Genomic DNA, 228,241 nt, shown 5'->3' on the forward strand with positions numbered 1-228,241 from the left:
GCGGACGGTCTCGCCCCGGTGGTCGACGACGGTCATGTCAGCTCCTCTGCCGCTCACGCGACGATCAGGGGTCGGAGGGTGCGGTACGCGACCTCCAGCCCCGTGTGGACCTTGTCCTCGGTGCCGCCCCACACCGGGTCCTCGTGCTCGACCGACAGCACGCCGGTGAAGCCGCCCGCGTAGAGCGTGTCGACGACGCGGCGCCAGTCGACGTCGCCGAGCCCGGGCACGCGGTAGCGCCACCAGCCGGTGGTGAACGGGTCGGACTCGCGACCGACGGCGATCCCGGGCCAGCCGTAGCTGTTGCGACGGTCCGGGAACAGTTGGATGTCCTTGGCCTGGGCGTGCGGGATGCGGTCGACGTAGGGCGCGAGCGCCTCGACGGGATCGATGCCCATCCACACCAGGTGCGACGGGTCGAAGTTCAGGTAGAGCCCGAGGGAGAACATCCACTCCCAGAGTTCGGGCGAGTAGGCGAGGTTGCCCGGATAGCCGTCGGGGTGCCACCCCTCCATCACGCAGTTCTCGACGATCAGCTTCACGCCGCGCTCCCCCGCCCGGTCCACCAGCGGAGCGAAGATCTCCTCGGCGTCCCGGAGATTCTCGGCCACGGTCCGCCCGGGATGGCGCCCGATGAACGTGCCGACCGTCTCGGTGCCGAGCAGCGCGGCAGCGTCGATGCAGGCGGCGACGTGGGCGTTGACGCGGGCCCGCTCGTCGGGGTCGGGGTGCAGGTTGTTGTCGTAGTACGCCAGCGACGACGGCGCCGACCCCAGTCCGTGGCGTTCCAGCAGAGCGCGGGTGTCGTCGGCCCGTGCCTGGTCGAGGGACACCACGTCGAGGTGCGACGCGGTGAACTCCCGGTCCCCGACGGCGGGCCACGCGGCCACCTCGAGCGCCTCGTAGCCGGCCCGCGCCGCCCAGGCCGCGATCTGCTCGAGGGTCTGGTCGGGCAGGCAGGCGGTCAACATGCCGAGCTTCACGTGGGGACCTCCACCCAGGTCGCGCCGGCCGCGATCGAACGGCCGACGGCATCGGTCAACGCCGCGGCCCGGACACCGTCGGCGAAGGACGGCAGCCCGTCCGGGCGCTCGCCACAGACCGCCTCGTACACGTCGGACACGAACGCGTCGAAGCAGTCCTGGTAGCCCTGCGGATGGCCGGGCGGCAGCCGCGAGTAGCGGGCGGCCGACGGGTCCATGGACGCCGAGCCGCGGGGCAGGACGACGGTGCCGTCGACGCCCCGCACCGCGAGGGTCTCGGGCTCCTCCTGGTCGAACCCGTAGGAGGCACGCGCTCCGTCCACCGAGAGCGCGAGCTGGTTGCGCCGCCCGATCGCGGTCTGGCTGACCGTGGTCGAGCCGGTGGCGCCGTGGTCGGTCTCGAAGAGCACCGTCGTCGAGGCGCCGTCGGCGGCGAGCCGGGCGAGCAGCCGGGTGATCCGGTGGGAGGAGACGAACTCGGCGAGGTCGCACCAGTGGATACCGACATCGGCGAAGGCCCGCGTGGCGTCGCCGTCGCCGCGCCATCCGGGGTCCCCCGCGGCCTGCCAGTCCTGGAGGTAGCCCCCGTGGAGCAGGTGCAGGGCGCCGGCGTCGCCCCGGGCGACGCGCGCACGGGCCTCCCGCACCATCGGGTGGAAGCGGTAGACGAAGGGGACCGCGGTCACGGCGTCCCCGGCCTCGTCGAGCAGGGCCCGCGCGTCGTCGAGCGTGGTCGCCAGTGGCTTCTCGCAGACGACGGCCTTGCCGGCGGCCAGGGCCCGTCGGGCGAGCGGAACATGCAGGGCGTCCGGGGTGCAGACGTGCACGACGTCGACGTCGTCGGCGACGACGATCTCCTCGGCGTCGCCCGCGCGGTCGGCTCCGAGCCGGCGGGCCGCGTCGGCACCACGGCTGGGGTCCGACGCGGCGACGGCGACGAGGTGGGCGCCGGACGCCCGTACCGCGTGGGCGTGGACGGTGCCGATGAAGCCGACGCCGAGGACGGCGACCCGCAGGGCGGAGCTCACGTCCCTGCTCACGGCGCCCCGAACCCGCGGTCGGCGAGCCAGGCGCGGCTGGTCCGGGCGGCATCGGCCGGGTCGCCGTCGAAGGAGTCGAGCTCGACGACCAGCCAGTCGTCGTAGCCGGTCTCCCGCACGGCGGCCAGGACATCGTCGAGATCGAGGTCCCCGGTACCCAGCGGTCGGAACGCCCCCGAGGCCCGGTCGAGGTCCTTGAGATGGACGTGCCGGACCCGGTCACCGTGGCGCCGGACGAGGGCGGCGGGGTCGCCGCCGCCGGCCGCGAGGTGGGCGGTGTCGGGGCAGAACCCGATCCGTGAGCGGTCCAGCACGGCGTCGACGGCGTCGGGGGCCTCGACGATGGTGCCCAGATGGGGGTGGAAGCAGGCGGTCAGGCCCCGCTCGGCCGCGAGGTCGGCGACCGCGTCGAGCCCGATCACGAGGCGGTCGAGGTCCCCGGCATGCGGGCCCGCGGCCCGCGGGGACCCGCCGCCGACGACCAGCTGTGAGGCCCCGGCGCGGGCGGCAGCATCGGCGGACACCGCGATCCGCGCCAGCTCCTCCTCGCGGACGTCGTCGAACACGAACCCGGCTCCGGTGTAGACGCCGACCAGTTCGAGGCCCGTCTCGTCGAGCAGGCGCCGGAGGTCGTCGCCCAGTTCGAGGACGTTGCCCTCGAACAGCTCGACCCCGGCATAACCCGCGGCCGCGATGTCGTGCAGGGCGCGCGTCATGTCGCCGGCCACGCGGTAGCGCAGGTCCCGGACGCTGGTGACTCCCTCGGCGGTCGCCGTCAGGCCACCCCAGGTGATGGCGTGGTAGCCGAGCCGCATCAGCCCTCCCGTGGTCGTCCTCGTCGACGCGAACGACGCTAATGTTCGCATCGAGCAGAAGTCAATGACCTACTCTCGGCTCCAGATTCGACCCCACGGGCCCGGGGAGGTGCCATGAGCAGGGCGCTCGATCTGGACGAGCAGGTCGACGACCTCGTGCTCCTGCTCGACCTCGTCCGACACGGGCGCGCCCGCACCCGTCCGGAACTCGCTCGGCGGTCCGGGCTCGGCCGCACCGTGGTGTCCGCCCGGCTGACACGGCTCCTCGATGCGGATCTGGTCGTCGAGGGCGAGCTCGGGCCGTCGACCGGCGGCCGGGCGCCGCGCGAGCTGCGGTTCCGCGCCGAGGCCGGCGCGGTGCTCGTCGCCGAGGTCGGCGCGACCGGGTTCGCCGTCGGCGTCACCGACCTGGGCGGCGCCCTGCGGGAGCACCGGCACCGGGCGTGGGACGTGTCGGCCGGACCCGAGGCCACCCTGGACCGCATCGCCGATGATCTCGAGGACCTGCGGGGCGACGTCGGCGACGTCGCCCCGATCTGGGGCCTCGGGCTCGGGCTCCCCGGTCCGGTGGAGTTCGCGAGCGGTCGCCCGGTGGCGCCGCCGATCATGCCCGGATGGGACGGTCACCCGGTGCGCGAGCACCTGGCCGGTCGGTTCGGCGTGCCGGTGTGGGTCGACAACGAGGTCAACACGATGGCCCTGGGCGAGCTGCGCCACGGCGTGGCCCGAGGCGTCTCCGACCTGCTCTACGTCAAGATCGGGACCGGGATCGGCGCCGGCCTCGTCACGGGCGGGCGCCTGCACCGCGGGGCGCAGGGCGCGGCCGGCGACCTCGGACACACGGCGGTGCACGAGGACTCCGGCATCGTCTGTCGCTGCGGCAACCGCGGCTGCCTCGAAGTGCTGGCCGGGGGCGGGGCACTGGCCCGGGACGCCGTGACGGTCGCCCGCGGTGGCCACAGCGGGCGTCTCGCCGCGCGGCTCGCCGACGCCGGGGAACTGACCGCCCGCGACGTCGTCGAGGCCGCGCGGGAGGGCGACCAGGAGTCGCGGCGGATGTTGGAGCACGCCGGTGTGCTGATCGGGACCACCCTGTCGGTGGCGGTCAATCTCGTGAACCCGGCGATGGTCCTGTTGGGAGGCCAGGTCGGGGCGTCCAGCGACCAGGTCCTCGCGGCGGTCCGGGAGATCGTGTACCGACGGTCGTTGCCGTTGGCCACGCGGGAGCTGCGCATCGAGCCCTCGCCGCTGTCGGGGCGGGCAGGCCTGATCGGCGCCGCGACGATGGTGGTCGACGAGCTGCTCTCCCCGGCGCGCCTCGTGCGGTGGCTGCAGGACGGGAGCCCCGTCGGCCGGGCCGACCTGACCTGAGGCTCTTGCGTTAGCGTCGCCTTGACATTTGCTCGCCGCGAACATAAGACGGGGAGCGACGCTGTCGTCGCCCGCTGTCGAGGAGCACGAGATGCGCGAGGTCACCGACCATTCCGGCCACCCCGTCACGCACGGGCGGACCACTGTGAACGGGGTTCGTCTGCACTATGTGACCGCGGGCTCCGGGCCGCCGCTGGTGCTGCTCCACGGTGTCCCCAAGACCTGGTACTACTGGCACCGCGTCATCCCGCTGCTCTCCGAGCGGTTCACCGTCGTCGCGCCCGACATCCGCGGCTTCGGCGACTCCGCCCGTCCCGACGGTGGCTATGACATGGGCACGATCGCCGCCGACGTCGCTGAGCTGATGACGGCGCTGGGACACGAGCGCTTCGCCGTCGCGGGCGAGGACTGGGGCGCTGCGTTCGCCTACGGGGTCGCCGCCTCGTATCCCGAGCGCGTCACCCGGCTGTCCTTCTCCGAGATGCTCGTGCCCGGCGCCGGCCTGGAGACGTGGTCGGCGCTCACCGAGGACAACGTCGCGTCCGACCACTTCCTGTGGCACGTCGGGTTCTTCCACGTCCGCGACTTCCCCGAGATGCTGATCAGCGGGCGGGAGCGGGTCTTCTGGGAGACCTGGATGAAGAACGAGACCTACGACCCCGCCGCGATCACCGAGGACTGTGTCGAGGAGTGGGTCCGCTGCTCGTCGGCGCCCGGTGGCCTGCGGGCGATCTTCGAGGTGTATCGGGCCACGTTCGTCAACATCGAGCTGGACCGGCGGTGGTCGGCGCGTCGGCTCCCGATGCCCGTGCTGACGGTCGGCAGCGACAGCTTCATCGGCGAGGAGGGCCGCCGGCAGATGGAGCGGGTGGCCGACGACGTCCGCTACGTCGAGCTCGAGCGCTGCGGGCACTCGATGGCCCTCGAGCGCCCTGCCGAGCTCGCGCGGGTGATGGGTGACTTCTTCGCCGCGGACATCGCGTGAGGTACGCCGCGGAGATCCTCCCCTATCACGATGCCGACCTCGACACCGCGCTCGGCGAGCTGGCCGGCCTCGGGTTCGACGAGGTGATGCTCTGGTCCTCGGCCCCGCCCCTGGCCGACCACGTCCATCCCGGCGACGACGTCGCGACGATCCGGCGGACGCTCGGACGGCACGGCATGCGTGCCACCGGACTGACCTGCTACGGCCGCGACCGCGACGAGCTGACCGCCCGACTGCGCCTGGCCCACGACCTCGGCGTCGACACCCTCGTGTTCGACTGCGAGGCGCCCTACCCTGAGTTCGTCGAGCACTGGCTCGCACCGATGCTCGACGAGGCCGAGCGTCTCGGCGTGCGCATCGCGGTCGAGAACCACCTCACGGTGCCGTTCTCCGCCGACTTCGAATCGGGTGCCGGAGAGGATCAGCGCTGGTCGGAGGGCGTCGACAGCCTCGCCCAGATCCGTCGGCTGGTCACCGAGCTCGACCACCCGAACCTGGGCGTCTGCCTCGCTCCCCCACACCTGTGGGTGATGGGCGAGAGCATCAGCGAGGCCGTGTGGTTCCTCGCCGAACGCGGCAAGCTCTTCCACTACTACCTCTGGGACGTCGACCGCGCCTACCGCCGCGGCGTTGACGGCCTGGACTTCGGTCCCGGCGAGCGCCAGCTGCCGCGCCCCGACGGCGTGCTCGACCACGCGGTCGGGCTCGCGGCGCTCGACCGCGTCGCCTACACCGGAGCGGCGTCGCTGAAGTGCCACGGCACCGCGGGATGGCCGGTCGAGAAGGTCACCCGCGAGCTGCGCCGCGCCGACACCCACCTCCGGACCTGCTTCGCGCGGGCCGGGATCGCCCTCTCGAGGAGGACCTGACATGGCCGGGAACGGCAACCGCATGGACGGCCGCGTCGCCGTCGTCACCGGCGCCGCCCGCGGGCAGGGCCGCGCGCACGCGGTCCGGCTCGCAAAGGCGGGCGCCGACGTCGTCGTCGCCGACGTGCCCGGTGACATCGCCACCGTCGACTACCCGATGGGCACCCACGACGAGCTCGCCGAGACCGTCCGGCTCGTCGAGAAGCAGGGACGGCGCGCCGTCGCCGTCGAGGGCGACCTGCGCGACACCGACACCGCCACCCGCCTGGCCGACACCGCCCGCCGCGAGTTCGGCCGCGTCGACACCCTCGTCCCGAGCGCCGGCGTCCTCAGCGTCGCCGACAGCACCTGGGACCTCACCGACGACCAGTGGGACGACATGCTCGCCACCAACCTCACGGCGGTGTGGAAGACGTGCCGCGCCGTCGTCCCGGTCATGATCGAGGCGGGGAACGGCGGCGCGGTCGTGCTCACGGGCTCGGTGGGCGGTCTGCGTTCGGTGGCCGGGTGCACGCACTACAACGTCGCGAAGTTCGGCGTGATCGCCCTCATGCGAACCCTGGCCTGGGAGCTGGCTCCGCACCACATCCGCGTCAACGTCGTCCACCCGACCGGGGTGAACACGATGATGGGCGACAACCCGGCCTTCCGGCAGTGGGCCGAGGAGCACCCCGACCTGCTGGAGCCGATGCGCGGCAACCTCCTGCCCGGCGTCGACCTCGTCGAGCCCGAGGACGTCGCAGCGCTCGTCGCGTTCCTGGTCTCCGACGACGCCCGCTACATCACCGGCGTCGAGCACCGGGTCGACGCCGGGTTCATGCTCAAGTGATCCGGACCGTCGACGACCCCGGCCGCGAGCTCGCCACCTTCGCCCCACGGTCCGTCGTCACCGCGACGACGGTCCGGGCCTGGTGAGCACCGCGCTCCCGTCCCGGGGCCCCGCGCCGCCCGGTTCGCGCGGGACGTCGCGAGGTCCTTCGACCGAGATCGACAGCGAGGAGACCGCAGATGAGCGAGCGGGTATGTCTGGTCACCGGAGCCAGCCGGGGGATCGGTGCGGCGACGGCACGCGAACTCGCGTGCCGCGGCTACCGCGTGGTGGTCAATCATCGCGACAGCGCCACCACCGCCGAGGCCGTCGCCGGCGACGTGCGGACGGGCGGCGGGGAGGCCCTGGTGGTGCAGGGCGACGTGACCGACCCCGACGACGTGACCCGGCTGGTCGAGACGACCGTCGGACACTGGGGGCGGCTCGACGTGCTGGTGCACAACGCCATGGCGCCGTTCCCGGTCACCTCGTTCGCCGACCTGGGCTGGGAGCAGCTCGGCGCCAAGCTCGACCAGGAGCTGCGCGCCGCCTATCTGCTCACCCATGCCGTGCTGCCGGGGATGACCGACCGCTCCTACGGGCGGCTGGTCTACCTGTCCACCGGACTGTCCCGACGCCCCCGCGACGGGATGATCGCGCTCGGCGTCGCCAAGGCCGCCCTGGACTCCTTCGTGCGCTACGTCGCCACCGAGGTCGCACCGCACGGCATCACCGCCAACGTCGTCGCCCCCTCCACCGTCGAGGACACCGCGGTGGGCGACAAGCTCCCCGACGAGCTCCGCGCACAGCTCGCCGCGGCCACCCCGATGGGTCGGCTCGCCCGACCCGAGGACGTCGCGCGCACCGTGGCCTACTTCGCGGGCGATGACGCCGGCTTCACCACCGGCAGCTGGGCCCCGGTCAACGGCGGCGCGCTCATGCCCTGACCTCGCACCGCGACCACCCTGATATCGAGCCGCACCGGAGCAGCGCGTTGCACACCCTCGACCTCACCTACGTCGGCCACGGCCTGCACGAGGAACTCGTCGCCTACGTCGCCGACCAGGAAGGCTTCCCCGAACAGGAGGGCGTGCACCTCGCTCTGCGCGACGGGGTGAGCTGGGACGACCAGCGGCTCCGTCGCGGCGCCACCATCGGGCTCGGACGTTCGGTGTTCACCCGACTCGCCGACGGCGTCGAGTGGACCGCCCTGTCCGTCAGCACCCACCGCCCCCTGTTCTGGTTCGTCGGCGGCCCGCAGGTGAGTGCCATGGAACAGCTGCGGGGTCGGCGCCTGCTGGTGCACGCCCCGCACACCGCACCAGGCTGCTTCGCCCGCATCGTCCTGCGCCGCCACGGCCTCGACCCCGACCGCGACCTCGAGTGCGTGGTCCGCCCGCCCGGGGACTACGCCATGGACCTCCGCCGACTCCGCGCGGGCGAGGTCGACGCCGCCTACCTCGGCAGCACCCTCGCCCCCGCGCAGGTCGCCGCCGAGGAAGGGTTCCACGAGCTCGCCTGGGTCGGCGACCACCTGGCCATCCCCACCGTCGGACTCGCCGTCGACCCCGCCGTCATCCCCCTCGATCACCCGGCCGTCACGGCCGCGGTGCGGGCACAGCGTCGGGCCCTGGCCCTGCTCGCCGAGAACCCGGAGACCGCCATCGCCTACCTCCAGCGCTTCCTCGGCCGCGCCACCCCCGACGAAGTACGGCGCTACCACGCCCGCTTCATCGCGCCCTGGTTCACCACCGACGGGCAGGTCGATCTCGCCGTCGCCGACGAGGGCCTCGCCGCTGTCGCCGCCGAACTCGGCGTCACGGAGGTCCCCCGGGCTGCCGACGTCTACCTCACCGACCTCGTCACGCTTTGACCGGCACCGACCGCACGCCGTCAGGAGCCCCGGGGCCCGCCGCCGGCGGGATGCGACCTTGTCGGCGCCCCCGGCCCCCACGTGCCCGCTCGTAGAGAGTTGGGCGCTGCCACTGTCGACGGGTCTCGTAGCTAACGGTGTAGTTCACGTCAGAGGACGCCATCCGCGACCGCGCGTTGCAACAGCCGCAGTTGCTACGCGTTCCAGCAAGCCCGACGGTCTGTCTTGCGCAGTGCCAGCCGCGTGAGCCGCCAAGGGGAATGAGAGGGGTTGAGTAACGGTCACGACCCGGCGGGGTGGGGAGGCCATCGACGTCCGTCCGGGCGTAGGGCGTCGCCCGACGGGTCGGCGACCGCAGTGGTCGGCTCGTCGGGCCAGTCCTGGTCCAGCTCGGCCGACTTGAGGGGTAGCCCCTGGCCTTCGGTCTCACGTGCAAGGCCCTTGCCTTCCGGCCGGGTCAGCTCGCGCGGTAGTCGGCGACGAGTTGTCGGGCGGCCAGGGCGAGCAGGGTGGTGTCGTTGGCGAGGACGACGAATGCGGCGCCCTTCGCCGCTGCGCGGGCCCCGGCTTCGGCGTCGGCGCCGAAGGCAAGGCCGCACGGCTTGCCTGCGGCTGCCGCGGCGTCGAGGACGGAGTCGACCATCTCGACGAGGGTCGGATCATTGGCCGCGAGCCCGGCGGAGAGACCCAGGTCGGCTGCGCCGACGAACACCGCGTCGACCTCGTCGAGGGCGAGGATGTCGGGCGCGGCGGCGACGGCGCGTTCGCTCTCGATCTGTGGGATCACGAGTGGGCGGAACCCGAGGTAGTCCGTGGTCGGTCGCAGGCCCCAGTTCCCGGCGCGGCTGGTGCCTCCTGCGCCGCGGTCGCCGTGCGGGGGGAAGCGGGCGGCGCGGGCGACCGCGACGGCGGCGTCGACGGAGTCCACCCGGGGCGCGAGTACTCCGTGGGCGCCTGCGTCGAGGACCCGCTGGATCGTCGCGGGTGCGTGGTCGGGTACGCGGACCAGGGGGGCGACGCCGGACGGGGCGGATACCGCGATCGACCGGTACGCCGACTCCAGGGTCAGCAGGGTGTGCTCGAGGTCGATGATCACGAAGTCGAAGCCGGCGAAGGCAGCGATCTGGGCCGGTTCGACGGCGGGCATCTTCAGCCAGGTCCCGACGGGCGCCGTGCTCGGGGCCTCCTGTCCGGGCAGGGTCAGCAGGGTGCTCATGGCGTCGGGTACTCCTCGGCGTTGAGCACCCAGCCGGGGCGGGAGGAGAAGTCCGCCCGCGGGCCGGCGAAGATGTCGATCAACTGGTTCCGCCCTGCCCCGACGGCCTCGGTGGTGTGGACCGTCGGTGGTGGGATGACGGTGATCGAGGGGCTCCCGACGGTCACGTGGTCGTCGTCGCGCCAGCGCGAGGAATCGGTGCCCCAGGGCGTGCGGATGTGATGGGTGAATTCGCCTTCGACCGCGAGTGAGAGCTGCTCGAAGTCGTCGTGGTGGTGCGGTGAGAGCTTCGTGCGGTCCCGCGGCCCGTCGTGGTGGTCGAGGAAGTTCACCATGAATGAGCGGGACCGGAAAATACGTCCGAAGCGTCCGGGTTCGGTCGGGATCTCGGCGAGCGGGTAGACGCGGAGCTTCTCCCCGCCGGGCGGCGCCGGCCATGGCTCGAGCGGCGCCACGTTCGCGTGCGGGGTGTCGTAGCTCGCGGCGTTCCGGGCGCGTGTGGCCCACGTCGTGCCGCTCTCGACGAGGCGCACGAGGTCGCCCGCGCCGAGGGCGGTGATCTCGCAGTGACCGGGCGGGATGATGACGACGCCGCGACCGCGCAGGGTGTCCTCGCCGCCGGCGGTCACGAAGTGGGCGGCGGAGTCGTCGTGGGCGAGGATCACCACCTGCTCGGTGTCCAGGTCGGTCGGCTCGAGGGTCTCCCCCGCGACCGGGCGGGTGTGGGCGAGCACGGCGTTCTGCGAGCGGGCGATCCAGGTGCGGCCACCCGCCGGGGAGACCTCGTCGGGCGCGGAGCGGGAGAAGTCGAGGTACTCCGGGTCGGCGGCGACGTCGGCGGGACGCGCCGTCGCGGTGGCCGCCAGGGCGGCGCGGGGGTCGGTGGGGTCGTACACGGCGGGTCTCCTCAGTCCAGGCCGAGCAGGAAGCTCGGGTTGTCGCGCACCATCAGGCGCAGGTCCTTCTCGGCGAGGCCCAGGTCGAGCAGGGCGCCCGCGACGCGCAGGAACCCGTCGACCGGCTTGGGGTTGTTGTGCTGGCCCATGTCCGAGGCCAGGACGGTGTGCTCGGGCCCGATCCGCTCGATCCACTCCAGCAGCGCGCGCGGTTCCCACCGCATGTTCGCCTCGGGGTCGTACATCACGGCCTCGTGCTCGATGAACGCCCCGAGGCGCGTGAATTCCAGGCACTGCTCGGGCTCGGCGCCGATGACGAAGTTCGGGTGGCTGATGATCATGCGGTCCATCCCGCGCCCGCGCCCGACCTCGAAGAGCTGGCGGATGAACTCCGGGTGCATGTGCCCCGCGGACATGAGCGCGCCGGTCTCCTGGATGACGTCGAGGATCTCGTGCACCTCGGGTCGGAGTTCACCGTCGTCGCCGGTGATGTCGATGCGCTCGACGGTCAGGGGCACGGTCGCGGTGGGGAAGTGGTCGCCCTCGGGGTGGCAGTCGATGTGCCGGCCGGAGGAGATCGTCGGGAACCAGACCACCCGCCCGCCCATGTAGAGCGACATCCGCACCGCGTGCGGGTTGAGCCCGCCCACCATGCTGTTCAGCGCGATGCCACCGAAGACCTCGGTGTCCACCTCGGCCAGCCGACCGCGCATGGCCAGCAGATCCATGACGGTGTTGTGGTGGTGGGACTTGGCGACCATCGCCCGCATCCCGAGGCGCTCGGCACCGTCACGGGCGGCCTCGACGTGGTCGAACCGACGCGGGAACGGACTGGGCCCGGAGTGGCAGTGGAGGTCCACCAACCCGTGCAGAGCCTGCGCGACAGCAGCTGACATGACGAGCTCCTTTGCTTGGTTCGCATCTCAGCGTGATAGTTCGACATGTGAACGTCAAGACCACCGAACGCCACGTGAGATGGCGTCGACAGCGGGCTTGTGTGGCATGGGTCGCACGTTCTACCGTCCAGACGTTCACATGACGGACCAGGAGTTCAGAAGGGAGGTGGTCAGCGGTGGCGGCTTCCGATATGACTGATCCCGTGCAGGAGCCGGCGGAGATCCAGTCGGTGAGTCGTGCCGCGCAGGTGCTGGGCCTCTTCGGGCCGCTCACCCCGGAGATCACCGCCGCCGAGGCCGCCGAGCGGCTCGGCCTCAACCGCACCACCGCCTACCGGTACTGCACCTCGCTGGTGGCGGCGGGCCTGCTCGAGCGCGGCGTCGAGGCCGGGTCCTTCGTGCCGGGGGCCCTGCTGTTGCAGGTCGGGGCGTTCGCGCTGGGGCGCCGCAAGGTCGTCGACCTCGCCCCGCCCTTCCTGCGTGGGCTCTCCTCCCGCACGAACCTCACCGCGGTCCTGAGCCTGTGGGGCTCCTCCGGTGCCGTGGTCACGCGCGTCGAGGAGGACAGCACCAGGGCGGCCCTGGTGACCGTGCGGGTGGGCACGCAGCTCTCGTTCGACAGCGCCCAGGCGAAGGTCTTCCTCGCCTACCACCACGATCAGCTCTCGGTCACCCGGCTCATGACCAACGTGCCGGAGACCCAGCGCCGCGAGCTCGAGCGGGTGCTCGAGCGCGTCCGCGTCCGCGGCTTCGCCGCCAACGAGGACCTCGACGGCATCGTCGCGGTCGGCGCCCCGGTGTTCGACGAGCACGGGGTCTGCGCCGCCGTCGCCGCCGTGGGGACGGAACGCTCGGCCTCCACCGCCGAGGACTCCTCCACCGTGCGCTCGGTCCTCGAGACCGCGCGCGCCCTGTCCAAGGAACTCGGCGCCGAGTACCCGGCGACCGACTGACCCCCTCCCGGCGCTCCCACGACCCGCCACCGCGGTGTCGTGTCGGCGGCGCGCGCCCGATCACCGACGATCGACCCGAAAGCCGAGGACGACCATGTCCGACTCCCCACCCGTCACCGACGGCCTCGACCACACCGCTCGACCTGCCGGCACCGACGGCGACGCCGCGAAGGCGCGCACCGCCGTCCGCGCCGGCGTACTCGCCTACTTCGTCGACCAGTTCGACATCTATCTGCCGATCGTCGTGCTGGCCCCGGCCACGGCCTACTTCCAGTCCGCCTCGCTCGACGCGGGCACCTCGGCGATCCTGACCGCGCTCGTGTTCGCGTCCACCCTGATCGCCCGACCGGTCGGCGCCGCGATCTTCGGGCACTTCGCGGACACGACCTCCCGCAAGCGGACCACGTTGATCGCGGTCGCCGGGTTTGGCGTGACCACGCTGCTCATCGCCTGCCTACCCGGCTACTCGACGATCGGGCTCTGGTCGGTCGGCCTGCTGATCGCCCTGCGCTTCGTCGACGGCATCTTCCTCGGCGGGGAGTACACGACGGCGGTCCCGCTCGCGATGGAGTGGAGCCCGAAACGCCGACGCGGCCTCAACGGCGGGCTGATCACCTGCACCTCGCCGGGCGCCTACGCCGTGATTGCGACGGTCACCCTGCTGCTGCTCGAGGTCATCCCGTCCGCGGGACCGGACTCGGCCTACAGCCAGTGGGGCTGGCGCATCCCGTTCGTGGTCGGCGCCCTGCTCGCCGTCGTGCTCTACCGGCAGTACTCCCGCGAGGTCGAGGAACCCCCCACCGAGCGGACCGCCGAGGGAGCCCGATCCCCACTCGCCGAACTCGTCACCGGCCCGCACCGCCGGGCGCTCGCCCAGGTCTTCGTCCTCATGAGCGGGGTGTGGCTGGCGAACAACATGACCAGCGCCGTCATGCCGGGCCTGCTCAAGTCCGACCTCGGGTTCTCCAGCACCCAGGTCTCGATCGCGATGGCCGTGACGATGGCGATCACCGCAGCCAGCTTCCCGCTGTTCGGGGTGCTCTCCCAGCGCATCGGCCGCCGCCGCTTCTACCTGGGCTTCGCCGTCGCCATGATCGTGATCGGCGGCGGTGCGTACGCGGCGCTGGTGACCACGCGACCCACCTTCGGGCTCGCGCTCGTGCTCACCACGCTGATCGGCATCTTCACCCTCGGCACCTTCGGCCCGATCGCCGCCTACCTCACCGAACGCTTCCCGTCCACGATCCGGGCGAGCGGCTACGGCGTGGGCTACAGCCTGGCACTGATCATCCCCGCCTTCTACGCCTTCTACCTCAGCGGCCTGTCCGCCGTGTTGCCCGGCGCCCTCGGCGCGGTCGCGCTCCTCGTCGTGGCCGGGGTCCTGGTGGGAGTGGGTGGCCTGCTGGGCCCGGAGACCCGCGACGTCGACATGCGCGACGCCGAGCACCGCACCGCCACGCCCGCCGCCGAGGTGCTCCGATGAGCCGCAAGACGATCATCAGCTGCGCGGTGACCGGGTCGATCCACATCCCGTCGATGTCCGACGCCCTGCCCGTCACCCCGGAGGAGATCGCCCGCCAATCGGTGGACGCCGCCCGCGCCGGCGCGGCGATCCTGCACCTGCACGCCCGCGACCCCCGCACCGGCCGACCCAGCCCCGACCCCGAGGTCTTCGCGAAGTTCCTCCCCACCATCACCGCCGAGACCGACGCCGTCATCAACATCTCCACCGGCGGCAGCGCCGACATGGCCGTCGCCGACCGGCTCGCCGCCGCGAAGGCCCACGCCCCCGAGCTCGCCTCGCTCAACATGGGCTCGATGAACTTCGTGTTCGCCGGCGCCGCGGATCGGGTCCAGACGTGGAAGCACGACTGGGAGGAGCCCTACGTCCGCGGCTCGAGCAACCGCATCTTCGCCAACACCTTCGACCAGATCGAACGCACCCTGCGCGAGCTCGGCGACGGCCTCGGCGTCCGCTTCGAGTTCGAGTGCTACGACGTCGGCCACCTCTACACGCTGGCCCACTTCCTCGACCGCGGACTCGTGCGCCCCCCGCTGCTCGTCCAGACGATCTTCGGTGTCCTCGGCGGGATCGGCGCCGACCTCGACAACTTCCGCCACATGGCCACGATCGCCGACCGGCTCTTCGGCGACGCCCACCAGCTCTCCTGCTTCGCCGCCGGGAAGCACCAGATGAGCTTCATGACCGCAGCCGGGCTCGCCGGCGGGCACGTCCGCGTCGGCCTCGAGGACAGCCTCTACCTCGAACGCGGCCGCCCCGCGGCCAGCAACGCCGAACAGGTCGACAAGGCCGTGCGCATCCTGCGCGAACTCGGGCGGGAGATCGCCACCCCCAACGAGGCCCGGGCGCTGCTCGCGCTGCGCGGCCGCAACCGATGACAGGAGAACACATGCTGCTCGAGGGCAAGGTCGTGCTGGTGGTCGGCGCCAGCACCGGGATCGGCGCCGACGCCGCCCGGCTCTTCGCCGAGGAAGGCGCCGCGGTCATGCTCGCCGCACGCACCGAGAAGACACTCGCCGATCTCACCGACGAACTCAACGCCGCCGGGCACCAGGTCGGCCACATCGCCACCGACGTCGCGGTCGCCGCCGACGTGGCCCGGGCGATTGACACGACACTCGCCCGCTTCGGCCGCCTCGACGGGGCCTTCAACAACGCCGGAATGAACCAGCAAGGGCGCCTCGACGAGGTCCCCGAAGCCGACTTCGACCGGCTGATGGCCGTCAACGTCAAAGGCACCTGGCTGTGCCTGCGCGAAGAGATCCGCGCGATGCGCCAACACGGCGGATCGATCGTGAACACCTCGAGCATCGGCGGCTACCGCGGCAACACCGGCCTCGGCGCCTACCAGGCCAGCAAACACGCCGTCATCGGACTGACCCGCACCGCCGCCCACGACAACGGCCCACTGGGCATCCGCGTCAACGCCGTCGCACCAGGACCCACCGAGACCCCCATGCTCACCGCCTGGCGGGAGAACGACCCCGACGGCGTCGCCCGCCGACTCGCCGCCGTCCCCCTACGCAAAGCAGGAACCACCACCGAGGTCGCCGACGCCGCCGCCTGGCTACTCAGCGACCGCGCCAGCCAGATCTCCGGCGTCGTCCTCCCCGTCGACGGCGGCATGACCGCCTGACGGGCCCGCTATTCCCAGCGCGTCGAGGTCGGGCGCGAGCGACACGGTCTGGCCCCGCGAGTGCTCGGGTGCGGCGGACGCCGGGGCCGGCGGGTCGACGAAGGGCTGCTAGGCCGCGAGGACCGACTCTTCATCCGGTCGGCTCTGACCTCGGGTCAGGGGATTCGAGTTATGGCGAAGGCTCGACCGAGCACGGTGGTGGCTCTCACGGGCGACGGGTCTCGGCAACTCGAGCGAGAGGGCGGGGCGGACCCTCCGCGCCGTCGTGGGCGTGTCCGGTCGCGCGCGTGAAGGTCACGCGACGTTCTCCAGGACTCCCCGCCGGAATTCGACGACGTGTCGGGGAGGAAGCCCGACCCGGCAGATGTCCCCCGTCTCCCGCTGCGGCGTGATCCGTCCGCCGGCCGTGGGAGCCCGACTGCGCGCCGGCCCGGCTCCGAGACGAAAGCCGGACCTATGGCCGTCGAGGTCAGGAGGTCCAGCTCGAGTTGTAGCTGCCGTGATGCTTCTCGAAGTCAGCTTGGCGTCCTCGATGATGGCGTGGCGGTTGAGCCTGGAGCGCGGCTCGAAGGGGTGCGAGTCGCACCCGGGTCACCTGACCATGCGGTGATCGCGGCGTCGTCCGACGCCGCCGCAGCGACTTCAGCTGTGCGGCTCGCCAGGCCGGCCGCGAGGTCGCGCAGCGCCTCGGGGTACTCGACCACGAATGGGCGGTCCATCGCGACCAGGGTGCCCACGACCCACTCGAGGCGGTCGGCCCGCAGGAACACCCGTAACCAGCCCGACTCTCCGCCGGCGGCGTCGACCGGGGTTGCCGACGCCATCGTCTCGGGCAGCCACGATCGCACGTGGGCCGGTTCGGCGTGGACGCGCAGTGCGACCTCGTGCAGCTGCGGCGCCGGGGCGAAGGGGCCGAGGACGTGGTGGACCGGGTCGGTGTCGACCGGTGCCGACACCGTGCCCTCGAGCGTCCGCACGCCGGCGATGCGGTCGAGGCGGAAGGTGCGGACCGCCTGTCGGGTGACGTCGAATCCGCTGAGGTAGAGCCGGCCCTGGTGCGCGACGATGCCGTACGGCTCGACGTGACGCTGGGTCGCTGCCGCGCGGCGCGCGGTGTAACCGAAGCTGACCGGGCGCAGGTCACGAGCCGCTTCAGCCAGGGCGAGCAGCACGGTCGCGCGTGCCGACCCGTCCTGCTCCTCGTACCGGTCGCGGTCCGGCGCCGGGGTGAAGCTGACGGTGTCGAGGACCGCGTCGATGCGCCGTGCGAGTCCCGCCGGCAGGACCCGCCGCACCTTGGCCGAGGCGCTCTGCACGGCCAGCTCCGATGTCGGTCCCACCGTGTCGCGGCGGTCGGCCAGCAGAGCCCACACGACGGCCAGCGCCTCTTCGTCGGTGAACATGAGCGGGGGTAGCCGCGAGTGACGGGCGAGCCGGTAGCCGCCGTAGCGTCCCCGCACCGTCTCCACTGCGATGTCGAGCTCGCGCAGGTGCTGCACGTACCGGCGCGCGGTGCGCTCGTCGACGACGACCCGGCGGGCGAGCTCGGCCACGGTATGGGTGCCGCCCGCCTGGAGGATCTCGAGCATCGCCAGGACCCGGCCGACCGGTCTCACCATGCTGCAAGTATCGCGCCGATACCGGGCCGATCCTGACCGGTATCCGACCTAGCGTGCGCTCCATGACCGACACCCAGACCGCCCCCGCCAACACCGTCCAGCTCGCCTCCGTCCGATTGCTCACCGAGGACGTCGAGGCTCTCGTGCGCTTCTACGAGGCCATCACCGGCGTCACCGCCCGATGGCTGACCGACGACTTCGCCGAGATGGTGACGCCGTCGGCCACCTTCGCGGTCAGCCACGTCGACCGGGTCGCGTTCGTCGAGGGAACCCCTCCGCGGGCCGCCGCCAACGACAGCGCGATCACCGAGTTCCTGGTCGACGACGTCGACCTCCTGTTCCAGGAACTGCTCGCCGAGCTCGGCGACGCGCTGCGGGTCGTGCAACCCGTGACCCTGATGCCGTGGGGGAACCGGTCGCTGCTGCTCCGCGACCCCGACGGGTCCCTGATCAACCTCTACACCCCGGTGACCGAACAGGGACTCGACCTTCAGCGTCATCGGCAACCGCAGCTGCACCCCGAGAAGTGACACGCCGGAGCGCCGTCGGTGAAGCGCCCCGGGTCTGGTGGCGGCTCTGAAGCCCCGGGAGGGGGTGGAGCGTGCCAGCACCGAAGAAGTACCCCGAAGAGATGCGGGAGCGCTCGGTCCGGTTGGTCCTGGATCTGGTCGAGGGCGAGGAGCAGGCCAGCGTCACCGGAGCGTGTAGCCGGGTCGGGCAGCAGCTCGGAGTCAACCGCGACACGTTGCGTGGCTGGGTCAAGCAGGCCCAGATCGACGCCGGGTCGCAGCAAGCCACCCAAAGAGCACACGCTCTCGGGAGAACCCAGCCTCCACTCAACCCGGGGCCGCTTCAGAGCTCCTGCACCGAGCAGGGCTGGCGTGCGAGCAGCTCGAAGATCGCGCGACGGCTGGGGTCACTCAACAGACCCAGTCCGCCATCTTCGTTCGTCGACACGAAGGGCCAGTCGACACGAACGGTCAGTCGATACGAACTGTGTCGAGGAATGTTTGCCCCCGCGGGGGGAGCCCGACCCGTGTTGCCCGCCTGTGGCCGTGAGCTCGGCCGTCGCACGGCTCGCGCGGGCTACTGCTCCAATGAAATCAGCCTTATGCTTCTAGTGTCCGACGCACCTGATCGAGGATCTCCTCGAGCATCGCGGCCTGCGCGAAGGTGAGGCCGAGCGCGGCCGGTGCGTTGAAGTCGCGCACGGCGGGCCGGGTCCGTTCGAGGACCTCCCGCCCGTGCGCGGACAGGGCCAGGCCGACTCGCCGTCCGCGGCCGCCTGGTCCCTGCCGCTCGATCAGGCCACGGTCGAGCATGTCCCCGACCAGCACGCCCATGGACTGCGGTCGGACCAGCACCTCGCGGGCGAGCTGCGCCTGGCTCATCCCCTCGCCCCGGTCGAGAGCGCGCAGGACGCCGAACTGCGTCGGTGTGAGGTCCATCGCGGCGAACAGTTCAGCGAAGCGCAGGCCCACGACGTGCGCGGTCCGCACCAGGTTCCACACGGGCAGCGCATCGTCGGACACCCACGTATGGTATCAGCTGACTGATATTCGCGATCGGGAGGTACGACCATGCGGGTGACCGTGATCGGCGCCGGGATCGGGGGCCTGGCCCTCGCGCAGGCCCTGCGCCGGGCCGACATCGACGTCGTGGTGCACGACCGGGACGCCCACGTGGGCGCCACCGGCGGGTACCGCCTGGCCCTCGACCGGCCGGCCTGCGAGACCCTGTGCGAAGCGCTGGGCCCGGAGCACTACCAGGCCCTCCTGGGCAGCTCGGCGCCACCGTCGGCGTCCCGGGTCCTCACCCTCGCCGACCACCGGCTGCGCGTCCTGGCCGAGCAGACCTTCGACCCCGCCGACGAGGCCCTGTTCATCGGCCGGGTTCCGCTGCGGGCGCTGCTGGCCGAGGGGCTCGGGGAGCGTCTGCGCTTCGGCAGCAGCTACCGAGACCACGAGGTCCGTCCCGACGGCCGGGTCGTCACCTACTTCGAAGACGGGGACAGCGAGGTCTCCGACGTCCTCGTCGGCGCCGACGGCGTCCGGTCCCGGGTCACCGCGAACCTCGCCGGCCGACCCACCTCCACCCCCTGCGACTACGGCTGTATCGCCGCGCGCATTCCGCTCACCGCAGCCGTCCGCCGGCGGCTGCCCGCGCTCCTCGCGGGCGGCCCCGGCCTCGCCCAGGGGCCCGGCGGGCTCGGCCTGTTCCTCACCGCCCACGACCCCGCCGCCGGGGCCACCGTCGACCCGGCCACCTGCCGCGAGGTCGCGGCCATCACCGAGCCACCGGCCCTGGTCTGGGGACTCATCGGGCCCGAGGCACTGCTGCGACCCACGCGATCCTCTGGCCCGCCGCTCGCGGCGCAAGACCCGGTCGCCCACTCCCTCATCGTTCTGCGCGGCTGGGCGCCCGACCTGCGGGACCTCCTGACCGCCACCGACCCCACGAGCGCGGCGTACTTCGGCTACCACACCTGCGACCCCGACAGCGACCTCACGCCGTGGCCGGCGGGCGCGGTCACCGCGCTCGGCGACGCCGTCCACGCCATGCCGCCCACCGGCGGCGGATCAGCCGCCACCGCCGTCCGCGACGCCGGACACCTCGCCACCGAACTCGTCGCCGCCCGCGACGGGACGACCACGATCCCGCTCGCCACCCTGCGCTTCCAACAGACGATGACCGGCTACGCCCCGTCCCGGGTGCGCGACGCCCTCGGGCTCCTGCACTCGATGCAACGACTGTCCCACCCGCTCGCCAGCGGGGCCGCCCGCATCGGGTTCCCGACCCTCGCCGCGTGGCACCGGGTCCGCACCAGCCTCACCGGCACCGGTCGCACCTCCGCCGCCGTGGCCGGACCCTCGCAGGTGGTCTCGTGAGCACCGGCCTCGCCGTCGTCGTCCTCGGCGCCGCCGGCGGCATCGGGCGCCACGTCGTCACCGAGGCGCTGCGCGCCGGTCACCGCGTCACCGCCACCGCCCGCCACCCCGACCGGCTCCCCAACCCGGACCTGCCCGCCGAGCAAACCGCCCGCCTCACCGTCACCCGGGCCGACGTGCGGGACACCGCGAGCCTCGAGACCGCGATGGCGGGACACGACGTCGTCGTCTCCGCGGTCGGTCCGCCCGGGCGTCACGCGCGCGGGCTCTACTCCGACGGGGCACGAGCCACCGTCGCGGCCATGGACCGCTGTGGGGTCGACCGCTTCCTCGGCGTCACCTCAGCCGGCGTCCGCTACGACGACCCCGAACTCGCCCCCTGGTACCGGCTGCTCGTCCGCCCGCTGCTGCGCGAGCTGTACGCCGACATGATCGCCATGGAGGACCTCATCACCGCCTCCGACCTCGACTGGACCCTCGTCCGGCCCGTCCTGCTCCTCGACCGCGACCCCACCGACCTCTACCGCGTCGCCGACGCCGCGACCCCACCCCGCGGCCGCTCGGTCACCCGCGCCGACGTCGCCCGCTTCATCGTCGCCGAACTGCACGAACGTCGATGGACGCGCCGCCATCCGACCATCGCATAGAGAGCCGCCCGGGTCGGGGCCTGACGACCGCTGAGCGCTCGAACACGGCCGGCGTCCGTCGAGCGTGGTTCAGCCTCGTCGCGATTTCAGCACGAACCGGACGCGCGAGGAGCGGCGAGGCTCACCGCCTGCCTACGCGCGTTATGTCAGTCAAGAGGACGGCCCCCGTTGGTTCAGCCCGGCGTTCCAAAGCCATCGATCGGTCGAACGGCGAGATCACCCGCACATTCGCGGCGAAATCTGCCCCCGCAACGCCCACAGGGTCACCGCACGATCTCGTACGGATCGTCGACGAGGTTCGTCATCCTTCACTTGGTGTTGTCGAGGATCAGCCGGGTCGCTTCGCGCGGGGCGTCCCATTGGGGGAAGTGGCCGCACCGCTCGAACCAGTGCAGCTTCGCGTCGGGGAAGAGCGCCGTGGCCCGTGCGGCCTGTCCCGGGACGGTCACCAGGTCACGACGACCCCAGCCGATCGTGACCCGGCCGGGCACGGTGCCGGCCGGGGCTCCCTCTTGTTTGGGGCCCTTGGTCAGGGCGTCCATGGCAGCGCCGGTCGAGGGGGAGTCGGCCAGCCCGCGCACGTCCGGCAGCACGGTTTCGCGCGAGAGCGCCCAGGGCCGCGCCGAGAACTGCGCCAGCAGCAAGGTCCTTCCCACCGCGCTGTCGAGCAGCGCCGGCAGCCCGCGTCGCAGCGCTCGGACCAGCGCGATCGACGGCCGCAGCGTGGCGCCGAAGACGGCGACCTCGCGGTCGCTCCAGAAGCCGCCCGGGTCCAACGCCACGGTGTCGCCGCCCACGCCCCGCCGTGCGAGCTCGAGCACGATGCGGCCGCCCATCGACTGGCCGGCGGTCGAGACCCCGTCCAGGCCCTGGTCGCGGATGAAGTTCTCGACGGAGTCGGTCAGGGTCGCGATCGAGATGTCGCCACTCAACGGCGGTGTCTCGCCGAAACCCGGCAGGTCGACGGCGATGACCTCACGATGTTCTGCCAGTTCATCGAGGATCGGGGACCACGAATTCCACCCGGCACCGAGACCGTGCACGAGCAACAGCGGGCTGCCGCTCCCTCGTCTGATGTGATTCAACACCGCACCTGCCACTCTCACTCCTAGGATTCTTCGAGAACGTGCGGGACCGGCGGACGGTCGATGATTTCGTGCTCCGCGGCCCGCCCGTGTGAACGATCAGCTGCTCGACCTCGCGCCGGTTGGATCCGGACTCGGGGAGCCCGTGGAGCAGCAGGACGGGTCCCCCGTCCAGCGTTCAGGTGGTGCAGCCGGATCGGCGGGCTCCTGCCCACGGTGGTGGGGGTCAGGCCTGGAGCTGGGAGAGCAGGCCCGCCATGTCGGTGGCGCCCCAGCGCTCGACGATCTGACCGTTCTCGAAGCGGCCGAGCTGCAGCCCGCGCACCTCGATCCGGCGGCCGGTGGCGGCCAGACCCTCGAACTCGCCCTGGTGGGTTCCGGTCAGGGTGTAGGCGAACGCGACCGTGTCGTCGTCGGCCACCATCCGCTGCGGGGTGATCGTGAAGTCGGGGAACGCGCCGACCAGGTAGTGGAAGAACCGGCGGTACCCCTCGCGGCCCTGCTCCTGGAACGGCGCCGGGTCGTGGTCGACCGCGTCCGGCGCGAACATGATGTCCACCCCGGCGTCGACGTCCCCGGCGTTGAGGCGCTCGGCGGCCTTCTCCTGCGTAGCGATGTTGTCGTCCCGGGTGCTCACGGGTGTCCTCCTGGATGGGGATGGATCCGGCCGCCGCACCGCAGGTGTCACCCGCGGCGCGGACCCGGTCAGGCTGCGGGCTTGAGCAGGACCTTGGTCCAGCCCTCCAGGCGGTCGTCGAAGCTCCGGTAGGCGTCGGGCGCCTCGGCCAGCGACAGCTCGTGGCTCACGATGAACCCGGCCTCCAGGCCGGTGCGGCCCTCGTACATGTGCAGGTCCGACCCGCAGATGTTGGTCGTGGTGATGCGCACGAGCACGTCGGTGGGGCGCTCGATCCCTGCATCGGGGACGTCCCGGACCGAGACCGACCTCGGACCGTCGTAGACCAACGCCTTCATGGAGCAGCTTCCCTACCTCGGGGCGGGGGCCTGCTCGACGTCCGTTGCTATGACGACGGCGTCAGGCCCCACAGGATCCGCGGGGTCTGGCGCGGGTTGAACGACGCCGACCTTGTCATCCATGTCCACGTCTGTCGACCCGAACGCACGACTCGAGCGGGCCCGGCACGCGGCCGGTGCACCCACGTGAGGGGCATGGGCCCGCTTCAGGGGACCGCGCATCCGATGTCACTCGTGGGCGCCCGAAACCGGCGGCCCGCGGCGGTCACCGGAGCAGCCTGTCAGCCGCGAGAGCCGCCGTCGTGAAGGCGCGCCGCGCCGACCGGGCAGATGCGGCGGGCATCAGGTCCTGGTCGGCCATGACCGCCATCTTCTCCGCTCGGCACCCGCTCGACCCACCCGAGCGATCGTCGCGCAGGCCCCGTGACCCTCGTAGGGCGACGTCAGCGCTGGTCGTCGCGACCGAAGCGCTCGCGCAGGGCCTTCTTGACCACCTTGCCCCCGGCATTGCGCGGCAGGGCGTCCACGTACCGGACGTGCCGGGGCCGCTTGTAGGCCGCGAGGTGCTCGCGGGCGAACGCCTCGACCTCGGCGTCGGTCGGCGCGTCATGCGGTGCGCGCGGGACGACGACCGCCAGCGGGGTCTCGCCCCACCTCGGGTCCGGGACGCCGATCAACGCCACCTCGGCGATCTTCGGGTGCGCGGCCAGCACGTTCTCCACCTCGGCGCAGTAGATGTTCTCGCCACCCGAGATGATCATGTCCTTGAGCCGGTCGACGACATACAGGTAGCCGTCCTCGTCCTCGCGCACCAGGTCGCCCGAGTGGAACCAGGCGCCGCGGAACGCCTCCGCGGTCTCGTCGGGCTTGTTCCAGTACCCGGTCATCACCATGGGGCTGCGGTACACGATCTCCCCGACCGCGCCGCGCGGGACGTCGTTCATCTCGTCGTCGACCACGCGGACCTCGACGCCGACCATGGGGGTCCCGATCGAGCCGATCTTGCGGATCGAGTCCTCCCCGCGCAGGTAGGTGGTGACCGGGCTGCACTCGGTCTGCCCGAAGGCCGTGCAGACCTCGGCCTGCGGGAAGGATTCGATCATCGTCCGCAGCAGCGTGTCCGACGCCGGCGCGGCGCCCCAGGAGATACGGCGCAGCCGGGAGAGGTCGAAGGTGGCGAGGTCGGGCAGCGCGCAGACCGCCTGCCACTGGGCCGGGACCATGAAGCACGACGTGACGCGCTCGTTCGCGAGGGTCGCGACGGTGGCGGCCGGGTCGAACCCGCCCGACGGCGGGATGACGGTCGTCCCCGCGGTGATCAATGCCGGCAGCATCCCCGAGAGCCCGGCGATGTGGAACAGCGGCGCCGCCGACATCCAGACGAGGTCGTCGCCCTCGCGCCCGAGGGTCGCCATCGAGCAGAAGGCGTGCAGGTAGAGGTTGCGGTGGGTCAGCACCGCTCCCTTCGGAGACCCCGTCGTCCCCGACGTGTACATGATGAAGGCCGCCGCCTCGTCCTCCACCGGCCGCTCGGTGGAGGTCCCGGTCGCCTCGGCGAGCACCGCGTCCAGGCCGGCCCCGAGGGTGAGCACGTCGACGACCTCGGGGGCGGCCCGGCGGGCGTCGTCGACGACCGGGACGAACGCCTCGTCGCAGAGCACGACGCGGGCCCCGCTGTCGGCCAGCACGTAGGCGACCTCGTCGGCGACCATCCGGAAGTTCACCGGCACCGCGATCGCGCCGATCCGCAGCGCCGCGAGCCAGGCCTCGACGACGTCGGTGCTGTTGAGCCCCAGCACGGCCAACCGGTCCCCGGGGGCGACACCGCGGGAGGCCAACGCGTTGCCCAGCCGCGTCACGCGGTCGTCGACCTCGCGGTAGGACCGTCGGGACCGGACGTCGACGAAAGCCGTGCGGTCGGGTTCCAGGCGCGCGTCCCGGGCGACCAGATCGCTCATCGTCATCCCGCGCCCGGTGATCGATCCGGCGGGCCCCACCGCTCCGGTCATCGGACTCCTCGTCGCCGTGCCGTCCCGCGATCCGGCGCCATCCTCCTGCGCCACGGACCTCACTGACCAGACCTGGGTCGGCGTCAGGGCCGCACGAACCACGTCGCCGACCCTCACGTCGACGCGGAGGGGGCCGTCCTCCCGACCTACCCTCTCCCTCGACGGGGGACGGCGTCGGGCCGGCTCACCTCCGCAGCGCAAGGAGTCGACCGCGGTATGGACGAGCGACCGATCGCCGTGCTCGGAGCGACGGGACGAACGGGCTCACGCGTCGCCCGGGCCCTCACGGCCCGCGGCGCGCCTGTCCGGCCGCTGTCGCGGAACGGCACGGGGCGCGAGCGGGCCGACATGCGCGACCCGTCCTCCCTCACCCACGCGCTCGAGGGGTGCCGTGCCGTCTTCGTCGTGTGTCCCGGCTTCGCGCAGGACGAGGCCGAGATGATCGCCGCGGCCGCCCGCGCCGCCGCCGAGGTCGGGCTGGACCGCATCGTGCTCAGCTCGGTGATCCACCCCCACACCAGCACGATGGCCCACCACGTGCGCAAGGCCGACGGCGAGGAGGCCGTCCGCGACTGCGGCGTCCCGTGGACCGTCCTCCAGCCCGCGATGTTCGCCCAGTCGGTCACCGGCCTCTTCGCCCACCTGGGCGGCGACGAGCACGACGTCGTCATCGCCTGGGACCCGACCAGGAGGCTGTCGGCCCTCGACCTGACCGACCTCGCCGAGGTCGCCGCCACCTGCCTGCTCGACGACGGACACGAGTACGCGACCTACGAGCTCGCCGGTCCGGAAGCACTCTCCGCCACCACCATGGTCGAGCAGCTCGCGGCGGTGACGGGTCGGCCCTACCGCGTCCTGCCGGTCGAGCCGGGCGCGGTGGCTCCCCCCGGGATGGGTGAGGCCGAGAAGCGCGACTTCGCCGCCATGTGCCGGGAGTACGGCACCCACGGACTGCACGGCAACCCCCGGGTGCTCGAGATGCTCCTGGGACGACCGGCGACCACCTTCGCGGACGCCGTCACCCCCCGGTAGCCCTCCTGGCATCGACGTCACGCCGACCGTGGACGTCAGTGCGACGCGAAGGCCTCCCGTGCCTCGGCGAGCGCGTTCAGGGCCGCGGGGAACCCGGCGTAGACCGCCATCTGTGTGATGACCTCGAGGACCTCCTCGCGGGTGCCGCCGACGGAGAGGCATCCGCCGATGTGGAGACGCAGCTGCGGGGCGGCGGTGCCGAGGGCCGTACACGCGGCGACGGTCACCAGCTCCCGCGTCCGCAGGTCGAGGCCGTCGCCCGCGTAGATGTCGCCGAACGCGAACTCGACGAGGTAGCGACCCAGGTCCGGCGCGACGTCGCGCAGGCTCTCGACCACCCGGTGCCCGGCGTCGCCGTCGATCTCCGACAGCAGGCGCAGGCCCCGCTCGTACCGGCTCTCGTCCCCGGCGGGTCCGGGGTCGGCGGCGACGTCGACCTCGGTCCCCGCCTCGGAGAACACGGTCCGCGCGGCGCTCAACCCGTTGAGGGCGGCGGGGAAGCCGGCGTAGACGCTGACGTGCGCGATGGTCTCGGTGATCTCGCGCGGCGTGGCGCCGACCTCGAGGGCCCCGCGGATGTGGAAGTGCAGTTGGGCCGCGGCGTTCCCCAGCGCGGTCAGGGCCGCCACTGTCACCAGCTGCCGCTCCCGCCAGGTCAGACCGGGGCGGGCGTACACGTCGCCGTAGGCGAACTCGACGGTGTACCGCGCCACGTCGGGCGCCAGGTCGGCGAGGGACTCCACCACCGCCGGGTCGTGCCGGCCGCCGACCGCCCGCAGGATCTCCAGACCCCGCGCGTACCGGTCCTGCGACGACGGTGAGGTCGCATCCTCGTCCACGGCAGCCGCCTCTCCCCGAACGTCGGAGCATCGCCCCGGGACCTGCCGTCGTGACGGTCCGGGGCGAGCCTCCCACCGCTCGACGGGCCCCGCGCCGGGACGGTCCTCGGGCCCGGCGCCCGCACCCGCAGCCGGTCCCTCGACCTCGACGGCGTGGAGGCCTCAGTCGACGGACGCCTCCAGCCAGGCCTCCTCGAGACCCTCGCGCTCCGCGATCAGGGCCCGGAGCTCGGCGTCGAGATCGAGTAGACGGGTCGGGTCGTTGGCTGCGTCCGCGAGCAGCGTGTGCAGCTGCTTCTCCCGGGTGTCCAGCTTCTCGATCCGCCGCTCGATGCGCTGGATCTCCTTGCGGGCCGCGCGCTTGTCGGCCTCGGACGTCCCGGAAGTGGCCGACGAGGACGCCACCGTGCGCACCGCACCCGCCGTCTCGAGCTGCTGGTCCCGACGACGGAGGTACTCCTCGATGCCGCCGGGCAGGTCGGTGATCCTCCCGTCGCCGAACAGCGCCACGACCCGGTCGCACACCCGCTCGGTGAGGTAGCGGTCGTGGCTCACGACGACGAGCGTGCCCGCCCAGCCGTCGAGGATGTCCTCGAGCTGCTGGAGGGTGTCCACGTCGAGGTCGTTCGTGGGCTCGTCGAGCATGAGCACGTTCGGCTCGGTCATCAGCAGCCGCACGAGCTGCAGCCGGCGTCGCTCGCCGCCGGAGAGGTCGGACACCGGCGTCCACTGCTGCGCGGCCGTGAACCCGAAGCGCTCGGCCAGCGCGGAGGCCGTGTGCTCCCGGCCCCCGATGAACACGCGCTCCGCGACGTCCTCCACGGCCTGCAGCACGCGGCGGTGCAACGGCAGGTCGGAGAGGTCCTGCGACAGGTGCGCCAGGCGCACCGTCGTGCCGAGGACGCGCGACCCGCCGTCGGGAACCCGCTCCCCGGCCAGGGTCTTGAGCAGCGTCGTCTTGCCCGAGCCGTTGATCCCGACGATGCCCACGCGGTCGCCCGGGCCGATGCGCCAGGTCTGCCGGTTCACGATCGTGCGCGGCGGGTCCGAGGGGACGGTGAGGGTGATGTCCTCGAGCTCGATGACGGTGCGCCCGAGGCGGTGGCGGGCCATCGTCACGAGCTCGACGGAGTTCCGCGGCTCGGGCACGTCGGCGATCAGCGCCTCGGCGGCCTCGATGCGGTACTTCGGCTTCGACGTCCGCGCGGGCGGGCCGCGCCGCAGCCAGGCCAGTTCCTTGCGCGCGAGGTTGCGGCGTCGCTGCTCGGCGGCGTCGGCGAGCCGGGTCCGCTCGGCGCGGGCGTAGATCCAGTCGTTGTAGCCGCCCTCGAACTGCTCGACGCGACCGTCCACGACCTCCCACGTGCGGGAGGCGACGGTGTCGAGGAACCAGCGGTCGTGCGTCACGACGACGAGCGCGGTCCGGCGGGCGAGCAGGTGCGCGGCCAGCCAGCGCACGCCCTCGACGTCGAGGTGGTTGGTCGGCTCGTCGAGCACGAGCAGGTCGAGGTCCTGCACGAGGGCTGCTGCGAGCGCGATCCGCTGCCGCTCGCCACCGGACAGGCCCTCCACCGACGCGTCGAGGCCGCGGCCGCCGCCGGGGCGCAGGCCCTCGATGACGGTGCGGGACCGTGCGTCGGCGGCCCACTCGTGGTCGGGGACCTCGCCGCCGAGCACCGAGGCCCGCACGGTCGCGCCGGTCGGCTGCGACTGCTGGGTCACCGACGCCATCCGCAGCCCGCGCACGGGGCTGACGCGCCCGTCGTCGGGAAGCTGCCGCCCGGCGAGGATCGAGATCAGCGTCGACTTACCGCCGCCGTTGCGGCCGACGACGCCGACCCGGTCGCCGGTCTCGACGCCGAGGGACACGCCGTCGAGCACGGGCTTCGGGCCGCCGAAGGAGATGGCGACGTTCTCGAGGTTGACGAGGTTGGGCACAGCAGCCTTTCAGGCGTACATGTTCGGGCCGGGATCCGGCGCGGGCGGGCCACCGGGGCCACGGGGAGGACGGGCCGGGTCGCCGTCGGTCACGCGCGCGCCGGGCACCGGCCCGTGGGCGACGCGCACCGTGCGGCACACCCCGGCCCCGGCGAGCTCGGCGGCGACGCGGACGGCGTCGGGACCGTCGGCGCACAGGAACACGCAGGTCGGCCCGGAGCCGGACACCACCCCGGCGAGCGCGCCGGCCGCCACGCCGGCGCGCAGCGTCCGCCGCAGCCCCGGGTCGAGGCTGACCGCCGCGGCCTGCAGGTCGTTCCCCAGCAGCAGCGCGAGCGAGCGGGCCTCACCGGATGCCACGGCCTCGAGCACCGGCTCGACGTCGCCGACGCGACGCACGGGGCTCTCCGCGGTGGCCGCGGCCCGCAGCCGGTCGAGCTCGCCGAACACCGTCGGGGTGGACAGCCCGTGGTCGGACAGCGCGACCACCCAGTGGAACGTGTGGCGGGACAGGACCGGCACGAGGTTCTCACCGCGCCCGGTGCCGAGCGCGGTGCCGCCGTGCAGCGCGAACGCGACGTCGCTGCCGACCTGCGCCGCGACCTGCATCAGCGCCTCGCGCCCGAGGTCGAGGCGCCACAGCGTGGAGAGCGCGAGCAGGGTGCCGGCAGCGTCGGCGCTGCCTCCGGCCATGCCGCCCGCGACCGGGATGGACTTGCGGATGCCGATCCGGACGTCGGGCTCGCGGTCCGCGACCTCGGCCAGCGCCACGGCCGCCTTCCACACCAGGTTCGACCCGTCGAGCGGCACGGCCGCGCGGTCGGCCTCGGAGACGTCCCCGAGCAGCTCCACGTCCGGCCCGTCGGCGTGGTCCGCGCCCCGCCGGGGGTGCGTCGACACGACCGAGATCTCGTCGAAGAGGTTCAACGCCTGGAACACGGTGACGAGGTCGTGGTAGCCGTCGGCGCGGAGGTCGCCCACCGCGAGGTGGAGGTTGATCTTGGCCGGGACACGCACGGTCACCGGGGGCCCGACGGCGGAGAGCACCCGTCCAGGGTACGGAAGCGCCCCCGGCGCCTCGTTCACGACCGCCCCACGCGGGGAACCTCTCGAAGCGGACACACGTTGGTCGGTCAACGAACGCGAGTTCCCCGAGGCAGTCCCCGAGGCGAGGAGCCATGGACCCCAGTCACAGTCCTGACACCACCGGTCCCGTCGACCAGGTGGTGGCCCCCCGATGATCACGACGATCCTCGGCATCCTGCTCGGCGTGGTGGTGGTCGTCCTGATCACCGCCGCGACCGGGTACTTCGTGGCGCAGGAGTTCGGCTACATGGCCGTCGACCGCGCCCGCCTGCGCGCCCGCGCCGCGGAGGGCGACACCGGAGCCGTGCGGGCGCTGGACATCACGCGCCGCACCTCCTTCATGCTCTCCGGCGCCCAGCTCGGCATCACCGTCACCGGCCTGCTGGTCGGGTACGTCGCCGAGCCCCTCATCGGCGACGGGGTCGGTGAGCTGCTCGGCGTCGCCGGCGTCCCCACCGCGATCGGGGTGGCGATCGGCACGGTGTTCGCGCTCCTGCTGTCCACCGTGGTGCAGATGGTGTTCGGCGAGCTGTTCCCGAAGAACCTCGCGATCGCCCGCCCGGAGCCGGTGGCCCGCGCCCTCGCGCTGTCCACGAAGATCTACCTGGCGCTGTTCGGCTGGATCATCCGCCTCTTCGACGCCGCCTCGAACGCGCTGCTCAAGGCGCTGCGGATCGAGCCGGTGCACGACGTCGAGCACTCGGCCACGCCACGCGATCTCGAGGCGATCATCGACGACTCGCGCGACTCGGGCGATCTGCGCCCCGAGCTCGCCGCACTGCTCGACCGCTCGGTCGACTTCTCCGAGCGCACCGCCCGCGCGGCGATGATCCCGCGGCCGCGGGTGTCGTGGGTGCGGGCCGAGGACACGGTCGCCGACCTCACCCGCGTGATGGTCGGCGGGCACTCCCGCTACCCCGTGCTCGGCACCGCCCCGGACACCGACGACGACGGGGCCGGCTCGGCCCCCGACCTCGTCGGCGTCGTGTGCCTGCGCGACGTGCTCGCCTGGACCGGCCCGACGACGGCGCCGGTCTCCGACCTCATGCGCGCCCCGGTGCTCGTGCCGTCCACGCTGCCGCTGCCCCAGGTGCTCGAGCAGCTGCGGGCCGAGGGCGAGGAGCTCGCCTGTGTGCTCGACGAGTACGGCGACCTCGCGGGCGTCATCACCGTCGAGGACGTGGCCGAGGAGCTCGTCGGCGAGATCACCGACGAGCACGACCCCGCGGGCACCGACCGCACGCGCACCGCCGGCGACGGTTGGGTGGTCCCCGGCGACCGGCACGTCGACGAGGTGTCGCGCCTCATCGACGCCGAGCTGCCCGAGGGCGAGTACCAGACGATCGCGGGCCTCGTCGTCGCCGAGCTGGCCCGCCTGCCCGAGCCGGGCGACACCGTCGTCCTGACGATCCCCGACGACGACCCGGACGAGCCCGACCGCACGCTGCACGCCACCGTGCGTGCCGTGGACCGTCGGGTCCCGTCCGAGGTCGGACTCCGGTGGGCCCCGCTCACCGACCCGGCCGCCGTCCCCGCCGACCGGGAGGTCTCCCGATGAGCGTCACCGCGATCGTGGTGTCGGTCCTGCTGATCGCCGCCTCCGCCTTCTTCGTCGCCGTCGAGTTCGCCCTCGTCGCGGCCCGGACCTACCGGCTCGAGGAGGAGGCCGCGCACAGCGCCTCCGCCCGCGCCGCCCTGCGCAGCGCCCGCGACCTGTCGCTGCTGCTCGCCGGCTCGCAGCTGGGCATCACGCTCTGCGTGCTCGGCCTGGGTGCGATCACCAAGCCGGCCGTGGACGAGGCGCTGAACCCGCTGCTCACCGGCTGGGGCGTCCCGACGGCCGTGGCCGGGGTGGCGTCGTTCGTGCTCTCGCTGATCGTGGTGACGTTCCTGCACCTCGTGGTGGGCGAGATGGCCCCGAAGTCGTGGGCGATCGCGCACCCGGAGCGCTCCGCGGTGCTGCTGGCGCTGCCGATGCGGGCGTTCATGGTCGTGACCCGGCCGCTGCTGGTGGTGCTCAACGGCGCCGCGAACCGCTGCCTCCGGGCCATCGGCGTCGAGCCCGTCGACGAGATGGCCGGCGGCCGCGGACCGGACGACCTGCGCGAGCTCGTCGACCACTCCGCCGAGACCGGCGCGCTCGACCCGGAGCGCCGCGACCAGCTGCTCGCGGCCCTCGAGCTGGAGCGGACCCCGGTGCGCGACCTCGCCCGGAAGCCGGTCGGCGTCGCCGCGGACGACGACGTCGCCACCGTGCAGGCGCTGGCCCGCGACAGCGGCCACCTGCGGCTCGTGGTCAACGACGGCGGGCGCCCCGTGGGCTACGTGCACGTACGGGACACCCTCACCCGCCCGGCGTCCACCACGGCGCGCGAGGTGATGCGCCCGGTGCTGCGCCTCGACGCGGACACGCTGCTGCACGCCGCGGTCGAGACCATGCGCGAGCAGCGGGCCCACCTGGCGCTCGTGGAGTCCGACGGCCGCCCGCTGGGGCTGCTGACGCTCTCCGACCTGGTCGGTCGGCTGCTCCCGGCGGCCGCGTAGCGGGTCGTCGGACGTCAGCGGTGGCACACGGCTGACGTCCGGCGTCAGGAATCCGCCACGGCGCCTTCCCGACGACGGGCCCCGTCGTCGGGAAGGCCGATCAGCGGCCAGACCGTGGCGGTGACGCGCTCGGCGAAGGGCGCACCACCGGGGTCGCCGCGGAGGAAGGCGCCGAAGAAGCTCCCGAAGCACATGGTGGTGAGGGCGTCGGCGTCGAGGTCGGCGCGGACGTGGCCGCGCTCCTGCAGGCCCCGGAGCACGTCGACCAGCAGCGCCAGGCGTGGTTCGACCGCGCGCTCGCGCAGGATCTGCAGCAGCTCCGGCGCGCGGGGCTGCTCCCCCATGAACCCGCCCTGCAGGATGATCGCGTCGGGGTTGACGTAGCAGGGGTCGACCCGGCGCACCGCCTCGGCGAACGCCTCCCGGGGCGGGAGGGCCGCCAGGTCGAGCGGCGGGTAGCTGTCGAGCTGGGCGCGGAACCCCCAGTCCAGGGCGTCGACGACGAGCTCGAACTTGCCCGGCCACCGTCGGTAGAGGGTCGGCCGGGACACCCCGGCGTCGGACGCGATGTCGCCGAGGGCCATCTTCGAGTAGCCGTCGAGCACCAGGCGTCGACGGGTGGCACGGATGATCGCCTCGTCGAGCGCCGGGTCGCGGGGGCGCCCGCCCGGGTTCGACTGCTCACCGGTCGCCGCTCCGTCCACGACCCGCACCCTACGAGCCGCCGTCCCCGTGGAACGTGGCGAACGCCGACACGGCCTCGCGCGGGGTGACCACCTCGTCGAGCGGGTGCTCGTGGTCGGCGTACCCGAGCGCCACACCGCAGACGACGATCTGGTCGTCCCCGATGTCGAGGTGCCGCCGGAGGACGCGGTGGAAGTCGATGAACGACGCCTGGGCGCACGTGTCCAACCCGGCCTCGCGGGCCGCGAGCATGAGGCCCTGGAGGAACTGGCCGGCGTCGACGAGCGCCCCGTCGAGTGGGTGGGCGCTCACCGTCAGGATCATCCCGACCGGGGCGCCGAAGAACTCGTAGTTGCGCCGGTGGTGACAGTCGCGCCCCTCGGCGTCGTCGTGCTCCACGCCGAGGCACTGCCGGTAGAGCTGGTCGCCGAACGCCGCGCGGCGGCTGCGGAACGGCTCGACCCAGGCCTCCGGCGCCGGCTGGTAGGTGTAGCCGGGCTGCGGGTGCCGGTGCCCGGCGTCCAGGGCCTCCCACAGGTCCTCGGCGAGCCGGCGCTTCGCGTCGCCGGTCACCACGTGCACCCGCCACGGCTGGGTGTTCGAGTTGCTCGCCGAGCGCGACGCCAGGGCGAGCAGCTCCTCCACGAGCTCCCGCGGCACCGGCGTCGGGCGGAACGCCCGGACGCTCCGACGCGACCGCAGCGCCTCGGAGACCGAGGAGGCCGGGGCGGCCGGGGCGGCGGTGCGCTGCGCGAGGGTCACGAGGCGTCCGGCGCGTCGATGTCGTAGGAGATGCGGCCGGCCGGCAGGAAGAACAGCGCGATCACGGCGCCGCCGCGGACCTCCGGGTAGTGGTGGCTCGCCGGCTCGGGCGCGGTCCACCCGGGGCCCTGCCACCCGCGCGGCCCGCCCAGCTGCGCGCCCTCGTCGAGCGGGATCACCATGTTGATCTCGCCGTAGGGGTGCTGGTGGTACTGCCCGCGGAACTCCTCGACGCTGTCCATGAGGACGGCCGTGATGCTGAACCAGCTCAGCCGCTCGCTCGGCTCGGAGATCCGGCTGCGGCGGTAGTGCGGCCCGTCGACCTCGATGTTCGCGGCCCAGCCCTGCTCCACGCCGTCCCGGATGATCGCCGCGAGGTCGTCCCACACGGGGTCGCCGGGGCCGTGGTGGGTGTTGAGGTACGCCTCGAGCTCCTCCCCCGCGGTCTTGTTCTTGATGGTCTCGAGGAAGGGGATGCTGCGGAGGATCAGGTCCTCGGCGGTAGCGGTCATGGGACGACGGTAGGTCGAGCTTCCGTTACAGTCAATGTTCGTAACGTATCCGGGACGACGGGCGGTGGGTCGGTGGCCCCGTCGACGCATCCCGTGACATCGACGGGCCATTCCTGTCGGGTGGGAGCGGACGTCAGGACGGGGTGGCGGCGAGCGCGGCGAAGCGCATGACGTCGAGCTGCTCGCCCCGGGTGGTCGGGTCGATCCCCGCCGCGCGGAGACGGCGCTCGGCCTCGGCCGGGGACCCGGCCCAGCCGGCGAGGGCGGCCCGCAGCCCCTTGCGGCGCTGGGCGAAGGCGGCGTCGACGACGGCGAAGACGGCGCGCCGGTCCCCGTCGGGCTCCGGACGGCGCTCGAAGGCCACGAGCGCCGAGTCGACGCCGGGGACGGGCCAGAACACCCCGCGCGGCACCGGGCCCGCACGGCGCGCGTCGGCGTACCAGGCCAGCTTCACGCTGGGCGAGCCGTAGGCGGGCTCGCCGGGGCCGGCGGCGAGGCGGTCGGCGACCTCCGACTGCACCATCACCAGCCCGCGGTGCAGCGTGGGCAGCTCGGCGAGGAGGTGCAGCACCACTGGCACGGCGACGTTGTAGGGCAGGTTCGCGACGAGGGCGGTGGGCGCGACCGGGAGGTCCGCGGCGGTGATGCGCAGGGCGTCGGCCTCGACGACGTGCAGCGTGCGGTCCGGGGCGTGCTCGGCGGCGGTGGCGGGCAGCCGGGCGGCGAGCGCCGGGTCGATCTCGACGGCCACCACGGCCGCGGTCTCGTCGAGCAGGGCGAGGGTCAGCGAGCCGAGCCCCGGGCCGACCTCGAGGACGACGTCGTCGGGACCGAGCTCCGCCAGCCGCACGATCCGGCGCACGGTGTTGGCGTCGTGGACGAAGTTCTGGCCGAGCTTCTTGGTGGGCCGCACGCCGAGCTCCGTGGCCAACGCCCGGATCTCACCGGCCCCGAGCAGACGGACGGGCGCCGGGGTCACGCCGACCATGATCCCAGGCCGCGGCACACCCGCCGTCGGGACCCGGCGAACGCGAACGGGCCCCGGGGAGTCCCGGGGCCCGATCGACGATGTGGCTTCCCTGCCACTGGATGACAGCAACGACGCGTCGCTGCCACCAGGAGGGTGACTACTTCTTGCCGCAGACCGGCCAGGCGCCGTAGCCACCGCGGGCGTCACGGACCTTCTCCGCCACCGCGATCTGCTCCTCGCGCGTGGCGAGGTCGGCACGCGGGGCGTACTGGCCGCCGCCGTAGGCGTTCCAGGTCTGCTTGTCGAACTGCAGGCCGCCGTAGTAGCCGTTGCCGGTGTTGATGTTCCAGTCGCCACCGGCCTCGCACTTGACCATGCGGTCCCACTTGGCGGTGTTGCCGATGGCCGGGCCGGCCTTCTTGGTGCCCTTGCGCATCACGCCGCCGACCGCCTGCTTGGTGACGGTCGGGGCGCCCATGGCGGTCCGGCCGGTCTCCTTGCCGTTGGTCGTGTTGACCGTGAAGGTCTGGACCTGCTCGCCGGCCTGGCCGGGCTGGTCGACCTTCGTGGTCCCCGCGTCCATCGTCGCGTCCTCGACGGTCTGCATCGGGGGCGCGATCGGCTGGGTCTCGGTGACCTGCGTGACGGCGTTGCGCACGACGGTGATCGCGGCGCCGTTGACGAGGTCGCCGGAGTTGACCGTGTCGAGCGGGCCCATCTGCAGGCCGCGCTGCGCCAGGAACTCCTGGATCGAGGCGGCCGTCGTGGTGAGCTGCTGCGGGGCGCCGCCACCGTCGGTGAAGGTGACGTTCTTCGGCAGCTGCACGGCGAGGTTCATGCCGCTGCTGGGGATGAGCGACCCGAGCGGCGCCGAGGCGGCGAGCGCCCCGGTCGGCATCCCGAGCTGACCGAGGGCCTCGGCGACGGTGGTGGCCGTCGTCGTGATCGACATCGGCTTGCCGTCGACGACGAGGTTGACCTGGCGGGAGTGGTTGACGACGAGGCGGTCGCCGTCGGCGATCTTCGCCGTGGGCGACGGCGACATCTGGTCGGCGGGACCGACCTCGATGTCCCCGGAGGCCAGGGCACCCGCGACGGTGCCGGAGAAGGTGTGCACGACCTGGTCGACGCCGTCGACCGTGACCGTGACCTCCTTGTCCAACGCGACCGCCGTGCTGCCCCCGGCGGCGACGGCGATGAGCGCGGTGGCCACCGCTCCCTTGACGGCGAGCGAGTAGCGGCCGGTGTCGGCGAGGTCGCGCTCGCGGTAGGACCGCGGGTCGAGGCCCGCCGGCGCGGCGGCCGGGGTCGGCTCGGCGGTGACGACGGAGCCGGAGCCGGTCATCCCGGTGCGCGACTCGAGGTCGCTCCACTCGTCGAGGTCCGGGACGGCGAGCGTCCCGGTGGGGGCGCCGTTCGCGGAGCCGGGACCTGCCCAGCCCGGCCCCGCGATCGGCAGCGGGCCGGTGATGTCATCGGCCCAGGTGGGGAGCGGACCCGTACGGGGGGCGTGCGACTCACGGCCGGCCTGCCACTCGGCGGTGCCGGCGTTCAGCCCGTCCCAGCCGTCGTCCCAGCCCTCCTCGAGGGCGTCGAACCAGCCGGTGTCGGCGGTCGAGGAGTCGGCGAGCGCGGTGCGCGTCGAGTCGGTGCTCATCGGACGACCGCCACGAGGGCGGTGCCGCGACGAGCGGAGCACGCGGGGGAGCGCAGTACAGCCACAGAGGAATCCGCTTCATCCGTGCTTCCGGGCAGGAACCGCATCCGGGGGGAGTCGATCCGGAACCCTGGGGAAGGTTCCGGGTCATCCCGGATGCCGGGGGTGGTTCCATCCCGGCGAGTCACAGCACGGTAACGACTCGGACGTCAGAACCATCAAGGCGACACGAACGTGATGCGCCGAGCGGCAGCCCGCCCACGACGAGCGCGGTCACCGCGCGCTCCTTCGTGCGACGGAGGGTCACGGTTGAGGCTGTTCGGCCAGCCGGAAGGTCCGCTGGGCGTTCCGGGTGGCCGCGGCGGCGAGCTCCTCGGCCGGTTCGTCACGCAGCTCCGCGAGGTCCCGGGCCGTGTGGGGGATGACGTATGGCTCGTTCGGCCTACCGCGGTACGGGTGCGGAGTCAGGAACGGGGCGTCGGTCTCGGTGAGCACGAGGTCGGCCGGGGCGTGAGCGGCGGCCTCGCGGAGGTCGACGGCGTTCGCGTTGCGGAAGGTCGCGGTGCCCGAGAACGACATCGACCAGCCGTGCTCGGCGCACACGCGGGCGAGATCGGGGCCGCCGGAGAAGCAGTGGAAGACCACCGACTCCGGGGCCCCCTCGGCGCGCAGGACGTCGAGAATCGCGTCATGGGCCTCGCGATCGTGGATCACGAGCGGGAGCCCCGTGCGCTTGGCGAGATCGATGTGCCAGGCGAAGGCCTCGCGCTGGACGTCCAGCGGCGCGCAGTCCTCCCGCCGCGTCGTCCAGTAGTCGTCGAGGCCGGACTCCCCCACGGCGACGACGCGGGGCAGCGTCGCCAGGTGCTCGAGCTCGGCGCGCGCGGCGTCGTCGAGGTCGTTCGAGCGGGTCGGGTGCAGCCCGACGGCGGCGAACACCCGCGCGTCGGTGCCCGCCGCCCACGCGGCCCACCGCGCGGACGCGAGGTCGTCCGCCGTCGTCACCATCGCGGTCACGCCCGCCGCGGTGGCCCGGTCGAGGACCTGGGCCAACGTGTCGGGGTCGGTGGCCCCGCACGCGTCGAGATGGGTGTGGGCGTCGATCACCCCGCCGCGGATGGGCTCCGGGACGGGGGGCGGGACCCGATCCTTACTCCCCACGCTTGATCGGTGCCCAGGACGGCCCCGTCTCCCCCAGCTCGGGGTCGAGCTTGGGGAACAGCGGGGTGGGTCGGGCGAGGGGCCGGCCGACCGGGATCGGGGTCGACTCCCAGCGCGCCTGCTCGTGGGCGTAATCGCCGGTGAGCACGGAGTGGGTGGTGCCGAGGTCGGCTGAAGAACCGGCGCCGACCTCCTCTCGACGTGGCTGCGCCGCCCACACCCCGGTGCCGCCGAGGGCCTCGTGGACCTTCTGCGCGGCGTGCGGCAGGAACGGCGTCAGGAGCGTGTTGGCGTCCTGCACCACCTGCAGCGCGGTGTGCAGGATCGTGTCGCGCCGCTCCGGGTCGTCCTTGCGCTTCCACGGCTCCTGGTGCGAGAGGTAGGCGTTGGCCGCTCCAATGACGCGCATCGCCTCGGTGGATGCCTGCTTGAACCGCGAGCGCTGCAGGTGCGCGCCGACCGTGGTGAACGCCGCGCGCGACTGCGCGAGGAGCTCGGCGTCGGCGACCTCCGGGCGGGTCGGCTCCGGCACCGCGCCGACGTTCTTCGCCGCCATCGAGACCGAGCGGTTGACGAGGTTGCCCCACTCGTTGGCGAGCTCGAAGTTGGTGCGGCGGACGAACTCGTCCCAGGTGAAGTCGGTGTCCTGGTTCTCCGGCCCGGCGACGGAGATGAAGTAGCGCAGCGCGTCCGGCCCGAACTCGCGCAGGAAGTCCCCGACGTAGATGACCGTGCCGCGGCTCGTGGAGAACTTCGAGCCCGACATCGTCAGGAACTCGCTGGAGACGACCTCCGTCGGGAGGTTGAGCGTGCCGAACTCCCCCGGCGTCCCGCCCTTGTCGCCCGCCCCGTTCTGCCCGAGCAGGAGCGCGGGCCAGATGAGCGAGTGGAAGACGATGTTGTCCTTGCCCATGAAGTAGTAGGCGCTGGCCTGCGGGTCGCACCACCACTGCTTCCAGGCGTCCGGGTCACCGGAGCGCTCGGCCCACTCCACCGACGCCGACAGGTAGCCGATGACCGCGTCGAACCAGACGTAGAAGCGCTTCATCGGCGCGTCCCGCCAGCCGTCGAGCGGGACCTTGACGCCCCAGTCGAGGTCGCGGGTGATCGCGCGCGGCCGCAGGTCGTCGAGCAGGTTGCGGCTGAAGTTGAGGACGTTCGGGCGCCAGTTGGTGCGGGTGTCGAGCCAGCCCGCGAGCGACTGCGAGAACGCCGGGAGGTCGAGCATCAGGTGCTCGGTCTCGCGGAACTCCGGGACCTCGCCGTTGATGCGGCTCCGCGGCTCCTTGAGGTCGGCGGGGTCGAGCTGGTTGCCGCAGTTGTCGCACTGGTCGCCGCGGGCGCTCGGGTAGCCGCAGATCGGGCAGGTGCCCTCGATGTAGCGGTCGGGCAGCGTGCGGCCGGTCGACGGGCTGATCGCGCCGAGGGTCTTCTCCCCGAACACGTAGCCGTTCTTCCACAACCCCTCGAACATCCCCTGCACCACGCGGTGGTGGTTGTCGGTGGAGGTGCGGGTGAACAGGTCGTAGGACAGCCCGAGCCCGACCAGGTCGTCCTGGATCACGCGGGAGTACCGGTCGACCAGCTCGCGCGGGGTGGTCCCCTCGGCGTCGGCCTGCACCTGGATCGGGGTGCCGTGCTCGTCGGTGCCCGACACCATGAGCACCCGGTTCCCGACCATCCGCTGGTAGCGGGAGAACACGTCGGAGGGCACACCGAAGCCGGACACGTGGCCGATGTGCCGGGGACCGTTCGCGTAGGGCCACGCGACGGCGGTCAGCACGGACTCGCTCATGTCCTCATTCTCCCGGTGCGCGCCACCGGGCTCCCGCGCGGGCTACGTCGCCCTCACATCGCCCCGAACTGCCGGTCCCCCGCGTCCCCCAGACCCGGGACGATGTAGCCGTGGTCGTTGAGCCGCTCGTCCACGGTGGCGGTGACGACGCGGACCGCCGGGTGCGCCGCACGGAGCCGCTCGATGCCCTCGGGCGCCGCGACGACGCACACCGCGGTCACGTCGTCGGCGCCCCGCGCGGCGAGGAGGTCGATGGTGTGGGCCATCGAGCCGCCGGTGGCGAGCATCGGGTCGAGCACGAACACGGGCCGGCCCGCGAGGTCGGCGGGCAGCGACTCCATGTACGGGGTCGGCTGCAGCGTCTCCTCGTCGCGCGCCACCCCGACGAAGCCCATCAGCGCGCCCGGCACCTGCGCGTGCGCGGCCTCTGCCATGCCCAGCCCGGCCCGCAGGACGGGCACCAGCACCGGCGGCGCGGCGAGAGCGGTGCCTGCGGTGTCGGCCACCGGCGTCGTCACGCGGGTGTCGGTGACCGGCGCGTCGCGCAGGGCCTCGTAGACGAGCATCGTCGTGAGGTCGCGGACGGCGGCGCGGAACGCGGCGCGGTCGGTGCGGGCGTCGCGCAGGGCGGTCAGACGCACGCGCGCGAGCGGATGGTCCACGACGAGGAGCATGGCCAGGGAACCTAGCCGGACCCGCCGTCTGGGACCCTGGCGCCGTGAGCGCCGACGTCTACCGCTCCGGTCACGCCCGCGTCGTCGCGCTGGTCGAGGGCCTTCCCGACGACAGGTGGGAGCGGGCGGTGCCCGCCTGCCCGGACTGGAGCGTGCGGGACCTGCTCGCCCACCTGGTCGGCACCGCGTCCGACGTCGCCGCCCGGCGCACCGCCGGGTTCGCCGGCCCCGAGTGGACCGCGACGCACGTGCGGGACCGGGCCGGGCTCGACGTCGGGAGCCTGCTCGCGGAGTGGGAGAGCCACCTCGCGGCGACGACGGAGGCGCTCGAGGAGCGGCGCGTCCCGCTCGCCGTCGTCGGGGACCTGCTGGTGCACGAGGGCGACCTCGTGGAGGCGCTCGGGGCGCCGCAGCCGCCGTGGGACGGGTGGGCCGGGACCGCGTCGGTGCTGGTCCGGCAGGTGGTGAAGGGCATCCGCGGCCGGGAGACGCTCGTGGTGCGCGCCGGCGGGACCGAGTGGCGCAGCCCGGACGACACCGCCGAGGGCGCCGTGCGCAGCGTGCTGCGGGTCGACCTGTACGAGCTCTACCGCGGGTTGTCCAGCCGCCGGAGCCGACCGCAGATGCGGCGGTGGGACTGGGAGGGGCCGGCGGACCCGTGGGTCGACGCCCTGCCGGTGCACGGACCCCGGGACGACGAACAGCCGGTGCCCCCTCCTCGGGTGTGAGGAGGGGACACCGGCCGTGTGATGGAGCGTCAGGACCTCAGAGCCCGAGCAGCCCGGTGAGGGTCTCGGTGATCGTGGTCGTGCTGGTGCGGTCCGAGGTCTCGGTGCGGGTGTCGCCGTTGACGATGGTGCCGGCGAGCGTCGCGATGTTGTTGCCCGAGAGGATCTCGTTGCCGTTCAGGATGTCGCAGACGTTCGAGCCCGACAGGTCCTGGTCGCCACCGGTGGTGTCGCCGAGGGTGCGGCCCGCGCCGTTCTCGGAGGAGGCCTTGATCGCGTTCGAGCAGCCCGAGGCGGCGTGGCCCGACTCGTGGGCCGAGGCGATCCCGGCGAGCGAGCCGAGGCCGGCGCCGACGATGGCGGTGGAGACGACGACCTTGCGCAGCATGGACATGAATTTCTCCTGGGGAGCGGGCGGCGGACGCCGCCGGGAGGACCGCACGGCGGGGACCGGGCGGGTGGAACGACACCGGGGGTTCGGGGACTCCCGGCGGAGTGCGGGGCGGGGCGGGCCCGCCGCGGAGCGCGCGGTCGGGGCGGCCCGTCCGCGGGCGGGGACTACGCCGGCGGCGTGACCGTCGTCGAGCGGTCGACGGTGGACGTGTCGCTCGAGGTGCGCGTGATGTCGGTCGTGTCGCCGTTGACGATCGTGCCGAGCGCGGTGGCGACGTTGTTCTGGCTGCCGATCACGTTGCCGTTGAGGATGTCGCAGGTGTTGCTGGCGTCGAGCGTCTGCCCGCCACCCACGGTGTCGCCCAGCGAGTCACCGGAGGAGTTCTTCGCGGCGGCCTCGGCGGCGTTCGAGCAGCCCTTGGCGGCGTGGCCCGACTCGTGCGCCGAGGCGATGCCGGCGAGCGAGGCAAGGCCGGTGCCGACGACGGCGGTGGCGATCAGGGTCTTGCGGAACATGGGTGTCTCCCGGGGAGCGTGAAGGGGCGGGCGGAACGAGAGATCAGCCGAGGCCGCCGAGCAGGCCACCCAGGTCGAGGCCGCCGGCGCCACCGGGGGTCGCGGGCACCGTGGTGTCGGTGGTCTCGGTGTTGGTGTCGGTCGAGGTGCGCGTGATGTCGGTGGTGTCGCCGTTGATGATCGTGCCGGCGGTCGCGACGTTGTTCTTCGACGCGATCTGGTTGCCGTTCAGGATGTCGCAGAGGTTGCTGGCATCGAAGGCCTGGTCGCCGCCGGTCGTGTCGCCCAGCGAGTCACCGGAACCGTTCTCGCTCGCACCCGCGATCGAGTTGGAGCAGCCCTTGGCGGAGTCGGAACCGTGGTGGTCCCACGCGAGCGCCGCACCGGACATCGAGCCGAGGCCGGCCCCGATGATGACGGTGGTGAGAACGGTCTTGCGCAGCATCGACATGTGGTATTCCCCCGAATATCGTCGTCGGACGGTGTGCGCCGGTTCCATGCAGTGCATGACGGCCACGTCGCAATCAACGGACGGCCCATAGGAGGGTCACGGGGAAATCACGACGTTCCCCCGTTCGTGACGCCCCGAGTTTCGGGGCCACACCATCGCAGCAATTCACGACACTATTTCGCGACACCGTGACCTCGATAAACCCGAAAACGACGACGGGCCGGTGCCCACCCTCGCGGGATGGGCACCGGCCCGGTCGGACGCGGTGACGGCGTGGAATCAGCCGGCGGTCGTGGTGCGGGTGCTCGTGTCCGAGCTCGTGCGCGTGGTGGAGATGTCGGTCGTGTCGCCGTTGACGATCGTCCCGCCGGTGGCGGCGTTGTTGTCGCTCAGCACCTTGTTGCCGTTGAGGATGTCGCAGGTGTTCGACGCGGACAGGTCCTGCGAGCCCCCGGTGGTGTCCCCCAGGGTGCGGCCCGCACCGTTGCTGCTCTCGGCGGCGGCGGCGTTGGAGCAGGACTTTCCGGCCTCGCCGTGGCTGCCGTGCGCCATGGCGACACCGGCGGTGGAGGCGAGGCCGGCGCCCAGGACGGCGGTGGCGAGAACGGTCTTGCGGAAGACGGACATGAGTGGGATCCCCCGATGCATCGGTTCCTGCGGTCGAGGAGCCCAACGGATGCGGCACCGTTCTCGACGCGAATTCCCGGGAATGTTCGCCCGAACGGGAACGACGAAACGGCCGACAAACGCGTACGCGAATGCCGGCCGTGGGTCGTCGGAGCGGGGATCAGTTGAAGGGGAAGCCCGGGCCGAAGAAGGAGTCGAACGTCGTCGTGCGGGTGACGGTGCGGGTGATGGTCGTCTGGTCCCCGTTGCGGATCGTGCCGCCGGCCGTCGCGGTGTTGTTCCGGCTGCCGATGACGTTGCCGTTCCCGTTGTGGCAGGAGTTCGACACGGAGATGTTCTGGGACCCGCCGGTGACGTCCCCGAGGGTGCGGCCCACGGAGGTCTTGGAGACCGCCTTGACGGAGTTGGAGCACGAGTTCGACGGCGCGGCGCTCGCGATCCCGGCGGTCGAGGTGATACCCACGCCGATCACGGCGGCAGCGATGGCGGCGCGACCGATGACGTTCTTCATGACGTTTCCCCCTGGATTCTCACCGGCCGCGGGATGCATTCCGGTGTCAGCAGGGGAATCGGCGCCGGGCGGGCCGATGTCACCGATTCTGCGGCGTATCCGCCGAAAGGGTGACGACATGACGAAGGGCCGGACCCTCGCGCAGCTGGGGAGCCGGGCCCCGGGAATTCCCGGGGCCGTGCGCGTGGGTCCGGCCCGTCGAGGTCGGGGGCGGATCAGCCCAGGAGACCCGTGAGGTCGGTGATGATGGTGCTCTCCGAGGAGGAGGTGCGGGTGTCGTCGACCGTGGTGGTGTCGCCGTTGACGATCGTGCCACCGGTGGCGGCGTTGTTGCCCGAGAGGACCTCGTTGCCGTTGAGGATGTCGCAGGTGTTGCTCAGGTCGATGCCCTGGTCCCCACCGGTGGTGTCGCCCAGCGTGCGGTCCGCGCCGTTGCTGTTCTTGGCGGCGGCGGCGTTGGAGCAGCTCTTGCCGGCGGCCTCGCCGTGGCTGCCGTGCGCCATGGCGACGCCCGCCGTGGAGGCCAGGCCCGCGCCCAGGATGACGGTGGCGACGGCGGCCTTGCGGAACATCTGCATCTCGGATTCCCCCGAATCACGTGTTTCCCGGTCCGGCGGGAGCTGGTGCTCCGCGCCGTTCGTTCTCGGACCGCACAACGCGGGGGTGCGAATCGAGGTCACGGCTCCGTCACGACGTTCCCCCGTTGGTGTTCGACGATTCCGCAAATCTGTTCGGCAATTGTGTTCGACAATTGCTGGACACCTTGTTCGCCCGCTCGTGGGCCTGCGGGGCGGGCCTGTGGGGCGGCCGGGATGCATGAGGTGACGTCGGGGCGCGGCGCCGCTGGGCCGGTTCCGCGAGGTGTACGTGGCGCAGGCCTACGGGCGGGCTGAGCTGCCTGGTGTAGACCTCGCGGCGCAGCGCCAGGCGGAGCGGGCCGGGGCCACTCTCGCGACGCGGGAGCACCCGCCGTCACGACGACAGGTCGCCCGCGCGAGGTGCACGTGACGCAGGTTCCTGGGCCCGCCGGCATGCCTGGTGTAGCCCTCGCGGTGCGGCGCCGCCCGACCCGTTCCTCGAGATGCACGTGGGGCAGGGTCAGGGGCTGGCCGGGATGCCTGCCGTGACCCTCGCGTAGGCCCGTGAACGACGAGACGGCCGGCCCGGAGAGCTCCGGACCGGCCGTCGTCGTGCGGAAGGACAGACCTAGCCCTGGATGGGGGTCGAGGTCGTCCCGGCGGGCACCGCGGAGGTCGTGGCGGCCGGCGCAGCAGCAGCCGGAGCAGCCTGCGCGGGGGCGGCCTGGACCGTCTCGGTCGGCTCGGCGGTCTCGGGCTCCGACGACCCGATGTTCAGGCTGTTGTTGGAGCCGTTGCCGTTGAGGCTGTTGTTGAGCACGTCGCACAGGATGTTGCCGCCGAGCGCGGCCTGGCTGCCGGTGATGCCGCCGATGAGCGTGGCCCCGCCGTTGTGGACGGACCCACCCTGGTTGCTCACGCAGTGGTTGTTCGTCGTGTTGTTGACGGTCTTCGAGTGGCTGCCGTGGTGATCGCCGTGGTGGTCACCGTGACCCGGGTCGTCACCGGCGAACGCGGCACCCGTCATCGAGCCGAGGCCGGCGCCGACGATCGCCGTCGTGAGGAGCGTCTTGCGGAACATGGACATGCGGTGTCCTTCTGCTGATCGCGGGGGGTGTCCATCGCCCGGACGACTGCGGGCCGGAACCGTGGTCGGTTCCGGCCCGCACGTCGACCGGAGATCGGTCAGGCCGTTCCCCGGCCCGGGCTCACGGCGATCGGGGGTCGCCGGAGTCTCGCGGGTCGGTCTGCGGGCCCGGGGTCAAGACCGATCAGGGGATGATGCTGCCGAGGCCGGCGATGTTGATGCTGTTGTTCGACAGGTTGCCGTTCACGCTGTTGTTCAGCACGTCGCAGAGGACGTTGCCGCCGATGGCGCCCTGGCTGCCGGTGATGAGGCCGAGCTGCTTCGAGCCGCCGTTGTCGACGGAGCCACCCTGGCTGTTCACGCAGGTGTTGTTCGTCGTGTTGTTCGTCGTCGACGAGTGGCTCTTGTGGTGGTGGCCGCTGTCGTGGCTGCAGTCGCTCGCGAAGGCCGCACCCGAGGTGGACGCGAGGCCCGCGCCGATGATGGCGGTGGTCAGGACGGTCTTACGGAAGGTGGACACGCTGGAGTCACTCCCCTGGTCGACGGAACACGCGCGCGACCGGACGGATCGCACACCGTGCGTCATGACGCGATCACGCGTCACGACCCGGTGACTTCAACGCCTCGATCGAGTGAAGGTCACGGGCATATTTCGGTCCGGGTGACGAGGAGAGACACGATCGTGTCCTGAGCAGGGAATCCGTGGCGGATGTTCACCCGCTCGGAGCAATGACACCGCCCATGGCGGCCCCACGACGACGGGCCGGCACCCGGGGAGCGAACTCCCTCGGGTGCCGGCCCGTGGATCGTGCGGGTCGGCCGCCTGGCGGCGGTCGGACGTGCTCAGCCCAGCGTCGTCGTCCGGGTCGAGTCGGAGGTGTTGGTGCTCGTCAGCGACCGGTTCACCGTGTCGCCGTTGACGATCGTGCCCAGCGGCAGCGCGATGTTGTTGTTCGAGAGGATCTCGTTGCCGGTGAGGATGTGGCACAGGTTCGAGGCGGACAGGTCCTGGTCGCCCCCGGTGGTGTCGCCCAGCGAACGGCCGGAGCCGTTCTTCGACTGAGCCGCGACCTCGTTGCTGCAGCCACCCTTGGCGGACTGGCTCGACGAGTGCTTGTCGTGGCTGCCGTGGTGCCCACCGTCGCCCGGGTCGTCCCCGGCGAACGCGGCACCCGTCATCGAGCCGAGGCCGGCGCCGATGATCGCCGTCGTCAGTACGGTCTTGCGGAACATCGACACGTTGATTCCCCCATGGAATTCGAGGTGTCCGCGGCCCGCCGGTCGCGGAGCCGCTCCATCACGCACCGACCAACGGCACGTTCGGATCGGAGGTCACGAGAACGGCGCCGACTTCATTCGTTCGTGCTGCCCGACAATTCCGCGACCCTTTTCCGAACACTCCTCAGTCCAGGCCGCGCACCAGTTCCACGACGACGGATCCGAGTTCGCCGCCCGCGTCCTCCTGCAGGAAGTGCCCGGCCCCGCGCAGGACGGGGTGGTCCGGACCCGTCGCGCCGGGGACGTGGGTCTGCAGCGCGGGCGCCATCGGTCCGGTGATCGGGTCGCCGTCGGAGAAGGCGACGAGGAAGGGCCGGGTGAACCGCCCGAGCGCCGCCCACGCCTCCCGGTTGGCGGCGGACTCCGGGTCGTCCGGGCGCGTGGGGACGAGCAGCGGCATCGCGCGCGGCCCGGCGGTGAAGGAGTCGTCGGGGAACGGCGCGTCGTATGCGGCCCGGGCGTCCGCGTCGAGTCCCCGCGCGCAGCCGGAGGCGACGAAGCGCCCGACGTCGAGCGTCTCGGCGCGCTCCACGGCCCGGCGGAACGCCCACCACGGCGCGGGCATGTCCGCGTCGCCCGTCGGCAGCCCGGTGTTCGCGGCGACGACCGCCCGGAACCGCTCCGGCGCCGCGGCCACCAGCCGGAGGCCGATCAGCCCACCCCAGTCCTGGCCGACCAGCACGAGGTCGTCGAGGCCGAGCGCCTCGAACACCGCCTCCTGCACCCACGCCACGTGCCGGGCGTAGGTGTGGTCGGCGACGGCTGCGGGCTTGTCGGACCGCCCGAAGCCCACGAGGTCGACGGCGACCGCCGGGATGTCCGCGGCCACCAGCGTGTCGAGCACCGAGCGGTACAGGTACGACCAGGTCGGCTCGCCGTGCAGGAGCAGCACCGTGGGGCCGGGGCCCTCGGGCCCGACCCGGTAGGTGGCGACGCGGACCGGCACCGACCCGGCGTCGGGATCAGCGACCTCCACGTACCGGGGCACGAGGTCGAACCCCGCGAGATCGGTGAAACGGTCGTCCGGCGTCCGCAGCAGGTCCACCGTCCGCACCCTGACAGAGGGGCCCGGTACAGGGAACCCGACGGCCCCGAACGGCCTGGTCACGCCGTGGCCCCTAGGGTGACCGCCGCACGTGATCACCCCGCCAGGAGACACCGGAGGCCGCTCGTGGCCCAGGACATCGTCCCCATCACCCTCGCCCTGACGGGCGGGGATCTGGTGACCCTCTGGGCGCCGCGCTGGCGCGAGGACGGCGAGGAGTGGGAGGCGTTCCTCGGCGACGACGACCACGTCTTCGCCTTCGCCGACGCCGCCGACCTGGCCGCCTGGATCCGCACCAGCGACGCGGACGGGGTCTCCCACGACCTCGCCGACCACCCGGCCTGGCCCGTGGTCGGCGGTCTGTCGGTCGACGAGCTGACGCCGGAGGACATCCAGCGCTACGACGTCGTCGGGGTCCCCGAGCTCGTCGCCGAGGAGCCCGACACCTGGTCGGTCGACGACCTCGCCGAGATCACCGCCATGACGCGGTCGCTCGCCGACGTGTGCGACCTCGAGGTCGTCACCACGATCCTCGACTCCACGCCGGCCTTCGCCGCGCTCGGACAGGGAGCCCTCGTCTTCGGCGGCCGGGAGGGCGCGGCACTCTGGGCCGAGCTCGCCGACGTCGTCGCCGAGCGCTGGGACGAGGTCCTCGACGCCCTCGACGACCTCGTGGCGATCCCCGAGGTCGACGTCGAGCTCGCCGCGAAGCTGCGCGCGACGGCGACGCCGCCCGCGACGGAGAACGACACCGAGACCGACACCGAGACCGACACCGACGACCCCGAGGACGCGGTCTCGTCCGGGAGCGCCGAGGACGCCGAGAACCACCCGGCGGACCCCGAGGCCGTCGTGGCCGACCCGCAGGACTCGGCGGTCGACGGCCCGCTCGCGGACGCCCCCGCCGAGCTCCGCACCGACACCGCCGGCGAGTCGGTGCACAGCGACCTGGTCGACGCCGCCGAGGAGCCGGAGCCCGGCTTCTGGGAGGAGATCGGCATCGACCCGATCTCCATCCTGTCCGCCGAGGGCGAGGTGATCACCCTGCGCTGCTTCCTCGACGACGAGCCGGTCTTCCTCGGGCGGAACGGGCGCATCGAGGTGTTCGCGAACAGCCGGGCCCTGCGGACCTGGATCGCCGGCGAGGGCGCCGAGGGCCACGACCTCGCGGAGGTCTCCACCTGGGCCGACGTCCTGACGGCGGCCGTCGGCGGCGATCTCGAGGTCGAGGTCGCCCCGGAGAACCGCTACGTCCTGGTCGGGCTCGGCGAGGACCTCCTCGAGGGACCCGAGGCCGTCGACCCGACGCAGCTGGAGCTGGCCGTCGAACTGCTCCTCGACGCCGCCGACTGGGCGGGCGACGAGCTCACCCGCGAGGCGCTCGCGCCGTCGGAGTCGCTCGGCTGGCTGGTCTCGTTCGTCCTGCGGCCCGACCCGAACCGGCTGACCCCCTCGCCGCCGTTCTCCCGCGAGGCCACCCGGTGGCGGGAACTCGAGGACCGGCTGTTGGGACGCCTGCGTCACCCGTGACCCGAGTGGCGCACGGGATCACGCTCCCCTCCTGGTGGTAGGGGTCGCGTCCGAAAGGGTCACACCGCCTGGCTAGCCTCCGTGGTCGATGACCGAAGTCGAGATCGACCGCGCGGCGTCGAGCGACCTGGCCGTGTCCCCGCGAGGAGTGGGCTCCACTGTGATCGACACCAACCAGACCATGTCCTTCGACCGGATGCGCAGCATGCTCGTCCGGGCCGCGGAGGTGCGGGACTCCGAGCAGCAGCAGATCTTCGACTCGCTCGACGAGATCCACGGTCGGCTCGCGGCCCTCGACGCCCTCGGCGCCATCCGGAAGCGGCTGGCCGAGGTGCCCGACCGCACCGAGATGAGCGTGCTCGCGGAGCGGCTCGACGAGACCGTCGCGAAGCTCGACGCGCAGGAGTCGGCGATCTCCTCGCTCGCCCGGCTCGTCGAGGGCGTCGTCGACCGGGTGGCCGACAAGCTCGCCGCCCCGTTCGCGCAGCTCGACGGCCGTCTCGACGGCGTCACGGGGCGCTTCGAGGGCGTCGCCGGCCGGATGGACGGGCTCGAGGACCGCATCGGCGGGCTGCACAAGCGCCTCGACGACCTCGACAACCGCCTCGACCGCCACGAGATGCGTCTCGACGGCCTGCCGGCCGCCGTCACGGGTCCCGTGCGGGAGCGCCTCGAAGGTGTCGAGTCCTCGCTGCGCGGTCAGGTCGAGGAGACCTCCCGGGCGCTCGCCGAGACCTCCCGGGCACTGTCGGAGGAGCTCGCCTCGACCCGCGACGCCGCCCGCTCCGACGCCGAGACCTCGCGCTCCGAGGCCGGGTCCACCGCCCGCGAGCTCACCGGCCGGCTCGAGGAGCTGGCCGGTCGCCTCGACGGCCTGAACGGGCGCGTCGAGGGCGTGGAGCACTCGCTGGTCGGGCGCGTGGAGAACGTCGAGCACGTCGTGGGCACCCGCATCGACGGTGTCGAGGGCACGCTCTCCGCCACCACCGAGAACCTCGAGAAGACCCTGAGCGGCCTCGGCGCACGCGTCGACGGCGTCGAGACCAACCTCCGCGACCGGGTGTCCTCGCTGGCGTCCTCGCTCGAGGCGTCGCTCGACAAGCTCGACGGCACGCTGGTCAACCGCCCCGACCACGAGGCCGTGGTCGCGCTGGTGAACCGCTCCAACGAGGAGTCCGAGCTGCGCCAGGCCGGGCAGCTCGACGAGGCGCTCTCCACCTTCGCCGAGATCATCCTCGGTTCCGGGGGCCAGCAGCAGGGCCCGGCGCCCCGCCCGGCCGCCCGCCGTCAGGCCCGCAAGCCCGCCCTCACCTCGGGCCGCGAGATCAGCCTCAACGGCGACCACGCCCCGGAGGACGACGAGGGCTGATCCCCTCCCGCCGCCGCCGAAGGGCACCTCTCCGTCGGGGAGGTGCCCTTCCGCATTCCCGACGACGGGTCGACGGCTAGCCTGGTCTCCCGATGCCTCATCGCCTCGCGGCTGCCCTCCTGGTCGCCCTGCTCGTGCTGCTCGGCGCCGCCCCTGCCGCAAGCGCCGCGCCCGTGGCCGGTGCCGCCCCGGCGCAGGCCGCGTGCCCGCAGGTGAACCAGCCCGGTCCCCCGGTCGACGAGTCGGAGGCACCGCGACCGGGTGGTGCGGCACCCGCGCCCCTCCCCGTGCCGGAGACCCCCGTGGGCGGCGCGGCGATGGGGACGTGCGGCACGGTCGTCCCGTCCGGTGCCCCGGCCCCGCCCGAGGTCGGGGTGCAGTCCTACGTCGTCGCCGACCTCGACTCCGGCGCCGTGCTCGCGGCGAAGGTCCCGCACGCGCGGCTCCGTCCCGCGTCGCTGCTCAAGACGCTCACCGGCCTGCTCGTCGCGAAGCAGGTGCCGATGGACCAGGTGCTGGTCGGCACGCAGGACGACGCGAACCAGGAGGGCACGCGGGTCGGGATCGGGCCCGGTGGGCAGTACACGGTGCGCCAGCTCTTCGACGCCATGCTCATGGCCTCGGGCAACGACGCGGCCCACGCGCTCGCCGTCCGCCTGACCGGCTCGGTCCCCGCCACGGTCGACCTCATGAACCGCACCGCCGCCGACGTCGGCGCCCACGACACCCGCGCCGCCACCCCGTCCGGGCTCGACGGGCCGGGCCAGAGCTCGAGCGCGTACGACCTGGCCAGCATCTTCCGGCTCGGCATGCAGCAGCCGGCGTTCGCCCAGGCCGTCGGGACCCGGCAGATCCAGTTCCCCGGCTTCGGGCCGACCCCGCCGTTCGCGGTGGACAACGACAACAAGATCTTCCGCTACCCGGGCGCGCTGGGCGGCAAGACGGGCTTCACCGATGACGCCCGCCACACCTACATCGGCGCGCAGGACCGGGGCGGCCGGCGGCTCGTCGTCGTGCTGATGCACGGCGAGCAGCGCCCGGTGCCGATGGTCGAGCAGGGGCTGGCGCTGCTCGACTACGGCTACGCCCTCCCCCGCGACGCCTCGGTCGGTCGGCTCACCGAGCAGGCTCCCGACGACGGGTCGCGCGGCGGGTCCGACGCGTCCCGGGTCGCCGTGGCGGACGCGCCCGACTCGCCGGCCTCCGGGGACACGAGCTGGGGCACCTGGCTCGCGCTCGGCGGCGTGGTGCTGCTCGGGCTGGTCGTGCTCGCCGCCCGGTACCGCCACCGGACGTAGCCGCTGCGGCCGTCCGCCACCGTCCCGGAACGCACGAACGGCACTCTCGCAGCCTCTATGTGCGCGAGAGTGCCGCTCGTTCAGGAGAGGGGTCAGCGCCGGCTGCGACGCACCCCGTTGATCCCCAGCACCGCCCCGACGACCGCGCCGGCACCGAGCAGACCTGCCGTCGCGCGGGCGCCCGGCCCGCGGGCGACCGTCACCGCCGGGCGGACGATCACGGGGGCCGGCTCCGGGACGTCCTCGCGCTCGTTCTCCTTGAGCGTCGCGGCCCAGGCGGTGACGAAGAGGATGAACCGCGAGACGAAGTTGACGAACACCAGCAGACCGATGATCGGCCCGAACGCTGCGCCGGCGGGCGAACTGGTCACGCTGGCGATGTAGACGGTCATGACCTGCTGCAGGATCACGAACCCGACCGAGGCGAGGATCGCGGCGCGGCCGGCCGAACGCAGGGTCACGGGCTCGCGGGGCAGGCGCGCGATCACCCAGAGGAAGACCAGCCAGTTCGCCACCAGGGTCACCACGAGCCCGGCGACGAACAGGACGACCTTCACCCACGTCTGGTCGGCCAGCCCGAGGAACTCGGCCACGGCAGAGGAGGCCCCGGTGGCGATCGCGGTGATCGCGAAGGACAGCGCGAGGGCCAGCCCGAGGCCGATCATCGCCACCAGGTCGCCGGCGTAGCGCTTGACCACCGTCGGCGCCTCGCCGCGCTGGTCCCACTGCTCGGAGAGCGCCTCTCGCAGGTTGCCCATCCAGCCGAGCCCGGTGAACAGCGCGCCGAGCAGACCGATGATCCCGACCGCGTTGCGCTGCTCGATGGCCTGCCGGATCACCTGGTTGAGCAGGTCACCGAGCCCGGGCGGCGCCGCCTGGGTGATGCCCACGGAGAACCGGTCGAGCAGCGCCTGGTTGTTCACCAGCACGAACGCCAGCGCGGCGAACCCGACCATGAGCAGCGGGACGAGCGCGAGGATCGAGAAGAACGTGATCGCCGCGGCGTAGTGGTCCCCGTGCTTCTCGGTGTACCGCGCCGCGGCCCGGACCAGGTGGTCCAGCCACGGGCGCTGCTCCCGGATCTGTTCGAACTTCGTCTTCGGGGCCGGCTCCGCCGTCCCGTAGATGGTCGCGCTCATGCCCGCCTCGTCTCCCCGACGCCCAGTACGGGAGGGACCTACCCAGCGAACCGGACGATCACGCCGTCGCGGCCCCGGCCGTACCGAGATAGGGGCGGGGGTCGAACTCCGCGTTACGTTCCCGGAAGGACCGCGCCGAGCCCGGCCACAGCAGCGTGAGCCGCCCGCTCGCCTCGTCGACGTACCAGCTCCGGCAGCCACCGCGCAGCCAGACGGTGTCCCGCGCCGCGCGGTCGACGTCGCGGACGTAGGCGTGCTCGGCCGCGGCCGACACCTCGAGCGGACCGCCCGCCGCCCCCAGGTGCGCCAGCGCCCCGAGCACGTAGTCGATCTGCGTCTCGATCATGTAGACGGCGGAGTTGTGCCCGAGGCTCGCGTTCGGCCCGTCGAGCACGAACATGTTCGGGAACCCGTGCACCGCGGTGGACGCGTAGGCGCTCATCCCCTCCGACCAGTGCTGCGCGAGCGTCCCCGTCCGACCGTGCACGCGGTCGGCGTAGGGCTGGCGCGTGCTGTGGAAGCCGGTGGCGAGCACCAGGACGTCGAGGTCGTGGCGGCGCCCGGAGCCCGCGACGGCGGTCGAGGACTCCACCGAGACCAGCGCCGAGTCCTCCAGCGTCACGTGCGGCCGGTCCAGGGCGGGGTAGAGCTCGTCGGACAGCACGATGCGCTTGCACCCGATCTCGTAGCCGGGCGCGAGGCGTCGGCGCAGGTCGGGGTCGGTCACCTGGGCGTCGAGGTGGGCCCGGGCGCGGGCGCGGAGCTCGTCGATGGCCGGCCGGAGCCGGCGCCGCGCGGCGATCCCCCGCTCCGCCTCGTCGAAGATGTCCTCCCGGTGACGACGGGCTGCGCCCGGATCGCGGCTGAAGTGCGCGCGCTCCTCCGCGGTGTAGGGCCGGTCGCCGCGCTGCACCACCCAGGTCGGGGTGCGCTGGAAGACGACCAGCTCCCGCGCGCGGTCGGCCAGCTGCGGGATCACCTGGGCCGCGGACGCGCCCGTGCCCACCACGCCCACCCGGCGCCCGTCCACTCGCGTCGCCGGGTCCCAGCGCGCCGTGTGCACCACCGGACCCTCGAAGTCCCCGAGCCCCGGGATCGCGGGCAGCCGGGGCTCGGTCAGCCGCCCGGCCGCCAGCACCAGCACGCGGGCCCGCACGGTGCCGGCGCCCGTGCGGATGTCCCACCGGTCGCCGGTCCACCGCGCCCGGCTCATCTCGGCGCCGAACCGCACGTGCTCCGCCACGCCCTCGTCGGCCGCCGCGGTGCGGAGGTACTGCTGGATCTCCGCGCCGGGCGCGTAGACCCGCGACCAGTCCGGCGCCGGACGGAACGAGAACGAGTAGAGGTGCGAGGGGACGTCGCACGCCACCCCGGGGTAGCGGTTGTCGCGCCAGGTCCCGCCGACGTCGTCCGCCCGCTCGAGCAGCACGAAGTCGCGCCGCCCCTCCCTCCGCATCCGGATCGCCAGCCCGAGCCCGGCGAAGCCCGCTCCGACGATGGCGACCTCGACCTCGGTCGTGCCCGCGACGGTCATACCGTCACCCGCTCCGGCTCCACCTCGCCGTAGAGCGTCGTCCGCTGCCGCACCGGCCGGTCGAGCGCGCCGGCGATGTCGTGCACGTCCGCGGCGGTGAGCACGCGGCCCGCCTCCGGCCCCGCACCCGGGTCGAGGACGCCGTCGAGCAGCACCCCGCCGAGGTCGTCCGCGCCGCCCCGCAGCACGGCCAGCACCGTGTCGCGGTCGAGCTTGGGCCAGGCCGCCTGGAGGTGGTCGATCCGCCCGTGCAGCAGCAGGCGCGCGACCGCGTGCAGCGCCCGCGTCTCCCGCGCCGTCGCACCCCGCGCCGCGACACCGGGCGGGACGTCCACCAGCGGCATCGCGATGAGCTCGGAGAACCCGCCCGTGTCGTCCTGGACGGCCGCCAGCGCCCGCAGGTGCGCGACCTGCTGCGCCGCGGTCTCGACGTGCCCGTAGAGGATCGTCGCGGTCGAGCGCAGCCCCACGCGGTGCGCGGTGCGGATCAGCTCGACCCACCGGGCGGCGGGGATGTCGCTGCCGCCGGTCAGCGTGGTGCGGACGGCGTCGTCGAGGATGCGCGCGGCGGTGCCGGGCACGGAGCCCAGGCCGGCCGCGCGGGCCGCCGTCAGGAACGCCTCGACCGACGAGCCGCGCCGCGCCGCCGCGGCCTCGACCTCGGCGGGCCGGAAGGCGTGCACGTGCAGCGGGGCCCGGGCGGTGATCCGGGCGACCAGCTCGACGGCCGCGTCCGGGCCCGCCTCGTCGGGCAGCGGCCCCTGCAGGCACACCTCGGTGGCACCCAACGACCACGCCTCGTCGACGAGCGCGTCGAGGTGCTCGGGCTTCACGACGAGGGCCGGGTCGAGGTTCCGGTTGACCACCACGGTCAGCTCGTCGCCGACCGTCCGACGCCGGACGGAGTCGGCGAGCGCGGCGAGCTCCTCGAGCTCCTCACCGTCGGCACCGAGCAGCGCGACGTACCCGTCGTCGGGAAGACCCGCGGGGTCCTCCGCCGCAGCGCGCAGCCAGGAGCTCACTGCGGCGAGGCCAGACCGTCGGCGTCCGCCAGCTTCCCGACGACGGGTGCCACGGCCGGGTCGATCCACCCCGCCTCGCGCTGGAAGCGCGGGTAGACGGTGAGTCGCGGGCGCAGCGTGAAGCCGGCGCGGTCGGTGACCGCGGCGAGCGCGTCGAGGCCCGGCCAGGGGCGCTCGGGGTTGACGTGGTCGGGCGTCACCGGCGACACGCCGCCCCAGTCGTCGATCCCGGCGCGCAGCAGCAGGGCCTGGTCGTCGGCGGCGTCGTCGGCGTCCCCGAGCTCGCCCGCGAGGTTCGGCGGCGCCTGCACGGTGACGCCGAGCGGCATGAGCAGGCGGGCCACGGCCACCGCGGCGACGAACTCGTCGAACTCCGCGTCCGGCTCGCCGCGCATCGCGGTGTCCGGCTTCGCGCGGAAGTTCTGGACGATGACCTCCTGGAGGTGCCCGTACTCCTCCGCGAGCCGGGCCAGCGCGAGCAGGGACTCCGCGCGGTCGCGCAGCGACTCCCCGATCCCGACGAGGATGCCGGTGGTGAACGGCACCCGCGCCCGCCCGGCGTCGGCGATCGCCTCCAGACGCACCGCCGGGTCCTTGTCCGGCGAGCCGAAGTGCGCGCCGCCGGGCTCGATGAGCAGCGTCGACGTCGACTCGAGCATCATCCCCATCGACGGCGCGACCGGGCGCAGCACGGCCAGCTCGTCGGGGGTCATGACGCCGGGGTTGAGGTGCGGCAGCAGCCCGGTCTCGTCGAGGACCGCCTGCGCGGCGGCCCGGACGTAGTCGATGGTCGAGGTGTACCCGCGGGCGGTGAGCCAGTCGCCGGCCGCGCGCCAGCGGGCCTCGGGCCGGTCGCCGAGGGTGAACAGCACCTCCGCGCAGCCCTGGTCGGCGCCCGCGCGGGCGATGTCGAGGACCTCGTCGAGCTCCAGGTACGCCGCCGGCACCCGGCCCGGGACGGTGGCGAAGGTGCAGTAGTGGCACCGGTCGCGGCACAGCCGCGTGAGGGGGACGAAGACCTTCGGGCTGTAGGTCACGACGCCCGGGCGGCCCTCGTGCTCGAGGTGCGCGTCCCGACGCCGGGCCGCGCGGTCGAGCAGCTCCTCCAGCTCCTCGCCGCGGGCGGCGAGCAGACGCACGACGTCGTCGGTCGGCATGTGATCAGCCACCACCCGAACGTACGCCCGCCCCGGTCGCGACCGCATCGACGGCGGCCGGGAGCCGCACCGTGACCGTCGTCCCCTCCCCCGGCGTGCTCGTCACCCCGACCGTCCCGGACATGGCCTCCACTAGCCCCCGGACCAGCGCCAGCCCGAGCCCGGAACCCCCGGCGTCGAGCCCGAGCTGGTCGAAGGGCACGAAGAGGCGGTCCATGAGCGCGGGGGCGATCCCGGGCCCGCCGTCGCGGACGGCGAGCACCACCTCCTCGTCGTCCTCGTGCGCGGTGACCTCCACCCAGCCGTGCAGGTGGTTGTGGCGGATCCCGTTGGTCACGAGGTTGATCAGCACCTGCCGCAGCCGCCGGCCGTCGCAGTACGCCCCGCCGCACCCGGCGTCGGGATCGACGCGGACGCGGACGTCCCGCTGGGCGGCGAGCGGCGCGAGCAGTGCGGTCACGTCGGCGATCACCGCGCCCGGGTCCACCGGGGCGGGCGAGAGCGGCAGCGCCCGCGCCTCGAGGCGGGCGAGGTCGAGGACGTCGTTGACGAGGTCGAGCACGTGGCGGGCGGCGGAGTCGATGTGCCCGAGCGCCGCGCCGCGCCGCTCGGGGGGCAGGTCGAGGGTCCCGAGCAGCTCGGCGAACCCGACGATGGCCTGCAGGGGCGTGCGCAGCTCGTGCGAGAGCGTCGAGAGCAGCTCGGACTTGGCCCGGCTCGCGTCCTCGGCGACCCGCGCGGCGAGCTCGGCCTCGCGGCGGGCGATCCGGTCGCGCTGCGCGGCCCGTCGGGCGGTCACGTCCACGACGTTCAGGCTCAGGTGCCTCCCGGCGCCGGACCCGACGACGGAGGCACTGAGCGCGGCGATCAGGGTGCTGCCGTCGGCGCGCAGGAGGGTCACCTCGAGCGGGCCGGGACCGGACGCGCCGAACACCGGGGGGCCGCCGCGGCCGGCGAGCGAGCGCAGGAGCAGGCGGGCGCCGGCGCGGTCCTCGCGGCGGACCACGGCGGTGAGGTCCTCGACGAGCAGGTCGGCGGCGTCGCGCCCGACCATCCGGGCGAGGGCGGGGTTGACCTTGAGGAACCGCCCGTCGAGGTCGGTGAGTGCCATGCCCACCGCGTTGTCCTCGAAGGCCCGACGGAACCGCTCCTCGCTCTGGGCGAGCTCGCCGTAGAGCCGGTCGTGCTCGAGCGCGAGCGCCGCGAGGTCGGTGAACCGCGCGACCAGGCGGCGTTCGCGCTCGTCGGGGCAGTGGCCCGCCTCGTGGTAGACCGCGAACGTCCCGAGGACCTCCCGCCGGTCCGCCCGACCGAGCCGGATCGGGCTCGACCAGCACGACCCGAGCCCGTGCGGCAGGGCGAGCGACCGGTATCGGATCCAGCGTCGGTCGACGGCGACGTCCGCGGCGATCACGGCCTCACCGGTGTGCGCGGCGGTGCCGCACGACCCGGCGTCCTCCCCGATGGCGAGCCCGTCGATCGCGGCCGAGTACGCCGCGGGCAGCGAGGGGGCCGCGCCGTGGTGCAGCGTCCCGGTGGCCGGGTCGAGGACCAGGATCGAGCAGCGGCTGCCCGGGATCAGCTCCTCCAGCGAGCGCGTGACGGCCTCGAGGACCACCCCGCGCCCGGCTCCACCGGCGAGCAGCTCGAGGACCCGGTGCTGATGGCCGAGCAGCACCTGGGTGTCGTCGACGGCGGTCACGGGTCGAGCTGGTAGCCGACGCCGCGCACGGTGCGGATGCGCGGGCTGGCCACCGGGTCGGGGCGCAGCTTCTGCCGCAGCCGGTGGACGTGCTCGGTGACGGTGGCCTCCCCCTGCCAGCCCTCGCTGCGCCAGACCTGCGCGAGCAGCTGCGCCCGGGAGAACACCTGCCGGGGGTGCGCGACGAGGAACGCGAGCAGATCGAACTCGCGGGCGGTCAGCTCCACGGGCTCGCCGTCGAGCCGCACCTCGCGGGCCGCGACGTCGAGCGCCAGGTCCCCCGCGACGACGGGCGCGGTCGGACGCGACCGCCGCAGCACCGACCGGACCCGTGCGGCGAGCTCACCGGGCGAGAACGGCTTCACGAGGTAGTCGTCGGCGCCGAGGTCGAGCCCGACGATGCGGTCGGTCTCCCCGCTGCGGCCCGACAGGACGATCACCGGGAGCGACTCGGTGGCGGGGGCCGCGCGAACCCGCCGGAGCACGTCGAGCCCGCCCACGCCGGGCATCGTCAGGTCGAGCACCACGAGGTCCGGCGGCGTGCCGTCGATCGCGGCCAGCGCCGCGGCGCCGTCGCCGGCCTGGTCGACGGCGAACCCGTCGGACTCCAACTGCCACGACGCGACCGTCCGCACCGCCTCGTCGTCGTCGACGACGAGGACCCGCGGGGCGACGTTCGGGTCCACCCTGACCCCCTCCGCTGACTGATCGTCGATCGTGCCGGGCGTCACCGGCGGTCGACAAGGCCCCGGTCGGGCCCGCCGCGCGCCGTTGTGCCGCCGTTGATAAAGCGTTGTCAATCTTGTGAGGCGGGTCACCCATGGTGGTGCACTGCGGGAGCAGCGGCGCCCCTGTCGTGGTCGCCGCGCCCCGCGCCCGACGTCATCCGACCCGGATCGACCCTCCAGGAGGACCCACGACATGAAGCTCGCCCTCTACCTGCCGAACTTCCGCACCGAGGTGTCGATCAAGGAGCTCGAGGACCTGACGGCGCTCGCCGAGGAGCTCGAGTTCGACTCGGTGTGGACCCTCGACCGCATCGTCGTGCCCGCGGCCTCCGACCGCCAGGAGCTGCAGTACTCCTTCGGCATGATGGACGGCCTGCCCAACGCGCTGCCGGTCGAGTCGAAGGGCCGGTGGTTCCAGGGTTACCCGCTGCTGCCGTGGCTGGCCGCGAAGACCTCGAAGGTCCGCATCGGGCAGAGCATCATCGACACGCCGTTCCGCTCGCCCGGCGTCCTCGCCGCCGAGCTGGCGACCATCGACCACCTCTCGGGCGGTCGCCTCAACGTCGGCGTCGGCGCCGGCTGGATGCCCGAGGAGTTCGCCGCCGCGAGCGCCTCGAACATCTTCCCGAAGCGCCACAAGCACGTCCGCGAGACCATCGAGATCCTCCAGGGCGTGTGGGGCAACGACCACTTCGAGTTCCACGGCGAGTTCGCCGACTTCGACCCCTGCGGCTTCGGCCACAAGCCGCTCCAGTCGCCGCGGCCGCCGATCTTCATGTCCGGCCTCAAGGACCCGCTGCGGGCCGCGAAGCGCATCTCGAAGTACGACCTCGACGGCTTCATCGGCATCCAGGACTCGCCGACCAGCCTCGGGAAGTGGCTCACCGCCATCGACCAGCAGTTCGAGGAGATCGGCTCGGAGAAGCGCTCGAAGGACCTCGAGATCTGCTCGATGATCTGGACGGTCATCACCGACGTCGAGACCGACCAGACCGACGTCGGGGTCCCGACCAACCTGCTCGTCGGGACCGAGGCCCAGCTCACCGACCGGCTCAAGGCGTACAAGGAGGCCGGTCTGACCATGCCGCTGATCTGGCCGCCGTTCACCGACGTGCCCACCTCGAAGACGCTCGACGACCTCAAGCGGATCAAGAACGACATCATGCCGAAGGTCGAGGCCTCCTGACCTGACGCCGCATGTGGCACCGTCCGCGGGCGATGGACGCTCGCGGACGGGGCCTCGTGGCGCTCTGCGTCACCGAGATCACCAGCTGGGGCACGCTGTACTACGCGTTCCCCGTGCTGCTCGGGCCGATCACGGCCGACACCGGCTGGTCGTCCACGGCCACGGTGGGGGCCTTCTCGGCCGGTGCGGTCGTCTCGGCGATCACGGGGGTGGTCGTCGGGCGGCTGCTCGACCGCTTCGGGCCCCGCGGGGTCATGACGGCGGGGTCGGTGCTGGGGGCCCTCGGCCTCGCCGCGGTGGCGCTCGCACCGAGCCTGGTGGCGTTCTACGTGGCGTGGGTGGTCGTCGGCGCCGGCCAGGCCGCGACCTTCTACCCGCCGGCGTTCGCCGCGATCACCGGCTGGTACGGCCCCGACCGCCTGCGCCCGTTGACCACGGTGACCCTGGTCGCGGGCTTCGCCTCGACCGTCTTCGCGCCGCTGACCGCCGCGCTGGTCGGCTCCCTGAGCTGGCGGGAGACCTACCTCGTCCTCGCGCTGGTCGTCGCCGTCGTCGGCGTCCCGCTGCACGCGACGTTCCTGCGCGTGCCCTGGACCGCTCCCGCCGTGCGCCCCGGGACACCGGACGACGTGGCCCGGGCCGTGATCCGCTCGCCGCGCTTCCTCGGGCTCGCCGCGGTGATGGCGCTGGCCGGCTTCGGGCTCTACTCGGCCACGATCAACCTGGTCGGCCTGCTCGAGGCGCGGGGCGCCCCGCTCGGGCTCGCCGCGATCGGGCTCGGCCTCATCGGCGCGGGTCAGGTGGGCGGGCGGCTGCTCTACGCGCCGTTGTCCCGGCGCACCGCCCCGGGCGTCCGGGTCGCGCTGGTCGTCGCCGTGGGCGGGGCGCTCGTGGTGCTCGTGGGGGTGCTGCCCGGTCCGGTGGGCCTGGTGATCGCCGTCGCGGTGCTCGCCGGGGCCTGCCGCGGGATGCACACGCTGCTGCAGGCCTCCGTGGTCTCGGACCGGTGGGGCACGACCTCGTTCGGGCGGGTCAACGGGATCTTCACCGCGCCGACCACCGTCGCGGTCGCCCTCGCGCCGGCCGGTGGGGTCCTCGTGGCCGAGCTGGCGGGCGGGTTCCCGGCCGGCTACGTCGTCCTGGGCGCCCTGGCGCTGGTGGCCGGGGCCGTGGCGCTGGGGTTGTAGGGCGACTCGTCGAGGTGGCGCTCATCGGTCCGGATCGGGGTCGACAGGACCCAGGGACGCCGTCTCGATCAGAGCCGGGCACCGCGAGCGTTCAGTTCCTCCCGCACGCGCCGCTCGATCCACCCCGGTCGCGCGAGCTGGGTCTTCGTCATCACGATCACCGTCCACCCGAGTCGGCGCAGCGCCTCGATCCGGTCGATGTCGCGCCCACGGCGGTCGTCGGCGGTGTGATCGTGCCCGTCGTACTCGATCGCGACCCGGTACTCGGGCCACCCGAGATCGACCCGGGCCACGAACCGGCCCCGGTGGTCCCGGGCGACGTACTGACACCGCGGCCGGGGCAGACCGGCGGCCACGAGGCGGAGCCGGGCCCGGGTCTCCGGCGGTGACTCCGAGAGCCGGTCCATGGCCTCCGCGACCCGCACCAGCCGTCGTGATCCCCGGGACCGGCCCCGCTCCCGGGCGAACCGTTCGAGGTCCGGACCGTCGAAGCCCCCGGTCGCGCCGAGGGCGTCGACGGCGACCACCGCGTCCTCGAAGGGAGCGAGCCGTGCCAGGTCGTAGGCGGTCCGGAGCCTCGTGGTCACCCGGAACCCGTCCTCCTCCACGACGTCGGTGGTCGGGAGGAGTGCGTGGTGCACGACGGTGCCGGGTGGGGGCCGCATCCGGCGGCCGCTCACGGTGACCTCGGTCGGCGGCGCCGGTCGGGGCTCGACGTCGAGCCCCCACCACAGGCAGGCCGACCAGCCGGACACGACGGCGGTGGGTCCGGCCCACGTCGCGGCGACCATGATCGTCGTCCGCGGGGTGTCCTCGAGGGTGACCGGGACGTAGGTGTCGTACGCGACGTGCCGGTATCGGGGGCCCTTCAGGATCTGCCAGGTGACCTCGCCGCAGCGGACGGCGTCGGAACCACGGAACGGCCGGTTCGGGAGGATCGCCACACCAGCTCGGACTCCGCAGCCCGCGCTCCGGATCCATGTTCTTCACGAGATGGCGCTCATGGGTCCGGATCGGGGTTCGCGGAACCTATGAGCGCCATCTCGACGAGGCGACCCGGATCAGTCCAGGCCCATCCGCGCCAGCACCACCGACTCGACGATCCCGACGAGGGCGTAGGCGAGGATCGACACCGCCGTCACCACGGCCACCGAGGACCACATCTCGAGGTAGCGGAACCCGCCCATCGCCTTGAGCAGGGCCGCGCCGATCCCCTGGCCGGTGGCGAGCCACTCCGCCATCAGCGAGCCGACGAGCGCCCCGGGGACGCCGAGCCGGGCGGCCGCGAAGAACGCCGGCGCGGCCGAGGGCAGCATCACCAGGCGCAGCCGGGTCCACCGGCCGCCGCCGTACACGGCGACCAGTTCCTGGGCCTGGACCGAGGCCGACCGCAGCCCGTACACGAGGGTGACCAGCGCCGGGAAGAACACCACGATCGCCCCGATCACCGCGACCGCACCGAGGGTGCGCCCGAAGGCCAGCACGATGATCGGCGTCATCGCCACGAGCGGCACCGAGCGCAGCAGGGTGGCCACCGGCATCAGCGCCTGCTCGACCGACCGCGACAGGACGAACACCATCGCGACGGCGAGCGCGGCCACCAGGCCGGCGACGTAGCCGATGCCGGCGTCCCGCAGGGTGATGCCGAGGTTGCCGAACACCACGGCGCGGTTCGCCGCGGCCTGCGGCGCGGTGACGAGCCAGCCCCAGACGTCGAGCGGGGTCTTCCCGATCACCCGCCGGATGCCGAACACCTGCAGGAACCCGACCCAGAGGGCGAGGACCGCGACGATCGAGACCCCGACCGGCAGCAGCCGGCGCCCGAGCAGACGGAGCGCGCTCCCTCCTCCCCCGACGGCGGGTGGCGCGGCCGGCGCCGCCGTCAGCGGCGACTCCACGAGCGTCATCCATTCCTCCTAGGCCAGCGTCACGTCGGTCGCGCCGCCACGGGCCCACGGCGCCGCGACCCGGGCGAGCAGGCCGATCGCGACGTAGGCCAGACCGGCGACCAGGCCCGACACCAGGGCGAGGCCCCAGGTCCGCGGGACGAGGTACTGCTGCTGCGAGATCGTCATCGCCACCCCGAGCCCGGTGTCGACCCCGCCGAGGTACTCCCCGATGATCGCGCCCAGCAGCGCCGACGGGGCGGCGATCCGCAGGGCGGCCAGCACGGCCGGGACGGCGGAGATGAGCTGCACGTGCCGCAACCGCGACCAGCGCCCGCCGCCGTACACGGTGACGACGTCGAGCGAGGTGCGGTCGGCGGAGTTCAGCCCGAGCAGCGTCCCGATCACCGTGGTGAAGAAGCAGAAGATCGCGGCGAGCACGATCATCGGGGTGCGGCCGCCGAAGACGACCGTCACGATCGGGCCGATGGCGAGGATCGGCAGGCAGTAGCTGATCACCGCGATGTTCACGACGACCGACTCCAGCCACGGCAGCAGGACCACGAGCAGGGCCAGGCCGATCGCGAGCCCGTTGCCCCACAGGAACCCCTGCGCCGCCTCCGACACCGTCGCCGAGAGGTGGACCGAGTAGAAGCCCCACCCGTCGTCGACCACGCTCGCGACGACGGCGGGCGGGGTCGGCACCGCGCCGTTCGAGGCGAAGAGGGTCGCGGCCAGCAGCCACCAGACGGCGACGATCGCGAGGGTCCCGACGGCGCCGCCGAGCCAGGGGCGGGTCACGCGGGCTCTCCGGACCGGCCGAACAGCAGCTCGGAGAGCCGGTCGTGCAGGGCGTGGAACTCCGGCGTCCGCATCATCTCCGGGGTGCGGGGCCGCGGCAGGTCGATGTCGACCACCTCGACGATCCGTCCCGGCCGCGGGCTCATCACCGCGACCTGGTCGGACAGGAACACCGCCTCACCGATCCCGTGCGTGACCATCAGCGTGGTCGCGGCCTGGGTGCTCCAGATGCGCTGCAGTTCCAGGTTGAGCCGCTGGCGGGTCATGTCGTCCAGCGCGCCGAAGGGCTCGTCGAGCAGGAGGACCTGCGGCTCGAGCACCAGCGCGCGGGCGATCGACACCCGTTGGCGCATCCCGCCGGAGAGCTGGGCGGGCTTGGCGGACTCGAAGCCCTCCAGCCCGACGAGCGCCACGAGGTCGGCGACCAGCTCGTCCGGGTCCTTCGACGGCGTCGCCCCGGAGACCTGCAGCGGCAGCCGGATGTTGGCGGTCACCGAGCGCCAGGGCAGCAGCGCGGCGTCCTGGAACGCCACCCCGAGATCGCCGGAGCGCCGCAGCTCGGCGGGCGTGCGACCGGTGACGAGCGCCCGGCCCGCCGTCGGCTCGTCCAGCCCGGCGAGGATGCGCAGCACCGTGGACTTGCCGCAGCCGGACGGGCCGAGCAGCGAGACGAACGAGCCCTCGACGGTCCGGAGGTCGATCTCCTCGAGCGCCCGGGTCGCCCGCCGCCCGCTGCCGAAGGTCTTCGTCAGCCCGGTGACGTCCAGACCGGTGCCCACCGGTCGGGCGTGGACGGGGGTGGGACGCTCGGTCTCGCTCGTCGTCATCAGCTCTTCAGCGACGGGTCGGCCGCGTAGACCTCGGCGATGAGCGACAGGTCGAACAGCTGCTCCTTCGACACGGCGCTCCCGGCGAGCCGCAGCGCCTGCAGGTTCTCCTCGACGAGCCGGTCGGAGATCGTGAACAGGCCGTTCGCCCGCGTCTCGTCGGACACGACGAGGTTGTTCTGGTCGGTCGCCTCGAGCAGCTGCTCGGCGTAGTCGAGGTTCTGGTCCTTGCCGTAGTTCTCGACGGCGAGCCGGGTGGCGGCCGCCGGGTCGGCCACGGCGTCCTTCCAGCCACGGATCTCCGCACGCAGGAACGCCTTGAGCTTCTCCCGCTCGTTGTCGATCGTCTCCTGCAGCACCGTGACCGTCTCGGCCACCAGCGGCAGCCCGTGGTCGGCGAACAGGAACGACTGCGTGGCGAACCCCTTGACCTTGAGCGTGTTCGGCTCGTTGGTGATGTAGCCGAGGTAGCCGTCGACCTCGCCGGTCGTGAGCACCGACGGGTCGAACTGGACCGGGACCCGGTTGATCGACGCCGGGTCGATGTTGTTGGCCTTGAGCAGGCCGTTCCACACCTGGTCGTTGGAGTCCTGGACGCCGATCTTCTTCCCGACCATGTCCTGCGGGACCGCGATCGGCTTCGTGGCCGCGGAGACGATGCAGAACGGGTTCTTCTGGTAGGTCGCGCCGACGATCTTCAGCGGGGCGCCCTGCAGGATCGCGGGTGCGGTGATCACGGGGGCGGACAGGCCGGCCCAGCACTTGCCGGAGACGAGGTTGGTCTCGACGCCCGTGGAGGCCGAGCCGCCCGCGAGCAGGTCGACCCCCTCGAAGCCGGCCTCCCGGTAGTAGCCCTTCGAGTCGGCCACGTACTCGCCGTTGAACTCGGTGTTCTTGATCCACGACAGCTGCAGGGCCACCCGGCCGTACTGGTCCGAGCCCGGCGCGGCGGGAGCGGCACCGGAGTCGGAACCGCCACCGCACGCGGCGAGCAGGGCCCCGCCGCCGAGCGCGCCGGCGGCCATCCCGGACCAGCGGAGGAAGGATCGGCGGCCGAGCAGTGGACCGGCGGTCGGGGGCACGTGACCTCCACAGGTGGGGAGCGGCCGGACCCGGGCTCGGGCGGCGCGGCAGGGAACCTAGGAAGGCGGCGTGACATCCGCGTTTCACGCATCGTTCGCAGACGTGACGTCACCGGGCGGAACGGACTCGTCACCCGGGCGGCTACGCCGGTCGGCCGAACCGGCGCCGCGTCCGACCTACGCCGGGAGGTCGGCCTCCCGGCAGAGCTCCCACACCCGGTCGCGGGTCATCGGCAGCCGACGGGGTCGGACGCCCGTCGCGTCGCGGATCGCGTTGGCGATCGCCGGGGCCACCGGGTTGTAGGGCGACTCGCTCATCGACTTGGCGCCGAACGGGCCGAGGGAGTCGACGGTGTCGGCGAAGAGCACCTCGGTGCGCGGCACGTCGGCGAACTGGGGCAGGTGGTAGTCCCGCAGCACGCGGGTGGTCACGCGCCCGTCGTCGTCGAGCCGGATCTCCTCGTACAGCGCGGTGCCGAGCCCCTGCGCGACCCCGCCCTCGACCTGCCCGCGGCACTGCTGCGGGTTCACGACCACGCCGGCGTCGGCCGCGTGCACCGAGCGCAGGATCCGCACCTCGCCGGTCGCGGTGTCGACGGCGACGCGCACCGCGTGCACGTTGAAGGCCACCGACCGCGGGCTGCCGGTGTGCTCGCCGGTCCCCCGTGCCCCGGCCAGCTCGGCGAGGGCGACGACGCGCCCGTCCGGGGCGGTGACACCGTCCGGGCCGATCCGGCAGCCGTGCTCGTCGACCCCGAGCCGGTCGGCGGCCCGCGCGCGCAGCCGGGCCGCGAGCGCCTCCGCCGCCCGGAGGACGGCGGTCCCGGCGACGACCGTGCCGGTGGACCCGAAGGCGCCCGTGTCGACGTCGACCGCGTCGGTGTCGCCGCCGCGGAGGACGACCTGGTCGGGGTGGGCGTGCAGGACGGTGGCGGCGACCTGGGCGTGCACCGTGGCGGTGCCGTTGCCGAACTCCGCGGTGCCCACGTCGACCCGGTAGCGCCCGTCCCCGTCGAGCGTCACGTGCGCCTGGGCCCGGTGGCCGCGCGGCGGGATGGTGGCGATCATCGCCGCGGCCATCCCCTCGCCGACCCGCCACGTCGGGCCGGTCGGGGCGGGCTCGACGTCACGCCCGAGGGCCTCCCGGGCGAGGTCCAGGCAGTCGGGCAGGCCGTAGGACCCGAAGGCCAGGTCGTCGGGGTGCTCGACCGGGTCGGCGGAGGCCACGAACGGCTCCCCGGGGCGGACCGCGGCGCGTCGACGCAGCTCGAAGGGGTCGAGGCCCAGCTCGCGGGCGAGGTCGTCGAGGGCGGACTCGATCGCGAACTGCACCTGCCCCAGGCCGTACCCGCGGAAGGCGCCGGAGGGCGGCGTCGTCGTGTAGACGGCCTCGGCGTCCACGCGCTTGTGCGGAGCCGAGTAGAGGGCCATCGACTCGTGGCAGCCGTGGAACATGACGCCGGGCGAGTGGTTGCCGTACGCCCCGGCGTCGGAGAGGACGTCGACGCCGAGCGCGGTGAGCGTCCCGTCCGGCCGCGCGGCGACGGTGGCCGTGACGCGCATCGGGTGGCGGGTGGGCGTGGCCGTGAGCGACTCGCTGCGCGTCAGCTCCCACTGCACCGGGCGCCCGGTCACGAGGCTCGCGACGGCCGTGAGGTCCTCGGTGAGCATCTCCTGCTTCGACCCGAACCCGCCGCCGACACGGCCGGCGAGCACCCGCACCGACTCGCGGGGCCGTCCGAGCAGGCGTGCGAGCTCGTCGCGGACGAGGAAGGGCACCTGGGTGGAGGTCCGGACGACGAGCCGGCCGGCCTCGTCGGTCCACGCGCGGCTGGCGTGGGTCTCCAGCGACGCGGGCGACACCCGCCCGGTGCGCCACGTGCCGGTGACGACGGCCCCGCCCGCCCGGCGGGCCTCCGCGATCCCGACGGCGAGGTCGCCGACGCCCTGGTGCAGGGCGGCCACCACGTTGCGCGCCGGGTCGGCGATCCGGCTGTCCGGCCCCTTGTCGCCGTGGATCGGGGCGGCCTCCCGGGCGGTCTCGACGTCGAGCACGGGCGGCAGCGGCGTGTACTCCACCACGACCGCGCGGGCGCCCGCCTCCGCCGCGGCGAGGTCGGTCCCGACGACGGCCGCGACCCGCTGGCCGTGGAACCGGACGACGTCGTCGAGCACCCGGGTGTCGTCCGGGTCGTCGAGCCGGCTCTCGTGGCGGGCGGTGGAGAAGAGCGTGGCCGGGGTGTTCTCGTGGGTGAGCACCGCGAGGACGCCGGGGACGGCACAGGCGGCCCGGGTGTCGATCCGGGTGATCCGCGCGTGGGCGTGCGGGCTGCGCACGACGACGAGGTGCGCCGTGCCGACCGGCGGCTCCCCGTCCAGGGTGTACGGCTCGGCGCCGCGCACGACCCGCTCCGCGGCGGGCGCCGACGCGGACGCGCCGACCGGGCCCGCGGCCGTGGCGGTCCGCCCGTCGAGCGCGTCGGCGATCGCCCGGTAGCCGGTGCACCGGCAGAGGTTGCCCTGCAGCGCGCGGGCCCGACGGGCGGGATCGGCCACGCGCTCGGCCAGGCCCGCCGCCGTGACCACCATCCCCGGCGTGCAGAACCCGCACTGGAACCCCGCCGCGGCGACGAAGCGCGGTCGGGGGTCGTCGGGGCCCTCCGGGAGCCCCGCGGCCGTCGTGACCACCGCGTCCGCCGCCCGCACCGCGGGGTAGAGGCAGGAGTGGACGGGCGTCCCGTCGACCAGCACGGTGCAGGCGCCGCAGTCCCCGGCGTCGCAGCCCTTCTTCACGGCGTGGTGGCCGTGGTCGCGCAGGTAGGTGCGCAGGCACTGCCCGGCCCGCGGAGGGGCCGGGACGGGCTCCCCGTCCACCGTCGTCATGCCCCGTCCCCCAGCTCCCGGCGGATCGCCTCGGCGTCGCGCAGCGTCATGGCCCGCCGCCAGGCGGGCGCGCCGTGCGGGTCGTCGTACCAGCGGAGCTCGGCGCCGAGCGCGTCCACGTCGGCGGCGAGGACCTCGGCGGTGGGCAGGTCGGGGTAGCGCAGGACGGCGGGCCGGGGCAGCGACGCGGTCACGGCGAGCACGAACCCGCCGTCGGGATCGCGGCGGCCGGCGAGCAGCGCCGCCGAGCGGCCGAGCGGGGACAGCGAGGCCCGACGCAGCGCGGTGCGGGCCCGCAGGGCCGAGGCCGGGAGGCGGATCGACCGCAGCACCTCACCGGGCGCGAGCGACGTGCGTTGCGCGCCGACGACGAGGTCGACGACCGGCGCCGTGCGCACCCCGCCGTCGGGGGTCCAGACCGTGGCCCGGCCGTCGAGCACCGCGGCCAGCGCGACCATCGGCGCGGCCGGCAGCGCGAGGCAGACGTTCCCGCCGACGGTGGCGGTGTGCCAGATCTTGCGGGAGCCGACGAGCGCCTCGCAGCAGCCCGCGAACAGCGCGACGGCGGGCCACTGCGGGAACGACGACGGGTCGAGGTCGGCCAGGGTCGCGAGGGTGGCGGTGGCGGCCAGGGTCAGGCCGTCGGCGTCCGCCGCGACCGGAGCCCAGTCGAGCGCGGTGAGGTCGACGAGCCCGGCGAGGTGGTGCTGCGGCGCGGAGAACAGCCACGACCCGCCGCCCAGCACCGCCCGGTCGGGCCCGAGGGACGGCTGGAGCGCGCGCAGCGCGTCGTCGTCGGCGGGGCGGGCGTACGTCCCGACCGTCAGCAGGTCCATGGCTCCTCCCGGCTCAGTAGTGCACCCGGTCGGTCTTCGCGAGCCAGGCGTCGAACGGCGCCTGTGCGTCCAGCTCCAGGCTCGACCCCATCGCCTCCACCCGGGTCGGCCAGGTCCCCGGGTCGGTCGCGAAGAGCTCGTAGAACTCCCGGTCGTCGAACCCGCCGCGGGCCGCGTCGTGCCGGTCGGCGGCGAAGACCACGCGGTCGAGCCGCGCCCACAGCGACGCGGCGACGCACAGCGGGCAGGGTTCGCAGCTGGTGTACAGCGTGGCCCCGGCGAGGGAGAAGTCCCCGCGGTCCCGGCACGCCGTGCGGATCGCGGTGACCTCGGCGTGGGCCGTGGGGTCCATGTCCCGGGTGACGCGGTTCTGCCCGCGGGCGACGACGACGCCGTCGGCCACGATCAGGGCGCCGAAGGGTCCGCCGCCCTCGGCCACGTTGCGCTCGGCGAGGGCCACCGCCTCGCGCAGGAAGGTCTCGTCGTCGCTCATCGGGCCGCCTCCTGGACGCGGGCGGCCTCGCGCTCGGCCCCCGCCGTCAACGCGCCCTCCCGGCTGCCGCCGAGCTTCGCCGCGAGGTGCGCGGCCACCGTGGTCGGCGGGTAGGGCCGCGCGCCGGCGAGGGGCAGGGTCTCGACGACGGCGTCCGGGTCGCCGTCGTGGAAGAACGCCGCGGACCGCCGTCGCCGGACCCGGCCGTTCTCGATCGGTGGTCGCACCCGGTGCAGCGTCGAGCGCCACCGGTCGCCCGTGAGCCGCGCGGTGAGGTCGCCGAGGTTGACCAGGAGCGCGCCCTCGTCGGGCACGACGTCGTGCCACGTGCCGTCGTGCAGCACTTGCAGACCGGCCACGCGGTCGGCCCAGAGGACCGTGACGAGGCCGTAGTCGGTGTGCTCGCCCATGCCGGTCAGGTCGGCGTCGTCGGGGAGGTCCTGCTCGGCCAGCGCGTAGTGGTTCAGGCGCAGCACCTCGACGGGGTTCCTCGCGAGCCGCCGCAGCGCCTCCCGGTCGCCGAGGGCGTCGCCCAGCGCGGTCGTCAGCGCCCCGGCCACCCGCCGGGCCTCGTGGACCCACCGTTCCACCGCCTCCCGGAAACCCGGCAGGTCCGGCCAGACATTGCCGTCGCCGCCATCGGGCGGTCCGTCGGCCGCCGTCCCGACGTTGAAGGCCTCGAAGAAGTCGTTCATCCGCGCCCGCTCGAGGCCGAGGCTGCGGCTGAGCGACTCGCTGCGGGGCGGGCTGTAGCCGCGGTTGGTGCCGTCTGTGACCACCAGGTCCCGCTTCGTCTCCGCGGGCAGGGCGAAGAAGGCGTCGAGGGCCTCGGTGAGCCGGGCCACCGACCGCGGACGGACCCCGTGCCCCACCACCTGCACGAAGCCGACCGTGCGGCAGGCGTAGTCGAGGGCGATGGCGGTCCGCGGCCGGTCGGCGGGGTCGCCGTCGAGGTACGGGCCGAGATCGACCGTGGGGACGACGAACATCGGGCCTCCCGTGGATCGGTTGCCTACCGGTGCCGGCCACGGTGCCGTGAGCGGTCACTCTAGGCGTCCGCGTCGACGGTCGCGTGACGGTCGTGGTTCAGACCTCGACGTCGATCTCGTCGGCGTCCACCGCCCCGCAGGCGATCCCGCGACGCAGGAAGCCGACGAGCGCCCGCTCGGTCGCCGGCTCGTCGAGCGTCCCCGACGACGCGCCCGCCCGGTAGGCGCGCAGCCGGTCGACCGCGGCCCGCAGGCCGGCCCGGTGGAAGGCCGTCACGACGACGAGCCGCGCCGGGACCATCCCCGGGTGCATGTCCCAGCCCTGGCCGATCCCCAGCTCCAGGGCGCGGCGCACGATGCGGGCCTGGATGCGCCAGGCCGCGAGCACGTCCGTGCGGTCGCCGACGGGCAGGACCGCCGAGGAGCCGTCGCAGACCGGGACGCCGGCGGCCGCGCCCGCGACCTGCATCGCCGCCTTGGCGTGCTCGGCGGCGGGGTGGTCGGCGCGCTGCTGGTCGGGGGCGATGCCGAGCGCCGCCGAGTAGTCGTAGGTGCCGTAGTGCAGCCCCGCCGCCCGCGGACCGGCCGCCGCGACCAGCGCGTCCACCCGCTGCGCGCCCCGCGGCGTCTCGATCTGCAGCTCGAGCGGGACCGGGCCGATCCCGTGGTGGGCCTCCAGCGCCGTGCACGCCGCCACGAACGCCGCGACCTGCTCGGGCGCCGACACCTTCGGTAGCGTGACCCGCAGGCGCCCCGGGTCCCCACCCGCCGTCCGGAAGGCGTCGGCGAACAGCGCCCAGGACCGCAGCCCCCGACGGCGGGTGGCGCGCTCCATCGACTTCACGCGCGGCCCGGCCCGCTCCGGGGCGCGCCCACCGGCCAGCAGTGCGGCGACCGCACGTCCCGCGCCGACCGCGGCGGCGTCCTCCTCGTCGTCGGGGCGGTGCCCGAAGCCGTCCTCGAGGTCGGCGCGGAGGTCGGCCACGGGTCGGTGGTCGAGCGTGCGGGCGGCGCGCGCCACGGCGTCGGCCAGCGCCGCGGGCGGGACGCCGAGGACGTCGGGCAGCTCCGGGTCGTCGGCGTGGGCGGCCAGGAGCCGGGCGGCCTCGTCGCCCCAGGCGCGGGCGGTGTCGGCGGTGACCCGGTCGGCGGGGACGTAGCAGACGTGCACCGGTTCGGGCCCGCGCGCGGCGAGGCGGGCCCGGGCGGCCTCGTCGGCGTCCAGCGCGGCGTCGGTGGCCGCGAGCCGGACGTCGATCTCGTCGAGGAGCCCCCGTCCCGGTGGCAGGAAAGCGTCGTCGCTGTCACCCGGTGACGGCAACGACGCTTTCCTGCCACGGGGGGTGGGGGTCACGGCGTCCACAGCGCCCGGAGCCGGAGCGCCGTGATCTCCGCGAGTTGCGCCCGCACCACGCCGGCCTCGGTCGCGGCGTCGTGGGTCAGCCGCTCGCGCAGCAGGGCGAGCATCTCCGCCCCGGAGCGACCCGCGGCCCGCACCAGGTAGACGTGGCCGAAGCGCTCCTCGTAGGCGCGGTTGCCCTCCGCGAGCGCCGCCCGGTCCGGGTCGGCGACGCCCGCCTGCTCCCGGCTCCCGGTCCGGTCCTGCGGGGCGCCGATCCGGGCGTGGCCGGCGAGCGCGGCGGCGAGCTCGGCGTCGTCGAGGGCGAGCACCCTCTCGGTGGCGGCCGCGACGAGCGCGTCGGGCGTGCCGTAGGGCCGGCCCGCCGCGACCGCGGCCGACCACCCGGGCGCCGCACAGCAGCCGAGCAGGACCGCCTCGGCCACGGCCGCGGGAACGGCGTCGAACCGCCGCAGACCGGCTGCGGCGGTCGCCTCCGCGGTCGGGCGCCCGAGCAGCCGCAGCCGCGCGAACCCGCCGTCGGGACGGACCTCGACCCGCACCCGGTCGACGACGAGGTCGGCGTCGAGGCCCTCCGCGGCGCCGAACCAGTGCTCGGTGTCGGGTTGCAGCGGGGTCTCGCCGAGCAGCTCGTGCTCGCCGTCCGCGCCCACCGCCACGAGCCGCACCGTGCCCGGCGCGTTGCCGACGAAGTGCGTCGTGTCCACCACCGCCTGGTGCACGTGACCCGCGGCCCCGAGCCCGACGTCGACCCAGTCGAACCCGCCGTCGCGACGACGCCGGGTCTCCCAACCCTCGCCCATGTGCGCGGCCGAGCGCGGCAGCAGCAGGTTCTCCGGCGGCGAGTAGTGCCGGTTCGAGGCGTCGAGCACGCGCCCGCCCGCGGCGAGCGAGGCGAGGTCCACCCCGATCCCCCGCCAGCGCCGCACGTCGGGCAGGACCTCCCCGAGCACCCGGAGCCGCGCGACCCCGCCGTCCGGACGGATCCGCAGGCGCACGTGCGTCGCGGCCCGGGGCACCTCGGCGTCGACGTCGTGCGCCGTGTTGCCCTTCAGGTCCGTGCCGCACAGCCGTTCCCACGGCGCGGCCACCACGGTCGCGGGGGTGCGGCTCCCCTCCAGCCAGCAGGTGTCGACCTCGGCGGCCACCGGGTGGTTGCCGTCGAAGAAGGCGGTGTCGACGACGACGCGATGCACGATCCCCGGCAGGCCGAGGCGGACGACGGCCCAGTCGTCCCCCGCCGCGCCGAGGTCGTCGCGGCGCCGGCGGGTCTCCCAGCCGTCGTAGACCTGACCCTTGTGCCCGAACGTGTGGGCGGCGTGCGTCGGGGCCGCCGCCGTCACGAGGTTCTCCTTCTCGGCGAACGTCTCGTCGCTGGCGGCCACCACGCCGCCGCCGACGGCGCGCGAGGCGAGGTCCACGAGGTCGGTCATCGGGTGTCCTCCGGGAGCAGTCGGCCGGCGCCCGTCGTCGGGCCCTCGGCGCCGCGCAGCCAGACGCGGCGGACGGCGCCGCGCAGCGCCATGCCGGCGTAGGGGGTGATCCGGTGGCGCTGGTGCAGCGCCGCGGGGTCGACCTCGTCGACCTCGTCCGGGGCGAACGCGACGAGGTCGGCGTCGCGGCCGACCTCGATGGCACCCTTCCGCCCGAGGCCCGCGAGCCGCGCCGGAGCGGCGGCCATCCAGGCGACGACGTCGTCGAGCGTGTGGCCCCGCGCCGCCGCGCCCGACCACACGACCCGGAGCGCCAGTTCGAGCGAGGACACCCCGCCCCAGGCGGCGCCGAAGCCGCCCTCCTTGAGGTCGGGCGGGCAGGGCGAGTGGTCGGAGACGACGGCGTCGAGCCGCCCGGCCGCGAGCGCGCCCCAGAGCAGCTCGCGGTTCGACTCCGACCGCACGGGCGGGCAGCACTTGCCCGCGGTGCTCGCGAGCGTCTCCGACGCGAGCGCCAGGTAGTGCGGGCAGGTCTCCGCGGTGATCGTCACGCCCGCGTCGCGCGCGACGGCGATCTCCTCGGCCGCCTCGAACGCGGAGACGTGCAGGACGTGGACGTGGGCGCCCGTGCGGCGGGCGACGCCGGCCAGGCGCAGCACCGCGGTGGTCTCGGCCCCGGGCGGGCGGGAGGCGAGGAACGAGCGGTAGTCGGGCCCGGCGGGCGGCGACTCCGACAGCACCCCGTCGTCCTCGGCGTGCACGATCAGCGGCACGCCCAGCGCGGCGCACGTCGCGGCGGCGACCTCGAGGTCGTCGTGCGAGACCGGCGGGAACTCCGGCACCCCGGAGTCGGTGAGGAAGCACTTGAACCCGCGCACCCCGGCCTCGACGAGGGCGGCCATGCGGTCCGGGTCGACGCGACCGGCGGCGTCGGGCACCCCGTCGCGCAGCGGCACCGCCCCGCCCCAGAACGCGACGTCGACCGCCACCTGCGCACGGGCCGCGTCCCGCTTCGCCGCCAGCGCGTCGGGGTCGACCGTCGGCGGGATCGAGTTCAGCGGCATGTCCACGAGCGTCGTGACCCCGCCGGCCGCCGCGGCGGCGGTGGCGGTGGCGAACCCCTCCCAGTGGGTGCGGCCGGGCTCGTCGACGTGCACGTGGGAGTCGACCAGCCCGGGCAGCAGCACCTCGTCGTCGGCGAGCTCGACGACGGGGCCGTCGACCGGGGCGTCGTGGTCGGCGACGGCGGTGATCCGCCCGGCGGAGACGGTCACGACGGCGGGGGCGGTGCCGCCGGGCAGGACCACCCGGCGGGCGCGGACGACGAGATCGTGGGGCATCGCCGCCGGAGCCTAGAGGGGGCGGCTCAGCAGAAGCCCGCGATCCCCGCCCACGCGGCCTCGTCGGCGGGGACGTCGTCGCGGGTCACCGTCGCCTCGATCAACCCGTACGGCCGGTCGGCGGCGTACCAGACCTCGTTCGGGTTCTCGAGGCCCCACGGGGAGAGGTCGACCAGGAAGTGGTGCTTGTTGGGCATCGAGAACCGGATCTCGGCGATCTCCGGGTGCTCCTCCAGGACCGCGGTGCCCATCGTGTAGAGCGTCTGCTGCAGCGAGAGGCTGTGGGTGGACGCGAAACGGTCGAGCATCGTGGCCCGCACGCCCGCGAACGCCTTGTCCCAGTCGACGTCGGTGCCGACGTAGCGCCACCGCGAGGACACCGAGGTGGCGAGGATGCGGTCGGTCGTCTCCACCAGCGAGGTGTAGGCGACCTGGGGGAACCCGTGGAACTCGCTGCCGGTGCTCTTCAGGACGACGAGGTCGGTGAGGCCGGAGATGACGGTCTCGGTCTCCCCGTGCTTGGTGACGACCACGGTGCGCGTCTCGGTCCCGCCCCGCACGAAGGCGTGGTCGTGGGGGCCGTCCGCGGTGTCGATCCGGTCCCACGAGACCTGCTCGATCTCCTGGCGCGCGCCGGTCACCTGGGGGTGCTCGGGCGACACGAAGTGCCGGGCCATCCGCAGCGCGAACTCCTCGATCGCGCCGACGCCGCCGGTGCGGGCGAGCGCGTAGACGGTGTTCTTCTGCGTGTCGGTCGCGATCACCGAGGCGTTCGAGCCGGTGTGGAAGGTGTCGGCGAAGTCGCCGATGAGCTGGCTGGTGACGGTCACGTCGGTGATGACGTGGCGCGGCGTCGACCGGTCGACGTGCACCAGCCGCACCTCGGCCTTGCCGTACTGGTTGGTGCCCAGGACGAAGCCCACTGCGCGATCAGCTCCCCAGGTAGGTCGTGTGGGAGAACGGTCCGGCGAGGACGGGCAGGTGGTAGTGCGACCGCGCCCCGTCGAGCCGGACGTGCACCGTGATCCGGGGGTGGAACACGGTGCCGTGCGTCCGGGTCATGTAGGGGGCGACGTCGAGGGTCAGCGTCACCTCGCCCGGACCGAACGGCTCGTCGTTGAGCTCGGCGACCCGCCCGTCGGCGTCGGTGGTGCCGCGGCCGAGGACCGTCCCGTCGTCGTCCCGCACCAGGACCACGGGCACGCCCGGCGCGGGCACCCCCGCGGCCACGTCCAGCACGTGGGTGGAGAGACGTTCGATCGGTCCCGGCACGGCAGTCCCTTCGCGACGACGGGTCGAGGCGACAGTGAAGGCCACGCATGTTGCCGCCGGGTGACCGGAGGATCGTGTCACCCGTTCGTCGCAGAGCCCTAGCGTGCCGGGTTCGTCCCGTCCTCGGCCGCCACGGAGTCGTCCGGCTCGACGGTCTGCCGTCGGCGCCGGACCCAGCGGGCGATGGCGCCCGCCGGTCGGGGCCGCTCGGCCGCGAGGAGCTCCGCGTCCGTCGGCCGCGGCGCCTGCGACGGGTGCTCGTCGTCCGAGCGGGCGCGCTGGTCGATCTGCTCGTTGGTGTAGCGCAGGATCTCGGCGGCCACCGCCACGACGGGCACCGCGAGGAACGCGCCGACCACGCCGGCCACGCTGCTGCCGCCGGTCACGGCGAGGATGACGACGGCCGCGTGCAGGCCCAGCCCGCGGCCCTGCACCAGCGGCTGGAGCAGGTTCCCCTCGATCTGCTGCACGGCGAGGATCAGCACCGCGACGAGGAGGGCGTTGGTCAGCCCGTTGCTCACCAGGGCGATGAGCACCGACAGGATCCCCGCCGTGAGGGCCCCGACGATGGGGATGAAGGCCCCGAAGAACGTCAGCACCGCGAGCGGCAGGGCCAGCGGCACCCCGAGGATCACCAGCCCGACCCCGATGCAGGCGGCGTCGACGAAGCCGATGATCGCCTGCGACCGGATGAAGCCGCCGAGCCGGTCCCAGGCCCGCGAGCCGACCTGCGCGAAGTGCACCCCCGCCGTCGTCCCGACCTGCTGGCGCAGCCACGGGAGGAACCGGTAGCCGTCCTTGACGAACAGGAACGCGAGGACGAGCGCGAGGACGAGGTCGATCAGCCCGTTCGCGATGACGGTGAGCCCGGAGAACACCGTGCCCGCGATCGCCGTCGCGGAGTTCTGCAGCTGGTCGACGCCGGCCTGCACGGCCTGGCCGATCTGGGTCTGCCCGAGCCCGAACGTCGTGGTGAGCCAGCCCTGCACGTCCTCGAGACCGCCCGAGGCGCTGTTCACGAGCTGCGGGATCTGCGCGGCCACCGACGGCGCGATCGCCGCGATCACGCCGCCCACGATCGCGAGGGCCCCGACCAGGACGATGAGCGCCGCGAGCGCCGACGGGACCCGGTGGTGGCGCAGCCACGTGGCGGGCGGCTCGAGCACCGTCGCGATGATCAGCCCGAGCAGCACCGGCAGCACGATCGACCACAGCTCGCCGATGATCAGCCCGAGCAGGACCGCGCCGAGCGCCGTCAGCACCAGCCGCAGGCTCCACCGCGACGTCCACGCCAGGCCGTCCCCGATCAGCTGGCCACGGCTCCGCCGAGCGCTCGCCCGCGGTGTGCCGGCGGGCAGGGGCACGATCTCCTGCGTCACGTCTGGTCCTCTCCGGCCCGAGGGCCGGGGAGGAGTCCCCGCGGGCCGAGGACGCGTACCCGAATCGGGTCGCTCCCCACCCCCCGATCGGGGAGCGGGTCAGTCCGCGGCGCGTTCGGCGGAGCCGGCCCCGGAGCCCGGCGGAACCGGCTGCTCCTCGGGCTCGGCGTCGGGCTCGTCGGCGGGGCCGTCGGCGGGGTCCTCGGCGTCACGCTCCTCGCCGGTGCGCCGCGCGACCTGCTGGTCGAGGTAGCGGACGATCTCGGCGACGACGGCCGCGAGCGGGACGGCGAAGAACGCACCGGCGATGCCGAACAGCGCGCTGCCGCCGGTGACGGCGAGGATGACCACCGCGGAGTTGAGCCCGAGCCCCTTGCCCTGCACCAGCGGCTGCAGCAGGTTCCCCTCGATCTGCTGGACGGCGAGGATGAGGATCAGCACCCCGACGGCGACCGTCGGGCCCTGGACCAGCAGCGCGATCAGCACCGCGAGCGCCCCCGCGACGAGCGCACCGACGATCGGGATGAACGCGCCGAAGAAGGTGAGCACGGCCAGCGGGAGCGCGAGCGGCACCCCGAAGATCACCAGGCCGATGCCGATGAAGAGCGCGTCGACGAAGCCGATGAGGGCCTGGGACCGGATGAACCCGCCGAGCCGGTCCCAGGCGCGGCGGCTCACCGTCTCCAGGTGCGACCCGGCCACCGGGCCGGTCCGGCGGCGCAGCCAGGGCAGGAACTTCGGGCCGTCCTTGACGAACAGGAACGCGATGATGATCGCGAGGACCCCGTTGATGATGCCGTTGGCGACGGCGGTGACCCCCGTGACGACGCCGCCCGCGATCTGCACCGCGCTCTGCTGCAGCCGCTGCACCGCGAGGTCGACGTAGGCCCCGATCTGGCTCGTCCCGAGGTTGAGCGGCGGCCCCTGCACCCACTGCTGGATCCGCTGGATGCCGCCGACCGCGCCCTGCACGATCTGCGGGGCCTGGCCCGCCACCGACGGGGCGAGCAGGACCACGATGCCCACCAGCACGGCGAGCCCGCCGACGACGACGATCAGCGCCGCCACCGTCGAGGGCACCCGCCGCGCCCGCAGCCACGCCACCGGCGGTTCGAGCACCGTCGCGATGATCAGCCCCAGGAAGACCGGGAGCATGATCGACCAGAGCTGGCCGATCAGCAGGCCGAGCACGGCGAGGGCGGCGGTCACCACGAGGAACCGCCAGCTCCAGCGCGCCGTCCACGCCAGGCCGTCGCCGATCACGCGGCCGCGGGAGGGGTGCTCGGATTCGATCACGCCGCGGAGTGTCGCAGGCGTCCCGGTCCGGAACGCACGAACGGCACCCTCGCAGCATCGTCGTGCGCGAGGGTGCCGTTCGTTCCGGAGCGGGACAGGCCGTACGGCCTAGGCCATCGCCTTCTGCAGGCCCTCGTCGATCGCGTCGAGGAAGTCCTGGGTGTTGAGGTACGGCGCGTCCTTGCCGATCAGCAGCGCCAGGTCCTTGGTCATCTTGCCGTCCTCGACGGTCTGGATGCAGACCTGCTCGAGCTTCTCGGCGAAGTCGACCAGCGCGTCGTTGGAGTCGAGACGACCACGCTGGGCCAGACCCCGCGACCACGCGAAGATCGAGGCGATCGGGTTGGTCGAGGTCTCCTTGCCCTGCTGGTGCTGGCGGAAGTGCCGGGTCACCGTGCCGTGGGCGGCCTCGGACTCGACGGTGCCGTCCGGCGTCATGAGCACCGAGGTCATGAGGCCGAGCGAGCCGAAGCCCTGCGCGACGATGTCGGACTGCACGTCGCCGTCGTAGTTCTTGCAGGCCCAGACGTAGCCGCCCTCCCACTTGATGGCGGCGGCGACCATGTCGTCGATGAGGCGGTGCTCGTAGGTGAGCCCGGCCTTCTCGAAGTCGGCCTTGAACTCCGACTCGAAGATCTCCTCGAAGGTGTCGCGGAACATGCCGTCGTACGCCTTGAGGATGGTGTTCTTCGTCGACATGTAGACCGGGAAGCCGCGGTCCAGGCCGTAGCGCAGCGAGGCGCGGGCGAAGTCGACGATCGAGGCCTTGAAGTTGTACATGCCGAGCGCGACACCCCCGTCCTCCGGGAACTTCGCGACCTGCAGCTCCATCGGCTCGCCCTCGTCGGGCGTGTACGTGATGGTGACGGTGCCCGGGCCGGGGACCTTGAAGTCCTGGGCCAGGTACTGGTCGGCGTGGGCGTGACGCCCGACGACGATCGGCTTCGTCCAGTGCGGGACGTAGCGCGGGATGTTGGAGCAGACGATCGGCTCGCGGAAGATCGTGCCGCCGAGGATGTTGCGGATCGTCCCGTTGGGCGAGCGGTACATGCGCTTGAGGCCGAACTCCTCGACGCGCGCCTCGTCCGGGGTGATCGTCGCGCACTTGACGCCGACGCCGTGCTTCTTGATCGCGTTGGCCGCGTCGACCGTGACCTGGTCGTCGGTCTCGTCGCGGTACTCGATCCCCAGGTCGTAGTACTCGAGGTCGATGTCGAGGTACGGGTGGATCAGCTTGTCCTTGATGAACTGCCAGATGATCCGGGTCATCTCGTCGCCGTCCAGCTCGACGACGGTGCCCTCCACCTTGATCTTCGCCACTCTTCGGGCTCTCCTCTCGCGCCTGGTAGACGGCGCCGCACGGTTCTCGGGGGCGCGCGCCGGGCCCGGCCGGAGTCGGGAGGCCCGTGCGTTGCCTCTTCCCCGCACGCTATCAACGCGACACCTGCACCGACGCGGTGTGGCGGGTCGTCCTCCTCACCCGTCTAGCGGGTCGCGAGCGGACCGCCCGTGATGCTCAGCGACAGCAGGATGACCACGAGGCCGAAGATCGCGTACGTGAGGACGTCGGTGCGTCGCGGCCGGACCGCCAGCAGACCCGCCGTCCGGTCGGGCAGCGCGACCCGCAGGACGGCGGCCAGCAGCAGCGCGACGCCGAGGATCGTCGTGCCGTCGCGCCAGTGCTGCAGCCCGATCCGCACGAACGCGACGAGCGCGACGGCCAGCACCGCCGCGAGCGGCGCCTGCGCCCGCAGCCGGTGGAGCAGGGCGCGGGCGTAGTCCCCGACGGTGCGCGGCGGCCGGAGGTGCCGCGGGCCCTCCCCCGGTGGCGGCCCCTCCTCCAGTGGCAGCGAAGCGTCGTTGCTGTCGTCCAGTGGCAGGGAAGCCGCATCCTCGGGCGCCGCGGTGCCCGTTCCCGACGTCGGGTCGGTGCCGGTCGGGCGCTCCGCGCCCGCCTGGTCGCCCCCACCCGTCGTCATGAACGCTCAGGCCCTCTCGGCGCGCTCGACGACGTTGGTCAGCAGCATCGCGCGGGTCATCGGCCCGACCCCGCCCGGGTTCGGGGCGACGAAGCCCGCGACCTCGCGGACGTCCTCGGCGACGTCGCCGAGGATGCCGTCGGGGCCGCGGGAGACCCCGACGTCGAGCACGGCCGCCCCCGGCTTGACCATGTCGGCGGTGACGATGCCCGGCACGCCCGCCGCGGCGACGACGACGTCGGCGGCGCGGACCTCGGCGGCGAGGTCGCGGGTGCCGGTGTGGCAGAGGGTCACGGTCGCGTTCTCGCTGCGCCGGGTCAGCAGCAGCCCGAGCGGGCGGCCGACGGTGATGCCGCGGCCGAGGACGGTGACCTTCGCCCCGTCGAGGGGCACCTCGTAGCGGCGGAGCAGCTCGACGATGCCGCGCGGGGTGCAGGGCAGGGGTGCCGTCTCGCCCAGGACCAGCCGGCCGAGGTTCGTGGGGTGCAGGCCGTCCGCGTCCTTGTCCGGGTCGATCCGCTCGAGGACGGCGTTGGCGTCGAGCCCCTTCGGCAGCGGCAGCTGGACGATGTAGCCGGTGCAGGCCGGGTCGGCGTTGAGCTCGTCCACCGCCCGCTCGACGTCGGCCTGCGTGGCGTCGGACGGCAGGTCGCGCCGGATCGACTCGATCCCGACCTTGGCGCAGTCGCGGTGCTTCGCCCGCACGTAGGACTGCGATCCGGGGTCCTCGCCGACGAGCACCGTGCCCAGACCCGGCGGCCGACCGGCCGCCGCGAGCTTCGCGACGCGCTCGCCGAGCTCGGAGATGATCGTCGCCAGGGTGGCCTTGCCGTCCAGGATCGTCGCGGTCACGCGCCCATCATCGCGTGCCGGGCGCGACGACGGCAGGGGCCTGCTCGTCGCCGTCGGGACGACGCGGCGCGCGGGAACGCCCGAGCACCCCGAGGAGCTCGGAGTCGGGGCCGACCAGGAATGCCTCGTCGCCCGCCCGGAAGCGCGTGTCCCGCCGCGGCGGGTGCTGCAGCGGCGCCCGTCCCGCGGGTCCGGTCGCGCGTCGCAGTGCGATCACGCGGGTCCGCGACGACAGGTCGCGCATCGCCAGCCCGTCGAGCTCGCTGCCGGCCTCCACCCGCAGGCGGCCGAGCAGGAAGGCCTGCCCGTGGACGGGGAACGTGCCGAGGACGTCCAGCCCGAGCGCCGCCCCCACGAACCACGGGGCGGCGAGCTCCGCGATCGAGCGCACCGTGTCGAACCCGAACCGCGCGGCGACGGTGCGGGCGAGGTCCCGGTCGAAGAGCCGCAGCACCACGGGGGTGGACGCCGTGGCGCCCAGCAGGTCCCGGACGGCGAGCCCGGTCTCGATGTTCGCCATGTCGTCGCTGGTCAGCACGGCCACCGCGGCCGCGCGGGGGACGCGGGCGTCCCGCAGCGCCGTCGGGGTGGTCGCGTCGCCGAAGACCACCGGGACGCGCAGGGCGCGGGCCCGGGGCAGGTGCCGGTTCCCCGGGTCGGCCTCCACCACGACGACGTCGCGGCCGCGCGCCAGGAGGGCCTCCATCACCGACACCCCGACCTCGCCGAGCCCGACGATCACGACGTGGCCGACCGAGGCCGAGGCGGCCCGGCGTCCGGCGGTGACCGACAGCCGACGGCTGATGAGCATGTCGGTGAAGAACGCGATGGGGATCGCGGTGGCCGCGACGCCGGCGAGCATGAGGAAGATCGCCCAGACCCGCAGCCAGACGCTCTGCCCGGCGAAGGTGTAGTCGCCGAACCCGACCGTGGCGACCGCCTCGACGGAGAAGTACAGCGCGTCGACCAGCGCCATCCGTGAGCCGTCGGGGTACCGGTAGCCGACGGCGATGACCGCGGTCGAGAGCGCGAGCAGGGCGAGCAGGCTGGCGAAGGCCCACCGCAGCCCCCGGTCGGACTCGCGGACGACGGCGACGACGGCCGCGGCGGCCCGGGCGAGCACGCCGGCCCGGCCCCGGGCGGCGTCCGGGTCGTGCCCGCCCCCGCGCCGGGTGGTGGGCGTCCGGCGGCGGGGAGCGGACCCCTCCACCCCCGCCGTCGTGATCTCGTCGTCGCTGCCGAGCACCGTGACGAGGTCCCCGGTGTCGACCCGGTCGTCGCGGCTGGGGCAGATCCGGGTGACCGGCGGCGTCCCGCCGGTGACGGCGAGCGGCGCGAGGTCCCCGTAGAGCGCGCGCAGGGTCGCCGGGGCCCGGGCGGTGGTGGCCACGGCCACGAAGCGGTGCCCGGCGACGTCGAGGGCGTGGACCGGGCTGCGCAGGCACGCCTCCACGAGCGCCGGGGTGACCAGGGCCGCGACGTCGAGCACCGCGCCGGGGCCCGGGTCGGCGGCCACGGCACGGCCGATCGCCGCGTTGCCGAGGGCCGTCACCACCCGGACGTCGGGTCGCCGGTCGCGGACCTGGAGCGCGAGGTGCAGGTTGCGCAGCTCCCCGGCGTCGCCGCCCTCGTCGCACACCACCGCCCGCGCACCCGCGATGCCGACCGCCTCGAGCGTGCCCGGGAGCAGGGCGTCCGCCGTCACCAGCGGGACCCCGGACGCGGCGAGCGCCGCGGCGGACCGTGCGGCGGCGGGCGCGTCGTCGACCACGACGACGGACTCGCCCCGCAGGTGGAGCTGCTCGACGATGCGGCGACCCAGGCCGCTGAACCCGCAGACGATCACGTGGCCCCGGCGGTGGGCCAGGGCGGGATCGGGCCCCTCAGCGACCGACACGGTCGAGCGCGGCGTCGGCTCCGGCGACCGCCGCGGCGTACGCGACGTGCTGGAGCACGCTGACGGTCATGAGCCGGGTCGTCCACCGCCACGGCACGGGCGTGTCCCCGAGGACGGGGAAGAGCGAGAGCGCCATGGTCTGGCAGCCGAGGAAGAAGGTCACGCCGGCCCCGGGCTCACCGAGGCGGTGGCGCAGCTCGGCGTGCGCGGCACCGACGGCCGAGCCGTAGCCCCAGTGCACCAGCCAGAAGAGGGCGCGCCGCGCCCCCGGCGACTCCGGCGCCCGTCCCGTGACCGCCTGCAACAGCGTCGAGGCGGCGACCACCACGTGGTCGCTGTCGTCGTAGTCGAGGATCTCGGTGATGTCCGACGGGGCCTTACCGCGGCGCCGCGCGTAGACCTCGCGGTAGATCCGCCCCGTGGTGGTCATGGCGGCGGTCCCGGCGGCACCGGCGACGGCCCCGGTCAGGAGACGGCGGGCGACTCCCCCTCCCGTGACACTGGCCGATCGGGTGGAACGGGGCATGCGCCTCATGTCCGTGAGCATGCCTGAACCGATGCACGGGCCGTCATGGCAGGCGCTTACCCCTACGGACGGTCGGTGGCGCGTGTGCGGTGCGTGAGATCACACTCGATCGGTCAGCGGGCAACCACGCGACGTCCCGAGCAGCACGGACGTCGTGGCAGCCCGTCACCATGGGCACGAAGGAGTGGCGATGACCACAGTCGACGAGAGTGCGGGGGCGCACGCCGCCGCCGATACCCGGGCGGCTGACGCAGCAGCCGCCGAGGCGGCCGCCAACGCGGCCAACCCCGCCCTGGTCGGGGTCCCGACGTTCGTGATCGGCTCGGTCGCCCTCGGCCTCTACCTGATCGGTTTCACCGGGTCCTCGGCGAACGCGGCGATCGGGATGGTCCCGATCCTGATCATGTGCAACGGCATCGGTCAGATCATCGCCTGCATCTGGGCGATCCGACTCGGTGCCGGCCCGGTCGCGGCGATCTTCGGGATCTTCGCGGGCTTCTGGCTGAGCTTCTCGACGCTCGTGCTCGGGCTGGGCCACAACTGGTTCGGCGACGCCTCCGGGGACGCGGCGGTCGCCGCCCAGGAGACGTTCCTGCTGACCTGGCTGATCGGCGTCGTCGTGCTCACGCTGGCCTCGCTGCGGCTGCCGAGTGTGTTCACGCTGCTGTTCGTGCTGGTCGACATCGCCCTGCTGCTCGTGCTGCTCGGCACCGCCGGCGGGTCCACGGGTCTGCTGTTCGGTGGCGGCATCGCGGTCTTCGCGTTCTCGCTGGTCGGCGTCTACCTGTTCTTCGACGCGATGAGCGTCGCGAACGGCGGGTCGTCGCTGCCGATGGGCAAGCCGATCATCGGGGGCTGATCCGCCCCTGCCCGACCTGATGGGGGTGCCCCCGGCCGTTCGCACCGGCCGGGGACACCCCCGTCAGTGTGCCGGGGCCGGACGATCACCCGGGACGGGTGCACCAGATCGACACATCTCGGGCGCTCGGGGGCTCCGTCGAGGTTCACGTGGGGCAGGTTCCAGGCCCTCCCGACCTGCCTGATGTCACCCTCGCGACGGCGAGCCGGGCCGGCCGCGCGGCGCCTGCGCCGAAGTGCACATGGGGCAGGTTCCGACGGCGCCCGACCTGCCTGATGTCACCCTCGCGATCGCGTGTCGGCCCGATGCCCGATGCCCGGCGCCCCGCGCCGAGGTTCACATGGGGCAGGTTCCGACGGCGCCCGACCTGCCTGATGTCACCCTCGCGATCGCGTGTCGGCCCGATGCCCGGCGCCCCGCGCCGCGCCGCGCCGAGGTTCACATGAGGCAGGTTCCGGACCCTCCCGACCTGCCTCTTGTCACCCTCGCGACGACGAGCCGGGCCGCCCGCGCGGCACCCGCGCCGAAGTGCACATGGGGCAGGTTCCGACGGCGCCCGACCTGCCTCTTGTCACCCTCGCGTGCCCGGACATGCAGCGAGGCCGCTCCCCGACAGCGGGAACGGCCTCGGGGGCGTCAGCGGAAGTCGCGCGACCGGGACGGGACGACCAGGTCCAGGCGCTCCACCCGGTCGGCGACGAGGTTGACCACGCTCGGCGCGTCGTGGGCCCGCTCCACCCGGCCCCGGATCACCAGGGCCGCGCTCGTGCGGGCGACCACCCGGTGGCGGGCCCACAGCCCCTCCGAGCAGACCACGTTGAGCATCCCCGTCTCGTCCTCGAGGTTGAGGAACGTCGTCCCGCCCGCTGTCGCCGGGCGCTGCCGGTGGGTGACCACCCCACCGACCTCGATCCGCTCCCCCTCGGGCACCGTCGCCACGCCCGCGACGCTGTAGGCGCCCCGTCGGTCCAGCTCCGCCCGCAGGTGGGTCACCGGGTGCCCGTCGGGTGACAGCCCCGTCGCCCACACGTCGGCGATCGTCAGCTCCACCGCGGACATGCCGGGGAGCGCCGGGGCGTCGAGGCCCACCGCGGACCCGGGCAGCCGGTCCTGGCGTGCCCCGTCGCGGACCACCGCCGTCCCCGCGGCCGCCGCGCCCGCCGCCCACAGCGCCTCCCGCCGTTCGAGCCCGAAGCAGGCCAGCGCCCCACCGGTGGCGAGCGCCTCCAGGTGCGCGGTGGTGAGGTCGGCGCGGCGGGCGAGGTCGGCCGGCCCCTCGAACGCGGCGGCCTCGCGGGCGGCGACGATGCGCTCCGCCACCTCGTCCCCCAGGCCCCGCACGGAGGCGAGCCCCATCCGGACGGCGACCCCGCCCGTGCTGTCGGGGTGCGGCTCCAGGTCGGGTTCGGCCCGGCTGCGGGTGACGTCGGGGCCGTGCACGACGACCCCGTGCCGTCGGGCGTCGGCGACCAGGCTCTGCGGGGAGTAGAAGCCCATCGGCTGGGCGCGCAGCAGCGCCGCGCAGAAGGCCGCCGGGTGGTGGAACTTGTACCAGGCCGAGACGTAGACCAGGGCCGCGAAGCTGATGGAATGGCTCTCCGGGAAGCCGAAGTTCGCGAACGCCTTGGTCTTGGCGAAGATCCGGTCGGCGAGGTCCCCGGTGATCTGGTTGCGGGCCATCCCGGCGTAGAACCGCTCCCGCATGCGCTCGAGCCGTTCGGCCGAGCGCTTCGCCGAGAGCGCCCGGCGCAGCTCGTCGGCCTCGGCCGCGGAGAACCCGGCGACGTCGGTGGCGAGCTGCATGAGCTGCTCCTGGAACAACGGCACCCCGAGCGTCTTGCGCAGCGCCGGCTCGCACAGCGGGTGGTCGTAGACCACCCGCTCGTCGCCGTTGCGTCGCCGGATGTACGGGTGCACCGACCCGCCCTGGATCGGACCGGGCCGGATCAGCGCGACCTCGACCACCAGGTCGTAGAACACCCGGGGCTTCAACCGCGGCAGCGTCGCCATCTGGGCGCGCGACTCCACCTGGAACACGCCCACCGAGTCGCCCCGCGCCAGCATCGCGAAGACCTCGGGGTCGGTGGGCTGCAGCTCGTGGAGCTCGATGCGCCGCCCGTGGTGCTCGGCCACGTAGTCGCTCGCGTAGTGCAGCACCGAGAGCATGCCGAGCCCGAGCAGGTCGAACTTCACCAGACCGACCGCGGCGGCGTCGTCCTTGTCCCACTGGATGACGCTGCGGTCCTCCATCCGCGCCCACTCCACCGGCACCACCTGGTCCACCGGGCGGTCGCAGATCACCATGCCGCCGGAGTGGATGCCGAGGTGGCGGGGGAAGCCCGCGATCTCCTCGGCCAGCGTGGCCACCGCCCGCGGCATCCCCGGCACCTGGTCCTCCAGGTCGGCCCCCGGACCCCAGCGGTCGATGTGCTTGCTCCACGCGTCCTGCTGGCCCTGCGAGTGGCCGAGCGCGCGGGCGGCGTCCCGGACCGCGGAGCGCGGCCGGTAGGTGATGACGTTCGCGACCTGCGCCGCCCGGTCCCGCCCGTACCGGCGGTAGACGTACTGGATGACCTCCTCGCGCCGGTCGGACTCGATGTCGAGATCGATGTCGGGGTAGCCGTCCCGCTCCGGGGAGAGGAACCGCTCGAAGAGCAGGTCCATCTGCACGGCGTCGACGTGGGTGATGCCGAGCGCGAAGCAGACCGCCGAGTTCGCGGCCGACCCGCGGCCCTGGCAGTAGATGTCGGCCTCGCGGCAGAACCGCACGATGTCGGCGACGATGAGGAAGTACCCGGGGAACCCCTGCCCCTCGATGATCGCCATCTCGTGGTCGATCACCTCCCAGGCGTCGGGGTTGTCGGTGCGGCTGCCGTAGCGCCCGCGGCCGCCGTGGTCGACGAGGTGGCGCAGCCAGCTCGCCTCGGTCTCCCCCGCCGGGACCGTGAACGGCGGCAGCTCGGGCGCGAGCAGCGCCAGCTCGAAGGCGCACTCCCGGCCGAGCACCGCGGCGTGGGTCACCGCCTCGGGGTGCCGGGCGAACCGCGTTGCCATCTCCGCGCCGGAGCGCAGGTGGGCGGTGCCCGGCGGCAGCCACCCCTCCGCCTCGTCGAGGCTGCGCCGCGCCCGGACCGCCCCCAGCGCCGCCGCGATCCGGGCCCGGTCGGGCGTCGCGTAGTGGGCCGCCGTGCTCGCCACGGTGGGCAGCCCCGCCCGCGCCGCCAGCCCGGCGAGCAGGTCGTTGCGCTCGACGTCGACCGGCAGCCCGTGGTCGGTCAGCTCCACCGCCACCGACTCCGCCCCGAACAGACCCACGAGCCGGTCCAACGCCGCGGCCGCCGCCTCCGGGCCGCCGGAGGCCAGGGCCCGTCGGACGTGGCCCTTGCGGCAGCCGGTGAGCACCACCACCCGGTCGCGCAGCGTCGCCGCGGTGCGCTCGAGGTCGTACACCGGGTGGCCCTTCTCAGCCCGCGGGTCCATCGCCGCCTCGGTGATCGCCCGGGAGATCGCGCGGTAGCCGTCGGGATCGCGTGCCAGGACCAGCAGGTGCTCTCCCTCCGGATCGGCCACCCCGTTCTGCGGGGCGGACAGCCCCAGCGACAGCTCGGCGCCGAAGACGGTGCGGATGTCCAGCTCGTGCGCGGCCTCGGCGAACCGGACCACGCCGTACATCCCGTCGTGGTCGGTGAGCGCGATCGCCTCCAGCCCCAGCCGGTGGGCCTCCTCCACGAGCTCCTCGGGCTGGCTCGCGCCGTCGAGGAAGCTGTAGGTGGAGTGGGCGTGCAGCTCGGCGTAGGGCACCGTGGCCGTGCTCTCCGGCCGGGGCGCCCGCGGCGGCCGGTAGGGCGCCCGGGTGCGGCTCCAGGCCGGCGAGTCGCCCCCGTCGCCGGGATGCGTCTCGTCCCGCGTGGGCCGGCGGCGGACGGGACCCGCGGTGACGTCCGCGGGATGCACGATGGTGCCCGGACCGTCGACCTCACCGGTCCGCTCCGGTGACCGGGCGGCACCGGACCGGACCGGCTTCCCCGCGAGGATCCGCTCCATCTCCGACCAGCTCACCGCCGGATTGCCCCAGCCCATCCCCGGCCTCCCGACTCGACGATCGAACACCTGTTCGACGTCTTCGACTGTAGCGGGAGGGTCCGACAACGTGCCGCGCGTTCACCGGATCCAGGTCGATGCCGTTTTCGCACTGTGAAGTCCTGTTACCGTACCGACATGGCTCCGGCGCTCCTGGTCCTGCCCACCGACGACCGCGTCCGGGCGCACGCCTTCTACCGCGACCTGGGGTTCGACGCGGTCGGGGAGCCCGCCGACGACGGCGTCCCGGAGCCGCTGCAGGTGGTGGTGAACGACGGGCTGCACCTGATGTTCGTGCCGCGCGGCGGGTTCGGCTGGGTCACCGGCGAGCACGAGGTGGCCGCGCCGGGGGTCGCCGAGTGCCTGCTCGGACTGACCGCGGAGACCGACACCGAGGTCGACACGCTGTTCGCCCGTGCGGAGGCGGCGGGCGCCTCGGTGGTCGAGCGCCCCACCTCCCCGCCGTGGGGCGGCCACTCCGCGACGTTCGCCGACCCGGACGGACACCTCTGGCAGGTCGCCACCCCGCCCGGTCAGTCGTAGATCCCCTCGACGGCCCACCGGTCGCCCCGCAGCACGAGCAGCAGCGCCAGCCCGGCGGCGTCGGCCGAGGAGGCCACCGGATCGGGCGCGAGGTCCGCCGCCGGGTCGGGGTCCGAGTCGTCCTGCACGCACACCACCTGGACCCGCAGGCAGCCGGCCGGCGCCGCCGGGTCCCACCACCGCCCCTCCTCCGGCCACGGCCCGCCCCACGCCCGCACCGGGGCGTACTCGCCGTCGCCGATCCCGATGAACGCCGGCGGCGCGCTCAGCCGCCCCCGCGGAGCCGCGCGCACCGGGCGTCCGTCCGCGTCGAGCACGCGGGCCGGCGCGGGTTCGGGCGGGACCGTCGACGGTGACGGGGCCGGGAGCGTCCCCGGCCAGGGCGCCTCGGGATCGAGCGCGGGCGTGCGCTCGTCGCCCCACGGCACCGCCCGGATGCGCTCGGCGGGCCCGCGCCCCCCGCCCGGCACCCCGGTGAGCACCTCCTCCGGCCCGAGGAGCCCCTGTACCCGCACCAGGGCGCGGCCGGCGCGCTCGTCGGCCGCCCCGGTCTCACCCCACAGCCCGAGCTGCAGCCGCCCGGCGTCGACGACCTCCTCCGGGACCAGCCGCAGCACGGTCAGCCCGTCCCCGCTGCGCCCCTGACCCGTCCGCCGGGTCAGCCATCCCTCCAGCTGCCAGCGCACGCGGTCGGCGGTGGCGGACGGGGTGAGCGGCTCGGCGCAGCGCCAGGTGCGCGCCAGGTCGTCCCCGCCGACGGTGCGGGCCTGCACGCCGAGCCGGGTGCAGGCCAGTCCCGCGTCGCCGAGGACGTGGTGCAGCCGTTCGGCGAGGGCGCGCGAGGCGAACGCGGCGGCGTCGACCCGGTCGACCGGCGGGTCGAGCGGGACCTCGACGGTGAGCTCGTCGGGCACCCGACGGCGGGTGGGCGGGCGCTCGTCGAGCCCCCGGGCCAGCCGGTGCGCGCGCACGGCGGCGGCGTCGAACCGGGAGGCGACGTCGGCGGCCGGGAGCGCCGCGAAGTCGCCCAGTGTGGTCAGCCCGAGGCGGCGCAGCAGGCCGATCAGCTCGGTCCGCGCGGTGGTCGCCGGGACGTCGGCCCCCGCGGTGTCCGGCTCCACCCCCGGCTCCAGCTCCAGCTCGACGACCGGCCGGGGCGCGAGGAACTCCCGCGAGCCGCCCGCCGGCACGATGACGCTGCGACGGGCGGCGAGCGAGGCGGCGAACACCCCGTCGGCCACCCCGACCTGGCACTCCACCCGCGCCCGCCCCGCCACGTGGTCGACCAGGCGCTCGGCCACCACCTCCTCACCGCCGAAGTACCGCGCCGGGCCCCGTGCGGCGAGCACGACGAGCCCCGGCCGGATCACCTCGACGCCGGGCGTGAGCTCCTCCACGGCCGCCGCGACCGCCTCGAAGGCCCGCGCGTCGCGGTCGGCATCCCGGCCGAGCACGGCCAGGTCGGGGCAGCGGGCCTGTGCCTCACGGCGACGCAGACCACGTCGGATCCCCTGGGCGCGGGCCGTCGCCGAGCAGGCCACGACCCGGTGCCCGACCAGCACCGCGGCCGGCCGGTCGGCCGGGATGCCGGACTCGGCGCAGGCCGCGACCACCGGCCAGTCCGGGCACCACAGCGCCACCACCCGCAGCGGGGTCCCCGCCCCGGAGGTCGAGCTCCGCTGCGCTCCCTCTCCCGCACTCATCCCGTCCTCGCGGGCGCGATATCCACCTCGAGCGGACCCACCGCCTCGTCGGGAGCCGGGGCACACCCGCCCTCGGGACCCGGCAGGAGCACGTCGGAGCGCAGGTCGCGGGCCCGACCGCGCGCGGCGCAGCGCAGGTGCACCCGCCGGGACCGCAGCCGCCCGGCCCCGTCGCCCAGCAGCCCCGACCAGGTGCCGCCGGAGGCGTGCAGCTCGACGTCCGCCCCCGGCCAGGCGCCGACCGGGACGAGCACCGCCCCCTTCTGCCGGACGCGCGCGGCGAGCCGCTGCCGGTCCCCCGCCCGCCACGCCGACGCGCCCCCGAGCACGACGACGTCCACCCCGTCGACCAGCGCCGCCACCACCGTCGACGGGCGCGGACCCGGCCGCGGGACGAGGGCCGTGCGCGCGAGGTCGAGCCCCGCCTCGTGCGCCGCGGCCATCCCGACCCCCGGCAACCCGACCAGCGCACACCACGACCCCGCCCGCGAGGCCCGGGCCACGAGCGCGAGCAGCAGGGCGGTCGACCCGTGCACCGACACCGTCGACCCGCGCCGCAGCCCGCCCCACGGGAGCAGCCCCGCGAGCGCGCCGGGCACCGGCAGCAGCGCCTGCTCGGGATCGTGCGCGGGCTCCGGAGGCGGCGCGGGCTCCGGTTCGGGTGACGCCGGACCCGACGTCGGGACCGCCGTCGGTCGCGTGTGCGAGGCTGCCGGCCGGGCACCCCGTGCGGGCAGCTCCGAGGCCCGCACGAGCCCCAGCTCCGCGACCCGACCGGCCAGCAGGTCGTGTGCGACCGCCATGGGAGCCTCCTCGTCCATCGAACACCTGTTCGAACGAGGAGAACGGTAACCCAGCCCCCCGACAGTCCGCCACGACGCCGGGGAACGACACAGCGGACGTGATCAGGTCGGGGGACTACCCGGCGAGCGTCCCGGGCCGGGCCGCGCCCGGCTGCTGCTGGGGTGCGGCGCCCTGCTGCTCCTGCCGCTTCCGCCGGGCCGCAGCAGCAGCCCCCTTCCGCGGGTGGGCCTTCGCGGCCGCCACGTGCGTCGCGGGCGCGGGCGCCGAGGCGTCCGCCACGGCGTAGCCCGCCCCGAACCCGCCGCCGAGGAGCACGAGCCCGGCGAGCGTGCCCGCCGCCCCGACCTGCACCCGCCGCGAGCGCCACCAGGACCGCCGCGGAGCCCCGACCGGCTCAGCGGACGGCCCGGCGAGAGACCCGGCAGACGGCCCGGCAGACGGCCCCGCCGACGGCTCGGCCGGCTCGGCCGACGGGGCCGCCGGCACCTCCGACCGCGCCCACCCCGGCTCGGTCGGCGGATCCGCCGGAGAGGTCGACCACTCCTCCCCGCCCGACGACGACGGGTGCCCGTCCTCGGCGTGGGTGGGGGTGTCCTCGGGGTCGTGCGGCTCGGTCACGGTCTCCTCCGGGTCCTGGACCGACGCGTCCCGGACCGACGCGTCGTCACCGGAGAAGACTCACGCCGGGCCCGGGACCCGCACCACCCGCCGTCGGGAACCTTCAGCAGGCGCACAGCTGTGAGCAGAAATCCGTGCCAGGGCACGGACAAGTACTCACGGGGCCGCAGGCCACCTCTAGTGCGCGAAGTGCCGCGTCCCCGTCAGGTACATCGCGACGCCGGCCTTCTCCGCCGCCTCGATCGTCTGCGCGTCGCGCACCGACCCGCCCGGCTGCACCACCGCGGCGACACCGGCCTCGGCGAGCACCTCGAAGCCGTCCGGGAAGGGGAAGAACGCGTCCGAGGCCGCGACCGATCCGCGCACCCGGTCACCGGCGCGCGCGACGGCGAGCTTCGCCGAGTCGACCCGGTTGACCTGCCCCATCCCGACCCCGACGGTCGCCCCGTCGTGCGCCAGCAGGATCGCGTTCGACTTCACGGCGCGGCAGGCCCGCCACGCGAACGCGAGGTCCGCGAGCACGGCGTCGGACACCGGGGAGCCGGTCGCGAGGGTCCACGACGACGGGTCGTCCCCCGGCGCGTCGACGAAGTCGCGCTGCTGCACGAGCACCCCGCCGGAGATCGGCCGCTGCTCGGTCGCGGACGGCGACCACTGCGCCGTCAGGACCCGGATGTTCTTCTTCCGGGCCAGCACGTCGACCGCACCCTCGGCGAACGACGGCGCCACCACGACCTCGGTGAAGATCTCCGCGATCTGCTCCGCCGCCGCGACCGTGACCTCGGCGTTCACCGCGATCACGCCGCCGAACGCCGACGTCGGGTCGCACGCGTGGGCGCGGGCGTGCACGTCGGCGACGTCGGTCCCGACGGCGATGCCGCACGGGTTGGCGTGCTTGATGATCGCGACGCAGACCTGGTCGTCGGCGTGGTCGTGCGCCGCCCGCCAGGCCGCGTCGGCGTCGACGTAGTTGTTGTAGGACATCTCCTTGCCGTGCAGCTGCGTCGAGCCCGCGAGCCCCGACGCGTCGCCCGGCTCGCCGTAGAGCGCCGCGGCCTGGTGCGGGTTCTCGCCGTAGCGCAGCGTCTGACGCAGCCGGCCGGTGGAGCCCACCCAGTCCCCGAAGCCGTCGGTCGGCGCGAGGGTCGACCCCATCCACGTGGCCACCGCGACGTCGTAGGACGCGGTGTGGCGGAACGTCTCGGCCGCGAGCGCCCGCCGGTCGGCGAGCGTGACGCCGCCGTTCTTGGCCTGCTCGAGCACCCAGGCGTAGCGCGTGGGGTCGGTGATCACGGTCATCGTCTCGTGGTTCTTCGCGGCGGCGCGGAGCATCGCGGGGCCGCCGATGTCGATCTGCTCGACGCAGTCGTCGGGCGAGGCGCCGGAGGCCACGGTCTGCGTGAACGGGTAGAGGTTGACCACCAGCAGGTCGAACGGCGCGATGCCGAGCTCCTCGAGCTGACGCACGTGCTCCGGCAGCCGCGAGTCGGCGAGCAGCCCGGCGTGCACGCGCGGGTGCAGCGTCTTCACGCGCCCGTCGAGGCACTCGGGGAAGCCGGTGAGCTCCTCGACGCGCGTGACCGGCACCCCGGCGTCGGCGATGCGCCCGGCGGTGGAACCGGTGGAGACGATCTCGACCCCGGCGGCGTGCAGGCCGGTCGCGAGGTCGAGCAGGCCGGCCTTGTCGAACACGCTGACCAGCGCGCGGCGAATCTGACGGCGGCCCTCGTTGGCGTCGGTCACGGGATCCTCACTGTCCGTCCGGTGGTGGTGGCGCCGTGGCGCACCAGCGCCGCGACGGTCTCGACGAGCATGCGGCGCTCCACGACCTTGATCCGCTCGTGCAGCGTCTCCTCGGTGTCGTCCGGGTCGACGACGACGGCCTCCTGGGCCAGCACCGGGCCGGTGTCCACGCCGTCGTCGACGAGGTGGACCGTGGCTCCGGTCACCTTCACCCCGTACGCGAGCGCGTCGCGGACGCCGTGCGCGCCGGGGAAGGCGGGCAGCAGCGCGGGGTGGGTGTTGATCGTGCGCCCGCCGAAACGGGCGAGGAACGCCGGACCGAGGACCTTCATGAAGCCGGCCGAGACCACGAGGTCCGGCTCGAACCCGGCCACGGTGGCGGCGAGGGCGGCGTCCCAGGCCGCGCGGTCGGGATGGTCGGAGACCAGCACGGCGACGGCCTCGGTCCCCGCCGCGCGCGCCCGGTCCAGGGCGGCGATGCCGGTGCGGTCGGTGACGACCCCGACGACGGCGATCCCCGAGGTCCCGGCCTCGTCGAGCAGCGCCTGCAGGAGGCTGCCGGAACCGGACGCGAGGACCACGACGCGGGCGGGCGCGGGCGGGGCCGGGAGGTCTTGCGTGCTCAGCGGGGACTCCTTGCCGCCGTGCACAGACCTGGGCTCCGGCGTCTCGACGATCCTCGCGACGAGCCTAGCCCTGCTGGGGATCCTCCGGCGTGTCGGCCTCGACACGCTCCTCGTCGTCGTCCTCGTCCTTCCCGACGACGGGTACGGGCTCGGCCACGGGTCGCGCCGGGGCGGTCACGGGTCGCGGCGGGACGGGCGCGGCGAGGACGGCGACCACGGCGCCGGGCACCCCGATCCACGCGATCCCGGCGAGCAGCACCCAGCCGGCCGGCACGACGACCGGGTCGAACGGACCGGTGCCCAGGCGTCCCCCCGCGAGCACGGCCGCGACCGCGAGCAGGAGTCCGACGGTGCCGGCGGCGACCGCGACGGTGCGCAGCCGCGTCGCGGTGTCCGGGTCGGAGGGCGCGAGCGTCCAGCCGACGAGGGTCCCGACGGCGAGCGGGAGCGCGAAGACCAGCCCCGTCCAGGCGGCAGGGGCACCGGCCGGGAGCAGCGCGGCGAGCGGGAACGGGGGCACCAGCCCCGCGACCGCGCCCGTCGGGGCCGCGCTCACCGCGCCCACGGCGTAGCCGGGGCCGAGCACCCACGAGACGGCCGCGACGACGGCGTTGGGCAGGTAGGCGACGTCGAGCAGCCACAGCCCGGCGCCGCTGCCCGCCTCCGGGGCCACGCCGGTGAACACGGCCGCGACCGCGTCGGCGTGGGCGAGCAGGACGATCAGCAGCACGGCCGTGCCGGTGGCGACGAGCGCGGCCGTCGCGGCGAGCCCGACCCGCAGTCCGCGGCACAGCCAGTCGGGGAGCGTCGCGAGCTGAGCGGCGAGTCCGCACGGCCCGACCACCCCGGCGCCCGCCGCGACCGCCGCGAGCAGACCGGCCACGACCCCCGCCGCCGCGGGCGAGGCGTCGGCCGGGACGGCGGCGGTGTCGGGCGTCAACAGCGCGGCGGCGAGCACCCCGCCGGCGGCGTGTGCGGCCGCGACCGCGGCGACGACCGGGACCGCGCAGGAGGTCCACCGGTGTGCCTCGGTCGCCGCGGTGCGCAGTCGGGTCACCCCGCGGCGCGCCACCACCGCGATGAGCACCCCGACACCGATCGCGGGCGCCAGCGGCAGCACCCCGAGCGGCGCGCCGGAGATCGTGAGCGGGACCAGGTGCACCGCGAGCCACAGCGGCACCCCGGTGGCGAGTGCCTGCCCGAGGCCCGGGTCGCCCCCGGGTGTCGTGCCCGACGCGGCCGCGGTGATGAGGGCGGCGAGGACCACGACGGCGAGGTAGCTGGCCACGACCGGTACGAGCGCGACCTCGGCCAGCACCGCCAGACGCGGCCGCACCGCATCGGAGGCGGCCGGCTCCGCGCCGGTCTCCGCCCGACCGTCCTTCGCCGGAGCACTCACGCGCGCCGACGATTCCAGGGCCGGGCGGCCCCGTGGGGCTGCCACGCCGGACGCCCGATCCTGACATCTGACGTCAGGAACCTGTCCGGGGTGCGTTGGCACGGCTGCGCGTTCCTGACGACGGGTGGGGCCGCCGCGACCCGGCTCCACCCGCCGTCGTGAATGTGGCGTTCCTGCCACTGGACGACAGCAACGACGCTTCGCTGCCACCGAGGGTGCAGATCAGCGGGACTCGTGCGCTCCGGGACGGTCGGAGCGGTCGGTGCCCTCTGGTCCGGTGCCGTCGGAGCGCTCGGGGACGCCCCAGCCGGTGGGCCGCGGGAAGCCCGACGGCGGGGTCGCCTCGGACTCGGCGCCGTGCTGCGGGGTGTGCTGCGAGCCGTGCTGCGTGGCGGGCGGCGCCGACGGGCCGGGGCCCGAGCCGTCCATCATCGCGGTCGCCGGGAGGTCGTCGCCGCCACGCGTGGGCGCCGGGGAACCGGCGGCCGGCATCGGGGACGAGGACGGGGACGACGGCGACGCGGGGTCCCCGCCCGGCGCCCGGCCCGCCGGGTCGACCGAGTTCGGCCGTCCGTCGAAGGGCCGGCCGTCGACCGCCCGGCCGTCGGACACCGGAGGCGTCGGCGCGGCGGACGTCGGGGCTCCCGACGTCGAGGCCGACGCCGGAGCAGCCGAGGCACCGGACGTCGGGGCGGAGGACGCCGGCGCCGGGGAGGCCGAGCCGGCCTCCGGTGCAGGCGTTCCCGCGGAGGGGGTGGTCGCCGACGACCCGGCCGGCGATCCGGCAGGAGCACCCGGCGCAGCACCTGGCGCGGACGACTCCGACGCCCCCGGCGTCCGCGGCACGACCTGGGTCCGGGCGGCCGAGTCCTCGATCGACGGCTGGCCGACACGGTGGCCACCGCTGGGCGGACCGGTGAACGGCCCCTGCCCCTGCGGCCGGGGCGCCTGCTGCGGTTGCGCGACCCGCTGCGTGGCCTGCTCGCTCGGTGCCCCGAACGGCCCCGACGACTGACCGGCGAACGGCGACCGACCCTGCTGCTCGGCGGAACCCGTCGTCGGGACGGAGGACGCGGAGGAGGAGGCGGACGCGGGGCGCGCAGCGCCGCCGATCAGACCGGCGGCCGACAGAGCCGCGACCGCGCCGGCGGCCGCCGTCAGCACGGCGAGCACGACCACCACGATGTCGAACCCGTCGGTGACCGACAGGGTCTGCAGGCTCACCAGCGCCGCGGTCACGGTCAGTACCGCGCCCGGGATCACCGTGCGCGGGGCGCCGGGGAGCACCGAGGCACCCACCGTCAGGCCGCCCCCGACGACGAGCGCGGGCAGCAGGCCGGCCGGGTCGAAGCTGGTGAAGAACGTCGCGATGAAGGTGAGCAGGCCCAGTCCGGCGGCACCGAGGGCCGCGAGCCGACCGGGTCCACCCGGCACGCCGTCGACGGGACCGGTCACCGCGGCCGACGACGGGGAGGACGACGGCGACGACGCCGCGGGGGTCGCGGGCACCGTCACCGCGGAGTACGGGTTGGCCGCGGGCACACCGCGGCCGGGCGTGGGTGCGGGCGGCCGCCCCCAGGACCCCTGGGGCCCACCACCGGGTCCACCGGGACCGGGCCCACCGGGTGCCGGACCGGAGCCGGGCGCACCCGCCCCGGCCCACGAGGATCCGCCGTAGGGCGAGACGCCCCCGAAGGGCTGGCTCGGCGTCCCGACGGCGGGTTGGGGCTGCGACGACGGCGCCTGCCGCGGCTGCTGGGGCGCGGGCGCCGCGTACGGCTGCCCGCTCCAGCCGGGCTGTCCCCCCGAGTTGCCGGATCCTGCACTCATGGAAGAGCCCTCCCGGGATGACGACGCCGTCGAGCCGACCGCGGAGATCGCTCCGCGGTCGGCCCAGCCTGCCTCAGATCGAACCTAGGAGACCAGCGAACGCGCGAGGTCGGCGGTCTCGGTCGGCGTCTTGCCGACCTTCACGCCCGCCGCCTCGAGGGCCTCCTTCTTCGCCTGCGCGGTGCCGGCGGAGCCGGACACGATCGCACCGGCGTGGCCCATGGTCTTGCCCTCCGGCGCGGTGAAGCCGGCGACGTAGCCGACGACCGGCTTCGTCACGTTCGCCTTGATGTAGTCGGCCGCACGCTCCTCGGCGTCGCCACCGATCTCACCGATCATGACGATGGCCTCGGTCTCGGGGTCGTTCTGGAACGCCTCGAGCGCGTCGATGTGCGTGGTGCCGATGATCGGGTCGCCACCGATGCCGATGCCGGTGGAGAAGCCGATGTCCCGGAGCTCGTACATCATCTGGTAGGTCAGCGTGCCCGACTTGGACACGAGGCCCATCTTGCCCGGGCCCGAGATGTTCGCCGGGATGATGCCGGCGAGCGACTTCCCGGGCGAGATGATGCCGGGGCAGTTCGGGCCGATGATCCGGGTGCGGTTGCCGTTGGCGCAGGCGTGCGCCCAGAACCAGGCGGAGTCGTGCACCGGGATGCCCTCGGTGATGACGACCGCGAGCCCGATGCCCGCGTCCACGGCCTCGACGACCGCGTCCTTGGCGAACTTCGGCGGCACGAAGATGACCGAGACGTCCGCCCCGGTCTCCTTCATGGCCTCCTCCACGCCGCCGTAGACGTTCACCGAGGTGCCGTCGACGTCGACCTGGGTGCCGGCCTTGCGGGCGTTGACGCCGCCGACGAGCTGCGTGCCCGCGGCGAGCATCTTGCGCCCGTGCTTCATGCCCTCGGAGCCGGTGAGGCCCTGGACGATGACCTTGCTGTTCTCGTTGAGGAAGATCGACATCTCACGCACCAGCCTTCGCGGCAAGCTCGGCGGCCTTCGCGGCCGCGTCGTCCATCGTGCCCACCACGGTGACGAGCGGGTGGTTCGCCTCGGCGAGGATCCGCCGGCCCTCCTCGACGTTGTTGCCGTCGAGGCGCACGACCAGCGGCTTGGTCGCGTCGTCGCCGAGGATCTTCAGCGCCTCGACGATGCCGTTGGCCACCGCGTCGCACGCGGTGATGCCGCCGAAGACGTTCACGAAGACGCTGCGGACGTCGGAGTCACCGAGGATGACGTCGAGCCCGGCCGCCATGACCTCGGCGGACGCGCCGCCGCCGATGTCGAGGAAGTTGGCGGGCTTCATCCCGCCGTGTGCCTCACCGGCGTAGGCGACGACGTCGAGGGTCGACATGACCAGACCCGCGCCGTTGCCGATGATGCCGACCTGGCCGTCGTCGAGCTTGACGTAGTTCAGGCCCTTGGCCTTGGCCTTCGCCTCGAGCGGGTTCTCGGTGCGCTCGTCGACGAGCGAGCCGTGCGCCTCGTGGCGGAAGTCCGCGTTCTCGTCGAGGGTGACCTTGCCGTCGAGCGCGATGACGCGGTCCTGCGGGTCGCGCACCAGCGGGTTCACCTCGACCAGCGTGGCGTCCTCGCCGACGAAGGTGTCCCACAGCTTGACGATCACGTCGGCGGCCTCGTCGGCCACGGCCTCGGGGAGGTTCCCCTGCTTGACGATCTCCTGCGCCTTGGCCTTGTCGACCCCGGCGATCGCGTCGATCGGCACCCGGGCCAGGGCCTCGGGGCGCTCGACGGCGAGCTCCTCGATCTCCATGCCGCCCTCGGCGGAGCACATGGCGAGGAAGGTGCGGTTCGAGCGGTCGAGCAGGAAGGAGAAGTAGTACTCCTCCGCGATGTCGCTCGCCTCGGTGACCAGCACGCGGTGGACGACGTGGCCCTTGATGTCCAGACCGAGGATCGCCTCGGCCTTCTCCTTGGCCTCGCCCGGGTCCTTCGCCAGCTTCACGCCGCCCGCCTTGCCGCGGCCACCGGTCTTCACCTGGGCCTTCACGACGACGGCGCCGCCGATCTCACCTGCGGCGGTCTCGGCGTCGGACGCGGTGTCGACGGTGCGGCCCGGCAGCACCGGGACCCCGTGGGCGGCGAAGAGATCCTTCGCCTGGTACTCGTACAGGTCCACTCGTGAACTCCTCCATCACTGACCGGCAGCATCCGTCGGTGGACTCCGGCGGTGGCCCCGCGGGTCGCACGGACGGCGGTGATCTGCTCGGCGGCGACCACAGGGGCGGCGAGGGCGACCCTAGCGGCGTGTCGGCGCGGCGGACCGGGCACCGGGGGCGACCCCCGCCACACCCGGCGCGCTCAGGGCTCGTCGTCGGGCCGACGTTCCTCGCGGATCTGCAGCACGGAGACCACGGCGGCGCCGAGGGTGACCACCAGACACACGATCGCCGCCCAGGTGCCGATGCCGACGCTCTCACCCGGACGGGGCGGGGTCAGCACCAGCGCCGAGAGCCGGACGACGAGCAGGGCACCGGCCGCGGCGAGCAGGGCCAGCGCGCGGGCCGGGCGGGCGCGGGGCGCGAGCAGCACCGCGATCGCGACCCCCACGACGCCGGCGAGCGAGCCCCAGGCGGCCGCTCCCGGGTTCTGCCACACCCCACCGGCCGCGTTCGCCGCGAGCGCGTCACGGGCGAGCGGGCCGCCGAACCCGGGCACGGCGAGCACCGCCGCGAGGGCGCACATCGGCAGCATCGTGGGGTCGGGCTCGACGGTGTCGGTGCCGTCCGTGGGACGCGCGCCGAGCGGCGTGCGGGCGCCGGCGACGTCCCGCCGTTCGGCGAACCCGGCCCCGACGGCGAGCACGGCGGTGAGCACCGCGAGGACCAGCGCCCCCACCACGGCCCAGCCCCCCGCGGCGACACCGACCCCCGTCGTCGGGAAGGGAATGGTCGCGCCGAAGGCCGGGTCGGCGGCGGGGGCGGCGCTGTCGACCGCGCCGAGGACGACGTCGAGCGCCGGGCCGGCGGCGAAGGGGACCGTCAGCCAGGCGACGGAGAGGGTCGGGCGGGCCCGGACGACGAGCCGCGGGGTCCCGACGACGACGAGCACGGCCGGCAGGGCGAGCACCGCGGCGGCGGGCAGGAGCAGCAGCCCCGTACCGCTGTCGACGGGGGCGCTGTCGGACAGCGTGGTCGTCGGCAGCAGCGCCCCGAAGAACGCGGCGCCGGCCGCGAGCAACGCCACCACCCCGGCCGCGCGCGACCGCAGCACCGCGGTGCGGGCGGGGATGCCGATGAGGAGCAGGCCGCCGGCGATCGCCAGGACGGCACCGGGCGAGACGTCGAGGCCCGGCCGGGCGATCGACGCCGCGATCACGGGCGCGGTCCCGGCGACGACCGCGGCCCCGAGCGCGGTGTGCACCGCCCGGCGGACGCGCATCCCGGTCTCCGGGTCCGCGGCCGGGTCGGCGGGCCGCAGGCCCGGCAGGACGGCGACGACCACGAGGGCCACGGCGAGCAGCGCCACGCCGACGCCGGCCGGGGGTGCGGTGTCGAGGACCGCGTGCGGGGCGAAGCCCGTGCCGGCGGCCTCGACGCTGAACGGCGCGGCCACGAGGCCGACGGCGGCGAGCACCGCGCCCGCCACCGGACGGACCAGGACGCCGGGCGGGTGACCGCCGAACACGGCCGCCCCGCCGGCCCGGCCCAGGGTCACGAGGGCCCGGCCCGCGACGACCGCGGCCGCGACCAGGAGGACGTCCGCCCCCAGCAGCAGCACCGCGAGCGACGCGGGGAGCACCGACAGGCCCGAGGGCAGGAGGTCCGGACGGGCCGCCGAGACGGGATCGAGGAGCAGGGTGAGGTCGACGAGCAGCCAACCCAACCCGAGGACGCCGAGCGCGGTCGGGGCCGCGAGCGAGGCCGCCCCGGGGGCGCGCCGCGCGCGCCGGGTGGCCAGGCCAGGGGCGAGCGCGGCCACGAGGGCGACGACCGGGGCGAGGACCCCCGCCGCGCGGGTGGGGGCGCCGATGGCCCCGGGAGCGAGCACGACGACGAGGATCCGCAGGAGTGCGGCCACCACGACGCCGGTGGCGGCGGCCCACCAGGCCCCGCCGACCCGTCCCGTGTACGCCGGCGCGGCAGGCCCGGGCGGGCTCGTCCGCGGCTCGGCTCGTGAGGCCGTCATCCCGGGCAGACTAAGCTGGTACCCGTTCGGGACCCGCGCTCACCCGCCGGTGCGACGAGATCGACTCTGGATCGATCTGATGACGCGCCTGGGGCGACACGCCGGTGAACGTCGCCTAACGTCGGCCTCATGGACGTGACCCCGGTCATGTCGTCGGCGTCGACGCCGGCGACGGGCACCACCGGCTCGCTCGCCGCGATGGCGCAGCAGGCCTGGGGCGCCCTGTCCTACGCCGCGCGCACCGTCGGCGTGCCCGCGGGCGTCCGCGGGCTCGCGGTCGAGGTCGCCTACACCGCCGTGCACCTCTCGGTCTACCCCTGGGGCCTGCTCGACGAGGCCCTGCGCCCCGGGGGCGTCCACGCCCACCACCGCACCGACAGCCTGCCGCCGTACGAGCGGTCCCGGCTGGTGTCGGACCTCGACGGCTCGAGCACGCCCGTCCTGCTCGTGCACGGCATCGTCGACAACCGCTCGATCTTCCACTACCTCGCGCGCACCCTCCGGCGCCGCGGCCACGGCACCGTCCAGGCCGTCAACTACAGCCCGCTGACGGCGTTCACCGGAGACATCCGCACGGCGGCGCGGGACCTGGGCGACCACGTCGAGCGGCTCTGCGCGGTCTCCGGCGTCGACCGCGTGCACATCGTCGGCCACTCGCTCGGCGGCCTGATCTCGCGCTACTACGTCCAGCGCCTCGGCGGCGACGCCCGGGTGGACACCCTGGTGACCCTCGGGACCCCGCACCGCGGGTCGGCCATCGCGCACCTGCTGCCGCCCACGCTCGTCCCCCGCCAGCTCCAGCCGGGGTCGGACCTGCTGCGCGAGCTGGAGGAGCCGGCCCCCGACTGCCGCACGCGGTTCCTCGCCGTGTGGAGTCGCATGGACCAGCTGATCATCCCGCAGCGGAACGCGCGGCTCGAGCACCCGGACCTCGACGTGGAGAACGTCCGGCTGGAGCACGTCGGCCACATGGCCATGACGATCGACCCCGAGGTCGTGCACCTCGTGGCCTGCCGACTGGGCCGGACGCGTTCGCCGCGGGACCGGATCGCCCCGGTCGCCGCCGCCGGCTGACCTACCGGCGGGTCACCGGTCGTCGGCCTCACCCGACCGGGTGACGACCGCTCGGCGCGTACGGACGTGCACACGGCGTGCCGGGTGGGTGTTTCACGGGCTGACGTTTGCCCGCGGTTGGGATTCCGTGACAACGTCCCGTCGTCCAGCATCACGGTGCGGTCACGAACGGCTCACGGATCGACCCCGACGATTCGTCCGGCGCCCCCACGCCACCGCCGTCCGCGTCCTGCCTCGACCTGCGGAAAGGTTGGTTTTGGCGCGTCACAGCTCCCCCCGCCCGACCGCCTTCACCCCCCGGTTCGACGGATTCGCCGGCTTCGGTGCGCCTGCTCTCGCAGGCGCCGCAGGCCCCGGTCTGTTCGGCGGCGGTCCCCGCTTCACGCCCGCCCGTCCGGCGCCCCGCCCGGCGGAGGAGGGCCGGACCACGGCCTTCGTCGGCGGGTCCGGCCGCGCGCCGGCGCTGCCGACTAACGCGCCCGCTGGACTGCGCCCGGCCCCGGCTCCTGCCCCCGACGCCGGGCCCTCCCGCGGCCGCCGCGCCGCGAACCCCCTGACCGGCCGTCTCGCCGTCGCCGCGGTCGCGGCCGGCGCGCTCGCCACGGCGGGCCACAGCGTCGTGTCCAGCGGCCTCGACGCGCCGACCGGGGAGACCCGCACCGACCTCGCGCTCTCCGCCGGGACATCCGCGGCCAGCACCCCGGTCGCCGCCGCGACCGCCGCGCCGAGCTCCGCCCTGGACGCCGCCACCACCGGCGTCATGGCGATCGCCCCGGCGCCCACCGCCCCCAGCCAGGTCTCGTCGCTGTCGAAGGCCCGCAAGGTCGCCGACGCCGCCGTGGCCCGCGAGGCGGCCGCGCGCGCCCCGAAGTTCGTCAAGCCCGCCGAGGGCCGCTTCACCTCCGGGTTCGGCGCCCGCTGGGGCACCTCGCACCGCGGCGTCGACATCGCGAACGCGATCGGCACCCCGATCGTCTCGGTCGCCGACGGCACCGTGCTCGAGTCCGGCCCCGCCAGCGGGTTCGGCATGTGGGTCCGGGTGCAGCTCGAGGACGGCACGATCAACGTCTACGGCCACATCAACCGCTCCTTCGTGAAGGAGGGGCAGAAGGTGAAGGCCGGCGAGGAGATCGCCGAGATCGGCAACCGCGGGCAGTCGACGGGGCCGCACCTGCACTTCGAGGTCTGGACGCCGGGCGGCGCCAAGATCAACCCGCTCCCCTGGCTCGCGGAGCGCGGCATCTCCCTGGGCGCGTCCGCCGACTAGGCCCGTCCCGTTCCGAGCGAGCGGCACTCTCGCGCACATAGATGCTGCGAACGTGCCGCTCGCTCGTTCCTGGGGTGCGGCCGAACGGAGCAGCGCGTCAGGCGCTCCGCACCAGCTCGCGCGCCCGGGCGATCTGCGGCGGCATCGGCGGGTCGGGCAGCAGCGTCGTCGCGCCCCGGGTCAGGCGCAGCGCCACCGTCGTGGCGGCATCGGTCGTCGGCAGGCCGGGGAGCCCGTACATCCGCCGCGCCCACCGGGGCAGCGTGCCCAGCGCCAGGCCCGCGAGGGTGGACAGCGTGACGGCGATCCCGGCGGGCGCGTGCGGCTGCGGGCGCAGCAGGCCCCCGACGCCGAGCCGGGCCTCGTCGGTCATCCGGAGGCCCGGGCGGACCCGCTCGAAATAGGCCGCCATCTCCGCCTGTGTGGCCGGGACGATCGCCGGGTCGAGCCCCACGACCTCCGCCGCGCGCACGTTCTCGGCCACGTAGGTGTCGGCGTCCGCGGCGTCGAGCACGCCCGCGCGCCGGGCGATGTCGACGTAGGAGTCGATCTCGCAGACGTGGACCCACAGCAGGTGCTCGGGCTCGTCGAGGCGGAACGCGGTCCCGTCGGGGTCGTGGCCGCGCAGCGTGGCGTGCAGCCGACGCACCCGGCTCCCCGCCACCTCGATCTCCGCGGTGCTGCCGAAGGTGCGGGTGCCCACGAACTCGACGGTCCGCTGGAACCGCGGCCACGCCTTCTTCGGGTCGAACAGGGCGGAGTTCTGATAGGTCCCGCGCATCACCCGGGGGTGCAGCGACTGCAGCAGCAGCGCCCGCATCCCCGCGATCCACAGCACGGGCTCGACGTGCACCCGCCACGTCACCGAGTCGGGTCCGAACAGGCCGTCGTCGTGGATGTCCACTGCACTCCCGGGGGTCACCGAGCCACCGTTCGGCGGCATCGGGGTCGACCGCCTGCCTCCAGACCTACCCGCGGGTCGGCGACCCGGCAACCGGGGAGCCCACGCCCCTACAGCTTCTGCATCGGGACGCCCCCGATGAGCATCAGGCGCACCGTGCCCGAGGACCCGAAGTCGATCGTCGCGGTCTGCTTGCTGCCCACGCCGTCGACGACGGTGACCAGCCCGAGCCCGTACTTGTCGTGGCTGACCCGGTCGCCCACCTCGAGCGACAGGGCCGGCGCACTCGACGCCGAACGCATCGGCGACGGCCGCGAGCGGGCCCCGGTGAGGTCCCGGCCCCAGCTCCGGCCGGACCCGAAGCCGGTCGACATCGACGGCGCCGACCGCTCGGGCGCGGACCGCCGCCAGTCCACGACCTCGACGGGCACCTCGTCGAGGAACCGCGACGGCGGGTTGGCCTGGGGCTGTCCGAACGCCGAGCGCATCAACGCGCGGGAGAGGTAGAGCCGCTGCTGGGCGCGGGTGATCCCCACGTAGGCGAGCCGGCGCTCCTCGGAGAGCTCCGCCGGGTCGGCCAGTGCCCGCTGGTGGGGGAAGACGCCGTCCTCCCAGCCCGTGCAGAACACGACCGGGAACTCGAGGCCCTTCGCGGTGTGCAGCGTCATCAGCGTGACCACGCCGTCCCCGCCGTCGGGAATGGAGTCGGCGTCCGCGACCAGCGAGACCCGCTCGAGGAAGGCCTCCAGCGAGCCGGGGTCGGTGGCGTCGTCGGCCGCGACCACCACGCCCGCCGGGACCTCCGCCGCCCCGTCGGCCTGGGCGGCCTCGGCCACCGCGGCGTTCGCCCGGGCGTCGCCGACGAACTCGCGGGCGACGCTGACGAGCTCGGTGAGGTTCTCCAGCCGCGACTGCTCCTGCGGGTCCTCCGAGTTCTCCAGCTCCGCGCGGTAGCGCGTCATGTCGAGCACCGCGTCGAGGGTGTCGGCGACCTCCTGGCCCCCGGCCACCCCGGCGGACAGCGCGTCCATCATCTCGACGAAGTCGGCGATGTTGCGCTGCGACCGCGTGGCGAGCCCGTGCACCGTGCCCGCCGCCGCCCGCCGGAGCGCCGCCGCGAAGGTGATGTGCTCCCGCTCGGCGTGGTCGGCCACCACGGCCTCCGCGCGGTCGCCGATCCCGCGCTTGGGCACGTTGAGGATCCGGCGCAGCGAGACCGTGTCTTCCGGGTTGGAGAGGACCTTGAGGTAGGCGAGCGCGTCGCGGACCTCGCGGCGCTCGTAGAACCGCACGCCGCCGACGATCTTGTACGGCATGCCGAGGCGCACGAACACGTCCTCGAACACCCGCGACTGCGCGTTCGTCCGGTAGAACACCGCGACCTCGCCGAAGCGCACCTCGCCGCCGTCGACGAGCCGGTCGATCTCGGCGGCCACGAACGCGGCCTCGTCGTGCTCGTTGTCCGCGACGTAGCCGACGATCTTCTCGCCGTCGCCCTGGTCGGTCCACAGTCGCTTGTCGCGCCGGTCCGGGTTGCGGGCGATGACCCCGTTGGCCGCCGTCAGGATCATCTGCGTGGAGCGGTAGTTCTGCTCCAGCAGGATCGTCCGCGCCTCGGGGTAGTCCCGCTCGAACTCGATGATGTTGCGGATCGTGGCGCCGCGGAAGGCGTAGATCGACTGGTCGGCGTCACCCACCACGACCAGCTCGGCGGGCGGCACCGACCCGTCGGGCGAGCCGCTCGCCAGGGCCCGCACCAGCGCGTACTGGGCGTGGTTCGTGTCCTGGTACTCGTCGACCAGCACGTGCCGGAACCGGCGGCGGTAGTGCTCCGCCACGTCGGGGAAGCGCTGGAGGAGGTCGACCGTGCGGCCGATCAGGTCGTCGAAGTCCAGGGAGTTCGATTCCTGCAGCCGCTGCTGGTAGGTGGTGAACACGTCGGCGCAGCGCCGCTCGTAGTCGTTCGCCGCCGCCTCGGAGGCCGTGATCGGGTCGACCAGCTCGTTCTTCCACGCGCTGATCTGCCCGAGCAGGCCGCGCGGCGGGAACCGCTTCGGGTCGAGGTCGAGCTGCTTGGTGATGGTGGCGACGAGCCGCCGCGAGTCGTCCGCGTCGTAGATCGAGAACGTGCTGGACAGGTCCAGGTGCTTGTACTCGCGGCGCAGGATCCGCACGCACATGGAGTGGAAGGTCGACACCCACATCGCGTTGGACCGCCGCCCGACGAGGGCCGCGACGCGCTCCCGCATCTCGGCCGCGGCCTTGTTGGTGAAGGTGATCGCGAGGATCTGCCCGGGGTGCGCGCCGTGGGCGAGCTGGTAGGCGATCCGGTGGGTCAGCACCCGCGTCTTGCCCGAACCGGCGCCCGCCACGATGAGCAGCGGCGAGCCGGCGTGCGTCACGGCCTCGCGCTGCTGCGGGTTCATCCCCTCGAGCAGCTTCTGCCCGCGGTCGTCGCGCCGCTCCCGTCCCGACGACGGGTCGCCCGGGCCGGGCGGGTCCGCGCGGCCCGGCTGCCCGTCCGCGGTGCGGCGCAGTGCGGTGGTCCCCGCCGCGCCCGCGAGTCGCGCGGCGAGGCCGGCCGCGGCGCTCGGGCGGGCCGTCCGGGACGACCCCGTCTCAGTGCTACTCATCGCCTCGCCACGCTACCCGGCACCCCCGACGGTCCGGGGCCTCCTCGGACGGACCGATGCTGCTGACACGGGGGCGGACCCGGACTACTCTCGTCGACGTGCACGCGACGCGGCGATTTCCCTACGGGACCCGGACCCCGGTTCCCGTGGCTGCCCAGCGCTGACTGCTCACCACGCCCGCCCCGGAGTCCACGCGACCCCGGGGCTTTCTCGTGCCGGGGTCGGACGGCTCCGACACACCCGTGAGGACCACGACCGTGACCGACACGCCGACCAGCAGCACCGGCGGGCTCGCCCCCGCCACGGCGGAGGAGATCCCCGACCTGCGGGTCGAGATCGACGCCATCGACGCCGAGCTGCTGCGTCTGATCAAGCGCCGCTCCGAGATCTCGCAGCGCATCGGGCTCGCCCGCATGGCCGCCGGCGGCCCGCGCATCGTCTACAACCGCGAGATGCAGGTCCTGGCGCGGTTCCGCGACCTCGGCAGCGAGGGACGCGAGCTCGGCATGCTGCTGCTGCGCCTCGGGCGCGGGCGGCTCGGTGGCGGCCGGTAGTTCCGGAATCGGGCGCGGACCACACCTCCGCGCTGGCATCCTGGATCCATGGGAACGGTCATCGACCTGATCGCGACGATCGTCGCCATCCTCGGTCTGCTCGCCGCCGTCGGCTACGGCGGCTACCTGCTCATGCTGCGGTCGGTGGCCACGAAGCGTCCCGGCGCCTCGCACCTCGCCGCCGACGCCCGCAAGCGGCTGCCCGCGGCGGGCGGCCTCACCGTCGGGGCGCTCCTCGCCCTGCTGCTCACCAACGGTGGCGTCACGCCCGACGTCATCGGGCTGCTCCTCGGCGGCGGCATCGGCCTCGCGTCGGTCAACCAGCTCCAGAGCGCCCGCAAGCGGCTCGCCAACCCGCCGTCGTCCTTCTGACGCCACCCGTTCAGCCGCGTGACAACCTCGGAGGGCGGCCCGGGCGGAGTCGGAGCGTGCGCACCCGATGTGACCACACTGCTCCCCGTCGTCGCCGAGCGGCCGTCCAGCAGCGCCGAACGACCGTCACCGGACCGTTGCGACGTCGTTCGGATGAGTGATCACCGTTCTCCCTCGTCCGTGTCCGCAACACGCCCGCACGGCGACGGAGAGCGGTCGATCGGCGGCCGGGCCTTCCCGGGCGCTGGGCGTGCGTCACCTGCCCGAGTAGACAGTCACCTCACAGGAACCGTTGGCGGGGGCTGACTTCTGGGAGTGACGACGTGACTGTGTCCGCCTCGGCGGGCCGGGGTGACCGGTCCCGCGGCTGGTACGGCCTCTCCGGCACCGCTGGATCGCAGGACCCGGCGCTTCCCCCGTTGCCCGACGCCCCGCGACAGCGCGGGCGGGACCGCGGTCGGCACACCGCCGGCGTCCCGGTGACCGACTACGTCCTGCGCGAGGACACCGGCGAGCTCCCGACGACGGGTGCGGTCATCACCGCGAGCGGGCGGATGCGCCGCCACGCCGCGCCGCTCACGATCCGCCGCGGCACCGCCGCCGGCCGGGTCACCACCGCCGCGGTCCTGGTCGGCGGCACCGCCGTCGGCGTCATCGGCGCGGTCGCCGGCCCCACCTTCCTCCCGCCGGTCGACGACTCCCCCGTCCACTCGCCGGTCGGCCCGGACGGCGTCACGCCGATCCCCGGCGCTCCCGGTTCCGCGCTGACGGCCGCCCCCGGGTCCGTCGCCTTCGCCGCGTTCTCGACCTCGGCCCAGAGCCTGGGTCTCTCCGGAGGCGGTCCCCTCGTCGGGGGCCCGCTCGCCGGCTCGACGTCGCTCCCCGGCGCGACCGCCGCCCCCGTCCCCGGTGTCGTGACGCCGGGGACGGGGGGAACGGCGACCCCGCCCGGCGGCGGCGCGGGAACCGGCGGAGGTACGGGTGGCGGCGGGGGGCTGCCGGGCCTGCCCATCCCGGGTCTCCCCGGTGGCGGCGGCTCGACCGGTGGCGGTGGTGGCACCCCGCCCGGCGGAGGGAACTCCCCCGCCGGTGTGACCCCCGTCGTCCCGATCGTCGGCGGCGCCGTCGTCGACACCGGGAACACGGTCAAGCCCCTGCCCGTCGTCGGGCCCGTCGTCGGCGGCGTGACCGACACGGTGGGCGGTCTGACCGGTGCCGTGCAGCAGGACGTCGCCGCGCCCGCCGGGGCACTCGTCGGGGGCACCGTCGACACCGTGGGCGGGGTCGCGGCCCCGCTGCCCGTCGTCGGCGGCGCCACCCAGGGCCTGACGAACACGGTCTCCGACGTGACCACGATCCTCACCGGCGGTGGCCAGAAGCCGTCCGGGCCGGGCGTCGCCGGGGCGACCGGCACGTTGCTGACCGACGCCGGCACCACCGTGGGGACCGTCGCCCCGCCGCTGGCCGGCACGGTGGCCCTGACCACGAGCACGGCCTCCGACTTCGTCGCGAAGACCAGCGAGACGGTCACCGCGCCCGTCACGCAGACCGTGGACGCGGTCGGCACCGCAACCAAGGACGTCCCCGCCGTCGGGCCGACCCTGCAGCGGACGACCGAGACGGTGTCCGAGACCGTCGGGACATTGCTGACCGGGGCGAGGTCGACCTCGAGCGGATCGTCGTCCCAGGCCGCGCCGACCAGCTCGGACGACGAGGGCTCGTCGTCGGGCTCGTCCTCCTCGGCGAAGCAGTCGTCCTCGGAGGAGTCCTCGCAGGAGTCCTCGGACGAGGGCTCGTCGTCGGGGAGTTCCTCGGACGAGGGCTCCGGCAGCGACTCCGGCAGCAGCTCCTCCTCCGGCTCGGACGGCGGCGACGTCGTCTCCGCCGTGACCAGCACGGCGTCCGGTCTGCTCGGCCAGTAGGGCGAGGCGCAGATCGCGGCCGTGACACGTCACCCGACCGTGGGACCCGACACGTCCCGCCCTCTACCCTGATGCCTCACGGGGGCCGCGGGGCCCGGGAGTCTCGGGCGGAGGGAGGCCGGTGACAGCTCGTCGCGTCGTCGCCGGGCGGTATCGCCTCGAGGAGCGCATCGGGTCGGGCGCGATGGGCGTCGTCTGGCGCGGGACGGACGAGCGGCTCGGCCGTGTCGTCGCCGTCAAGCAGGTCTTCCTCAACCAGGGCCTCGACGAGTCCGAGGCCGACGAGGTCCGCCAGCGCACCCTCCGCGAGGGACGCATCGCGGCGCGGCTGCAGCACCCGCACGCGATCTCGGTCTTCGACGCCTCCATCGAGGGCGACGAACCGTGGCTCGTCATGGAGTACCTGCCCTCGCGCAGCCTCTCCGCGATGCTCGCCGAGCAGGGGCCGCTCGACCCGCGCCTCGTCGCGCGCATCGGCCGCCAGGTCGCCGACGCCCTCGACGCCGCCCACCAGGCCGGCATCGTGCACCGCGACGTCAAGCCGGGGAACGTCCTCATCGGCAGCGACGGCACCGTCAAGATCACCGACTTCGGCATCTCCCGCGCCACCGGCGACCTGACCCTCACCCGCACCGGCATGCTCGCCGGCACCCCCGCCTACCTGGCCCCCGAGGTCGCCCGCGGGGAGGACTCGACGTTCGCCTCCGACGTCTTCTCCCTCGGCGCCACGCTGTACGCGGCGGTCGAGGGCGTGCCGCCCTTCGGGTCGGAGGACAACGCGCTCGCGCTGCTGCACGCCGTGGCCGCCGGGGCGGTGAACCCGCCGGTCCAGGCCGGGCCGCTGACGGCGCTGCTCATGCGCCTGCTCCGCGACGACCCCACCGAGCGCCCCACCCCGGCCCAGGCCCGCCGCGAGCTCGGCCGGATCGCCCACGCCGCCGGGTCCGCGTCGACCGCGAGCTGGGCCCGCGCCGACCTCGACGAGGCCCGGGTCCCCGACTCCCGCCGCTCCACCGAGTCCGACCGCGTCGCCACCGGTTCGCGAGGTCGCTCCGGCGGGACCCCGTCGCCCACCTGGCACGGCAGCCCCTTTCCCGACGCCGGGTCGGAGGACCCGGGCCCGACGCTCGGCGACGGCGACCGGGTAGGGCCGCCCGCCCCGCCCGCCCCGCGGTCCAACGGGTCCGGTCCGCGCGCCGTCGCGGCCGCTCCCGCCTCCCGTGCGAAGCGCCGTCGTCCGACCACGGCCATCGTCGTCGCGGTGCTGCTCGCCGCCGTACTCGCGGGCGTCCTGCTCGCCGTCGCCCTGACCCGCGGCTCGACCGGCACCGAGGGCGCCTCGCTCGGGTCGCCCACGTCGACCGGGGTGGCGGGACCGACCGACGAACGGACCCAGATGGTCGCCGCGGTCCGCGACTACTACTCGATCGTCACCGCGAACCCCGGCGCGGGCTGGGCGCGGCTCGGCGCGACCATGCAGGACACCGCGGGCGGGTTCGGCGGCTACCAGAGCTTCTGGTCGACGATCGCGTCCGTGCAGGTCACCGACGCCGAGGCGATCGACGACGACACGGTCCGGGCGACCCTGGTGTTCACCTCGAAGAACGGGTCGACCAGCCGCGAGGTCCACGAGCTCGGGATGGGCCGCGGCACCGGCGGCGGCTGGCTGATCAACTCGGAGCGGACCGTCTAGACCGGCGTACGTTCCCCGGCATGACCTTCCAGATCGTCGACCCGTCCGATCTCGACGTCGGCCGCGGCCCCCACCCGGCCGCGAGCCCGTTCGAGAAGCGGGTCGGCGAGGCGATCGGCGTGACGGCGTTCGGGCTCTACCAGATCGAGCTGCCGGCGGGCGAGGAGACGGTCCCGCACGACCACGTGGACGACCGCGCCGAGGACGCCTACGCGGTCCTGCGCGGCAGCGGCTGGCTGGTCGTCGACGGCGAGGACGTCCCGGTCGCGCCGGGACAGTTCGTCGCCGTGAGCCAGGAATCCTCCCGCTACCTCCGGGCCGGGGACGACGGGCTCGTCTTCATCGCCGTCTGCGCCTGAGTCCCTTCCCGACGCCCGGTCCTACCGGACCAGGCCGACGGTCCGCTCGGCGGTGGTCCAGTCGGCGGCGATGGCCTGCTGGGCGGCGACGAGGCCGACCTGCCCGCGGCAGACCGCCGCGTTGAGGTGGTCCTCGACCTGGTCCTTCGAGTTCTGCACGCCGCGGCCGGGCTCGTCGGACGGCTCGGGCCACAGGTTCCGGACGTCGTTCGCGCCGCCGAGCTCGAGGGGCAGGAAGTGGTCGAGCTCGGTCGTCGACGACGTCCCGGCGGGGTCGCCGTAGGCGAGCATGGCGGCCTTCTTGACCTTGCCCGTCTCCGTCTCGGGGGCCCGGACCGTGGCGGTCCAGCCGTGGCGGCAGATCGTGGACCGGATCGTGGCCTGGGTGACGGTGGCCTGGACCGCGCCCGGGGTGCACGACGGGTCGGGACGGCGACCGCCGTCGACGGCTCGGCACCGGGCCGGGTAGACGCCGGTGACGTGGCTCGAGGCCGGCACGGTGACCACCCCGCCGCCCGTGGACGCGCTCGCAGCGGCCGGGGAGGGCGATGCACTCGTCGCGTCCGGGAGCCGGGCGGGACCACAACCCGCCGTCAGGATCGCGACCACCGCGAGACCCGCACAGATCGACGACACCCGGAGACGACGCGACGGAGTGATCACCGGCCCAGCGTCGACGGGCGATGCTCTGCGGCAGGCAAAGTCCGCGCCGCCGGCGTGTCGCGGCTCAGGCCGTTGCTTCCGTCCACCCGGCGCGCGCGAGGACGGCTCGGACGACCGGCGACTTCGCCTCGGCGTAGTAGTTCATGTCCGGCCACTCGCGGTCGGCGAGCGCGCGCTTCGCGCAGCACGAACTCCTCCTTCGCCCGTTCCCACCGGCGCGACCGCATCGTCAAGTCACCTTGACTGTCAGGCTGTCTTGACGGACAGTCCAGTCATGACGACGCCGGAACAGCTCGACCGCGACCTGACCCTGCGCGTCGCCGTGTCGCGCTACGACGAACTCCGACTGCGGGACTCCCTGTCCGACCCGGACGACCCGAGCGGCCCCAGCGCGCTCGACCGCTCGGAGGCGCTGGAACTGCTCGCCCTCGGAGAGCTCATCAGCCGCAAGGCCATCGCGGGACGTCAGCTCACCGTGCGCACCGCCCGGGCTACGGGCGCCTCCTGGGCCCAGATCGGCCAGGCCCTCGGAAGTACGCGGCAAGCCGCGTGGGAGGGCCACACCCGATGGATCGACTCCCAGGTCGCACGTCGCAACGAGGAGACCCAGCTCGGTTACGACGAGGTCTCGGCCGCCGAGGCCTGCGCCCTGGCCGGGAACCCGGACGACGACGCCGCGACCTGAGCCGGGTCCGGCACCGCAGATCGGAATCGACCCGACCCCCTCCTGGTCGGCTTCCACTCGCGAAGGTCTCGGCCTCGATCGATCGACCCGGGACGGCGGGCGGGCGGCCCGCGTCCGGCTCATGACGATGGGCGTCGTCACATCCAGGACGTCCCGGAACAGTCGGGGGCGATCCGGACTTGTGGTGCGAGGACCCCCGGAGCAGTGGGCCACCGATCGCCCCACCCCGGAAGGCCGCCATGACCTCGTCCTCCCCTGACGTGCAGGACCCCACCTCCGAGGAGCGCGCCGCCGTGCCCCCGAGCCGGGTACGCATCGCGCTGGTGCTCGGGGCGCTCATCGCGCTCGGGCCGTTGACGATCGACATGTACCTCCCGGCGCTGCCGACGATCACCGCCCAGCTGGAGACCACGCAGGCGGCGGTGCAGCTGACGTTGACCGGCACCCTGATCGGGTTGGCCGCGGGCCAGCTGCTGATCGGCCCGCTCTCGGACGCCGTCGGGCGCCGCCGCCCCCTCCTGGTGGGGACCGCGCTGCACGTCCTCGCCTCCGTGGCCATCGTCGTGGCGCCGAACGTGGCGGTGCTCGGCGTGCTGCGGGTGCTGCAGGGCCTGGGTGCCGCCGCCGGAGCCGTCGTCGCCCTCGCCGTCGTGCGTGACCTGTTCACCGGACGTCCGGCGGCGACGCTGCTCTCGCGGCTGTTCCTCGTCATGGGGGTGGCCCCCGTCCTCGCCCCGACCCTGGGCGGGGAGCTGCTGCGCGTCACCTCCTGGCGGGGTGTGTTCGCGGTGCTCGCGCTGTACGGGGCGGTGCTGGTGCCCGTCGTGTGGCGCGCCCTGCCCGAGACGTTGCCGCCCGCCCGCCGCAGCCACCCCGGCGTCCGGACGACGCTGCGCACCTACCGCGGGCTCCTCCGCGACCGGGCCTTCGTTGGGCTGGTCCTCGTCGCCGGGCTCGCGATGGCCGGGCTGTTCAGCTACGTCTCCGGCGCGACCTTCGTCTACCAGGACCAGTACGGGCTCGACGAGCAGCAGTTCGGGTTCCTCTTCGGGGCGGGCGCGGTCTTCCTCATCGCCGCCACGCAGCTGAACGCCCTGCTGCTGCGGCGCTTCGAGCCACGCCACATCCTCGTCGCCGCGATCGGAGCGGGAACCGTGGCGGCGTTCGTCCTCCTCGCCCTGGCACTGGTCGGCACGGGCCTCGTCGGCGTCGTCCTCCCGATGTGCGCAGTGCTGTTCGCGTGCGGCCTGGCCCTGCCCAACGCTCCCGCCCTGGCGCTCTCCCGGCACGGCAGCCACGCGGGGACCGCGGCCGCGCTGCTCGGCGCCGTCCAGTTCGGGGTCGGCGCGCTCGTCTCGCCGCTGGTCGGCATACTCGGCAACGACGCCGTCGCACTGGGCCTCTCCGTCACCGGTGCGCTGGTCCTGGCCTGCGTCGTCCTCGCAGTGATCGTGCGCCCGTGGAGCCTGGGCGACGTGGACGCGCCGCCCGAGGTGGCCGCTCCCGAACCCGCCGGCACCGTCTGAGCGGGGCTCTCCCGCACGGCGGACCCCACGCACCGAGGATCAGGACGACGGGTCCGCGCGGCGTCGTCGGTAGGCCCGCGTGGCGACCGGGGAGTGGCCTGATCTTGCCGGTGGTCGTCCATCCAGCCACTGGAGTTCGCGGAAGGCGATCGTCGATGCTGTCTCCGCTGACGCGCGAGAGCGTGCGTCGGCCCGCGGCCCGGGTCGAAGGCGAGCGTTGTTGGGAAGGAGCGTGTTCTCCATGTCGACGGGCGCCCCGGTCGACGGATTCACCCTGAGCTTCGACCGTCTGGGATCGGTCGGTCGGCCGCCGGTGGTCCTGCTCCACGGTTGGCCCGGGGACCGGACGGACATGGCATCCGTCGCCGAGAGGCTCGGGGACGAGTTCGACGTCGTCGTGCCGGACCTGCGCGGTTTCGGTGCCTCGGACAAGCACCTCCGCGACCCCGGCGACCACTACGGCCTGGCGGCCCAGGCCCGCAGTGTCACGGGACTGATCGAAGAGCTGGGGCTCAACCGGGTCGTGCTGGGCGGTTACGACATCGGCAGCAGGGTCGGTCAGCAGATCGCGAAGGACAGGCCCGACCTGCTCAGCACCCTGGTCATCACGCCACCGGCTCCCGGCGTCGGGTCACGGATTCTCAGCGAAGGTCCGTTCCGGGAGTTCTGGTATCAGTCCTTCCACCATCTCGACCTCGCCGAGAAGCTCCTCGACGGGAAACCGGACGCCGTGCGGGACTACCTGGAGTACTTCTGGACCCACTGGTCCGGCCCTGACTTCGTCATGGACGCCGCCCGGCTCGAGCACCTGACGTCGGCGTACGGCCCCGCCGGCGCGTTCGTCGCGTCGATCGGGTACTACCGGGCGGCCGGAGACGTCGTGCCGCGCTACCTGGGCGAGACGGTCCCCGACGAGAAGATCACGGTCCCCACGACGTTCCTGTGGGCCGAGCACGACCCCCTGTTCCCGAGCGCCTGGTCCGACCGTGTCGGAGAGTTCTTCGCGCACGTCACCGTGCAGCCCGTGGACGGGGTCGGCCACTTCGTCCCGGTCGAGGCGCCCGACACGTTCGCCCGCGCCATCGTGCAGGCAGCAGGCCCCTGAGGGGCAGGTGGTCGCCCGGGGCAGCCACTGCGGGCAGTCCGTCGTGGTGGTCGCCCCCTGATCACACGCGAGCGGCGTCGAGCACCTCGAGCACGGTCGCGAGGACCGTCTCGGGGCTGTCCTCCTGCACGAGGTGCCCGGCGTCGTCGACGATCCGCAGGTCGGACCCGGAGATGCGTCCGGCCAGGTCGTGCGCCCGCGCGACGGGGATCCAGCCGTCCTGCGCCCCACAGGATCGTCACCGGGGGCGTCTGGCCCTCGCCACGGCGGCGCTGCTCGCCGGGGAGGAGCGCCGCAGGATCGGACGCTGCGCGCTCGTCGTGAGGCTCGCCGCGCTCGTGATCAACGGGCCCTCATCGGGCCTGCGGATGCCCCGTGGGCCCGATGAGGGCCCGTTGATCATGGCGACGCCGATTCCCTGGCGCGGGCCGCCGATGCGCTCGGCCGCCCAGGCGTCCACGGACTCGTCGTGGCGCCCCCCTGACGTCGGACGTCAGCCGTGGGCCACCGCTGACACCGGGGACCGACTACACGAGCCGCCGGTCGCTCGCCCACCGCGAGAGCTCGTGCCGGTTCGACGACTGCGTCTTGCGCAGCACGCTCGACACGTGGGTCTCCACGGTCTTCACCGAGATGACCAGCTCCGCCGCGATCTCCTTGTAGGCGTAGCCGCGCGCGAGCAGCCGCAGCACGTCGCGCTCGCGGCGGGTGAGCTGGTCGACCTCGGGGTCCACCGGTGGCGCCGCACCCGGACGGTCGGCGAACGCGTCGAGCACGAAACCCGCGAGGCGGGGCGAGAACACCGGGTCGCCGGCCTTCACCCGCACCACGGCGTCGGCGAGGTCCCGACCCGAGATCGTCTTCGTGACGTAGCCCCGGGCGCCGGCACGGATCACCGAGATGACGTCCTCCGCGGCATCGGACACCGACAGCGCCAGGAACACCACGTCGGGGTACTCGGTGCGCGTCCGGGCGAGGACCGCCGCACCTCCGCCGTCGGGCATGTGGACGTCGAGCAGCACGACGTCGGGCCTGTAGTGCCCGATCCCGGCGATGGCCTCGCCGACCGACCCGGCCTCGCCCACCACGGTCACGCCCCGCGCGGCCGGCCCCTCCAGCTCGGCGCGCACGCCGCGACGGAACAGGGCGTGGTCGTCGACGATGAACACACGGGCGGTGTCCTCGGTCGGGCTCGTCATGCCACCTCACTCGGTTGCTCGGTCCGGGGCATCGTCAGCCCCACCTCGGTGCCCTCGCCCAGGGCGGTGCGCAGCCGCACCGTGCCCCCGTGCCGCTCGACCCGGGCGCGGATGGAGTCGGCCAGCCCGTGCCGGTCGTCGGGCACGGCGTCGGGCTCGAAGCCCTTGCCGCGGTCGCGGACGAAGACGCTCACCGTCCCGTCCTCGCACTCGGCGTACACGCTCACCTCGTCCACCCCGGCGTGCTTGGCCGCGTTCGTCATCGCCTCGCGGGCGGCCGCGACGAGCGCCGCGGTGCGCACGTCGTACGCCGCCTCCCCGACGATCACCGGCGCCACCGACACCGCGAACGCGTCCTCGATCTCCCCCGCCGCCGCGCGCAGGGCCGACCCGAAGCAGGTCGCCTCGGGCACCTCGTCGTCCCCGGAGGAGTCCCCCGACGACCGGTAGAGCCAGTCCCGCAGCTCCCGTTCCTGACGACGGGCGAGGCGCCGGACCTCCCGCGCGGTCTCGTCCCCCGCCACCTCGGTGTGCCGCTGGATGAGCGCGAGCGTCTGCAGCACCGAGTCGTGCAGGTGCGCGGCGATCTCGGCGCGCTCCTCGCTGCGGATGCGCTCACGGCGTTCCGCGGAGAGCTCCCGGGCCAGGCGCATCCACCAGGGGACGGTCAGCACGACCACCCCGACCAGCGTCGCGGTGGCCGCGAGCAGCCCGAACTGCACCGCCCCGACGTCGGCGCTCGTGAAGAGGAAGGCGCCGATCCCGCCGGCGACGAGCAGCGCCCCGAGGACGGCGCGCACGATCCCGCCGCGCCCGGCGACGATCCGCAACCGACCCGTCCGGCGGGCCCCGCCGTCGCTGTCGGCCTCCCGCCACACCACGGCCGCGCCGACCAGCGCGATCCCGAGCGGTCCGAGGATCCAGCCGGAGATCTGGTCGCCGACCGCGGAGAGCACCAGCGCGAGGGCCAGGCCCAGCGCGACCAGGCCGTACCCGCGGACGCGGTCGCGGTCGTCGACCTCGCGCTCGGTGCCGACCGGCTCGATGGGGCAGCAGATCCACAGCCCGCCGTAGGCCAGCACGCCGGCTCCGCCCAGGGCGCACAGCAGCGTGAACACCACGCGCACGCGCAGCACGGGCACGCCGAGGTGCGCGGCGACCCCGCCCGCGACACCCGCGACCACGGCGCCGCGGCGGTGCCGCTGCACACGTCGCCCGGCGACGAGGGGCCTCGCCGGTTCCTCCGTGGTGGTCACGGGAGCCATCGTCACACGTCGCGCGGTCCCCGGACCTCGGGTTCACCACCCCGGCGACCCCGAGAAATCCCGGGGTCGCTCCGGGGCACCGACCGGGGTCGTCCCGGACGATCCGGCTGGTCACCGTCGGCAGGCTCGGACACCATCACCACCGGATGCCGAGAGGATGAGCCCATGAGCGGGGCCACGAACACCAAGGACGGGACGGATCTCGCCGCCGTCGCGCGGGGGGCCTGGGAGTCCCGGCCCGCCCGTCGTCACGAGGACACGAAGGTCGCGGGGGTCGCCGGCGCGATCGCGCGGCGCTACGACCTGGACCCGACGCTGGTGCGGGTCGCGTTCGTCGTCTGGGCGATCGTCGGTGGCGGTCTCCTGCTCTACCTGCTGGGCTGGCTCGCCCTGCCGGCGGACCCGGCCGACCCGCCGCGGCGAGACCGGCTCGTCGGCCGGGACCACGGCAGCCCCGTGCTGTTGATCGTCATCACGGCCGTCGTCGGGATCGCGACCGTCGGGAACGCCACCGGCGGCCGGGTCGTCACGCTGGTGGGGCTGCTGCTCGCGGCCGTCGCGCTCTACGCCCTGCACACCTCGCGGGCCGCCCTCGGCGTACCGGGCACGCCCGGCGTGCGCCCGCTCGCCGCGATGGTCGCCGACCTCGGCGAGCCCGTCGCCTGGGACGCGCTCGGCGCCGACCCGAAGGCCTGGGCGTATCCCGGCCCGACCCCCTATCGGCGTGCTGGCTTGGACCCGGAACCCGTGGTCCGCGAGCCGCGCCGCCGCGGCGTGCTCACCCCCGTCGTCCTCGCACTGGCCCTGCTCGCGGCCGGGCTCGCCGCGGTCGGGGTGCTGCTCGGCCTCCCCGGCGTGACCGGGGTGTGGATCCCGGCCGCTGCGCTCGCCGTCGTCGGGATCGGCCTCGTCGTCGCGGGCCTGCGTGGTCGCCCGCGTCGCGGCCTCGTGTTCGTCGCGATCCCGCTGCTCCTCGCCTCCGTGTTCGGGTCCGTCGCCGTGACGCGTCCCGACTCCGGGTTCACGGGCGACCAGCGCGGGGTGGGCGACCTGGTCGCGACCCCGCTCACGGCCGCGCAGGTCCGGCCCGGCTACCGGACCGGTCTCGGGGACGTCACCCTCGACCTCTCCCGCCTCGCACCCGGAGCGCCGATCAGCACCACGGTCGAGTCCGGCGCCGGGGACGTCACCGTCACCGTGCCCGCGACCGCCGACGTCACGGTCTCCTGCGAGAACGGCGTCGGGGACGTCGACTGCCTCGGGCGGACCGGCACGGTGACCCGCCTGGTCGACCCCGGGCCCGACGGTCCCGGCGGCCAGGTCATCGACCTCACGGTGCGCAACGGCGCGGGCGACCTGGCGGTGCGTCGTGGCTGAGTCCGGGTACGACCCCCGCGGGTGGGCGACGCCCTCCGAGCAGCCCACCATCCACCCCGACGCCGAGCAGCCCGGCACCACGACGAAGGCTCCGCGGCGACGCGACCCGATCGCGCTGCTGGTCGGGCTCGTCTGTCTCGTCGTCGCGGCGTTCGCCATGGCGAGCCCGGCGACCCTGGTGGCGGTGGACCCGCGCTGGGTGCTGGCGGGAGCCGCCGTCGTGATCGGCGGCGGTGCGCTGTTGTGCGCTGCGCGCAGGTGAGCAGAAAGTGGGCCTATAGCCCCACTTTCTGCTCACGAGCCCGGAGGGCACATGCACGTCGACCTGCACCTGCACGACGCGGCCGTCCTGACCCTCGACGGTGACGGCCTCGGCCGCCCCGCCCGCGGGCTCGCGATCCACGGCGGTCGGGTGCTGGCCGTTCTCGACGACGGGTCGCTGCCGACCGGGTGGTCCGCGGACCGGACGGTCGGCTGCGGCGGCGCGACGGTGGTGCCCGGCTTCGGCGACGCCCACAACCACATGGCGTGGTTCGGGCAGACCCTCGGCGAGATCGACCTCTCGACGGCGCGCTCCCTCGACGAGGTCTATGCCGCCGTCGCGGAACGGGCGGCGACGGCCGGGCCGGACGAGTTCGTCGTCGGGTCCGGCTACGACGACGTCCGGCTCGGCGGCTCCCCGCACCACGCCGCGCTCGACCGGGCCGCGGGCGGGCGGCCCGTCCGCCTCCAGCACCGGTCCGGGCACGTGTGCGCCGCGTCGACCGCGGCGTTGCGTCGGGCGGGCATCCTCGGCGGCACCGCGACGGTACCCGAGGGTGGGAAGGTGGTGCTCGACGACGCGGGCGAACCGACCGGGGTCGTCGAGGAGGCCGCGCAGCCGCTGATCGCCGACCTCATGCGGCCCTACGCGGTCGACGACGTCGCCGCCGCGCTCGGCCGCGCGTCGCGGGTCTACGCCGAGCAGGGCCTCACCCACGTCACCGAGTGCGGGATCGCCGCCGGGTTCATGGGCCGCACCCCGCGCGAGCTCGCCGCCTACCAGGCGGCCCGCGACGAGGGTCTGCTCGCGCAGCGGGTGCAGGTCATGCCGGTGGACGCCGCGCTGCACGAGGTGCCGGGCGGGGACGGCGTCGGGCTCGACCTCGGGATGCGCACCGGCTTCGGCGACGACCGGCTCCGGCTCGGCCCGATGAAGATCTTCTTCGACGGCGCGTTGAGCTCCCGGACCGCCGCGATGAGCGCGCCGTTCGGCGACCGCGACCACGCCGGCTACTACCAGGACGACCCCGAGCACATGCACGCGATGGTCGTCGGCGCCCACCTCGCGGGGTGGACCGTCGCCGCCCACGCGATCGGCGACCGCGCCGTCGACGCCGCGCTGGACGCCTTCGCCGACGCCCAGGCCCGGCTGCCCCGCCCGACCGTCCGGCACCGCATCGAGCACGCGGGCGTGGTGACCGACGAGGGCGTCGCACGGTTCGCCGCCCTCGGGGTCACGCCCGTGCCGCAGGCGCGGTTCCTCGTGGAGATCGGCGACTCGATGGCCACGGCGGTCGGCGACGACCGGGTCGACCTGCTCTACCGGCACGCCGCCTTCCTGCGCGCCGGCGTCCGCGTCCCCGCCTCGTCCGACCGTCCCTGCGTCGGGGACGGCCACCCGCTGCGCACGATGCAGGCGATGGTGCAGCGCCGCTCGTCGTCGGGACGGCTGATCGGACCCGACGAGCGCGTCGACCCGGTCACCGCCCTGCGCTCCCTGACCGTCGACACCGCCTGGGTCGCCGGCGACGAGGCCTCCCGCGGCGTCCTCGCCCCGGGCTCCCACGCCGACCTGGTGGTGCTCGGCGACGACGTCACCGCGGTCGACCCCGACCGCATCGGCGGCGTCGAGGTCGTGGCCACCATGGTCGGCGGGGAGTGGACCCACTCGCGCCTCTGACAGAAAAGCGTCGTTGCTGTCATCCAGTGGCAGGAATGCCGCATCGTCGCAGGTCAGGAACCCGTCGTCAGGAACCCGCGATCGCCGGGACGGGAGCCGCCATCGGCACCCGCGAGCGCCGCGCGGCGAGCCGGGAGAAGCCCGGGACGTTCGACAGCACCCGCAAGGCCGTCGGCGGACCGGTCACGCCGGCCGCGTTGCGCTTCGCCGCGGCCCGCTCGATCCGCACCTGCCCCTGTTGCTCCTTCTCGACGCCGGGTCGGCGCCGCCGCTCGAGCTCCGCCGGGTCCGCGCCGGTGACGACGAGGTTGGCCAGCTCGGCGGCGTCGGCCAGCGCGAGGTTGATGCCGTTGCCGCCGACGGGGCTGACCACGTGCGCGGCGTCGCCGATCAGCACGAGGCCGGGCTTCGACCACGTGTCGACGGTCGTGATCCGCACGGGCAGCAGGGTCAGGTCGTTCACCGACCGCACCGTCGCGCGGACCCGGTCGACCAGCCACGGCAGCACGGTGCCCAGCGCGTCGACCAGCGGCTCGACCCCGGCCTCGCGCACCTCGGCGAACGTGCCCGCCGGGATCGACCAGCCGAGCTGCCACTGCCCCGTGCCCTGGTCGAGCAGGGCGATCGTGCCGCCGGGGCGGGCGAAGAGATCGAGTCCCGACGACGGGGGGTCGTCGTCGTGCTGGTCCACCGCGGCCCACAGCAGGTCGAGGCTCGCGCCGAGCTCGGTGGCCTCGATGCCCGCAGCGGCTCGGACCTTCGACGAGCGCCCGTCCGACCCGACGACGAGGTCGGCCGCGATCTCGTGCGGCTCACCGTCGACGGTGTAGCGGACGCCGGACACGCGCTCGCCGTCGCGGAGGAGGTCGCTGAAGCGCGCCCCCATCCGCACGGTCGCGCCGAACCCGGTCGCGCGCTCCGCCAGCCACGGCAGGAACCGGGCCTGCGGGATGAGCGCGTAGAAGGGGAACCGCTTCGAGGCGCCCCGGTAGTCGACCAGCCGGTAGGTGCGCTCCGGGGTGTGCCAGCGGAACGCGTCCGAGCGGGTGTGCGGCACCTCGGCGAGCAGGTCGGAGGCCAGCCCCAGATCGTCGAGGTACTCCAGCACCCCGGGCGCGAGGGTGTCACCGCGGAAGCGCCGCGCGAAGTCGTGCCGCGCCTCGAGCAGGGTCACCTCCACCCCGCCGCGGGCGAGCAGGTACGTCAGGAGCACCCCGCCCGGTCCACCACCGACCACCACCACACGCGTTCCCATGGACCCAGAATATCTCTTGGCGACCAAGATAAAACCGGGTCGACGATGTGGCGTTCCTGCCACTGGACGACAGCGACGACGCTCCGCTGCCACCAGAGGGAGTTACAGCTTCCGCAACCGCAGCAGCGCATCCGACAGCACCTCGTCGCGCTTGCAACACGCGAAGCGCACCTGCGTCTCCACCCCGACCGGTGAGGCGTGGAAGACCTGGTTCGGCACCGCCGCGACGCCGACGCGCGCCGGGAGCGACCGGCAGAACTCCAGCGAGTCGGTCTCCCCGAGCGGGGCGATGTCGGCGGTGACGAAGTAGGAGGCCTTGGAGTGGTAGACCTCCATGCCCAGGTCGCGCAGGCCGTCGGTGAGCAGGTCGCGCTTGGCCTGCAGCTCGCGACCCATCAGCGCGAACCGCTCCTCGGGCAGCTCCAGCCCGACGGCGACGGCGTGCTGCAGCGGCGTCCCGGAGGCGAACGAGAACCACTGCTTGACGCCGAGCACCTTCTCGACCAGCTCGGCCGGTCCGGTCGCCCAGCCGATCTTCCAGCCGGTCACCGAGAACGTCTTGCCGGCCGAGGACACCGCGATCGTCCGCTCCGCCATCCCCGGCAGCGTGGAGATCGGGATGTGCACCTCGTCGTCGAAGAGCAGGTGCTCGTAGACCTCGTCGGTGATCACGATCAGGTCGTGCTCGATCGCGACCGCCGCCACGGCCTCGAGCTCGGCCCGCGAGAGCACGGCGCCGGTCGGGTTGTGCGGCGAGTTGAGCAGGATGACCTTGGTCCGCTCGGTGACCGCCGCGCGGAGGAGCTCCGGGTCCAGCCGGTAGTCCGGCGCGCTGATCCGCACCGGCACGAGAGAGGCCCCGACCAGCACGGACGTCGCCTGGTACAGGTCGTAGAACGGCTCGAGGGCGATCACCTCGTCGCCCGGACCGACGAGGGCCACCAACGCCGACGACAGGGCCTCCGAGGCCCCCGCACACACCACGACCTGCGACGCCGGATCGAGCTCCAGCCCGTAGAACCGCTTCTGGTGGGCGCAGATCGCCTCGCGGAGCGCCGGGACCCCGATGGCCGGCGGGTACTGGTTGAGCCCCCGGTGCATCGCGGCGACCGCGGCGTCGACGACCTCCCTCGGCCCGGGCGTGTCGGGGAAGCCCTGGCCGAGGTTGATCGCGTCGTACTGCACGGCGAGCGCGGACATCTCGGAGAAGATCGTCGTCGCCACGGTGACCTCCGGTCGGGTGAGCACTTCGAGGGGCTATAGCACCACTTTCTGCTCACCTGCGCGCAGCGCACCTACTCCCACTCGATCGTCCCCGGCGGCTTGCTGGTCACGTCGAGCACCACGCGGTTGATCTCCGCGCACTCGTTGGTGATGCGGGTGGAGATCCGCTCCAGCGTCTCGTACGGGACCCGCGTCCAGTCCGCCGTCATCGCGTCCTCGCTCGACACCGGACGGATCACCACGGGGTGGCCGTAGGTCCGGCCGTCGCCCTGCACCCCCACCGAGCGGACGTCCGCGAGCAGCACCACCGGGCACTGCCAGATCGTGCGGTCCAGCCCGGCGGCGGTGAGCTCCTCGCGGGCGATCGCGTCGGCCCGCCGCAGGGTGGCCAGGCGGTCCGCGGACACCGAGCCGATGATCCGGATCGCGAGCCCCGGGCCGGGGAACGGCTGGCGCTGGACGATCGACTCGGGCAGCCCGAGCTCCGCGCCGACCGCCCGCACCTCGTCCTTGAACAGCGCCCGCAGCGGTTCGACCAGCGAGAACTGCAGGTCGTCGGGCAGGCCGCCGACGTTGTGGTGGGACTTGATGTTCGCCGCCCCGGTGCCGCCGCCGGATTCGACGACGTCGGGGTAGAGCGTCCCCTGCACGAGGAAGTCGACGCCCTCGCCCTCGGCCAGGTCCCGCGCGGCGCCCTCGAAGGACCGGATGAACTCCCGGCCGATGATCTTGCGCTTCTCCTCCGGGTCGACCACGTCGGCGAGCTCGCGCAGGAACACCTCCTCGGCGTCCACCGTCACGAGGTCCACGCCGGTCGCGGCGACGAAGTCCCGCTCGACCTGGCCCCGCTCGCCCTCGCGCAGCAGGCCGTGGTCGACGAAGACGCACGTGAGCCGGTCGCCGATCGCGCGCTGCACGAGCGCCGCGGCGACGGCGGAGTCGACCCCGCCGGAGAGCCCGCAGATCGCCCGCCCGCTCGGCCCGACCTGCGCGCGGATCGCCTCGACCGTCTCCTCGACGATGTTCGCGGCCGTCCAGTCCGGGCGGATGCCGGCGACGTCGCGCAGGAACCGCTCGAGCACCAGCTGGCCGTGCGGGGAGTGCCCGACCTCCGGGTGGTACTGCACGCCGGCCAGGCGCCGGTCGACATCCTCGAAGGCGGCCACCGGGGCGCCGGGCGAGGACGCCGTCGTCGTGAAGCCCTCCGGCGCGGCCGTGACCCCGTCGCCGTGGCTCATCCACACGGGGTGCGCCTCGGGGATGTCGCCGTGCAGCCGGCCGGCCTCGGTGACCTGCAGCTCGGTCCGCCCGTACTCCCGGTCGCCGGTGTGGGCCACCGTGCCGCCGAGCGCGGAGGCCATGAGCTGGAAGCCGTAGCAGATGCCGAACACCGGCACGCCGGTCTCGAAGAGGGCCGGGTCGACGCTCGGCGCGCCCTCGGCGTACACACTGGCCGGCCCTCCGGACAGCACGATCGCCGCCGGGTCCTTGGCCAGCATGTCGTCCACCGACGTCGTGTGCGGCACGACCTCGGAGTACACCTGCGCCTCGCGCACCCGCCGGGCGATGAGCTGCGCGTACTGGGCGCCGTAGTCGACGACGAGGACGGGGTGCTCACCACTGCTGCTCACGGTCCCCATCGTGCCTCAGCGATGAGTCCGGCCGACCCGGGCGGTCCTATGGTCGTGACCACCGTGACGACCGACCTCTGGCCCCTCATCCACACCGAGCGTGCCGCGCTCGCCGCCGACCTCGCCACCCTGTCCGACCAGCAGTGGGAGGCCCGCTCGCTGTGTACGGCGTGGACGGTCGAGCAGACCGTCGCCCACCTCGTCGCCGGCGCCTCGATCGGCCCGCTCCGATGGTTCCGCAGTGTCCTCGGCGCGCGCGGGAGCTTCGACCGGCACAACGCCCGCCGGCTCGCCGAGCACCGCGGCGCCACGTCCGCCGAGACGCTGGCGCGGTTCGGGACCGGGTCGACAGCCGGACGTGCCCGCCGGGGCCAGTGGAGATGTGGCTCGGCGAGATCGTCGTGCACGGCGCCGACGTCCGGCGCCCCCTCGGGCTGGTCCGGGACGTGCCCGAGTCGACGCTGACCCCGCTCGCGGCGTTCTTCGCGAAGCAGAACTCCACGGTGCGCAGCCGGTCGACCTCCGAGGGAGTCCGCCTCGCGGCCACCGACGGCCCTTTCTCCGCCGGTCCCGACGACGGGCCACCCGTCTCCGGCCCGACTCTCGCGCTGATCATGGCGATGGCCGGCCGCCCTGCGTTCTGCGACGACCTCACCGGCCCAGGCGTCGACGTAATCCGCTCCCGCTGCTGAGCGGTCCATCGAGATGGCGATGTCAGTGGCACGGAGCTCCCTCGGGGGCACCCGATGCCACTGACATCCGTGGGGCCGTTGCGCTCCGGCAGCCGCTCATGATCATCGAGCACCCTCGGCGGTGGGCAGGCCCCTCCGACCACCGCAGGTGCTCGCTCGTCGGCGTGGCTGTGTGTCCCGCACACGGTCGCGCTGGCACGAGCACGGCGAACACCGCGTTGCGCGCCGCAACGGCCACGACGACGAGGACTGCGCCTCCCGACCGTGTGCGCGGCGCAACGGGGCAGCGAGGCAGGATGACCCCTGCCGACCGTGTGCGCCGCGCAACGCGCTCAGGCCGGCCGGAACACCCCGTCGACGAGGCTCGGCACCACGCTGCTCGTGTCCAGCTCGGAGGCCACGGCGACATCGTCGGCGAACCCGAGCCCGCTCAGCTCCCGCCCACTCGAACAGGCGCGCATCTCCTCCCCGAGCCGCGGCCGGATCGCCGCGAACGCCGCCGCGGCCACGGAAGCCTCCGGGGAGGCACGGCCTCCGACCAGCGTCGACAGCACCGCGCCCGCTCCCCACAGGTCCTCGACGGCGACACGCAGCCCGCCGACCACCGCGACGTCGGCCCCGGACGCCACCACCGACCCACCGTCGGGCCCCCACTCGCACCGCAGCCGGTACGCCCCCTGGTCAGCCGAGGACGTCACGCACCGCCGCCCGGGCCGAGGCCACGTCGCGGGACGCCACGGCCACCCGCGCCGCCTGCTGTGCGGTGGCGAGGTCCACCGACGACACGCGCGCCGCCACGGCGGGCAGGGCCGAGGCCGCCGCCGACAGCGACGTCACGCCGAGCCCGACCAGGACGACGGCGAGGGCCGGGTCGGCCGCCGCCTCGCCGCACACGCCGACGGGGGTCCCGGTGACCTCGGCGGCCCGGCAGAGCTGGTCGAGAAGACGCAGGACGGCGGGCTGCCACGGGTCGTTGAAGCCGGCGAGCGGGCCGGACTGCCGGTCGGCGGCGAAGACGTACTGCGTCAGGTCGTTGGTGCCGACCGACACGAAGTCGACCTCGGCGAGCAGCTCGGGGGCGTTGAGCACGGCCGCCGGCACCTCGATCATCACGCCGACCTGCTCCACCCCCGCCTTCCGCGCACGGGCGACGAAGCGGGCGGCCTCGTCCGCGGTCGAGATCATCGGGGCCATCACCTTGAGGGTCACCCCGGCGTCGGCGGCACCGCCGACGGCCGCGACGAGCTGGCGGTCGAGCACGTCGGCCCGCTCCGCCCCGTCGTCGAACAGCCGCTGACCGCGCACGCCGAGCGCCGGGTTGACCTCCGGCGTCATGGCGAGGAACGGCACGGGCTTGTCGGCGCCGGCGTCGAGGGTCCGCAGCGTGATCGGCTTCCCGGCCAGCGGCGCCATCGTCGCCGCGTACCCGGCCCGCTGCTCCTCGGGCGTGGGCTCGCTCGACGCGGAGAGGAAGGTCAGCTCGGTCCGGAGCAGCCCGACCCCCTCGGCACCGACCCCGGCCGCCCGGGCGGCGTCCTTCGCGTCGGCGATGTTGGCGACGACCGCGATCCGGTGGCCGTCGGTGGTCGTCACCGGGCCCGTGACCGAGGACGGTCCGGCCGCGGCCAGGTCCGCGCCCACCGCCGTGTCGGCCGGCACCTCGACGACCTCCCCGACCGTCCCGTCGACCCGCACGAGCGTGCCCTCGACCAGGCCGGCCGCCCCACGGCAGCCGACGACGGCGGGGATGCCGAGCGACCGGGCGAGGATCGCGGTGTGGCTGGTCGGGCCGCCCTCGACGGTGACCAGGGCGAGCGCGGTGGCGGGGTCGAGCGTGGCGGTGTCGGCGGGGGCGAGGTCGGTCGCGACCAGCACCGACGGCCCGTCGAGGACCGGCACCCCGGGCGCGGGGACGCCGAGCAGCTCGGCGACGACCCGGTCGCGGACGTCCGCGACGTCGCCCGCCCGCTCGGCCATGTAGCCGCCGGCGGCCTGCAGGGCGGCGACGAACCGGGCGGCCGCCTCGTACACCGCGCGCGGGGCGGGCGTGCCGTGGTCGCGCACCAGACCCTCGGCCGCCTCGACCAGCGACGGGTCCTCGGCCATCATCGCGGTCGCGTAGAGGACGTCGGAGACCTCCTTCGCGAGCCCCGGCGTGCCGGCGGTGTCCATCATGCGACCCGACACCGCGGCCCCGGCGGGAGCGATGCGGGCCGCCTCGACCTCCCGGCGGTCCTCCGCGACGACGGGGCCGACCGGGGGCTCCCCCAGAGGTTCCGGCACGCGCACGACGGGGCCGACCGCCGCTCCCGCGCTCGCCGGCGTCCCCGGCAGCGTCGCCGTCTCGGTGCTCGTCATGGCGCTCCCACTCGTCCTCGTGTGTCGGTGAGGAGAACGTACGACGACGACCCCTTGACAGTCCACAGGCAAACCAACAAACTTCCAACCAGAACAACACGAGCTAGCCGCAGAACGGAGGTGATCGGGCATGTACGCCGCAGAGCGCCACCAGCTCCTGGTCCGCCGGGCGCGGGAGCTGGGCCGGCTCGAGGTCACCCAGGTCGCCGCCGAGCTCGGCGTCACCACCGAGACCATCCGGCGCGACCTCACCGCGCTCGAGCGCCAGGGCCTGCTGCACCGCGTGCACGGCGGCGCCATCGCCACCGACCGGCTGGAGATCGAGCCCGCCGTCGGGGTCCGGGAGACCACGCACTCCGAGGAGAAGGACCGCATCGCCAAGGCCGCGGTCGCCGAACTCGGCTCCGCGAGCACGATCCTGCTCGACGCCGGCACCACCACCGCCCGCGTCGCGGCCCTGCTGCCCGACGACGTCGAGCTCACGGTCGTCACCAACGCCCTGCCGATCGCGACCGCCCTCGCCGGCCGCCACCGCATCACCGTGCACCTCATCGGCGGCCGGGTCCGCGGCGCCACCCTCTCCGCGGTCGACCGCTGGGCGCTCAAGACGCTCGAGAGCGTCAACTGCGACGTCGCGGTCCTCGGCACCAACGGCTTCTCGATCGACCGCGGGCTCACGACGCCGGACGTGGCCGAGTCCGCGGTCAAGGGCGCGATCGTCAAGGCCGCGGCGCGCAGCATCGTCGTCGCCGACTCGTCGAAGTACGGCGCCGACTCCTTCTCCCGCTTCGCGACCCTCGCCGACGTCGACACGCTCGTCACCGACCCCGACCTGCTCGAGACCCACCCCGAGGCGGCGGACGCGATCCGCGCGGCCGGACCGGACCTGGTGATCGCCTGATGATCGTGACCGTCACGCCCAACCCGTCGATCGACCGCACGGTCGAGATCCCCGTCCTGACGCCGGGTGCGGTGCTCCGCGCGACCGCCCACCGCGTCGACCCGGGCGGCAAGGGCGTCAACGTCTCCCGCGTCCTCGCCCGCTTCGGTCGCCCGACGCTCGCCGTCATGCCCGGCGGCGAGGGCGAGCTCTCGGCCCTGCTCCGCCGCGCCGGCGTGCAGCCGGTCTGCACCCCGGCCCAGGGTGCGACGCGGGTCAACACCGCGCTCGTCGAGGCCGACGGGACCACCACCAAGGTCAACGAGCCCGGCGTCGCGCTCACCGCCGACCAGGTCGACGCGCTCGTCGACACCGTGCGCGCCCACGCGGCCCCCGCGAGCTGGGTGGTGACGGCGGGCTCGGTGCCCTCCGGGGCCACCGACGACCTGCACGGCCGGATCACCCGGGCCGCGCGGTCGGCCGGCGCGAAGGTCGCCGTCGACACCTCCGGGGTCGCCCTCGCCCACGCCGTCGCGCAGACCCCGGACCTGATCAAGCCCAACGTCGCCGAGCTCGCCGAGCTGGTCGGGCACCCGCTGCCCGCCCTCGCCGACGTGCTGGCGGCCGCCCGCGAGCTCGTCGCCGGCGGCATCGGCACGGTGCTGGTGAGCATGGGCGCGAGCGGCGCGATCGCCGTCGACGCCCTCGACGCCTGGCACGTCGCGAGCCCCGTCGTGGCCGTGCGCAGCACCGTCGGCGCCGGCGACTCGACCCTCGCCGGTTACCTGATCGCCCTGGAGTCCGGCGCGAAGAGCCCGGACGCCCTCCATCACGCGGTGGCCTGCGGGGCCGCTGCGGTCGGTCTCCCCGGCACCGCGGTGCCCGGACCCGCCGACATCGACCCGATCGTCGTCCGCCCGGCGTCAGCCCCGGACTCCACCCTCGACCTCACCGGAGAGGCAGCATGAGCGACCTGATCACGGCCGACCTCGTCGACCTGGACCTGCCCACCGGGGATCGGCGGGAGGTGGTCCGCTCGCTCGCCGAACGCCTCGTGAAGGCCGGCCGCGTGACCGACCTCGAGCAGTTCCTCGCCGACATCGAGGCCCGCGAGGCCCAGATGCCGACCGGGCTCGACGGCGGGATCGGCATCCCGCACTGCCGGTCCACGGCCGTCACCGAGCCCACGCTGGGCTTCGGCCGCAGCACCGCGGGCGTCGACTTCGGCGCCGAGGACGGCAACCCCGCCGACCTGGTCTTCCTCATCGCCGCGCCCGAGGGCGGCGGCTCCGACCACATGACCGTGCTGGCCGCGCTCGCCCGCCGCCTGGTCCGCAAGTCCTTCACCGGCGAGCTCCGTTCCGTCACCGACCCGGCCGCCGCTGCCGGCTTCATCGCGAAGGAGGTCTCGGCGTGAAGATCGTCGCCGTGACCGCGTGCCCCACGGGCATCGCCCACACCTACATGGCCGCCGAGGCCCTCGAGGCCGCGGCCGAGGAGGCCGGGCACGAGATCGTCGTCGAGACCCAGGGCTCGGCCGGCTCCACCCCGCTGACCGCCGAGCAGCTCGCCGAGGCCGACGCCGCGATCTTCGCGGCCGACGTCGAGGTCCGCGACAAGGAGCGCTTCGCGCACCTGCCGCAGGTCTCGGTCGGCGTCAAGAAGGCCATCTCCGGCGGTGACCTCCTCATCGCGCAGGCCGAGGAGGCCGCGAAGAACCACGTTCCGGCGCCCGCCGGGGCCCCGGCCGCCGCCGCACCCGCCGGGGCGAAGGCCCCGACCGGTCCCGGTGCCGCGTCCAAGGTCCGCGCCTGGCTGATGACCGGCGTCAGCCACGTCATCCCGTTCGTCGCGGCCGGCGGCCTGCTGATCGCCCTGGGCTTCGCCCTCGGCGGCTACCAGATCAACCTCCCCGACGACGACCCGCTCTACAAGACCATCCTCGACGGCGGGTTCTCGGCCGGCTCGATCACCGCCTGGGGCGCGCTCGCCTTCGGCATCGGCTCGGCGGCGTTCAACTTCCTCGTCCCGGTCCTCGCCGGCTACATCGCCTACGCGATGGCCGACCGTCCCGCCCTCGTCCCCGGCTTCGTCGGCGGTGCGATCGCCGTGACGACGGGCGCGGGCTTCCTCGGCGGCCTCGTCGCCGGCTTCGTGGCCGGTGGCCTGGTCATGTGGATCAAGACGTGGCGCGTCCCGCGGGCCCTCGCCGGGATCATGCCGGTGCTGGTCATCCCGCTGCTGTCGACCGCCGTGGTCGGCCTGCTGATGTACGTGATCGTCGGTCGCCCGATCGCCCTCATCACCGAGGGCCTGACCAACTGGCTGAACGGCCTCTCCGGCACCAACGCCGTCCTGCTCGGCATCCTGCTCGGCCTGATGATGTGCTTCGACATGGGCGGGCCGGTCAACAAGGCCGCCTACACCTTCGCCGTCGCCGGGCTGTCCACCGGCTCCGAGGGCGCGCTGACCATCATGGCCGCGGTCATGGCCGCCGGCATGGTCCCGCCGCTCGCGATGGCGCTGGCCACCGTCGTCCGCAAGTCGCTGTTCACCGACGTCGAGCGGGAGAACGGCCGGGCCGCCTGGCTCCTGGGCGCCTCGTTCATCTCCGAGGGCGCGATCCCGTTCGCCGCGGCCGACCCGTTCCGGGTCATCCCCTCGATCATGGCCGGCGGCGCGGTGACCGGCGCCCTGTCCATGACGCTCGGCGCCACCCTGCGCGCCCCGCACGGCGGCATCTTCGTGGTGCCGCTGATGGGGAACCCGCTCGGCTTCCTCGTGGCGGTCGTGGTCGGCACCCTGGTCGCCACCGCCCTGGTCGTCGCCCTGAAGACCTTCGCCCGCCGCCGCCCGGTGCAGGCCGAGGCCGCCACCCCCGAGACCGTCACCGAGCGCGAGACGGTGTCGGCATGAGCACCCCGTCCCAGAGCACGGAAGGCACCATGATCGAGCGCACCGTCGTCGTCGCGACCGAGATCGGCCTGCACGCCCGCCCCGCCGCGGTGTTCTGCAAGGCCGCCGCGGCCCAGCCCGCCCGGGTCACCCTGGCCACCGCCGAGGGCGACTCCGCGGACGCCCGCAGCATGCTGGCCGTCCTCGGACTCGGGGTGCGGGGCGGCCAGGAGGTCACCCTCACCGCCGACCCGGACGTCACCGGGGCGCAGGCCTCCGTCGACGCCCTCGCCGAGCTCCTGGCCACGGACCTCGACGCCTGATCCCGTTCCCCCGGAAAGACCGAAGGGCCCCTTCGCTCGAGTAGATCGAGCGAAGGGGCCCTTCGTTCGTGTCCGGGCCCACCTCGCGTGAGGGGAACCCTCGAGCGCTCTTGTGGCTCGAGGGTTCCCCTCACGCGGGAGGAGGGAGGCGGGTCAGCGACGCACCGAGAGCCCGACCCGCTGGAACTCCTTGAGGTCGGAGTAGCCCGTCTTGGCCATGGCCCGCCGCAGCGCGCCGAACAGGTTGACCCTGCCGTCGGACTGCGGGGCCGGGCCGCGCAGGACGCCCGCGAGGTCGCACCCGCGCTGCGCGACGCCCACGACGCCGGAGCGGGGCAGGTTGGGGTGCGCGGCCGCGGAGGTCCAGTACCAGCCACCGCCCGGGGCCTCGTCCGCGGCGGCGAGCTGCTCCCCGAGCATCACGGCGTCCGCCCCGCACGCGATGGCCTTGGCCATGTCGCCCGACGTCGCCATCCCGCCGTCGGCGATGACGTGGACGTAGCGCCCGCCCGTCTCGTCGAGGTAGTCCCGGCGGGCGGCGGCCGCGTCGACCAGCGCCGTCGCCATCGGCACGCCGATGCCGAGCACCGCGTCGGTGGACGTCGAGCACGACTGCCCGTAGCCCACGATCACGCCGGCGGCGCCGGTCCGCATCAGGTGCATCGCGGTGCGGTAGTCCCCCACGCCGCCGGCGACGACGGGGATGTCGAGCGAGTCGATGAAGTCCTCGAGATCGAGCGGCGACTCGCCGTCCTCGGAGTCCGAGGCGACGTGCTCGGCGGAGATGATCGTCCCCTGCACGACGAGCACCTCCACGCCCGCCGCCAGCAGCGTCGGGGTCAGCTCCCGGGCGTGCTGGGGGCTCACGCGGGCCGCGAGCGTCACGCCCGCGCCGCGCACCTGGTTCAGCGCCTCGGTGAGCAGGTCGGGCTGGATCGGGGCGGCGTGCAGACGCTGCAGCTCCACGAGGGCTGCAGCCGGGTCGTCGGCGGCGCGGCCCACGATCTCGGCGAGCGCCTTGTCCGCCTCCGCGTGCCGGGCCCAGAGCCCCTCGGCGTTGAGCACCCCGAGACCGCCCAGCTCGCCCACCCGCACCGCGGTGGTCGGCGAGACCACGGCGTCGGTCGGGTGGGTGAGCAGCGGGAGCTCGAAGCGGTAGGCGTCGAGCTGCCACGCGGTCGACACCGCCGACGACGACCGCGTCCGCCGGGACGGCACGATGTCGAGGTCGTCGAAGGTGTAGCTGCGGTGGGCGCTGCGGCCCCGGCCGATCTCGACCTGCTCGCGCATGGGCTCTCTTTCGAAGTGTCAGCGCCCGCCGTAGTTGGGCGCCACCGCCGTCATCGTCACGTGGTGGGGGTGGGACTCGGCGAGCCCGGCCGAGGTGATCCGCACCATGTGCGCGGACTGCAGCTCGACCGTCGTCCGGGAACCCGTGTACCCCATCGCCGCCCGGAGGCCACCGACCAGCTGGTGGGTGACCTGGGAGAGCGGGCCCCGGAAGGGTACGCGTCCCTCCACGCCCTCGGGGACGAGCTTGTCGTCGGAGAGCACGTCGTCCTGGAAGTACCGGTCCTTGGAGTACGAGCCCTGCTGGCCGCGGGTCTGCATCGCGCCCAGCGAACCCATCCCGCGGTAGGCCTTGTACTGCTTGCCGTCGACGAGGACCAGCTCGCCGGGCGTCTCGGCGGTGCCCGCGAGCAGGGAGCCGAGCATCACCGACGAGGCGCCGGCCGCGATGGCCTTCGCGATGTCGCCGGAGGACTGGAGCCCGCCGTCGCCGATGACCGGCACCCCGGCCGGGCGCGCCGCGGAGTCCGCCTCGGCGATCGCCGTGATCTGCGGCACACCGACACCCGCGATGATGCGCGTGGTGCAGATCGAGCCCGGTCCGACGCCGACCTTGATGCCGTCCGCGCCCGCGTCGACGAGGGCCTGCGCCCCCGCGCGCGTCGCGACGTTGCCGCCGACGACGTCCACCCGGTCGCCCAGCTCCTGCTTCAGCTTGGCCACCATCGCGGTGACCGCCCGGGAGTGGCCGTGCGCCGTGTCGACCACGAGGGCGTCCACCCCGGCGTCGACCAGACCCATCGCGCGGGTCCAGGCGTCGTCCCCGACGCCGACCGCGGCGCCGCACAGCAGCCGGCCGTCCGGGTCCTTGGTCGCCATCGGGTACTGCTCGGTCTTGACGAAGTCCTTGACCGTGATGAGGCCCTTGAGGAAGCCGGCGCCGTCGACCAGCGGCAGCTTCTCGATCTTGCGGCGACGCAGCAGGCCCAGCGCGGCCTCGGCGGTGACGCCGACCTGCGCGGTGACGAGGTCCGACGACGTCATGACCTCGCGGACCTTGCGCGTGTGGTCCACCTCGAACCGCATGTCGCGGTTGGTGATGATGCCCACGAGCTTGCCGGTCTCGTCGGTGACCGGGAGGCCGGAGATGCGGAAGCGGGCGCAGAGCGCGTCGACCGCGGCGAGGGTGTCGTCCGGCGAGCAGGTCACCGGGTCGGTCACCATCCCGGCCTCGGACCGCTTCACCACCTCGACCTGGGCGGCCTGCTGGTCGGCCGGCAGGTTGCGGTGCAGCACCCCCATGCCGCCGCTGCGCGCCATCGCGATCGCCATCCGCGCCTCGGTGACGGTGTCCATCGCCGAGCTCACCAGGGGGATCCGCAGCGTGATGTTCCGCGACAGGCGGGCCGACGTGTCCGCCTCGGAGGGCACCACGTCGGACTCGGCCGGGAGCAGGAGGACGTCGTCGAACGTCAGGCCGAGCAGCCCGAACTTCTCCGGCACGTCGGGGTCCGTCAGCACCATGCCCCCGATGCTAGTCGCCACCCCGGAGTGACCCCGGTCTCCGCAGGTGGGAAGTGGCGCCGTCGTACCCGGCCGTGCGGGTAGGGAGGTCCTCGATCGACATCTCCCGACCGGTAGATTCGTGGGGTGCCGTACGAAGCCCTGCCGCCCGACCCCTTCGCGGGCGACCCGTCGTCGGACCCCTCCCGCATGCTCGACGCGCTCCACGACGTGACCGCGCCGGAGGACCTCCCCCTCGACGAGGAGGAGCGCGAGGAGGTCGTCGCCGACCTCGGGGACCTGGCGGTGTTCCAGGCCCTGCTCGCCCCCCGCGGAATCCGTGGGGTGGTCGTCGACTGCGACGACTGCGAGGAGCAGCACTTCCACGACTGGGACCTGCTCCGCGCGAGCCTCCAGCAGCTCCTCGAGGAGGGCCACATGCGGCCCCACGAGCCCCCGTTCGACCCGGACCCGGCCGCCTACGTCACGTGGGAGTACTGCCGGGGCTTCGCGGACGCGACGCTCGCCGAGCAGTAGGTCCTTCCCGACGGCGGGTCCCGCCCGCCGTCGGTCCTCCCCCTTCACGACGACGGGCCCGGCTCCCCCTCGGGGGAACCGGGCCCGTTCGTGTGTGTGGTGTTAGTTGCTCGGCGTGGGCGTCGTTGTCGTCGTCGCCGACCGGCCCTCGGTGCCTGCATCCGGCGCCGGAGTACTGGGCTCGGAACTCACCGGAGGAACCGGCGTCGGCGAGACCTCGGTCGTCGAGCCCCCGGAACCCGGCCTCGGCTGCTTCGTCACCTCTGGGGACGCAGGAGCCTGTGTCTCCGACCCACTCCCGGCCGACGGCTCGGTCGACTGCGTCGGGTCGAGCGACTTCAGCGCGTCCTGACGCTGCTGCACGAGCGGCGGCTGGTCCTCGGGCTGGACGGCCTGGATCTGCCCCTGCACGGACTGCAGCAGCGACGCGGCCGTCGCCTTGTCACCGCGGGCGATCGCCTTGTTCGCCTCGACGATGGTGTTCCGGGCGTTCTCGGCCTTGACCACGTTGTCGGCGTGGGAGGAGAAGAAGACCTTGGTCAGCCCGAACATCGCGTCGCCGGGCTGCGCGGAGTGGACCGCGACCGTGAACCCGGACAGTGCGACGGCGATGGCCGCGGCGGCCACCGCGAACGGCATCCGTCGTCGGGCGCGGCCGGCCCGGCGCTCCCGAGCGTCGTGGCCGGCCTCGACGGCCTGGGCGGCCTCGTCGAGCGACACCAGTTCCGGCATGGGTTCGGCCTCGATGTCGGCCTTCCACGAGGCGAGGATGGCGGCCAGATGGTCGTCGTCCTGCCCTGGACGCCCGAAGACGTCCCCAGTTCCCACCCCGCCACTGATCGCCCCGCCGGCGATCGCATCGAGCAGGGCGTCGTCGGCCCGGACGGCGGCGAGGTCCACCGGGCCGTCGACCAGATCGTCACCCGCACCGAACGCGCGGTGACCACCCACTCAACTCACCTCTTCCGAGATCGCGGACACGGCGGTCCGCAGCTTCGACAGTGCGCGGTGCTGTGCCACCCGGACCGCTCCGGGTGTGGATTCGACCGCTTCCGCGGTCTCCTCCGCCGAGAGACCAACGACGACACGCAGCACGAGGATTTCCCGTTGTTTGGGAGGCAGCGTGTCGAGCAGCTGACCCATCTGGACGGACAGAGCACCGTTCATCGCGCGCTGCTCCGGACCGTCGTACGGGTCCAGTTCCTCGGGCAGCTCGGAGACGGGTTCGGACTTGTTCCGCGCCACCGAGCGATGGGCGTCGACCACCTTGTGCGCCGCGATCCCGTACACGAAGGCGAGGAAAGGGCGACCCTGGTCCCGGTAGCCGGGCAGTGCGGTCAGCACGGCGAGGCACACCTCCTGGGCCACGTCGTCGGCCGAGACCGACGACCTCTCCTGCCTCCCGATCCTCGCGCGGCAGTAGCGCACGACGAGCGGTCGGATGATCGCGAGGACACGATTGAGAGCCGAGCGGTCGCCGTCGTTGGCGGCGGCCACCAGCCTCTCGAGGTCGTTCCCTGACTCGGTCATCGCTCCCCGTGGCCCCGGCGTTACGCGCGGCGGTGTGACCCGCAGGTCCACCTCGGTCCGACGGGCCGCGTCGTGCACGGTGGGAACCGACGCACTCGGTGGCCCGGAGGCGTCACCGTACCGTCCCCCCGGACGGACCGCGCCATGTCCTGCGGACGGGTTCCCCCGATCCGGCACCCGCCAGCGGTCGGCGGCCCGATGGGCGGCACGCGGTGTGCCGATCGGCGGGGTGGCCACCTCGTCGGGGGCCGATCCGTACCCACTGACGGGGGGAATCGGCGACCCCACCGGCGGGCTCTGCGGCGGCGGACCCACGGACGGGTGGACCGGCGGGTACGCGGACCCCGGGTACGGCGGGTAGGTGGGCGGCGTCGTGGGATACGCCCCGGTCCCCGGGTCGGCGACGGGCCGACCGGGGTGGACGGGACGGGGCCGCGCGGTCAGGAGACCAGGCCCCGTCGGAAGCCGTGCGCCACGGCCTGCGCACGATCACGGACGCCGAGCTTGCGGAAGAGCCGGCGCGCGTGGGTCTTCACCGTGTCCTCGGACAGGTAGAGCTCCCGCCCGATCTGGCCGTTGCTCTTGCCCTGCGCCATCCCGCGCAGCACCTGCAGCTCGCGCTCGGTGAGCTGGACGCCGGTGTCCGACGGCGTGCGCGGGGCCGGCACCGAGGTGCTGGCGAGGGTGTGGGCGAGCGCGGCGACCAGCTCGGGACGGGAGGCGTCCCACCGCAGGTAGCCGCGGGCCCCGCCCGCGATGGCGGCGGCGATGCTGCCGGAGTCGTCCGGGGCACCGAAGACGATGACGTTCGCCTGCGGGTGCGCGGCGACGAGCCGACGGGTGGCCTCCACCCCGGTCGGCACGGCGCGCTGGGTCCCCACGAGGACGACGTCCACGCTCTGCCGGGAGAAGCGGGTGAGCAGCTCGTCGCCGTGGGCGACGCAGTCGATGCGGTGGACGCCCGGCACGGCCGACATGACGCGGGTCAGGCCCTCACGCACGCTGCGGCGGTCGTCGCAGATCAGGACCGTCGTCACGGAAGTTCCTCCCTGCAGCGTTCCTGCAGTCGCTTGGCGGGCACTACCGGTCATCGGCGCGCCGCCGCCCCGGCTTGAGTCGGATCCGCGGTTTTCCCGCGCCGGATCGACGACCGGTGCCATGCCTGCTCCTCATCCGGTGATCCTGCGGCGACCGGACGGCGTACCGCGCCGTACGACGTGGTTGCCACCGGACCCCTCTCCCCTGTCAACGGCGCCGAGGGCGACCGGTCACGGCCGACCCTCCCGCTCCCCCGTCGTATCCGCCACCCACACGGAGCACCGAACACGGTGTGCTCAGGGAATGATCACGGATGGTGGTCGTATGGGCAAGTCTTGTCACGCACCGGATTCGTCGACCGGTGCGATCGGCGCGGTGTGTCGCGCATCCGGACGACCGGCGGTCGATTGCGAAGGGGGGGACGGCTCACAACCGGATGTCTTGTCCGCCGTGGTCCGGCGGTCATAGGGTCGGACCACGGTCGCCCTGCGCGCGACCACCGGCACGGACGGTGACGCACCGGCCGGGCCCACCACTTCGTGGTGCCGACGACGTCGGGTCTGGACACCTCGGGCCCGGGGCCGCCGCCCACCCGCGTCAGGACGAGGAGGTGGTCGAGATGGCCGACGTCCGTCGACTCCCCGGCCCCAACGCCGATCTCTGGGACTGGCAGCTGCACGCCGCGTGCCGCGGCATGGACAGCGCGTTCTTCTTCCACCCCGACGGCGAGCGCGGGCCCGCCCGCGCGAGCCGGGAGCGCCGCGCCAAGGCGGTGTGCGAGGGCTGTCCCGTGATGGAGCCCTGCCGTCGGCACGCGCTCGCCGCGGGCGAGCCCTACGGCATCTGGGGCGGACTCTCGGAGTCCGAGCGCACCGGGTCCCGCTCGCGCGGCCGGGTGCAGGACATCGTCATCCGCTGAGACCGGCACGGACCCACGGACGGCCCGCCGGTCACCGTCGACGGTGACCGACGGGTCGTTCGTGCATCCGGGCCGGACACGACGAGAACGGGCCCGCACGCCGGTGGCGTGCGGGCCCGTCGTCGTACCGGTGACCTACCGGGACTCAGTGCCCGTGCCCGTGGCCGTGCCCGTGGCCGTGGCCACCGGCGGCGGCGGGCGCCTCCTCCTCGGGCTTGTCGACGACCGCGGACTCGGTCGTCAGCACCATGCGCGCGATCGAGACCGCGTTCTCCAGGGCGGAGCGCGTGACCTTGACCGGGTCGATGATGCCCGCGGCCATCAGGTCGCCGTAGGTCTCGCTCGCGGCGTCGTAGCCGGTCTCCCAGCCGCCGTCGGCGACCTTGGCGGCCACCACGGCACCCTCGAGGCCCGCGTTGGCCGCGATGGCCTTGAGGGGCGCCGAGAGCGCCCGACGGACCAGCGCCACCCCGGTGGCCTCGTCGCCGGTGCGCCCGAGGCCGCCCTCGAGCTCGGCCGACGCGTGCAGCAGGGCCGCACCGCCGCCGGGCACGATGCCCTCCTCGACCGCGGCCCGGGTCGCCGCCACCGCGTCCTCGATGCGGTGCTTGCGCTCCTTGAGCTCGGTCTCGGTGGCCGCGCCGACCTTGATCACCGCGACGCCGCCGGCGAGCTTCGCCAGCCGCTCCTGCAGCTTCTCGCGGTCCCAGTCGGAGTCGGTCTCGTCGATCTCGCGACGGATCGCCGCCACCCGGCCCTCGACGGCGGCCTTGTCGCCGCCGCCCTCGACCAGCGTGGTGGCGTCCTTGGTGACCACCGCGCGCCGGACGGAGCCCAGCGCGTCGAGCCCGGCCTCGGAGAGCTTGAGCCCGATCTCGGGGTTGATCACCGTGGCGCCGGTGGCGGCCGCGAGGTCGTCGAGGAACGCCTTGCGGCGGTCCCCGAAGAACGGCGCCTTGACCGCGCAGATGCGCAGCGTCTTGCGGATGGCGTTGACGACGATGGTCGACAGCGCCTCGCCCTCGAGGTCCTCGGCCACGACGAGCAGCGGCTTGCCGGACTCGACGACCTTCTCCAGCAGCGGGAGGAGCTCCTGGATGGAGGAGATCTTCTCGCGGTGCAGCAGGACGTGGGCGTCCTCGAGCACCGCCTCCATGGACTCGCCGTCGGTGACGAAGTAGGGCGAGAGGTAGCCCTTGTCGAACTGCAGCCCCTCGGTGACCTCGAGCTCGGTCGCCAGCGTCGAGGATTCCTCGATGGTGATGACGCCGTCCTCGCCGACGCGCTCCATCGCCTCGCCGATGAGGTCGCCGATCTCCTGGTCGCGCGAGGCGACCGCGCCGACGGCGGCGATGCCACGCTTGCCGTCGACCGGGGTGGCCTTCGCCCGCAGGACCTCGGTGACCTTCTCCGCGGCCGCCGCCATGCCGGCGCCGATTCCGGTGGGGCTCGCCCCGGCCGCCAGGTTGCGCAGGCCCTCGGCGACGAGCGCCTGGGCCAGCACCGTGGCCGTCGTCGTGCCGTCACCGGCGACGTCGTTGGTCTTGGTGGCCGCCGTCTTCGCCAGCTGCACGCCGAGGTTCTCGAACGGGTCGGAGAGCTCGATCTCGCGGGCGATGGTGACACCGTCGTTGGTGATGGTCGGTCCACCGAACTTCTTGTCCAGCACGACGTGGCGCCCCCGCGGTCCGAGGGTCACCTTCACCGCCGCCGCCAGCTGGTCGACGCCGCGCTCGAGGGCGCGACGGGCGGTCTCGTCGAACGTGATCTGCTTGGGCACTATCCGTCCTTTCGTACACCGGACACACCACCGCCCCGGGACCCCGGAGCTTCGGGATCACCGGGGCGGTGGCGCTGCCTACGGTGCTTAGTTGACGACCGCCAGGACGTCGCGCGACGACAGGATCAGGTAGTCCTCGCCGTTGTACTTGACCTCGGTGCCGCCGTACTTCGAGAAGATGACGACGTCGCCGACCGCGACGTCGAGCGGGATGCGGTTGCCGTTGTCGTCGACCCGCCCCGGGCCCACCGCGAGGACCTTGCCCTCCTGCGGCTTCTCCTTGGCGGTGTCAGGGATGACGATGCCGGACGCGGTCGTGGTCTCGGCCTCGGAAGCCTGCACCACGAGCTTGTCCTCGAGCGGCTTGATGTTCACGCTCGCCACGGGATGACCTCCACGATCTGGGGTCCAGCTGTTCTGGATGGGTGGGTGACGGCGCCCGGGAGGCCGACCCGTCGTCGCGGGTGCCGAGCCGGCTCCGGTGCCGTTCGTTTTGGCACTCTACCGCCGCGAGTGCCAATCCATCAACGAGGGTCGTGCGGGCGTGTGGCGGCGGTCGGGACGGCCGGTCGACGCATGGTGTGCGCGTCCGCCCCGCTCGCGTAGTAGCGCCGTCGGGTGCCCACCACCTCGAAGCCCTCGGAGCGGTAGAGCGCCAGCGCGGGCACGTTGTCGGTGCGCACCTCGAGGAAGGTGACCGCCTCGATCGCGTCGGCGCGGTCGAGCAGCGCGCGGAGCAACCGGCGGCCCACTCCGTGCCCCTGCACCATCGGGTCCACCCCGATCGTGTGCACCTCGGCCTCCGCCGGGTCCCGTCCGAAGGCGGGGGCGGGCAGCAGCGCGATCCCGGCGTAGCCCACCAGCCGGCCACCCGCCCGGGCGGCCACGTACGGGTGGCCCGCGTGCAGCTCCGAGCGGAACGCGTCGGCGCTCCACGGGTCGTCGCCGGGGAAGAGCAGCGCCTCCAGCCGGGCGCACTCCGCGGCGTCCGCCGGGGTCAGCGGCCCGAGGACGACGGGCACCTCCGGCGCCCCTCCCCGTGGCGGCGGAGCGTCGTCGCCGTCGCGGCGGGAGGCGGCGTCCCCCGGTCCGGTCACGCCCGTCGTCGGGGTCGGCGCAGCCGCGACCGGCGGGACGACGATCCGGCCTCCTGCGGCCGGAGGCGGCGGAGCACCTGGCTGCGGTGGGTGCAGCGGCGCAGCAGTTCGAGCAGGGCCGCGTCGAACTCCCCGGGCTGCTCGAGCATCGCCATGTGGCCCGCGCCCTCGAGCGGGAGCAGCTCGGCCCGCGGCAGCTCGGCGGCGATCACCTCGGAGTGCGAGTACGGGATCATGACGTCGCGGGTGCCGCCGGCGACGAGCACCTCGCACTGCGAGAGGCCCCGCAGCGCCGCCTTGCGGTCGTGGGTGGAGAGCGTGTTCGCGAACGAGGTGAGGACGTCGAGGGCGGTCGAGGCGATCGTCGAGTCGACGAGGTCGATCAGCGCCGGGTCGACGTCCTGGTCCCCGAACGAGAAGCGCGCGACCGCGGCCCACATCGCGTTGCCACCGAGTCGGCGGATCCGGTCGACGGTGGCCGGGCGCCAGTGGGCGAGCCGGCCGAGGACGTTGACGGTCGGGTTGCGGTGCGAGAGCACCGCGCGCTGCAGGCCGACGGTGCCGACGTCGCCCGCCGAGGTCGACACGAGCGCGACGCCGAGCACGCGGTCGCGGAAGAGCGCGGGGTGCCGCTCGGCCAGCGCCATGATCGTCATGCCGCCCATGGAGTGGCCGACCAGCACGAGGTCGCCCTCCGGGGCCACGGTGCGGATCACGGCGTCGAGGTCCGCGCCGAGCTGGGCGATGGTGCAGGCCCGTGCCGAGCACTGTCCGGATCGGCCGTGCCGGCGCTGGTCGTAGAGGACGACGCGGACGGCGGGGTCGGTGAGGCCCGCGAGCATCCGACGCTGGAAGTGCCAGCAGCGCCGGTCCAGCGCGAACCCGTGGACGAGGACGACCGTCAGTTCGGGCTTCGCCCCCGGCGTGACCGGGTCGACCTCCTCGACGGCGAGCCGGACCCCGTCGTCGGCGGCGACCGAGGACTCCCGCCCGCGGGGCAGCAGGCCGAGCTGGGAGGGGTGGGCGGACTCGTGCTCCTCGAGCTCGGCGCGGGCCTTCACCACCCGGGAGCGGGCACGACCCGCGCCGACGGCGCCGACCGCGGCCGCGCCACCCAGCACCGTGCCCGCGATCGCCCCGATGATCCCGCCGGTGTGCCGCCGGTCGTCGCTCATCGGTCGTCGCCCGCGGACCGCGCCGCCGCCGCCGTCGTCATGACTGGCCTTCTACCACGTCCGCACCCGAATAACCCGTGAAGTCGGTCAGCCCACCACGGTCCGGACCGGCCGGGGCCGGCTCCCGACCCCGGTGACGATCTCGTAGTGGATGGTGCCGAGCAGCTCCGCCCACTCGGCCGCGCTCGGCCCGCCGTCGTCCCCCGCGCCGAAGAGCAGCACCTCGTCACCCTCGGCGACGCCGTGGTCGGTCCCGCTCGGGCCGAGGTCGACCATCACCTGGTCCATGCACACCCGTCCGACGACGGGGCGGCGGACCCCGCCGATCCCGACCGTCAGCCTCCCCGTGGACCCGAGCAGCCGGGGCACGCCGTCGGCGTACCCGACCGGCACGAGGGCGAGGACCCGGTCGGTGGGCGTGGTCCAGATGTGGCCGTAGGAGACGCCCTCGCCGGCGGCGACGGTCTTGAGCAGCGCGACCCGGCTGCGCAGCGACATGGCCGGGCGCAGGGCGGTCGGCTCCCCCGCCCCGGCGATCGGGTCGAGCCCGTAGACCGCGATCCCGGGCCGGACGAGGTCGCGGTGCAGGTCGGGCCGGGTGAGCGTGGCGGCGGAGTTCGCGACGTGCGCGAGCAGCGTCCGCCCGAGCCGGGTCCGCGCGGCGGCGTGGGCGTCGTCGAACCGGCCGGCCTGGACTTCGATGGTCGGGTGGGCCGGGGCGTCGGCGTGCGCGAGGTGGGTCCACACCGCGACCGGTTCGACCTCGCCCGCGGCCGTGTGATCGGCGACGGCCTCGAGGAGATCGCCCCACCCGTGCGGCGGGCAGCCGTTGCGCGAGAGCCCCGTGTCGATCTTGAGGTGGATGCGGGCGGGCCGTCCCGCGGCCCGGGCGCCCGCCGCGACGGCGGCGAGGTCGCGGCGGGAGGCGACACCGAGGTCGACGTCGGTCGCGACGGCGGGGGCGAAGTCCTCGTCGGGCACGTGCAGCCATGACAGGACCGGGGCGGTGATCCCCGCCGCGCGCAGCTGCGCGGCCTCCTCGAGGGTGCACACCCCGAGCCAGCGGGCGCCGGCGTCGAGCGCGGTGCGTGCCACGTCGACGGCCCCGTGGCCGTACCCGTCGGCCTTGACCACCGCCATCGTCCCGGCGCCGGCGGCGAGCCCGACCAGGTGGCGGACGTTGTGGCGGACGGCGTCCAGGTCGATCCGGACCTCCGCGCGGGGGCTCACACCGCCTCCCGGACCGAGCGGATGGCCTCGGGCAGCGCGGCCTGGACGTGGGAGGCGGGGACGGGGGCTCCCCGCGAGCCCAGCTCCGCGGCGCGGGCGTGGACGAACGCGGCGCAGCCGCCGGCGTCCAGGGGGTCGAGGCCTGCGGCCAGCAGCGCCCCCGCGACGCCCGAGAGGACGTCGCCCGAGCCCGCCGTCGCGAGCCAGGAGGAGCCCGCCGGGTGCACCAGCACCCGGCCGTCCGGCGCCGCGACGACCGTGGCGTTGCCCTTGAGCAGGACCGTCACGCCGAGTTCGGCCGCGGCCCGGCGGGCGGCGCCGATCCGGTCGACGGCGGGGTCGGGCGGGTCGTCGAACGAGGCGACGAGGCGGGCGAACTCCCCGGCGTGCGGCGTCACCAGCGTCGTCGTCGCGGCGGCACGGGCCCGCAGGTCGGCGTCGGCGCCGAGCAGGGTGATCGCATCGGCATCGGCGAGCACCGGGAGGCCGGCGTCGAGCACGTGGCGCAACGTCGCGGCGCCGGCGTCGTCGGTGCCCAGCCCCGGCCCGACGGCCCAGGCCTGGACGCGCCCGGCGTCCTCGACGTGGTCGGTGGCGACGACCTCGGGCCAGGCGGCCCGGACCTCGTCGGCGGCGGACCCGGCGTAGCGGACCATCCCGCTGGTGGCCAGGGCGGCGGCGCCGCTCGCGAGCACGGCCGCGCCCGGGTAGGTGGCGCTGCCGGCGGCGATCCCGACGACGCCCTGGGTGTACTTGTCGTCGGTCGGACCGGGCACGGGCCAGCGCGCCCCGACGTCGGCGGCCTCCAGCACCCGGGCGTGCGGCTCCCCGAGCTCCGGTCCCAGCCCGACGTCGATGAGCGTCACCGGGCCGCACCGGTCCCGGTTCAGCACGTGCACCGGCTTGCGGGCCCCGAAGGTGACCGTCGCCGTGGCGCCGACCGCCCGATCGGGCACGACCCCGGTCCGCGGGTCGACGCCGGACGGGGTGTCGATCGCGAGGACCGGGACCCCCGCGGTGTCGGCCGCGTCGACGAGGACGGGCGCGGGGTCGCGCAGCCCGCCCCGGGCCGAGATGCCGACGATCGCGTCGAGGACCAGGTCGGCCCGGCCGATCGCGACGACGGCGGGCTCGACCTCGGTCAGCACCCGCGCGCGGAACGAGCGCAGGGCCTCGAGGCCGGCCGGGTGGGCCCGGTCGGGGGCCAGCAGCACCGCGGTGACGGCGACGCCCCGGCGGCAGAGGTCGGCCCCGGCCCAGAGCCCGTCGCCCCCGTTGTTGCCCGCGCCGACGAGGACGACGACCCGGCGTCCGACGACCCCGCCCGTCCGCTCGCTCAGCAGGCGCAGCGCGACCTGGGCCGCGCCGTGGGCCGCGCGGCGCATGAGCGCCCCCTCGGCCGTACGCGCCAGGACGGGTTCCTCCGCGGCCTGCACCTGCTCGGGCGTCCAGACGCCGTACACGATGTGCCTCCTTCGTCGGCAGGTGAGCACTGAGGGGGCTGTAGCCCCACTTTCTGCTCACCTGCGCGCAGCGCACCTATTCGACGGTCACGGACTTCGCGAGATTGCGCGGTTTGTCGACGTCGTACCCGCGGGCGCGGGCGACCTCGGCGGAGAACACCTGCAGCGGCACGGTGGCGACGAGCGGCTGGATCAGGGTCGGCACCACCGGCACCTCGATCAGCGTGCTCGCGAACGGCCGCACCGTCTCGTCGCCGCGCTCGGCGATGACGATCGTGCGCGCCCCGCGGGCCTGGATCTCCCGGATGTTCGACAGCAGCTTCGCGTGCAGCGTCGCCCGCCCCCGCGGCGAGGGCATCACCACGACGACGGGGAGGTCCTGCTCGATCAGCGCGATCGGCCCGTGCTTGAGCTCGCCCGCCGCGAAGCCCTCGGCGTGCATGTAGGCGAGTTCCTTGAGCTTCAGCGCCCCTTCGAGGGCCACCGGGTAGCCGACGTGGCGACCGAGGAAGAGGACCGCCTTCGAGTCGGCGAGCTCGCGGGCCAGCGCCCGGGTCGGCTCGACCGCGGAGGCCAGCACCTTCTTCACCGCGTCCGCCGAGGCGACGAGCTGGTGGTACTCGCGCTCCACCTCGTCGGCGTACTTCGTGCCACGGTTCTGCGCGAGCGCGAGACCCACGAGGTAGCAGGCGACGACCTGCGACGTGAAGGTCTTCGTGGCCGCGACCCCGACCTCCGGCCCGGCGTGCGTGTAGAGCACGGCATCGGATTCGCGCGGGATCTGCGCGCCGTTGGTGTTGCAGATGGCCAGCACGCGGGCCTTCTGCTCGCGGGCGTGCCGGACGGCCTCGAGGGTGTCGGCGGTCTCGCCGGACTGCGAGATCGCGACGACGAGCGTGGACCGGTCGAGCACCGGGTCGCGGTAGCGGAACTCGCTCGCGACCTCGACCTCCACCGGGATGCGGCACCAGTGCTCGATCGCGTACTTCGCCAGCAGGCCGGCGTGGTAGGCGGTGCCGCAGGCGACGACGAACACCTTGTCGATGTCGCGCAGCTCCTGGTCGGAGAGGCGCTGCTCGTCGAGCACGATCCGGCCGTCGACGAGGTGGCCGCGCAGCGTGTCCGCGAGGGCCGCCGGCTGCTCCTCGATCTCCTTCGACATGAAGAAGTCGTGGCCGCCCTTCTCGGCGGCCGCGATGTCCCAGTCCACGTGGAACGGGCGGGTCGCGGCGAGGTCGCCGTGGAAGTCGGTGACGACCGCGCCCTCGCGCGTCAGCGTGACGATCTGGTCCTGGCCCAGCTCGACGGCGTCGCGGGTGTGGTCGATGAACGCCGAGACGTCGGAGGCCACGAACGTCTCGCCGTCCCCGATGCCGACCACCAGCGGCGACGACCGGCGGGCCGCCACGATCTCGTCGGGCCGCCCGGCGTGGGTGAGCACGAGGGTGAACGCACCCTCGAGCCGGTTGACCACGCGCCGGACGGCGGCGGTGAGCCCGGCGTCGGGCTCCTCGTCGAAGGCCCGGGCGACGAGGTGCGCCGCGACCTCGGAGTCGGTGTCGCTGGCGAGTTCCACCCCGGCGTCCTCGAGCTCGGCGCGCAGCGCGACGAAGTTCTCGATGATGCCGTTGTGGACGACGGCCACCCGGCCGGTCGCGTCCCGGTGCGGGTGGGCGTTCCGGTCGGTCGGCGCGCCGTGCGTGGCCCAACGGGTGTGGCCCATGCCGGTCCGCGCCGGGTGCTCCGCGTCCTCGGGGTGGGCGTCGGTGACCCGCACCAGGTTGTCCAGCGCGCCCGCCGCGCGGTGGACCTCCACCGTCGTCGAGTCGGGCGTCACCGTCGCGACGCCCGCCGAGTCGTACCCCCGGTACTCCAGCCGCCGCAGTCCGCCCAGCAGGACGTCGCGTGCCGGGCGCCAGCCCACGTACCCCACGATGCCGCACACGGGCTCCGAGCGTAGGTGGACGGAAGTGGACCTTGACCGGCGGCCGGGGTGACGCAGCCGTCACGGCCGTGTTCCAGCAGGCCAGTGCGGGTGGGGATGCACTACCGTGCCGCGCCATGGCCAGTGCGAAGCAGATCGTCGCCGAGCTCGGGCGCCCGGGCCCGCACCAGGTGCTGCGCGGGGACCTCGCGCTGGTGGGCCTGCCCGGGGTGCTCTTCACCCCCGCGTCGGGTGAGCTGCTCCCCGCCGTCGCCTTCGGGCACGACTGGCTGAACCCGGCCCCGCGCTACCTCGGGCTCCTGCGTCACCTGGCGTCGTGGGGGATCGTCGTGGCCGCGCCGGACACCGAGCGCAGCCCGTTCGCCTCGCACCGCAAGCTCGCCGGGGACCTGCGCACCGCGCTCGACGTCGTGTCCACCGTGCGCCTCGGCGGCACCGCCCGCGGTGCGGCGGTGAGCGTCGACCCCCGCAAGCTCGGTCTCGCCGGCCACGGCATGGGGGCGGCCGCCGCCGTCCTGGCCGCCGCGACGCCGCCGCCCGCGACGCGGGTCCAGGCCGTGGGCGAGCCGTACTGGGAGAGCGGCTCGGAGATCGCCGAGGCGCGGGGGCAGGTCGAGGCCGTCGCCACGATCGCCCTGTCGGAGTCCCGCCCGCCCGCGCAGGACGCCGCGCGCGCGGTGCACCGCCCCGGCCTGCACATCGCGTTCGGCAAGGACCTGGTGTCCCCGCCGTCAGCCGGCGCGGAACCGGTCGCCGCGGCCTGGGCCGGCCCGTCGGTGCTGCGCACCGTGAAGAAGGCCAGCCACATGGCGATCGTCGAGGGCAGGCACTGGAGCGACCTGGTGCTCGACGGCAAGGCCGACCTGGGCGTCGGCACGACGGTCAAGGCCCTGCTCACCGGGTTCCTGCTGCACCACCTGAACGGCGAGAAGGCGTACGCCGACCTCGTCGACGGCGCGGTCAAGGGCACCGAGGTGCGGGTCTACCGGGAGTCGTCGACCGTCTGAGCCCCGTCGTCCGGCTCCTCGCCCATCCCGAGCCCGCCCAGCGCGGCGAGGATCTCCGGGAGCGCCAGCAGGTCGGGCGGCAGGCCACCGGTGTCCGCGGGCTCCCCCACCTCGACGGCCGTCCCCGACAGCCGCCGCAGCACCCCGAGGCGGTCGGCCAGCTCCCGCCAGGCGTCCGCGATCGTCGCGTCCGTGCGGTCGGCGACGACGAGGTAGCGCTGCAGCACGGCGTCGAGGGCCGCGGCCCAGGAGCGGGCGGCCGCGGGGACAGCGCCGGGCCGCGGTGGTGGTCCGGGGTCACCGGCGCCGAGCGCCCGGGCGGCGGCCGCCCGGTCGGTGACGTCGTCGGCGACCGCGAGCCCGGCGGCCTCCACCGTCTCGGCGGTCTCCGCGAGCATCGTGACGATCTCCTGGGCCGCCCGCCCGAGGGCGACCACCCGGTCCGCGACCTCCTCGGCCGACGGCCCCGACCAGCGCTCCCACAGCGTGCCCGCCTCCTCGGCGAGCGCGCGGTGGCGGGCGCGGACCCGGTCGGCGGCCCGGCGGAGGTCCTCGGCGCCGGCGGCGATCGCGGCGAACCGGATGCCCCGCTGCGCGGTGTGCCGGGCCCGGAGACCGGCGGCGTCGACCGGCGGAGCGGGCAGGCCCGCGGTCTCCGTCAGCGCCACCCGGGCGGGCAGGACGGCGACGATCCGCTCGACCGCGGCGTCGCCCGCGGCGAGCAGCGCGTCGGATGTGTCGGCGCCGAGCTGACCGAGCCGTCGCGGTGGCGGGACCGCGGACAGCGGTCCGGTCCCGCGCCCGCCGTCACGCCGTGTCACGGGCTCCAGGGTCCCCCACCGCGTACACCGGCCCCACACCGGCCCCACCGGCGGGAGGCCTACGCGCGGACGTCGGCGACGAGACCGGCGAGGCGACCCGCGACGTCGCGGGCGGTGTCCTCGGTGGGCGCCTCGACCATCACCCGCACCACCTGCTCGGTGCCCGACGGCCGCAGCAGGACCCGGCCGTGCCCGGCCAGCGCGGCCTCCTCGGCGGCGACGGCGTCGGCCACCCGGGCGGACGTCCCCACGGCCGCCTTGTCGGCGACCGGCACGTTGAGCAGCACCTGCGGGAGACGGTGCACCACGCCGGCGAGCTCGGCGAGCGGGCTTCCGGTGGTGGTCATGCGGGCCATCAGCCGCAGCGCGGTGAGCAGCCCGTCGCCCGTGGTGGCGTGCGAGGGCAGCACCACGTGCCCGGACTGCTCCCCGCCCAGCGAGAACGCGCCCGCGCGCAGCTCCTCGAGCACGTAGCGGTCGCCCACGGCCGTCGTGCGGACCGCGATGCCCGCCTCCCGCATGGCCAGGTGCAACCCGAGGTTGCTCATCACGGTGGCGACGAGGGTGTCGCCCGCGAGCTCGCCGTCGGCGTGCAGCGCGAGGGCGAGCACCGCGAGGATCTGGTCCCCGTCGACCACCGACCCGTCGGCGGCCACCGCGAGGCACCGGTCGGCGTCGCCGTCGTGGGCGATGCCGAGGTCGGCGCCGTGCTCCACGACCGCCTTCGCGAGGCCCTCGAGGTGGGTCGAGCCGACGCCCTCGTTGATGTTCCAGCCGTCCGGTTCCGCCGCCAGCGTCGTCACCCGGGCCCCGGCCCGCTCGTAGGCGCGGGGGGCCGCCAGCGACGCCGCGCCGTGGGCGCAGTCGACGACCACGTGCACGCCCTCGAGGGCGTGCGGGGTGGCCACCAGCAGGTGGTCGAGGTAGCGGTCGAGCGCGTCGGGCACGTCGGTGACGCGGCCGATCCCGCGCCCCGTGGGCCGCCGGTCGGGCTGCGCGACCCCGCCGAGACGGGCCTCGATCTCGTCCTCGAGGGCGTCGGGCAGCTTGTGCCCGCCGGCCGCGAACAGCTTGATGCCGTTGTCGGGCATCGGGTTGTGCGACGCGGAGATCATGACGCCCAGGTCGGCCCCGAGCGTGGCGGTCAGGTGCGCGACCGCGGGGGTCGGCAGCACGCCGACCCGCCGGACGTCCGCACCGGCCGCCGAGAGGCCCGCGCACACCGCGGCCTCGAGCATCTCGCCGCTGGCCCGCGGGTCGCGGCCCACCACCGCCACCGGCCGCGCCGCTCCGTCACCCGACACGACACCGCCCGCGTGCTCGACGAGCACACGGGCGGCGGCGGACGCGACGGAGAGCGCCAGCTCGGGGGTGAGGTCCGCGTTCGCGAGGCCGCGGACGCCGTCGGTCCCGAACAGGCGACCCATCAGCGCTTCGAGTACTGAGGGGCCTTCCGAGCCTTCTTGAGGCCGTACTTCTTGCGCTCCGTGGCCCGCGCGTCGCGGGTCAGGAAGCCCGACTTCTTCAGACCGGGACGGTCCTCCGGGTCGACGATGATGAGCGCCCGGGCGATCGCCAGACGCAGCGCACCGGCCTGGCCGGAGGTCCCGCCACCGTGCAGCCGCGCGTAGATGTCGAACTGCTCGGTACGCTCGGTGTCGACCAGGGGCTCACGGATGAGCTGCTGGTGCACCTTGTTCGGGAAGTACTCGTCGAACGCCTTGCCGTTCATCGTCAGCTTGCCGCTACCGGGCACCAGACGGATGCGGACCACGGCCTTCTTGCGACGGCCGACGGTCTGGATCGGGCGGTCGAGCGAGGCGAACACCGGCGCCGGGGCGTCACCGAAGACCTCGGCGCCCAGCTCGTCGTCGGTCTCGGACCCGGCGAAGTCGCCGGAGTCCAGGTCCGCGGCCTCGGCGAGCGACTGCCCGCCTTCCGGCGCCTCGGACGTGACCTCGAAGTCGGTCTCGTTCTCGACGTTGTCGTCGGGGGTGGTCACTGGCTCACCTGTCGAATCTCGAACGGAACGGGCTGCTGGGCGGCGTGCGGGTGCTCGGGGCCCGCGTAGACCTTGAGCTTGGACGCCATGGCCCGGCCCAGACGGTTCTTGGGCAGCATGCCCTTGATGGCCTTCTCGACCAGACGGTCCGGGAAGCGCTCGAGCTCCTCGCCCACGGTGCGCTTCTTCAGCCCGCCCGGGTAGCCACTGTGGTGGTAGACGAAGCGGTCGTCCCGCTTGTTACCGGTGAGCGCCACCTTCTCCGCGTTCACGATCACCACGAAGTCACCGGTGTCGACGTGCGGGGCGTAGGTCGGCTTGTGCTTGCCCCGCAGCAGCTGGGCGGTCTGGCTGGCCAGCCGGCCGAGCACGACGTCGGAGGCGTCGATGACGTGCCAGGCGCGGTCGATGTCGCCGGGCTTCGGACTGAACGTGCGCACGGAAGCTACCTCGTCACGGTCATACTGGGTCGGTACGTCAGGTGGTGACACTCGCGGCGGTCGTCCCGAGGGGAATCCGCACACTGCATCACCTTCGCGGCAGGCGTTCACCGCGCAACGACTGTTCAGAGTACGCGGCGGCCCCCACCGGCCCGTCACCCACCCCCGTCAGTACCGGGCGGCGTTGCGTTGCTCCACCGCCCGGTAGGTCTGCTCGGCCTGCCCGAGCCGTCCCCCGACGAGGCCGAGGACCTGGGCGAGGTCGGCCCAGGCGGTGTCGATCTCGCGCTGCCGGGCGCGGTACTGCTCGGCCGCGGCACCGGTCCAGCCCGCGACGAGCGGGGCGAGCCGCCGCTCGAGGTCGTCGAGCTGCCCGCGGATGCGGGTCGCGGTGGCGGTCACGTTCTGCTGGGCGGCGGAGAGCTCGCCGAAGGTCACGCGGATCTCGTCCATGTCGTCTCCTCCTAGCCCAGGGCCCGGCCGATGCGCGAGGTCGAGGCGGCGACCTCGTCCTCGGCGGCCCGGTAGCCGACCGCGGAGGCCTGGACGGACTCCGCGATGGCCCCGAGGGCCGCGTTGATCCGGTTCGCGTCGTCGTTCCAGCGCGCCATCAGCTGCGAGAAGGCGACCGACGCGTCGCCCCGCCAGGTCGCCTCCAGGGGGACCAGCTGCCCGCGCAGCTGCGCGAGCTGCGCGGTGATCTGGTCCCGCACCTCCAGGACGTGCTGCCCCGCCCCCTGCATCAACTGCGTCTCGGTCCCGAACTGTCCTGCCATCCCCGCTCCTCCCACCGACGTGCCGCTCCGACGGTGACATCCCGACGGCGGGCGCGGGTGCGGTTCGGGAGAACTCGTCCCCGCCGGATCGCTCAGGGCGGGCTGCGCAGCGTCCCCACCACCCGCTCGCAGGCCGCGAGCACGGCGTCCCGCGAGGCCTCGTCGTGGCGGCAGCCCACCGAGAGCTGGGTGCTCCCGAGGAAGAGCACGACCCAGTCCACCGTCGTCCCGGGCGCCGGGACCTGCCGGTAGGTCGCCACCTCGCGCCCGGCGAACGTCGTCTCGGGCTGCAGGTCCGACACCCCGCCCCCGGCGGACCGCGCCGCCTCGAACCCGGCGAGCAGCTGGGCCCGCGCCCCGGCCGGGTCCGGCGAGGCGAGCGCGCTCTCCTGCACCGCGACGAGGTTCGGGCCGGTCGGCTGCCCCTCGGGCCGGATGCGGCTGCGACGGTACTCCGCGTCGGAGCCGTCGACGGTCCAGCCCGCCGGGAGCTCGTAGGCGTGGGCGAAGACCGAGACCACCGTCGGCGCGCTCGCCCCCGCCGTCGGCCCCTCCCCGCCCCGCAGCCCGGCCACCGCCAGGATCAGCACGACCACCGCCACCGTCGCCGCGGCCACCAGCCCCGCCCGGCGGCGGGGGTCCCGCCCGCCCGGACCGACCGGGGGCCCCACCCGGGCCGGGAGCCGCCCCGCCGGGACGAGCTCGTGGGCGATCCGCACCGTCGGGCCGTCGGGGTCGACGCGGGGTCCGGGTCCCGACGACGGGGTCGGGAGCGGAGCCGCGGAGGCGGCGGGAGCCGGAACGCTCGCCCGGACCGGGGCACGCACTCCCGCGGAACCCGCGCCGCCGGCCGGAGCGGTCGGACGGGCGGGACCGGCCACCGGCCACTCGGGCAGCAGCACCGGGCGGACCGCCGGCGCGGGGACGGGCACCCGCCCGGCGGCGGCTGTCGCGAGCAGGGCACCGCGGGCGACGACGGTCCGCGGATCGGCCGGGACCACCGGCGGCACGCCGAGCCCGCGGTGCACGAGGGTCGCGAGCAGCGGGGTCCGGGCCAGGCCGCCGACCAGCCGGACGTCGGCGAGGCGCGCGGCGGGCACCCCGGCCTCGTCGAGCACGCCGGCGAGCAGGTCGACGAGGTCGCCGCAGGGTGCCCGGAGGAGGTCCTCGAGTTCGCCCCGCGAGCACCACGCCGTGCCGGCCGTACCGGGCAGCGGCACGTCGGCCTGCTCGGACTCGGAGAGCCGCTCGCGGGCGTCGCGCACGTCCTCGACGAGCACCTGACGGTGCCGACGGTCCGGCAGGGTGGCGCCCTCGACCACGGCGTGCACCCGGGCGACGTCCCCGGTGGTGGCGGTCAGGCCCGCCACGACGTGCGCCAGGAGCAGTTCGTCGGCGTCGTCCCCGCCGAAGGCGCTTGAGGCCCGGTGCGCCAGCACGTGCCCGGTCGCGTCGACGACCGCGGCCGTCGCCCCCCGTGCGCCGACGTCGAGCACGGCGGTCGGACCGTCGCGGCCGGTCGGACGCATCCAGCGCGCGTGGGCCGCCGCGGCCACGGGTTCGGCCACCAGCGCGAGGTCGGCCGCGAGTCCGGTCCCGGCGCGCCGCAGGACCTCCCGCCGCCGCGCCCCCCAGTCCGCGGGGTGGGTGAGCACGAGGACGTCCGGGCGCTCCCCGCGCAGGGCGGGCCGCGCCCGGTCGACCGCCGCCGCGAGGACGGCGCCGAGCGCCTCGACGACCCCGACGGTGCGGGTGCCGAGCAGGAGGGAGTCGGCGTCGACGGCGCGGCGCGGTCGCGGTTCGAGGCGGGTGGGGTCGGCCGCGGCCCGCGCCCGCGCGGCGGCGCCGGTGACGAGGGCGGCGTCGTCCGGGGCGAACACGGCCGGGAGGTCCGGGGCGAGCTCGACCGCCTCGGCCCCGCCGCCCGGGTCGACCACGGCGACGACGCCGGTGTCGCCGAGGTCGACCGCGACGCGGCGGCTCACGGGTCGTCCCGGGCGGGGGTGGGCCGGATCGGCTCGTCCGGGTCGCGCCACGCGAGCTGCACGAGCGTCTCCCCGTGCCGGCGGGTCACGAGCACGGCCCGCCCGGGGGGCCGCGGGCCCGGCCGGGCCGCGCCGACCAGCGGGCCCTCGTCCCGGCTGCCGTGCCCGACCAGGCCGGGCGTGGCCAGCTCGCGCAGCCGGGCGAGGACCGGCTCGAACATCGCCCGGGAGGCGCCGCCGACGCGGCGGGCCACGACCACGTGCAGCCCGATGTCCTTGGCCTGGGCCAGCAGGTCGAGCAGCGCGGTGAGCGGGTTGCCGGTCGCGGTGGCGACGAGGTCGTGGTCGTCGACGAGGAGGAACACCTCGGGACCGGTCCACCAGGACCGGGCACGCAGCTGCTCGGGGGTGACGTCGGGCCCCGGGAGCCGGCGGCGCAGCGAGGCGACGAGGTCGGTCATCGCCTCGGTGAGCGCGTCCGCGGTCGAGGTGTAGCTGATGAGGTGCTCGGACTCGACGGCCCCGAGCAGTCCCCGCCGGTAGTCGACGATCATGAGTCGGGCCTGCGCGGGCGTGTACCGGGTGACCACCTGGTGGGCGAGCAGCCGCAGGAACGACGTCTTGCCGGACTCGCCGTCGGCGTAGACCAGCAGGTGGGGGTCCGCGGCCACGTCGAGCAGGACCGGCGCGAGCCGGTCCTCGTCGACCCCGATCGGCAGCAGGTGCCGCTCCCCGACGTCCGGACCGGGCAGGGCCGCGACGTCCACCCGGTCCGGCAGCAGTTCGACCGGGGCCACGCCGGTCCCGGGCCACGCGGCGGCGACGGCGGGGACGACGTCGGGCTCGGGGAGCGCGACGAGGACGTGGCTGCGGTCGGGCGCGATGCCGTGCCCGGGGCGGCCGGTCGGGACCGTGGCGGCCACCCGGCGGTCGACCTCGGACTCCCCGGGGTCGCCGAGCCGCAGCTCGATGCGGGTGCCGAGCAGGTCCTTCAACGCGGGCCGCAGGTCCGCCCAGCGCCCGACCCCGATCGCGACGTGCACCCCGTAGGACAGCCCGGTGGTCGCCAGCGTGAGGACCGTGGCCTCGAGCGCCTCGTGGTCGGCGCGGAACGCGTGCCAGCCGTCGACGACGAGCACGAGGTCGCCGAACGGGTCGGGCAGGTCCTCCCCGCGTCGCCGGCGCTCGCGCAGGTCGGCGACCGAGGCGATCCCCCGCTCGCGGAACCAGCGTTCGCGGGCGGTGGCCACGGCCGCGACCTCGGCGACGACGCGACGCACGAGGTCGGTGTCGCCGCGGCCGGCGACGGTGCCGACGTGCGGGAGGTCGGCGAGCCCCGCCAGGGTCCCGCCGCCGAGGTCGACGACGTGGAAACCCAGCTCGTCCGGGGTGTGGGTGAGCGCCGCGGCGCAGATCAGGGTGCGGAGCAGGGTCGACGTCCCGGCGCGCGGTCCCCCGGCCACGCCCACGTGGCCCGCCGCCCCCGAGAGGTCGGCCCAGAGCACCTCCCGGCGCTGCTCGTAGGGCCGGTCGACCAGGCCCAGCGGGAGGCGCAGGGTGCCGTTCGCCGGGAAGCCCGGGGCGCGCCGACCGCGGTCGGTGTCCGACAACGGCGGGAGCAGGGTCGTCAGCCCGACCGGCCCGGCGAGCGGGGGCAGCCACACCTCGTGGGCCGGGGGCCCCGCGTCGCGCAGCCGGTCCACCACGGTGTCGAGCACGCTCGGCGCGGCGTCGTCCGGCGTCGGACCGACCGGGGCGGGCAGGGCGACGGAGCCGTCCGGCGGGTCGACCCAGCCGCCGTGGAAGGGCCGGGGCACGGCGTGGCGTCGGGACGGGGTCGCGGCGGGGCGCGGGGCGTCGCCCGCGCGGCGGACCGGGCCGGACACGTACCCGGCGGTGAAGCGCACCATCGTCGAGGTGTCCGAACGCAGGTAGCCCGTGCCGGGCACCGCGGGCAGCGTGGCGGCGTCCGGGACCCCGAGGACGGCGCGGGAGTCCGCGGCGGAGAACGTCCGCAGCCCGATCCGGTAGGAGAGGTGCGACTCGAGCCCGCGCAGCCGCCCCTCGTCGACGCGCTGCGAGGCGAGCAGCAGGTGGATCTGCAGCGAGCGGCCGAGCCGGCCGATCGCGGTGAACAGGTCGGCCAGGTCGGGCTTCTGGTGCAGCAGCTCGGAGAACTCGTCGACCACCACGAACAGGGCGGGCAACGGCGTGAGGTCGGCGCCGCGCTCCCGGGCCCGCTCGTAGTCCGCCACCGAGGCGAGGTTCCCGGCGGCCCGCAGCAGTTCCTGACGACGGGTCATCTCGCCCGCGAGGGCGTCCTGCATCCGGTCGACGAGCGCGAGGTCGTCGGCGAGGTTGGTGATCACGGCCGCGACGTGCGGCGCGTCGGCCAGGCCGGCGAACGTGGCGCCGCCCTTGAAGTCGACGAGGACGAGATTGAGCGCCGCCGACGAGTGGGTGGTGATCAGGCCGAGGACGAGGGTCCGCAGGAGCTCCGACTTGCCCGAACAAGGGTTGTACGCTCACTCTATGTCCGCTCTTCTCACCGCCCTCCGCGTTGTCCTCTACCTGCGGATCAGCTCCGACCGGGACGGCGATGCCCTAGGGGTGGAGCGACAGCGGGAGGACTGCCTGAACCGCGCTGAGCGTGAGGGTTGGACCGTAGTCGGTGAGTATGTGGACAACGACAAGGGTGCCTCTACGAAGAGCACGAAAAAGCGTCCCGAGTATGACCGGATGATCGGCGACGCAAGAGCCGGGAAGTTTGACGTCATCCTGGGTTATTCGGCTTCTCGTCTCACCCGTCGGCCGAAAGAGTACGAAACTCTGATTGAGCTTTCGGAGCGTCACAAGGTGCGGATTCGTACCGTTGCAAGCGGTGACGCTGACTTCTCAACGGCGGACGGCCGGGCCGTTGCCCGCACGATTGCGGCGTGGGACGCGGCGGAAGCTGAGCGGATCGGTGAGCGCGTAAGCCGTAAAGTCCGGGAGAATGTCAAAGCTGGGAAGTTTCTCGGTGGTCGTCGCCCGTTCGGTTTCGAGAGTGACGGCGTGACCATCCGGGAGTCTGAGGCGGAGGAGATCAGGAACGCTACCGCTACCGTTCTCCGTGGCGGCTCTCTTCGATCTATCGCCCTGGACCTGAACACCCGTGGCGTGAAGACCTCCGCCGGAAAGGACTGGAGTCCTCTCGCAGTTCGTGACCTTCTCCGTCGCCCCAGGAACTCCGGAATGGTGAAGTATGCGCCCACCGAGTGGGACGAGGATGACAACGGCAACAAGGTCCGCAAGGTGAACCGTTCTCACGCAGCGGTTGGTAAGGCTTCCTGGGATGCCATCGTGACGGAGGATGAGCGCCTGGCTGTGGTCGCCATTCTGGAGGACCCTAAGCGCAAGACCTCCCCCGGCAATCAGCCCTCTTACCTGGGCTCCAGCATCTACCTTTGTGGAGTCTGCGGAAGCAAGGTCCGAACCTCCGCTAGTGGTGGTCGCGCTACCCGCTACGTGTGCAACGGCGGAAAGGGCACCGGACCTAATCACCTCTCTCGCAATGCCGACAAGACGGACGCTCTTGTGAATGCAGAGATGGTGGAGTGGCTTACCGCGTTCATCGGCGTCAATAAGCTCATGGCTTCCAAGCCGGGGGCTTCCGTCACCCCGGAATGGTCCAGGCTCACCACGGAGCTAACGGCCGTCCAGGCACGCGCTACGGAACTTCAGGAGGACTACGCGGACGGGTACATGAGCCGTGCGGAGTTCCGTTCTGCCGTGGACCGCAACCGCGACCGTGAGGCACAGATCAGGGAGGAAATGGACCGGCTTACCGCTCCGTCCAACCGTCTCCCGATGTTTGACAACGTGAAGACTCCGGGGGAAGTCCCGGAGAAGTGGGAAGCCCTCTCCATCGAAGAGAAGCGCAAGGTGGTCGGATCTGCCCTCCAGGTCTCCATCCTGCCCACGGAGAAGCGTGGCCCGGTATTCGATCCGGAAAGCGTCCAGGTGACCCCTAAGCTCAACCCTCTTACTCTCGTCGGTGAGCCCAACGTCCCGGAGCACGATCACACGGACAAATAAGCCCTGAAACGACGAGAAGCCCCGTCCCGGAAGATTCCAGGGCGGGGCTCCTTAATATAAGCTACCTGCTAACCAGCCGTCCGGCATCGGTGGTCGAATCTCCTGCCATTCCCGTGTGATCTGGAGATTGAGTGCGTGGTACTCATCAGCGATGCGCTCAATATCGCCGATAGAAAACGCCTTCTGCGTAAGATTTCCTTTCAGGCGACTTTTGGAACAGATCAGCACAGGTGTCCCGTCCTCTTCGTCGTTGCCAAAGGGTCGGGGATTCACCTTACTGTCCGGGGACAGAGACGCCCGCCTCCACGTTCCGTGGATTATCCAATTGCGACTCTCTGCGAGCGGACCGATAGCGTCAACTCGCTCTTTGAATACTCGCAACATTTCCACCGTGCCGGAGAGGTCATTAGCCTCGTCCACACCGACCTTGACGGCCCAACGGAGCCATGACGTCGACTGCCCCTCTACGACCGGAATCGCGGCCCGAGAGCGGTAGAGGCTCATCAGCACCCACCGCAGAAGTTCATCCGTCCCCGCGCTAGCGATTGCAACCGCACCGATCCCCTGAGCTAGCTGAGCCGACTCTTCCGGCGAGTAGGTAGGAACCATGGTCTCCAGGTTAGGCCTGGGCCACGGAACGGCCGCTAGCTGCTCAACGGCCCGACCCATGCGGGATGAGGGAGCCCGTTCCTGGGGCTGAGAAGACCGTTGGTGCCCGACATGGAAACGGCCCCGCTCCGCCCCCACACGGGAGGGCTGGCTTCACTCGCCGCCGTCTGTCCGCCTAGCCTCACTCCCGTGACGCGGAGGCTCAGCCGAGGACTGCTGTTGCTCTACCCTGTCGGGGCCATCCTCTTCGTGGTCGGCGTGTGGGGAGGGCTGCCTGAGGCCCCACAGGGCTGGTGGGACACCACTGGGTTTGTCGTCAACCTTGTCTCTGGCCTCACCGCGGCGTGCATCGGCATCCCGACGGCCTTCTTCGTCCTGCAGAAGCTCCTAGACGACCGTGCGAAGAGGATAGCGCGAGAGGAAGCAATCCTACTGTCCCTCCGGAACCTTCTAGCGATCGAAGCGGACTTCCTAAGCATCTGGGGAATCGGCCGGGGAGAAGCCCAGGATAAGTGCATATCTATGCAGCTCATTACAGAACTACAGAGAGCGCGCAGCGCGGCAAGCCAAACCGCAGGAAGGCACTCCCGGACGGTCAAGGGCAACGGTCGCAAGCAATCTGTCGTCTCGCGTCCAGACGAAGTGCTTTTACCCTACGAGGACCCGCAGCCTCCACAAGTCGCTAGAGACGACGCTCTTGAGCGACTCGACCACCAACGACGAGTCATCGCGGATCGGTCCATCTCTAACGGCATTGCGCCCACTCCGAACGCTTCCCTAGCTCAGATTCTCTCGGTCCTACACGGCGCTGCGGAAACGGACCTCCTACACCCTTGTCGGCGAATGCGCGCGCGGTTGCCGACCGGTGCCGGGCCGACTGTGGTCCTGGACGAGTGGTCGCGCGTCCTCACCGGCTTAGAGCTGGAGCTGTCGCAGAGGCGCGCATGGCTCACACCGCTCATTGCGGAGATTGATCGCCACACCCTGCTTCTGGCGGAAAGGTGAGCAAGCTTCCGTCTTGGGACCTCCAGCTCGTGCCCAAAGCGCTGAAACGACCTCTGTGGCTGCTGGTTCCACTGGGAATCGCTCTTACGGCCGTGGGTCTCTTCGCGCCCTTCCCACAAGGTGAGACTGGCTGGTGGGACAAGACGGGTTTCATCGTCAACCTCGCATCCGGTTTGACTGCGGCGTGCTTTGGAATCCCGGTGGCCTTTTATGGCATCCAGTGGCTTCTCGAGAAGCGACAACGAGAGAATGAGCTCAAGACGCTGGAATACCTCTTGAGGAAGAACGTCCTCGATCTAGGGCGGGCCGGGACCGGGATCGTTCTTAGCCTTCTCGTCGGGAAACTCTCAGAGGCGCACGCCGCCGTTGTGAAAGTAGCGATGTTACTTAGTGCCCTCCAAGCTTACGATCAAGGCGCTGTTTGGAAACACGACAAGAGTCTTGGACAATCCAAAGCACACCTGGAAGAGCTCCTTGATAGCGTCCAGCACGACCACCTGGATGGCTTCATCGGATTAGAGGCGCTTTCAATGCTCGGTCGCCCAGACAACCACCGAATCGCGATTTCCAAGCTAAACACGATAATGACTGATCTTCTACCGCGTTTCGACTACCTAGAGCAAGCGTCTGGAATCTCCGAGTACGACTTGCACCTACTTGATGAATATCTACATAAGCCCAACGCTGTAGAGATTCTAAAGGCGTATGCCGAACCACCACTCTCGGGAAGGGTGGAACTTGTCCTTCCCTCGTCGAGTTCGGGTACGGGCTTTTCCATCAATACTGAGGCCCTCGCAGTACTGCAAGACGACACCTCTTCTGTCGTTTCTGCTTTATGGTATTACAATCAATTCTTGCAGGTTCTAGGGAGAGTCTGCTCCGCCTTGGAGGTCGACATCGAGCCTATGTTGGAATTCAGATCGATCTACCGGCCAAACTACGACGAGGAGTTGGGCCCATGAAGGAGATGCAGTACCTGCAAGAACGAACTTTTTGAACCCGGCGCTGGTTAGACAGCCCTCCCCGGCGGTCCCGTAGTCCATGGCTGGAGGGGGCACCCCCCGGCTAGGGGGGCATCGCGACGCGTCGACGCGCTCCAGCTCGACCGCACACAGACTTTGTCAATAAGAAAGAAGAAAAAGCAAAAGAGAAAAACAAAACAACAATTCGCATCGCAACGCTTGCGTTGTGTTGGCGTGCATGTCATGCCATGAGGGCAAGCCGTATGGTCAAGGCATATGCGTACGCATCACTGTTGTTGTGTGCTCAGCATGCTATTGCTCTTGTGCTTATTGCTTAGTGCAATGCATAGCGTGAGGGCTATGGATATGAGGGGGGCATGGCATAGGGCTAGGCCCAGGCAGTACAGGGGGTGAGGCATACCTACCTACCGGGTGGATAGAGCAGGGGGGCATATCAAGGGGGTGCACAGAAGGGAGGAAGGGCACAGCGCTAGATCAGCACTGCACCCTTCCCGGATTCCTGTCTCGTCCTAGCCGGGCACCGCTAGCTGGGTACGGGAGGCACGCTGCCTATCCGCCTTCCCGCACCCACAGGACTCAGTACGGCCGGACACGAGTCCCGATGTGTAGACCGGCCTCGTGATGCCGCAATCGCACCGGCAAGTCCACCGGGTATTCCTGCCACCGTTCCGGCAGGGCACCGGCTCAGCGGGCTCCAGGACTAGCCACCGGCCGAACCGCCTACCGGCTAGGTCTACCCCTGCCATTACCGGGAACGGCGAGGATCGAGAGTGGCACCCAGGGTCGGAAGAGAACCGGCGGCACGGCGGATTCCCTGTGCGTGCCCGATGGCTAGGGCACTCGCCTTCCGGCGGGAGTCCGACGAGGTGGCAGCCTTCCGAACGGCAGCACTAGAGATAGCGTCGTACAGCCGGTCAACATCGGTGCCCGACCATCCCCGGCCGGTTACGTACATCTTGAGCCAATGCCGGTCGGCAAGCATCGCTGCCACCGAATCGTCATGCTGCTCCACGTACCGGACAGCGGCAGCCTGTGCGGACACGGCGGAATGAGCCGCTCCGAGAAGCATCTTCGCATCCTCGCGGGCAACCATTTCCTGACCGGCAGGAACCTTCGGAAGTGCATCCTCCGTCAGCAGAGCAATAGCCGTGTCGGCTAGCGCCATAGCGTCCGCGGAAGCCTTCCCTAGTTCCCGACGACCGGACTCAATCAGCTCCTCCGCAACGGCCACCTTCCCGGCCGGATTCGCTAGCTGATCGTCAAGCGTGCGCTTCACCGACGAGGCTGCAACCGCAGCGCCGTTCTGCCCGGCCACGTACGCGTCACGGGCGGCAACGAGGACCTTCCCGGCATCGCCTAGGGCACCGGGTGAGTAGGCCCCGGCTCCAGCCGTTGCCTCCCGGCTCAGTGCCGCTCCGATCGTCTCGCGCTGTCCAGCCATCTCCTCATACCGGGAAGTGTCGGACGAGGCCATGAGGCCTCGATACGCGTTCGCGTCCGCCTTATCCCGCCGGTCGTTCGCCCGGTCACGGGCAGCGGCCACACGGTCCTCGTGCGCGATCACTGCGTCAGTGTCGTTCTCGTTCATCGTTGCTCTCTTCCAATTGACTCTAGGTGTCGCCTGATCGTCGCTATCTCGCACCGGGGACAGAGTGACGACCGACTCCGCCCCGACTGTTCGGAATGGCACCCCGACGAGGTGACACTCCTCTACTAATCGTCACTTGGTAGGGGGTCGCCGGCTTCGGCCTGCCCCGTTTCCGGTGACGTCATATTCCTGATCCGCTCCATGGCTTCCTCTTCCCGCCTACGGCGTTCCTGTGCCGTAATGAACTTCGGGGAGAAGTCATGCGTGCACGGGACTCCGAGCGTCTTACAGAAGCAACTCATCGGCGCCATAGTTCTCTACCTCTCCGAGCAATGAACCTGTGTCTCGTCACGAGTCATGTCCGTCTCTACCGGCCACACAATCCAGTCCGTCATAACGTGCCCCATCTCTTCCCGGTCATCCGGTCAAGGCTGGACTCACCGTTCTCCAGCCCGAACAACAGAACTCCGCCTAGGAGAGGTGGAGGAACGGCAAACCGTGCCTTCCACTCCTCGTCACTCTCTCCCGGCCTACGGCCTTCCTTTACGTTCTCCATCCACCTATGGATTCTCTGATCCTGGTCTGAGTACCTAGGCATAGGTCACCTGTGTTGCGTTAGGGATGGACGGAGCCACCCAGGGCTCCGCTAGGGCTCCGCCCTGTTCCTAGGCCATCTCAAGACACCCAGGCACGGACGGAGTCCGGTCAATTAAGTGGAGGACCGATCACGACAAGGTCCTAGGTAGTGATGATGTGATGAGGAGGGGGATATATAAGGGGGAACCATCATCATCACCACTCACCGGAGCGACCACCGGTCGCCTTCCCGCTGGAGCCGTCGCCTGATCTTCCCGTTGCCGGTCATGTGCGTCTGAGCGGTGCTCTCCGTCAGCACACCGGGGAACCTCTTAGCTAGCTCACCGGCTACGGCACGGCCGGACTTCTCCGGCCACTCCTGAGCCACCACGGCAGCCATAGCGGCCGCCTGTGCGTCCGTGAGGGCCTTCCTGCCCCTCTCCCGTCCGGCTGGAGCCTGTGACTCGTCCCCGGCTTCCTCGTGCTGCTCCTCCGGCTCCACCGGCCCGTGACTGAGTACGCGGTAGTCCGGCCCGGCTAGCGGCTGAGCGATAATCTCCGCCGGTTGTGCGAGTCCGTTCCCCTGGACATACAGGCCGGTATTCCCGCCCCGGAGTCGACGCCTAGCGGTCTGCCGAACCTGAATCCACGCACGGGACTTCTGGACAGGCACCCCGGTACCCATGGGTGCCGCCCCCCGTTTCGTTGCGTACTTCTCCGTCTCGTGGTGGAGGACCACAACGGGAATCCCCCGGCTCACGAGGAGGTCTAAGCCGTCATAGACGACCGTGGCGGCAGCCGTGTCATTCGGGTCCCCGGTGCTGCCATTCAAGTTGTCCAGGACGACAAAGTTCCGGCCGGTGCCGATCAGGAGTGAGGTGAGGTCACGCCACTCCTCCGGAGTCTTAGTCATCCCGGTTCGGTACATCGGTACGTCTAGAGCGTTAGCGTCAGGAACTCCCGCATAGATTCTCTGTGCGTACTCCTCCGGAGAACCGGGGTCCGTGCAGAGGATGGCTGGACGCCAGTCCTTCGACTCGTCCACCGGTTGCATTCCCAGGAACTCCCTCCCGTCCACCATGAGGGAGAGAAGCATGGACGCGACGAGGTAGGACTTCCCTACATTCGACGGTCCGTAGAGAGTCGTGATGCTGGAGGAGATGACTTCATGGAACACCCATCGTTCCGTCCGACTGGCACGCTCGAACGCTTCCGCTAGGGACAGAACCGGGAACCTCTCACTGGTCACCACTCGTCCCCTAGTCGACTATTCCAGCCCGGCCGGTGCTCGTTCACGAGACGCTCCGCCTCGTCGTCTAGGCCCTCGTCCATCACGCCGCGCGGAATCCGTACCGGCGCGACTGGCACCCACAACTCCGGGAAGCACCTTGCTTGAGATTCGTTCCGCGGATGGCCTTCTCCGACCCGCAATCACAACGGCAGTACCACCACGCTCCGTCCTTCCGTTGCCGGGCACTCTCCGGCCGTTCGGAGAACGGGCAATAACGGAGGACCACGAGGAGTCCGAACCTCTCCCCCTCCAGGCCCCGAATCGTCGTGTTCCGGTTGCCCTCTCCGTACTTCTCTACGTCAGCCATCACGCGTCTCCGTTCGCTAGGGCTAGTGCTCGTTCTCCGGGATATAGCGGGACCATCGGCCCCGACGGCGGGAAGTACCGACCCGCCTCGTGGATCAGTCCGTCACGGAGCCATCCCTTGACGCGCTCAACCGCGTTCCGAACTCCGTGCTTCTGCTCCAGCTCACTTGTGCTGACGAGGCACGCAACGTCTCTCCGCCTAGGCATAGGAATCCTCTAAGTGCTGCTCTACCTGAACCGCTGGTCACGGCGTTGTCTTGGTTGCTCATTCGCCCGCTCCGGCCCTCGTGAGCTCGAACCGGGTAGTTGGACCCGTGGAGCGTTAGATAGCTCCTAGGGCCTCTCAGACGGTCATCCGCCTAGGTGGCTACAGGACGAGGGCTCAGCGTCCCCGGAATCGCCTTGAGTCGGGCGATCAGCGCCGGAGTCATCGGCGGAGCCTGTGCCACTACCTGTGCCGCGTAATCCTTCACCCATGGCTCCAGGACTTCCTTACGCCTCGTTTCGGGCATACGTCTCGTCACTCCACAATTCATTAGTTAGCTCTATGCCTTATGAGCACAAAAAAGACCCGCCCTAGGAATCCCCTAGAACGGGCCGGACCGGACGACTCCTCGTCGTCTAGCCGAACCTTTCCACCGGCAGGGACGATCCCCGTGCCATTGCTCGTGCCATCCCTGCCTCCCTTCCTCGTCCTCGTGCTGTTCGACCGTATCGGCCGGTCCCCGTGCGGGATACCAAGAACCCTAGCGACCGGTTTGGAATCGGAGTACCACGCGTGCCCTGAGCTGCTGTTTTGCGGGCTCGTGCTCCAGTCTCCGGACGGATGGCCGTAGGAGGTACCACGGACCCTAGGGACCGGTTTGTAGCCGGTGCATCATCCCGACGAGGTGGAGCGTAGGAACGCACCGGGAATCCGGGTGCCAATGTCACTCTCCGTCTACGAAAGGGGGTCGCCGGCTGGCTCGTTTCATATACGCAGCGTGAGAATCAAGGCCGGTCCCGGAGCGGAGCGGAGGGCCTGCCGGTGCTCCAGCTAGCGACCACGGCGCCACGGCGACAGGAAGGCCCGGACCACTTCTCCGAGTGCCCTCGTGACGGCCGGAACGTCCGGCCGGTCGGCCCGGATCAGTGCGACGAGGCAGACCACGAGGCAGGCCAGAACGGCGACCACGACAGCGGCCAGGAGGAGAACGGCGAACGCACCGGAGAACGACCGGGCGGCATCGAGAACGGACACGGCGGTACCCCTAGAGATGGCAAGGGCCTCAGCACGTAAACCGGGTGGCTTACTGCCGCCTGTGACCGATCCACCTAGACCGGCCGTGGCACGTGATCCCTCGTCGTCTCTCTGCTAGTCGGGCTCCGGGTCCGAGAGAACGGTAGCAACGGGCACGGACACGACGAGGCCCCGGCCGGGCCTCCCTCGTGGAGAAGCTCGAACCGGGGCCTGTGTGCCTCTCTGACGGTCCGTCAGTCGACCGCCCACAGAAGGACTCCCAGGAGTCCGAACGCGAGACAGATCAGCCCTAGGGCCTTCCCTGGCGTGACTCCCTGCCGGAAGAACGCGCGTCGGACTCGTGCGTGCCTAGGGGACAGGACGAGGGCTCCGAGAACGGCCAGGAACACGACGAGGACGAGAACCGCTAGCGCCACCGGTTACTCTTCCGGCTCCGGCCGTCGGGAACCGTCCTGGTGTCCCTCGTCGTACTCCTCTTCCGAGCGTCGCCAGTAGTCGGCTTCCTCGTCGTTCGGGTCCGGAGTGCCGGTCACTTCTGCTCCGCCACTCATGGAGCCGTAGCGGCAACGGCAAGCGTCACGAGACCCCCGGCCTCCATCATCAGCTCCAGGTGATCGCCCGTGAACTTAGGGCCGGGGTGGAGCTGAACCTCACCACTCTCCAGAACGGCCACGGACAGAATAGCAGCCTCGTCCATAACCCTGTGTCCTTTCGCTAGCGGAGCCACCTCGTGTGAGACGGCAATGCCCACATCAGAGCACACGACAAACCGGCCCGGAGCCGTATCGTGACCGCGCGGTACTACTGGAGATATTCCGCTAGTGACTACGCAGCACGAACGGTCCCGAGTGACAAGTAAAGACAGGCCGGTCACACACCAGGGTCATCCTCGTCGTCCGACGGCAGGCCTACGGGGAGTTCGACGGTGCCCACGAGGAAGCCTTCCTCGTCCACCCACGGCAGCCTGAAACTCCCTCGTGCCGTGTCGGTGTAAGACCGTCCTTGGACGCGACAAAGCCCCTCAACCAGGGGGGAGCTGAGGGGCTAAGCCAGATCGCTTTAGCTAAGGGAGTCAGTCACCCTCCCTACAGCTTCGACGGCCAAGTCTACGTCTTCCGGGGTGAATCCAGGTCCGATGTGGAGGCGCACGGAACGATCCGGCAGAACGGCAATCGTGAAGAGCGGTGAGTCGGTCATGCAGCAAACCCTCACCTGTCGGGCCGAAGCTGGTCAACGCAAGCATGAGATATCTCAGGTGGCTATGCGTGTCTGCTTACCAACCGGGGTAACAACCGCCGGTAAGCATCAGTTCAGGAACGGGGGTCGTCGTCCGATACCGACTTAACTTCTAACAACGGTGCAAGGTCGTATACGTTATCAGCTAGCTGTCGGTACCCCGGCGGACTATTTGGGTGCCTCTGCCACTCAAGGTCAAATGCGTCTTCGAACGCTTTACTTGCTTCGATGCTAAATCGGAGTCTCTCGCGCTCGTTGTCTAGCTCTTTGCGGGTCCGCTCAACCTTGTGGTTGTCCCACCTCATCTTGTAATCGAGCACGTACTTCATGGCACGTAGAGCGCCGTAACCGACCGCAGCGCCTGTGGCGATCGGTGTTCCGCGTAGCGCTTCCGAAAGGACCACTTCCCACGGACTTGCCAGGGACATGCGCTTGATCCACAGGTCTGGCTGAGGTCGAGGCTCCTTGAACAACAAGTCCGTGAAATTGTGCGTGAGCATCGCTTCGAAGCATTCGGCATAGATTTCGGCGAGCAGGCTGCTGTTTGTAGAGACTTGCCCTAGCCGTGGTCGTTCCCCGATGTCGACCGCCACCAATAGGTTCTCAACTCCGGTGCGCTCAGACGTAGCTAGCGTGCTCACACCGGGAAGAGTAGTCAGCCGGACGCTACGCCTGCTTGGAGAGGGTCAACCGACAGGTCTTCGTGTGCATGTTGTGCATGTGCCCCACCCCCTGGCGGTCCAAGGGGTGCGATGGGCAGGCTTGGTGCCGTCGTCGGATTCGTCCCGTGCAAGCCGGTTGCCGGTGGTTGTGCTCACGTCGATCCGAGTTGTAGCGGAGGGGTGTCGTTGTGCTCTCCTACCGCCACTCACCAGGAAGGTCAACCGTGAATATCACCCTGCATCGTTGGTTCATCGGTCTGCTGCTGGCGCTCGGATGCGCCTACCTGATCAGTCCGTGGCTAGCCATGGGTCTCGCAGTTGTGTTCACCGCTCAGTCAGGACATGAAGGGAGAGCACCCCGCCGAACGTAGAAGACCGGCGTTCGTAGACCCAGACCCGGAAGCCGCGTTCCCGGTAGTCGTCGGCTAGTTCCTCCAAAGCGGCCAAGTCGTCCCCCTCTGCTGCCTGTAGTTCGTTCTTGACCGGGGAGCAGAGGGGGCCAGCGAACAGCCGGGCGTGGAGAACGTACCGCTTCATAGGACGTAGTGTGCACTACGAGTGTGCATAGGTGAACCGTCGTCATAACCAACGACTGTGCGCTGTCACGTTGCCGTGGTGGACCAGCGGGAGGCACGGCAGCAACTCAACGAAGCTATCCGTGAGAGGGAAGCGGTCCGCATCGTGGCGGATCAGGCAGACGCTCAGCTCAGGGAAGCCATGCGTGCGGCTATCAGCTCAGGAGTCACGATCGCTGAGGTAGCAGAGCTGACCGGGTATCACCGCAACTCTGTCCGACGGATCGTGGACGGGTGAGGGTTCTGCTAGGGGTGCTGATCGGTCTACCTCTCGGGTGGCTTGCCGCTGAGGTCCGAAGAGGTTGGCAGACAGAACGGCCGGGCGACCCTCCCCCGTTCGCCCCTGAGATGGCAGACGCACCACGGCAGCCGGGCGAGTGGCTGTGATGGCCCTTCTACTTCGGACCACCGAAGCGGCCCGCCGGGTAGGCGTGAGCCAACGGAGCCTCAACCGATGGACCACGGCCGGGAAGCTCCATCCGACGTTCCTCACACCCGGCGGCCATGCGCGGTGGGATGAGGCGGACCTACGGCGTCAACTTGGGATGCTGCGCGAGTAGTCGCAGGTCAGGACCTGCCCGTACCGTGCGCTCAACCCGTGTTTGGAGTTGCCCGAACCGGTGGCCCCGACGCAGAGCCCGTGCGGTCCCATCCCCTCCTGGGCGGCCTCCTTGAGGTCGAGCTCCACCGGCTCGCCGTCCTCCCCCAGCCCGAACGGCACGCGGAGCCGGTCCCGCGGGGCGCGCGGCCGCCAGGCGGCGCCGACGTCGAAGGTGTCGGGCGTCCCGGGGACGCCGAGCAGGTCGAGCAGCCCCGGCGTCGTGGGCCCGGGCCCCTCGGGCGCGGAGGCGGGCGTGCGGCACGGCGCGAGCCGGCGGGCGAGGGCCTCGGCCTCCGGCTCGCGGAGCACGTCGGGCCGGCCGAACCACTCGACGCCGACGTCGGTGGCGGCCCCGATCCGGTCGGAGCCGGGCCGCTCCGGGTCGGGGGCCACCACGAGCCGCAGGCCCCGGCGCGCGACGAGGGTGTCGAGCCGCGCGCCGAGGTCGATCAGGGTGAGGCCGACGAGCCCCTCCTCGGCCGGGTCGTCCCCGGGCGCCGCGTCGTCGGCGACCACCCCGCCGTCGCAGACCACCACCACGTGCGGCGCGGTCGGCGCGGCACCGCGGCTGAACCGCGCCCGGTCGGCGAGCTCCGGGGCGAGCCACGCCCGGACGGTCGCCAGCGACGAGGCGATCATCCGCACCGGCCCGGCCCCGTCGTGCAGCCGCGGGTGCGCGACGTGCGGGAGCCACTTGACCCACTCCCAGTCCGCCCGCCGGTCCGCCCCGCAGACGACGGCGAGCCGGAGGTCGTCCGGCGAGTGGAACGTGACCAGCTGCGCGACCAGGGCCCGCGCCAGCGCCCGGCGCCGTTCCCGCCCGACGGGGCTCGCGTCCGGTCCGGTGACCGCCACCGCGGCGAAGGCGCGCAGCGAGACGGCCGTGGGGAGCGCCTCGACCACCGAGTGGGCGCGGACGAACCGGCGCAGCGCCGCCGTCGTCACCGGCTCCAGGTCGGTGACCGGGCCGGTCTGCGGCGGGACGAGCGCGGTGGCGAGGCGTTGGGCGCCGCGGCCGACCCGCACGTGGGCGAAGTCGGGGTCGCCCGGGCGGCGCTCCCAGGTGCGCGGCCCGCGGGCCAGCGCCACCAGCGCATCGGGATCCGGGTGGGTCCACTCCAGGCTCGCGCGCTGCTCGGCGGCCACCGCGCGGGTCCGGCGACGCACCTGCGCGAGGTAGCGCAGGTAGTCCGCGCGCTCGGCGTCGGCCTCGGCCCGCCGCTGCGCACCGCCGCGGGAGAAGCCGCCCGCCACCATCCCGAGGGTGGAGAGCGCGATCATCCCGCCGAACAGCCACGACGTCGGGTTGTCGATCCCGAGCACCACGACGAAGCCCACCGAGGCGAGCACCATCACCACCGGCAGCAGCCGGGCGAGCAGGCCCGCGGGCGCGACGCGCGGTTCCTCGGGCGGCGCCTCGAGCGCGAGCTCGCCGCCCGGCATCACCGGCGCGGCCTCGCGCGGCCCGCGCCGGACGACCTGCGTGCCCACGCCCCTCCCCTCCGCGGCCGACCCGAGCGGATCTCCGTGTTCGCCCCACCGCGGGTCGGTGCGCTGGCCATACTAGGGAGCCGATCACCCGGTCGGGGACGAAACCGACAGGGTCGACGACGGAGGCGGAGGTGGCCCGGTGAGCACCGGCAACGGCCGCACGAGCACGCCGGTCCGGCCCGGCGGCCCCCCGGTGGCGGGCGCGACGGGCGGGGTGGCCGCCGTCGGAGTGCTCCCGGCCGTGCCCGAGCCCGTCGCCGCCGTCACCCGGGTGTCGGTGCTCGCCCCCACCACCCGGGTCGACCTGGCGCTGCCGGGTGACGTGCCGGTCGGCGAGCTGCTCCCGGTGCTGGTCGAGCTCACCGACGCCGACACCGCCCACCCGCGCCCCACCGCCCGCACCTCGGCCCACACCCCGCTCCGCAGTGCGGACCGGGCGGAGGCCACGGGCTGGACCCTCGCCCTGCTCGGGCAGGCCCCCGCCGACCCGCGGCACACGATCGACGAGCTCGGGGTCCTCGACGGGGACCAGCTCGTCCTGCGCCGCCGCGCGGACGCCGCCCCGGCCCCGCTCTACGACGATGTCGTCGACGCCCTGGCCGAGTTCCGGCCCGCGGGCTTCCGGCCGTGGGACGCGGGCTGGGCCCACCGCTGCGGCCTGATCGGCGGCGTCGTGGCCGGGACCACGCTGCTCGGGGCCCTGGTCGCCGCCGGCCGCGGGCCGGGCACGGCGGGCGGCGCGGTCACCGCGGGCGCCGCCGCCCTGGTCGCCCTCGCGGGCACCGTGCTCGCCGCGCTCGCCCCACGCCTGGCCCGCCGGGCCGGCCCGGCCGCCGTCCTGGTCGTCGTCGCCGCGGGCGCGGCGGCCGTGTGCGGCCTCGCGCTCGTCCCCGGCCCCGACGCCGCCCCGCTCACCGCCGGCCTCGGAGGCGCGCACCTGCTCGTCGCGTCCGCCCTCGCCCTGGTCGCGTCCGGCACCGTCCTGCTCGCGGCACCGCGGACCGACCGGGTGGCGCTCGCCGTCGGCACCGGGCTCGCGACGGCGGCGGCGCTCGGCACGGCCACCGGAGCGGTCACCACCGTCGCCGGGGCGGTCGCCGGGGCTCGCGGTGCGGGCCCCGTCGAGGCCGCGGCGGTCGCCGCCGGTGCCGGCGCGCTCGCCCTCGTCGCCCTGTCCGTGCTGCCCCGCCTGGCCGTCCTGCTCGCGCGGCTCCCGCTGCCGGAGGTGCCGCTGTCGGCGGCCGACGCCGACCCCGGTGGTGGATCCGACGCCGCGCCGGGCGATCCGGCCGCGCTCGACCGACGGGCGGACCGCGCGCACGCGGTGCTGACCGGGCTCGCCGGGGGCACGGTCGCCGTCCTCGTCGTCGCGGTGGCGGTCCTCGGACTCGCGCCGGCGCCCGGCTGGCGCGGCACCACCGGGGCCGTCCTCGGGGTGCTGCTCGTGGTCCTGGTCGCGCTGCGCTCGCGCAGCTACGCCAACGCCGTCCCGGCGGTGGTCCTGCTGCTCGGGGCGCTCACCGGGGCCGCGACGATCGGCGTCGGAGCGGTCGCCGCCGCGGCACCGGGGGCCGCGCGGCTCGGGATCGGCCTCGCGGCCGCCGTGGTCGGGGCGGCCGTCGTGCTGCTCGGCGCGATCGGCCCCCGACGCCGGGCCGCCCCCGGCCTCCGGCGCGCCGTGGACCTGGCGGAGGGGGTCGCGATCGCGGCCGTCGTCCCGCTCGCCTGTGCGGTCGCCGACCTGTTCGCGGTGGTGCGGCTGCTGTGACCGCGAGGGGCCTCACCCGCGTCGTGCTCGGCGCGGTCCTGACGGCGGGGCTGCTCGCCCCCGCCGTCCCGGCCGTGGCCGGACCCGGCGTCGGGACCGCGATCCCGGTCGCCCCGCCGCCGCTCCCCGCCGCGGACGCCGGGGCCCTCGCGGCGCTCCCGCGGGCGCCCGACGCCCTGCCCGGCCTGGCCCCGCTCGGGCCCTGCCCGGCCGGCGTGGCGCCCGGCCCGCTCGACGCCCTGTCCGGCGAGCCCGACGCCGTGCCGGGCGCGAGCGGGGACGGGGTGCTGGTCGCGGTCGTCGACTCCGGAGTCGCCGCCCACCCGCGGCTCAGCGGCGGGGTCGTGGACGGTGGGGACTTCGTGGCCGCCCGGTCGGCGCGCAGCGACTGCGACGGGCACGGCACCGCGGTCGCGGGGGTCGTGGCCGCCGCCCCCGGCCCGGACGACGGCGTGGTCGGCGTCGCGCCCGGCGCCCGCGTCCTGGCCGTCCGCGCCGACACCGCCTGGTACCGCACCGACACCGGGGGCGCCGGTGACGAGGCCGTCCTGGCCCGGGCCGTGCGCGCGGCCGCGTCGGTCCCGGGGGTGCGGGTGCTGACGCTCGCGATCGCGGCCTGCCGTCCGGCCGCGGCGCTGATCGGCGGCGCCGGGTCCGCGGTCGGCGCGCTGCGGGCGGCGGTGGCCGACGCCGCCGCGCGGGACGTCGTGGTCGTCGCCGCCGCGGGCAACGTCGGGCCCGCCTGCCCGGCCAACGACCCCGCCGGTGCGGCGCAGCGGGTGGTGACGGTGCCGGTCCCGGCGTGGTTCGGTCTCGACCCGGAGGAGGTGCTCACCGTCGGCGCCCTCGACGACGGCGGCACCCCGGACCCGTCGTCGCTGGCCGGGCCGTGGGTCGGGATCGCGGCGCCGGGGCGCGTGCCCGCGGCCCTCGACGCGCGGTCGGCCGGTCTCACCGCCGACCTCACGCTGCCCGGTTCGGCACCGGGACCCGTCGTCGGGACGAGCTTCGCCGCAGCCCGCGTGGCGGGCGCCGCGGCGCTGCTGCGCGCACGCTTCCCCACGCTGCCCGCCCCCGCGGTCGTCGCGCGGCTGCGGGACACGGCCGCGCCGGTGGTCGGGGCCGCACCCGTCGCGGTCGGCGCGGGCGCGCTCGACGTCGCCGCCGCCCTCGCCGGGACCCGACCGGCCGCTCCCGCCCCGATACCGGCGCCGCCCCCGGCGACGGTCGGCCCGCTGCCGGCGGTCGCGGGCGGCGTGGCCGTCCTCCTCGCGGTGGTCCTCGCCGGGCTCGTCGTCCGCCGCCGGAGGCGGTCGTGAGCAGCCGCCCCGGGGAACCGGCGCTCGGCCCGGTGCCCCTCACCGGCGTGCTGCTCGCGGAGCTCGGCCTCGTCCTCGCCCTGGGGCTCCTCGCGACCGGCGCCGGGCTCCCCCTCGCCGGGATCGTCCTCTCGCTGGCCCTCGTCGCGGGCCTGGTCCGCGTGCGCGGGGAACTGCTCGGCACCTGGGCGGTGCTCGCGCTGCGCCACCGCGCCCGCCCGCGGGAGGTCCCGGGCGCCGATCCCGACGACGGGCTCGGGCTGTCCGCCCTCGACGCGGCCCTCGGTCCGCTCGACGTCGTCGACGCGCTGGACCACGACGGGCGCGCGGTGGCACTGCTGGGCGGGATGGACGGCGCGTGGAGCGCCGTGCTCGCCCCCGACCCCGACGGGCTGCCGCTGGTCCTCGACCCGCCCGACGACGGGTCCGGCGGCCTCCCCGTGGGGGCGTTGGCGGCCGCGTTGTCCGACCGCGGGGTGGTGCTCGACGCGCTCACCGTGGTGCGGCACGTCCGCCCCGGCGCCGCCGACGGACCGGCCCGGGCCGCGCACCGCGAGGTCCTCGGGCCGCTGTCGGACGCCGCGCACCGGAGTCTGTGGCTGGTGGTGCGGTTCGACCCGCAGCGCTGTCCCGACGCGGTGGCCGACCGGGGTGGCGGTGTGCTCGGGGCGCGCCGGGCGCTGGTCGGGGCACTGGCGCGCATCGGCCGTGTCCTCGCCGACCACGGCACGCCCGTCCGTCCCCTCGACCGCGCCGACGTGCGCGAGGCGGTCGCCGTGGCGGCCGGCGCCGATCTCGACCGCACCGCCGGGGGTGTGCAGGAGCGGTGGGACGCCGTGGTCCTCGGGGAGGTCGGCCACGCCACCTGGGCGGCGACCTCGCTCGGCCCCGCGCTCGACCTCGACGCGCTCGTCGCACCCGACGCGGTCTCGACCGTCGCGCTCGCCCTGGTCGCCGCGGACGAGCCGGGCGAGGTGGGCCTCGACCTGCACGTCCGCGTCACCGGGCTCGGCCCGACCGACGTCGTCGCGGCCGGTCGCGAGCTGGTCGCCGCCGCCCGCGCCCACGGCGTGCACCTCGAGCCGTTGCACGGCCGACAGTCCGCCGGTCTGCGCGCGACCCTGCCCGGCGGCGGTCCCGGGTGACCCGCCGCGCGTCCGCCCGGCGCCCGCCCGCCCTCCGGCTGCCCGTGGACGCCCTCGACGGCGTGCGCGTGCCGATCACCCCTGCCGGGGTCGTGCTCGGGGCCGACCCGTCCGGGGCGCCGGTCCCGCTCGCCGTCCTGCGCCCGGTGCCGACCCGCATCGTCGTCCTCGGCGCGCTCCACCTGGCCCGGCAGATCGCCCTGCGCACGGTCGCCCAGGGGGCCCGGCTCGTCGTCACCACCGGCCGGGCGGCGGCGTGGGAGCCGATCGCGCGCGCCGCCGCCGACCCGGGCCGCGTGCACGTCGGTGCCGGACCCGCGGACGAGCTGCCCGGGGAGGAGCCCGACCTGCACCCCGGGGACACCGACGCCCTGCTCACCGTGCGGGACCGGGGCGCCACCCCGTCCGGACCGGACCCGTCGGCCGGGCCGGGCGGTCCCTGGCGGACCACCCTGCTGGTGCTGCCCGCCCTCACACCGGCCGTGGCCGACGCCGCCGACGACGCGGACGTCGTGCTCCTCGGGCGGATGCCCCCGCAGGAGGCGGACCTCGCCACCCGGCTGTGGCGGCTGTCCGAGCCGATGGCCGAGTCCCTGCGGACGCTGCCCGACCACGGCGTCGTCGCGCTCGGCCGCAACCTCTGGCGTCGCCTCGACCTCGTCACCGCCGACCGGGAGACCGCCGTCCTCGGACCGGTACGCCGGGCCTGACCCCGGGCGTCAGCGGTCGAGGGTGCGGACCGCCCGGGTGGTGGCCGCCCGGGCCGCCAGGGACCCGTCGTCGGGATAGTCGACCCCGACCAGCCGCAGCCCGTGGGCCGCGACGACGTGGATCTCCGAGGACCGCCGCTCCGCGGTGAGCAGGCCGGCCGGCCAGTCCACGGGGCGGCGCCCCTCCCCGACCGCCAGCAGGGCACCGACCACGGACCGCACCATGGAATGGCAGAAGGCGTCCGCCGACAGCCGGACCTCCACGACGTCGCGCTCGTCGCGGCACGGGTGCCAGGTGAGGCGCTGCAGCTCGCGGATGGTGGTCGCGCCGGCGCGGGGACGGCAGAACGCGGCGAAGTCGTGCTCGCCGAGCAGGGACCGTCCCGCCTCGTCCATCGCGGCCACGTCGAGCGGGCGCGGCCACCGCAGGGTGTCACGGGCCCGCAGCGGCTCCGGGCCGGACGGCGCGGTGCAGACGCGGTAGGCGTAGTGCCGGCGGACGGCCGAGAAGCGGGCGTCGAACCCGGCGGGCGCGGGCGCGGCGCGGTGGACCCGGACGTCGGGCGGCAGCATGCGGGCCAGCCGACGGACCATGCCGTCGGGCACCGTCCCGTCGGCCGCGAGCAGGGCGCTGCCGGGGGTCACGTCGGTGTGGACGACCTGCGCGTCGGCGTGCACACCCGCGTCGGTCCGCCCGGCGACCGTGAGCGCCACCGGCTCCCGGGCGAGCACCGCGAGGGTCTCCTCGAGCACGCCCTGCACGGTGCGCAGCTCCGGCTGCCGGGCCCACCCGGCGAAGTCCGTGCCGTCGTAGGCCAGGTCGATCCGCAGCCGCACCGGTGGCACCGACGGCAGGGACACCGCGGGCCCGCCGTCGTGGTCGACGGCGGGCCCGGGGTGGTCGTGCTCGGGAGCGGGTCCGGTCAGGACTCGTCCTTCGTGTCGGTCGAGAGACCCGCGGCGTCCGCGGCGTTCTCCGCCATCGGCTCCGGGACCTCGTCGGCCGCGGTGTCCGTGGACTCGTCCGAGCCGGTCGTCGCCCCGGAACCGCCGCCGACCTCGGTCGTCGTCGCGGAGGAACCGGACTCCGCCTCGGCGGTCGTCGCCTCCTCAGCCAGCACCGGGGTGTCGGTGTCGGTCCCGACGGCCTCCTCGGCCGCGGCACCGTCCGCCGTGGAGTCCTGCGACTCGGCGGCCGCGATCGTCGCGGCGGTGGCCGCCGCACCGGTGGCCGGCGCGCCGACCTCGGTGCTCCGGGCCGCCGCCGACCGGGTGGCCGCCGACGCCTCGGTGGAGGCCAGCTTCTCGTTGACCAGCTCGATGATGGCCATCGGCGCGTTGTCACCCTTGCGGGGCAGCGTCTTGATGATCCGGGTGTAGCCACCGGGCCGGTCGGCGAAGAACGGGCCGATCTCGGCCATCAGGCGGTGCACGACGTCCTTGTCGCGGATCTGCTGGGAGATCTCGCGACGGTTGTGCAGGTCGCCCTTCTTCGCCTTCGTGATGAGGCGCTCGGCGTACGGGCGCAGGCGCTCGGCCTTGGCCCGGGTGGTGTGGATCCGGCCGTGCGTGAAGAGGGACGTGGCCAGGTTGGCCAGCATCAGCTTCTGGTGCGCGGGGGATCCGCCGAGGCGGGGGCCCTTCGTGGGCTGGGGCATTCTCGTGCTCCTGTCTCAGGCGCCTTTCCTCCCCGGCCCGCGTGCGGGCCGGGGAGGGGGCAGTACGTCAGAGCTCTCGGGACTCCGGAGCTGCTGTGCTCGTCAGAGCTGCTCGGTCTCGGCGTAGTCCTGGCCGTCGTCGGTGCCGAACGACCCGTACCCGCCGCCCTCGCCGTAGGACTCGTAGCCCTCCGAGGGGTAGTCGGACGCGGCCGCGCTCGGGTCGAACCCGGGCGGGCTGTCCTTCAGGGCCAGCCCGAGGCCGGCCAGCTTCATCTTGACCTCGTCGATGGACTTCGCACCGAAGTTGCGGATGTCCAGCAGGTCGGCCTCCGACCGGCCGACGAGCTCGCCGACCGTGTGGATGCCCTCCCGCTTGAGGCAGTTGTAGGACCGGACCGTGAGGTCGAGGTCCTCGATGGGCATCGCGAACGCCGCGATCGAGTCGGCCTCGGCGGGCGACGGCCCGATCTCGATGCCCTCCGAGTCGACGTTGAGCTCGCGCGCCAGACCGAACAGCTCGACGAGCGTGCGGCCGGCGGACGCGATGGCGTCGCGCGGGGTGATCGAGGGCTTGGTCTCGACGTCGAGGATCAGCTTGTCGAAGTCGGTGCGCTGCTCGACGCGGGTCGCCTCGACCTTGTAGCTGACCTTCATCACCGGCGAGTAGATCGAGTCGACCGGGATCCGGCCGATCTCGGCGCCGGACGCCTTGTTCTGCGCGGCGGGGACGTAGCCGCGGCCACGCTCCACCACGAGCTCGACCTCGAGACGGCCCTGGTCGTTCAGGGTCGCGATGTGGAGGTCCGGGTTGTGCACGGTCACGCCGGCGGGCGGGACGATGTCCCCCGCCGTCACCGTACCCGGGCCCTGCTTGCGCAGGTACATCGTCGCCGGCTCGTCCTCCTCGGAGCTCACGACGAGCTCCTTGAGGTTCAGGATGATGTCGGTGACGTCCTCCTTCACCCCCGGGACGGTGGTGAACTCGTGGAGGACCCCGTCGACCCGGATCGAGGTCACGGCCGCGCCCGGGATGGACGACAGCAGGGTCCGCCGCAGCGAGTTGCCGAGGGTGTAGCCGAAGCCCGGCTCGAGCGGCTCGATGACGAACCGCGACCGGGTCTCGTCGACCGGCTCCTCCGAGAGGGCCGGGCGCTGGGAGATCAGCACAGAACTGTTCCTTCCGATGCTCGGGCATCCGCTATTTGATGCCGAACGAGGTGCCCGACCCGGCAGGATCGCCGGGTCGGGCCGGTCGAGCTACTTGGAGTAGAACTCGACGATCAGCTGCTCGGAGACGGGCGTGTCGATCTGCGACCGCTCGGGCAGCTGGTGGACGAAGATGCGCAGCGTCTCCGGGACGACCTGGAGCCAGCCGGGGACCGGGCGGTCACCGAACGACTCCTTCGCGTCCACGAAGGGCAGCATGTTCCGCGACTTGTCGCGGACGTCGATGATGTCGAACTGCGTCACCCGGTAGCTGGGGACGTCCACCTTCTGGCCGTTGACCAGGAAGTGACCGTGACCCACGAGCTGGCGGGCGGCGCGCCGCGTCCGGGCCAGGCCGGCGCGGTAGACGACCGAGTCGAGACGCGACTCGAGCAGGCGCAGGAACTCATCGCCGGTCTTGCCCTCGCGACGGTTCGCCTCCTCGAAGTACTTGCGCATCTGCTTCTCGAGGACCCCGTAGGTGAAGCGGACCTTCTGCTTCTCCTGGATCTGCATGAGGTACTCGGATTCCTTGATGCGAATCCGACCGTGCTGCCCCGGCGGGTACGGACGACGCTCGAACGACTTGTCGCCGCCCACGAGGTCGACCTTGAGGCGACGGGACTTACGGGTGATCGGGCCGGTGTAGCGAGCCATCTCTCGTTCTCCTCTCGGCCCTAGACCCGACGACGCTTCGGCGGGCGGCAGCCGTTGTGCGGCTGCGGGGTGACGTCGGAGATGGTCCCGACCTCGAGGCCCGCGGCCTGCAGCGAACGGATGGCGGTCTCACGGCCCGAGCCCGGGCCCTTGACGAACACGTCGACCTTCTTCATGCCGTGCTCGGCCGCCTTGCGGGCCGCGTTCTCGGCGGCCATCTGGGCGGCGAACGGCGTCGACTTGCGCGAGCCCTTGAAGCCGACGTGGCCGGCGGAGGCCCACGCGATCACCGCACCGCTGGGGTCGGTGATCGAGACGATGGTGTTGTTGAACGTGCTCTTGATGTGGGCCTGGCCCTGGGAGATGTTCTTCTTCTCCCGGCGGCGCACCTTCTTGGCGCCGGCGGCGCCGGCGCGGGTCCTGGGTGGCATTCAGCTGACTCCTGGTGAGGTGATCGGGCCCCGCCTACTTGCGGGTGGCCTTCTTCTTGCCGGCGACGGTCTTCTTCGGGCCCTTGCGCGAGCGGGCGTTGGTCTTCGTCCGCTGGCCGTGGACCGGGAGGTTGCGCCGGTGGCGGAGGCCCTGGTAGCTGCCGATCTCGACCTTGCGCCGGATGTCCGCCTGGACCTCGCGCCGCAGGTCACCCTCGACCCGGAGGTTCTGCTCGATGAACGAACGGATCGCCGCGGCGTCCGAGTCGCTCAGGTCCTTGCTCCGCAGGTCGGGGTCGATGCCCGTCTCCCGGAGGATCTCCTTGGACCGGCTGCGGCCGATCCCGAAGATGTAGGTCAGCGCGATCTCCATCCGCTTCTCGCGGGGCAGATCGACGCCGGAAATGCGTGCCATGTGGCGACGTACTCCTCGTGTCGTCAGGAGGTCTGGAACCCCGTCCGTCCCGACGACGTCCGTCGTCGGGCCCCGGCCTCCCGCCGGGGGTGGTTCCGCCGGGACTGTGCCGACGTAGGTACGGGGGATGTCTCGCACCCGGGTGGGCCCGGGTGCGTGGGCGTCAGCCCTGACGCTGCTTGTGCCGCAGGTTGTCGCAGATGACCATGACCCGCCCGTGACGGCGGACCACCTGGCACTTCGCGCAGATTCGCTTGACGCTCGGCTGGACCTTCACGATCTCGTCCTCGCTTGCCGGTTACTTGTAGCGGTAGACGATGCGACCGCGCGACAGGTCGTACGGCGAGAGCTCGACCACGACCTTGTCCTCGGGGAGGATTCGGATGTAGTGCTGTCGCATCTTGCCGCTGATGTGCGCCAGGACCTTGTGCCCGTTCTCGAGCTCGACCCGGAACATCGCGTTGGGCAGGGGCTCGACGACCCTGCCCTCGACCTCGATGGCGCCGTCCTTCTTCGCCATGTCCTCCGCACTCTCGCGCCACCGTGGATCCCGCGTCCCCGGGCTGTTCCCGCCAGGGACGTACTCACCGCGGCGGCCTCGTCGTCCCGCCGTGCCACCACCTCGCGGGTGCGGGGTGGATCGGGTGCGTGAGGAGGTACCGGACCGCACCGACCCGACGGGCCCGCGTGAGACACGGCACGACACGCGCACCAGCTCCTCAGTGTACGCGGGGCGTGTCGAGGACCCGGACGGCGGGTGTGCGCGCGGAGCAAGGAGTCAGCATTGACCGTTTCTCCTCGGAGGCGACACGATGACGCCCCATCCCCAGCATCGAGGAGGAGCACGTGGACGTCGACGGTGTCGTCGCGCTGGTGACCGGAGGAGCGTCCGGCCTGGGTCGGGCGACCGTGGAGAAGCTGCACGCGAAGGGCGCGTCGGTGGTGATCGTGGACCTGCCGTCCTCGGCGGGGGCCGACGTCGCGGCCGGGCTCGGGGAGCGGGCGGTGTTCTCGCCCGCCGACGTGACCGACCCGGAGCAGGTCACGCAGGCGATCGACGCCGCCGCGGGCCTCGGCACGCTGCGCGTCGCGATCAACTGCGCGGGGATCGGCAGCGCCCACCGCACCGCGGGGCGCAAGGGCCCGTTCCCGCTCGAGGACTTCACGCGGGTCCTGGGCGTCAACCTGATCGGCACGTTCAACGTCATCCGGCTCGCCGCGCAGGCGATGAGCGAGAACGACGCGCTCACCGACCCGGGCGTGGACACCGGTGACCGCGGGGTCATCGTCAACACGGCGTCCGTGGCCGCCTTCGACGGCCAGATCGGGCAGGCCGCCTACTCGGCCTCGAAGGGCGGCATCGTCGGGATGACGCTGCCGATCGCCCGGGACCTCGCGTCGATCGGCATCCGCGTCTGCACGATCGCCCCGGGCCTGTTCCACACCCCGCTGTTCGCGACCCTGCCCCAGGAGCACATCGACTCCCTGGGCGCCCAGGTCCCCCACCCGTCGCGCCTCGGCGACCCGACGGAGTACGCGGCCCTCGCCGCCCACATCGTCGAGAACCCGATGCTCAACGGCGAGACGATCCGGCTCGACGGCGCCATCCGCATGGCCCCGAAGTAGTCCGCGCGCGGTCCGCCCTCACGTCCGGGGGCGGACCGCCGCCCGCCCGAGCCCGCCGAGTGCGAGCGCGAGGCCCCACGGCCCGGCGACCCAGATCCACCACGGGTACACCACCGCGGCGGACCCGACCGACACCGCCAGCCAGATCACGACGTTGACGACGCTCACCACCGCCCACGCGGCGACCGCACCCCGGCCGCCGGCGCAGGGACCCGCCCCGGGGACGGGGAACGGCGGCGCGAACGGCAGGGGCATCGCACCGTCCCGACGTCGGGTCGGCGCCGGTCGGGCCGCTCGTGCCACCGCGCCGTCGGCCCCGGCCGACGTCGGCCCGGGCAGGTCCGCGAGCAGCGGCGCGAGGTCGTCACGCACCACGGCGGCGTGGGCCGCCCGCACCCGCTCGTCGTACTCCGCCAGCGTCAGGCGCCCCTCGCCGTGGGCCGCCACCAGCCGCGTCGCGACCTGCTCCCGCTCGGCGTCCGACACCCGCACCGCACCCTGCTCCACCATCACGGCCTCCCCGCGTCGTTTCGTCCTGCGAGGAGAGTACCCGGATAGCGGAGAGTTCAGCTATCCGTCCGTGCCATCGGGTCGAGCTCCGCTGCGCTCCGTCTCCGCGGCCGCCGTCAGCACCCAGGGCCCGTGGTCGGTGACGGCGACGGTGTGCTCCCAATGGGCCGCGCGCCCGCCGTCGAGCGTCACCACGGTCCACTCGTCGTCGAGCTCGTCGGTCTCCGGGTCGCCCGCGGTGAGCATCGGCTCGATCGCGAGCACCATGCCCTCGCGCAGCCGGAGCCCGGTCCCGGGTCGGCCCACGTTCGGCAGGAACGGCTCCATGTGCATCTCGGTGCCGATGCCGTGGCCGCCGTAGTCCGCGACGATGCCGAACGGGCCGCCGTCGGGGCGGTGGTGCCGGCCGACCTCGTGCTCGACGGCGTGCGAGACGTCGCCCAGCCGGTTGCCCGGCCGGACCTCGGCGATCCCCGCCCACATCGAGGCGCGGCAGGCGGCCGAGAGCGCGGTGTCCCCCGGCCGTGCGGTCCCGATCTGCAGGGTCACCGCCGCGTCGCCGTGCCAGCCCTCGAGGATCGCGCCGCAGTCGACCGAGAGGAGGTCGCCGTCGGCCAGCACGGTGGTGGCCGCGGGGATGCCGTGGACGACCTCGGCGTTCACCGAGGCGCAGATGCTGCCCGGGAAGCCGTGGTAGCCGAGGAAGGACGGGACCGCGCCCGCCTCGCGGATCGTGGTCTCGGCGAGCTCGTCGAGGTCCTTCGTCGACACCCCGACCGTCGCGGCGGCCGTGACCCGGGACAGGGCCTCGGCCACGACGAGGCCGGCGGCCCGCATCGCCTCGATCTCACCGCGACTCTTGAGCTGGATCTCCGAGCCGATGCGACCGCCGGACAGCCGCCCGGCGACGCGTCCGAGGCCGGCGGTCATCTCCGCGAACCGTCCTCCGGAGAGACCACCGGCACCCACGTCGGCTCAGTCCTCCGGCTCGTCGGCCAGCGCGTCGGTCGCCCGGTCGGTGACCTCGTCCATGGAGCCCATGGCGTCGACCTTGACCAGGAGGTCCCGGTAGTACTCGATCAGCGGGGCGGTCTCCCGGCGGTAGACCTCCTGCCGGTTGCGGATGACGTCCTCGGTGTCGTCCGAACGCCCGCGGGCCGTCAGTCGCTGGATGAGCTCCTCGTCGTCGACCTCGAACAGCAGGACCGCGTCGAGGCGCTGGTCGAGCTCACCGAGGACCTTGTCCAGCTCGTCGGCCTGCGAGGTGTTCCGCGGGAACCCGTCGAGGAGGAAGCCCTCCGCCGCGTCCGGCTGCGCGAGCCGGTCCTTGACCATCGCGACGGTGACCTCGTCCGGCACCAGGTCGCCCGCGTCGACGTACCGCTGGGCCTCCTTGCCGAGCTCGGTCCCGTTCTTCATGTTGTCGCGGAAGAGGTCGCCGGTGGAGATGTGCGGGGCGTCGAGCCGCTCCGACAGCCGAGCCGCCTGCGTGCCCTTCCCGGCCCCGGGCGGTCCCACCAGAACGATCCTCATGTCCACTCCCTCTCGTGCGGGGCCGTCGTCGGCCACCCGCTCATCCTGCCCGGAGCGCGCCCGTGGCGCTCCCCGCCGAGGCGACGGGCGCCGACCCGGTCGTCAGCGCAGGAAACCCTCGTAGTTGCGCTGCATCAGCTGGCTCTCGATCTGCTTCACGGTGTCCAGGCCGACACCGACCATGATCAGCACCGCGGTCCCGCCGAAGGGGAAGTTCTGGTTCTGACCCTGGCCCGTGATACCCAGGAAGAAGTTCGGGAGGACAGCGATGATGCCGAGGTAGATCGATCCCGGCAAGGTGATCCGCGACAGCACGTACTGCAGGTACTCCGCCGTCGGCCGACCCGGGCGGATGCCGGGGATGAAGCCGCCGAACTTCTTCATCTCGTCGGCGCGTTCCTCCGGGTTGAACGTGATCGCCACGTAGAAGTACGTGAAGAAGATGATCAACGCGAAGTACAGGACGATGTGGACCGGGTTCGACTGGTTCGCCAGGTAGTTCTGGACGAAGACCGCGAAGCCCGACGTCGAGTTGCCCACGAGCCGCGAGAGCAGGTCGGGCAGGTAGAGCAGCGACGACCCGAAGATCACCGGGATGACACCGGCCTGGTTGACCTTCAACGGCAGGTAGGTCGACGTCCCGCCGTACATCCGGCGCCCGACCATGCGCTTCGCGTACTGGACGGGGATGCGCCGCTGGCCCTGCTCGACGAACACGACGCTCGCGATGATGGCGAGGCCGAAGACGCAGACCACGGCGAAGACGAGACCGCCGGAGCTGGAGAGGATCTGCTGCCCCTCGGCCGGGATGCGGGCCGCGATCGAGCAGAAGATCAGCAGCGACATGCCGTTGCCGACGCCGCGCTCGGTGACGAGCTCGCCGAACCACATGATGATCGCGGTGCCCGCCGTCATGACGAGGACGATGACCGCGAGGTCGAAGATGCCGGCGTTCGGCAGGATCGGGAACTGGCTCGGGTCGCAGTTCTGGAAGAGCTGCCCGCGGTCGGCCAGCGCCACGATGCCCGTGGACTGCAGGATCGCCAGGGCGATCGTGAGGTACCGCGTGTACTGCGTGAGGGTGCCCTGCCCGGACTGCCCCTCCTTCTTCAGCTGCTCGAACCGCGGGATGACCACGGTGAGCAGCTGGACGATGATGCTCGCCGTGATGTAGGGCATGATGCCCAGGGCGAAGATCGACAGCTGCAGCAGCGCGCCGCCGGAGAACAGGTTGATCAGGGCGTAGACGCTCTGGGAGTCGCCGCCTTCGACCTGGCGCAGACAGGCCTGCACGTTGGTGTACGAGACACCCGGCGCCGGCAGGGTCGCACCCAACCGGTACACCGCGACGATGCCGAGCGTGAACAGGATCTTCTTGCGCAGGTCCGGCGTCGCCAGCGCGGACCGCACGGGGCCGAGCACTCGGACCTCCAGCGGGTTGTCGAATCCGGCCCCACCGTGCGACCGGGGACCCCGGCCGGACGGCCGACACCCCGCCGACGCGGGGCGGTCCGACGAGACGCGGAACGGCCTGCTGGCGAGGGTAACAGCAGGGCGTTTCGACGAACGGGGCGCCGGTGAGGGCGGCGGAGGCCCCTCCGGACGCGAACGGGCCCGGAGGTGCTCGGGTGAGCTCCTCCGGGCCCGTGGCGCGGGTGGTGCGCGGACTACAGGACGGTCGTCGACCCGCCCGCGGCACCGATCTTCTCGGCGGCGGAGCCGGAGAACGCGTGCGCGCTCACCTGCAGCGTCACCGATCCGAGGTCGCCCTCGCCGAGCACCTTGACCGGGTGCCCGGCACGGACGGCGCCGGCGGCGACGAGCTCGGCCGGACCGATCTCACCGCCGTTCGGGAACAGCCGCGCGAGGTCGCCGATGTTGACGACCTGCGCGACGACCTTGTTGCGGTTGCGGAAGCCCTTGAGCTTCGGCAGGCGCATCTGCAGCGGCATCTGGCCGCCCTCGAAGCGCGCGGGCACGTTCTTGCGGGCGCCCGTGCCCTTCGTGCCGCGACCGGCCGTCTTGCCCTTCGAGCCCTCACCGCGACCCACGCGGGTCTTCTCCGTCTTGCTCCCGGGAGCCGGACGGAGGTGGTGGAGCTTCAGCGGTGCTGAGCTGTCGGCCATGTCAGACCTCCTCGACGGTGACGAGGTGCCGCACGGTGTGGATCATCCCGCGGTTCTGCGGGTCGTCCGGGCGCGTGACCGTGGCGCCGATACGGCGCAGGCCCAGCGACCGGAGGGTCTCGCGCTGGTTGCGCTTGCCCCCGATCCCGGACTTGACCTGGGTGACCTTGAGGTCGGCCATGTCAGACCCCCTGACCGGCGCGCTGACGCAGCATCCGCGCCGGCGCGACCTCGTCGAGCGGCAGCCCGCGGCGCGCCGCGACGGCCTCGGGGACCTGCAGCGCCTTCAGGGCCGCCACCGTGGCGTGCACGATGTTGATGGCGTTCTGGCTGCCCAGGGACTTGGACAGGATGTCCTGGATCCCCGCGCACTCCAGGACCGCGCGCACCGGGCCACCGGCGATGACGCCGGTACCGGGGCTCGCGGGGCGCAGGAGCACGACGCCCGCGGCGTCCTCGCCCTGCACCGGGTGCGTGATGGTGCCGGCGATGCGCGGGACGCGGAAGAAGTTCTTCTTCGCCTCCTCCACGCCCTTGGCGATCGCGGCCGGCACCTCCTTGGCCTTGCCGTAGCCCACCCCGACCTCGCCGTCGCCGTTGCCGACGATGACGAGCGCGGTGAAGCTGAAGCGACGGCCGCCCTTGACGACCTTGGCCACGCGGTTGATGGCGACGACGCGCTCGAGCGTCGCCGACCTGTCCTGGGCGCCGCCGCGGCCGCCGCCCTGACGGTCGCGGTCGCGCCCGCCCTGGCCGCCGCCCTCGCGGCGCTGAGTGCCCGGCATCAGGCGTCCTTCCCTTGCGTGTACGAGATGAGGTGGGCCATCAGAAGGTCAGGCCCCCCTCGCGGGCCGCGTCGGCGAGCTGCGCGATGCGGCCGTGGTACCGGCGCCCGCCGCGGTCGAACACGACCGCGTCGATGCCGGCGGACTTCGTGCGGGACGCGACGAGCTCGCCGACCTTCGCGGCCTGCGCCTTCTTGTCGCCGTCGAGCCCGCGGACGTCGGCCTCCATGCTGGAGGCGTGGGCCAGCGTGTGGCCCGCCAGGTCGTCGATGACCTGCGCGGTGATGTGCCGCGAGGACCGGGTGACGACGAGACGCGGACGCTCCGCCGTGCCCTCGACCTTCTTGCGGAGGCGGGCGTGCCGGCGCGCGAGGCCGGTGCGGCGGGTCTGCGAGACGCTCTTGCCCACGACGACGCGCTTCTTCGCTGCGTTGCTGCTGGTCTCAGCCATCACTTACCCGTCTTCCCGACCTTGCGGCGGATCTGCTCGCCGGCGTACCGGACGCCCTTGCCCTTGTACGGGTCGGGCTTGCGCAGCCGCCGGATGTTCGCGGCGACCTGGCCCACGACCTGCTTGTCGATGCCCTGCACCGAGAAGCGGGTCGGGTTCTCGACCGCGAAGGTGATGCCGTCCGGGGCCTCGATGCGCACCGGGTGGCTGTACCCGAGGGCGAACTCGAGGGTCGAGCCCTTGAGCACCACGCGGTAGCCGACCCCGTGGATCTCGAGCTTCCGCTCGTAGCCCTGGGTGACCCCCAGGACGAGGTTGTTCAACAGCGAGCGCGAGAGGCCGTGCAGCGCGCGGTTCTCCCGGTCGTCGTTGGGCCGCGAGACCGACAGCACGCCGTCCTCGAGCGACACCGAGATCGGGAGGTCGACCTCGTGGCTCAGGGTGCCCTTCGGCCCCTTCACCGTGACGTTCTGGCCCTCGACCGCGACGTCCACGCCGGACGGCACGGTGATCGGGGCCCTACCGATGCGAGACATGGTTCGGTTCCCCTCTCCGCTACCAGACGAAGGCGAGGACTTCCCCGCCCATCCGTCGCTGATAGGCCTGTCGGTCGGTCAGCAGACCCGACGACGTCGAGATGATCGCGACGCCGAGGCCGCCGAGCACGCGCGGCAGCTCGGTCGACTTCGCGTAGATCCGCAGGCCCGGCTTCGAGATGCGCTTGAGGCCGGCGATGCTGCGCTCACGGTTCGGCCCGTACTTCAGGTCGATGACCAGCGACTTGCCGACGGCCGCCGGCTCGTCGCGGTATCCCGCGATGTAGCCCTGCTCGAGCAGGACCTGGGCCACGTGGGCCTTCAGCTTGCTGTGCGGCATGGTCACGCTCTCGTGGAACGCCGAGTTGGCGTTGCGGATGCGCGTGAGCATGTCCGCGATGGGGTCGGTCATCGTCATCGCGACCAGGTCACCTTCCTCGCCGTGGTACCCCGGGTCGTCCGGCGGGCGGACGACCTCGTGGCGGGCCTGCGGCGGCCGGGGCGGGTCAAGTTGTTCGTAGGGGGGTGGTCGTCACCGGCCGGGAGCAGGTGCTCCCGGTGGGCGACGCGCTGGATGAGCTCGAGCAGCTGGGGGTCGATCGGTCGACCGGGCAGCTCCTCCTCGACGTCGATCGTGACCGCGTCGTTCACGGGGCTCACCACGAGGACTTGCTGACGCCCGGGAGCTCGCCCCGGTGCGCCATCTCGCGCAGGCAGACGCGGCAGAGCCCGAACTTGCGGAGCACCGCACGCGCGCGCCCGCAGCGGTTGCAGCGGGTGTAGCCGCGGACCTTGAACTTCGGGGTCGCGGCGGCCTTGTTGACCAGTGCCTTCTTCGCCATGCTCAGTTCTCCCTGAACGGGAAGCCGAGGGCGCGCAGCAGGGCCCGGCCTTCCTCGTCGGTGGTCGCGGAGGTGACCACGGTGATGTCCATCCCCCGCGGCCGGTCGATCGAGTCCTGGTCGATCTCGTGGAACATCGTCTGGTCGGACAGACCGAACGTGTAGTTGCCCGCGCCGTCGAACTGCTTCGGCGAGAGCCCACGGAAGTCCCGGATGCGGGGCAGGCTGATCGAGACCAGGCGGTCGAGGAACTCCCACATGCGCGCGCCGCGCAGCGTGGTGCGTGCACCGATCGGCATGCCCTCGCGCAGCTTGAACTGCGCGATGGACTTGCGCGCCCGGCGGATCTCCGGCTTCTGCCCGGCGATGAGGGTGAGGTCGCGGACCGCGCCCTCCATCAGCTTCGAGTCGCGCGCGGCCTCGCCGACGCCCATGTTCACGACGACCTTGACGACGCCGGGCACGAGCATCGGGTTCTCGTAGGAGAACTGCTCCGTCAGCTCCTGACGGATGGCGTCCCGGTACCGCTGCTGCAGACGGGGACGAGACTCGGTGCTCGTCATCAGATGTCCTTCCCGTTGCGGCGCGAGACGCGCACGCGCTTCTGCTCGCCCTCACCGCCGTCGCGGTAACCCACGCGGGCCGGCTTGCCGTCCGAGTCGACGACCATCACGTTCGAGACGTGGATGGCCGCCTCCTGCGTGACGATGCCGCCGGACTGCGCGCCCCGCTGGTTCGCGGACTGGGCGGTGTGCTTCTTGACGCGGCCGACGCCCTCGACGAGGACCTTGTCGCGGTCGGGGTAGGCCTGGATGACCTTGCCCTTCGCGCCCTTGTCCTTGCCGGCGATGACGAGGACCGTGTCGCCCTTCTTGACCTTCATCTGGCTACAGCACCTCCGGCGCGAGCGAGACGATCCGCATGAACCGCTTGTCGCGGAGCTCCCGGCCGACCGGGCCGAAGATGCGGGTCCCGCGCGGCTCGCGGTCGTTCTTGATGAGGACCGCGGCGTTCTCGTCGAACTTGATGTACGAGCCGTCCGGGCGGCGCTTCTCCTTGACGGTGCGCACGATGACGGCCTTCACGACCTCACCGCGCTTCACGCCGGCGGCCGGGATGGCTTCCTTGACGGTCGCCACGATGACGTCTCCGATGCCCGCGTACCGGCGGGACGAGCCACCGAGCACACGGATGCACAGGATTTCCCTGGCACCCGTGTTGTCGGCGACCCGGAGTCGCGACTCCTGCTGGATCACTACTTCTCTCCTGACCTTCCCGGCGACGAGCGCCGGATGGTTTCGACAGCTGGTTCACACGCCCCCGAGGGGAGTGCTACTTGGCCTTCTCGAGGATCGAGACGAGCCGCCAGCGCTTGGTCGCCGAGAGCGGCCGGGTCTCCATGAGGAGGACGCGGTCGCCCGGGCCGGCGGTGTTGTTCTCGTCGTGCGCCTTGACCTTCTTGGTCCGGCGGATGACCTTCGAGTAGCGCGGGTGCTTGACCCGGTCCTCGAGGCTCACCACGATCGTCTTCGCCATCTTGTCGGAGACGACGAGACCCTCGCGGGTCTTGCGCAGGCCGCGGTCGTCGTTCCGCTCGCCCGGCTTCTGCTCGGCAGGGGCGTCGGCCGTGACCTCGCTGCGCACCTGCTCGCTGTCAGCGGCGCTGGTCATGCCGCCCCTTCCTCGTCAGGAGCCGCGGACAGTCCGAGCTCACGCTCGCGCATCACCGTGTAGATGCGCGCGATGTCGTGGCGGACGGTCCGCAGCCGGCGGTTGTTGTCGAGCTGTCCGGTCGCCATCTGGAACCGGAGGTTGAACAGCTCTGCCTTCGCCTCACGGGCACGCGCGACGAGGTCCTCGGAGGAGAGCTCGCGCAGCTCGCTGGCGGGGGTTCCCGCTGCCATCAGAACGCCTCCTCACGGGTGACGATGCGGCAGCGCATCGGCAGCTTGTGCTGCGCGCGACGCAGTGCCTCACGGGCGGTGGCCTCGTTGGGGTAGCTCATCTCGAACATGACCCGGCCCGGCTTCACGTTCGCGACCCACTTCTCCGGCGAGCCCTTGCCGGAACCCATGCGGGTCTCGGCCGGCTTCTTGGTGAGCGGGCGGTCCGGGAAGATGTTGATCCAGACCTTGCCGCCACGACGGATGTGGCGGGTGATCGCGATACGGGCGGACTCGATCTGGCGGTTCGTCACGTAGCCGTGCTCGAGCGCCTGGATCCCGTAGTCGCCGAACGACATCTGCGTGCCGCCCTTGGCCGCACCGGACCGGTCCGGACGGTGCTGCTTGCGGAACTTGACCCTGCGGGGCATGAGCATGGTCAGGCCTCCGATCCGGTCGTCGCGGGTGCGCTCGCGGCCTGCTCGGCGGCGGCGCGCCCGGCCTCGGTGCCCGAGCCGGTCGTGCCGGAGGCGCCGGAGCGCCGGCCACGCGGCCGGTCGTTCCCGCCACCGCCGCCGCGGCCACCGCGACGGGGCTCGCGGGTGGCGGCGTCCAGCGCCGCCTGGCGCTCGGCCTCGCGCTTGCCACCGACGACGTCGCCCTTGTAGATCCAGACCTTCACGCCGATGCGGCCGAAGTTGGTCCGGGCCTCGAACAGGCCGTAGTCGATCTCGGCGCGCAGCGTGTGCAGCGGCACCCGGCCCTCGCGGTAGAACTCCGACCGCGACATCTCGGCACCGCCGAGACGGCCCGAGCACTGCACGCGGATGCCCTTGACGCCCGGCGAGCGCATGGCCGACTGCATGGCCTTGCGCATCGCGCGCCGGAACGACACGCGGTTGGACAGCTGCTCGGCGACGCCCTGCGCCACGAGCTGCGCGTCCGCCTCCGCGCCCTTGACCTCGAGGATGTTCAGCTGGACCTGCTTGCCGGTCAGCTTCTCGAGGTTGCCGCGCAGCCGGTCCGCCTCGGCGCCGCGGCGACCGATGACGATGCCCGGACGGGCGGTGTGGATGTCGACGCGGACCCGGTCCCGGGTGCGCTCGATCTCGACCTTGGAGATGCCGGCCCGCTCCATGCCCTTGGAGAGCATGCGGCGGATCTTCACGTCCTCGGCCACGTAGTCGGCGTACTGCTTGTCGGCGTACCACCGGGACTTCCAGTCGGTGGTGATGCCCAGACGGAACCCGTGCGGGTTGATCTTCTGACCCATCAGCGGGTCCTTCCCTTCGAGCGCCGGCGACCGCCCTTGTCAGCGTCGGTCACGGAGGTGACCTCGACGGTGATGTGGCTGGTGCGCTTGCGGATGCGGTACGCACGCCCCTGCGCCCGGGGCTGGAACCGCTTCATGGTCGGGCCCTCGTCCACCGTGATCGTCGAGATGACGAGGGTGGCGGGGTCCAGCGCGAAGTTGTTCTCGGCGTTGGCCACCGCACTCGCGACGAGCTTGGCCACCGGCGTCGCGGCGGCCTGCTCGGCGAAGCGCAGCACCGACGCGGCCTGGCCCACCGGCATGCCGCGGACCAGGTCCACGACGCGGCGGACCTTCATCGGCGACATGCGCACGTAGCGCGCCCGAGCCACGGCGCCGCGCGGCTGCGCGGTCGCTGCGTCGGTATCGGCTGGTGCAGACATCGTTCGTCTACCTTCCTGGTTTCGCGGGTCGTGACCGGCGGGTGCGTGCGCCTAGCGGCGACGCGACCGACGGTCCTCCTTGACGTGCCCGCGGAACGTGCGGGTCGGGGCGAACTCGCCGAGCTTGTGCCCGACCATGGCCTCCGAGACGAAGACCGGGACGTGCTTGCGCCCGTCGTGCACGGCCAGCGTGTGGCCGAGCATGTCGGGGATGATCGTCGAACGGCGCGACCAGGTCTTGATGACCGACTTGCGGTTCGCCTCGTTGAGCGCGTCGACCTTCTTGAGCAGGTGGTCGTCGACGAACGGCCCCTTCTTGACACTGCGTGGCATCGCTGTCTCCCTCCTGCTCTATCGCTTCTTGTTCTTGCCGGTACGCCGGCGGCGCACGATCATGCGGTCGCTCTCCTTGCGGCCGCGCGTGCGGCCCTCCGGGGTGCCGGCCGGGTTCACCGGGTGGCGGCCACCGGACGTCTTGCCCTCACCACCACCGTGCGGGTGGTCGACCGGGTTCATCGCGACACCGCGGACCGTCGGGCGCTTGCCGCGCCAGCGGTTGCGGCCCGCCTTGCCCCAGTTGATGTTCGAGTGGTCGGAGTTCCCGACCTCCCCGATGGTGGCGCGGCACCGGACGTCGACGTTGCGGATCTCGCCCGAGGGCATCCGCAGCTGGGCGTACGGCCCGTCCTTGGCCACCAGCTGCACCTTCGAGCCGGCCGACCGCGCGATCTTGGCGCCGCCACCGGGGCGGAGCTCGATCGCGTGGATCGTCGTACCGGTCGGGATGTTGCGCAGCGGCAGGCTGTTCCCGGGCTTGATGTCGGCGCGGGGGCCGGCCTCGACCGAGTCGCCCTGGTGCAGCCGCTCCGGCGCGATGATGTAGCGCTTCTCGCCGTCGGCGTAGTGCAGCAGGGCGATGCGCGCACTGCGGTTCGGGTCGTACTCGATGTGCGCGACCTTGGCCGGCACGCCGTCCTTGTCGTGGCGACGGAAGTCGATCAGTCGGTAGGCCCGCTTGTGGCCGCCGCCCTGGTGCCGGGTCGTGATCCGACCCGTGGCGTTGCGGCCGCCCTTGTTGTGCAGCGGACGGATGAGCGACTTCTCCGGGTGGTCACGCGTGATCTCGGCGAAGTCCGAGACGCTCGCGCCACGCCGCCCGGCGGTCGTCGGCTTGTACCTGCGAATTCCCATGTCTGTGCTGGCTCCCTCAGGCCCCGGGCCCGCCGAAGACGTCGATCGTCCGGCTCTCGGGCGTCACGGTGACCACGGCGCGCTTGGTGTCCTTGCGCTTGCCGTAGCCCGAGCGGGAACGCTTGCGCTTCCCCTCGCGGTTGAGCGTGTTCACGCTCGCCACCGTCACGTCGAAGATCTGCTGCACGGCGATCTTGATCTGGGTCTTGTTCGCGTCCGGCCGCACCAGGAACGTGTACTGGCGCTCCTCGAGAAGGCCGTAGCTCTTCTCCGAGATCACCGGCGCGAGAATGATGTCGCGCGGGTCCGCGATCACTGGTCGACCTCCTCGGCGCGCGCGGTGCGGGCGCTCACGAACGCGTCGAGCGCCGCCGACGTGAAGACCACGTCGTCCGCGCGGAGCACGTCGTAGGTGTTCAGCTGGTCCGGCGTCAGCAGGTGCACCGCGGGCAGGTTGGCGACGCTGCGGCGGCCGGCCTCGTCGCCACGGGCGACGACGGCCAGGACCTTGCGGTGCTCCCGGTCCGGGGTGATGACGCCCTCGAGCGCCGTGCGGGCGCCCTTGGTCGACGGCGCGGTGCCGTCCACCAGCGCGGAGAAGACGTGGATCCGCTCGTGGCGGGCCCGGTCGGACAACGCCCCGCGGAGGGCGGCGGCCTTCATCTTCTTGGGGGTCCGCTGCGAGTAGTCCCGCGGCGTCGGGCCGTGGACGGTGCCACCGCCGACGAACTGCGGGGCGCGGGTGGAGCCCTGCCGCGCGCGGCCGGTCCCCTTCTGGCGGTACGGCTTCTTGCCGCCACCGCGGACCTCGCCGCGCGTCTTGGTGTCGTGCGTGCCCTGGCGGGCCGCCGCGAGCTGCGCGGTGACCACCTGGTGCATCAACGAGGTGTTCGCCGGCGCGTCGAACAGGTCGCCGGGGAGCTCGACGGTGCCGTCGGTCCCGCCGGTCGGCGTGTGCACCGCGACCGTGCGGGTCGCACCGGTCGCGGCGGCCGACTGCGCGTCGCGCCGCGCGGACCGCCGGGCGTCGCCGGCCGAGAAGCCGCGACGGCGGGCGACCGCCAGGGTCGCGGTCGCGGCCTCGGTTGCCGACGTGGTGCCGGCGTCCACCGACTCACCCGCGTCGGGGCCCTCGGTGTCGCTCACACCCGGGGTGTGGCCGTCAGGCGTCGTCACTGCTGGTCACCGCCCTTCTTGGCAGCAGAGGTGACGAGGACCAGGCCGCCGCGCGGGCCGGGGACGGCGCCGCGGATCAGCAGCAGGCCCGCGTCGGCGTCCACGCCGTGGACGGTCAGGTTCTGCGTCGTGGTCTTCACGTTGCCCATGCGACCGGCCATGCGCGTGCCCTTGAAGACACGGGCCGGGGTGGCGCAGCCACCGATGGAGCCGGGCGAGCGGTGCTTGCGCTGCGTGCCGTGGCTCGCGCCGAGGCCGTGGAAGCCGTGCCGCTTCATGACACCCGCGGTGCCCTTGCCCTTGCTGTTCGCCGTGACGTCGATGACGGCACCGGCGGAGAACACCTCGGCGGTGACCTCCTGGCCGACCTCGTAGGACGAGGCGTCCGAGGTGCGCAGCTCGACGAGGTGGCGACGGGGCGTGACACCGGCCTTGGCGAAGTGGCCGGTCTCCGGCTTGTTCACCTTGCGGGGGTCGATGGCGCCGAAGGCGATCTGGACCGCGTTGTAGCCGTCCACCGAAGGGGTCCGCACCTGCGTCACGACGCAGGGTCCCGCCTTCACGACGGTCACGGGGACGACGCGGTTCGCCTCGTCGAACACCTGGGTCATGCCGACCTTGGTGCCGAGGACGCCGCTCAGGCGCCTCTCGTTGCTGCGGAGAGGATCTGCAGACATGCCGGGCCTCACTGGATGTTGACGTCGACGCTGGCCGGCAGGTCGATGCGCATGAGCGCGTCCACCGTCTTGGGCGTCGGGTCGACGATGTCGATCAGTCGCTTGTGCGTGCGCATCTCGAAGTGCTCGCGCGAGTCCTTGTACTTGTGCGGCGAGCGGATGACGCAGTAGACGTTCTTCTCCGTCGGCAGCGGCACCGGGCCGACGACGGAGGCACCGGTGCGCGTCACGGTCTCGACGATCTTGCGAGCCGACGCATCGATGGCCTCGTGGTCGTAGGCCTTGAGCCTGATGCGGATCTTCTGTCCCGCCATGGTGGCTTGCCGTTCCTTCTCTCGTCCTCGAACGATGCCGCACCGTCCGGTGGTCGGCCCGCGCGGCGGCCGGCGGACCTCTCCGGTCCACGCGGTCGGGCGTGTCGACACCCCTGGTCGGTGCGCCCCGGACGCTCGTCGCTCCGCGGCCTCAGGCCCTCGCTGTGCGCTGACCCTCGCTGTTCATGGTGTGTCCGTCCCGCATCGCCCCCTCCCGGGAGCTCGGCGGCACGGTGGACGCCGCCCGTGGGTGGCGTCCGGTTCGTGCCCGGGTCCTTGTCGGACCCCGCTCACGCCGGGGCGGTCGGCTCGATACCGATTGAGCCGACCGCCCGGGCAAGCAACCTCACCAGTGTCGCACGCGCATGTCAGCGCCCCGACACCGGGGTGAGGGTCCTACTTGTGGATCTTCGTGACCTGGCCCGCGCCCACGGTCCGGCCACCCTCACGGATGGCGAACTGGAGACCCTCCTCCATGGCGATGGGCTGGATCAGCTGGACGGACATCTCGGTGTTGTCACCGGGCATGACCATCTCGGTGCCCTCCGGCAGCGTCACGACACCGGTGACGTCCGTGGTCCGGAAGTAGAACTGCGGGCGGTAGTTGTTGAAGAACGGCGTGTGCCGTCCGCCCTCGTCCTTGCCCAGGATGTAGACCTGGCCCTCGAACTCGGTGTGCGGGGTGATCGAGCCCGGCTTGCAGATGACCATGCCGCGCTCGACGTCCTCGCGCTTGATGCCGCGGACGAGCAGACCGACGTTGTCGCCGGCGCGCCCCTCGTCGAGGAGCTTGCGGAACATCTCGATGCCGGTGGCGGTGGTCTTGGTCGACTTCGCGCGGATGCCGACGATCTCCACCTCCTCGTTCACCTTGACGATGCCGCGCTCGACGCGGCCGGTGACGACGGTGCCGCGACCGGTGATGGTGAAGACGTCCTCGACGGGCATGAGGAACGGCTTCTCGGTGTCGCGCTCCGGCGAGGGGATGGCCTCGTCGACGGCGTTCATCAGGTTGACGATCGCGTCGGCCCACTCGGAGTCGCCCTCGAGCGCCTTGAGCGCCGAGACGCGGACCACGGGGAGGTCGTCGCCGGGGAAGTCCTGCGAGGACAGCAGCTCGCGGACCTCCATCTCGACGAGCTCCATGATCTCCTCGTCGTCGACCATGTCGGCCTTGTTCAGCGCGACGACGATGTAGGGCACGCCGACCTGGCGGGCGAGCAGCACGTGCTCGCGGGTCTGCGGCATGGGGCCGTCGGTGGCGGCGACCACGAGGATCGCGCCGTCCATCTGCGCGGCACCGGTGATCATGTTCTTCACGTAGTCGGCGTGCCCGGGGCAGTCGACGTGCGCGTAGTGCCGGTTCTCGGTCTGGTACTCGACGTGCGCGATCGAGATCGTGATGCCGCGCTGGCGCTCTTCCGGCGCCTTGTCGATCTGGTCGAACGCGGACGCCTGGTTGAGGTCCGGGTACTTGTCGTGCAGGACCTTGGTGATGGCTGCCGTCAGCGTCGTCTTGCCGTGGTCGATGTGACCGATGGTTCCGATGTTGACGTGCGGCTTGGTCCGCTCGAACTTGGCCTTCGCCACTGCTCTCGTCCTCCTGGACTTTCTGGGTCTGTCGTCGCCGGGTCGGCGGTACGTCGGTCGTGCGGTCCTCTGGGTGGGCTGACGCCGGGCGGAGGACCCGAGGTGACTCCACGAGGCTAACGGGGACGGATCCCCGGCCTCACCGCGCCCCGTCGTCCCGGGGATCGGGACGACGGGGCACGGTCGGGATCACTCGCCGGTCGCCTTGGCGATGATCTCCTTGGCCACGCTGGCCGGGACCTCGCCGTACGAGTCGAACTGCATGGAGTAGTTCGCCCGGCCCTGGGTCTTCGACCGCAGGTCACCGACGTAGCCGAACATCTCCGAGAGCGGCACCACGGCCTTGACGATGCGGTTGCCGCTGCGCTCCTCCATGGCCTGGATCTGGCCACGGCGGGAGTTGAGGTCGCCGATGACGTCGCCCATGTAGTCCTCGGGCGTGGACACCTCGACGGCCATCAGGGGCTCGAGGATGGCCGGGTCCGCCTTGCGGGCCGCCTCCTTGAGCGCCATCGAGCCGGCGACCTTGAACGCCATCTCCGACGAGTCGACCTCGTGGTACTGACCGTCGAGCAGCGTCAGGCGCAGACCCGTCATCGGGTAGCCGGCCAGCACGCCGTACTGCATGGCGTCCTGGGCGCCGGCGTCGACCGACGGGATGTACTCGCGCGGGACGCGACCACCGGTGACCTTGTTGACGAACTCGTAGAGCGCGCCGTCCTCGGACTTCTCCATCGGCTCGAGCGCGATGATGACGCGCGCGAACTGGCCGGAGCCGCCGGTCTGCTTCTTGTGCGTGTACTCGTACTTCTCCACCGGCCGGCGGATGGTCTCCTTGTAGGCGACCTGCGGCTTGCCGATGTTCGCCTCGACCTTGAAGTCGGACTTCATCCGGTTGACCAGGACCTCGAGGTGGAGCTCGCCCATCCCCTTGATGATGGTCTGGCCGGTCTCCTCGTCGCGGGCGACCTGGAAGGTCGGGTCCTCGTCGGAGAGCCGCTGGATGGCGGTGGAGAGCTTCTCCTGGTCGGCCTTCGACTTCGGCTCGATCGCGACCTCGATGACCGGGGTCGGGAAGACCATCGACTCGAGGATCACCGGGCTCGCCGGGTCGCAGAGGGTGTCCCCCGTGGTCGTGTCCTTGAGGCCCACGACCGCGTAGATGTGCCCTGCCATGCCGCTGTCGACCGGGTTCTCCTTGTTGGAGTGCATCTGGAAGATCTTCCCGATGCGCTCCTTCCGGTCCTTGGTCGAGTTGATCATCTGCGCCCCGGACGCGATCTTGCCGGAGTAGACGCGGATGTAGGTGAGCTTCCCGTAGAACGGGTGCGTCATGATCTTGAACGCCAGGGCGGAGAAGGGCTCCTCCGTCGTGGCGTGCCGGACCACCGGGGTCTCGCCGTCGAGGAGCGTGCCCTCGACCGGCTTCACGTCGGTCGGCGCCGGCAGGTAGGCGATGACGGCGTCGAGCATGGGCTGGACGCCCTTGTTCTTGTAGGCCGTCCCGCACAGCACCGGGTTGTACTCGCTGGTGACCGTCACGGCGCGGATGCCGTGCTCGATCTCCTCGACCGAGATCTCCTCGCCGGCGAAGTAGCGGTCCATGAGCGACTCGTCGCTCTCGGCGATCGCCTCCATGAGCGCCTCGCGGTACTCCGCGGCCTTCTCGGCGTACTCCGCCGGGATCTCCTCGATCGCGTAGTCCTCGCCCTTCTGGACCTCACCGCGCCAGGTCAGCGCACGCATGCGGACCAGGTCGATGACGCCGTAGAACTCGGACTCGACGCCCATGGGCAGCTGCACGACCAGCGGCTTCGCGTGCAGCCGGTCCTTGATCGTCTGCACGGTGAAGTAGAAGTCCGCGCCGAGCTTGTCCATCTTGTTGACGAAGCAGATGCGCGGGACGTCGTAGGTGTCGGCCTGACGCCACACCGTCTCCGACTGGGGCTCGACCCCCTCCTTGCCGTCGAACACCGCGACGGCACCGTCGAGGACACGCAGGTTGCGCTCGACCTCGATGGTGAAGTCGACGTGCCCGGGGGTGTCGATGATGTTGAGCTGGTGGTCCTTCCAGAAGGTCGTCGTCGCGGCGGACGTGATCGTGATGCCGCGCTTCTGCTCCTCCTCCATCCAGTCCATCGTGGCCGCGCCGTCGTGGACCTCACCGATCTTGTAGTTGATGCCGGTGTAGTACAGGATGCGCTCGGTCGTGGTGGTCTTGCCCGCGTCGATGTGGGCCATGATCCCGATGTTGCGGACCTTGCCCAGGTCGGTCAGCACGTCGCGTGCCACGGAATTCCTCTTCCCGTCGGGTCGTCGCCGCGGGTCCCGCGGCGGTTCTTCGCGACGTCGGGTGCTCCCGGCGGTTCGCGCCGGGAGCACACCGCGTCACCAGCGGTAGTGCGCGAAGGCCTTGTTCGACTCGGCCATCTTGTGCGTGTCCTCGCGCCGCTTCACGGCGGCACCGAGACCGTTCGAGGCGTCGAGCAGCTCGTTGGTGAGCCGCTCGATCATCGTCTTCTCGCGGCGGGCACGCGCGTAGGTGATCAGCCAGCGCAGGCCGAGCGTCGTCGAACGACCGGCACGCACCTCGATCGGCACCTGGTAGGTCGCGCCACCGACACGGCGGCTGCGGACCTCGAGGGCCGGCTTCACGTTGTCCAGCGCCCGCTTCAGCGTGACCACCGGGTCGGCGCCGTTGCGCTCGCGGCAGCCCTCGAGGGCGCCGTAGACGATCCGCTCGGCCAACGACCGCTTGCCGTCGACGAGCACCTTGTTCACCAGCTGCGTCACCAGCGGCGCCCCGTACACGGGGTCGGACACCAGCGGACGCTTCGGAGCGGGTCCCTTGCGCGGCATGTCAGCTCTTGTCCTTCTTCGTCCCGTAGCGGCTGCGGGCCTGTTTGCGGTTCTTGACCGCCTGCGTGTCCAGCGCACCGCGGATGATCTTGTAGCGAACGCCCGGCAGGTCCTTCACGCGACCGCCGCGCACGAGCACGATCGAGTGCTCCTGCAGGTTGTGGCCCTCGCCCGGGATGTACGCGGTGACCTCGATCTGGTTCGAGAGGCGCACGCGCGCGACCTTGCGGAGCGCGGAGTTCGGCTTCTTCGGGGTGGTCGTGTAGACGCGGGTGCAGACACCGCGCCGCTGCGGACTCCCCTTGAGGGCCGCGGTCTTGGTCTTCTCGACCTTGTCCTCGCGGCCCCGTCGGACCAACTGCTGGATGGTGGGCATTCGTTCCTCTGGCTCGTGTCCTGCTCGATCTGCGCTTCTCGTCGGTGTCGGACCCCGGATCACGGGATCGGGCGTGTCGGCGAGAACGCCACGGTTCTCACGTCCGACACCGCCGACGCCTCCGGTCGCCGTCCACCGGCCCGACGGACGGGCACAGCGCAACGACCCGATCGCGTCGGGCACCGGGTACGACGATACCTGCGCTGACGCGCGGGTTCGCAGGTGGGTCCGGATCCGCATCTCGACGACGCCCTCGACGGACCCTGCGTGCCCTCGAAGACCGGCCAGGATCTCCATATCGGCGGCGGTACGCGCACACGTTGCCGAACGGGCTCGCCGCAGCATACACCGACGGCGTCTCGACGGGCACAACGCCGGGCGGGGGACCGGCATTCCCCCACCGACGACGGCGCCCCCGCCCGGTGGGACCGGACGGGGGCGCGGGTCGTGCTGCGGGGGAACGGCTACGTCAGCGGTACTGGCCGAAGTCGTAGTCGTCGAGCGGGACGGCCACGCCGCTCCCGCCGCCGAAGACGTCGGGCGAGTAGTACCCGTCGTCGTAGCTCGGCAGGGCGTACGCCGCGGCGCGCGCCTCCTCGGTGGGCTGGACCTGGATGTTCCGGTACCGGTTGATGCCGGTGCCGGCCGGGATCAGCTTGCCGATGATCACGTTCTCCTTCAGCCCCACGAGGCTGTCGGACTTCCCCTCGATCGCGGCGTTGGTCAGGATTCGGGTGGTCTCCTGGAACGACGCGGCCGAGAGCCACGACTCGGTGGCCAGCGAGGCCTTCGTGATGCCCATGAGCACCGGACGCCCGGCCGCCGGGTCGCCGCCCTCGGCGACGACCTTGCGGTTCTGGCCCTCGAACTCCGCCCGGTCCACGACGCCGCCGGGCAGGAACTCCGTCGCGCCCGAGTCGATGATCGTCACCCGGCGCAGCATCTGCCGGACGATGACCTCGATGTGCTTGTCGTGGATCGACACACCCTGCGAGCGGTAGACCTTCTGGACCTCGTCGACGAGGTGCAGCTGCACCTCGCGGGGGCCCATCACGCGCAGGATCTCGTGCGGGTCGGCGGTGCCCTCGAGCAGCTGCTGACCGACGTCGACGTGGTCGCCGTCCTGCAGCGGACGCTCGGTGCCGTCGACGGTCAGCGTCGCGAGGCGCTGACGCTTGGACAGCTTGTCGTAGACGACCTCCTCGGACCCGTCGTCCGGGATGAGGGTGATCTTCCAGAACTTCTCGCCGTCCTCGAGCTGCACGCGGCCGTCGACGTCCGCGATGGGCGCCTTGCCCTTCGGGACGCGGGCCTCGAAGACCTCCTGCACACGCGGCAGACCGGTAGTGATGTCCTCGCCGGCCACACCACCCTGCTTGAACGTGCGCATGGTCAGCTGCGTGCCGGGCTCACCGATCGACTGCGCGGCGACGATGCCGACCGCCTCGCCGACGTCGACGAGCAGACCGGTCGCGAGCGACCGGCCGTAGCACATCGCGCAGACACCCTGGGCCGAGTCGCAGGTCAGGACGCTGCGGACGCGGACCTTGTCGATCCCGTGGGCGATGAGCGAGTCGATCGCCTGCTGTCCGATGTCGCCGCCCTTGGCGAGGACGACCTCGCCACCGGCGTCGGTGACGTCGGAGGCCGCGGTGCGGGTGTAGACGCTGGTGTCGACGTGGACGTCGCGCTGGAGGGTGTCCCCCACGCGCTCCGCGATCGGCATCGGCACGCCGCGCTCGGTCCCGCAGTCCACCTCGCGGACGATGACGTCCTGCGAGACGTCCACGAGACGCCGGGTCAGGTAGCCGGAGTCCGCCGTACGGAGCGCGGTGTCGGCCAGACCCTTGCGGGTGCCGTGGGTCGAGATGAAGTACTCGACGACCGTCAGGCCCTCGCGGTAGTTCGCCTTGATCGGGCGCGGGATGAACTCGCCCTTCGGGTTGGCCACCAGACCCTTGATGCCCGCCAGCTGGCGGATCTGGGTCATGTTGCCGGCCGCGCCCGACTCGACGATGCGACGGATGGAGTTGTCCTCGGGGAACTGGTCCTCCATCGCCTTCGCCACCTCCTCGGTGGCCTGGCCCCAGATGCGCACCATCTCGTCGTTGCGCTCCTGGTAGGAGAGCGCACCACGCTGGTAGCGCTTGTTGACCTGCTCGGCCCGCTCCTCGTAGCCCTCGAGGATCTGGGCCTTGTTCGCCGGCACGACGACGTCGTCCATGGCGACCGTGACGCCCGAGCGCGTGGCCCAGTGGAAGCCGGCGTCCTTCAGCCGGTCCAGCGTCATGGCGACCTCGGTCATCGAGTACCGCTCGGCGAGGTCGTTGATGATCGCCGCCTGCCGCTTCTTGGGCAGCAGGTCGTCGACGAAGGGGTAGTCCTCCGGCAGGAGCTCGTTGAAGAGCACCCGGCCCAGCGTGGTGTCCGCGAGCCAGGGCGTGCCGGGCTCGTGGTCCTCGCCGACCATCCCCGGCCCCGGCACGACGTCCGCGGTGAGGCGGATGCGGCAGGGCGCCTGCAGGTGGAGGGTCCCCAGGTCGTAGGCCATGATCGCCTCGGCCGGGGACGAGAACGCCCGCCCCTCGCCCTCGGCGCCCGGACGCTTGGTCGTCAGGTAGTAGAGCCCCGTGACCATGTCCAGACGCGGCATGGCGAGCGGCTTGCCCGACGCCGGCGACAGGATGTTGTTGGCCGACAGCATGAGGATGCGGGCCTCGGCCTGCGCCTCGGCCGACAGCGGCAGGTGGACCGCCATCTGGTCACCGTCGAAGTCGGCGTTGAACGCTTCGCACACCAGCGGGTGCAGCTGGATGGCCTTGCCCTCGACCAGCTGCGGCTCGAAGGCCTGGATGCCGAGACGGTGCAGCGTGGGCGCCCGGTTCAGCATGACCGGGTGCTCGTTGATGACCTCCTCGAGCACGTCCCAGACCTGGCCGCGCTGACGCTCGACCATCCGCTTCGCGGACTTGATGTTCTGGGCGTGGTTGAGGTCGACCAGGCGCTTCATGACGAACGGCTTGAACAGCTCGAGCGCCATCTGCTTGGGCAGGCCGCACTGGTGCAGCTTGAGCTGCGGGCCGACCACGATGACCGAGCGGCCCGAGTAGTCGACGCGCTTGCCGAGCAGGTTCTGCCGGAACCGGCCCTGCTTGCCCTTGAGCAGGTCGGACAGCGACTTGAGCGGGCGGTTGCCCGGCCCCGTCACCGGCCGGCCGCGACGGCCGTTGTCGAACAGCGCGTCGACGGCCTCCTGCAGCATCCGCTTCTCGTTGTTGACGATGATCTCGGGCGCGCCGAGGTCGATCAGTCGCTTGAGGCGGTTGTTGCGGTTGATGACCCGGCGGTACAGGTCGTTGAGGTCCGAGGTGGCGAAGCGGCCACCGTCGAGCTGCACCATCGGGCGCAGGTCCGGCGGGATCACCGGCACGCAGTCGAGCACCATGCCGCCGGGACGGTTGCCCGTCGCCTGGAACGCGGCCACGACCTTGAGCCGCTTGAGCGCGCGCAGCTTGCGCTGCCCCTTGCCCGAGCGGATGGTCTCGCGGAGGTTCTCCGCCTCGGCGTCGATGTCGAAGGTGTCCAGGAGCTTCTGGATCGCCTCGGCACCCATGGCACCGGTGAAGTAGTCCGCGTAGCGGTCGTACAGCTCGCGGTAGAGCGACTCGTCCTGGATGAGCTGCCCGCGGTCGAGCTTGGCGAAGGTGTCCCACACCTCCTGGAGGCGGTCGAGCTCGCGCTGCGCACGGTCGCGCAGCTGACGCATCTCGCGCTCGCCGCCCTCCTTGACCTTGCGGCGCACGTCGGACTTGGCGCCCTCGGCCTCGAGCTCGGCGATGTCGGTCTCGAGCTTCTGCGCCCGCGCCTCGAGGTCGTTGTCGCGCTGCGACTCGAGGCGCTTGCGCTCCCCGGCGATCTCGTTCTCGAGCGTCGACAGGTCGTTGTGCCGCTGGTCCGCGTTCACGTCGGTGATGACGTAGGCCGCGAAGTAGATGATCTTCTCGAGGTCCTTCGGCGCGAGGTCGAGCAGGTAGCCCAACCGCGACGGGACGCCCTTGAAGTACCAGATGTGCGTCACGGGTGCGGCCAGCTCGATGTGGCCCATCCGCTCACGACGCACCTTGGCGCGGGTCACCTCGACGCCGCAGCGCTCACAGATGATGCCCTTGAAGCGGACGCGCTTGTACTTGCCGCAGTAGCACTCCCAGTCCCGGGTCGGACCGAAGATCTTCTCGCAGAAGAGTCCGTCCTTCTCGGGCTTGAGCGTGCGGTAGTTGATGGTCTCGGGCTTCTTGACCTCGCCGAAGGACCACTGCCGGATGTCGTCGGCCGTAGCCAGACCGATCCGGAGCTCGTCGAAGAAGTTGACGTCGAGCAAAGGTTCTCCCCTGGATGGGTGAGCTGTTTTCTAGAGGGTCCGCGTGCGTCGCCCGGGCCGACCGGCGTGGCCGGCCCGGGCGACGCAGCGAGGCGTCAGTTGACGACGTCGTCCACGGAGGGCGACTCGTTGCGCGAGAGGTTGATGCCGAGGTTGGCCGCGGCACGCTCGAGGTCCTCGTCGTCGCCGTCGCGCATCTCGATGGCGGCACCGTCCGAGGACAGCACCTCCACGTTGAGGCAGAGCGACTGGAGCTCCTTGAGGAGCACCTTGAAGGACTCCGGGATACCGGGCTCCGGGATGTTCTCGCCCTTGACGATCGCCTCGTAGACCTTGACGCGGCCGAGCACGTCGTCGGACTTGATCGTCAGCAGCTCCTGCAGCGTGTACGCCGCGCCGTAGGCCTGCATCGCCCAGCACTCCATCTCACCGAAGCGCTGACCACCGAACTGCGCCTTACCACCCAGCGGCTGCTGGGTGATCATCGAGTACGGGCCGGTCGACCGGGCGTGGATCTTGTCGTCCACGAGGTGGAGCAGCTTGAGGATGTACATGTAGCCGACCGCGATCTGGTGCGGGTACGGCTCACCGGTACGTCCGTCGAAGATCTGCGCCTTGCCGTCCGGACCGACCAGCCGCACACCGTCACGGTTGGGCAGCGTGGAGCTGAGCAGGCCCGAGATCTCGGTCTGGCGGGCACCGTCGAACACCGGGGTGGCGGTGTTCGTGTCGGGCTCGACCCGGCGCATGTCGTCGGGCATGTTCACGGCCCACTCGGCGGTGTTGTCCGCGTCGACGTCCCACCCGCTCTTCGCGATCCACCCGAGGTGGGTCTCGAGGACCTGGCCGATGTTCATGCGTCGCGGCACGCCGTGGGTGTTGAGGACGATGTCGACGGGGGTCCCGTCGGCGAGGAACGGCATGTCCTCGACCGGCAGGATCTTGCCGATGACGCCCTTGTTGCCGTGGCGGCCGGCGAGCTTGTCGCCCTCGGAGATCTTGCGCTTCTGGGCCACGTAGACGCGGACCAGCTCGTTGACCCCGGGCGGCAGCTCGTCGTCGTCGTCGCGCGAGAACACGCGGATGCCGATGACCTTGCCGGTCTCGCCGTGCGGGACCTTGAGCGAGGTGTCACGCACCTCGCGCGCCTTCTCACCGAAGATCGCGCGGAGCAGGCGCTCCTCCGGGGTCAGCTCGGTCTCGCCCTTGGGCGTGACCTTCCCGACCAGGATGTCGCCGTCGGCCACCTCGGCACCGATGCGGATGATGCCGCGCTCGTCGAGATCGGCGAGGACCTCCTCGGAGACGTTCGGGATGTCCCGGGTGATCTCCTCGGCGCCGAGCTTCGTGTCGCGGGCGTCGATCTCGTGCTCCTCGATGTGGATCGAGGTCAGGACGTCGTCCTGCACGAGACGCTGCGACAGGATGATCGCGTCCTCGTAGTTGTGCCCCTCCCACGGCATGATCGCCACGAGCAGGTTCTTGCCCAGGGCCATCTCACCGTCCTCGGTGCACGGCCCGTCGGCGAGGACCTGACGGGCCTCGACGCGGTCGCCCTCGGAGACGATCGGCTTCTGGTTGATGCACGTGCCCTGGTTGGAGCGCGTGAACTTGTGCAGCCGGTGCGTCGTCCGCTGGCCGTCGTCGTCCATGATCGTGATGTAGTCGGCGCACAGCTCCTCGACCACACCCGGACGGTCCGCGGCGATGACGTCGCCCGCGTCGACCGCGGCGCGCAGCTCCATCCCGGTGCCGACCAGCGGCGACTCGGAACGCAGCAGCGGCACCGACTGACGCTGCATGTTCGCGCCCATGAGGGCGCGGTTGGCGTCGTCGTGCTCGAGGAACGGGATCATGGCGGTCGCGACCGACACCATCTGGCGCGGCGAGACGTCCATGTAGTCGACCCGCGTCGGCGCGATGAGGTCGACGTCGCCGCCCTTGCGGCGGACCAGGATGCGGTCGTCGAGGAAGCGGCCGTCCTCGTCGAGCGGCGCGTTGGCCTGCGCGACGACGAAGCGGTCCTCCTCGTCGGCGGTCAGGTAGTCGATCTGGTCGATGACGACCCCGTCGACGACCTTCCGGTACGGCGTCTCGATGAAGCCGAACGGGTTGACCCGCGCGAAGCTCGACAGCGACCCGATCAGGCCGATGTTCGGGCCCTCCGGGGTCTCGATCGGGCACATGCGGCCGTAGTGCGACGGGTGGACGTCACGGACCTCCATGCCCGCACGCTCACGGGACAGACCACCCGGGCCGAGCGCGGACAGCCGGCGCTTGTGCGTCAGGCCCGCGAGCGGGTTGGTCTGGTCCATGAACTGCGAGAGCTGCGAGGTGCCGAAGAACTCCTTGATCGCCGCCACGACGGGACGGATGTTGATCAGGGTCTGCGGCGTGATCGCCTCGACGTCCTGGGTCGTCATGCGCTCGCGCACGACGCGCTCCATGCGGGAGAGACCCACCCGGATCTGGTTCTGGATGAGCTCGCCGACCGTGCGCAGGCGCCGGTTGCCGAAGTGGTCGATGTCGTCGGTCTCGACCGGGATCGTGTCGCCGTTCTCGGCCGCCACCTCGGTCTCCCCCGCGTGCAGGCGCACGAGGTAGGAGATCGTCTGGATGATGTCGTCCTCGGTCAGCGTGCCGGTCGACGGCTCGACGCCGACGCCCAGCTTCTTGTTGACCTTGTACCGGCCGACCTTCGCGAGGTCGTAGCGCTTGTCCTTGAAGAACAGGTTCTCCAGGAGCGTCTGCGCCGACTCGCGCGTCGGCGGCTCGCCGGGACGCAGCTTGCGGTAGATGTCGAGCAGCGCCTCGTCCTGGCCGGCCGTGGCGTCCTTCTCGAGGGTGGCGAGCAGCGTCTCGGAGAAGGAGAACTTCTCCTGGATCTGCTCGGTGGTCCACCCGAGGGCCTTCAGCAGCACGGTGACCGGCTGCCGGCGCTTGCGGTCGATGCGCACACCGACCGTGTCGCGCTTGTCGACGTCGAACTCGAGCCACGCCCCGCGGCTCGGGATGATCTTGACGCTGAAGACGTCCTTGTCCGTCGTCTTGTCGACGGTGCGGTCGAAGTACACGCCGGGCGAGCGCACGAGCTGCGAGACGACGACGCGCTCCGTGCCGTTGATGATGAACGTGCCCTTGTCGGTCATCACGGGGAAGTCACCCATGAAGACCGTCTGGGACTTGATCTCACCGGTCGTGTTGTTCGTGAACTCGGCCGTCACGAAGAGCGGGGCCGAGTAGGTCATGTCCTTGTCCTTGCACTCCTCGACGGAGGCCTTCACCTCGTCGAAGCGAGGGTCGGAGAAGGACAGCGACATCGAACCGGAGAAGTCCTCGATCGGAGAGATCTCCGCGAGGACCTCCTCCAGACCACCGATCGGGGTGTCCTCGCCCGCTTCCACGCGGCGCTCGAACCACTCCTCGCTGCCGACCAGCCACTCGAAGGACTTGGTCTGCAGGTCGAGGAGGTCAGGGACCTCCAGCGGCTGGTCGAGCTTGGCGAAGGAGACCCGGAGGGGAGCTCCGGGGAACGACGCGTGGTGATTCGAGGACCTGGTGGCGCGGGTAACTGCCAAGATGCGTCCTTCCGGAACAACGCTGTCTGACGCTGTCAGTAGCTCGTCCGCTCGAGACGCAGCGCAGTGCCCCGGGCGGCCGATTCAGCGCGGCCTTCGGGGTACCCCCGGATGACGTGGAGACACGACAAGGCAGCGCGATCCGACAGTCTAGCCACTGGTGGGCGAACGTGTCGAACACCCCCCTACCGTGACGCGCCGACGGGGGCCGGACCGGGGTCCGGGCCCGACCGCGGGGTCGGACGGCGAGGGTCTCGCGCTGGGAACAGAGTGACCGGTGACCACGCTCGCGTCAAGTCCGACGCGCACCCGGGCGGGGCGCGTCGCGGTCCTCCCGTCGCAGGTCAGAGCCACCCCGCACGACGACGGGCCCGGGAGCCGACCCCGAGCGGGGTTCGGCTCCCGGGCCCGTGACCCGGCGGGTGGTGCCGTCAGACCGGCTTCAGCTCACTGATCTTCCAACGCCCGTCCTCCTTGACCACCTGTACGGAGAGCAGGCCGGGGGCGTTCGTGGTCTGACCGTTCGTCGTGCGCTCGGCGGTGAACTGCACCAACGCCATGAGGGTCGCGCGGTCCGAGGACAGCTGCTGCACCCCGATGTTGAGCACGGTCGCCGTCTGGCGCAGCTTCTGGTCCGTCGCCGGCTTCCGGATCGTCTGCTCGAACACCGAGAGGTACTCCGAGGCGAAGGAACCGGTCGCCTGCGACTTCGCCGCGTTCACCGAGTCGTCGAGCTTGGTGAAGTCGTAGGAGAGGATCTGCTCCATGGCCTGCCGGGTCTGGCCGACGACCTCGGCGGTCCCGCCGACGTCGACCACGGCCGCGTTGGCGTAGGGCGCGCCGTCGGCCCGGTCGGACCGGGCCGCCACGAACGCCCAGGTGCCGAGGCCCAGGCTCAGGACGAGCACCACGACCAGCACCGTGATCAGGCGCCGGGGGTTCGCCCCGAGCGCCGCGAACGGGCGGGTGACGGCCGCGGCGATCCGGCCGACCCGGGAGTCCCGGGAGTCCCGGGCCGGGTCCGCGGAGGCGGCCGTGCGGGCCGGGGCGGGCCGCTCGAGGAGCGCGGTGCCACCGCGCCGCGGGGTCGGACCCGCCTCCTCGGCGGCCGGCGTCGTGCTCCGGCCGGTGCGCCGGGCCTTCGGGGTCGGCCGCGCCGCCCCTCCGTCGCGGTCTCCCGCAGCCGGGGCCTCGGACGGGTCGGCCGTGGCGGCCTCGCCGGTCGCCGCGGTCCCGGTGGCGGTCGTGGAGCCCGCGTCGTCGGGGTCCGCGACGGTGGAGCCGGTCGGGGCGGCGGGCGCCGCGGTCCGGTCGACGTCGTCGGTCCCGTCGACGCGGACGTCGTCCGGGTCGACGTCGGTCGGTCCGACGGCTGCGGGACCGGACTCACCGGTCACGCCGCGGCGGCCGGGGGCGCGGAGACCCGCGACCTTCGGGCGCCGGCCGGCGGGGGCGGTCGTCGTGGTGCTGCGGGTACGGGGCGGCATCGACGCTCCCTCCTCTAGCTCTGGCCCGCGGTGGGGGCGGCCTTGGAGGCTTTCCACCCGTCCGGCGTGCGCTGCATGTCGACCTGGAACAGCTGCTGCTTCTGCGTGGGCGGCTGGTTGGCACTGGACGCCGTCACGTTGATCGCGACGAGCGCCGAGGCCGTGCCCCGGTCGTCGTCGAAGGCCGTCAGCGAGGCCCCGGCGGGGGTGGCGACGACGGACGCCTGGGCCTTCTTGAGGCTGTCGGCGAACTGCTGGCGGACCTTCTGGTACTCGGTGAGCATCGGGTCGGTCAGCGAGGTCTGGGCGGCCTGCAGGTCGGCGTCGACCGTCTGCGGGCGCACGGTGTTGATGTTGACCACGATCTGTTCAGCGGCGTCCACCGCGACGTCACGGTCGCGGGCCTGGTTCGCGGTCGGGCCGTGGGACCCGATCCACCAGTAGACGCCGGCCGCGACGGCCGCCGCGAAGGCGAGCACGGTCAGGACGGCGAGGACGCGGACGGTGGTCCGCTGCGACGGGGCCCGGAGGCCCCGTCGCGTCGGGGACGGCTGGTCGAGCGTGTCGGTGGGGGGCAGGGCCCTCAGCTCCTCGGGGTAGGAGTCCCACCGGTCGTGGTCAGCCCAGGCCTGGGATGACGACCGGCGGGGCACCGCGCCCGGAGTTCGCGAGGACGTCGGCTGGGGACGACGACGCAGCGGAGAACGCGGTGGTCTGGTCTGCATTCTGCGACGAGGCCTGTGACGCCGATGACCCGGGGTTCCCGTTCTGGTTCTGACCGGGGGCCGGAGCCGGCCGCTGACCGGGCGTGTAGGGCGTCGCGGGCACGGGCGTGATGTTCGGGTACGTCCCGGGCGGCGGGTTGGCGGGGTCGTAGTAGTACTCGTTCGGGTTCAGGATCTCCCCGTACGGCCGCTTGCCGCCGTCGAGCTCCGGCGTGTGCTGGGCGCCGCGGGGGTTCACGACGCCGCCCTGGGCGCAGTAGACCCGCGTGTCCATCGGGATGAAGCTCTGGTCCGTGGCGGGCCGCCAACCGGCGTTCGGCTGCAGGTACCCGTCGCGGCAGTACGGCGGGTCGGCGATGTTGAGCACCAGGCCGAAGTGCACGCGACCGTCGCCGGGCACCACGGCCGGTGCCACCGCGGACAGACCGGGATACGTCACGAGCAGCTGCTCCACGCCGGGCAGACGCGGCTGGATGATCCGCACCGTCGTCAGCAGGTTCGCGAGCACCCGCGAGAGGTCCGGCCCGGTCTCCCGGATCAGCCCCTCCAGCTGCTGGGCCGCCGGTGGGGCGGCCCGCACCAGGCGACGCAGGTTCGGGTCGTCCGCCTTCAGCTGCGCCGTGAACAGGTTGAGGTCACGGCTGAAGGACACGATCTGCGGCCCGAGGCTCGCCTGCGTCCCGAGCACCACCCGGCCGTCACGCAGCAGCTGCGTGGTCTGCGGGAGCTGCTGGATGGCCGTTGACACCAGGGCGTTCGAGCTGTCGAGCAGCCGCTGGAGGTCCGGCCCGGTGCGGTCGAAGGCCGTGTAGAGCTCGTCCACCGTCGTCCGGAGCTCCGGGATGGGCACCGAGGTGGCGAGCGTGTTGAGGTTCGCGAGCAGGCCGTCGATCTGGGTCGGCGTCCGAACGCGGTCGACCGGGATCACCGATCCGTCCTCGAGGTACGGCCCGCCGTCGCGCGGCGGCTGCAGGTCGACGTACTGCTCACCGACCGCGGACCGGTTCGCGATCACGGCCACGGCCGAGGCCGGCACCTCGGGGGCCTCGTTCTCGATCTCGAGGTCGACCTCGAGGCCGCCCGGCGTGATCCGCATGTCGCCGACCTTGCCGATCTCGACGCCGCGGTAGCTCACCGACGCCTTCGGGAAGATGCCGCCCGAGTCGCGCATCTCGACCTTGACCGTGTACGGCCCGAGACCGATGAGCGAGTCGGCGCCGACGTAGCGGAAGGCGATGTAGCCGATCCCGACGACCGAGAGGACGACGAAGAGGATCAGCAGGTTCCGGATCTTCTTCGTCATGTCAGTTGCCCTCGCCCTGGGTCGAGCCGGTGGTGCCGGTCGTGCCGGTGGTGCCGCCACCGGTCGTCCCGGTGGTGCCGGTACCGGTTCCGGTGCCCCCTCCGGTGGCGGCGGGGGCCGCGCCGGTGCCGGCACCCGTCGTCGTGGTGGTGGTCGGCACGGGCGCCGTGTTCGCCCCCAGGACGCCGGGCAGGGCGATCAGCGGGTTCCCGGTGGCCCGGGCCGTCTGCTGGTTCTGCAGGAGGGCGAAGATCTGGTTGAGGTTCCCCGCCGCGGGGTTCACCCCCAGCAGGTTCTGCAGGAGGCCCTGCAGGGAGATCTCGACCGTCACGTCGATGTTCGCGAAGTCGCCCTTGATCACGTTCAGGGAGTTGTCCGCGAACGGGATCGTCAGCAGGATCTGCAGCGAACCCGGCAGGGCGTCCCCGCTGGCGATGAGGTTCTGCAGGATCGGCTGCAGCGCGGTGAGGTCGGCGATGGTGTTCTGGCCCGCGCGGTTGATCACGTCGGTGCCGACCACGGACAGCCGTTGCAGGGCCTGGAGCGTGCCCACGAGCAGGCCGCGCTGCTGGTTGAGCACGTCGAGCCCGGGCTGCAGGTTGTCGATGACGTTCGCGATCTTCGCCCGCTGGGTGACGAGGGTGGCCGAGAGCCGGTCGAGGGAGTCGAGCGCCCGGACGATGTCGGACCGCTGCTTGTCGAGCGTGCCGACGAAGACGTTGAGGTTGTCGAGCAGCGCCCGGATCTGTGCCTCGTTGCCGCCCAGCGTGTTGTTCAGCTCGCGCGAGATCGTCTGGATCTTCTCCACGCCGCCGCCGTTGAGCAGCAGCGAGAGGGCCCCGAGGACCTCCTCGACCTGGGCGCCGACGTCGCTGCGGTCCAGCGGGATCACCGCGCCGTTCTGCAGCCGGCCCTGGGGGGCCCCGATCGCCGGGTTGCCGAGCTCGACGAACTTCTCGCCGAGGAGGCTGGTCTGGCGCAGCCGGGCCATCGCGTTGGCCGGGAGCATGACGTCGCCGTTGACCGACATGGTGACCTCGGCGGTCCAGCCGTCCGGGGCGAGTCGCACCTCCCGGACGACCCCGACCGGGACGTCGTTGGTCCGCACGCTGGCGTTCGGCACGAGGTCGACGACGTTGGTGAACAGCGCCGTCACGTCGTAGGGGTGGTCCCCGAGGGACGCCCCGCCGGGCAGCGGTACCTCCTGGATGGACTGCAGGCCGCAGCCGGAGAGACCCACCGCCGTGACGATCGCGACGACCGCGAGCCGCCAGGCCCGGCGGGTGCGAGGTGTGGTGGTCACCGTCCTCCTCCGGTCGTGAGTCCCTTGATCAGGTTCGTGCCCGGTGCCGTCAGCGGGGTCGTGTCCTGCTCGGCCGTCCGCGGCGTCAGGCCCTGGGTCGCGGTCGACAGCAGTCCGGTCGCCAGGGGCGCGACGGCCTGGTTCTGGTTGAGCAGCGCCGCGAGTTCCTGGAAGGGCTTGAGGGCGTCGTTCAGCGCCGTCACGCCCGCCGGCGTCTGCGTGGCACAGCTGACCTGGCCCGCGAGCAGCAGCGGCGGGAGCGCCGTGCCGGCCGGGATGTCGGGCAGGAGACCACTGCCGAGCAGCGAGCACAGGAGCTGCTCGCGGCTGATCGGCGGCAGGTTGAGGCCGGGGGCCAGCACCGGCCGGACGTCGAGGGTGTCCGAGCTCGCGTTGAACGAGTTCGTCAGGTTGCCCAGGGCCAGCGGGGCGGCGTCGGTGAGCTCGGCGAGACCCCGGCTCTGCCGCACGAGGATGTCGGTGATGCTCGCGAGCTGGCCCACATCGGTCCGCAGCCCGTCCCGGTTCTCCCGGACGAACGAGGCGACGTCCTCGAGGGCCGGTGGGAGCACCTGCAGGACCTGCGAGAGGTTGCCCCGCTCGGCGGCGAGGAAGCCGGAGATGTCGGCGAGCTGGTTGTTCAGCAGCCGCACCTGGCCGTCGTTGCGGGCCAGCATGTTGGTGAAGACGCCGAGGTTGTCGACCGTCGCGAAGAGGTTGCCGCGGTTGTCCGACAGTGTCCCGACCGCGCCGGCGAGCTCGGTGATCGTCTGCTTGATCGCCTCGCCGTTGCCGCCGAGGGCGTTCGCCGAGGACCGGAGCAGGCCGTTGAGGGCACCGTCCTTGTTCGACCCGTTCGGGCCGAGCGAGGTCGCCAACAGGTCCAGGCTCTTGTAGACCCGGTCGAGCTCGACCGGCACCGCGGTCCGCTGGACCGGGATCACCGCGCCGTCGTTCATCATCGGCCCGCCGGTGTAGTTCGGGCCGAGCTGGACGTAGCGGTCCGAGACCAGGGTCGGCGCGACGATGACGGCCTTGGCGTCGGCCGCGATCGGGATCCGGTTGTCGACCTTGAGCTCGACGCGGACGACGTTGCCCTGGGGCGTGATGTCCTCGACGGTGCCCACCGGGACGCCGTTCACGTCGACGGTGTTCTTGGTGTAGAGGCCGACCACGCTGGTGAAGTACGCCGTGATCGTGCGGGAGCTCCCGCGCTCCAGGGCGTACCAGAGGCCTGCGGTCGCGACGAGCGCGACGATCAGCACGATGGCGAGGGTCCGGGCGAAGCTGTCGAACAGCGTCGTGAGGCGCGTCGTCACGGGTCAGCCCCCTCCCTGGGTCGGCTGCTGGGCCGGTGCTTGGGCCGGGGCCTGGGCCGTCTGGCCCTGACCGATGGCGGCGGGGTTGATGAGCGGGACACCGCCCGGGAAGAGCGTGCCGAGGTTGATCCCGGCCGCCTGGCCGGCCTGCAGCAGCGGTCCCCCGAGCTGGTTGACGGCGCTGGTGACGGACGCCTGGTTCGGGCTGAGCCCGCCGAGGAGGCCGCCGATGAACTGCTGCTGCGCGGCCGTGTCGTTCGGGTTGCAGCCGAGGTCCCCGGGCGGGTCCAGGTTGCAGATGTAGGCGTCGAACCACCGGCCGTTGCCGACGACGTTCGCGAACACGCGGACGAACGGTCCGAGCAGCCGGATGCCGTTCTCCAGGTTCGCCGAGTTCTGCTGCAGCGTGGTCAGCACGCCGTTGAGGCTCGCCAGCGTCGGGCCGAGAGTCGCCCGGTTGTCCGCGACCAGGCCGCGCAGCTGGTTGGACAGCGCGATCGTCCCGTTGAGCAGGTCGTCGATCGCCGCCTTGCGGCTGCGCAGCTCCCCGAGGAGCAGGTTGCCGTTCTGGATCAGCACCTCGACGTCGCGGTTGCGGTCGGCGAGGACCTGCGTCGTCGCCCGCGTGTTCGCCAGCAGCTTCGCGAGCTCCTGGTCGCGGGAGGAGATGGTGCGCGACAGCCGGGACAGCCCGTCGAGCGCCGGCCGGATCGGGCCGGATGCGCCGTCGAGGGTCTGCGAGAGCGTGTTCAGGCTCTCCCCGAGCTGGTCGGTGTTCAGCGCCTCCACGTTGGTGGTGAGGTCGGAGAACGCCTGGATGACGTCGAACGGGGCCGTGGTGCGGCTCCGCGGGATCGCGACGTCCGGGTCGAGCGGCTGGGAACCCTCGGGGTCGAGGGCGATGAACTTCTGCCCCAGCAGCGTCTTGATCTCGATCGAGGCGCGGCTCTGGTCGCCGATCCAGGCGTCGGGCGCCTTGAACGAGATGACCACGTCGTTGCCGTCGAGCGTGACGTCGGTGACCGAACCGACGCGGATGCCCGCGATGCGGACGTCGTCGTCGGGCTGGACGCCCGCCGCCTCGCCGAAGCGCGCCGTGTACGTCGCCCCCTGCCCGATGAGGGGCAGGTCGCGGATGTTCAGCGAGGCCACCGTCAGGAGGATCAGGACGAGCAGGCTCACCGCCCCGATGATGATCGGGTTCCGCTTGCGGAACGGCTTCATCCGCCTCATCACGAGCACCGGTTCGCGTCGCTGATGATGCCGACCGGGAGGTCGATCTGGATCGGGTTCGGGATCGGGAGCTGGATCGGCCCGGGGAGGGTCGTGTCGATGCGCACCCCGGCCTGGCAGAGGTAGAAGTTGAACCAGGACCCGTAGCTGCCGGCCCGCCCGAAGTTGTTGGCCTTCTGCGGGATGTTCCGCAAGGCGTTCTCCACGAGGCCTCGGTTGCGGTTGAGGATGTCGGCCTCCGTGCCGAGCTTGACGATGTCGTCGCGCAGCGGGGGGCGGGCGTCGGCGAGGAAGCCGGCCGTGACCTGCGTGAGGTCGGCGATGGGCTGCAGGGTGGAGCCGATCGCGACCCGGTCCTGGGCGAGCCCGCTGACGAGCTGCTGCAGCGACACGATGAGGCTCGAGAGCTTGTCGTCCCGGGCGTTCACGGTGTCGAGCGTCAGGTTCAGGTTGTCGATGACCCGGCCGATGACGGCGTCGCGGTCGGCGATCGTCGAGGTCAGCGAGGCGGTGCTGGCGAGGAGCTGGTTGATGTTCCCGCCCTCGCCCTGGAGGACCTGGATGATCTCGAAGGACAGCTTGTTCACGTCGTCCGGGCTCAGCGCCTGGAACAGCGGCTTGAACCCGTTGAACACGACCGTGAGGTTGAGCGGCGGCTGCGTCTGCGTCACCGGCACCACCCCGTCGGGCTGCAGGTACTGGTTCATCGGCCCGTTGCCGCGCTGGATGTCCAGGTACCGCTGCCCGACGAGGTTCTGGTACTTGATCGCGTACCGCGACCCGATCGGGAGCTTGCGTGTGTCCTCGACGGTGAACGACACCTCGGCCACCGACCGGTCGACCACCTGGACGTCGCTGACCCGGCCGACCCGGACGCCGGCGATCCGCACGTCGCTGCCGGCGATGAGGCCGGAGGCGTCGGTGAACCGCGCCTTGTACTCCTGGGTCGAGGCGAAGAAGTTGTTCTGGATCGTGCCCAGCAGCAGGACCACCGACAGGACGGTGACGATCGCGAAGATGACCAGCTTGACCAGCGGCGCGACGACCCCCCTCATCGGAGCTCCACCGTCGTGCCGCGCAGGGTCGCGCCGGTCAGGTAGGGCGCGAACGCGGGCACCTGGGACGGGGCGACGCCCATCTGCATGGCGGTCAGCTCGGTCACGAAGCTGCGCTCCTCCGGGGAGTTGGGCGTGTTCGGCAGACCGATGTTGGCCGCGTCGATCCGCGCCGCGCCCTGGCCCTCGGTGGGCGCCGGGGCGGTGCTCGTACCGGAGGTGCTGCCACCGGTGTTCTGCGGGGTGGCGACGCGGGTCTGGACCCCGCCGTTGTCACCGCCGGTGGCGGCCATGCCCGAGTTCGACGAGGCCGGCGGCGCGAACGACCCGTCGGCGAACGGGCCGCCCGGCGGGTACTGCGGCGCCTTGCCGTTGACGAAGTAGCAGCGCGGCCCGCGGGTGTCCCGGTAGGCCGGGGCGTCACTCGGGACGTACTTGCCGCGGTCGATGACGATCTCGGCCGCGATCTGGATGCCCGTGTCCGGCTTGAGGACGTCGTTGATCTTGGGCGTCAGGTCGGTCAGCTGCTGGAACAGGCAGGGGAACTCGGGGCTGTACCGCCGCAGCAGGTCCAGCACCGGGTACGACCGGGCGGCGAGCTCGATGATGTTCGCGCGGTTCGCCGCGAGGAACGTCGTCGTGACGTCCGAGGCCGAGGTGACCGAGCGGAAGGTCGACTCGAAGGCCGCCCGCTCCTCCACGAGCGTGCGGCTCGTCGTCACCAGGTTGTCCAGCGCGGAGAGCAGGTCCGGGAGCGCGGCGTTGTAGATGTCCGCGGTCGGGGCCAGCAGGCGCAGGTCGTTGATGAGGTCGGGCAGCGACGGGTTGATCCCGGTGAGGAACTGGTTGAGCTGCACCAGGGTCTGACCGGTCTGCGTGCCGCGGCCGGAGAGCGCCATGGAGATCGCGCCGAGGGTGTCGGAGAGCTTCTGCGGCTCGACCGCCTGGATGACCGGGAGCAGGTTGTTCAGCACCTGCTCGGTCTCGACGGCGTTCTGCGACCGGTCCTCGCCGATCAGGTCGCCGCCCTGCAGGCGTCGCTGCGTCGGGTTCGGCGGGATCTCCAGCGACACGAAGCGCTCACCGAAGAGCGTCTTCGGGATGAGGCGGGCCGTGACGTTGCTCGGGATCGCGGACAACGCATCGGGGTCCATGGCCATCTCGACGGTGGCCTTCTGCCCGTCCGAGGAGACCGACCGGATCTCGCCGACGATCACGCCGCGGACCTTGACGTCGCCCTGCTTGGAGAGCTGGTTGCCGACCGTGTCGGTCTGCAGCGTGACCATCTCGACGGACTTGAACACCTTGTTGAACTGCGCGAGGCAGAGCCCGATCACCAGCGCGATGATCAGGAGCAGCGCGACCCCGTAGAGGCGGCGCCGCGTCGACGTCAGCGGCGGGCGGAGGTCCTTCACCGGCGCGGTCATCCGGCGATCCGGACCGACGTCGTGGTGCCCCAGATGGCCAGGGTCAGCAGGTTGTCCAGGACGGTGAAGACGACGATCGAGTTCCGCACCGCGTTACCGACCGCCACGCCGACGCCGGCGGGCCCGCCACCGGCGTTGTAGCCGTAGTAGCAGTGGATCAGGATGATCGCGAAGGCGAAGACCAGCACCTTGGCGAACGAGTAGACGACGTCCTCGGGCGGCAGGAACAGGTTGAAGTAGTGGTCGTAGGTGCCCGAGGACTGCGTGTAGAAGTTCGTGACCAGCAGCCGGGACGCCAGGTAGGAGGCGACCAGGCCGATGACGTAGAGCGGGATGACCGCGATGAAGCCGGCGATGACGCGCGAGGTCACGAGGAACGGCAGCGAGGGCACCGCCATGACCTCGAGCGCGTCGATCTCCTCGGACACCCGCTGGGCGCCGAGCTGGGCGGTGAAGCCGGCGCCGACCGTCGCGGAGAGCGCCAGCGCCCCGACCAGCGGCGCCACCTCGCGGGTGTTGAAGTACGCCGTCACGAAGCCGGAGAAGGCCGACGTGCCGATCTGGTTCAGCGCCGAGTAGCTCTGCAGACCGACGACGGAGCCGGTGAAGAACGTCAGCGTCGCGACGATGACGACGGTGCCGCCGATGAGCGCGAGCGCGCCGGAGCCGAACGCCACCTCGGTGAGGAGGCGCAGCACCTCGCGCTTGTAGCGCCGCAGGGTGCGGGGGATCCAGCCGATCGTCTTCGCGAAGAACGCCGCCTGGTCCCCCATGGTGTCGAGGACGCCGAGGGGGCCGTCCACGAGCGCGCGGGCGCGACGCGTGATCACTGCCATCGTGATGTGTCTCCGGCTGTGTGGGGAGCGAGCCGCATGGGGAGGGGGTCCGTACCTAGAACTTGTTCGGTGGGACGAGGTTCAGGTAGACGGCCGTCACGATCACGTTGATCGCGAACAGGAGGATGAACGTGATGACCACGGCCTGGTTGACCGCGTCCCCCACGCCCTTGGGACCGCCGGAGGGGTTCAACCCCCGGAAGGCCGCGACGATCCCGGCCGCGAGGCCGAACAACGCCGCCTTGATGAACCCGACGAGCAGGTCGCTGGGCTTCGAGAGCGCCGAGAAGCCCTGGATGTAGGCGCCCGGGGTGACGCCCTGCAGGACCACGTTGAAGTAGTAGCCGCCGGCGACACCGACGATCGAGACCAGCCCGAAGAGCAGGGCCGACACGAGGATGGCCGCGAGGACGCGGGGGACGACGAGGCGCTGGATCGGGTTGATGCCCAGCACCTCCATCGCGTCGATCTCCTCACGGATGGTGCGGGCGCCGAGGTCCGCGCAGATCGCGGACCCGCCCGCGCCCGCCACCAGGAGCGCGCAGATGACCGGCGCGGCCTGCTGGATGACGGCCAGGGTGCTGGCGGCGCCCGAGAACGACTGGGCGCCGAACTGCCGGATCAGCGACCCCAGCTGCAGCGAGATGACCGAGCCGAAGGAGATCGACACGAGCGCCGCGGGGAGGATGCAGACCCGGGAGATGAACCAGCACTGCTCGATGAACTCCTTGGTCTGGAACGGCCGCTGGAAGATGCCGACGAAGATGTCCAGACCGAGGGCGAAGAGCTTGCCGGTCGCCGAGAGGGCGCCCGCGCCCGGGAAGCGCCCGGCGGTGATGCGAGAGGTCACGAGTCGCTCCGGCGGAAGAGTCGACGGAGTCCGCCCTCGGAGCGCTTGCGCTCCGCGTCGGACCCGCCCTGCCCGGGGCCGTTCTGCGGGTTCGCGCCGCCGGCCAGCTGGTCGGCCGCGGACTGCTCACGGCCCTCGGCACCGGTCGCGGCGGGCATCGCCCACCCGGACCGCTCGTCGCCCCGGTCGGACGCCGCACCCGGCGTCGCGACCAGCTGCGTCGGCCCCTCGTCGGGCCCGGAGGCCGCCGACGAGCCGGACGACCCGCCGTCCTGCGACACCGGAATCTGCTCGGTGCGGGGCTCCTCGTCGGACTCCGCGTCCTTCTCCGGCGAGGTCGCCGTGTCGTCCTCGGCCGTCTCGGTCATCTCCGAGCTCGAGTCGGACCCGTCCTCGGGGGCGGCGCCGCTCTCGTCGGACTTCTCGTCCTCGGACTTGGTGTGCTCGCCGGCCTGCGGGAGCACCACCGTGCCGCCGGCGTAGTCGTCGACCGGGACACCGACCAGCGGCTCGTCGGACTCCGGGGGCTCCGGGGGCGCCTTGCGGGCCTCCGCGTCGCCGTCGGGGTTCCCGGACCCGGGCTCTCCCCCGGCCTCCTCGGGCGACCCCTCGGTCATCGACTCGGTCTGGTTCTCCTCCATCGCCTGGTAGCCGAACGGGTCGGCGTCCTCCGGCGGGTTGTCCCGCGTGAGCTCGATCAGCTCCGTGCGGTCCTGGTCCTTGGAGATCCCGTAGCGCTCCATGTCCTCGTCGGTCAGCGACTCGAGGATCGCGGTCTGCGCCTTCTCCGGGAGCGTGTGCAGGATCTGCATGACCCGGTCCTTGCGGCGCTGCACCGCCTTGCGCTCACCGAGGCCCTCGGTGGGGTTGAGCTGGGGGTCGATGAAGGACTCCTCGGACTCCGCCGAGCCGCCCTGCTTCTTCAGCTCCTCCATCTCCGCCTCCATCTGGGCGGTGTCCTTCTCCTCGGACATCCCGATGGGACCGATACGGCGGCCCTGGAGGAACTGCTGGACCACCGGCTCCTCGGAGGTCAGCAGGACCTCGCGCGGGCCGAACATCACCAGGTTGCGCCGGAACAGCATCCCGATGTTGTCCGGGAGGGAGCGCGCGGTGCCGAGGTGGTGGGTGACGATGAGGATCGTCGCGTCGAGCTGGGTGTTCAGGTCGACGATCAGCTGGTTCAGGTACGCGGTGCGCACCGGGTCCAGGCCGGAGTCCGGCTCGTCGACCAGGATGATCTCGGGGTCGAGCACCAGCGCGCGGGCCAGCCCGGCGCGCTTCTTCATCCCGCCGGAGATCTCGCCGGGCAGCTTGTCCTCGGCGCCGCCGAGCCCGACCAGGTCGAGCTTCTCCATGACGATGTCCTTGATCTCGGACTCGCCCTTGCGGGTGTGCTCACGCAACGGGAACGCCACGTTGTCGTAGAGGTTCATCGACCCGAACAGCGCGCCGTCCTGGAACAGCACCCCGAACAGCTTGCGGATCTCGTAGAGCCGCGACTCCGAGCACCGCACCAGGTCGGTGTCGTGGATGAAGATCGAGCCCTTCTCGGGCTTGAGCAGACCGATGATCGACTTCAGCAGGACCGACTTACCGGTACCCGACGGGCCCAGCAGGACGCTCACCTCACCGGCCGGGAGCGTCAGCGTGACGTCGGACCAGATGTTGGAGCTGCCGAAGGACTTCGAGAGGTTCTTGATCCCGACCTCGACGCCACCCATTGAATGCCTCCCGGCCTGATGTCCGACCTCGCCGTGGGACGGACCGGATCGTGTGGTGACCCGTCCGAACTGTGCGCCCGATTACGGCGCGACGGCCCGAGGAGTCGGGCATCACAGCGACAACGACCTGCGCGACGGGAGGTTACTGGACGGGTAACCCGGGTCACCCGTCAGGGATACCTCCGCGTAGCACGTCAGCCGGAACGCGGCGTTCGGGTGAGTCGGACCCGGAAGGTGCTGCTCCGAACGGTCTAGAAAAGCCGAAGGGGCGGGGTCCGTGTCGGACCCCACCCCTCCGAGCGGTGGTAGCGCGCCTCCCCCGTCCGGGGGAGACGCGCCGGCTACGGCCGGATCAGCTCAGGCTGACCTTGGCGCCGGCCTCCTCGAGCTTCGCCTTGGCGGCCTCGGCGGCCTCCTTGGCGACACCCTCGATGATCGGCTTCGGCGCGCTCTCGACGAGCTCCTTGGCCTCCTTGAGGCCCAGGCCCGAGACGACCTCGCGGACGACCTTGATGACCTGGATCTTCTTGTCGCCGGCGGCCTCGAGGACGACGTTGAACTCGTCCTTCTCCTCCTCGGCCGGGGCAGCGGCGCCACCGGCGGCGGGCGCGGCGGCGGCGACCGGGGCGGCGGCGGTGACCTCGAAGGTGTCCTCGAACTTCTTCACGAACTCCGAGAGCTCGAGCAGCGTCATGTCCTTGAAGGCGTCGAGCAGCTCGTCGGTGGAAAGCTTCGCCATGGTGGCGGTCCCTCTTTCTTCGTTCAGGGGGTGGTGACGGGGATCAGGACTCGGCAGCGGCGGCGTCGGCCGACTCGACCGCGGCGACGGCCTCCTCGGTGCTCCCGCTGCCCTCGGCGGCACGCTTGTCCTGCAGGGCCTGGGCCAGGCGGGCGATCTGCGAGGCCGGGGCGTTGAACAGGCCGGCGGCCTTGGCGAGGTTGCCCTTCATGGCGCCGGCGAGCTTCGCCAGCAGGACCTCGCGGGAGTCCAGATCGGCCAGCTTGGTGATCTCGTCGGCGGAGAGGGGACGCCCCTCCATGTAGCCGCCCTTGACGACGAGGGCCTTGTTGTCCTTCTGGAAGTCGCGCAGCGCCTTGGCGGCGTCCACGGGCTCCCCGGACACGAAGGCGATCGCCGTCGGACCGACGAGCAGCTCGTCGAGTCCCTCGACCCCCGCCTCGGCGGCAGCCAGCTTGACCAGCGTGTTCTTGGCGACCGTGTAGTTCACGTCGTTGCCCAGCGACCGACGCAGCTGCGTGATCTGCTTCGTCGTCAGGCCCCGGTACTCGGTCACGACCATGGCCGAGGCGTCGCGGAACTCCGCGGTGATCTCGGCGACGGCGGCCACCTTGTCGGCGGCCGGTGCACGTTCAGCCATCCGCGCCTCCTCTCCTCACTCGGGCGTTCGGACGGTGTTCCCCCGAGAACGACGGGCCCGGAAATGACGGGCCCGACGACGACGAAAGCCCCGTGCGCAGGCGCACGGGGCTCGGTGACGCGGGCGGCCCGGGGCCACCCACACCGTTCCTCGTTCTCCTGCGCGGGCCGTCCGCCGGAGCGGACCTTCGTCCTCCCGCACCGTCCGTGGTGGACGCTCCGGGAGGAGACCAGCGGTCTCGGGTGGAACTCGGTGACAGTGGTGGTGCTCGCCGACGGGCGGACCCGTCGGGCTGTCCGGTCCAGGATACGCGACGGCCCGGGACCCCCCGTCGAGCGGGGTGTCCCGGGCCAGTACGACGTGCGCGGGTCAGGCCTCCGTGGAGGTCAGATTCCGCGTGCGGTTCGGGTCGACCGGGATGCCCGGGCCCATCGTCGTGGTCACGGTGATCTTCTTGACGTAGCGACCCTTGGCGGCGGACGGCTTCGCCCGGAGGATCTCGTCGAGGGCTGCCCCGTAGTTCTCGACGAGCTTCTCGGCGTCGAAGCTGGCCTTGCCGATGACCAGGTGCAGGTTCGCCTGCTTGTCCACGCGGAAGTTGACCTTGCCGCCCTTGATGTCGGAGACCGCACGGGTCACGTCCGGGGTGACCGTGCCGGTCTTCGGGTTCGGCATCAGGCCGCGCGGGCCGAGGATGCGGGCGACCCGACCGACCTTGGCCATCTGGTCGGGCGCGGCGACGGCGGCGTCGAACTCCAGCCACCCGCCCTGGATGCGCTCGATCAGGTCGTCGGAGCCGACCACGTCGGCGCCGGCGGCCTCGGCCTCGGTGGCCTTGTCACCGGTGGCGAACACGATGACGCGGGCCGTCTTGCCGGTGCCGTGCGGCAGGTTGATCGTGCCGCGGACCATCTGGTCGGCCTTGCGGGGGTCGACGCCGAGCCGCATGGCGACCTCGACGGTCGCGTCCATCTTCGTGCTCGCCGTCTTCTTCGCGAGCTCGACCGCCTCGAGGGGCGCGTACAGGTGCTCCTCGTCGATCAGCTCGGCGGCCTGGCGATAGGCCTTGCTGCGCTTCATGCTCTGTCCTTCGTGAGATGGCGGATCAGGTGTGGTGACGGGCGGCGCACGCCCTCCCACTCGACTCCGGCGGAGTGGTTCAGCCGGAGACGGTCAGGCCCATCGACCGGGCGGTCCCGGCGATGATCTTGGCGGCCTGGTCGAGGTCGTTCGCGTTCAGGTCGGCCATCTTGGTCTGCGCGATCTCGCGGACCTGGGCGTCGGTGACCGAGCCGACCTTCTTCGTGTGCGGCGTCGGGCTGCCGGACTGGATCCCCGCGGCGGCGAGGAGCAGCTTGGCGGCCGGCGGCGTCTTCAGCGCGAAGGTGAAGGAGCGGTCCTCGTAGATCGAGATCTCGACCGGCACGACCTGACCACGCTGCGCCTCGGTGGCGGCGTTGTAGGCCTTGCAGAACTCCATGATGTTGACGCCGTGCTGGCCCAGCGCCGGGCCGACCGGCGGAGCGGGCGTCGCCGCGCCGGCCTTGATCTGCAGCTTGACGACCGCGGACAGTCGCCTCTTCTTCGGGGGCATGCCTGGGACTTCCTCACGTTCCTGTTCGGGACCCGTCCCGCGGACCGGACTCCGCGGGACGACTAAATCTTCGAGACCTGGTTGAAGCCGAGCTCGACCGGGGTCTCCCGGCCGAAGATGGACACCAGGACCTTGACCTTCTGGGCGTCGACGTTGACCTCGGAGATGCTCGCCGGGAGCGTGGCGAACGGGCCGTCCATGACGGTGACCGACTCGCCCACCTCGAAGTCCACCTCGACCGGCGCGGGCCCGCGGGTGTCGGCGGCCGCCGCGGCGGTGTCGCCGCCCTTGGCCTTCTTCGCCGGCGCCTCCTGGCGCGGCAGCAGGAACTTGGTGACCTCGTCGAGGGTGAGCGGCGAGGGCCGCGACGTCGCCCCGACGAAGCCGGTGACGCCCGGCGTGTTGCGCACCGCGCTCCACGAGGCGTCGTTGAGCTCCATCCGCACCAGGATGTAGCCGGGCAGCACCTTGCGCTGGACCTGCTTGCGCTGCCCGTTCTTGATCTCGGTGACCTCCTCGGTGGGCACCTCGACCTGGAAGATGAAGTCCTCGACGTCGAGCGTCTGCACGCGCGTCTCGAGGTTGGTCTTCACCTTGTTCTCGTAGCCGGCGTAGGAGTGCACGACGTACCAGTCGCCGGGGGCGAGCCGCAGCGACTCCTTGAGCGCCTTGACCGGGTCCTCGGGCTCGTCGGGCTCCTC

General features: G+C 72.9%; 215 protein-coding genes and 4 pseudogenes (2 of these 219 cut by a window edge). 56 read left to right on the forward strand and 163 right to left on the reverse strand.

The window, feature by feature from the left end:
* The 4 genes in view from BJ983_RS18165 to BJ983_RS18180 are tightly spaced (at most 17 nt apart) and all read right to left on the reverse strand, a layout consistent with a single transcriptional unit that may run on beyond the window.
* Nucleotides 1-36, reverse strand: partial view of an alpha/beta fold hydrolase gene (locus tag BJ983_RS18165; protein ID WP_179795089.1) — the 5' portion only. Its footprint begins 852 nt before the window's first position; only the first 36 of its 888 coding nucleotides appear in the window; it begins with the start codon at nt 34-36; its stop codon lies off the left edge, out of view.
* 17 nt (nt 37-53) lie between these two features.
* On the reverse strand, nt 54-983 hold the full coding sequence (locus tag BJ983_RS18170; protein ID WP_179795090.1) for a TIM barrel protein: 930 nt from the start codon (nt 981-983) through the stop codon (nt 54-56).
* On the reverse strand, nt 980-2,011 hold the full coding sequence (locus BJ983_RS18175) for a Gfo/Idh/MocA family oxidoreductase (RefSeq protein WP_179797954.1): 1,032 nt from the start codon (nt 2,009-2,011) through the stop codon (nt 980-982). The genes BJ983_RS18170 and BJ983_RS18175 overlap by 4 nt, the downstream gene beginning before the upstream one ends.
* Before the next feature lie 8 nt (nt 2,012-2,019).
* A complete protein-coding gene (locus BJ983_RS18180; protein WP_179795091.1) occupies nt 2,020-2,838 on the reverse strand; it encodes a sugar phosphate isomerase/epimerase family protein in 819 nt (272 codons plus the stop codon).
* 114 nt (nt 2,839-2,952) lie between these two features.
* Here BJ983_RS18180 and BJ983_RS18185 point away from each other — a divergent pair, with 114 nt between their 5' ends.
* The 6 genes from BJ983_RS18185 to BJ983_RS18210 all read left to right on the forward strand — a co-directional run bounded on the left by BJ983_RS18185 (nt 2,953) and on the right by BJ983_RS18210 (nt 8,744).
* The gene (locus BJ983_RS18185; RefSeq protein WP_179795093.1) at nt 2,953-4,209 is read left to right on the forward strand and encodes an ROK family protein; all 1,257 of its coding nucleotides are present in this window, start codon (nt 2,953-2,955) and stop codon (nt 4,207-4,209) included.
* A 169-nt stretch (nt 4,210-4,378) separates the two neighbouring features.
* On the forward strand, nt 4,379-5,194 hold the full coding sequence (locus BJ983_RS18190; protein WP_343054240.1) for an alpha/beta fold hydrolase: 816 nt from the start codon (nt 4,379-4,381) through the stop codon (nt 5,192-5,194).
* Nucleotides 5,191-6,063: a sugar phosphate isomerase/epimerase family protein gene (locus tag BJ983_RS18195; RefSeq protein ID WP_343054241.1), complete on the forward strand. Its 873-nt coding sequence runs from the start codon at nt 5,191-5,193 to the stop codon at nt 6,061-6,063. The genes BJ983_RS18190 and BJ983_RS18195 overlap by 4 nt, the downstream gene beginning before the upstream one ends.
* 1 nt (nt 6,064) lies before the next feature.
* Complete coding sequence (locus tag BJ983_RS18200; RefSeq protein WP_179795095.1) at nt 6,065-6,892, forward strand: mycofactocin-coupled SDR family oxidoreductase; 828 nt, start codon at nt 6,065-6,067, stop codon at nt 6,890-6,892.
* A gap of 179 nt (nt 6,893-7,071) precedes the next feature.
* Nucleotides 7,072-7,818, forward strand: a complete 747-nt coding sequence (locus BJ983_RS18205; protein ID WP_179795096.1) for an SDR family NAD(P)-dependent oxidoreductase — start codon at nt 7,072-7,074, stop codon at nt 7,816-7,818.
* A 47-nt stretch (nt 7,819-7,865) separates the two neighbouring features.
* Nucleotides 7,866-8,744 carry an ABC transporter substrate-binding protein gene (locus BJ983_RS18210; RefSeq protein WP_179795097.1) on the forward strand — a complete coding sequence of 293 codons (879 nt, stop codon included), beginning with the start codon at nt 7,866-7,868 and terminating at the stop codon, nt 8,742-8,744.
* A 457-nt stretch (nt 8,745-9,201) separates the two neighbouring features.
* On the opposite strand, the gene BJ983_RS18215 is transcribed toward BJ983_RS18210, so the two are convergent.
* The 3 genes from BJ983_RS18215 to BJ983_RS18225 are packed head-to-tail and all read right to left on the reverse strand — an operon-like array spanning nt 9,202 to nt 11,752.
* Entirely contained in the window at nt 9,202-9,960 is a 759-nt protein-coding gene (locus BJ983_RS18215; RefSeq protein ID WP_179795098.1) for an HpcH/HpaI aldolase family protein, read from the reverse strand.
* Nucleotides 9,957-10,856 carry a cupin domain-containing protein gene (locus tag BJ983_RS18220; RefSeq protein WP_179795099.1) on the reverse strand — a complete coding sequence of 300 codons (900 nt, stop codon included), beginning with the start codon at nt 10,854-10,856 and terminating at the stop codon, nt 9,957-9,959. Before BJ983_RS18220 ends, BJ983_RS18215 begins: the two co-directional genes overlap by 4 nt.
* A gap of 11 nt (nt 10,857-10,867) precedes the next feature.
* Nucleotides 10,868-11,752: a DUF6282 family protein gene (locus BJ983_RS18225; protein WP_179795101.1), complete on the reverse strand. Its 885-nt coding sequence runs from the start codon at nt 11,750-11,752 to the stop codon at nt 10,868-10,870.
* Nucleotides 11,753-11,955: 203 nt separating this feature from the next.
* Between BJ983_RS18225 and BJ983_RS18230 the strand changes: the two genes are divergently transcribed.
* The 4 genes from BJ983_RS18230 (at nt 11,956) to BJ983_RS18245 (ending at nt 15,863) form a co-directional block, all read left to right on the forward strand.
* Entirely contained in the window at nt 11,956-12,705 is a 750-nt protein-coding gene (locus BJ983_RS18230; protein WP_343054242.1) for an IclR family transcriptional regulator, read from the forward strand.
* 94 nt (nt 12,706-12,799) lie between these two features.
* Entirely contained in the window at nt 12,800-14,188 is a 1,389-nt protein-coding gene (locus BJ983_RS18235) for an MFS transporter (protein WP_179795104.1), read from the forward strand.
* Entirely contained in the window at nt 14,185-15,105 is a 921-nt protein-coding gene (gene kce, locus BJ983_RS18240; protein ID WP_179795105.1) for a 3,5-dioxohexanoate:acetyl-CoA acetone transferase, read from the forward strand. Before BJ983_RS18235 ends, kce begins: the two co-directional genes overlap by 4 nt.
* Before the next feature lie 11 nt (nt 15,106-15,116).
* Complete coding sequence (locus BJ983_RS18245) at nt 15,117-15,863, forward strand: SDR family NAD(P)-dependent oxidoreductase (protein ID WP_218890337.1); 747 nt, start codon at nt 15,117-15,119, stop codon at nt 15,861-15,863.
* A 515-nt stretch (nt 15,864-16,378) separates the two neighbouring features.
* On the opposite strand, the gene BJ983_RS18250 is transcribed toward BJ983_RS18245, so the two are convergent.
* A complete protein-coding gene (locus BJ983_RS18250; protein WP_179795108.1) occupies nt 16,379-17,482 on the reverse strand; it encodes a helix-turn-helix transcriptional regulator in 1,104 nt (367 codons plus the stop codon).
* Between the two features lie 62 nt (nt 17,483-17,544).
* Here BJ983_RS18250 and BJ983_RS18255 point away from each other — a divergent pair, with 62 nt between their 5' ends.
* Nucleotides 17,545-18,012, forward strand: coding sequence for a VOC family protein (locus tag BJ983_RS18255; protein WP_179795110.1), 468 nt, complete (start codon nt 17,545-17,547; stop codon nt 18,010-18,012).
* Between the two features lie 579 nt (nt 18,013-18,591).
* Here the strand turns inward: BJ983_RS18255 and BJ983_RS18265 are convergent.
* On the reverse strand, nt 18,592-19,014 hold the full coding sequence (locus BJ983_RS18265) for a MarR family transcriptional regulator (protein WP_179795113.1): 423 nt from the start codon (nt 19,012-19,014) through the stop codon (nt 18,592-18,594).
* A 48-nt stretch (nt 19,015-19,062) separates the two neighbouring features.
* Between BJ983_RS18265 and BJ983_RS18270 the strand changes: the two genes are divergently transcribed.
* Both BJ983_RS18270 and BJ983_RS18275 read left to right on the forward strand, forming a co-directional pair.
* The gene (locus tag BJ983_RS18270; RefSeq protein ID WP_179795114.1) at nt 19,063-20,370 is read left to right on the forward strand and encodes an FAD-dependent oxidoreductase; all 1,308 of its coding nucleotides are present in this window, start codon (nt 19,063-19,065) and stop codon (nt 20,368-20,370) included.
* Nucleotides 20,367-21,017: an SDR family NAD(P)-dependent oxidoreductase gene (locus BJ983_RS18275; RefSeq protein ID WP_179795116.1), complete on the forward strand. Its 651-nt coding sequence runs from the start codon at nt 20,367-20,369 to the stop codon at nt 21,015-21,017. The genes BJ983_RS18270 and BJ983_RS18275 overlap by 4 nt, the downstream gene beginning before the upstream one ends.
* Nucleotides 21,018-21,325: 308 nt before the next feature.
* On the opposite strand, the gene BJ983_RS18280 is transcribed toward BJ983_RS18275, so the two are convergent.
* From BJ983_RS18280 to BJ983_RS18295, 4 genes and pseudogenes are all read right to left on the reverse strand, one after another.
* The gene (locus tag BJ983_RS18280) at nt 21,326-22,117 is read right to left on the reverse strand and encodes an alpha/beta fold hydrolase (protein ID WP_218890339.1); all 792 of its coding nucleotides are present in this window, start codon (nt 22,115-22,117) and stop codon (nt 21,326-21,328) included.
* Between the two features lie 211 nt (nt 22,118-22,328).
* The gene (locus BJ983_RS18285) at nt 22,329-22,739 is read right to left on the reverse strand and encodes an ester cyclase (RefSeq protein WP_179795118.1); all 411 of its coding nucleotides are present in this window, start codon (nt 22,737-22,739) and stop codon (nt 22,329-22,331) included.
* A 158-nt stretch (nt 22,740-22,897) separates the two neighbouring features.
* A pseudogene (locus BJ983_RS30225) lies at nt 22,898-23,077 on the reverse strand (alcohol dehydrogenase catalytic domain-containing protein); the annotation flags it as partial.
* 443 nt (nt 23,078-23,520) lie between these two features.
* Entirely contained in the window at nt 23,521-25,086 is a 1,566-nt protein-coding gene (locus tag BJ983_RS18295) for a long-chain-fatty-acid--CoA ligase (protein ID WP_246325613.1), read from the reverse strand.
* A 216-nt stretch (nt 25,087-25,302) separates the two neighbouring features.
* Here BJ983_RS18295 and BJ983_RS18300 point away from each other — a divergent pair, with 216 nt between their 5' ends.
* Nucleotides 25,303-26,118 carry an SDR family oxidoreductase gene (locus BJ983_RS18300; RefSeq protein WP_179795121.1) on the forward strand — a complete coding sequence of 272 codons (816 nt, stop codon included), beginning with the start codon at nt 25,303-25,305 and terminating at the stop codon, nt 26,116-26,118.
* A 35-nt stretch (nt 26,119-26,153) separates the two neighbouring features.
* On the opposite strand, the gene BJ983_RS18305 is transcribed toward BJ983_RS18300, so the two are convergent.
* From BJ983_RS18305 to BJ983_RS18315, 3 genes are all read right to left on the reverse strand, one after another.
* Nucleotides 26,154-26,957, reverse strand: coding sequence for a carboxymuconolactone decarboxylase family protein (locus BJ983_RS18305; protein WP_179795122.1), 804 nt, complete (start codon nt 26,955-26,957; stop codon nt 26,154-26,156).
* A gap of 162 nt (nt 26,958-27,119) precedes the next feature.
* On the reverse strand, nt 27,120-28,895 hold the full coding sequence (locus BJ983_RS18310) for an ATP-binding cassette domain-containing protein (RefSeq protein WP_179795123.1): 1,776 nt from the start codon (nt 28,893-28,895) through the stop codon (nt 27,120-27,122).
* Nucleotides 28,896-28,904: 9 nt separating this feature from the next.
* Nucleotides 28,905-29,942, reverse strand: a complete 1,038-nt coding sequence (locus BJ983_RS18315; protein ID WP_179795124.1) for a 4-(cytidine 5'-diphospho)-2-C-methyl-D-erythritol kinase — start codon at nt 29,940-29,942, stop codon at nt 28,905-28,907.
* A 190-nt stretch (nt 29,943-30,132) separates the two neighbouring features.
* On the opposite strand from BJ983_RS18315, the gene BJ983_RS18320 reads away from it, so the two are divergent.
* Both BJ983_RS18320 and BJ983_RS18325 read left to right on the forward strand, forming a co-directional pair.
* Complete coding sequence (locus BJ983_RS18320; protein WP_179795125.1) at nt 30,133-31,539, forward strand: hemolysin family protein; 1,407 nt, start codon at nt 30,133-30,135, stop codon at nt 31,537-31,539.
* Nucleotides 31,536-32,525 carry a CNNM domain-containing protein gene (locus BJ983_RS18325; protein ID WP_179795126.1) on the forward strand — a complete coding sequence of 330 codons (990 nt, stop codon included), beginning with the start codon at nt 31,536-31,538 and terminating at the stop codon, nt 32,523-32,525. The genes BJ983_RS18320 and BJ983_RS18325 overlap by 4 nt, the downstream gene beginning before the upstream one ends.
* Before the next feature lie 44 nt (nt 32,526-32,569).
* Here the strand turns inward: BJ983_RS18325 and BJ983_RS18330 are convergent, their stop codons facing one another.
* From BJ983_RS18330 to upp, 8 genes are all read right to left on the reverse strand, one after another.
* On the reverse strand, nt 32,570-33,229 hold the full coding sequence (locus BJ983_RS18330; RefSeq protein ID WP_343054243.1) for a TetR/AcrR family transcriptional regulator: 660 nt from the start codon (nt 33,227-33,229) through the stop codon (nt 32,570-32,572).
* A gap of 10 nt (nt 33,230-33,239) precedes the next feature.
* Entirely contained in the window at nt 33,240-33,971 is a 732-nt protein-coding gene (locus tag BJ983_RS18335; RefSeq protein ID WP_179795129.1) for a nitroreductase family protein, read from the reverse strand.
* Nucleotides 33,968-34,483 carry a 4-hydroxylaminobenzoate lyase gene (locus tag BJ983_RS18340; RefSeq protein WP_179795130.1) on the reverse strand — a complete coding sequence of 172 codons (516 nt, stop codon included), beginning with the start codon at nt 34,481-34,483 and terminating at the stop codon, nt 33,968-33,970. The genes BJ983_RS18335 and BJ983_RS18340 overlap by 4 nt, the downstream gene beginning before the upstream one ends.
* A gap of 133 nt (nt 34,484-34,616) precedes the next feature.
* The gene (gene rsmA / locus BJ983_RS18345; protein WP_179795132.1) at nt 34,617-35,471 is read right to left on the reverse strand and encodes a 16S rRNA (adenine(1518)-N(6)/adenine(1519)-N(6))-dimethyltransferase RsmA; all 855 of its coding nucleotides are present in this window, start codon (nt 35,469-35,471) and stop codon (nt 34,617-34,619) included.
* A 139-nt stretch (nt 35,472-35,610) separates the two neighbouring features.
* On the reverse strand, nt 35,611-37,110 hold the full coding sequence (locus BJ983_RS31775; RefSeq protein ID WP_179795133.1) for a resuscitation-promoting factor: 1,500 nt from the start codon (nt 37,108-37,110) through the stop codon (nt 35,611-35,613).
* Nucleotides 37,111-37,413: 303 nt separating this feature from the next.
* Nucleotides 37,414-38,271 (reverse strand): YchF/TatD family DNA exonuclease, encoded by an 858-nt coding sequence (locus BJ983_RS18355; RefSeq protein ID WP_179795135.1) that lies wholly within the window; start codon nt 38,269-38,271, stop codon nt 37,414-37,416.
* The gene (gene metG / locus BJ983_RS18360) at nt 38,261-40,066 is read right to left on the reverse strand and encodes a methionine--tRNA ligase (protein WP_179795136.1); all 1,806 of its coding nucleotides are present in this window, start codon (nt 40,064-40,066) and stop codon (nt 38,261-38,263) included. The genes BJ983_RS18355 and metG overlap by 11 nt, the downstream gene beginning before the upstream one ends.
* Before the next feature lie 53 nt (nt 40,067-40,119).
* Nucleotides 40,120-40,740: a uracil phosphoribosyltransferase gene (gene upp, locus BJ983_RS18365; RefSeq protein WP_179795137.1), complete on the reverse strand. Its 621-nt coding sequence runs from the start codon at nt 40,738-40,740 to the stop codon at nt 40,120-40,122.
* A gap of 44 nt (nt 40,741-40,784) precedes the next feature.
* Between upp and BJ983_RS18370 the strand changes: the two genes are divergently transcribed.
* Complete coding sequence (locus BJ983_RS18370; protein WP_179795139.1) at nt 40,785-41,468, forward strand: maleylpyruvate isomerase family mycothiol-dependent enzyme; 684 nt, start codon at nt 40,785-40,787, stop codon at nt 41,466-41,468.
* 37 nt (nt 41,469-41,505) lie between these two features.
* Here BJ983_RS18370 and BJ983_RS18375 read toward each other — a convergent pair whose 3' ends face one another.
* The 10 genes from BJ983_RS18375 to BJ983_RS18420 all read right to left on the reverse strand — a co-directional run bounded on the left by BJ983_RS18375 (nt 41,506) and on the right by BJ983_RS18420 (nt 47,954).
* Nucleotides 41,506-41,862 carry a hypothetical protein gene (locus tag BJ983_RS18375; RefSeq protein WP_179795141.1) on the reverse strand — a complete coding sequence of 119 codons (357 nt, stop codon included), beginning with the start codon at nt 41,860-41,862 and terminating at the stop codon, nt 41,506-41,508.
* A gap of 164 nt (nt 41,863-42,026) precedes the next feature.
* Nucleotides 42,027-42,377 carry a hypothetical protein gene (locus BJ983_RS18380; protein WP_179795142.1) on the reverse strand — a complete coding sequence of 117 codons (351 nt, stop codon included), beginning with the start codon at nt 42,375-42,377 and terminating at the stop codon, nt 42,027-42,029.
* 43 nt (nt 42,378-42,420) lie between these two features.
* Entirely contained in the window at nt 42,421-42,822 is a 402-nt protein-coding gene (locus BJ983_RS18385; RefSeq protein WP_246325614.1) for a hypothetical protein, read from the reverse strand.
* A 285-nt stretch (nt 42,823-43,107) separates the two neighbouring features.
* Nucleotides 43,108-43,455, reverse strand: a complete 348-nt coding sequence (locus BJ983_RS18390) for a hypothetical protein (protein ID WP_179795145.1) — start codon at nt 43,453-43,455, stop codon at nt 43,108-43,110.
* Between the two features lie 160 nt (nt 43,456-43,615).
* Nucleotides 43,616-43,966 carry a hypothetical protein gene (locus BJ983_RS18395; RefSeq protein ID WP_179795147.1) on the reverse strand — a complete coding sequence of 117 codons (351 nt, stop codon included), beginning with the start codon at nt 43,964-43,966 and terminating at the stop codon, nt 43,616-43,618.
* A gap of 215 nt (nt 43,967-44,181) precedes the next feature.
* A complete protein-coding gene (locus BJ983_RS18400; protein ID WP_179795148.1) occupies nt 44,182-44,544 on the reverse strand; it encodes a hypothetical protein in 363 nt (120 codons plus the stop codon).
* A gap of 628 nt (nt 44,545-45,172) precedes the next feature.
* On the reverse strand, nt 45,173-45,631 hold the full coding sequence (locus BJ983_RS18405; protein WP_179791917.1) for a hypothetical protein: 459 nt from the start codon (nt 45,629-45,631) through the stop codon (nt 45,173-45,175).
* 184 nt (nt 45,632-45,815) lie between these two features.
* Nucleotides 45,816-46,151: a hypothetical protein gene (locus BJ983_RS18410; protein ID WP_179795150.1), complete on the reverse strand. Its 336-nt coding sequence runs from the start codon at nt 46,149-46,151 to the stop codon at nt 45,816-45,818.
* 323 nt (nt 46,152-46,474) lie between these two features.
* On the reverse strand, nt 46,475-46,864 hold the full coding sequence (locus BJ983_RS18415; protein ID WP_218890341.1) for a hypothetical protein: 390 nt from the start codon (nt 46,862-46,864) through the stop codon (nt 46,475-46,477).
* Between the two features lie 169 nt (nt 46,865-47,033).
* On the reverse strand, nt 47,034-47,954 hold the full coding sequence (locus BJ983_RS18420; RefSeq protein ID WP_179795151.1) for a haloalkane dehalogenase: 921 nt from the start codon (nt 47,952-47,954) through the stop codon (nt 47,034-47,036).
* A 126-nt stretch (nt 47,955-48,080) separates the two neighbouring features.
* On the opposite strand from BJ983_RS18420, the gene BJ983_RS18425 reads away from it, so the two are divergent.
* From BJ983_RS18425 to BJ983_RS18435, 3 genes are all read left to right on the forward strand, one after another.
* A complete protein-coding gene (locus BJ983_RS18425) occupies nt 48,081-49,484 on the forward strand; it encodes a primosomal protein (protein ID WP_179795153.1) in 1,404 nt (467 codons plus the stop codon).
* A 181-nt stretch (nt 49,485-49,665) separates the two neighbouring features.
* Nucleotides 49,666-50,853, forward strand: coding sequence for a PA containing protein (locus BJ983_RS18430; RefSeq protein ID WP_218891293.1), 1,188 nt, complete (start codon nt 49,666-49,668; stop codon nt 50,851-50,853).
* Nucleotides 50,854-50,945: 92 nt separating this feature from the next.
* A complete protein-coding gene (locus BJ983_RS18435; RefSeq protein WP_179795154.1) occupies nt 50,946-52,151 on the forward strand; it encodes a D-alanyl-D-alanine carboxypeptidase family protein in 1,206 nt (401 codons plus the stop codon).
* A gap of 92 nt (nt 52,152-52,243) precedes the next feature.
* Here the strand turns inward: BJ983_RS18435 and yhjD are convergent, their stop codons facing one another.
* The 6 genes and pseudogenes from yhjD to BJ983_RS18465 form a co-directional block, all read right to left on the reverse strand.
* Nucleotides 52,244-53,290: an inner membrane protein YhjD gene (yhjD, locus tag BJ983_RS18440; RefSeq protein WP_179795155.1), complete on the reverse strand. Its 1,047-nt coding sequence runs from the start codon at nt 53,288-53,290 to the stop codon at nt 52,244-52,246.
* Between the two features lie 58 nt (nt 53,291-53,348).
* Nucleotides 53,349-54,824: a flavin-containing monooxygenase gene (locus tag BJ983_RS18445; RefSeq protein WP_179795156.1), complete on the reverse strand. Its 1,476-nt coding sequence runs from the start codon at nt 54,822-54,824 to the stop codon at nt 53,349-53,351.
* Nucleotides 54,821-55,846, reverse strand: a complete 1,026-nt coding sequence (locus BJ983_RS18450; RefSeq protein ID WP_343054245.1) for an FO synthase — start codon at nt 55,844-55,846, stop codon at nt 54,821-54,823. Before BJ983_RS18450 ends, BJ983_RS18445 begins: the two co-directional genes overlap by 4 nt.
* Nucleotides 55,847-55,869: 23 nt before the next feature.
* A pseudogene (cofG, locus tag BJ983_RS18455) lies at nt 55,870-57,003 on the reverse strand (7,8-didemethyl-8-hydroxy-5-deazariboflavin synthase CofG); the annotation flags it as partial.
* 4 nt (nt 57,004-57,007) lie between these two features.
* Entirely contained in the window at nt 57,008-58,705 is a 1,698-nt protein-coding gene (locus BJ983_RS18460) for an ATP-binding protein (RefSeq protein WP_179795160.1), read from the reverse strand.
* Nucleotides 58,702-59,391 carry a response regulator gene (locus BJ983_RS18465; protein ID WP_179795162.1) on the reverse strand — a complete coding sequence of 230 codons (690 nt, stop codon included), beginning with the start codon at nt 59,389-59,391 and terminating at the stop codon, nt 58,702-58,704. The genes BJ983_RS18460 and BJ983_RS18465 overlap by 4 nt, the downstream gene beginning before the upstream one ends.
* Before the next feature lie 235 nt (nt 59,392-59,626).
* On the opposite strand from BJ983_RS18465, the gene BJ983_RS18470 reads away from it, so the two are divergent.
* Nucleotides 59,627-60,619, forward strand: a complete 993-nt coding sequence (locus tag BJ983_RS18470) for an LLM class flavin-dependent oxidoreductase (RefSeq protein ID WP_179795164.1) — start codon at nt 59,627-59,629, stop codon at nt 60,617-60,619.
* A gap of 32 nt (nt 60,620-60,651) precedes the next feature.
* On the forward strand, nt 60,652-61,806 hold the full coding sequence (locus tag BJ983_RS18475) for an MFS transporter (protein ID WP_218890343.1): 1,155 nt from the start codon (nt 60,652-60,654) through the stop codon (nt 61,804-61,806).
* A 68-nt stretch (nt 61,807-61,874) separates the two neighbouring features.
* Here the strand turns inward: BJ983_RS18475 and BJ983_RS18480 are convergent, their stop codons facing one another.
* The 21 genes from BJ983_RS18480 to BJ983_RS18580 form a co-directional block, all read right to left on the reverse strand.
* A complete protein-coding gene (locus tag BJ983_RS18480; protein ID WP_179795166.1) occupies nt 61,875-62,750 on the reverse strand; it encodes a hypothetical protein in 876 nt (291 codons plus the stop codon).
* 117 nt (nt 62,751-62,867) lie between these two features.
* A complete protein-coding gene (locus BJ983_RS18485) occupies nt 62,868-63,713 on the reverse strand; it encodes an ABC transporter permease (RefSeq protein WP_179795167.1) in 846 nt (281 codons plus the stop codon).
* A gap of 9 nt (nt 63,714-63,722) precedes the next feature.
* The gene (locus tag BJ983_RS18490) at nt 63,723-64,493 is read right to left on the reverse strand and encodes an ABC transporter permease subunit (protein ID WP_179795169.1); all 771 of its coding nucleotides are present in this window, start codon (nt 64,491-64,493) and stop codon (nt 63,723-63,725) included.
* Nucleotides 64,490-65,320, reverse strand: a complete 831-nt coding sequence (locus BJ983_RS18495) for an ABC transporter ATP-binding protein (protein WP_179795170.1) — start codon at nt 65,318-65,320, stop codon at nt 64,490-64,492. Before BJ983_RS18495 ends, BJ983_RS18490 begins: the two co-directional genes overlap by 4 nt.
* Nucleotides 65,320-66,402, reverse strand: a complete 1,083-nt coding sequence (locus BJ983_RS18500; RefSeq protein ID WP_179795172.1) for an ABC transporter substrate-binding protein — start codon at nt 66,400-66,402, stop codon at nt 65,320-65,322. The genes BJ983_RS18495 and BJ983_RS18500 overlap by 1 nt, the downstream gene beginning before the upstream one ends.
* A gap of 177 nt (nt 66,403-66,579) precedes the next feature.
* Nucleotides 66,580-69,285 carry a molybdopterin-dependent oxidoreductase gene (locus BJ983_RS18505; RefSeq protein WP_179795174.1) on the reverse strand — a complete coding sequence of 902 codons (2,706 nt, stop codon included), beginning with the start codon at nt 69,283-69,285 and terminating at the stop codon, nt 66,580-66,582.
* Nucleotides 69,282-70,121, reverse strand: coding sequence for an FAD binding domain-containing protein (locus tag BJ983_RS18510; RefSeq protein ID WP_179795176.1), 840 nt, complete (start codon nt 70,119-70,121; stop codon nt 69,282-69,284). The genes BJ983_RS18505 and BJ983_RS18510 overlap by 4 nt, the downstream gene beginning before the upstream one ends.
* Nucleotides 70,122-70,134: 13 nt before the next feature.
* The gene (locus tag BJ983_RS18515; protein ID WP_179795178.1) at nt 70,135-70,614 is read right to left on the reverse strand and encodes a nucleoside deaminase; all 480 of its coding nucleotides are present in this window, start codon (nt 70,612-70,614) and stop codon (nt 70,135-70,137) included.
* Nucleotides 70,611-71,603, reverse strand: a complete 993-nt coding sequence (locus BJ983_RS18520) for an isopenicillin N synthase family dioxygenase (protein ID WP_179795179.1) — start codon at nt 71,601-71,603, stop codon at nt 70,611-70,613. The genes BJ983_RS18515 and BJ983_RS18520 overlap by 4 nt, the downstream gene beginning before the upstream one ends.
* A 97-nt stretch (nt 71,604-71,700) precedes the next feature.
* Nucleotides 71,701-72,957 carry a DUF6986 family protein gene (locus BJ983_RS32420; protein ID WP_218890345.1) on the reverse strand — a complete coding sequence of 419 codons (1,257 nt, stop codon included), beginning with the start codon at nt 72,955-72,957 and terminating at the stop codon, nt 71,701-71,703.
* Complete coding sequence (gene alc, locus BJ983_RS18530; protein WP_179795180.1) at nt 72,954-74,396, reverse strand: allantoicase; 1,443 nt, start codon at nt 74,394-74,396, stop codon at nt 72,954-72,956. Before alc ends, BJ983_RS32420 begins: the two co-directional genes overlap by 4 nt.
* Nucleotides 74,393-75,736, reverse strand: a complete 1,344-nt coding sequence (gene allB / locus BJ983_RS18535) for an allantoinase AllB (protein WP_179795181.1) — start codon at nt 75,734-75,736, stop codon at nt 74,393-74,395. The genes alc and allB overlap by 4 nt, the downstream gene beginning before the upstream one ends.
* A 26-nt stretch (nt 75,737-75,762) precedes the next feature.
* Nucleotides 75,763-76,659, reverse strand: a complete 897-nt coding sequence (gene pucL / locus BJ983_RS18540) for a factor-independent urate hydroxylase (RefSeq protein ID WP_179795182.1) — start codon at nt 76,657-76,659, stop codon at nt 75,763-75,765.
* A gap of 7 nt (nt 76,660-76,666) precedes the next feature.
* Complete coding sequence (gene uraH, locus BJ983_RS31780; protein ID WP_179795183.1) at nt 76,667-77,008, reverse strand: hydroxyisourate hydrolase; 342 nt, start codon at nt 77,006-77,008, stop codon at nt 76,667-76,669.
* 98 nt (nt 77,009-77,106) lie between these two features.
* A complete protein-coding gene (locus BJ983_RS18550; protein WP_179795184.1) occupies nt 77,107-78,387 on the reverse strand; it encodes an AI-2E family transporter in 1,281 nt (426 codons plus the stop codon).
* 99 nt (nt 78,388-78,486) lie between these two features.
* Complete coding sequence (locus BJ983_RS18555; protein ID WP_179795185.1) at nt 78,487-79,683, reverse strand: AI-2E family transporter; 1,197 nt, start codon at nt 79,681-79,683, stop codon at nt 78,487-78,489.
* Nucleotides 79,684-79,791: 108 nt separating this feature from the next.
* Nucleotides 79,792-81,003, reverse strand: a complete 1,212-nt coding sequence (locus BJ983_RS18560) for an NADP-dependent isocitrate dehydrogenase (RefSeq protein WP_179795186.1) — start codon at nt 81,001-81,003, stop codon at nt 79,792-79,794.
* Between the two features lie 164 nt (nt 81,004-81,167).
* Nucleotides 81,168-81,662 (reverse strand): DUF3017 domain-containing protein, encoded by a 495-nt coding sequence (locus BJ983_RS18565; protein WP_179795187.1) that lies wholly within the window; start codon nt 81,660-81,662, stop codon nt 81,168-81,170.
* A 6-nt stretch (nt 81,663-81,668) separates the two neighbouring features.
* Complete coding sequence (locus BJ983_RS18570; protein ID WP_179795188.1) at nt 81,669-82,514, reverse strand: bifunctional methylenetetrahydrofolate dehydrogenase/methenyltetrahydrofolate cyclohydrolase; 846 nt, start codon at nt 82,512-82,514, stop codon at nt 81,669-81,671.
* A 7-nt stretch (nt 82,515-82,521) separates the two neighbouring features.
* Complete coding sequence (locus BJ983_RS18575; protein WP_218890347.1) at nt 82,522-84,411, reverse strand: NAD-binding protein; 1,890 nt, start codon at nt 84,409-84,411, stop codon at nt 82,522-82,524.
* On the reverse strand, nt 84,398-84,841 hold the full coding sequence (locus BJ983_RS18580) for a hypothetical protein (protein WP_179795189.1): 444 nt from the start codon (nt 84,839-84,841) through the stop codon (nt 84,398-84,400). Before BJ983_RS18580 ends, BJ983_RS18575 begins: the two co-directional genes overlap by 14 nt.
* Nucleotides 84,842-85,127: 286 nt before the next feature.
* Here BJ983_RS18580 and BJ983_RS18585 point away from each other — a divergent pair, with 286 nt between their 5' ends.
* Nucleotides 85,128-85,796 carry a GPR1/FUN34/YaaH family transporter gene (locus BJ983_RS18585; RefSeq protein ID WP_179795190.1) on the forward strand — a complete coding sequence of 223 codons (669 nt, stop codon included), beginning with the start codon at nt 85,128-85,130 and terminating at the stop codon, nt 85,794-85,796.
* 636 nt (nt 85,797-86,432) lie between these two features.
* On the opposite strand, the gene BJ983_RS18590 is transcribed toward BJ983_RS18585, so the two are convergent.
* Nucleotides 86,433-89,876 carry an error-prone DNA polymerase gene (locus BJ983_RS18590; protein WP_179795191.1) on the reverse strand — a complete coding sequence of 1,148 codons (3,444 nt, stop codon included), beginning with the start codon at nt 89,874-89,876 and terminating at the stop codon, nt 86,433-86,435.
* Between the two features lie 138 nt (nt 89,877-90,014).
* Between BJ983_RS18590 and BJ983_RS18595 the strand changes: the two genes are divergently transcribed.
* Nucleotides 90,015-90,419, forward strand: coding sequence for a VOC family protein (locus BJ983_RS18595; protein WP_179795192.1), 405 nt, complete (start codon nt 90,015-90,017; stop codon nt 90,417-90,419).
* Here the strand turns inward: BJ983_RS18595 and BJ983_RS18600 are convergent.
* The 10 genes from BJ983_RS18600 to BJ983_RS18645 form a co-directional block, all read right to left on the reverse strand.
* Complete coding sequence (locus BJ983_RS18600; RefSeq protein ID WP_179795193.1) at nt 90,410-92,122, reverse strand: DNA polymerase Y family protein; 1,713 nt, start codon at nt 92,120-92,122, stop codon at nt 90,410-90,412. The two genes, BJ983_RS18595 and BJ983_RS18600, sit on opposite strands and share 10 nt — an antisense overlap.
* The gene (locus tag BJ983_RS18605) at nt 92,119-92,925 is read right to left on the reverse strand and encodes a hypothetical protein (RefSeq protein ID WP_246325616.1); all 807 of its coding nucleotides are present in this window, start codon (nt 92,923-92,925) and stop codon (nt 92,119-92,121) included. The genes BJ983_RS18600 and BJ983_RS18605 overlap by 4 nt, the downstream gene beginning before the upstream one ends.
* 115 nt (nt 92,926-93,040) lie before the next feature.
* Complete coding sequence (locus BJ983_RS18610; protein ID WP_179795195.1) at nt 93,041-93,544, reverse strand: hypothetical protein; 504 nt, start codon at nt 93,542-93,544, stop codon at nt 93,041-93,043.
* A 177-nt stretch (nt 93,545-93,721) separates the two neighbouring features.
* Nucleotides 93,722-95,287 (reverse strand): bifunctional phosphoribosylaminoimidazolecarboxamide formyltransferase/IMP cyclohydrolase, encoded by a 1,566-nt coding sequence (gene purH, locus BJ983_RS18615; RefSeq protein ID WP_179795196.1) that lies wholly within the window; start codon nt 95,285-95,287, stop codon nt 93,722-93,724.
* Nucleotides 95,284-95,937, reverse strand: coding sequence for a phosphoribosylglycinamide formyltransferase (purN, locus tag BJ983_RS18620; RefSeq protein WP_179795197.1), 654 nt, complete (start codon nt 95,935-95,937; stop codon nt 95,284-95,286). Before purN ends, purH begins: the two co-directional genes overlap by 4 nt.
* A gap of 40 nt (nt 95,938-95,977) precedes the next feature.
* Nucleotides 95,978-97,312 carry a cell division protein PerM gene (locus BJ983_RS18625; RefSeq protein WP_179795198.1) on the reverse strand — a complete coding sequence of 445 codons (1,335 nt, stop codon included), beginning with the start codon at nt 97,310-97,312 and terminating at the stop codon, nt 95,978-95,980.
* Between the two features lie 222 nt (nt 97,313-97,534).
* A complete protein-coding gene (locus BJ983_RS18630) occupies nt 97,535-99,142 on the reverse strand; it encodes a DUF5336 domain-containing protein (RefSeq protein WP_179795199.1) in 1,608 nt (535 codons plus the stop codon).
* Nucleotides 99,143-99,226: 84 nt separating this feature from the next.
* Complete coding sequence (sucD, locus tag BJ983_RS18635; protein WP_026204276.1) at nt 99,227-100,108, reverse strand: succinate--CoA ligase subunit alpha; 882 nt, start codon at nt 100,106-100,108, stop codon at nt 99,227-99,229.
* Between the two features lies 1 nt (nt 100,109).
* Complete coding sequence (gene sucC / locus BJ983_RS18640; protein ID WP_179795200.1) at nt 100,110-101,285, reverse strand: ADP-forming succinate--CoA ligase subunit beta; 1,176 nt, start codon at nt 101,283-101,285, stop codon at nt 100,110-100,112.
* 182 nt (nt 101,286-101,467) lie between these two features.
* Nucleotides 101,468-103,294: a hypothetical protein gene (locus BJ983_RS18645; protein WP_179795201.1), complete on the reverse strand. Its 1,827-nt coding sequence runs from the start codon at nt 103,292-103,294 to the stop codon at nt 101,468-101,470.
* 129 nt (nt 103,295-103,423) lie between these two features.
* On the opposite strand from BJ983_RS18645, the gene BJ983_RS18650 reads away from it, so the two are divergent.
* Together BJ983_RS18650 and BJ983_RS30230 are read left to right on the forward strand one after the other, a co-directional pair.
* Nucleotides 103,424-104,368, forward strand: a complete 945-nt coding sequence (locus BJ983_RS18650; protein ID WP_179795202.1) for an esterase/lipase family protein — start codon at nt 103,424-103,426, stop codon at nt 104,366-104,368.
* 463 nt (nt 104,369-104,831) lie between these two features.
* On the forward strand, nt 104,832-105,635 hold the full coding sequence (locus tag BJ983_RS30230; RefSeq protein WP_425484812.1) for a M23 family metallopeptidase: 804 nt from the start codon (nt 104,832-104,834) through the stop codon (nt 105,633-105,635).
* Nucleotides 105,636-105,732: 97 nt separating this feature from the next.
* Here the strand turns inward: BJ983_RS30230 and BJ983_RS18660 are convergent, their stop codons facing one another.
* Nucleotides 105,733-106,557 (reverse strand): oxygenase MpaB family protein, encoded by an 825-nt coding sequence (locus BJ983_RS18660; RefSeq protein WP_343054247.1) that lies wholly within the window; start codon nt 106,555-106,557, stop codon nt 105,733-105,735.
* An 89-nt stretch (nt 106,558-106,646) separates the two neighbouring features.
* Nucleotides 106,647-109,169 carry a DNA helicase PcrA gene (pcrA, locus tag BJ983_RS18665; protein WP_179795203.1) on the reverse strand — a complete coding sequence of 841 codons (2,523 nt, stop codon included), beginning with the start codon at nt 109,167-109,169 and terminating at the stop codon, nt 106,647-106,649.
* A 257-nt stretch (nt 109,170-109,426) separates the two neighbouring features.
* Here pcrA and BJ983_RS18670 point away from each other — a divergent pair, with 257 nt between their 5' ends.
* The 5 genes from BJ983_RS18670 (at nt 109,427) to BJ983_RS18690 (ending at nt 114,069) form a co-directional block, all read left to right on the forward strand.
* Nucleotides 109,427-109,723, forward strand: a complete 297-nt coding sequence (locus BJ983_RS18670; protein WP_179795204.1) for a chorismate mutase — start codon at nt 109,427-109,429, stop codon at nt 109,721-109,723.
* A 48-nt stretch (nt 109,724-109,771) separates the two neighbouring features.
* Entirely contained in the window at nt 109,772-110,095 is a 324-nt protein-coding gene (locus BJ983_RS18675; protein WP_179795205.1) for a hypothetical protein, read from the forward strand.
* Nucleotides 110,096-110,418: 323 nt separating this feature from the next.
* Complete coding sequence (locus tag BJ983_RS18680) at nt 110,419-112,017, forward strand: hypothetical protein (protein WP_179795206.1); 1,599 nt, start codon at nt 110,419-110,421, stop codon at nt 112,015-112,017.
* A gap of 121 nt (nt 112,018-112,138) precedes the next feature.
* Nucleotides 112,139-113,710, forward strand: coding sequence for a serine/threonine-protein kinase (locus tag BJ983_RS18685; RefSeq protein WP_343054248.1), 1,572 nt, complete (start codon nt 112,139-112,141; stop codon nt 113,708-113,710).
* Between the two features lie 20 nt (nt 113,711-113,730).
* Nucleotides 113,731-114,069, forward strand: coding sequence for a cupin domain-containing protein (locus tag BJ983_RS18690; protein ID WP_179795207.1), 339 nt, complete (start codon nt 113,731-113,733; stop codon nt 114,067-114,069).
* Nucleotides 114,070-114,090: 21 nt separating this feature from the next.
* Here the strand turns inward: BJ983_RS18690 and BJ983_RS18695 are convergent, their stop codons facing one another.
* Complete coding sequence (locus BJ983_RS18695; RefSeq protein ID WP_343054249.1) at nt 114,091-114,732, reverse strand: hypothetical protein; 642 nt, start codon at nt 114,730-114,732, stop codon at nt 114,091-114,093.
* Between the two features lie 274 nt (nt 114,733-115,006).
* Between BJ983_RS18695 and BJ983_RS18700 the strand changes: the two genes are divergently transcribed.
* The 3 genes from BJ983_RS18700 to BJ983_RS18710 all read left to right on the forward strand — a co-directional run bounded on the left by BJ983_RS18700 (nt 115,007) and on the right by BJ983_RS18710 (nt 118,048).
* Nucleotides 115,007-115,417: a hypothetical protein gene (locus BJ983_RS18700; protein ID WP_179795208.1), complete on the forward strand. Its 411-nt coding sequence runs from the start codon at nt 115,007-115,009 to the stop codon at nt 115,415-115,417.
* A 239-nt stretch (nt 115,418-115,656) separates the two neighbouring features.
* Nucleotides 115,657-116,943, forward strand: coding sequence for a multidrug effflux MFS transporter (locus BJ983_RS18705; protein ID WP_179795209.1), 1,287 nt, complete (start codon nt 115,657-115,659; stop codon nt 116,941-116,943).
* A gap of 241 nt (nt 116,944-117,184) precedes the next feature.
* Complete coding sequence (locus BJ983_RS18710; protein ID WP_179795210.1) at nt 117,185-118,048, forward strand: alpha/beta fold hydrolase; 864 nt, start codon at nt 117,185-117,187, stop codon at nt 118,046-118,048.
* Nucleotides 118,049-118,575: 527 nt separating this feature from the next.
* Here BJ983_RS18710 and BJ983_RS18715 read toward each other — a convergent pair.
* Together BJ983_RS18715 and BJ983_RS18720 are read right to left on the reverse strand one after the other, a co-directional pair.
* Nucleotides 118,576-119,247 carry a response regulator gene (locus BJ983_RS18715; RefSeq protein WP_179795211.1) on the reverse strand — a complete coding sequence of 224 codons (672 nt, stop codon included), beginning with the start codon at nt 119,245-119,247 and terminating at the stop codon, nt 118,576-118,578.
* The gene (locus tag BJ983_RS18720) at nt 119,244-120,512 is read right to left on the reverse strand and encodes an ATP-binding protein (RefSeq protein ID WP_179795212.1); all 1,269 of its coding nucleotides are present in this window, start codon (nt 120,510-120,512) and stop codon (nt 119,244-119,246) included. Before BJ983_RS18720 ends, BJ983_RS18715 begins: the two co-directional genes overlap by 4 nt.
* Before the next feature lie 165 nt (nt 120,513-120,677).
* Here BJ983_RS18720 and BJ983_RS18725 point away from each other — a divergent pair, with 165 nt between their 5' ends.
* The 3 genes from BJ983_RS18725 to BJ983_RS18735 are packed head-to-tail and all read left to right on the forward strand — an operon-like array spanning nt 120,678 to nt 123,831.
* Complete coding sequence (locus tag BJ983_RS18725; protein WP_179795213.1) at nt 120,678-121,889, forward strand: PspC domain-containing protein; 1,212 nt, start codon at nt 120,678-120,680, stop codon at nt 121,887-121,889.
* Nucleotides 121,882-122,151, forward strand: a complete 270-nt coding sequence (locus tag BJ983_RS18730) for a hypothetical protein (protein WP_179791918.1) — start codon at nt 121,882-121,884, stop codon at nt 122,149-122,151. Before BJ983_RS18725 ends, BJ983_RS18730 begins: the two co-directional genes overlap by 8 nt.
* A 51-nt stretch (nt 122,152-122,202) precedes the next feature.
* Nucleotides 122,203-123,831, forward strand: coding sequence for an amidohydrolase (locus tag BJ983_RS18735; protein ID WP_179795214.1), 1,629 nt, complete (start codon nt 122,203-122,205; stop codon nt 123,829-123,831).
* A gap of 67 nt (nt 123,832-123,898) precedes the next feature.
* Here BJ983_RS18735 and BJ983_RS18740 read toward each other — a convergent pair whose 3' ends face one another.
* The 3 genes from BJ983_RS18740 to guaA form a co-directional block, all read right to left on the reverse strand.
* On the reverse strand, nt 123,899-125,086 hold the full coding sequence (locus BJ983_RS18740; protein ID WP_179795215.1) for an FAD-dependent monooxygenase: 1,188 nt from the start codon (nt 125,084-125,086) through the stop codon (nt 123,899-123,901).
* A 102-nt stretch (nt 125,087-125,188) separates the two neighbouring features.
* Entirely contained in the window at nt 125,189-126,286 is a 1,098-nt protein-coding gene (locus BJ983_RS18745) for an aminotransferase class I/II-fold pyridoxal phosphate-dependent enzyme (protein WP_179797983.1), read from the reverse strand.
* A 95-nt stretch (nt 126,287-126,381) separates the two neighbouring features.
* Nucleotides 126,382-127,950: a glutamine-hydrolyzing GMP synthase gene (gene guaA, locus BJ983_RS18750; RefSeq protein ID WP_179795216.1), complete on the reverse strand. Its 1,569-nt coding sequence runs from the start codon at nt 127,948-127,950 to the stop codon at nt 126,382-126,384.
* 45 nt (nt 127,951-127,995) lie between these two features.
* Here guaA and BJ983_RS32425 point away from each other — a divergent pair, with 45 nt between their 5' ends.
* Both BJ983_RS32425 and BJ983_RS32430 read left to right on the forward strand, forming a co-directional pair.
* Nucleotides 127,996-128,406: a maleylpyruvate isomerase N-terminal domain-containing protein gene (locus tag BJ983_RS32425; protein ID WP_343054251.1), complete on the forward strand. Its 411-nt coding sequence runs from the start codon at nt 127,996-127,998 to the stop codon at nt 128,404-128,406.
* Nucleotides 128,388-128,633: a hypothetical protein gene (locus tag BJ983_RS32430; RefSeq protein ID WP_343054252.1), complete on the forward strand. Its 246-nt coding sequence runs from the start codon at nt 128,388-128,390 to the stop codon at nt 128,631-128,633. The genes BJ983_RS32425 and BJ983_RS32430 overlap by 19 nt, the downstream gene beginning before the upstream one ends.
* A 332-nt stretch (nt 128,634-128,965) precedes the next feature.
* Here the strand turns inward: BJ983_RS32430 and BJ983_RS18760 are convergent, their stop codons facing one another.
* Nucleotides 128,966-129,265 carry a 2-phosphosulfolactate phosphatase gene (locus BJ983_RS18760; RefSeq protein WP_218890350.1) on the reverse strand — a complete coding sequence of 100 codons (300 nt, stop codon included), beginning with the start codon at nt 129,263-129,265 and terminating at the stop codon, nt 128,966-128,968.
* Nucleotides 129,266-129,314: 49 nt separating this feature from the next.
* Nucleotides 129,315-130,991, reverse strand: a complete 1,677-nt coding sequence (locus BJ983_RS18765; RefSeq protein ID WP_179795218.1) for a putative PEP-binding protein — start codon at nt 130,989-130,991, stop codon at nt 129,315-129,317.
* 130 nt (nt 130,992-131,121) lie between these two features.
* Between BJ983_RS18765 and BJ983_RS18770 the strand changes: the two genes are divergently transcribed.
* From BJ983_RS18770 to BJ983_RS18790, 5 genes are read left to right on the forward strand one after another with little or no spacing between them, the layout of a single operon-like run.
* Nucleotides 131,122-131,892: a DeoR/GlpR family DNA-binding transcription regulator gene (locus BJ983_RS18770; protein ID WP_179795219.1), complete on the forward strand. Its 771-nt coding sequence runs from the start codon at nt 131,122-131,124 to the stop codon at nt 131,890-131,892.
* Complete coding sequence (pfkB, locus tag BJ983_RS18775) at nt 131,892-132,839, forward strand: 1-phosphofructokinase (protein ID WP_179795220.1); 948 nt, start codon at nt 131,892-131,894, stop codon at nt 132,837-132,839. Before BJ983_RS18770 ends, pfkB begins: the two co-directional genes overlap by 1 nt.
* Nucleotides 132,836-133,288, forward strand: a complete 453-nt coding sequence (locus BJ983_RS18780; protein WP_179795221.1) for a PTS sugar transporter subunit IIA — start codon at nt 132,836-132,838, stop codon at nt 133,286-133,288. Before pfkB ends, BJ983_RS18780 begins: the two co-directional genes overlap by 4 nt.
* On the forward strand, nt 133,285-134,787 hold the full coding sequence (locus tag BJ983_RS18785; protein WP_179795222.1) for a fructose-specific PTS transporter subunit EIIC: 1,503 nt from the start codon (nt 133,285-133,287) through the stop codon (nt 134,785-134,787). The genes BJ983_RS18780 and BJ983_RS18785 overlap by 4 nt, the downstream gene beginning before the upstream one ends.
* Complete coding sequence (locus BJ983_RS18790; RefSeq protein WP_246325618.1) at nt 134,784-135,089, forward strand: HPr family phosphocarrier protein; 306 nt, start codon at nt 134,784-134,786, stop codon at nt 135,087-135,089. Before BJ983_RS18785 ends, BJ983_RS18790 begins: the two co-directional genes overlap by 4 nt.
* 153 nt (nt 135,090-135,242) lie before the next feature.
* Here the strand turns inward: BJ983_RS18790 and BJ983_RS18795 are convergent, their stop codons facing one another.
* A complete protein-coding gene (locus BJ983_RS18795) occupies nt 135,243-136,379 on the reverse strand; it encodes a GuaB3 family IMP dehydrogenase-related protein (protein WP_179795223.1) in 1,137 nt (378 codons plus the stop codon).
* An 18-nt stretch (nt 136,380-136,397) separates the two neighbouring features.
* Nucleotides 136,398-137,903, reverse strand: coding sequence for an IMP dehydrogenase (gene guaB, locus BJ983_RS18800; RefSeq protein ID WP_179795224.1), 1,506 nt, complete (start codon nt 137,901-137,903; stop codon nt 136,398-136,400).
* A gap of 126 nt (nt 137,904-138,029) precedes the next feature.
* Here guaB and BJ983_RS18805 point away from each other — a divergent pair, with 126 nt between their 5' ends.
* Nucleotides 138,030-138,419: a DUF5319 domain-containing protein gene (locus BJ983_RS18805; RefSeq protein WP_018330965.1), complete on the forward strand. Its 390-nt coding sequence runs from the start codon at nt 138,030-138,032 to the stop codon at nt 138,417-138,419.
* A 102-nt stretch (nt 138,420-138,521) separates the two neighbouring features.
* Here BJ983_RS18805 and BJ983_RS18810 read toward each other — a convergent pair whose 3' ends face one another.
* From BJ983_RS18810 to BJ983_RS18820, 3 genes are all read right to left on the reverse strand, one after another.
* A complete protein-coding gene (locus BJ983_RS18810) occupies nt 138,522-139,370 on the reverse strand; it encodes an anti-sigma-D factor RsdA (protein ID WP_179795225.1) in 849 nt (282 codons plus the stop codon).
* Nucleotides 139,371-139,949: a sigma-70 family RNA polymerase sigma factor gene (locus BJ983_RS18815; RefSeq protein ID WP_179797989.1), complete on the reverse strand. Its 579-nt coding sequence runs from the start codon at nt 139,947-139,949 to the stop codon at nt 139,371-139,373.
* 440 nt (nt 139,950-140,389) lie between these two features.
* Complete coding sequence (locus tag BJ983_RS18820; protein ID WP_018330962.1) at nt 140,390-140,986, reverse strand: response regulator transcription factor; 597 nt, start codon at nt 140,984-140,986, stop codon at nt 140,390-140,392.
* Between the two features lie 620 nt (nt 140,987-141,606).
* Between BJ983_RS18820 and BJ983_RS18825 the strand changes: the two genes are divergently transcribed.
* A complete protein-coding gene (locus tag BJ983_RS18825; RefSeq protein ID WP_179795226.1) occupies nt 141,607-141,906 on the forward strand; it encodes a WhiB family transcriptional regulator in 300 nt (99 codons plus the stop codon).
* Between the two features lie 145 nt (nt 141,907-142,051).
* Here the strand turns inward: BJ983_RS18825 and groL are convergent, their stop codons facing one another.
* The 7 genes from groL to glmS form a co-directional block, all read right to left on the reverse strand.
* Entirely contained in the window at nt 142,052-143,686 is a 1,635-nt protein-coding gene (groL, locus tag BJ983_RS18830; RefSeq protein WP_179795227.1) for a chaperonin GroEL, read from the reverse strand.
* A gap of 87 nt (nt 143,687-143,773) precedes the next feature.
* Nucleotides 143,774-144,070, reverse strand: a complete 297-nt coding sequence (groES, locus tag BJ983_RS18835) for a co-chaperone GroES (protein WP_018330959.1) — start codon at nt 144,068-144,070, stop codon at nt 143,774-143,776.
* Nucleotides 144,071-144,210: 140 nt separating this feature from the next.
* Nucleotides 144,211-144,708: a ribosomal protein S18-alanine N-acetyltransferase gene (gene rimI / locus BJ983_RS18840; RefSeq protein ID WP_179797991.1), complete on the reverse strand. Its 498-nt coding sequence runs from the start codon at nt 144,706-144,708 to the stop codon at nt 144,211-144,213.
* Between the two features lie 71 nt (nt 144,709-144,779).
* Nucleotides 144,780-145,958 (reverse strand): alpha/beta fold hydrolase, encoded by a 1,179-nt coding sequence (locus tag BJ983_RS18845; protein WP_179795228.1) that lies wholly within the window; start codon nt 145,956-145,958, stop codon nt 144,780-144,782.
* Nucleotides 145,959-146,045: 87 nt separating this feature from the next.
* Nucleotides 146,046-147,188 (reverse strand): alanine racemase, encoded by a 1,143-nt coding sequence (alr, locus tag BJ983_RS18850; RefSeq protein ID WP_179795229.1) that lies wholly within the window; start codon nt 147,186-147,188, stop codon nt 146,046-146,048.
* Nucleotides 147,185-148,651 (reverse strand): NAD(P)H-hydrate dehydratase, encoded by a 1,467-nt coding sequence (locus BJ983_RS18855; RefSeq protein WP_179795230.1) that lies wholly within the window; start codon nt 148,649-148,651, stop codon nt 147,185-147,187. Before BJ983_RS18855 ends, alr begins: the two co-directional genes overlap by 4 nt.
* A gap of 76 nt (nt 148,652-148,727) precedes the next feature.
* Entirely contained in the window at nt 148,728-150,596 is a 1,869-nt protein-coding gene (gene glmS / locus BJ983_RS18860; protein ID WP_179795231.1) for a glutamine--fructose-6-phosphate transaminase (isomerizing), read from the reverse strand.
* Nucleotides 150,597-150,712: 116 nt separating this feature from the next.
* Between glmS and BJ983_RS18865 the strand changes: the two genes are divergently transcribed.
* Entirely contained in the window at nt 150,713-151,603 is an 891-nt protein-coding gene (locus BJ983_RS18865) for a dienelactone hydrolase family protein (RefSeq protein ID WP_179795232.1), read from the forward strand.
* On the opposite strand, the gene BJ983_RS18870 is transcribed toward BJ983_RS18865, so the two are convergent.
* From BJ983_RS18870 to eccCb, 8 genes and pseudogenes are all read right to left on the reverse strand, one after another.
* Complete coding sequence (locus BJ983_RS18870; protein WP_179795233.1) at nt 151,579-152,424, reverse strand: WXG100 family type VII secretion target; 846 nt, start codon at nt 152,422-152,424, stop codon at nt 151,579-151,581. The two genes, BJ983_RS18865 and BJ983_RS18870, sit on opposite strands and share 25 nt — an antisense overlap.
* A 59-nt stretch (nt 152,425-152,483) precedes the next feature.
* Nucleotides 152,484-153,851, reverse strand: coding sequence for a phosphoglucosamine mutase (gene glmM / locus BJ983_RS18875; protein ID WP_179795234.1), 1,368 nt, complete (start codon nt 153,849-153,851; stop codon nt 152,484-152,486).
* Nucleotides 153,851-154,426: a 30S ribosomal protein S9 gene (gene rpsI, locus BJ983_RS18880; protein ID WP_343054253.1), complete on the reverse strand. Its 576-nt coding sequence runs from the start codon at nt 154,424-154,426 to the stop codon at nt 153,851-153,853. The genes glmM and rpsI overlap by 1 nt, the downstream gene beginning before the upstream one ends.
* Nucleotides 154,423-154,866 carry a 50S ribosomal protein L13 gene (rplM, locus tag BJ983_RS18885; RefSeq protein ID WP_179795235.1) on the reverse strand — a complete coding sequence of 148 codons (444 nt, stop codon included), beginning with the start codon at nt 154,864-154,866 and terminating at the stop codon, nt 154,423-154,425. Before rplM ends, rpsI begins: the two co-directional genes overlap by 4 nt.
* A gap of 168 nt (nt 154,867-155,034) precedes the next feature.
* Entirely contained in the window at nt 155,035-155,319 is a 285-nt protein-coding gene (locus BJ983_RS18890) for a WXG100 family type VII secretion target (RefSeq protein WP_179795236.1), read from the reverse strand.
* A gap of 11 nt (nt 155,320-155,330) precedes the next feature.
* Nucleotides 155,331-155,642: a WXG100 family type VII secretion target gene (locus BJ983_RS18895; protein WP_179795237.1), complete on the reverse strand. Its 312-nt coding sequence runs from the start codon at nt 155,640-155,642 to the stop codon at nt 155,331-155,333.
* 92 nt (nt 155,643-155,734) lie between these two features.
* Nucleotides 155,735-157,627 (reverse strand): type VII secretion-associated protein, encoded by a 1,893-nt coding sequence (locus BJ983_RS18900; protein WP_179795238.1) that lies wholly within the window; start codon nt 157,625-157,627, stop codon nt 155,735-155,737.
* Nucleotides 157,624-160,137: pseudogene (eccCb, locus tag BJ983_RS18905) on the reverse strand (type VII secretion protein EccCb); the annotation flags it as partial. The gene BJ983_RS18900 and the pseudogene eccCb, both read right to left, overlap by 4 nt.
* Before the next feature lie 22 nt (nt 160,138-160,159).
* Between eccCb and BJ983_RS18910 the strand changes: the two are divergent.
* Nucleotides 160,160-161,704: a recombinase family protein gene (locus BJ983_RS18910; RefSeq protein ID WP_179795239.1), complete on the forward strand. Its 1,545-nt coding sequence runs from the start codon at nt 160,160-160,162 to the stop codon at nt 161,702-161,704.
* Nucleotides 161,705-161,755: 51 nt separating this feature from the next.
* On the opposite strand, the gene BJ983_RS18915 is transcribed toward BJ983_RS18910, so the two are convergent.
* The gene (locus BJ983_RS18915; protein ID WP_179795240.1) at nt 161,756-162,208 is read right to left on the reverse strand and encodes a hypothetical protein; all 453 of its coding nucleotides are present in this window, start codon (nt 162,206-162,208) and stop codon (nt 161,756-161,758) included.
* Nucleotides 162,209-162,502: 294 nt separating this feature from the next.
* Here BJ983_RS18915 and BJ983_RS18920 point away from each other — a divergent pair, with 294 nt between their 5' ends.
* Both BJ983_RS18920 and BJ983_RS18925 read left to right on the forward strand, forming a co-directional pair.
* Entirely contained in the window at nt 162,503-163,318 is an 816-nt protein-coding gene (locus tag BJ983_RS18920; RefSeq protein ID WP_179795241.1) for a hypothetical protein, read from the forward strand.
* Entirely contained in the window at nt 163,315-164,280 is a 966-nt protein-coding gene (locus BJ983_RS18925) for a hypothetical protein (protein ID WP_179795242.1), read from the forward strand. Before BJ983_RS18920 ends, BJ983_RS18925 begins: the two co-directional genes overlap by 4 nt.
* Nucleotides 164,281-165,046: 766 nt before the next feature.
* Here the strand turns inward: BJ983_RS18925 and BJ983_RS18930 are convergent.
* The 4 genes from BJ983_RS18930 to BJ983_RS18945 all read right to left on the reverse strand — a co-directional run bounded on the left by BJ983_RS18930 (nt 165,047) and on the right by BJ983_RS18945 (nt 171,737).
* The gene (locus tag BJ983_RS18930) at nt 165,047-165,889 is read right to left on the reverse strand and encodes a hypothetical protein (RefSeq protein WP_179795243.1); all 843 of its coding nucleotides are present in this window, start codon (nt 165,887-165,889) and stop codon (nt 165,047-165,049) included.
* A 799-nt stretch (nt 165,890-166,688) separates the two neighbouring features.
* Nucleotides 166,689-167,714: an AAA family ATPase gene (locus tag BJ983_RS18935; RefSeq protein ID WP_179795244.1), complete on the reverse strand. Its 1,026-nt coding sequence runs from the start codon at nt 167,712-167,714 to the stop codon at nt 166,689-166,691.
* 2,898 nt (nt 167,715-170,612) lie between these two features.
* Nucleotides 170,613-171,179 carry a hypothetical protein gene (locus BJ983_RS18940; protein WP_179795245.1) on the reverse strand — a complete coding sequence of 189 codons (567 nt, stop codon included), beginning with the start codon at nt 171,177-171,179 and terminating at the stop codon, nt 170,613-170,615.
* A 345-nt stretch (nt 171,180-171,524) separates the two neighbouring features.
* Nucleotides 171,525-171,737, reverse strand: a complete 213-nt coding sequence (locus tag BJ983_RS18945; protein ID WP_179795246.1) for a hypothetical protein — start codon at nt 171,735-171,737, stop codon at nt 171,525-171,527.
* A gap of 424 nt (nt 171,738-172,161) precedes the next feature.
* On the opposite strand from BJ983_RS18945, the gene BJ983_RS32725 reads away from it, so the two are divergent.
* A complete protein-coding gene (locus tag BJ983_RS32725; protein ID WP_179797995.1) occupies nt 172,162-172,335 on the forward strand; it encodes a helix-turn-helix domain-containing protein in 174 nt (57 codons plus the stop codon).
* On the opposite strand, the gene BJ983_RS18955 is transcribed toward BJ983_RS32725, so the two are convergent.
* Nucleotides 172,311-173,867, reverse strand: a complete 1,557-nt coding sequence (locus BJ983_RS18955; protein WP_179795247.1) for a hypothetical protein — start codon at nt 173,865-173,867, stop codon at nt 172,311-172,313. The two genes, BJ983_RS32725 and BJ983_RS18955, sit on opposite strands and share 25 nt — an antisense overlap.
* A gap of 139 nt (nt 173,868-174,006) precedes the next feature.
* Here BJ983_RS18955 and eccD point away from each other — a divergent pair, with 139 nt between their 5' ends.
* From eccD to BJ983_RS18975, 4 genes are read left to right on the forward strand one after another with little or no spacing between them, the layout of a single operon-like run.
* Nucleotides 174,007-175,635 carry a type VII secretion integral membrane protein EccD gene (gene eccD / locus BJ983_RS18960; protein ID WP_179795248.1) on the forward strand — a complete coding sequence of 543 codons (1,629 nt, stop codon included), beginning with the start codon at nt 174,007-174,009 and terminating at the stop codon, nt 175,633-175,635.
* Nucleotides 175,632-176,954: a S8 family serine peptidase gene (locus BJ983_RS18965; RefSeq protein WP_179795249.1), complete on the forward strand. Its 1,323-nt coding sequence runs from the start codon at nt 175,632-175,634 to the stop codon at nt 176,952-176,954. Before eccD ends, BJ983_RS18965 begins: the two co-directional genes overlap by 4 nt.
* Complete coding sequence (gene eccE / locus BJ983_RS18970) at nt 176,951-178,099, forward strand: type VII secretion protein EccE (protein WP_179795250.1); 1,149 nt, start codon at nt 176,951-176,953, stop codon at nt 178,097-178,099. The genes BJ983_RS18965 and eccE overlap by 4 nt, the downstream gene beginning before the upstream one ends.
* Nucleotides 178,096-178,809 carry a hypothetical protein gene (locus BJ983_RS18975; RefSeq protein WP_179795251.1) on the forward strand — a complete coding sequence of 238 codons (714 nt, stop codon included), beginning with the start codon at nt 178,096-178,098 and terminating at the stop codon, nt 178,807-178,809. The genes eccE and BJ983_RS18975 overlap by 4 nt, the downstream gene beginning before the upstream one ends.
* 9 nt (nt 178,810-178,818) lie before the next feature.
* On the opposite strand, the gene truA is transcribed toward BJ983_RS18975, so the two are convergent.
* The 8 genes from truA to infA all read right to left on the reverse strand — a co-directional run bounded on the left by truA (nt 178,819) and on the right by infA (nt 183,699).
* Nucleotides 178,819-179,646 carry a tRNA pseudouridine(38-40) synthase TruA gene (gene truA, locus BJ983_RS18980; protein WP_179797997.1) on the reverse strand — a complete coding sequence of 276 codons (828 nt, stop codon included), beginning with the start codon at nt 179,644-179,646 and terminating at the stop codon, nt 178,819-178,821.
* A gap of 86 nt (nt 179,647-179,732) precedes the next feature.
* Complete coding sequence (gene rplQ, locus BJ983_RS18985; RefSeq protein ID WP_179795252.1) at nt 179,733-180,467, reverse strand: 50S ribosomal protein L17; 735 nt, start codon at nt 180,465-180,467, stop codon at nt 179,733-179,735.
* 102 nt (nt 180,468-180,569) lie between these two features.
* Complete coding sequence (locus BJ983_RS18990; protein ID WP_179795253.1) at nt 180,570-181,637, reverse strand: DNA-directed RNA polymerase subunit alpha; 1,068 nt, start codon at nt 181,635-181,637, stop codon at nt 180,570-180,572.
* 90 nt (nt 181,638-181,727) lie between these two features.
* On the reverse strand, nt 181,728-182,333 hold the full coding sequence (gene rpsD, locus BJ983_RS18995) for a 30S ribosomal protein S4 (protein ID WP_179795254.1): 606 nt from the start codon (nt 182,331-182,333) through the stop codon (nt 181,728-181,730).
* A gap of 20 nt (nt 182,334-182,353) precedes the next feature.
* On the reverse strand, nt 182,354-182,764 hold the full coding sequence (gene rpsK / locus BJ983_RS19000; RefSeq protein WP_179795255.1) for a 30S ribosomal protein S11: 411 nt from the start codon (nt 182,762-182,764) through the stop codon (nt 182,354-182,356).
* A 34-nt stretch (nt 182,765-182,798) separates the two neighbouring features.
* Nucleotides 182,799-183,179 (reverse strand): 30S ribosomal protein S13, encoded by a 381-nt coding sequence (gene rpsM / locus BJ983_RS19005; RefSeq protein WP_179795256.1) that lies wholly within the window; start codon nt 183,177-183,179, stop codon nt 182,799-182,801.
* 163 nt (nt 183,180-183,342) lie between these two features.
* Nucleotides 183,343-183,456: a 50S ribosomal protein L36 gene (gene rpmJ, locus BJ983_RS19010; protein ID WP_018330934.1), complete on the reverse strand. Its 114-nt coding sequence runs from the start codon at nt 183,454-183,456 to the stop codon at nt 183,343-183,345.
* A gap of 21 nt (nt 183,457-183,477) precedes the next feature.
* Nucleotides 183,478-183,699, reverse strand: a complete 222-nt coding sequence (gene infA, locus BJ983_RS19015; protein WP_018330933.1) for a translation initiation factor IF-1 — start codon at nt 183,697-183,699, stop codon at nt 183,478-183,480.
* A 326-nt stretch (nt 183,700-184,025) separates the two neighbouring features.
* On the opposite strand from infA, the gene BJ983_RS19020 reads away from it, so the two are divergent.
* On the forward strand, nt 184,026-184,805 hold the full coding sequence (locus tag BJ983_RS19020; RefSeq protein WP_179795257.1) for an SDR family NAD(P)-dependent oxidoreductase: 780 nt from the start codon (nt 184,026-184,028) through the stop codon (nt 184,803-184,805).
* Nucleotides 184,806-184,823: 18 nt separating this feature from the next.
* Here BJ983_RS19020 and BJ983_RS19025 read toward each other — a convergent pair whose 3' ends face one another.
* The 47 genes and pseudogenes from BJ983_RS19025 to nusG form a co-directional block, all read right to left on the reverse strand.
* Complete coding sequence (locus BJ983_RS19025; protein ID WP_179795258.1) at nt 184,824-185,315, reverse strand: DUF1707 SHOCT-like domain-containing protein; 492 nt, start codon at nt 185,313-185,315, stop codon at nt 184,824-184,826.
* A gap of 60 nt (nt 185,316-185,375) precedes the next feature.
* Nucleotides 185,376-186,245, reverse strand: a complete 870-nt coding sequence (gene map, locus BJ983_RS19030) for a type I methionyl aminopeptidase (protein WP_179795259.1) — start codon at nt 186,243-186,245, stop codon at nt 185,376-185,378.
* A gap of 45 nt (nt 186,246-186,290) precedes the next feature.
* A complete protein-coding gene (locus tag BJ983_RS19035; RefSeq protein ID WP_179795260.1) occupies nt 186,291-186,848 on the reverse strand; it encodes an adenylate kinase in 558 nt (185 codons plus the stop codon).
* Nucleotides 186,849-186,950: 102 nt separating this feature from the next.
* Nucleotides 186,951-188,270, reverse strand: a complete 1,320-nt coding sequence (secY, locus tag BJ983_RS19040; protein ID WP_179795261.1) for a preprotein translocase subunit SecY — start codon at nt 188,268-188,270, stop codon at nt 186,951-186,953.
* A 245-nt stretch (nt 188,271-188,515) separates the two neighbouring features.
* Complete coding sequence (gene rplO / locus BJ983_RS19045) at nt 188,516-188,974, reverse strand: 50S ribosomal protein L15 (protein ID WP_179795262.1); 459 nt, start codon at nt 188,972-188,974, stop codon at nt 188,516-188,518.
* Nucleotide 188,975: 1 nt separating this feature from the next.
* Nucleotides 188,976-189,155, reverse strand: coding sequence for a 50S ribosomal protein L30 (rpmD, locus tag BJ983_RS19050; protein ID WP_179795263.1), 180 nt, complete (start codon nt 189,153-189,155; stop codon nt 188,976-188,978).
* Between the two features lies 1 nt (nt 189,156).
* Nucleotides 189,157-189,759 (reverse strand): 30S ribosomal protein S5, encoded by a 603-nt coding sequence (rpsE, locus tag BJ983_RS19055; RefSeq protein ID WP_179795264.1) that lies wholly within the window; start codon nt 189,757-189,759, stop codon nt 189,157-189,159.
* 40 nt (nt 189,760-189,799) lie between these two features.
* On the reverse strand, nt 189,800-190,210 hold the full coding sequence (gene rplR / locus BJ983_RS19060) for a 50S ribosomal protein L18 (protein ID WP_218890357.1): 411 nt from the start codon (nt 190,208-190,210) through the stop codon (nt 189,800-189,802).
* The gene (gene rplF, locus BJ983_RS19065) at nt 190,210-190,746 is read right to left on the reverse strand and encodes a 50S ribosomal protein L6 (protein ID WP_179795265.1); all 537 of its coding nucleotides are present in this window, start codon (nt 190,744-190,746) and stop codon (nt 190,210-190,212) included. The genes rplR and rplF overlap by 1 nt, the downstream gene beginning before the upstream one ends.
* A 19-nt stretch (nt 190,747-190,765) precedes the next feature.
* Complete coding sequence (gene rpsH, locus BJ983_RS19070; protein WP_179795266.1) at nt 190,766-191,164, reverse strand: 30S ribosomal protein S8; 399 nt, start codon at nt 191,162-191,164, stop codon at nt 190,766-190,768.
* Nucleotides 191,165-191,402: 238 nt separating this feature from the next.
* Nucleotides 191,403-191,588: a type Z 30S ribosomal protein S14 gene (locus tag BJ983_RS19075; protein WP_018330919.1), complete on the reverse strand. Its 186-nt coding sequence runs from the start codon at nt 191,586-191,588 to the stop codon at nt 191,403-191,405.
* A gap of 2 nt (nt 191,589-191,590) precedes the next feature.
* Complete coding sequence (gene rplE, locus BJ983_RS19080; protein ID WP_179795267.1) at nt 191,591-192,151, reverse strand: 50S ribosomal protein L5; 561 nt, start codon at nt 192,149-192,151, stop codon at nt 191,591-191,593.
* Nucleotides 192,151-192,471, reverse strand: a complete 321-nt coding sequence (rplX, locus tag BJ983_RS19085; RefSeq protein ID WP_179795268.1) for a 50S ribosomal protein L24 — start codon at nt 192,469-192,471, stop codon at nt 192,151-192,153. The genes rplE and rplX overlap by 1 nt, the downstream gene beginning before the upstream one ends.
* A 4-nt stretch (nt 192,472-192,475) precedes the next feature.
* The gene (gene rplN / locus BJ983_RS19090; protein WP_179795269.1) at nt 192,476-192,844 is read right to left on the reverse strand and encodes a 50S ribosomal protein L14; all 369 of its coding nucleotides are present in this window, start codon (nt 192,842-192,844) and stop codon (nt 192,476-192,478) included.
* A 76-nt stretch (nt 192,845-192,920) separates the two neighbouring features.
* Nucleotides 192,921-193,259 (reverse strand): 30S ribosomal protein S17, encoded by a 339-nt coding sequence (gene rpsQ / locus BJ983_RS19095; protein WP_281376284.1) that lies wholly within the window; start codon nt 193,257-193,259, stop codon nt 192,921-192,923.
* Entirely contained in the window at nt 193,256-193,492 is a 237-nt protein-coding gene (gene rpmC / locus BJ983_RS19100) for a 50S ribosomal protein L29 (protein WP_018330914.1), read from the reverse strand. Before rpmC ends, rpsQ begins: the two co-directional genes overlap by 4 nt.
* On the reverse strand, nt 193,492-193,908 hold the full coding sequence (gene rplP / locus BJ983_RS19105; protein ID WP_018330913.1) for a 50S ribosomal protein L16: 417 nt from the start codon (nt 193,906-193,908) through the stop codon (nt 193,492-193,494). Before rplP ends, rpmC begins: the two co-directional genes overlap by 1 nt.
* Nucleotides 193,909-193,910: 2 nt before the next feature.
* Nucleotides 193,911-194,744 carry a 30S ribosomal protein S3 gene (rpsC, locus tag BJ983_RS19110; RefSeq protein ID WP_179795270.1) on the reverse strand — a complete coding sequence of 278 codons (834 nt, stop codon included), beginning with the start codon at nt 194,742-194,744 and terminating at the stop codon, nt 193,911-193,913.
* Nucleotides 194,744-195,166 carry a 50S ribosomal protein L22 gene (gene rplV / locus BJ983_RS19115; RefSeq protein WP_179795271.1) on the reverse strand — a complete coding sequence of 141 codons (423 nt, stop codon included), beginning with the start codon at nt 195,164-195,166 and terminating at the stop codon, nt 194,744-194,746. Before rplV ends, rpsC begins: the two co-directional genes overlap by 1 nt.
* A gap of 51 nt (nt 195,167-195,217) precedes the next feature.
* Complete coding sequence (rpsS, locus tag BJ983_RS19120) at nt 195,218-195,499, reverse strand: 30S ribosomal protein S19 (RefSeq protein ID WP_179795272.1); 282 nt, start codon at nt 195,497-195,499, stop codon at nt 195,218-195,220.
* Between the two features lie 18 nt (nt 195,500-195,517).
* Nucleotides 195,518-196,357, reverse strand: a complete 840-nt coding sequence (rplB, locus tag BJ983_RS19125; RefSeq protein WP_179795273.1) for a 50S ribosomal protein L2 — start codon at nt 196,355-196,357, stop codon at nt 195,518-195,520.
* A 16-nt stretch (nt 196,358-196,373) separates the two neighbouring features.
* Nucleotides 196,374-196,673: a 50S ribosomal protein L23 gene (gene rplW / locus BJ983_RS19130; RefSeq protein ID WP_179795274.1), complete on the reverse strand. Its 300-nt coding sequence runs from the start codon at nt 196,671-196,673 to the stop codon at nt 196,374-196,376.
* Entirely contained in the window at nt 196,670-197,317 is a 648-nt protein-coding gene (gene rplD / locus BJ983_RS19135; RefSeq protein WP_179798003.1) for a 50S ribosomal protein L4, read from the reverse strand. The genes rplW and rplD overlap by 4 nt, the downstream gene beginning before the upstream one ends.
* A 212-nt stretch (nt 197,318-197,529) precedes the next feature.
* Nucleotides 197,530-198,210, reverse strand: a complete 681-nt coding sequence (rplC, locus tag BJ983_RS19140; RefSeq protein ID WP_179795275.1) for a 50S ribosomal protein L3 — start codon at nt 198,208-198,210, stop codon at nt 197,530-197,532.
* An 8-nt stretch (nt 198,211-198,218) separates the two neighbouring features.
* Nucleotides 198,219-198,524 carry a 30S ribosomal protein S10 gene (rpsJ, locus tag BJ983_RS19145; RefSeq protein ID WP_018177839.1) on the reverse strand — a complete coding sequence of 102 codons (306 nt, stop codon included), beginning with the start codon at nt 198,522-198,524 and terminating at the stop codon, nt 198,219-198,221.
* A 396-nt stretch (nt 198,525-198,920) separates the two neighbouring features.
* A complete protein-coding gene (gene tuf, locus BJ983_RS19150) occupies nt 198,921-200,114 on the reverse strand; it encodes an elongation factor Tu (protein ID WP_179795276.1) in 1,194 nt (397 codons plus the stop codon).
* Between the two features lie 189 nt (nt 200,115-200,303).
* The gene (gene fusA, locus BJ983_RS19155) at nt 200,304-202,406 is read right to left on the reverse strand and encodes an elongation factor G (protein WP_179795277.1); all 2,103 of its coding nucleotides are present in this window, start codon (nt 202,404-202,406) and stop codon (nt 200,304-200,306) included.
* Between the two features lie 96 nt (nt 202,407-202,502).
* On the reverse strand, nt 202,503-202,973 hold the full coding sequence (gene rpsG, locus BJ983_RS19160; RefSeq protein WP_018330903.1) for a 30S ribosomal protein S7: 471 nt from the start codon (nt 202,971-202,973) through the stop codon (nt 202,503-202,505).
* A 1-nt stretch (nt 202,974) separates the two neighbouring features.
* Nucleotides 202,975-203,349, reverse strand: a complete 375-nt coding sequence (gene rpsL, locus BJ983_RS19165; RefSeq protein ID WP_169186790.1) for a 30S ribosomal protein S12 — start codon at nt 203,347-203,349, stop codon at nt 202,975-202,977.
* Between the two features lie 469 nt (nt 203,350-203,818).
* Nucleotides 203,819-207,727 (reverse strand): DNA-directed RNA polymerase subunit beta', encoded by a 3,909-nt coding sequence (locus BJ983_RS19170; RefSeq protein ID WP_179795278.1) that lies wholly within the window; start codon nt 207,725-207,727, stop codon nt 203,819-203,821.
* A 95-nt stretch (nt 207,728-207,822) separates the two neighbouring features.
* Nucleotides 207,823-211,305, reverse strand: a complete 3,483-nt coding sequence (rpoB, locus tag BJ983_RS19175) for a DNA-directed RNA polymerase subunit beta (RefSeq protein WP_179795279.1) — start codon at nt 211,303-211,305, stop codon at nt 207,823-207,825.
* 431 nt (nt 211,306-211,736) lie between these two features.
* The gene (locus BJ983_RS19180) at nt 211,737-212,792 is read right to left on the reverse strand and encodes a nuclear transport factor 2 family protein (protein WP_179795280.1); all 1,056 of its coding nucleotides are present in this window, start codon (nt 212,790-212,792) and stop codon (nt 211,737-211,739) included.
* A 14-nt stretch (nt 212,793-212,806) separates the two neighbouring features.
* Complete coding sequence (locus BJ983_RS19185) at nt 212,807-213,445, reverse strand: hypothetical protein (protein WP_179795281.1); 639 nt, start codon at nt 213,443-213,445, stop codon at nt 212,807-212,809.
* The gene (locus BJ983_RS19190) at nt 213,411-214,820 is read right to left on the reverse strand and encodes an MCE family protein (protein WP_179795282.1); all 1,410 of its coding nucleotides are present in this window, start codon (nt 214,818-214,820) and stop codon (nt 213,411-213,413) included. Before BJ983_RS19190 ends, BJ983_RS19185 begins: the two co-directional genes overlap by 35 nt.
* Before the next feature lies 1 nt (nt 214,821).
* Nucleotides 214,822-216,123 (reverse strand): MCE family protein, encoded by a 1,302-nt coding sequence (locus BJ983_RS19195; RefSeq protein WP_179795283.1) that lies wholly within the window; start codon nt 216,121-216,123, stop codon nt 214,822-214,824.
* Nucleotides 216,120-217,442 carry an MCE family protein gene (locus BJ983_RS19200; RefSeq protein ID WP_343054254.1) on the reverse strand — a complete coding sequence of 441 codons (1,323 nt, stop codon included), beginning with the start codon at nt 217,440-217,442 and terminating at the stop codon, nt 216,120-216,122. Before BJ983_RS19200 ends, BJ983_RS19195 begins: the two co-directional genes overlap by 4 nt.
* A 3-nt stretch (nt 217,443-217,445) precedes the next feature.
* On the reverse strand, nt 217,446-218,666 hold the full coding sequence (locus BJ983_RS19205; protein ID WP_246325619.1) for an MCE family protein: 1,221 nt from the start codon (nt 218,664-218,666) through the stop codon (nt 217,446-217,448).
* A gap of 8 nt (nt 218,667-218,674) precedes the next feature.
* A complete protein-coding gene (locus BJ983_RS19210; protein ID WP_179795285.1) occupies nt 218,675-219,730 on the reverse strand; it encodes an MCE family protein in 1,056 nt (351 codons plus the stop codon).
* Complete coding sequence (locus BJ983_RS19215) at nt 219,727-221,157, reverse strand: MCE family protein (RefSeq protein WP_179795286.1); 1,431 nt, start codon at nt 221,155-221,157, stop codon at nt 219,727-219,729. The genes BJ983_RS19210 and BJ983_RS19215 overlap by 4 nt, the downstream gene beginning before the upstream one ends.
* Nucleotides 221,154-221,993, reverse strand: a complete 840-nt coding sequence (locus BJ983_RS19220; RefSeq protein WP_179795287.1) for an MlaE family ABC transporter permease — start codon at nt 221,991-221,993, stop codon at nt 221,154-221,156. Before BJ983_RS19220 ends, BJ983_RS19215 begins: the two co-directional genes overlap by 4 nt.
* Nucleotides 221,994-222,048: 55 nt before the next feature.
* Nucleotides 222,049-222,843 (reverse strand): ABC transporter permease, encoded by a 795-nt coding sequence (locus BJ983_RS19225; RefSeq protein WP_179795288.1) that lies wholly within the window; start codon nt 222,841-222,843, stop codon nt 222,049-222,051.
* Nucleotides 222,844-223,406: 563 nt separating this feature from the next.
* Nucleotides 223,407-224,567: pseudogene (locus BJ983_RS31015) on the reverse strand (ABC transporter ATP-binding protein); the annotation flags it as partial.
* A gap of 352 nt (nt 224,568-224,919) precedes the next feature.
* Nucleotides 224,920-225,306, reverse strand: a complete 387-nt coding sequence (rplL, locus tag BJ983_RS19235) for a 50S ribosomal protein L7/L12 (RefSeq protein WP_179795290.1) — start codon at nt 225,304-225,306, stop codon at nt 224,920-224,922.
* Between the two features lie 43 nt (nt 225,307-225,349).
* Nucleotides 225,350-225,946 (reverse strand): 50S ribosomal protein L10, encoded by a 597-nt coding sequence (rplJ, locus tag BJ983_RS19240; RefSeq protein ID WP_179795291.1) that lies wholly within the window; start codon nt 225,944-225,946, stop codon nt 225,350-225,352.
* 369 nt (nt 225,947-226,315) lie between these two features.
* A complete protein-coding gene (gene rplA, locus BJ983_RS19245; RefSeq protein ID WP_179795292.1) occupies nt 226,316-227,026 on the reverse strand; it encodes a 50S ribosomal protein L1 in 711 nt (236 codons plus the stop codon).
* A 79-nt stretch (nt 227,027-227,105) separates the two neighbouring features.
* Nucleotides 227,106-227,540 (reverse strand): 50S ribosomal protein L11, encoded by a 435-nt coding sequence (gene rplK, locus BJ983_RS19250; RefSeq protein WP_018330885.1) that lies wholly within the window; start codon nt 227,538-227,540, stop codon nt 227,106-227,108.
* Nucleotides 227,541-227,602: 62 nt separating this feature from the next.
* Nucleotides 227,603-228,241, reverse strand: partial view of a transcription termination/antitermination protein NusG gene (gene nusG / locus BJ983_RS19255; protein ID WP_179798007.1) — the 3' portion only. It continues 303 nt past the right edge of the window; the window shows 639 of its 942 coding nt (coding positions 304-942); the start codon falls outside the window, past its right edge — the gene reads right to left on this strand; the stop codon is at nt 227,603-227,605.

Origin of the sequence: Actinomycetospora corticicola (genome assembly GCF_013409505.1) — a bacterium.
GTDB lineage: Bacteria > Actinomycetota > Actinomycetes > Mycobacteriales > Pseudonocardiaceae > Actinomycetospora > Actinomycetospora corticicola.

What these genes read in the sequence shown, in the direction of transcription:
- BJ983_RS18180 (WP_179795091.1), bottom strand. Translation starts at nt 2,838, where the DNA reads ATGCGGCTCGGCTACCACGCCATCACCTGGGGTGGCCTGACGGCGACC.
- BJ983_RS18185 (WP_179795093.1), top strand. Translation starts at nt 2,953, where the DNA reads ATGAGCAGGGCGCTCGATCTGGACGAGCAGGTCGACGACCTCGTGCTC.
- BJ983_RS18200 (WP_179795095.1), top strand. Translation starts at nt 6,065, where the DNA reads ATGGCCGGGAACGGCAACCGCATGGACGGCCGCGTCGCCGTCGTCACC.
- BJ983_RS18205 (WP_179795096.1), top strand. Translation starts at nt 7,072, where the DNA reads ATGAGCGAGCGGGTATGTCTGGTCACCGGAGCCAGCCGGGGGATCGGT.
- BJ983_RS18215 (WP_179795098.1), bottom strand. Translation starts at nt 9,960, where the DNA reads ATGAGCACCCTGCTGACCCTGCCCGGACAGGAGGCCCCGAGCACGGCG.
- BJ983_RS18225 (WP_179795101.1), bottom strand. Translation starts at nt 11,752, where the DNA reads ATGTCAGCTGCTGTCGCGCAGGCTCTGCACGGGTTGGTGGACCTCCAC.
- BJ983_RS18235 (WP_179795104.1), top strand. Translation starts at nt 12,800, where the DNA reads ATGTCCGACTCCCCACCCGTCACCGACGGCCTCGACCACACCGCTCGA.
- kce (WP_179795105.1), top strand. Translation starts at nt 14,185, where the DNA reads ATGAGCCGCAAGACGATCATCAGCTGCGCGGTGACCGGGTCGATCCAC.
- BJ983_RS18245 (WP_218890337.1), top strand. Translation starts at nt 15,117, where the DNA reads ATGCTGCTCGAGGGCAAGGTCGTGCTGGTGGTCGGCGCCAGCACCGGG.
- BJ983_RS18250 (WP_179795108.1), bottom strand. Translation starts at nt 17,482, where the DNA reads ATGGTGAGACCGGTCGGCCGGGTCCTGGCGATGCTCGAGATCCTCCAG.
- BJ983_RS18255 (WP_179795110.1), top strand. Translation starts at nt 17,545, where the DNA reads ATGACCGACACCCAGACCGCCCCCGCCAACACCGTCCAGCTCGCCTCC.
- BJ983_RS18270 (WP_179795114.1), top strand. Translation starts at nt 19,063, where the DNA reads ATGCGGGTGACCGTGATCGGCGCCGGGATCGGGGGCCTGGCCCTCGCG.
- BJ983_RS18295 (WP_246325613.1), bottom strand. Translation starts at nt 25,086, where the DNA reads ATGACCGGAGCGGTGGGGCCCGCCGGATCGATCACCGGGCGCGGGATG.
- BJ983_RS18300 (WP_179795121.1), top strand. Translation starts at nt 25,303, where the DNA reads ATGGACGAGCGACCGATCGCCGTGCTCGGAGCGACGGGACGAACGGGC.
- BJ983_RS18320 (WP_179795125.1), top strand. Translation starts at nt 30,133, where the DNA reads ATGATCACGACGATCCTCGGCATCCTGCTCGGCGTGGTGGTGGTCGTC.
- BJ983_RS18325 (WP_179795126.1), top strand. Translation starts at nt 31,536, where the DNA reads ATGAGCGTCACCGCGATCGTGGTGTCGGTCCTGCTGATCGCCGCCTCC.
- BJ983_RS18340 (WP_179795130.1), bottom strand. Translation starts at nt 34,483, where the DNA reads ATGACCGCTACCGCCGAGGACCTGATCCTCCGCAGCATCCCCTTCCTC.
- rsmA (WP_179795132.1), bottom strand. Translation starts at nt 35,471, where the DNA reads ATGGTCGGCGTGACCCCGGCGCCCGTCCGTCTGCTCGGGGCCGGTGAG.
- BJ983_RS31775 (WP_179795133.1), bottom strand. Translation starts at nt 37,110, where the DNA reads ATGAGCACCGACTCGACGCGCACCGCGCTCGCCGACTCCTCGACCGCC.
- metG (WP_179795136.1), bottom strand. Translation starts at nt 40,066, where the DNA reads ATGAGCGAGTCCGTGCTGACCGCCGTCGCGTGGCCCTACGCGAACGGT.
- upp (WP_179795137.1), bottom strand. Translation starts at nt 40,740, where the DNA reads ATGCTCCTCGTCGTGGACCATCCGCTCGCGCGCGTGCGTCTGACCGCC.
- BJ983_RS18375 (WP_179795141.1), bottom strand. Translation starts at nt 41,862, where the DNA reads ATGTCCATGCTGCGCAAGGTCGTCGTCTCCACCGCCATCGTCGGCGCC.
- BJ983_RS18380 (WP_179795142.1), bottom strand. Translation starts at nt 42,377, where the DNA reads ATGTTCCGCAAGACCCTGATCGCCACCGCCGTCGTCGGCACCGGCCTT.
- BJ983_RS18385 (WP_246325614.1), bottom strand. Translation starts at nt 42,822, where the DNA reads ATGCTGCGCAAGACCGTTCTCACCACCGTCATCATCGGGGCCGGCCTC.
- BJ983_RS18390 (WP_179795145.1), bottom strand. Translation starts at nt 43,455, where the DNA reads ATGTCCGTCTTCCGCAAGACCGTTCTCGCCACCGCCGTCCTGGGCGCC.
- BJ983_RS18395 (WP_179795147.1), bottom strand. Translation starts at nt 43,966, where the DNA reads ATGAAGAACGTCATCGGTCGCGCCGCCATCGCTGCCGCCGTGATCGGC.
- BJ983_RS18400 (WP_179795148.1), bottom strand. Translation starts at nt 44,544, where the DNA reads ATGCAGATGTTCCGCAAGGCCGCCGTCGCCACCGTCATCCTGGGCGCG.
- BJ983_RS18405 (WP_179791917.1), bottom strand. Translation starts at nt 45,631, where the DNA reads ATGTCCATGTTCCGCAAGACGCTCCTCACGACGGCGATCGTCGGCGCC.
- BJ983_RS18415 (WP_218890341.1), bottom strand. Translation starts at nt 46,864, where the DNA reads ATGTTCCGCAAGACCGTACTGACGACGGCGATCATCGGCGCCGGCCTC.
- BJ983_RS18430 (WP_218891293.1), top strand. Translation starts at nt 49,666, where the DNA reads ATGTCCTTCGACCGGATGCGCAGCATGCTCGTCCGGGCCGCGGAGGTG.
- BJ983_RS18435 (WP_179795154.1), top strand. Translation starts at nt 50,946, where the DNA reads ATGCCTCATCGCCTCGCGGCTGCCCTCCTGGTCGCCCTGCTCGTGCTG.
- yhjD (WP_179795155.1), bottom strand. Translation starts at nt 53,290, where the DNA reads ATGAGCGCGACCATCTACGGGACGGCGGAGCCGGCCCCGAAGACGAAG.
- BJ983_RS18445 (WP_179795156.1), bottom strand. Translation starts at nt 54,824, where the DNA reads ATGACCGTCGCGGGCACGACCGAGGTCGAGGTCGCCATCGTCGGAGCG.
- BJ983_RS18470 (WP_179795164.1), top strand. Translation starts at nt 59,627, where the DNA reads ATGAAGCTCGCCCTCTACCTGCCGAACTTCCGCACCGAGGTGTCGATC.
- BJ983_RS18475 (WP_218890343.1), top strand. Translation starts at nt 60,652, where the DNA reads ATGGACGCTCGCGGACGGGGCCTCGTGGCGCTCTGCGTCACCGAGATC.
- BJ983_RS18485 (WP_179795167.1), bottom strand. Translation starts at nt 63,713, where the DNA reads ATGACGCTCGTGGAGTCGCCGCTGACGGCGGCGCCGGCCGCGCCACCC.
- BJ983_RS18495 (WP_179795170.1), bottom strand. Translation starts at nt 65,320, where the DNA reads ATGACGACGAGCGAGACCGAGCGTCCCACCCCCGTCCACGCCCGACCG.
- BJ983_RS18505 (WP_179795174.1), bottom strand. Translation starts at nt 69,285, where the DNA reads ATGACGACGGTGGACGGGGAGCCCGTCCCGGCCCCTCCGCGGGCCGGG.
- BJ983_RS18510 (WP_179795176.1), bottom strand. Translation starts at nt 70,121, where the DNA reads ATGGACCTGCTGACGGTCGGGACGTACGCCCGCCCCGCCGACGACGAC.
- BJ983_RS18515 (WP_179795178.1), bottom strand. Translation starts at nt 70,614, where the DNA reads ATGAGCGACGACGAGACCTTCCTGCGCGAGGCGGTGGCCCTCGCCGAG.
- BJ983_RS18520 (WP_179795179.1), bottom strand. Translation starts at nt 71,603, where the DNA reads ATGTTCGTCGTCCCCACGGTCGATCTCGGCCCGTACCTCGACGGCGAC.
- alc (WP_179795180.1), bottom strand. Translation starts at nt 74,396, where the DNA reads ATGACCGACCTCGTGGACCTCGCCTCGCGCGCCGTCGGCGGCGGCGTG.
- allB (WP_179795181.1), bottom strand. Translation starts at nt 75,736, where the DNA reads ATGCCCCACGATCTCGTCGTCCGCGCCCGCCGGGTGGTCCTGCCCGGC.
- BJ983_RS18565 (WP_179795187.1), bottom strand. Translation starts at nt 81,662, where the DNA reads ATGACGACGGGTGGGGGCGACCAGGCGGGCGCGGAGCGCCCGACCGGC.
- BJ983_RS18580 (WP_179795189.1), bottom strand. Translation starts at nt 84,841, where the DNA reads ATGACCACCACGGGGCGGATCTACCGCGAGGTCTACGCGCGGCGCCGC.
- BJ983_RS18585 (WP_179795190.1), top strand. Translation starts at nt 85,128, where the DNA reads ATGACCACAGTCGACGAGAGTGCGGGGGCGCACGCCGCCGCCGATACC.
- BJ983_RS18590 (WP_179795191.1), bottom strand. Translation starts at nt 89,876, where the DNA reads ATGGGCTGGGGCAATCCGGCGGTGAGCTGGTCGGAGATGGAGCGGATC.
- BJ983_RS18595 (WP_179795192.1), top strand. Translation starts at nt 90,015, where the DNA reads ATGGCTCCGGCGCTCCTGGTCCTGCCCACCGACGACCGCGTCCGGGCG.
- BJ983_RS18600 (WP_179795193.1), bottom strand. Translation starts at nt 92,122, where the DNA reads ATGAGTGCGGGAGAGGGAGCGCAGCGGAGCTCGACCTCCGGGGCGGGG.
- BJ983_RS18605 (WP_246325616.1), bottom strand. Translation starts at nt 92,925, where the DNA reads ATGGCGGTCGCACACGACCTGCTGGCCGGTCGGGTCGCGGAGCTGGGG.
- BJ983_RS18630 (WP_179795199.1), bottom strand. Translation starts at nt 99,142, where the DNA reads ATGAGTGCAGGATCCGGCAACTCGGGGGGACAGCCCGGCTGGAGCGGG.
- sucD (WP_026204276.1), bottom strand. Translation starts at nt 100,108, where the DNA reads ATGTCGATCTTCCTCAACGAGAACAGCAAGGTCATCGTCCAGGGCCTC.
- BJ983_RS18645 (WP_179795201.1), bottom strand. Translation starts at nt 103,294, where the DNA reads ATGACGGCCTCACGAGCCGAGCCGCGGACGAGCCCGCCCGGGCCTGCC.
- BJ983_RS18650 (WP_179795202.1), top strand. Translation starts at nt 103,424, where the DNA reads ATGGACGTGACCCCGGTCATGTCGTCGGCGTCGACGCCGGCGACGGGC.
- pcrA (WP_179795203.1), bottom strand. Translation starts at nt 109,169, where the DNA reads ATGAGTAGCACTGAGACGGGGTCGTCCCGGACGGCCCGCCCGAGCGCC.
- BJ983_RS18675 (WP_179795205.1), top strand. Translation starts at nt 109,772, where the DNA reads ATGGGAACGGTCATCGACCTGATCGCGACGATCGTCGCCATCCTCGGT.
- BJ983_RS18690 (WP_179795207.1), top strand. Translation starts at nt 113,731, where the DNA reads ATGACCTTCCAGATCGTCGACCCGTCCGATCTCGACGTCGGCCGCGGC.
- BJ983_RS18700 (WP_179795208.1), top strand. Translation starts at nt 115,007, where the DNA reads ATGACGACGCCGGAACAGCTCGACCGCGACCTGACCCTGCGCGTCGCC.
- BJ983_RS18705 (WP_179795209.1), top strand. Translation starts at nt 115,657, where the DNA reads ATGACCTCGTCCTCCCCTGACGTGCAGGACCCCACCTCCGAGGAGCGC.
- BJ983_RS18710 (WP_179795210.1), top strand. Translation starts at nt 117,185, where the DNA reads ATGTCGACGGGCGCCCCGGTCGACGGATTCACCCTGAGCTTCGACCGT.
- BJ983_RS18715 (WP_179795211.1), bottom strand. Translation starts at nt 119,247, where the DNA reads ATGACGAGCCCGACCGAGGACACCGCCCGTGTGTTCATCGTCGACGAC.
- BJ983_RS18720 (WP_179795212.1), bottom strand. Translation starts at nt 120,512, where the DNA reads ATGGCTCCCGTGACCACCACGGAGGAACCGGCGAGGCCCCTCGTCGCC.
- BJ983_RS18725 (WP_179795213.1), top strand. Translation starts at nt 120,678, where the DNA reads ATGAGCGGGGCCACGAACACCAAGGACGGGACGGATCTCGCCGCCGTC.
- BJ983_RS18735 (WP_179795214.1), top strand. Translation starts at nt 122,203, where the DNA reads ATGCACGTCGACCTGCACCTGCACGACGCGGCCGTCCTGACCCTCGAC.
- BJ983_RS18740 (WP_179795215.1), bottom strand. Translation starts at nt 125,086, where the DNA reads ATGGGAACGCGTGTGGTGGTGGTCGGTGGTGGACCGGGCGGGGTGCTC.
- BJ983_RS18745 (WP_179797983.1), bottom strand. Translation starts at nt 126,286, where the DNA reads ATGTCCGCGCTCGCCGTGCAGTACGACGCGATCAACCTCGGCCAGGGC.
- guaA (WP_179795216.1), bottom strand. Translation starts at nt 127,950, where the DNA reads ATGGGGACCGTGAGCAGCAGTGGTGAGCACCCCGTCCTCGTCGTCGAC.
- BJ983_RS18765 (WP_179795218.1), bottom strand. Translation starts at nt 130,991, where the DNA reads ATGACGAGCACCGAGACGGCGACGCTGCCGGGGACGCCGGCGAGCGCG.
- BJ983_RS18770 (WP_179795219.1), top strand. Translation starts at nt 131,122, where the DNA reads ATGTACGCCGCAGAGCGCCACCAGCTCCTGGTCCGCCGGGCGCGGGAG.
- pfkB (WP_179795220.1), top strand. Translation starts at nt 131,892, where the DNA reads ATGATCGTGACCGTCACGCCCAACCCGTCGATCGACCGCACGGTCGAG.
- BJ983_RS18780 (WP_179795221.1), top strand. Translation starts at nt 132,836, where the DNA reads ATGAGCGACCTGATCACGGCCGACCTCGTCGACCTGGACCTGCCCACC.
- BJ983_RS18790 (WP_246325618.1), top strand. Translation starts at nt 134,784, where the DNA reads ATGAGCACCCCGTCCCAGAGCACGGAAGGCACCATGATCGAGCGCACC.
- BJ983_RS18795 (WP_179795223.1), bottom strand. Translation starts at nt 136,379, where the DNA reads ATGCGCGAGCAGGTCGAGATCGGCCGGGGCCGCAGCGCCCACCGCAGC.
- guaB (WP_179795224.1), bottom strand. Translation starts at nt 137,903, where the DNA reads ATGGTGCTGACGGACCCCGACGTGCCGGAGAAGTTCGGGCTGCTCGGC.
- BJ983_RS18815 (WP_179797989.1), bottom strand. Translation starts at nt 139,949, where the DNA reads ATGACCGAGTCAGGGAACGACCTCGAGAGGCTGGTGGCCGCCGCCAAC.
- BJ983_RS18825 (WP_179795226.1), top strand. Translation starts at nt 141,607, where the DNA reads ATGGCCGACGTCCGTCGACTCCCCGGCCCCAACGCCGATCTCTGGGAC.
- BJ983_RS18845 (WP_179795228.1), bottom strand. Translation starts at nt 145,958, where the DNA reads ATGAGCGACGACCGGCGGCACACCGGCGGGATCATCGGGGCGATCGCG.
- BJ983_RS18865 (WP_179795232.1), top strand. Translation starts at nt 150,713, where the DNA reads ATGGCCAGTGCGAAGCAGATCGTCGCCGAGCTCGGGCGCCCGGGCCCG.
- glmM (WP_179795234.1), bottom strand. Translation starts at nt 153,851, where the DNA reads ATGGGTCGCCTGTTCGGGACCGACGGCGTCCGCGGCCTCGCGAACGCG.
- BJ983_RS18890 (WP_179795236.1), bottom strand. Translation starts at nt 155,319, where the DNA reads ATGGACGAGATCCGCGTGACCTTCGGCGAGCTCTCCGCCGCCCAGCAG.
- BJ983_RS18895 (WP_179795237.1), bottom strand. Translation starts at nt 155,642, where the DNA reads ATGGCAGGACAGTTCGGGACCGAGACGCAGTTGATGCAGGGGGCGGGG.
- BJ983_RS18910 (WP_179795239.1), top strand. Translation starts at nt 160,160, where the DNA reads ATGTCCGCTCTTCTCACCGCCCTCCGCGTTGTCCTCTACCTGCGGATC.
- BJ983_RS18915 (WP_179795240.1), bottom strand. Translation starts at nt 162,208, where the DNA reads ATGAGCCTCTACCGCTCTCGGGCCGCGATTCCGGTCGTAGAGGGGCAG.
- BJ983_RS18930 (WP_179795243.1), bottom strand. Translation starts at nt 165,889, where the DNA reads ATGAACGAGAACGACACTGACGCAGTGATCGCGCACGAGGACCGTGTG.
- BJ983_RS18945 (WP_179795246.1), bottom strand. Translation starts at nt 171,737, where the DNA reads ATGAAGCGGTACGTTCTCCACGCCCGGCTGTTCGCTGGCCCCCTCTGC.
- BJ983_RS32725 (WP_179797995.1), top strand. Translation starts at nt 172,162, where the DNA reads ATGGCCCTTCTACTTCGGACCACCGAAGCGGCCCGCCGGGTAGGCGTG.
- rplQ (WP_179795252.1), bottom strand. Translation starts at nt 180,467, where the DNA reads ATGCCCCAGCCCACGAAGGGCCCCCGCCTCGGCGGATCCCCCGCGCAC.
- rpsD (WP_179795254.1), bottom strand. Translation starts at nt 182,333, where the DNA reads ATGGCTCGCTACACCGGCCCGATCACCCGTAAGTCCCGTCGCCTCAAG.
- rpsK (WP_179795255.1), bottom strand. Translation starts at nt 182,764, where the DNA reads ATGCCACCCAGGACCCGCGCCGGCGCCGCCGGCGCCAAGAAGGTGCGC.
- rpsM (WP_179795256.1), bottom strand. Translation starts at nt 183,179, where the DNA reads ATGGCACGCATTTCCGGCGTCGATCTGCCCCGCGAGAAGCGGATGGAG.
- infA (WP_018330933.1), bottom strand. Translation starts at nt 183,699, where the DNA reads ATGGCGAAGAAGGACGGCGCCATCGAGGTCGAGGGCAGGGTCGTCGAG.
- BJ983_RS19025 (WP_179795258.1), bottom strand. Translation starts at nt 185,315, where the DNA reads ATGGTGGAGCAGGGTGCGGTGCGGGTGTCGGACGCCGAGCGGGAGCAG.
- map (WP_179795259.1), bottom strand. Translation starts at nt 186,245, where the DNA reads ATGACCGCCGGCCTCGGACGCGTCGCCGGGCGGCTGTCCGGCGGTCGC.
- BJ983_RS19035 (WP_179795260.1), bottom strand. Translation starts at nt 186,848, where the DNA reads ATGAGGATCGTTCTGGTGGGACCGCCCGGGGCCGGGAAGGGCACGCAG.
- rplO (WP_179795262.1), bottom strand. Translation starts at nt 188,974, where the DNA reads ATGGCCGACAGCTCAGCACCGCTGAAGCTCCACCACCTCCGTCCGGCT.
- rpmD (WP_179795263.1), bottom strand. Translation starts at nt 189,155, where the DNA reads ATGGCCGACCTCAAGGTCACCCAGGTCAAGTCCGGGATCGGGGGCAAG.
- rpsE (WP_179795264.1), bottom strand. Translation starts at nt 189,759, where the DNA reads ATGCCGGGCACTCAGCGCCGCGAGGGCGGCGGCCAGGGCGGGCGCGAC.
- rplR (WP_218890357.1), bottom strand. Translation starts at nt 190,210, where the DNA reads ATGGCTGAGACCAGCAGCAACGCAGCGAAGAAGCGCGTCGTCGTGGGC.
- rplF (WP_179795265.1), bottom strand. Translation starts at nt 190,746, where the DNA reads ATGTCTCGCATCGGTAGGGCCCCGATCACCGTGCCGTCCGGCGTGGAC.
- rpsH (WP_179795266.1), bottom strand. Translation starts at nt 191,164, where the DNA reads ATGACGATGACCGACCCCATCGCGGACATGCTCACGCGCATCCGCAAC.
- BJ983_RS19075 (WP_018330919.1), bottom strand. Translation starts at nt 191,588, where the DNA reads ATGGCGAAGAAGGCACTGGTCAACAAGGCCGCCGCGACCCCGAAGTTC.
- rplE (WP_179795267.1), bottom strand. Translation starts at nt 192,151, where the DNA reads ATGACGAGCACCGAGTCTCGTCCCCGTCTGCAGCAGCGGTACCGGGAC.
- rplX (WP_179795268.1), bottom strand. Translation starts at nt 192,471, where the DNA reads ATGAAGGTCAAGAAGGGCGACACGGTCCTCGTCATCGCCGGCAAGGAC.
- rpsQ (WP_281376284.1), bottom strand. Translation starts at nt 193,259, where the DNA reads ATGACCAGCGCCGCTGACAGCGAGCAGGTGCGCAGCGAGGTCACGGCC.
- rpmC (WP_018330914.1), bottom strand. Translation starts at nt 193,492, where the DNA reads ATGGCAGCGGGAACCCCCGCCAGCGAGCTGCGCGAGCTCTCCTCCGAG.
- rplP (WP_018330913.1), bottom strand. Translation starts at nt 193,908, where the DNA reads ATGCTCATGCCCCGCAGGGTCAAGTTCCGCAAGCAGCACCGTCCGGAC.
- rpsC (WP_179795270.1), bottom strand. Translation starts at nt 194,744, where the DNA reads ATGGGTCAGAAGATCAACCCGCACGGGTTCCGTCTGGGCATCACCACC.
- rplV (WP_179795271.1), bottom strand. Translation starts at nt 195,166, where the DNA reads ATGTCTGCACCAGCCGATACCGACGCAGCGACCGCGCAGCCGCGCGGC.
- rpsS (WP_179795272.1), bottom strand. Translation starts at nt 195,499, where the DNA reads ATGCCACGCAGTGTCAAGAAGGGGCCGTTCGTCGACGACCACCTGCTC.
- rplB (WP_179795273.1), bottom strand. Translation starts at nt 196,357, where the DNA reads ATGGGAATTCGCAGGTACAAGCCGACGACCGCCGGGCGGCGTGGCGCG.
- rplC (WP_179795275.1), bottom strand. Translation starts at nt 198,210, where the DNA reads ATGTCTGCAGATCCTCTCCGCAGCAACGAGAGGCGCCTGAGCGGCGTC.
- rpsJ (WP_018177839.1), bottom strand. Translation starts at nt 198,524, where the DNA reads ATGGCGGGACAGAAGATCCGCATCAGGCTCAAGGCCTACGACCACGAG.
- rpsG (WP_018330903.1), bottom strand. Translation starts at nt 202,973, where the DNA reads ATGCCGCGCAAGGGACCCGCTCCGAAGCGTCCGCTGGTGTCCGACCCC.
- rpsL (WP_169186790.1), bottom strand. Translation starts at nt 203,349, where the DNA reads ATGCCCACCATCCAGCAGTTGGTCCGACGGGGCCGCGAGGACAAGGTC.
- BJ983_RS19180 (WP_179795280.1), bottom strand. Translation starts at nt 212,792, where the DNA reads ATGCCGCCCCGTACCCGCAGCACCACGACGACCGCCCCCGCCGGCCGG.
- BJ983_RS19190 (WP_179795282.1), bottom strand. Translation starts at nt 214,820, where the DNA reads ATGACGAAGAAGATCCGGAACCTGCTGATCCTCTTCGTCGTCCTCTCG.
- BJ983_RS19205 (WP_246325619.1), bottom strand. Translation starts at nt 218,666, where the DNA reads ATGAAGCCGTTCCGCAAGCGGAACCCGATCATCATCGGGGCGGTGAGC.
- BJ983_RS19210 (WP_179795285.1), bottom strand. Translation starts at nt 219,730, where the DNA reads ATGAGGGGGGTCGTCGCGCCGCTGGTCAAGCTGGTCATCTTCGCGATC.
- BJ983_RS19215 (WP_179795286.1), bottom strand. Translation starts at nt 221,157, where the DNA reads ATGACCGCGCCGGTGAAGGACCTCCGCCCGCCGCTGACGTCGACGCGG.
- BJ983_RS19220 (WP_179795287.1), bottom strand. Translation starts at nt 221,993, where the DNA reads ATGGCAGTGATCACGCGTCGCGCCCGCGCGCTCGTGGACGGCCCCCTC.
- rplL (WP_179795290.1), bottom strand. Translation starts at nt 225,306, where the DNA reads ATGGCGAAGCTTTCCACCGACGAGCTGCTCGACGCCTTCAAGGACATG.
- rplJ (WP_179795291.1), bottom strand. Translation starts at nt 225,946, where the DNA reads ATGGCTGAACGTGCACCGGCCGCCGACAAGGTGGCCGCCGTCGCCGAG.
- rplA (WP_179795292.1), bottom strand. Translation starts at nt 227,026, where the DNA reads ATGAAGCGCAGCAAGGCCTATCGCCAGGCCGCCGAGCTGATCGACGAG.
- rplK (WP_018330885.1), bottom strand. Translation starts at nt 227,540, where the DNA reads ATGCCCCCGAAGAAGAGGCGACTGTCCGCGGTCGTCAAGCTGCAGATC.